The organism is Vibrio sp. 10N.286.51.C3 (genome assembly GCF_003050065.1).
Classification (GTDB): domain Bacteria; phylum Pseudomonadota; class Gammaproteobacteria; order Enterobacterales; family Vibrionaceae; genus Vibrio; species Vibrio crassostreae.
Genome location: NZ_PIGC01000001.1, coordinates 57,672 through 288,357, shown reverse-complemented (window position 1 = coordinate 288,357; position 230,686 = coordinate 57,672). Strand labels below are relative to the sequence as shown.

Annotated in this window: 187 protein-coding genes (1 of these 187 running past the window's edge); 94 read left to right on the top strand and 93 right to left on the bottom strand. The window is 44.6% G+C overall.

The annotated features are described in order from the left end of the window. Positions 1–746, top strand: the 3' portion of a protein-coding gene (locus tag CWO27_RS01185) for a phosphate ABC transporter substrate-binding protein (RefSeq protein WP_102479266.1). 70 nt of this gene lie to the left of the window's left edge; 746 of the gene's 816 nt are visible here — the last part of the coding sequence; its start codon lies off the left edge, out of view; it ends in the stop codon at positions 744–746. A gap of 91 nt (positions 747–837) precedes the next feature. Here CWO27_RS01185 and CWO27_RS01180 read toward each other — a convergent pair whose 3' ends face one another. The 3 genes from CWO27_RS01180 to CWO27_RS01170 form a co-directional block, all read right to left on the bottom strand. Continuing rightward, positions 838–1,524, bottom strand: a complete 687-nt coding sequence (locus CWO27_RS01180; protein ID WP_102433109.1) for a MaoC family dehydratase — start codon at positions 1,522–1,524, stop codon at positions 838–840. Positions 1,525–1,857: 333 nt separating this feature from the next. Next, complete coding sequence (locus CWO27_RS01175) at positions 1,858–5,010, bottom strand: efflux RND transporter permease subunit (protein ID WP_048661149.1); 3,153 nt, start codon at positions 5,008–5,010, stop codon at positions 1,858–1,860. Positions 5,011–5,021: 11 nt separating this feature from the next. Further along, on the bottom strand, positions 5,022–6,158 hold the full coding sequence (locus CWO27_RS01170) for an efflux RND transporter periplasmic adaptor subunit (RefSeq protein WP_107898400.1): 1,137 nt from the start codon (positions 6,156–6,158) through the stop codon (positions 5,022–5,024). Positions 6,159–6,417: 259 nt separating this feature from the next. Here CWO27_RS01170 and CWO27_RS01165 point away from each other — a divergent pair, with 259 nt between their 5' ends. Beyond that, the gene (locus tag CWO27_RS01165; protein WP_004737813.1) at positions 6,418–6,861 is read left to right on the top strand and encodes a dCMP deaminase family protein; all 444 of its coding nucleotides are present in this window, start codon (positions 6,418–6,420) and stop codon (positions 6,859–6,861) included. 90 nt (positions 6,862–6,951) lie between these two features. Here the strand turns inward: CWO27_RS01165 and CWO27_RS01160 are convergent, their stop codons facing one another. The 3 genes from CWO27_RS01160 to pepT form a co-directional block, all read right to left on the bottom strand. Then, positions 6,952–7,794: a mechanosensitive ion channel family protein gene (locus CWO27_RS01160; protein ID WP_048662339.1), complete on the bottom strand. Its 843-nt coding sequence runs from the start codon at positions 7,792–7,794 to the stop codon at positions 6,952–6,954. 136 nt (positions 7,795–7,930) lie between these two features. Further along, entirely contained in the window at positions 7,931–8,398 is a 468-nt protein-coding gene (locus tag CWO27_RS01155; protein ID WP_107898399.1) for a DM13 domain-containing protein, read from the bottom strand. Positions 8,399–8,474: 76 nt separating this feature from the next. After that, complete coding sequence (pepT, locus tag CWO27_RS01150; protein ID WP_107898398.1) at positions 8,475–9,707, bottom strand: peptidase T; 1,233 nt, start codon at positions 9,705–9,707, stop codon at positions 8,475–8,477. A 354-nt stretch (positions 9,708–10,061) separates the two neighbouring features. On the opposite strand from pepT, the gene CWO27_RS23510 reads away from it, so the two are divergent. From CWO27_RS23510 to CWO27_RS01140, 3 genes are all read left to right on the top strand, one after another. After that, a complete protein-coding gene (locus tag CWO27_RS23510; protein WP_162884312.1) occupies positions 10,062–10,205 on the top strand; it encodes a hypothetical protein in 144 nt (47 codons plus the stop codon). A gap of 343 nt (positions 10,206–10,548) precedes the next feature. Beyond that, the gene (locus CWO27_RS01145) at positions 10,549–11,601 is read left to right on the top strand and encodes an aldo/keto reductase (protein ID WP_107898397.1); all 1,053 of its coding nucleotides are present in this window, start codon (positions 10,549–10,551) and stop codon (positions 11,599–11,601) included. A 184-nt stretch (positions 11,602–11,785) separates the two neighbouring features. Further along, complete coding sequence (locus CWO27_RS01140; RefSeq protein ID WP_017631333.1) at positions 11,786–12,520, top strand: RNA methyltransferase; 735 nt, start codon at positions 11,786–11,788, stop codon at positions 12,518–12,520. Positions 12,521–12,617: 97 nt separating this feature from the next. Here the strand turns inward: CWO27_RS01140 and fdxA are convergent, their stop codons facing one another. Next, the gene (gene fdxA / locus CWO27_RS01135; RefSeq protein WP_010431058.1) at positions 12,618–12,941 is read right to left on the bottom strand and encodes a ferredoxin FdxA; all 324 of its coding nucleotides are present in this window, start codon (positions 12,939–12,941) and stop codon (positions 12,618–12,620) included. A 254-nt stretch (positions 12,942–13,195) separates the two neighbouring features. Between fdxA and CWO27_RS01130 the strand changes: the two genes are divergently transcribed. From CWO27_RS01130 to CWO27_RS01115, 4 genes are all read left to right on the top strand, one after another. Next, positions 13,196–14,827 carry an NAD(P)/FAD-dependent oxidoreductase gene (locus tag CWO27_RS01130; RefSeq protein WP_102433104.1) on the top strand — a complete coding sequence of 544 codons (1,632 nt, stop codon included), beginning with the start codon at positions 13,196–13,198 and terminating at the stop codon, positions 14,825–14,827. 193 nt (positions 14,828–15,020) lie between these two features. Next, positions 15,021–16,226, top strand: coding sequence for a DEAD/DEAH box helicase (locus CWO27_RS01125; protein WP_048661141.1), 1,206 nt, complete (start codon positions 15,021–15,023; stop codon positions 16,224–16,226). A 111-nt stretch (positions 16,227–16,337) separates the two neighbouring features. Then, on the top strand, positions 16,338–16,742 hold the full coding sequence (locus tag CWO27_RS01120; RefSeq protein ID WP_055319356.1) for a PPC domain-containing DNA-binding protein: 405 nt from the start codon (positions 16,338–16,340) through the stop codon (positions 16,740–16,742). Between the two features lie 66 nt (positions 16,743–16,808). Further along, the gene (locus tag CWO27_RS01115) at positions 16,809–17,432 is read left to right on the top strand and encodes a 3'-5' exonuclease (RefSeq protein ID WP_102433103.1); all 624 of its coding nucleotides are present in this window, start codon (positions 16,809–16,811) and stop codon (positions 17,430–17,432) included. Positions 17,433–17,517: 85 nt separating this feature from the next. Here CWO27_RS01115 and CWO27_RS01110 read toward each other — a convergent pair whose 3' ends face one another. Continuing rightward, entirely contained in the window at positions 17,518–18,354 is an 837-nt protein-coding gene (locus CWO27_RS01110; RefSeq protein ID WP_102433102.1) for a DUF6279 family lipoprotein, read from the bottom strand. A 283-nt stretch (positions 18,355–18,637) separates the two neighbouring features. Here CWO27_RS01110 and CWO27_RS01105 point away from each other — a divergent pair, with 283 nt between their 5' ends. Continuing rightward, a complete protein-coding gene (locus tag CWO27_RS01105; RefSeq protein WP_055319358.1) occupies positions 18,638–18,811 on the top strand; it encodes a hypothetical protein in 174 nt (57 codons plus the stop codon). A 140-nt stretch (positions 18,812–18,951) separates the two neighbouring features. On the opposite strand, the gene dbpA is transcribed toward CWO27_RS01105, so the two are convergent. From dbpA to CWO27_RS01060, 9 genes are all read right to left on the bottom strand, one after another. Next, positions 18,952–20,331: an ATP-dependent RNA helicase DbpA gene (gene dbpA / locus CWO27_RS01100; protein WP_017064348.1), complete on the bottom strand. Its 1,380-nt coding sequence runs from the start codon at positions 20,329–20,331 to the stop codon at positions 18,952–18,954. Between the two features lie 148 nt (positions 20,332–20,479). Continuing rightward, positions 20,480–21,388: an aldo/keto reductase gene (locus CWO27_RS01095; protein ID WP_107898396.1), complete on the bottom strand. Its 909-nt coding sequence runs from the start codon at positions 21,386–21,388 to the stop codon at positions 20,480–20,482. A gap of 217 nt (positions 21,389–21,605) precedes the next feature. Further along, a complete protein-coding gene (locus CWO27_RS01090; RefSeq protein WP_107898395.1) occupies positions 21,606–22,193 on the bottom strand; it encodes a hypothetical protein in 588 nt (195 codons plus the stop codon). A gap of 211 nt (positions 22,194–22,404) precedes the next feature. Then, positions 22,405–23,349, bottom strand: coding sequence for a PstS family phosphate ABC transporter substrate-binding protein (locus CWO27_RS01085; RefSeq protein WP_107898394.1), 945 nt, complete (start codon positions 23,347–23,349; stop codon positions 22,405–22,407). Next, a complete protein-coding gene (locus tag CWO27_RS01080) occupies positions 23,349–23,987 on the bottom strand; it encodes an OmpA family protein (protein WP_107898393.1) in 639 nt (212 codons plus the stop codon). The genes CWO27_RS01085 and CWO27_RS01080 overlap by 1 nt, the downstream gene beginning before the upstream one ends. After that, positions 23,987–25,300: a TolC family outer membrane protein gene (locus CWO27_RS01075; protein WP_107898392.1), complete on the bottom strand. Its 1,314-nt coding sequence runs from the start codon at positions 25,298–25,300 to the stop codon at positions 23,987–23,989. The genes CWO27_RS01080 and CWO27_RS01075 overlap by 1 nt, the downstream gene beginning before the upstream one ends. Positions 25,301–25,334: 34 nt before the next feature. Beyond that, positions 25,335–26,660 carry an HlyD family type I secretion periplasmic adaptor subunit gene (locus CWO27_RS01070; RefSeq protein ID WP_107898391.1) on the bottom strand — a complete coding sequence of 442 codons (1,326 nt, stop codon included), beginning with the start codon at positions 26,658–26,660 and terminating at the stop codon, positions 25,335–25,337. Continuing rightward, entirely contained in the window at positions 26,653–28,812 is a 2,160-nt protein-coding gene (locus tag CWO27_RS01065; protein ID WP_107898390.1) for a type I secretion system permease/ATPase, read from the bottom strand. Before CWO27_RS01065 ends, CWO27_RS01070 begins: the two co-directional genes overlap by 8 nt. 33 nt (positions 28,813–28,845) lie before the next feature. Continuing rightward, positions 28,846–38,022, bottom strand: a complete 9,177-nt coding sequence (locus CWO27_RS01060) for a T1SS-143 repeat domain-containing protein (protein ID WP_107898389.1) — start codon at positions 38,020–38,022, stop codon at positions 28,846–28,848. 254 nt (positions 38,023–38,276) lie between these two features. On the opposite strand from CWO27_RS01060, the gene CWO27_RS01055 reads away from it, so the two are divergent. Next, positions 38,277–40,124: a M3 family metallopeptidase gene (locus tag CWO27_RS01055; RefSeq protein WP_107898388.1), complete on the top strand. Its 1,848-nt coding sequence runs from the start codon at positions 38,277–38,279 to the stop codon at positions 40,122–40,124. 93 nt (positions 40,125–40,217) lie between these two features. Here the strand turns inward: CWO27_RS01055 and CWO27_RS01050 are convergent, their stop codons facing one another. The 5 genes from CWO27_RS01050 to CWO27_RS01025 all read right to left on the bottom strand — a co-directional run bounded on the left by CWO27_RS01050 (position 40,218) and on the right by CWO27_RS01025 (position 45,405). Beyond that, a complete protein-coding gene (locus tag CWO27_RS01050) occupies positions 40,218–40,529 on the bottom strand; it encodes a hypothetical protein (protein WP_107898387.1) in 312 nt (103 codons plus the stop codon). Between the two features lie 192 nt (positions 40,530–40,721). Further along, on the bottom strand, positions 40,722–41,753 hold the full coding sequence (locus CWO27_RS01045) for a porin (RefSeq protein WP_107898386.1): 1,032 nt from the start codon (positions 41,751–41,753) through the stop codon (positions 40,722–40,724). A 123-nt stretch (positions 41,754–41,876) separates the two neighbouring features. Then, the gene (locus CWO27_RS01040; protein WP_107898385.1) at positions 41,877–42,698 is read right to left on the bottom strand and encodes a DUF3187 family protein; all 822 of its coding nucleotides are present in this window, start codon (positions 42,696–42,698) and stop codon (positions 41,877–41,879) included. A 104-nt stretch (positions 42,699–42,802) separates the two neighbouring features. After that, complete coding sequence (locus tag CWO27_RS01030) at positions 42,803–43,636, bottom strand: RecX family transcriptional regulator (protein WP_107898384.1); 834 nt, start codon at positions 43,634–43,636, stop codon at positions 42,803–42,805. Between the two features lie 164 nt (positions 43,637–43,800). Then, positions 43,801–45,405: a mechanosensitive ion channel family protein gene (locus tag CWO27_RS01025; protein WP_048661124.1), complete on the bottom strand. Its 1,605-nt coding sequence runs from the start codon at positions 45,403–45,405 to the stop codon at positions 43,801–43,803. A 252-nt stretch (positions 45,406–45,657) separates the two neighbouring features. Between CWO27_RS01025 and CWO27_RS01020 the strand changes: the two genes are divergently transcribed. Next, positions 45,658–45,906: a hypothetical protein gene (locus CWO27_RS01020; protein ID WP_017062732.1), complete on the top strand. Its 249-nt coding sequence runs from the start codon at positions 45,658–45,660 to the stop codon at positions 45,904–45,906. A gap of 528 nt (positions 45,907–46,434) precedes the next feature. Here CWO27_RS01020 and CWO27_RS01015 read toward each other — a convergent pair. After that, positions 46,435–46,659, bottom strand: coding sequence for a hypothetical protein (locus CWO27_RS01015; RefSeq protein WP_230682298.1), 225 nt, complete (start codon positions 46,657–46,659; stop codon positions 46,435–46,437). A 159-nt stretch (positions 46,660–46,818) separates the two neighbouring features. Between CWO27_RS01015 and CWO27_RS01010 the strand changes: the two genes are divergently transcribed. The 3 genes from CWO27_RS01010 to CWO27_RS01000 all read left to right on the top strand — a co-directional run bounded on the left by CWO27_RS01010 (position 46,819) and on the right by CWO27_RS01000 (position 50,286). After that, the gene (locus tag CWO27_RS01010) at positions 46,819–48,882 is read left to right on the top strand and encodes a protein-disulfide reductase DsbD family protein (RefSeq protein ID WP_107898476.1); all 2,064 of its coding nucleotides are present in this window, start codon (positions 46,819–46,821) and stop codon (positions 48,880–48,882) included. Positions 48,883–48,885: 3 nt separating this feature from the next. Continuing rightward, positions 48,886–49,455: a protein disulfide oxidoreductase gene (locus CWO27_RS01005; protein WP_107898383.1), complete on the top strand. Its 570-nt coding sequence runs from the start codon at positions 48,886–48,888 to the stop codon at positions 49,453–49,455. Positions 49,456–49,566: 111 nt separating this feature from the next. Continuing rightward, positions 49,567–50,286, top strand: coding sequence for a DsbA family protein (locus CWO27_RS01000; protein ID WP_102480729.1), 720 nt, complete (start codon positions 49,567–49,569; stop codon positions 50,284–50,286). 316 nt (positions 50,287–50,602) lie between these two features. Here the strand turns inward: CWO27_RS01000 and CWO27_RS00995 are convergent, their stop codons facing one another. Next, positions 50,603–51,622, bottom strand: a complete 1,020-nt coding sequence (locus CWO27_RS00995; RefSeq protein ID WP_102433086.1) for a succinylglutamate desuccinylase/aspartoacylase family protein — start codon at positions 51,620–51,622, stop codon at positions 50,603–50,605. A gap of 377 nt (positions 51,623–51,999) precedes the next feature. Between CWO27_RS00995 and CWO27_RS00990 the strand changes: the two genes are divergently transcribed. The 3 genes from CWO27_RS00990 to CWO27_RS00980 all read left to right on the top strand — a co-directional run bounded on the left by CWO27_RS00990 (position 52,000) and on the right by CWO27_RS00980 (position 54,743). Then, positions 52,000–52,992: a porin gene (locus CWO27_RS00990; protein WP_102480730.1), complete on the top strand. Its 993-nt coding sequence runs from the start codon at positions 52,000–52,002 to the stop codon at positions 52,990–52,992. 155 nt (positions 52,993–53,147) lie between these two features. Continuing rightward, on the top strand, positions 53,148–54,029 hold the full coding sequence (locus tag CWO27_RS00985) for a DMT family transporter (protein ID WP_102480731.1): 882 nt from the start codon (positions 53,148–53,150) through the stop codon (positions 54,027–54,029). Between the two features lie 96 nt (positions 54,030–54,125). Next, positions 54,126–54,743 (top strand): glutaredoxin domain-containing protein, encoded by a 618-nt coding sequence (locus tag CWO27_RS00980; RefSeq protein ID WP_017062739.1) that lies wholly within the window; start codon positions 54,126–54,128, stop codon positions 54,741–54,743. 153 nt (positions 54,744–54,896) lie between these two features. Here the strand turns inward: CWO27_RS00980 and CWO27_RS23690 are convergent, their stop codons facing one another. From CWO27_RS23690 to CWO27_RS00970, 3 genes are all read right to left on the bottom strand, one after another. Further along, entirely contained in the window at positions 54,897–55,031 is a 135-nt protein-coding gene (locus CWO27_RS23690; RefSeq protein WP_004737777.1) for a hypothetical protein, read from the bottom strand. 285 nt (positions 55,032–55,316) lie between these two features. Further along, positions 55,317–55,667 (bottom strand): hypothetical protein, encoded by a 351-nt coding sequence (locus CWO27_RS00975; protein ID WP_017057980.1) that lies wholly within the window; start codon positions 55,665–55,667, stop codon positions 55,317–55,319. Positions 55,668–55,767: 100 nt separating this feature from the next. Next, positions 55,768–56,973 (bottom strand): multidrug effflux MFS transporter, encoded by a 1,206-nt coding sequence (locus tag CWO27_RS00970; protein ID WP_102480732.1) that lies wholly within the window; start codon positions 56,971–56,973, stop codon positions 55,768–55,770. 108 nt (positions 56,974–57,081) lie between these two features. Here CWO27_RS00970 and CWO27_RS00965 point away from each other — a divergent pair, with 108 nt between their 5' ends. Together CWO27_RS00965 and CWO27_RS00960 are read left to right on the top strand one after the other, a co-directional pair. After that, entirely contained in the window at positions 57,082–57,978 is an 897-nt protein-coding gene (locus tag CWO27_RS00965) for a LysR family transcriptional regulator (protein ID WP_048662361.1), read from the top strand. Between the two features lie 161 nt (positions 57,979–58,139). Beyond that, positions 58,140–59,984, top strand: a complete 1,845-nt coding sequence (locus CWO27_RS00960; protein ID WP_102480733.1) for a putative bifunctional diguanylate cyclase/phosphodiesterase — start codon at positions 58,140–58,142, stop codon at positions 59,982–59,984. 132 nt (positions 59,985–60,116) lie between these two features. Here CWO27_RS00960 and CWO27_RS00955 read toward each other — a convergent pair whose 3' ends face one another. From CWO27_RS00955 to CWO27_RS00945, 3 genes are all read right to left on the bottom strand, one after another. Continuing rightward, on the bottom strand, positions 60,117–61,409 hold the full coding sequence (locus CWO27_RS00955; protein WP_048661114.1) for a peptidoglycan DD-metalloendopeptidase family protein: 1,293 nt from the start codon (positions 61,407–61,409) through the stop codon (positions 60,117–60,119). A 277-nt stretch (positions 61,410–61,686) separates the two neighbouring features. Next, positions 61,687–61,986 (bottom strand): isoamylase early set domain-containing protein, encoded by a 300-nt coding sequence (locus tag CWO27_RS00950; RefSeq protein WP_017630092.1) that lies wholly within the window; start codon positions 61,984–61,986, stop codon positions 61,687–61,689. 126 nt (positions 61,987–62,112) lie between these two features. Further along, the gene (locus CWO27_RS00945) at positions 62,113–62,766 is read right to left on the bottom strand and encodes a hypothetical protein (RefSeq protein WP_102480734.1); all 654 of its coding nucleotides are present in this window, start codon (positions 62,764–62,766) and stop codon (positions 62,113–62,115) included. A gap of 32 nt (positions 62,767–62,798) precedes the next feature. Between CWO27_RS00945 and CWO27_RS00940 the strand changes: the two genes are divergently transcribed. The 4 genes from CWO27_RS00940 (at position 62,799) to CWO27_RS00925 (ending at position 68,010) form a co-directional block, all read left to right on the top strand. Further along, positions 62,799–63,281 carry a GFA family protein gene (locus CWO27_RS00940; RefSeq protein ID WP_107898382.1) on the top strand — a complete coding sequence of 161 codons (483 nt, stop codon included), beginning with the start codon at positions 62,799–62,801 and terminating at the stop codon, positions 63,279–63,281. A gap of 150 nt (positions 63,282–63,431) precedes the next feature. Next, the gene (locus CWO27_RS00935; RefSeq protein WP_107898381.1) at positions 63,432–64,106 is read left to right on the top strand and encodes a YoaK family protein; all 675 of its coding nucleotides are present in this window, start codon (positions 63,432–63,434) and stop codon (positions 64,104–64,106) included. 229 nt (positions 64,107–64,335) lie between these two features. Next, complete coding sequence (locus tag CWO27_RS00930) at positions 64,336–65,706, top strand: YjiH family protein (RefSeq protein WP_107898380.1); 1,371 nt, start codon at positions 64,336–64,338, stop codon at positions 65,704–65,706. Positions 65,707–66,138: 432 nt separating this feature from the next. Continuing rightward, the gene (locus tag CWO27_RS00925; RefSeq protein ID WP_048661110.1) at positions 66,139–68,010 is read left to right on the top strand and encodes a methyl-accepting chemotaxis protein; all 1,872 of its coding nucleotides are present in this window, start codon (positions 66,139–66,141) and stop codon (positions 68,008–68,010) included. 112 nt (positions 68,011–68,122) lie between these two features. On the opposite strand, the gene CWO27_RS00920 is transcribed toward CWO27_RS00925, so the two are convergent. Both CWO27_RS00920 and ppiC read right to left on the bottom strand, forming a co-directional pair. Further along, positions 68,123–69,529: an alpha-amylase family glycosyl hydrolase gene (locus tag CWO27_RS00920; protein WP_055319368.1), complete on the bottom strand. Its 1,407-nt coding sequence runs from the start codon at positions 69,527–69,529 to the stop codon at positions 68,123–68,125. Between the two features lie 283 nt (positions 69,530–69,812). Next, the gene (gene ppiC, locus CWO27_RS00915) at positions 69,813–70,094 is read right to left on the bottom strand and encodes a peptidylprolyl isomerase PpiC (RefSeq protein ID WP_258185064.1); all 282 of its coding nucleotides are present in this window, start codon (positions 70,092–70,094) and stop codon (positions 69,813–69,815) included. 281 nt (positions 70,095–70,375) lie between these two features. Here ppiC and CWO27_RS00905 point away from each other — a divergent pair, with 281 nt between their 5' ends. Next, on the top strand, positions 70,376–71,290 hold the full coding sequence (locus CWO27_RS00905) for a chemotaxis protein (RefSeq protein ID WP_048662365.1): 915 nt from the start codon (positions 70,376–70,378) through the stop codon (positions 71,288–71,290). 92 nt (positions 71,291–71,382) lie between these two features. Here CWO27_RS00905 and CWO27_RS00900 read toward each other — a convergent pair whose 3' ends face one another. The 4 genes from CWO27_RS00900 to hutW all read right to left on the bottom strand — a co-directional run bounded on the left by CWO27_RS00900 (position 71,383) and on the right by hutW (position 74,767). Beyond that, positions 71,383–71,943, bottom strand: coding sequence for an ATP:cob(I)alamin adenosyltransferase (locus CWO27_RS00900; protein WP_102433075.1), 561 nt, complete (start codon positions 71,941–71,943; stop codon positions 71,383–71,385). Between the two features lie 162 nt (positions 71,944–72,105). Then, positions 72,106–72,636 carry a heme utilization protein HutZ gene (hutZ, locus tag CWO27_RS00895; protein ID WP_107898379.1) on the bottom strand — a complete coding sequence of 177 codons (531 nt, stop codon included), beginning with the start codon at positions 72,634–72,636 and terminating at the stop codon, positions 72,106–72,108. A 141-nt stretch (positions 72,637–72,777) separates the two neighbouring features. Continuing rightward, a complete protein-coding gene (gene hutX, locus CWO27_RS00890) occupies positions 72,778–73,299 on the bottom strand; it encodes a heme utilization cystosolic carrier protein HutX (protein WP_102433074.1) in 522 nt (173 codons plus the stop codon). 58 nt (positions 73,300–73,357) lie between these two features. Then, a complete protein-coding gene (gene hutW, locus CWO27_RS00885) occupies positions 73,358–74,767 on the bottom strand; it encodes a heme anaerobic degradation radical SAM methyltransferase ChuW/HutW (RefSeq protein ID WP_107898378.1) in 1,410 nt (469 codons plus the stop codon). 161 nt (positions 74,768–74,928) lie between these two features. Here hutW and CWO27_RS00880 point away from each other — a divergent pair, with 161 nt between their 5' ends. From CWO27_RS00880 to CWO27_RS00855, 6 genes are all read left to right on the top strand, one after another. Then, positions 74,929–75,741, top strand: coding sequence for an energy transducer TonB (locus CWO27_RS00880; protein WP_102433072.1), 813 nt, complete (start codon positions 74,929–74,931; stop codon positions 75,739–75,741). 2 nt (positions 75,742–75,743) lie between these two features. Continuing rightward, the gene (locus CWO27_RS00875; RefSeq protein ID WP_102433071.1) at positions 75,744–76,445 is read left to right on the top strand and encodes a MotA/TolQ/ExbB proton channel family protein; all 702 of its coding nucleotides are present in this window, start codon (positions 75,744–75,746) and stop codon (positions 76,443–76,445) included. Beyond that, positions 76,442–76,855 carry an ExbD/TolR family protein gene (locus CWO27_RS00870; RefSeq protein WP_102433070.1) on the top strand — a complete coding sequence of 138 codons (414 nt, stop codon included), beginning with the start codon at positions 76,442–76,444 and terminating at the stop codon, positions 76,853–76,855. Before CWO27_RS00875 ends, CWO27_RS00870 begins: the two co-directional genes overlap by 4 nt. 157 nt (positions 76,856–77,012) lie before the next feature. Next, on the top strand, positions 77,013–77,903 hold the full coding sequence (locus tag CWO27_RS00865) for a heme/hemin ABC transporter substrate-binding protein (protein ID WP_107898377.1): 891 nt from the start codon (positions 77,013–77,015) through the stop codon (positions 77,901–77,903). 104 nt (positions 77,904–78,007) lie between these two features. Further along, entirely contained in the window at positions 78,008–79,045 is a 1,038-nt protein-coding gene (locus CWO27_RS00860) for a FecCD family ABC transporter permease (RefSeq protein ID WP_107898376.1), read from the top strand. Continuing rightward, positions 79,045–79,827, top strand: a complete 783-nt coding sequence (locus CWO27_RS00855) for a heme ABC transporter ATP-binding protein (protein WP_107898375.1) — start codon at positions 79,045–79,047, stop codon at positions 79,825–79,827. Before CWO27_RS00860 ends, CWO27_RS00855 begins: the two co-directional genes overlap by 1 nt. Positions 79,828–80,222: 395 nt before the next feature. Here the strand turns inward: CWO27_RS00855 and CWO27_RS00850 are convergent, their stop codons facing one another. Next, entirely contained in the window at positions 80,223–80,684 is a 462-nt protein-coding gene (locus CWO27_RS00850; RefSeq protein ID WP_102433067.1) for a TetR/AcrR family transcriptional regulator, read from the bottom strand. Between the two features lie 530 nt (positions 80,685–81,214). Here CWO27_RS00850 and CWO27_RS00845 point away from each other — a divergent pair. After that, positions 81,215–81,514, top strand: a complete 300-nt coding sequence (locus CWO27_RS00845; protein ID WP_017062761.1) for a YfcZ/YiiS family protein — start codon at positions 81,215–81,217, stop codon at positions 81,512–81,514. A 36-nt stretch (positions 81,515–81,550) separates the two neighbouring features. Here CWO27_RS00845 and CWO27_RS00840 read toward each other — a convergent pair whose 3' ends face one another. After that, a complete protein-coding gene (locus tag CWO27_RS00840) occupies positions 81,551–81,853 on the bottom strand; it encodes a YnjH family protein (protein ID WP_102478883.1) in 303 nt (100 codons plus the stop codon). 101 nt (positions 81,854–81,954) lie between these two features. Between CWO27_RS00840 and CWO27_RS00835 the strand changes: the two genes are divergently transcribed. Then, a complete protein-coding gene (locus tag CWO27_RS00835; protein WP_048662376.1) occupies positions 81,955–82,554 on the top strand; it encodes a hypothetical protein in 600 nt (199 codons plus the stop codon). 102 nt (positions 82,555–82,656) lie between these two features. Here the strand turns inward: CWO27_RS00835 and CWO27_RS00830 are convergent, their stop codons facing one another. Then, positions 82,657–83,763: a 1-acyl-sn-glycerol-3-phosphate acyltransferase gene (locus CWO27_RS00830; RefSeq protein ID WP_107898475.1), complete on the bottom strand. Its 1,107-nt coding sequence runs from the start codon at positions 83,761–83,763 to the stop codon at positions 82,657–82,659. 175 nt (positions 83,764–83,938) lie between these two features. Here CWO27_RS00830 and CWO27_RS00825 point away from each other — a divergent pair, with 175 nt between their 5' ends. Continuing rightward, positions 83,939–84,565 carry a hypothetical protein gene (locus CWO27_RS00825; RefSeq protein ID WP_048661092.1) on the top strand — a complete coding sequence of 209 codons (627 nt, stop codon included), beginning with the start codon at positions 83,939–83,941 and terminating at the stop codon, positions 84,563–84,565. A 133-nt stretch (positions 84,566–84,698) separates the two neighbouring features. On the opposite strand, the gene CWO27_RS00820 is transcribed toward CWO27_RS00825, so the two are convergent. After that, positions 84,699–85,187 (bottom strand): hypothetical protein, encoded by a 489-nt coding sequence (locus tag CWO27_RS00820; RefSeq protein ID WP_048661091.1) that lies wholly within the window; start codon positions 85,185–85,187, stop codon positions 84,699–84,701. Positions 85,188–85,209: 22 nt separating this feature from the next. Beyond that, the gene (locus CWO27_RS00815; RefSeq protein ID WP_107898374.1) at positions 85,210–85,731 is read right to left on the bottom strand and encodes a nicotinate-nicotinamide nucleotide adenylyltransferase; all 522 of its coding nucleotides are present in this window, start codon (positions 85,729–85,731) and stop codon (positions 85,210–85,212) included. A 109-nt stretch (positions 85,732–85,840) separates the two neighbouring features. On the opposite strand from CWO27_RS00815, the gene nadE reads away from it, so the two are divergent. After that, positions 85,841–86,671, top strand: coding sequence for an ammonia-dependent NAD(+) synthetase (nadE, locus tag CWO27_RS00810; RefSeq protein ID WP_055319374.1), 831 nt, complete (start codon positions 85,841–85,843; stop codon positions 86,669–86,671). 86 nt (positions 86,672–86,757) lie between these two features. On the opposite strand, the gene CWO27_RS00805 is transcribed toward nadE, so the two are convergent. Beyond that, positions 86,758–88,614: a hybrid-cluster NAD(P)-dependent oxidoreductase gene (locus tag CWO27_RS00805; RefSeq protein WP_107898373.1), complete on the bottom strand. Its 1,857-nt coding sequence runs from the start codon at positions 88,612–88,614 to the stop codon at positions 86,758–86,760. A gap of 217 nt (positions 88,615–88,831) precedes the next feature. Between CWO27_RS00805 and CWO27_RS00800 the strand changes: the two genes are divergently transcribed. Together CWO27_RS00800 and pyrC are read left to right on the top strand one after the other, a co-directional pair. Beyond that, positions 88,832–88,990, top strand: a complete 159-nt coding sequence (locus CWO27_RS00800) for a YqaE/Pmp3 family membrane protein (protein ID WP_004731890.1) — start codon at positions 88,832–88,834, stop codon at positions 88,988–88,990. Positions 88,991–89,182: 192 nt separating this feature from the next. After that, a complete protein-coding gene (gene pyrC, locus CWO27_RS00795) occupies positions 89,183–90,211 on the top strand; it encodes a dihydroorotase (protein WP_050632884.1) in 1,029 nt (342 codons plus the stop codon). A gap of 152 nt (positions 90,212–90,363) precedes the next feature. Here pyrC and CWO27_RS00790 read toward each other — a convergent pair whose 3' ends face one another. Then, entirely contained in the window at positions 90,364–91,269 is a 906-nt protein-coding gene (locus CWO27_RS00790; RefSeq protein WP_102529959.1) for a DUF808 domain-containing protein, read from the bottom strand. Positions 91,270–91,443: 174 nt separating this feature from the next. Between CWO27_RS00790 and CWO27_RS00785 the strand changes: the two genes are divergently transcribed. Continuing rightward, positions 91,444–92,370, top strand: coding sequence for a M14 family metallopeptidase (locus CWO27_RS00785; RefSeq protein ID WP_102433063.1), 927 nt, complete (start codon positions 91,444–91,446; stop codon positions 92,368–92,370). A gap of 208 nt (positions 92,371–92,578) precedes the next feature. Here the strand turns inward: CWO27_RS00785 and CWO27_RS00780 are convergent, their stop codons facing one another. From CWO27_RS00780 to xsc, 10 genes are all read right to left on the bottom strand, one after another. Then, positions 92,579–94,186 carry a BCCT family transporter gene (locus CWO27_RS00780; RefSeq protein WP_107898372.1) on the bottom strand — a complete coding sequence of 536 codons (1,608 nt, stop codon included), beginning with the start codon at positions 94,184–94,186 and terminating at the stop codon, positions 92,579–92,581. Between the two features lie 485 nt (positions 94,187–94,671). Further along, entirely contained in the window at positions 94,672–95,244 is a 573-nt protein-coding gene (locus CWO27_RS00775) for a malate synthase (RefSeq protein ID WP_017064292.1), read from the bottom strand. Between the two features lie 236 nt (positions 95,245–95,480). After that, the gene (locus CWO27_RS00770; RefSeq protein ID WP_102398398.1) at positions 95,481–96,401 is read right to left on the bottom strand and encodes a cache domain-containing protein; all 921 of its coding nucleotides are present in this window, start codon (positions 96,399–96,401) and stop codon (positions 95,481–95,483) included. A gap of 11 nt (positions 96,402–96,412) precedes the next feature. After that, the gene (locus tag CWO27_RS00765; protein WP_017057942.1) at positions 96,413–97,753 is read right to left on the bottom strand and encodes a TRAP transporter large permease; all 1,341 of its coding nucleotides are present in this window, start codon (positions 97,751–97,753) and stop codon (positions 96,413–96,415) included. Positions 97,754–97,790: 37 nt separating this feature from the next. Continuing rightward, entirely contained in the window at positions 97,791–98,333 is a 543-nt protein-coding gene (locus tag CWO27_RS00760; protein WP_017097758.1) for a TRAP transporter small permease, read from the bottom strand. Positions 98,334–98,496: 163 nt separating this feature from the next. After that, a complete protein-coding gene (locus CWO27_RS00755; RefSeq protein WP_048609745.1) occupies positions 98,497–99,498 on the bottom strand; it encodes a TRAP transporter substrate-binding protein in 1,002 nt (333 codons plus the stop codon). Positions 99,499–99,615: 117 nt separating this feature from the next. Then, on the bottom strand, positions 99,616–101,064 hold the full coding sequence (locus CWO27_RS00750) for an NAD(P)/FAD-dependent oxidoreductase (RefSeq protein ID WP_107898371.1): 1,449 nt from the start codon (positions 101,062–101,064) through the stop codon (positions 99,616–99,618). Between the two features lie 48 nt (positions 101,065–101,112). Further along, positions 101,113–101,550 carry a nuclear transport factor 2 family protein gene (locus CWO27_RS00745; protein ID WP_102393921.1) on the bottom strand — a complete coding sequence of 146 codons (438 nt, stop codon included), beginning with the start codon at positions 101,548–101,550 and terminating at the stop codon, positions 101,113–101,115. A 262-nt stretch (positions 101,551–101,812) separates the two neighbouring features. After that, positions 101,813–102,619, bottom strand: coding sequence for an FRG domain-containing protein (locus CWO27_RS00740; RefSeq protein ID WP_107898370.1), 807 nt, complete (start codon positions 102,617–102,619; stop codon positions 101,813–101,815). Between the two features lie 429 nt (positions 102,620–103,048). Further along, complete coding sequence (xsc, locus tag CWO27_RS00735; RefSeq protein WP_107898369.1) at positions 103,049–104,860, bottom strand: sulfoacetaldehyde acetyltransferase; 1,812 nt, start codon at positions 104,858–104,860, stop codon at positions 103,049–103,051. Between the two features lie 264 nt (positions 104,861–105,124). Between xsc and CWO27_RS00730 the strand changes: the two genes are divergently transcribed. Next, complete coding sequence (locus CWO27_RS00730; RefSeq protein WP_107898368.1) at positions 105,125–106,105, top strand: AAA family ATPase; 981 nt, start codon at positions 105,125–105,127, stop codon at positions 106,103–106,105. A gap of 3 nt (positions 106,106–106,108) precedes the next feature. Next, positions 106,109–107,827: a cobaltochelatase CobT-related protein gene (locus CWO27_RS00725; RefSeq protein ID WP_107898367.1), complete on the top strand. Its 1,719-nt coding sequence runs from the start codon at positions 106,109–106,111 to the stop codon at positions 107,825–107,827. A 67-nt stretch (positions 107,828–107,894) separates the two neighbouring features. Here the strand turns inward: CWO27_RS00725 and CWO27_RS00720 are convergent, their stop codons facing one another. Together CWO27_RS00720 and pta are read right to left on the bottom strand one after the other, a co-directional pair. After that, positions 107,895–108,662: a sulfite exporter TauE/SafE family protein gene (locus tag CWO27_RS00720; protein WP_107898366.1), complete on the bottom strand. Its 768-nt coding sequence runs from the start codon at positions 108,660–108,662 to the stop codon at positions 107,895–107,897. A gap of 57 nt (positions 108,663–108,719) precedes the next feature. After that, positions 108,720–109,820, bottom strand: coding sequence for a phosphate acetyltransferase (gene pta / locus CWO27_RS00715; RefSeq protein ID WP_102431560.1), 1,101 nt, complete (start codon positions 109,818–109,820; stop codon positions 108,720–108,722). Between the two features lie 154 nt (positions 109,821–109,974). Here pta and CWO27_RS00710 point away from each other — a divergent pair, with 154 nt between their 5' ends. Beyond that, the gene (locus CWO27_RS00710; RefSeq protein ID WP_065676756.1) at positions 109,975–110,763 is read left to right on the top strand and encodes an IclR family transcriptional regulator; all 789 of its coding nucleotides are present in this window, start codon (positions 109,975–109,977) and stop codon (positions 110,761–110,763) included. A gap of 245 nt (positions 110,764–111,008) precedes the next feature. Further along, positions 111,009–112,436, top strand: a complete 1,428-nt coding sequence (locus CWO27_RS00705) for an NAD-dependent succinate-semialdehyde dehydrogenase (RefSeq protein WP_102432346.1) — start codon at positions 111,009–111,011, stop codon at positions 112,434–112,436. Positions 112,437–112,647: 211 nt separating this feature from the next. Here CWO27_RS00705 and CWO27_RS00700 read toward each other — a convergent pair whose 3' ends face one another. Next, on the bottom strand, positions 112,648–114,831 hold the full coding sequence (locus CWO27_RS00700; protein WP_107898365.1) for a malate synthase G: 2,184 nt from the start codon (positions 114,829–114,831) through the stop codon (positions 112,648–112,650). 117 nt (positions 114,832–114,948) lie between these two features. Then, on the bottom strand, positions 114,949–115,902 hold the full coding sequence (locus tag CWO27_RS00695) for a LysR family transcriptional regulator (protein ID WP_019825141.1): 954 nt from the start codon (positions 115,900–115,902) through the stop codon (positions 114,949–114,951). A gap of 130 nt (positions 115,903–116,032) precedes the next feature. Between CWO27_RS00695 and CWO27_RS00690 the strand changes: the two genes are divergently transcribed. Then, positions 116,033–117,631 (top strand): isocitrate lyase, encoded by a 1,599-nt coding sequence (locus CWO27_RS00690; protein ID WP_102432344.1) that lies wholly within the window; start codon positions 116,033–116,035, stop codon positions 117,629–117,631. A 212-nt stretch (positions 117,632–117,843) separates the two neighbouring features. After that, positions 117,844–118,422 carry a hypothetical protein gene (locus tag CWO27_RS00685; RefSeq protein WP_107898364.1) on the top strand — a complete coding sequence of 193 codons (579 nt, stop codon included), beginning with the start codon at positions 117,844–117,846 and terminating at the stop codon, positions 118,420–118,422. Positions 118,423–118,526: 104 nt separating this feature from the next. On the opposite strand, the gene CWO27_RS00680 is transcribed toward CWO27_RS00685, so the two are convergent. After that, positions 118,527–118,919, bottom strand: coding sequence for a cystatin domain-containing protein (locus CWO27_RS00680; protein ID WP_102479327.1), 393 nt, complete (start codon positions 118,917–118,919; stop codon positions 118,527–118,529). A gap of 250 nt (positions 118,920–119,169) precedes the next feature. Beyond that, entirely contained in the window at positions 119,170–121,629 is a 2,460-nt protein-coding gene (locus tag CWO27_RS00675) for a M9 family metallopeptidase (RefSeq protein WP_107898363.1), read from the bottom strand. A 439-nt stretch (positions 121,630–122,068) separates the two neighbouring features. On the opposite strand from CWO27_RS00675, the gene CWO27_RS00670 reads away from it, so the two are divergent. Both CWO27_RS00670 and luxN read left to right on the top strand, forming a co-directional pair. Continuing rightward, positions 122,069–123,280, top strand: a complete 1,212-nt coding sequence (locus tag CWO27_RS00670; protein WP_102432340.1) for an acyl-homoserine-lactone synthase — start codon at positions 122,069–122,071, stop codon at positions 123,278–123,280. Beyond that, positions 123,273–125,879: a quorum-sensing autoinducer 1 sensor kinase/phosphatase LuxN gene (gene luxN, locus CWO27_RS00665; RefSeq protein ID WP_107898362.1), complete on the top strand. Its 2,607-nt coding sequence runs from the start codon at positions 123,273–123,275 to the stop codon at positions 125,877–125,879. Before CWO27_RS00670 ends, luxN begins: the two co-directional genes overlap by 8 nt. A 142-nt stretch (positions 125,880–126,021) precedes the next feature. Here luxN and CWO27_RS00660 read toward each other — a convergent pair whose 3' ends face one another. Both CWO27_RS00660 and CWO27_RS00655 read right to left on the bottom strand, forming a co-directional pair. Then, positions 126,022–127,215 (bottom strand): MFS transporter, encoded by a 1,194-nt coding sequence (locus tag CWO27_RS00660; RefSeq protein WP_170960801.1) that lies wholly within the window; start codon positions 127,213–127,215, stop codon positions 126,022–126,024. Positions 127,216–127,315: 100 nt separating this feature from the next. Continuing rightward, positions 127,316–128,080 carry a helix-turn-helix domain-containing protein gene (locus CWO27_RS00655; protein WP_240699550.1) on the bottom strand — a complete coding sequence of 255 codons (765 nt, stop codon included), beginning with the start codon at positions 128,078–128,080 and terminating at the stop codon, positions 127,316–127,318. A 300-nt stretch (positions 128,081–128,380) separates the two neighbouring features. Between CWO27_RS00655 and CWO27_RS00650 the strand changes: the two genes are divergently transcribed. The 3 genes from CWO27_RS00650 (at position 128,381) to CWO27_RS00640 (ending at position 131,138) form a co-directional block, all read left to right on the top strand. Then, the gene (locus tag CWO27_RS00650) at positions 128,381–129,712 is read left to right on the top strand and encodes an MFS transporter (protein ID WP_107898361.1); all 1,332 of its coding nucleotides are present in this window, start codon (positions 128,381–128,383) and stop codon (positions 129,710–129,712) included. Positions 129,713–129,835: 123 nt separating this feature from the next. Then, positions 129,836–130,717: a DMT family transporter gene (locus CWO27_RS00645; RefSeq protein ID WP_107898360.1), complete on the top strand. Its 882-nt coding sequence runs from the start codon at positions 129,836–129,838 to the stop codon at positions 130,715–130,717. Between the two features lie 175 nt (positions 130,718–130,892). After that, on the top strand, positions 130,893–131,138 hold the full coding sequence (locus CWO27_RS00640; protein WP_102479505.1) for a hypothetical protein: 246 nt from the start codon (positions 130,893–130,895) through the stop codon (positions 131,136–131,138). A 53-nt stretch (positions 131,139–131,191) separates the two neighbouring features. Here CWO27_RS00640 and CWO27_RS00635 read toward each other — a convergent pair whose 3' ends face one another. Further along, complete coding sequence (locus CWO27_RS00635) at positions 131,192–132,379, bottom strand: GGDEF domain-containing protein (protein ID WP_102479504.1); 1,188 nt, start codon at positions 132,377–132,379, stop codon at positions 131,192–131,194. A 285-nt stretch (positions 132,380–132,664) separates the two neighbouring features. Between CWO27_RS00635 and CWO27_RS00630 the strand changes: the two genes are divergently transcribed. Beyond that, positions 132,665–133,453, top strand: coding sequence for a phytanoyl-CoA dioxygenase family protein (locus tag CWO27_RS00630; protein WP_107898359.1), 789 nt, complete (start codon positions 132,665–132,667; stop codon positions 133,451–133,453). A gap of 19 nt (positions 133,454–133,472) precedes the next feature. After that, positions 133,473–134,462 carry a zinc-dependent alcohol dehydrogenase family protein gene (locus tag CWO27_RS00625; protein ID WP_107898358.1) on the top strand — a complete coding sequence of 330 codons (990 nt, stop codon included), beginning with the start codon at positions 133,473–133,475 and terminating at the stop codon, positions 134,460–134,462. Between the two features lie 20 nt (positions 134,463–134,482). On the opposite strand, the gene CWO27_RS00620 is transcribed toward CWO27_RS00625, so the two are convergent. The 3 genes from CWO27_RS00620 to CWO27_RS00610 all read right to left on the bottom strand — a co-directional run bounded on the left by CWO27_RS00620 (position 134,483) and on the right by CWO27_RS00610 (position 137,324). Beyond that, positions 134,483–135,430, bottom strand: coding sequence for a FecCD family ABC transporter permease (locus CWO27_RS00620; RefSeq protein WP_065614844.1), 948 nt, complete (start codon positions 135,428–135,430; stop codon positions 134,483–134,485). Positions 135,431–135,531: 101 nt separating this feature from the next. Then, a complete protein-coding gene (locus CWO27_RS00615) occupies positions 135,532–136,494 on the bottom strand; it encodes an ABC transporter substrate-binding protein (protein WP_102479253.1) in 963 nt (320 codons plus the stop codon). After that, complete coding sequence (locus tag CWO27_RS00610; protein WP_107898357.1) at positions 136,491–137,324, bottom strand: ABC transporter ATP-binding protein; 834 nt, start codon at positions 137,322–137,324, stop codon at positions 136,491–136,493. The genes CWO27_RS00615 and CWO27_RS00610 overlap by 4 nt, the downstream gene beginning before the upstream one ends. Before the next feature lie 371 nt (positions 137,325–137,695). On the opposite strand from CWO27_RS00610, the gene CWO27_RS00605 reads away from it, so the two are divergent. Continuing rightward, on the top strand, positions 137,696–139,600 hold the full coding sequence (locus CWO27_RS00605; protein ID WP_107898356.1) for a bifunctional metallophosphatase/5'-nucleotidase: 1,905 nt from the start codon (positions 137,696–137,698) through the stop codon (positions 139,598–139,600). 188 nt (positions 139,601–139,788) lie between these two features. On the opposite strand, the gene CWO27_RS00600 is transcribed toward CWO27_RS00605, so the two are convergent. Further along, positions 139,789–140,418: a hypothetical protein gene (locus CWO27_RS00600; RefSeq protein WP_107898355.1), complete on the bottom strand. Its 630-nt coding sequence runs from the start codon at positions 140,416–140,418 to the stop codon at positions 139,789–139,791. A gap of 542 nt (positions 140,419–140,960) precedes the next feature. Between CWO27_RS00600 and CWO27_RS00595 the strand changes: the two genes are divergently transcribed. The 3 genes from CWO27_RS00595 to CWO27_RS00585 are packed head-to-tail and all read left to right on the top strand — an operon-like array spanning position 140,961 to position 145,335. Next, positions 140,961–141,659 (top strand): ABC transporter ATP-binding protein, encoded by a 699-nt coding sequence (locus CWO27_RS00595; RefSeq protein WP_107898354.1) that lies wholly within the window; start codon positions 140,961–140,963, stop codon positions 141,657–141,659. An 8-nt stretch (positions 141,660–141,667) separates the two neighbouring features. Beyond that, positions 141,668–144,202, top strand: coding sequence for an ABC transporter permease (locus CWO27_RS00590; protein WP_107898473.1), 2,535 nt, complete (start codon positions 141,668–141,670; stop codon positions 144,200–144,202). Further along, positions 144,202–145,335 (top strand): lipocalin-like domain-containing protein, encoded by a 1,134-nt coding sequence (locus CWO27_RS00585; protein WP_102478662.1) that lies wholly within the window; start codon positions 144,202–144,204, stop codon positions 145,333–145,335. The genes CWO27_RS00590 and CWO27_RS00585 overlap by 1 nt, the downstream gene beginning before the upstream one ends. A gap of 150 nt (positions 145,336–145,485) precedes the next feature. On the opposite strand, the gene CWO27_RS00580 is transcribed toward CWO27_RS00585, so the two are convergent. Beyond that, positions 145,486–146,733 (bottom strand): hypothetical protein, encoded by a 1,248-nt coding sequence (locus CWO27_RS00580; protein WP_107898353.1) that lies wholly within the window; start codon positions 146,731–146,733, stop codon positions 145,486–145,488. Positions 146,734–146,942: 209 nt separating this feature from the next. Next, the gene (locus tag CWO27_RS00575; protein WP_048661047.1) at positions 146,943–147,731 is read right to left on the bottom strand and encodes an AraC family transcriptional regulator; all 789 of its coding nucleotides are present in this window, start codon (positions 147,729–147,731) and stop codon (positions 146,943–146,945) included. Positions 147,732–147,829: 98 nt separating this feature from the next. On the opposite strand from CWO27_RS00575, the gene CWO27_RS00570 reads away from it, so the two are divergent. The 4 genes from CWO27_RS00570 to CWO27_RS00555 all read left to right on the top strand — a co-directional run bounded on the left by CWO27_RS00570 (position 147,830) and on the right by CWO27_RS00555 (position 151,983). After that, on the top strand, positions 147,830–148,723 hold the full coding sequence (locus CWO27_RS00570) for a DMT family transporter (RefSeq protein ID WP_048661046.1): 894 nt from the start codon (positions 147,830–147,832) through the stop codon (positions 148,721–148,723). A gap of 193 nt (positions 148,724–148,916) precedes the next feature. Further along, positions 148,917–150,566, top strand: a complete 1,650-nt coding sequence (locus CWO27_RS00565) for a peptide ABC transporter substrate-binding protein (protein WP_107898352.1) — start codon at positions 148,917–148,919, stop codon at positions 150,564–150,566. Between the two features lie 407 nt (positions 150,567–150,973). Continuing rightward, positions 150,974–151,477 carry an acyl-CoA thioesterase gene (locus CWO27_RS00560; protein WP_019822926.1) on the top strand — a complete coding sequence of 168 codons (504 nt, stop codon included), beginning with the start codon at positions 150,974–150,976 and terminating at the stop codon, positions 151,475–151,477. Positions 151,478–151,710: 233 nt separating this feature from the next. After that, the gene (locus tag CWO27_RS00555; RefSeq protein WP_048661044.1) at positions 151,711–151,983 is read left to right on the top strand and encodes a hypothetical protein; all 273 of its coding nucleotides are present in this window, start codon (positions 151,711–151,713) and stop codon (positions 151,981–151,983) included. Positions 151,984–152,618: 635 nt separating this feature from the next. Here CWO27_RS00555 and malG read toward each other — a convergent pair. The 3 genes from malG to malE all read right to left on the bottom strand — a co-directional run bounded on the left by malG (position 152,619) and on the right by malE (position 156,358). Beyond that, positions 152,619–153,509 (bottom strand): maltose ABC transporter permease MalG, encoded by an 891-nt coding sequence (gene malG / locus CWO27_RS00550; RefSeq protein WP_019822930.1) that lies wholly within the window; start codon positions 153,507–153,509, stop codon positions 152,619–152,621. A gap of 11 nt (positions 153,510–153,520) precedes the next feature. After that, positions 153,521–155,092, bottom strand: a complete 1,572-nt coding sequence (malF, locus tag CWO27_RS00545) for a maltose ABC transporter permease MalF (RefSeq protein ID WP_017060049.1) — start codon at positions 155,090–155,092, stop codon at positions 153,521–153,523. Between the two features lie 81 nt (positions 155,093–155,173). After that, a complete protein-coding gene (gene malE / locus CWO27_RS00540; protein ID WP_048661042.1) occupies positions 155,174–156,358 on the bottom strand; it encodes a maltose/maltodextrin ABC transporter substrate-binding protein MalE in 1,185 nt (394 codons plus the stop codon). 665 nt (positions 156,359–157,023) lie between these two features. On the opposite strand from malE, the gene malK reads away from it, so the two are divergent. Next, on the top strand, positions 157,024–158,136 hold the full coding sequence (malK, locus tag CWO27_RS00535) for a maltose/maltodextrin ABC transporter ATP-binding protein MalK (protein ID WP_017060047.1): 1,113 nt from the start codon (positions 157,024–157,026) through the stop codon (positions 158,134–158,136). Positions 158,137–158,359: 223 nt separating this feature from the next. Here the strand turns inward: malK and CWO27_RS00530 are convergent, their stop codons facing one another. The 3 genes from CWO27_RS00530 to CWO27_RS00520 all read right to left on the bottom strand — a co-directional run bounded on the left by CWO27_RS00530 (position 158,360) and on the right by CWO27_RS00520 (position 161,671). Then, positions 158,360–158,560: a hypothetical protein gene (locus CWO27_RS00530; RefSeq protein ID WP_017065689.1), complete on the bottom strand. Its 201-nt coding sequence runs from the start codon at positions 158,558–158,560 to the stop codon at positions 158,360–158,362. Between the two features lie 209 nt (positions 158,561–158,769). After that, positions 158,770–160,686, bottom strand: coding sequence for a methyl-accepting chemotaxis protein (locus tag CWO27_RS00525; protein WP_107898351.1), 1,917 nt, complete (start codon positions 160,684–160,686; stop codon positions 158,770–158,772). A 241-nt stretch (positions 160,687–160,927) separates the two neighbouring features. Continuing rightward, positions 160,928–161,671: a Crp/Fnr family transcriptional regulator gene (locus CWO27_RS00520; protein WP_102432317.1), complete on the bottom strand. Its 744-nt coding sequence runs from the start codon at positions 161,669–161,671 to the stop codon at positions 160,928–160,930. A gap of 112 nt (positions 161,672–161,783) precedes the next feature. Between CWO27_RS00520 and CWO27_RS00515 the strand changes: the two genes are divergently transcribed. From CWO27_RS00515 to CWO27_RS00480, 8 genes are all read left to right on the top strand, one after another. Continuing rightward, entirely contained in the window at positions 161,784–163,157 is a 1,374-nt protein-coding gene (locus CWO27_RS00515; protein ID WP_102432316.1) for a hypothetical protein, read from the top strand. Between the two features lie 96 nt (positions 163,158–163,253). Continuing rightward, positions 163,254–163,964: a hypothetical protein gene (locus CWO27_RS00510; protein WP_240699549.1), complete on the top strand. Its 711-nt coding sequence runs from the start codon at positions 163,254–163,256 to the stop codon at positions 163,962–163,964. 165 nt (positions 163,965–164,129) lie between these two features. After that, positions 164,130–165,086 (top strand): AAA family ATPase, encoded by a 957-nt coding sequence (locus tag CWO27_RS00505; RefSeq protein ID WP_102432315.1) that lies wholly within the window; start codon positions 164,130–164,132, stop codon positions 165,084–165,086. A gap of 10 nt (positions 165,087–165,096) precedes the next feature. After that, positions 165,097–166,023 carry a DUF58 domain-containing protein gene (locus CWO27_RS00500; RefSeq protein WP_102432314.1) on the top strand — a complete coding sequence of 309 codons (927 nt, stop codon included), beginning with the start codon at positions 165,097–165,099 and terminating at the stop codon, positions 166,021–166,023. Then, on the top strand, positions 166,020–166,505 hold the full coding sequence (locus tag CWO27_RS00495) for a DUF4381 domain-containing protein (RefSeq protein WP_102432313.1): 486 nt from the start codon (positions 166,020–166,022) through the stop codon (positions 166,503–166,505). The genes CWO27_RS00500 and CWO27_RS00495 overlap by 4 nt, the downstream gene beginning before the upstream one ends. Then, a complete protein-coding gene (locus CWO27_RS00490) occupies positions 166,498–167,490 on the top strand; it encodes a vWA domain-containing protein (RefSeq protein WP_099165817.1) in 993 nt (330 codons plus the stop codon). Before CWO27_RS00495 ends, CWO27_RS00490 begins: the two co-directional genes overlap by 8 nt. Beyond that, positions 167,483–169,276 carry a vWA domain-containing protein gene (locus tag CWO27_RS00485; protein WP_107898350.1) on the top strand — a complete coding sequence of 598 codons (1,794 nt, stop codon included), beginning with the start codon at positions 167,483–167,485 and terminating at the stop codon, positions 169,274–169,276. The genes CWO27_RS00490 and CWO27_RS00485 overlap by 8 nt, the downstream gene beginning before the upstream one ends. A 2-nt stretch (positions 169,277–169,278) precedes the next feature. Beyond that, entirely contained in the window at positions 169,279–170,961 is a 1,683-nt protein-coding gene (locus CWO27_RS00480) for a BatD family protein (protein ID WP_102432081.1), read from the top strand. Positions 170,962–171,098: 137 nt separating this feature from the next. Here the strand turns inward: CWO27_RS00480 and CWO27_RS00475 are convergent, their stop codons facing one another. The 5 genes from CWO27_RS00475 to CWO27_RS00455 all read right to left on the bottom strand — a co-directional run bounded on the left by CWO27_RS00475 (position 171,099) and on the right by CWO27_RS00455 (position 177,161). Continuing rightward, positions 171,099–173,243, bottom strand: a complete 2,145-nt coding sequence (locus CWO27_RS00475) for a sensor domain-containing diguanylate cyclase (protein WP_102432080.1) — start codon at positions 173,241–173,243, stop codon at positions 171,099–171,101. Positions 173,244–173,579: 336 nt separating this feature from the next. Continuing rightward, positions 173,580–174,329, bottom strand: a complete 750-nt coding sequence (pstB, locus tag CWO27_RS00470; protein ID WP_004732036.1) for a phosphate ABC transporter ATP-binding protein PstB — start codon at positions 174,327–174,329, stop codon at positions 173,580–173,582. Positions 174,330–174,419: 90 nt separating this feature from the next. After that, on the bottom strand, positions 174,420–175,283 hold the full coding sequence (gene pstA, locus CWO27_RS00465) for a phosphate ABC transporter permease PstA (protein WP_048661034.1): 864 nt from the start codon (positions 175,281–175,283) through the stop codon (positions 174,420–174,422). A gap of 15 nt (positions 175,284–175,298) precedes the next feature. After that, positions 175,299–176,228, bottom strand: coding sequence for a phosphate ABC transporter permease subunit PstC (pstC, locus tag CWO27_RS00460; RefSeq protein WP_019822958.1), 930 nt, complete (start codon positions 176,226–176,228; stop codon positions 175,299–175,301). A gap of 111 nt (positions 176,229–176,339) precedes the next feature. Next, on the bottom strand, positions 176,340–177,161 hold the full coding sequence (locus tag CWO27_RS00455) for a phosphate ABC transporter substrate-binding protein (RefSeq protein ID WP_048661033.1): 822 nt from the start codon (positions 177,159–177,161) through the stop codon (positions 176,340–176,342). A 467-nt stretch (positions 177,162–177,628) separates the two neighbouring features. Between CWO27_RS00455 and CWO27_RS00450 the strand changes: the two genes are divergently transcribed. Continuing rightward, the gene (locus CWO27_RS00450) at positions 177,629–179,272 is read left to right on the top strand and encodes a methyl-accepting chemotaxis protein (RefSeq protein ID WP_102432079.1); all 1,644 of its coding nucleotides are present in this window, start codon (positions 177,629–177,631) and stop codon (positions 179,270–179,272) included. A gap of 110 nt (positions 179,273–179,382) precedes the next feature. Here the strand turns inward: CWO27_RS00450 and CWO27_RS00445 are convergent, their stop codons facing one another. Both CWO27_RS00445 and CWO27_RS00440 read right to left on the bottom strand, forming a co-directional pair. Next, on the bottom strand, positions 179,383–180,276 hold the full coding sequence (locus CWO27_RS00445; protein ID WP_102319987.1) for a lipase secretion chaperone: 894 nt from the start codon (positions 180,274–180,276) through the stop codon (positions 179,383–179,385). Between the two features lie 38 nt (positions 180,277–180,314). Then, positions 180,315–181,256: a lipase family alpha/beta hydrolase gene (locus CWO27_RS00440; protein ID WP_102432078.1), complete on the bottom strand. Its 942-nt coding sequence runs from the start codon at positions 181,254–181,256 to the stop codon at positions 180,315–180,317. Positions 181,257–181,681: 425 nt separating this feature from the next. Between CWO27_RS00440 and CWO27_RS00435 the strand changes: the two genes are divergently transcribed. Beyond that, a complete protein-coding gene (locus tag CWO27_RS00435; RefSeq protein WP_102432077.1) occupies positions 181,682–182,932 on the top strand; it encodes an SGNH/GDSL hydrolase family protein in 1,251 nt (416 codons plus the stop codon). A gap of 153 nt (positions 182,933–183,085) precedes the next feature. On the opposite strand, the gene CWO27_RS00430 is transcribed toward CWO27_RS00435, so the two are convergent. Then, the gene (locus CWO27_RS00430; protein WP_048661023.1) at positions 183,086–184,417 is read right to left on the bottom strand and encodes a DEAD/DEAH box helicase; all 1,332 of its coding nucleotides are present in this window, start codon (positions 184,415–184,417) and stop codon (positions 183,086–183,088) included. 361 nt (positions 184,418–184,778) lie between these two features. Here CWO27_RS00430 and CWO27_RS00425 point away from each other — a divergent pair, with 361 nt between their 5' ends. Next, positions 184,779–185,045: an Lpp/OprI family alanine-zipper lipoprotein gene (locus CWO27_RS00425; protein ID WP_017061882.1), complete on the top strand. Its 267-nt coding sequence runs from the start codon at positions 184,779–184,781 to the stop codon at positions 185,043–185,045. A 176-nt stretch (positions 185,046–185,221) separates the two neighbouring features. Here CWO27_RS00425 and CWO27_RS00420 read toward each other — a convergent pair whose 3' ends face one another. Next, a complete protein-coding gene (locus CWO27_RS00420) occupies positions 185,222–186,196 on the bottom strand; it encodes a L,D-transpeptidase family protein (protein ID WP_055319663.1) in 975 nt (324 codons plus the stop codon). 346 nt (positions 186,197–186,542) lie between these two features. Between CWO27_RS00420 and deoD the strand changes: the two genes are divergently transcribed. The 4 genes from deoD to CWO27_RS00400 all read left to right on the top strand — a co-directional run bounded on the left by deoD (position 186,543) and on the right by CWO27_RS00400 (position 192,041). Beyond that, on the top strand, positions 186,543–187,253 hold the full coding sequence (deoD, locus tag CWO27_RS00415; RefSeq protein WP_048661021.1) for a purine-nucleoside phosphorylase: 711 nt from the start codon (positions 186,543–186,545) through the stop codon (positions 187,251–187,253). 82 nt (positions 187,254–187,335) lie between these two features. After that, positions 187,336–188,805 carry a lactate dehydrogenase gene (locus CWO27_RS00410; protein WP_048661020.1) on the top strand — a complete coding sequence of 490 codons (1,470 nt, stop codon included), beginning with the start codon at positions 187,336–187,338 and terminating at the stop codon, positions 188,803–188,805. A 186-nt stretch (positions 188,806–188,991) separates the two neighbouring features. Continuing rightward, the gene (locus CWO27_RS00405; protein ID WP_048662428.1) at positions 188,992–190,461 is read left to right on the top strand and encodes a hypothetical protein; all 1,470 of its coding nucleotides are present in this window, start codon (positions 188,992–188,994) and stop codon (positions 190,459–190,461) included. Then, on the top strand, positions 190,461–192,041 hold the full coding sequence (locus CWO27_RS00400; RefSeq protein WP_102432075.1) for a GGDEF domain-containing protein: 1,581 nt from the start codon (positions 190,461–190,463) through the stop codon (positions 192,039–192,041). Before CWO27_RS00405 ends, CWO27_RS00400 begins: the two co-directional genes overlap by 1 nt. A 65-nt stretch (positions 192,042–192,106) precedes the next feature. On the opposite strand, the gene CWO27_RS00395 is transcribed toward CWO27_RS00400, so the two are convergent. Next, complete coding sequence (locus CWO27_RS00395) at positions 192,107–193,009, bottom strand: DMT family transporter (RefSeq protein ID WP_107898349.1); 903 nt, start codon at positions 193,007–193,009, stop codon at positions 192,107–192,109. 286 nt (positions 193,010–193,295) lie between these two features. Between CWO27_RS00395 and CWO27_RS00390 the strand changes: the two genes are divergently transcribed. From CWO27_RS00390 to CWO27_RS00365, 6 genes are all read left to right on the top strand, one after another. Beyond that, positions 193,296–193,691, top strand: a complete 396-nt coding sequence (locus tag CWO27_RS00390; protein WP_048662431.1) for a DUF3302 domain-containing protein — start codon at positions 193,296–193,298, stop codon at positions 193,689–193,691. Further along, complete coding sequence (locus CWO27_RS00385; protein WP_057623594.1) at positions 193,691–194,821, top strand: HlyD family secretion protein; 1,131 nt, start codon at positions 193,691–193,693, stop codon at positions 194,819–194,821. Before CWO27_RS00390 ends, CWO27_RS00385 begins: the two co-directional genes overlap by 1 nt. 303 nt (positions 194,822–195,124) lie before the next feature. Next, positions 195,125–195,673, top strand: a complete 549-nt coding sequence (locus CWO27_RS00380; protein ID WP_004732085.1) for an ECF-type riboflavin transporter substrate-binding protein — start codon at positions 195,125–195,127, stop codon at positions 195,671–195,673. A 6-nt stretch (positions 195,674–195,679) separates the two neighbouring features. After that, the gene (locus CWO27_RS00375; RefSeq protein ID WP_107898348.1) at positions 195,680–197,374 is read left to right on the top strand and encodes an ABC transporter ATP-binding protein; all 1,695 of its coding nucleotides are present in this window, start codon (positions 195,680–195,682) and stop codon (positions 197,372–197,374) included. Then, a complete protein-coding gene (locus CWO27_RS00370) occupies positions 197,371–198,210 on the top strand; it encodes an energy-coupling factor transporter transmembrane component T family protein (RefSeq protein WP_107898347.1) in 840 nt (279 codons plus the stop codon). Before CWO27_RS00375 ends, CWO27_RS00370 begins: the two co-directional genes overlap by 4 nt. A gap of 222 nt (positions 198,211–198,432) precedes the next feature. Then, positions 198,433–198,909 carry a hypothetical protein gene (locus tag CWO27_RS00365; RefSeq protein WP_048662435.1) on the top strand — a complete coding sequence of 159 codons (477 nt, stop codon included), beginning with the start codon at positions 198,433–198,435 and terminating at the stop codon, positions 198,907–198,909. 62 nt (positions 198,910–198,971) lie between these two features. On the opposite strand, the gene glgB is transcribed toward CWO27_RS00365, so the two are convergent. The 3 genes from glgB to CWO27_RS00350 form a co-directional block, all read right to left on the bottom strand. Further along, entirely contained in the window at positions 198,972–201,152 is a 2,181-nt protein-coding gene (gene glgB / locus CWO27_RS00360; RefSeq protein ID WP_048661013.1) for a 1,4-alpha-glucan branching protein GlgB, read from the bottom strand. A 175-nt stretch (positions 201,153–201,327) separates the two neighbouring features. Continuing rightward, positions 201,328–203,508 carry a 4-alpha-glucanotransferase gene (gene malQ, locus CWO27_RS00355; RefSeq protein ID WP_048661012.1) on the bottom strand — a complete coding sequence of 727 codons (2,181 nt, stop codon included), beginning with the start codon at positions 203,506–203,508 and terminating at the stop codon, positions 201,328–201,330. Between the two features lie 175 nt (positions 203,509–203,683). Beyond that, positions 203,684–206,137 (bottom strand): glycogen/starch/alpha-glucan phosphorylase, encoded by a 2,454-nt coding sequence (locus tag CWO27_RS00350; protein ID WP_102432069.1) that lies wholly within the window; start codon positions 206,135–206,137, stop codon positions 203,684–203,686. A 567-nt stretch (positions 206,138–206,704) separates the two neighbouring features. On the opposite strand from CWO27_RS00350, the gene malT reads away from it, so the two are divergent. The 7 genes from malT to sstT all read left to right on the top strand — a co-directional run bounded on the left by malT (position 206,705) and on the right by sstT (position 215,857). Next, on the top strand, positions 206,705–209,413 hold the full coding sequence (gene malT, locus CWO27_RS00345) for an HTH-type transcriptional regulator MalT (RefSeq protein ID WP_048662438.1): 2,709 nt from the start codon (positions 206,705–206,707) through the stop codon (positions 209,411–209,413). Between the two features lie 555 nt (positions 209,414–209,968). Next, positions 209,969–210,889 (top strand): DUF368 domain-containing protein, encoded by a 921-nt coding sequence (locus CWO27_RS00340; RefSeq protein WP_048662439.1) that lies wholly within the window; start codon positions 209,969–209,971, stop codon positions 210,887–210,889. Positions 210,890–211,085: 196 nt separating this feature from the next. Then, positions 211,086–211,526, top strand: coding sequence for a hypothetical protein (locus CWO27_RS00335; protein ID WP_048661009.1), 441 nt, complete (start codon positions 211,086–211,088; stop codon positions 211,524–211,526). Beyond that, positions 211,523–212,119, top strand: a complete 597-nt coding sequence (locus CWO27_RS00330) for an SCO family protein (protein WP_048661008.1) — start codon at positions 211,523–211,525, stop codon at positions 212,117–212,119. Before CWO27_RS00335 ends, CWO27_RS00330 begins: the two co-directional genes overlap by 4 nt. Before the next feature lie 85 nt (positions 212,120–212,204). After that, positions 212,205–212,663: a copper chaperone PCu(A)C gene (locus tag CWO27_RS00325; protein ID WP_048661007.1), complete on the top strand. Its 459-nt coding sequence runs from the start codon at positions 212,205–212,207 to the stop codon at positions 212,661–212,663. Positions 212,664–213,188: 525 nt separating this feature from the next. Next, positions 213,189–214,253 (top strand): ribosome small subunit-dependent GTPase A, encoded by a 1,065-nt coding sequence (gene rsgA, locus CWO27_RS00320; protein ID WP_107898346.1) that lies wholly within the window; start codon positions 213,189–213,191, stop codon positions 214,251–214,253. 389 nt (positions 214,254–214,642) lie between these two features. Beyond that, complete coding sequence (gene sstT, locus CWO27_RS00315) at positions 214,643–215,857, top strand: serine/threonine transporter SstT (RefSeq protein ID WP_048661005.1); 1,215 nt, start codon at positions 214,643–214,645, stop codon at positions 215,855–215,857. A 174-nt stretch (positions 215,858–216,031) separates the two neighbouring features. Here the strand turns inward: sstT and CWO27_RS00310 are convergent, their stop codons facing one another. From CWO27_RS00310 to CWO27_RS00300, 3 genes are all read right to left on the bottom strand, one after another. Then, a complete protein-coding gene (locus CWO27_RS00310) occupies positions 216,032–217,243 on the bottom strand; it encodes a tetratricopeptide repeat protein (RefSeq protein WP_107898345.1) in 1,212 nt (403 codons plus the stop codon). Between the two features lie 306 nt (positions 217,244–217,549). Beyond that, positions 217,550–218,152, bottom strand: a complete 603-nt coding sequence (locus tag CWO27_RS00305; RefSeq protein WP_048662442.1) for a response regulator transcription factor — start codon at positions 218,150–218,152, stop codon at positions 217,550–217,552. An 11-nt stretch (positions 218,153–218,163) separates the two neighbouring features. Beyond that, the gene (locus CWO27_RS00300) at positions 218,164–220,026 is read right to left on the bottom strand and encodes a sensor histidine kinase (RefSeq protein ID WP_107898344.1); all 1,863 of its coding nucleotides are present in this window, start codon (positions 220,024–220,026) and stop codon (positions 218,164–218,166) included. A gap of 209 nt (positions 220,027–220,235) precedes the next feature. On the opposite strand from CWO27_RS00300, the gene dsrO reads away from it, so the two are divergent. The 5 genes from dsrO (at position 220,236) to CWO27_RS00275 (ending at position 227,490) form a co-directional block, all read left to right on the top strand. After that, entirely contained in the window at positions 220,236–221,072 is an 837-nt protein-coding gene (dsrO, locus tag CWO27_RS00295; protein ID WP_102279811.1) for a sulfate reduction electron transfer complex DsrMKJOP subunit DsrO, read from the top strand. Next, on the top strand, positions 221,069–222,259 hold the full coding sequence (gene nrfD / locus CWO27_RS00290) for an NrfD/PsrC family molybdoenzyme membrane anchor subunit (protein ID WP_107898343.1): 1,191 nt from the start codon (positions 221,069–221,071) through the stop codon (positions 222,257–222,259). Before dsrO ends, nrfD begins: the two co-directional genes overlap by 4 nt. Beyond that, the gene (locus tag CWO27_RS00285) at positions 222,232–225,324 is read left to right on the top strand and encodes a tetrathionate reductase subunit A (protein ID WP_107898342.1); all 3,093 of its coding nucleotides are present in this window, start codon (positions 222,232–222,234) and stop codon (positions 225,322–225,324) included. Before nrfD ends, CWO27_RS00285 begins: the two co-directional genes overlap by 28 nt. 453 nt (positions 225,325–225,777) lie before the next feature. Further along, the gene (locus CWO27_RS00280) at positions 225,778–226,419 is read left to right on the top strand and encodes a c-type cytochrome (RefSeq protein WP_048660998.1); all 642 of its coding nucleotides are present in this window, start codon (positions 225,778–225,780) and stop codon (positions 226,417–226,419) included. 9 nt (positions 226,420–226,428) lie between these two features. Next, positions 226,429–227,490, top strand: coding sequence for a c-type cytochrome (locus CWO27_RS00275; RefSeq protein WP_107898341.1), 1,062 nt, complete (start codon positions 226,429–226,431; stop codon positions 227,488–227,490). 155 nt (positions 227,491–227,645) lie between these two features. On the opposite strand, the gene CWO27_RS00270 is transcribed toward CWO27_RS00275, so the two are convergent. Beyond that, positions 227,646–228,575 carry a LysR family transcriptional regulator gene (locus CWO27_RS00270; protein ID WP_004732134.1) on the bottom strand — a complete coding sequence of 310 codons (930 nt, stop codon included), beginning with the start codon at positions 228,573–228,575 and terminating at the stop codon, positions 227,646–227,648. Between the two features lie 26 nt (positions 228,576–228,601). Then, positions 228,602–229,042 carry an Lrp/AsnC family transcriptional regulator gene (locus tag CWO27_RS00265; RefSeq protein WP_102432059.1) on the bottom strand — a complete coding sequence of 147 codons (441 nt, stop codon included), beginning with the start codon at positions 229,040–229,042 and terminating at the stop codon, positions 228,602–228,604. 141 nt (positions 229,043–229,183) lie between these two features. On the opposite strand from CWO27_RS00265, the gene CWO27_RS00260 reads away from it, so the two are divergent. After that, positions 229,184–229,768, top strand: a complete 585-nt coding sequence (locus tag CWO27_RS00260) for a LysE family translocator (RefSeq protein WP_065675799.1) — start codon at positions 229,184–229,186, stop codon at positions 229,766–229,768. A gap of 52 nt (positions 229,769–229,820) precedes the next feature. On the opposite strand, the gene CWO27_RS00255 is transcribed toward CWO27_RS00260, so the two are convergent. Continuing rightward, the gene (locus tag CWO27_RS00255) at positions 229,821–230,210 is read right to left on the bottom strand and encodes a DUF1294 domain-containing protein (protein WP_102478461.1); all 390 of its coding nucleotides are present in this window, start codon (positions 230,208–230,210) and stop codon (positions 229,821–229,823) included. Positions 230,211–230,686 lie beyond the last annotated feature (476 nt).

The following is a 230,686-nucleotide window of genomic DNA, read 5'->3' as shown; positions in this document are numbered from 1 at the left end:
CCACTATTTCGGGCTCCACTTCAGTATCACGAGTGATGGATGTATTAGCTGAGGAGTACAACAAGACTCACCCTGATAACTACATTGCCGTTCAGGGCATTGGTTCTACCGCGGGTATTACCATGGTTAATAAAGGTGTCTCTGATATCGGTATGAGCTCACGTTATTTGACCGACCGCGAACAGAACGACAAGCTGAAAGTGTTCCCGATTGCTTTTGATGGCCTAGCTGTTGTAACTAACCGCTCAAACGCTGTAAGCAACGTTACACGCGAACAGCTATTCGACATCTACAAAGGTAAAATCACTAACTGGAAAACTGTGGGCGGCGCAGATCAGCCTATTGCAGTGGTGACTCGCGAAGCGTCTTCAGGTTCACGCTACAGCTTCGAAAGCTTGCTTGGTTTAACAAAGATCATTAACGACCGTTTAGTGTCTGACATCAACCCAAATAACTTGGTTGTAAACAGCAATAGTATGGTTAAAACGATAGTTAACCATAACCCGCACGCGATTGGTTTTATCTCTGTTGGTTCGATCGACCGTTCTATCAAGGCCATCACTTTTGAAGGTGTAGAGCCGACATCTAAGAACATCGCAAACCACAGCTATGAACTGGCTCGCCCATTCTTATTGCTGCATAAGACAGACTCTGTTTCTGACGAGAGCAAAGACTTCATCAAGTTCGTGAAATCCAAACAAGGCCAAGACCTTATTGAGGAATACGGCTACACTCGCATTAAGTAAGTGAGATAGTTTTATCTAATGTAAACAAAAAGAGAGAGCACTATGCTCTCTCTTTTTTTGAATCTTTATAAATCGCTTCTTTACAAACCACTTAGAAGTGAAGTTGAATCACCGAAACGATAACAGCACCAGGACGGCGAATACCTTCGATTTCTACGCGGATTTCGCGCTCTATCTCTAGGCCTTTCTTGATTGGCGTTACTTTTGTTAGCGTACTTTTAGCACGAACGTTACTGCCCGATTTTACAGGATATGGAAAGCGTACTTGGTTAAGACCAATGTTTACAACCATCTTCGCTGTTGGGAATTGAGACTTGTCAGGATCAACGCTGTCAGTCAATCGAGGAAGCAGAGATAAAGTCAAAAAACCATGTGCGATGGTTGTTTTGAACGGAGAGTCTATTTCCGCTTTTTCAGGCTCGGTGTGGATCCACTGCATATCTTCAGTCACAAGGCCGAACTGGTTGATACGGTCTTGACTTACATTGATCCAGTCGCCAGTATGGATGACTTCACCGATCTGCTGATTAAGCTCATCAAACACAAGTTGTGCTTCTGGCTTAAGTACGATCGGTTGCTCCACCGGCATCTCTGGTGCATCTTCATTGACAGCAGGTTTGTGGTGATCACGAACCCACGCAAAGAAATGGCTATTTTGCGTGCGATTAAGAAAGTCGCCCCAGTAATCTCTAAGAGCTGGAGACATCCATTGCATAAACTCTGAGTGTTGCGAAGACACGCTATCGCCTCGGTGTTTAAATAAATCAATGACTTTCATAAGAACCTCAATGCACAAAAAATTTCAATATAACTTCGTAATTTTGAAACACTTCACACTATTGTGCAAATGTTTTCGAGCATACACCCGTTAGCTGAACCTTTCTATTTTTAGAATAAACAGACACTTACCAATAAAACATCATTTTATTACAAAACCCAAATTAGAGTGTTAGCTCCATCACATAATAAATATTTGCTTATATAAAAAGCGTTTTTATTCATAAGTGGAATAAAAAAGGCTTAGCGCAATGCTAAGCCTCAGTTTTTATAAGGAATTAATTTTCCGAAGGTTGGTCTTGTAAGGGATTAACCCTACAGGACGATCAGTTCCCTACTCATCATCAAGCGGGACCAACTTGGTATTACCGCCGTGTGCTTTCTCACGTTTACGCTGAACGAATGCGTAGAAGCCAGGGATTAAGAACGTACCCGCCAGTAACACACATAACAGGCCGCCAATCAGTGAAATACCCAGAGAGTTCTGACTCACATGACCTGCGCCCGCAGCGAAGATAAGCGGGAAAATACCCAAGATGAACGACCAAGACGTCATGTTCACAGCACGGAAACGTAGCGTACCGCCCTTCACTGCCGCATCTTCTATTGGTGCGTCTTTCTCTTCACGCTCAACTTTCGCGAATTCTACAATCAAGATTGCGTTCTTCGCGGCCAAGGCTATCAAGAGAACTAAACCAATCTGTGCATATAGGTTCAGCGGTGTGCCTGTTAGGTTCAACGCCAAGAAGGAACCTAAGGTTGCGACCGGTACTACTAAGATAATCGCAATCGGTATGGTCCAACTCTCGTATTGAGCCACCATGAACAAGTAGATGAAGATCAGTGCCAATGCGAACGCGAAGATCGCTTGGTTACCTGCGAGTACTTCTTGGTAAGCCATGCCGGTCCATTCGTACTGGTAGCCCTGAGGCAGCACGTCAGCCGCGACACGTTCCATTGCCGCAATCGCATCACCACTTGAGTAACCCGGCGCAGGTTGGCCTTGGATCACTGCACTGCGGTACATGTTGTAACGCCATGCTACATCTGGTTCGAAGATCTGATCGTAAGTCACTAATGTACTTAACGGGATCATCTCACCATTAGACGAACGCACGTGGAATCGTTGGAGATCATCCATGCTGCTACGGTGTTCACTGTCTGCTTGCATGGTTACGCGGAAGTTCTTACCAAACATGGTGAAATCATTCACGTACAACGAACCAAGGTTGCCTTGTAGTGTTTGGAAGATTTCCGACAACGGAATTCCAAGTTGTTGCGCTTTCTCACGATCAATGTCGACATAGTAGTGCGGCACATTTGCACGGAAGGTACTGAATGTGTGTGAAATCTCAGGCTGCTTGGTCGCCTCTGCAATCACGTCATTCATAACCATCGCTAGGTCAGTACGGCTACGGCCTAATGTATCTTCGAGAACAAACTCAAAACCAGACGCTGCACCCATACCCGGAACTGCTGGAGGTCCCATTGCAAATACAATCGCTTGAGGCAGTTCTGTTGCTGCTCGACCATTAATACGCTGAGAAATAGCTTGCGCCGAATGCTGACCGTCCAGTGCGTTACGCATATCCCAATCGTGGAGTTTGATGAACATCGACGCACCATTCGATGCAGAAGCGCCAGTCATGAATGCGTAGCCGTTGACCAGCGTCACGCCATCAACACCCGGCTCTTGCTCAACCATCTCTAATAATTGCTTAGTCACATCCTCGGTACGAGACAGTGATGCCGCATCAGGAAGCTGCACATTGACCAGCAAGATGCCCTTATCTTCTTGAGGTACAAACGCCGTAGAGGTGGTTTTCGCGAAGTAAGTTACCGCTGCTAGTGCCACAACAAAGAAGGTAAATAGTAGAACGCCCTTTTTCACAAGGAAGCCTGCAATTTGACCGTATTTGTTGGTTACTGATTCAAGACCACGGTTAAACGCTTGGTACCAACGTGCTGTGTTACCACCGCCCTGTTTAAGAACCAGTGAACACAATGCTGGTGACAACGTTAGTGCGTTAATCGAAGAGATAACAACTGCGATACAAATAGTCAGGGCGAACTGACGATACATGATGCCGGTAATACCTGGCAGCATCGCTACTGGGATGAATACCGCAAGTAGAACCAAGGTAGACGTAACGATCGGACCGGTTACTTCTTTCATCGCGATAAGCGTGGCTTTACGCGGTGAAATCGTTGGATCTTTGGCCATCGTGGTATCAACGTTCTCGATAACCAAGATCGCATCATCTACTACAATACCAATCGCCAATATCAAACCGAACAAGGTTACCGTATTGATGGTAAAACCCGTCATCTGCATGATGGCAAACGTACCGATCAAAGATACTGGAATCGCGACTACAGGAATCAAGGTTGCACGTGCACTACCCAAGAACAAGTAGGTAACTGCGATAACCAGCAAAATAGCTTCGATTAGCGTTTTTACTACGCCTTTGATCGACTCTGCAACGAAGAGTGTGGTGTCATAACTCGCTTCATAAGCAACGCCTTCAGGGAAGTTCTTGCTTAGGTTGTCGAGCATCGCCATGACCGCTTTACCACTTTCCAGCGCGTTAGCGTCTGACTGAAGTGACAGCGTTACGATTGAAGCGTCTTGACCACGGTATTTGCCATTACCATCGTAGAACTTTTTACCAAGCTCAACACGTGCAATGTCTTTTAGGTAAACCGTTGAACCGTCTTGATTTGCACGAAGCACAACATTTTCAAACTCATCAGCCGTTTCTAGTCGACCTTTTGTTACCAAGTTGAACTGTACCTCTTGTGCGTCGTTATAAGGTGCTGCTCCAATACGACCTGCAGCAACTTGAACGTTCTGCTCCGCCAACGCGCGATTCACGTCAGAGGTGGTTATATTCAGGTTAGCCATTTTCTCGGGATCTAACCAAACACGCATCGCGTATTCACCACCACCCAAAACGTTAACTTCACTAATGCCCTTTACACGAGCCAATTGGTCTTTAATGTTTAAGTTCACGTAGTTGATCAGGAATTGATCGTCGTACTCACCGTTTGGCGAATAGAAGTTCAATACCATCAAAAGGTCAGGTGAGCGCTTTTTAACGGTGACGCCCACCATTCTAACTTCCTGAGGAAGCTTTGATTCGATTTGAGCAACTCGGTTCTGAACGTTGACCTGAGCCATATCTGGATCAGTTCCAACATCAAAGGTCACATTAAGGTTGTAGGAACCATCATTAGCACTCTTAGAAGACATGTAAATCATATCTTCAACGCCGTTAACCGACGTTTCTATGGGGTCGGCTATCGCCTGCTCTACTACTTCAGCACTTGCACCAGTATAGAACGCGGTAACACTAACAGAAGGCGGACTAATTTTTGGATATTCCGCCACTGGCAAGATAGCGAGAGAGATAGCCCCCGCCAGCGTTAAAATTATGGATATTACAAGGGCAAACTTAGGCCTTTGAATAAAGAAACGACTCAACATAAATAAGCCCCTTACTCAGCTTGTTCAGCAGTAGGTTGAATGCGAACAGACATACCATTACGCACACGCTGTAAGCCTTGAGTGATAACTGCGTCATCCTTCTCTAGTCCAGAGTGAACAATCACACCACCTTCAACTTGTCTACCCATCTCGATGTTTCTACGCTCAGCGACAGGCGCACTCTCGCCTTCAATCAAAACCATCACAAAGTCACCTTCAAGGTCAGTTTGAACCGCGCGGCGCGGGATAGTCACAACATCAATAGATTGCTTCTCTCTTAGGTCCACACGAACGTGCTGGCCCGGAAGTAGTTGCTGATCTGGATTATCGGCAATCGCACGCATTGCGATTGTGCCTGTATTAAGATTGATTCGGTTACCTAAGAAATCCAGTTGGCCTAGGTGTTCGAATGCTTCACCATTCTCAAGCATGATCTGAACTTCAACACGATCAGAATCACTGCTGCCGTCACCTTCAATGCGGTCCATACCTAACTCAATACGCTCACGCTCACTGATACTAAACGACGCATGGATTGGGTCTAGGCTAACCAAAGTTGTCAACACACCTGAAGACGGTGAAACTAGGTCACCTTTACTTACTTTCGTGTCACTGATTCTTCCAGAGAAAGGCGCGATGATTTTGGTATGAGAAAGCTGAACATTCGCGGCATTTAGCTGTGCTTGGCTTGCTTCAAGCTGTGCTTGCGAACCTAATAAGTTTGCCGTCAATGCATCAAACTCCGACTGCGAAATACTGCCCTTTGGAAGCAGGTTCTTACCGCGGTTAAAATCAAGTTCGGCTTTTTTAAGGTTGGCATTCGCTTGAGCAACAGCCGCTTTCGCGCTTGCTACTTCTGCTTCAAATGAAGATGGTTCAATGGAGTAAAGTAACTGGCCCTTTTCGACCATTTGACCTTCATTGAAATGACGGCTTTGTAAATAGCCTGAAACTTGCGCTGTGATAGCCGTGTCTTCAACGGCTTCAATACGACCGATGTACGACTTACTTTGTTGGTGAGAAACAACGCTAACATCCTGTACAGCTACGAGAGGTAAAGGCGCTTGCTTAGTATTTTGAGCATCTTGCCCACATCCAGCAAGAATAAGAGAGCTTGCAAGAGCCGTAAGGATTAACTTTTTACGCATGGTTATACCGTCACTTATGAGAAATTGAACAGCATAAAAGTTACGTAACACAATTGCTTCAAATGTCCGAGGAATATCAATTATAACTCGCAAAAGTGTATCAATATGTTAATTGAAACCAAGTGCTTATAAAGTCATTACAAACACGCTACAATTCCTAAGTAAATCAATCTCTCAGCTTTTGTTCTCTATGGATATTGTCTAACATAATGTATTGTCAGACAGATAAGCATTCACATTTAATTGTTAAGGAATTCTCATGATTTCAAAATGGGCTAAACGTTTCTATCAAATGGCGGAATTGGTCGGTTCTTGGAGTAAAGATCCTTCAACTCAAGTCGGCGCCGTAATCACTAAGCACAACCGTATTGTTTCCGTTGGTTTTAATGGCTACCCACATGGCGTGTCTGATAGTGCGGATACTGATGACAGAGAAATGAAGTACCTCAAGACGCTTCACGCTGAAGAAAATGCAATTTTATTCGCCAAGCGTGATTTGGACAGTTGTGAAATCTGGGTAACTCACTTCCCTTGTCCAAACTGCGCAGCGAAAATCATCCAAACCGGTATTTCTGCGGTTCACTGCCCAGAGCAAAGTGAAGACTTCCTTTCTCGCTGGGGCGACAAAATTAAAGTTAGCCAAGATATGTTTGAGCAAGCGGGTGTACAAGTGGATTGGTTACCACTCGCTGATCTAGACTAATCTCAGAAATAGATAACAAGAACAAAAAAGCCGAGAGTCGATATTATCGCTCTCGGCTTTCTTTTGTTTAGGACTCAACGGACTGCAGAATTAAGTGCTGGCAGGAAACGCTTCAGCGTATGCTTCCATAAAGTCTTTGCGAATGTCTTGCTCTAAATGAATCGCTTTTTCGGTCGGGCAAAAAATCATAAAATGTACTTCTTGCTCACCCGTCGAACTGCTCGTGATATGGATGTGAGGCTCAGAACCCGGTAAGTCAACGCCAGCGTGCTTTTCGATCACGCCGTTGTAACGGCGGGCAACATCGATAAACTCTTCGCAATGCTCTTCAATTTTTACAATAAGACTCGGAACCATAGGGTATAGGTTTACAAAGTCTTTCACCGTCACAAAAAAGTTATGATAAACATAGCGCTTCATGAAGTTTAGGTTCTTTACCGGATAAGTGAAGAACATGCTGTTGGGCAGCGTGGCAGTCTTGCCAGTGAAGTGATACTGCCCATGATACAAATCGATTTCTTGTATCACAGTCGCCATCAAATTGTGCTCAATCACCTCACCGCTGATTTTACCCACCTCAATCCAGTCACCAATTCTAAATGAGCGAGAACTCGCACGTTGAATAGAACCAGTGAAACACAAAATGATCTCTTTAGACGCAACGACGATAGCAACAGCAATAGCCGTAACTGACAGTGCAAATTCGCTGATTTCGGATTTCCACAACACAAATAACGTCACAACAATAATCGCAAACGTGCCGTTTTTGGTTCGTGACATCCAGTTACGTTGGTCTTCGCTAAGGAAAGCAACATCACCTCTTATTTGAGACAAGGTGATTCGGCGAATGATTAAGATAATAGTGATAATCAACGCACTAAAAATAAACTTATGAGCGAGTAGAAAATCAATTACTTGCCACAACTTTTCCATTACTTATTCCTTAGCATTACAACAGTTAGCTTTACAACGGTTAGCTTTACAAGAAAGCCGCTAATATCAGTGCTATGAAAAAGCGCTCAACTCCTGAGCGCTCGTGTTCATTCTGATATTAACCTAGCTAAGGCTATCATTTTATCTTGGCAGAAGTAATAAATTGACCAAAAGTTTCACACCAAATCACAACGGTATTAAATCGATTAAGATCAGTGCCTTCGGGAAGAGCAACCATAAAACGGTCGAATGTTTTCACATCTCCGACTCTCAGTAACTCGTTCTTGCTGTCATTGAAAGCTTGCTCGGTTTCAATAAACTTAGGCGAGAGGTAAACCTTGTAATCAGGTCCCGGCGCCAACTCACCTTCAAAAGCTATCGCACTTTCAGACACAGAAACGATGCCCTCGCCCCAATGTAAGAAATCACTGTCTTGGCGATCTTTACTGAATTCGCCGGTATAAATAGCCTGTTGTGAGATGGCTTCAACTGAACTCGACGATGGAGCATCAGGCTCAATCAAAATAGGCAGAGCATAAACACCAAGCCCAAAACCAACAGCACCCACGGCTAGGTGGGTGCAAAGTAAAACTAACTTTTTCATCGCGTACTCCCTTATGCTTAAAGAGAGTATTATTGAATACTCTCAAAAATACAAAGAGATATAACGCTCTGATGTTCTATTTTTGGTAATGCGTCGCTGTACGTTGAGACAATTCGACAATCACTTTTACCGCTTGCTCCATGCCTTGAATGGTAATGAACTCATGAATACCGTGGAAGTTGTAGCCACCAGTAAAGATATTCGGACATGGTAGCCCCATGAACGATAGGCGAGCACCATCTGTACCACCTCGGATCGGTTTGATCATCGGCTCCACATCGCACTCGATCATCGCTTGCTTAGCCAACTCAATAATGTGCTGATGAGGTTCAACCATCTCTTTCATGTTGAAATAGCTATCGGTTAGCACCAACTCAACACGGCCTTTCTCAAGACGCTCATTTAGCTCATCCACTTTTTGTTGCATGAATGCCTTACGCGCTTCTACGCCTTCGCGCTCAAAGTCGCGAATGATGTAGCCAAGCTCAGAGCGAGCGACACCCATTTCCGCTGACTTCAAGTGGTAGAAACCTTCATAGCCTTCAGTGCATTCCGGCGTTTCTTGTGATGGCATCATCAATTGGAACTGCGCAGCAACGTTCATCGAGTTCACCATCTTACCTTTTGCGGTACCTGGGTGAACGTTCACGCCGTGACAGATAACATCAGCACTCGTGGCATTGAAGTTCTCAAACTCCAGCTCACCAACAGGTCCACCATCAATGGTGTACGCCCATTCGGCGCCAAACTTTTCTACATTAAATAAATCCGCACCACGGCCGATCTCTTCGTCTGGCGTGAAACCAATGCAAATATCACCGTGTTTAATTTCAGGATTTGCTTTTAGGTAAGCAATAGCACTGATGATTTCAGCAATGCCCGCTTTGTTGTCGGCACCAAGTAGAGTAGTACCATCGGTTGTAATAAGGTCATGACCATGAAGAGCATCAAGATCTGGGTATTGGCTTGGGTTTAAGCTCTCACCACTTGTGCCTAATTCTATCGTTCCGCCTTGGTAATCTCTAATCACCTGTGGTTTCACGTTCGCACCTGATGCGTCAGGAGCGGTATCCATGTGCGCGACAAACCCAATCGCAGGTACTGAATAATCGACGTTCGACGGCAGTTTCGCCATCAAATAGCCATTTTGATCTAAAGAGACATCAACTAGCTCTAATGCGATCAATTCTGATTTTAAGACTTCTGCAAAGGTGATTTGACCCGGTGAACTTGGGCACTGTGGGTTAGAAGGGTCGGATTTAGTATCGAAAGTAACGTAATTCAGAAAACGTTCTACAAGCTTTTCCATAATTCATCTCACCATGGATTAAGTAATTGATTTACTGACTTAATAGTTAGGGCGCATTGATAAGTAATTTGTTATTAGAAAAATACGTACGCAGAGTCAGTAGCGAGGTTTTTCATCTTACGCCCCTGACCATCTATGTATTTGCTCTAAATCATTGTTGTGTGAAATTAGATAGGCTTCCTATACTTGAAAACAGAGGGTTTCGTCAGTTCCAATATTGCATACGGATGATAAGCGGTCGCTTTGTACGCATTCTACGCCCTTCGCTCTCAGCCTAAAAAAAGTACAAAGTGGATGATGATCACAGTTTATCCTTGATGCAGAATCTGTCATACGTTACACGGAGATATAGTTATGACGATTAATAAATATTTCATTTTCTATCCTCAAGCCTCTGAGGAAACACTTCAGCCAGTATTAACTGAGAAAGAAGTTCAAAGGCAGGAAGCTCTAAAGCAGGCGCAGACCCAAGGTGGGTTCGATACAAACGCAGCCTAGTAACTGAATGGATCTCTAGTACCATTAAGACCCCTATAAAAACGCTCTACTCACTATCCGGTAGAGCTTTTTTATTTCTAATGCAGTACTCATTATTCGGCGTTCGAATGCGCTAAAACTGTCGTTACATTACCTTTTCCACTAATCCCTTCTTGCATACCATTTTCACAACTAATGCTTGCTGATCACAGCGCTGAGAAATGACTCATTAAAGTACCTCAAGCCATACCTTGTCTTACCATTTTGTGCTAATAATTCATATTCGTTTTCATTCCTCACTCGCCCTCTTTTCAAAACTATAATGCGAGTACCAGAGAACCCAACAACAGGAATCCTGAATTCAATGGAATATTCAAAGTTAGGAAGTAGTCAAATTCCCGTTTCCCGAATCTGTCTTGGTAGTATGACTTGGGGGCTGCAAAATACTCAACAACAAGCCGACCAACAGATCGAATACGCATTAAGCCAAGGTATTAACTTTATTGATACGGCAGAAATGTACGCAGTGCCGCCTTCTCCTGATACCTATGGCAAAACCGAAGCGATTATCGGTAACTGGTTGTCACGCAATCCACAGCGTCGCCAAGAGTTGATCATTGCCAGTAAGATTGCTGGTCCTGGATTGCCTTGGGTTCGTAACGGTGGCCCTATCACAGGTGAAGCGGTGATCGCCGCTGTTGATGCATCACTAAAGCGCTTGCAAACGGATTACATCGATCTGTACCAACTTCACTGGCCAAATCGCACAACACCTCACTTCGGTAAACATTTCCCTAATCAGATTCGTTTTAGCGACATCGACCGACAACAGCATGAAGCTGAAATGTTGGAGATCTTACAAGCGCTGGCAAGCTGTATTAAAGCCGGCAAAATCCGCCACGTTGGTCTATCCGATGACAGCACTTGGGGCATTAACACTTACCTCAAGTTAGCCGAGAAGCATGACTTGCCGCGTATGGTCTCTATCCAAAATGAATTCAGCCTGCTACACACGAAAGACTGGCCATATTTGATTGAAAACTGCGTGCATGAAGACGTCGCTTACTTACCGTGGTCACCTTTGGCGGCCGGTATGCTTAGTGGCAAATACATTGATGGCGCAAGGCCGGAAGGCAGCCGTTGGACTTACATGCAGCGCAAAGGCATTTTCCGTGATACTGAATTGGCTAATGAAGCAGTTAAAGGCTACGTAGAAGTGGCAAACGCTCATGGATTCACGCCGAGTCAGCTCGCCTTAGCATGGTGTAACCAAGTGGATGGCGTTACCTCAACCATTATTGGTGCAACCACCATGGAACAGCTCAAAGAGAACATAGCAGCGTTCAGCAAGCCGCTTTCTGAAGAGATTCTGACTGATATCAACACCGTCTTTAAGCGCTATCCTGTACCGTATTAAGCAGTAGGCTAAGCTTATCAGGTTCTGTTGAGCTTAAGTTGATCCTATAAGAGCGCACTATTTAGTGCGCTTTTGTTTTTTAAGTGGGTCGCTTTTGCTTTTATATGGATCGCATTAGCTTATCGCACTTTTGGTTATCTAACCTTTGCTCTATAATGCGCGGGCTTATATCTAGGATAAAAACATGATTTCAAAAAACCAATTAAAACTCCTTCGTGCTTTGGGCCAAAAGAAACAACGTAAAGCCCACGGCCTCTTTCTAGTTCAAGGTGAAAAGAACGTTCTTGAGCTATTCAATAGTGACTTAGTCGTGAAGAACGTCTTTGCTACTGCTGATTTCTTATCTGAAAATCACGCATCACTGATTGAGTTTGATTGTGTTGAAGCCTCGCTAGACGATCTAACCAAAGCGAGTACTTTGGTCAGTAACAATGCGGCAATTGCCGTGGTTGAGATTCCAAAGGTTGAATTACCGGAAGCGACAGGTTTGATGATCGCGCTTGATGGCGTATCTGACCCGGGCAACCTAGGTACGATCATTCGCGTAGCAGACTGGTATGGTATCAAGCATATTGTCGCGAGCAGCGATTGCGCAGACCCATACAACCCTAAAACGATCAGCGCGACTATGGGTAGCTTTGGCCGAGTACACGTAAGCCAAACGGACTTACCTGCTTACTTAGAGCAAGCGAACCTGCCGGTTTACGGCGCGTTTTTAGAAGGTGAAAGTGTTCATAAGACTGATTTCACTGCCAACGGCATTTTGCTGATGGGTAGCGAGTCTCACGGTATCCGTGAACATGCGGCTAAATTCGTGACAGACAAGATTACGATTCCAGCATTCGGTGGCGCAGAATCTTTAAACGTGGCGATGGCGACAGGTATCATCCTCGATAACATGCGTCGTCAGCATAGCTAGATCTCATAAGCTAGCAATCCAGTCGACAGCGTTCAAATATTAAAAAAGGCGTATTGATTAAATCAGTACGCCTTTTTATTTGAGTTCTTTTTAGCAATTACTTTTCTAGCATTGCCAACTTGTCAGCAACACCATTCCACTTTTCAGCGTCATCCATTGGTGCTTTTACTTCCGTTTGCACAGGCCAAATCTCAGCGAGCTCTGCGTTCACTTCAATGAAGATCTTTTGGTCTTCTGGTAACTCATCTTCTTGGAAGATCGCTTGAGCATCACATTCAGGTACACACAAGCCACAATCAATACATTCGATTGGGTTGATTACCATGAAATTTGGGCCTTCATGGAACGCATCTGCGGGGCACACGGCCACACAGTCTGTGTATTTACATTGAATACAATTATCGCCTACGACAAATGCCATGATGCTCTGCTCTATAAGTTAGTCAAAATTGAAGAATGGGGATAATACTCATCCCAAAGCAAAATTCAACATCATACGGCTCTAATATCGTGTCTATTTGCTCCATGTTTCCAAATTAGTATGACAGATAAATCAATTTCTCGTAAAATGCGCGCCATTGTGAGCTTATCGTTTCTTTGAGCATCAGCGTTTTCATCAAACTCTGTACTAATAAACGATCTAGCTAAGACACCTATAAAAAACGAGACATCGAAATGATACGTTTAACCGAAATTAAACTCCCACTAGACCATGAAGAGTCTGCTATTCAAGACGCTATTGAAGCGAAACTTAGTATTAACTCTGATCAGGTACTCTCTTTTAATATCTTTAAACGTGGCTACGATGCTCGTAAGAAATCAAAGATCTTACTTATCTACACGCTTGATGTTCTCGTTGAAAACGAAGCTGAGTTGTTAGAACAATTCATCAGCGACCCGCACGTAAAAGTGACTCCTGATATGGAGTACAAGTTTGTTGCTAAAGCGGTTGAGAACCAAACTGAGCGCCCTGTGGTTATCGGTTTTGGCCCTTGTGGTCTGTTCGCTGGCCTAGTACTTGCTCAAATGGGCTTCAACCCAATCATTGTTGAGCGTGGTAAAGAAGTTCGTGAACGTACGAAAGATACCTTTGGTTTCTGGCGTAAGCGCACTCTAAACACTGAATCAAACGTGCAGTTTGGTGAAGGCGGCGCAGGTACCTTCTCTGACGGTAAGCTATACAGCCAAGTGAAAGATCCAAAACACTACGGCCGTAAAGTAATCGAAGAGTTCGTTGCAGCTGGCGCACCAGAAGAAATTCTATACGTAAGCAAGCCGCACATCGGTACCTTCAAACTGGTTACCATGATCGAAAAGATGCGTGCTTCTATCATTGAACTAGGTGGCGAAATCCGCTTCAGCACTCGTGTAGACGACGTTCACATGGAAGACGGTCAAATCACTGGCCTAACGCTTTCTAACGGTGAAGAGATCAAATCTCGTCACGTGGTATTGGCTGTTGGCCACAGTGCTCGTGACACGTTTGAAATGCTGTACGATCGTGGCGTTTACATGGAAGCGAAGCCTTTCTCTGTTGGTTTCCGTATCGAACACAAGCAATCGATGATCGATGAAGCTCGTTTCGGTAAGAACGCAGGCAACCCAATCCTAGGTGCTGCGGACTACAAACTCGTTCACCACTGTAAGAATGGCCGCACTGTGTACAGCTTCTGTATGTGCCCAGGTGGCACTGTAGTAGCTGCAACATCTGAAGAAGGTCGCGTAGTAACTAACGGCATGAGCCAATACTCTCGTGCAGAACGTAACGCAAACAGCGCAATCGTTGTAGGTATCGACCCAGAACGTGATTACCCAGGTGATGCACTGGCTGGTATCCGTTTACAGCGAGAACTAGAAAGCGGTGCTTATGTTCTTGGTGGCGAAAACTACGATGCACCAGCACAGAAAATCGGTGACTTCCTGAAAGGTCGCGATCCAAGTGCAATCGGTGAAGTACAACCGTCTTTCACGCCGGGTATCCACCTAACAGACATTTCAAAAGCGCTGCCTGATTTTGCTATCGAAGCGATTCGTGAAGCAATCCCAGCGTTCGAGAAGAAGATCAAAGGTTTCTCTACGCCAGACGGCCTACTAACCGGTGTTGAGACTCGTACCTCTTCTCCTGTATGCATCAAACGTGGCAAAGACTTCCAAAGCATCAACTTAAAGGGCTTCTTCCCTGCAGGTGAAGGTGCGGGCTACGCAGGCGGTATCCTTTCTGCTGGTATTGATGGGATTAAGGCTGCAGAAGCGCTAGCACTATCAATGGTAGAGCTGAACCAAGCTGAGAAGATTGAGATCGCTTAAGCATTTTCAATAAAGCAAAGCTAGATCGCAATCAACCAAAACTAAAATCCAGTGTCTTGTCGACACTGGATTTTTTATTGCATGTGACTAGCAGTACACAAGCAACATGGTAGAATGCCGCCATTAATCTTATCCTTGTATAAGATTGTTAAACCTTTCCATCGCTATTTAGCCAAATCATACCGAGAAACTTATGCCATTTTCCAAGCTTGGATTAAGCTCACCTATTGTTAAAGCCGTTGCAAAACAAGGCTATGAAAAGCCAACCTCTATTCAAGAAAAAGCAATTCCGATTGTACTTTCTGGTAAGAACCTTATTGCGGCAGCACAAACGGGTACAGGTAAAACTGCGAGCTTTGTTCTCCCTATCTTAGAAATGCTAAGCAAAGGTGAAACGCAGCGTAAAAAACGTATTCGCGCCGTGATTCTTACACCGACTCGTGAGCTGGCTGTTCAGGTTGAACAGAACATCACTAAGTACGCTAAGTTCCTAAACCTAACTTCATTAGCGATGTACGGTGGCGTGTCTTACCAACATCAAAAAGATCGTCTGATTGAAGGTGTTGATATTCTGGTTGCAACTCCAGGTCGTTTGATCGACATGTACGGACAACGTGCCGTTCACTTTGATGAAGTTGAAGTATTGGTTCTTGATGAAGCAGACCGCATGCTAGACATGGGTTTCATTGAAGACATCAACAAGATCATTGCGCGTTTACCACAAGACATCCAAAACCTACTGTTCTCGGCAACGCTTTCAACGCCAGTTCGTGCGCTAGCGAAAAGTGCTATCAGTGAAGCGGAAGAGATTTCAATTGCGAAAACTGACGCGTCTAAAGCGAACATTGAGCAATGGTTGGTAACGGTAGATAAAGACCGTAAGTCAGCACTATTGAGCCACATGATTACCGAAGGTAATTGGGATCAAGCGCTTATCTTTATCGAAACTAAACATGGCGCGGCTAAGTTAGTGGCTCAACTTGAAAAGCGTGGCATTCAGGCAGAAGCTTTCCACAGTGGACGCAGCCAAGCGATCCGTGAAAAGATCTTGGCTGACTTCAAGAAAGGTCGTCTAAAGTACTTGGTAGCGACTGGCGTTGCTGCTCGTGGTATCGATATCGACAACCTAAGCCGCGTGGTAAACTACGACATGCCTTTCCCTGCTGATGACTATGTTCACCGTATTGGTCGTACAGGCCGTGCTGATGCGTCTGGCGAAGCGATCTCTTTCCTATCGAAAGATAACTTCAAGAACCTGTGCATTATTGAAAAGCGTCTCGGTCACTTGATTGAACGTCGCGTTGTTGAAGGTTTCGAACCACGCAAAGAAGTACCAATTTCAGTATTGAACTTCGTTCCTAAGAAGAAAAGAGAACAGCAAGAGAAAGAAGGCAAGTAACTATCAAAGCTTAACTAGCAGCGATAACGTGTTAGCCGGCGTATTACTTAAACGAAGCCCTCTGTGGCTTCGTTTTGTTCTTTGATACACAGATAAAACAGAGGTATTGAGATGATTACTCCTATCGCAACGAGATTAACCCGAGGCCAAGACCTAAAGCTTGAGATCCAGAGGCTAGTGACAGCACACAATATCTCCGCGGGCTCTATTGCGTCTTGTGTAGGATGTGTTTCTCAACTCAATATTCGCTTAGCTAATGCCAACAACACCAAGCTAGTTCAAGCTCCGTTCGAAATCGTATCTGTGATGGCAACGTTAACGCCTAACCATCAGCACGTTCATATATCCGTTGCTGATGAGAATGGCGATGTGATTGGCGGGCATCTGCTGGAGGGAACGATTATCGCCACCACCGCTGAATTGATTGTTCACCGTTACGATACTTTGACCTTCCACAGAGAGCATGATGATTCGACGGGTTACACTGAGCTCACTATCAGCAGCAATAATCAATAACTTATTAATAGCAGCACCAAACGCCTCATATAAAACGATACCACCCAATAGCAATTAGGAAACACGATGGCTACACACTCCGCAGACTCCGTTATCGTTCTCGATTTCGAAACCACAGGCTTATCACCAAATATGGGTGACCGAGCGATTGAAATCGGTGCGGTGAAACTCGTTAATGGCGAAGTCGTCGACACCTTCCAACAACTCATGAACCCAGGGTTTCGTGTCAGTGGATTCATTGAAGGCTATACCGGAATCAGTAACCGCATGTTAAGCACAGCGGCCAGTTGCAGTGAAGTGATGGATGAATTTGCAGACTTCATTCAAGACAGCCAACTTGTCGCTCACAATGCCTCATTTGATAAACGCTTTCTTGATGCAGAGTTAGATAACATTGGTCGTGATTACAATGGACAATTTGCCTGCTCAATGCTGATTGCTCGCCGCCTAATCCAAGACGCACCGACTCATAAGCTAGGCGACCTTGTGCGTTTCAAGAATATCGACAACGACGGCACCTTCCACAGAGCGTTAGCCGATTCAGAAATGACAGCTAGACTGTGGTTATTGATGATTGATGAGCTGCAAAGCGACCACGGTATTCAGCAACCAAGCTTTCAACTGATGCAAAAAATATCGAAGACAGCGAAAGGCTCTATTCCAAAGTTGCTGATGAGTAATCGAGGTTAAAATCCTTACCATACGATAATATTTGAAAGGCTGATTGGTTTAACACAATCAGCCTTTTTAGTTATTAACGAAGCTTACTCGTGCCCTACTCCTGCAGTGTCACTAGCGTTGACTTGAGACTGTCTAATTCATTCAGGAAATAAGACCATTGCTTATCACTACTGATTGCGGCGATATCCACCAAAAATTTGGCTGATGTCTGCATATTCTTATTAAGCTCAGATTCCAATTCGTCTGGATAATAAGCTTCGTTATTCATAAGCAAGTTCATAATAATTGGCTGAGCGATATGTAGATCACTCTTCTTTTCCATCAGTGTTGTGAGATCTTGGTAGGTATTATTTTGATATTGGCGCCAGTTATCGTTGGTATTTACCCACTCTTGAGACCAAGTATAAATAATCTGCTTTTGTTGTTTCGACACCGATCCTAGCCATCGCTCTAGTCTCTCTTCTATGCGATTTCGATATCGCTCTCTGGAGTCTTCGTCATTCAACGACAATCTTTCTTCGTAATAGTGTTGCTGTTTTTCTCTAAAGTTTTTTAAGAACTCGCTATCTTGCTTAGGGCTAAGTTGCATACTTAACGCGTAAACATCGGGTGCAAACTTATTAACGATCGCACGAATATGATTCTTAATTTGCTCACTTTGGTCGACGATAAACGCAGAATTCATATCGGCACGAGCAATACTTTGAATCGCTTCTAATTGAGAAATATACTGAGGAAGTTGAGTTTCTTTATGCCAAGCTTGCAATGAGTCTAAACGGGCTTCTAACTCGGACTCTTGGTTATTGGATAACGAAACAAAGTCCTCGATATAGCTGACCGCAAACCAACTGATATTGTTATAGGCGAATTTCGTCCCACACCCAGCAAATAGAAAGCACACCAATGTCACTAACCAACGGCATTTTCTCATTTCACCCTCTCACAACCCTTTACTGATCAGCGAACCTGTAAACAGATTTATCAGATTCACCCTTGATCTTATAACATTAGCTATAAAAGCAGCTGATCGTAAAAACTTTCAGATAAATTGAGACTTCACCTTGCTAAACCGTCTATTTAGGCAAATGATTAAACTAAAAATAATTAACGGCAGTGATATAACTTGATTTTTATTACTCATTTGACCTAATACGAACTCTATAAAAGAAACGGGGTAGCGTGTTTTCAAATGATTGATATTTGGGAGGCAAGCTATGGCCGCTATTCCTGAGCACCCAAGCGATTTAGAATATGAGCTTTGTTATTTTGACGATGGTTCAATAACCACAATTACGATATTCGTTCACAATCGACAGGAAGCGATGAATTGGTATATTAACGAAGGAAAACATATCAACGATCTTTATTCGATAAGACCCGATGAATAATGCTTTGATATAGAGGACTAGGTCGATAAACCTAAACAAAGAAACTTGAGTGGCATTTTGTGGAACACCCTTTACTGCAATGTCATTAGTTAGCAATATCATTAATTAGACATATCGCAGCAAAGGGGTTCAATCTCGAATTACTTCAAGATTCGGGCGCGGAATTGACGACCCTTCATTTTACCTGATTCGATCTTGTTCAGTGCTTTCTTAGCTACAGAGCGTTCTACAGCAACGTAAGCGCGCATTGCGAACAAGTTGATCTTACCTACTGATTTACCATCAATACCACCTTGACCAGTCAATGCACCAAGAATATCACCTGCACGAAGCTTAGCTTTCTTACCGCCATCAATCTGAATGGTTACCATGTTTGAGTAGTACGGCTTAGCAATGGGTTTTGCTGGAAGCTCAGATGGCTCAATCGGCATATCCATGTACTCATCAATTTGAGCAACACGGTACATCTCTTTCTCACTAAAGAAGCTGATAGCAACGCCCTTGCTTCCTGCACGGCCAGTACGACCAATGCGGTGTACGTGAACTTCAGGGTCACGAGACAATTCAAAGTTGAATACAGCATCTAGGTTATCAACATCAAGACCACGAGCCGCAACGTCTGTCGCCACTAGAATCGAGATGGTTTTATTTGAGAACTGAACCAAAGCTTGGTCACGTTCACGCTGTTCCATGTCGCCATGAAGTTCGATAACACTGAAACCACGGTGGCTTAGCTCATCGTTTACGTTCTGCACTTCTTTCTTAGTGTTACAGAACACAACCGCAGATTCCGGTTGGTGATGAAGTAGCAGCAACTCTAGAGCATCATCACGAGCTTCAGAACCTTCTAGCTTGTAGAAGTGTTGCTGGATGCTTGAGTGGTCATGCGTTGACTCAACCTTCACCATTTCTGGGTTGCGCATAATGCGGTCTGCAACAGATTTGATCTGTTTAGGGAAAGTTGCACTGAATAGCAGAGTTTGGCGTTCTTTTGGCGCCGCTTCAATCACTGCGTCCAAAGCGTCTTGAAAACCCATCTCTAGCATGCGATCCGCTTCATCTAACACAAGTGTGTTCAGCTCAGACAGGTCAATACGGCCTTTCTCTAGGTGGTCAAGAATACGACCAGGAGTGCCCACAAGAATGTGTGCGCCATGCTCTAATGAACCAATCTGTGGGCCCATTGGCATACCGCCACATAGTGTCAGCACTTTAATATTGTGAATACCACGAGCAAGAGTACGGATCTCTTTTGCTACTTGGTCTGCAAGCTCACGAGTCGGACATAACACTAAAGACTGAACACGGAAACGCTTAACGCGTAGGTTCTGCAGCACGCCTAAACCAAAAGCAGCTGTTTTACCTGAACCCGTTTTACCCTGACCGATAACGTCCTTGCCATTTAGGATAGTAGGAAGACTTAACGCTTGGATCGGCGTCATTTCAGTATAACCAAGAGAATCTAACGTATTTAGAAGCTCTGGTTTAAGGGCGATTGAAGAGAATTTTGAAGTGCTCAATGGAAATATCCAACTGGTGAAAAACAGAGTGCATTATGAGTGTTTTTGAAAATTATTCCACCTTAATCACAGTTTTGCAGAAATAGGTTAGGCGAACACAAAAAAGCCAGCTTTCTTAGCTGGCTTTCGCTTCTATATGAATTGCTTTCTATGGCACACCGTGACCTTTAGATGCAACCCATACGCGGTACCACTGCTCGCGAGTCAGTTCAATTTTCAGTGCATCAACAGCTGTCTCAACGCGCTCAATCTTACCAGAGCCAATAATGGCAATTGGGTTAGACGGTAAACGGCGTACCCATGCGTAGATCACTTGATCAATGCTGTCGGCACCCACTTCTTTGCGAATCGCTTCTAGCTCATCACGAACACGAATCGCTTGCGCTGAATCGCCACTGAAGATGCTACCGCCACCAAGACAAGACCACGCCATTGGGCGAATGCGGTTCATCTGCAGTTGATCTAGCGTGCCGTCATGGGCAACTTCGAAGTTCAGTGGATTGATTTCAACTTGGTTGGTGACGAGTGGCTTGCCTAATCGAGATTGCAGCAAGTCGAATTGACGTGGTGAGAAGTTAGAGACGCCGAAGTGCTTAACTTTACCGACTTTGTGTAATTCTGCGAACGCTTCTGCCACTTCATCCGCATCCATCAGTACATCTGGACGGTGAATAAGCAATACATCCAGTTCGGCTACACCTAAACGCTCTAGTGAGTTATTTACTGATTGGTAAATGTGGTGTGCACTGGTGTCATAGTGATTGATCTTACGATCAGGAGTGTGGTCACCACACAAGTTGATATCGCACTTGGTGACGATTTGAATATCATCACGAAGGCTTGGCTCGAGTGCTAATGCTTCACCAAACAACTTTTCACATTGGTAGTTACCGTAAATATCCGCGTGATCAACAGTTGTGATGCCAAGATCAATGTGCTGCTTAAGGAAAGTCAGGCGTTGTTGCGGGGTCATGCCCCATTCAGCTGTACGCCAGTATCCTTGCACCAACTCAGAAAGTTCTGGGCCTTGTGGCGCTGTCGTTACTCTTGCAACCATGGGTTGTCTCCTTTATCAATACTGAACGTATCCTAAGCTCGTTTTACCTAAGGCTCAACGTATAACAAATGGCAAAAGTAAACGCTTGCCAAAAATGTGAGAGCCACAGAAAAACGAACACTTAAATGAATAATAACTTGCTGTCTGCCCGTGAACCGTTATTCCAAAAGGCTTGTTTACTCTAATGAATTACGAAAGCATCTATAAATTTGAGCAATTAAAAGCGATTTAGTTCAACCGTTAAGTTATCACCATCACTCTGTAACTGAACCCAAGGAGAAGACGAACTAGCAGATGATGAGTTAGGAACGTTCCATAAACTCACTTGATCAGATGAATGGTGTGGTGCATTAATAAATTCTACGAGCTGCTTATCTACCTCATCAAAACCAACGCCCTCACGTTTTGCGTGTTCGAGTTGAGCGACGACATCGAACTCATCTTCCCCAATACGCATTGAACTCAGAGCAAAGCCATCTTGACGAAGGTAAGCCTGAAGCTTGGTATAACTTAAGTTCGAATATGGCAAGGTTAAGCGAACCACTTCAATGCTTGATTCACCTAGCTCCAATTCAACATAAACATCCAGATCGTAATATTTGGTTTGGTCACTGCACAGCAGAGTACCTTCTACATCACCACAATCCATAAGATCGACATCGTTGATATAGTTTTGAGAACTTGGTTGATCTGAACTTGTGTTGAATACCGTTCGCAGCCACCAGCTTTCGGTTGCTTGCGTAGAAAATGCAATGGCATTCAAAACCAATAAAAAAGGTAGGATTAAGACAGGAAGAGTTCTCATTAATTGTGCTTATCTCGTGCGGCATGAAGCGTTCATTATACGTGACCAATCAACAAACAAACGCCTGACCGACAAATTTTAGGCGAAAAAAAACGGGCATACATGCCCGCTAGATAAATTCTATCGCCGAATAACGTAATCCGTCACGTTGAGAACCATTACGGGACTAACAGTACTATCCCGACGATTTACATACAACACATTATACTAATTATTTATAGCCACCTTCTATTACAGGCTCTTCAAGCGATAGTCTTACTTTATTACGTTGAATGGCTTCTGGCGGCAAACTGATGAAGCCGTATTGGTTCAACACGCTTTGATGCTCTTCCGACAAAGTTAGTCCAACAAAGAACTTCTCTTGCTCAGTAAACCCTTTACGATGCGCTGGAATATTCAGGTACATGTAATAAACCGTCGCTAATGGGTAACGACCAGAGAGGATCGTCTCTTTGTTTAAGTCGTAGTTCACCCCAAGATTATCAACCACACTCAGCCATTTCACATCCGAGATTTGATCTGAGTAGACGGTGTAACCAATCGCGGCATCTTCGTCTTCAATCTTGTTAATCAGATCAGGTAAATCCGCTAAGAACTGAGTATGGGCATATTCTCCCTCCGTTCCACACTCGACCCAACTTGAAAAGGTGGTATGCCCCTTCAGGTTATGGTCGATAGCGAAAGGCAACATGTGGGTATCTAGGCTTTCACCATTACGGATATCACTGCTTGGTGACCATTTGGGATGTTTAGGGTCGTTAGAGCAACCAAACACATCGATAAGTTCAGCGACACTGATGGATGTTGCTGGGTTATTCTCATTCGCTAGAATCGCAATCACGTCGGCGGTAAACATCAGTTCTGTCGGTCTATAGCCGTAGCGCATGTCGAACCTAGCCATCTCTTTGTCAGTCCACTTTTTGGACGTAATACCAACACGTGAGCGTTGCATGATCATCTGCTCTGGTACGCTGTCACTCAACAAGATCTCTAGGTCAATCTCTTGGCTCTTGAGTAAGTCTTCAACAAGACCCTGCATATTCGGCTCAATCGTGACCAAACCAATTTCACTGGCATCATTCGCAAACGTCGATGCCGAGAACAACATAGGTACAGCAGCAAGCAGTAAGCCCGGTTTATTAGATAGACGTTTCATTACTGGCCTCCTACTGGATCAATCGATGTCTTGGATTCAACATCGCTGTTACTGTCGAGCTGCATCTCTGAGGTGAAGATATTCCAAGATGGATTCACTTCCATGCTTTCTGTTTTTAACACTGCAATGGTCCTGCGCTTACGCTTATGAAGATGCTGAGTTAAGCTGGTTATCTGAGTAAATTCTTGTTCGAAAATTCGCTCACCATCGATGCCTCTGTCGATCAGTGCATCTCGAATCACGCCAGTCCTTTTCTTCGCCAGTACCTTGTTATAAGTGTTTGTACCTTCTGAACTGGTATCGCCAACTAAAGTCACCGATGCATCTGGCTGTTCACCCAGTAAACGAACAAGTTCATTGAGTACCGCAGTATGTTCAGGTTTAAGTTCATACTTATCGAAATCAAATGCCACGCTTAACACTTCAACATCTTCGACGATTTTCCAATTGGCACAGCCTTTAATGTCTACCGTCACGCCTTCTGGAGTATCAGCACAAAGATCGCGTTGGTTAATCACCCCATCACGGTCATCATCCGCTAGATCATCAATTTGATGGCGAGTCATTGTCGTATCGGGCGTTTCAGCACAACCCATTAGCAAGATAGAACTAAGTAGCGCTAGTTTAAAATATCTCATTACTTGTTCTCCCCTTGCCACTCTTCTGGGTGTTCAACCCTTAATGCGTAGGTCAACATGCCCATCGCGTTCAGTACGCGGTATGCTGCTAACGTTTGATCATATTCTGTGCTGATGAAGTTTCGTCGAGCCAAGAACACTTCCACTTTTGCGTCCAGCACATCCAATAGGCTTCGTCTGCCTACATTAAATTGTTGGATGTAACCCAGTTCTGCAATTTTGGCCGCGTCCACATTCTGTTGAAGTAGAGACTTTTGTTGTTCAAGCATCTTGTAGGCATTCCAAGCAAGCTGGGTGCCCTCTTTTACTTCACGCTCGGTTCTAACACGAATTGCTCTTGCCTCTTCGACACGCCACGCTGACGATTCAACACGAGAGTCGGTAGAGAAACCGTTAAACAGATCGTAATCCATCGTCAGCATGATTCTGGCGTCTTCATCAACACCACCCGGTGGGTTAGACACGTTGTCATTTTTGTTGGCATGAAGTTCCAGTTTTACCTCTGGATAGTAATCGCCTTTTTCTCTACGCATCTCTTTACGAGCGGCGTCGATATCAAGCAAGGAGGCTTTGATTTCTGGATGATTCTCGACAGCTTGTTCAAGTGCGACCTGTGCTGAGCTTGGTAATAGTGCGTAATCAAAACGGGGATAAACCAAGTTCACCGCAGGCTTGCCCACTAAACGTAGGTACTGAGTTTGCAAATCAAACAGGTTGTTCTGAGCTGCTATCAATGAAGATTGCGCCGTCGCAACACGAGCAGATATTTGAGCCAGATCCGAGTTACTACTCAGGCCTTTGCTCTTTTTGTCTTGGATGTCTTGATAGATTTCTTGGTGCTCTTTTACATTACGCTTGGACAGCTCAAGCAGCGTCTCTGCTTTTAGAATATCGAGGTAGTTTCTCACCACATCTAAAGAAACATTTTCAGCACGTGAAATCAGGGTTAAACGTTCAGCCTCGGCTTCGAACGTGAGTCGGTCAACATTCGCCGTTGTTTTAAAACCATCGAATAGTAACTGGGAAACTTTAACGCCGATTTCCGTTCGCGTTAGACCACGGTCATCGGTGTCGAGTTTGCTACCACTGTTATAACGCGTCTCTTCATAACCTGCCGCTGCGTACAAATTGACTTGCGGCATATACAAACCGCCTGCAGCATCACCGTCTCTTATCACCGATTGGTATCGGGAGTACTGCGCCAAGATCTCTGGGCTATAGTCTATGGCAAAGGCCACGGACTCTTCCAATGAGGCTGCTTGAGACAGCCCGCTCATCAGTAAGCAAGAAGAGAGTAAGAATTTTGAATGCATTACACTTCCTTTTATATTTATGCTTTAACCCACTTCATCGCTCGCGAAGTGAGTTTTCCTTAGCTCGTAAAATAGGTTTTAACCAATAACTCAATACTGTTTTTTCGCCGGTCAAGATATCAACCGCGACTTGCATCCCTGGGATAATGCTAAAGGCAGAGTTTTGTTGCTGGTCTTCGTTTAACTGAATATGGGCTCGGTAATAGGCGTTGCCATCTTCTGTTTGCAAGGCATCGGCACTGACATAAGTGACCTCGCCTTTAAGCCCGCCATAAATGACAAAATCATAAGCAGTGAATTTAATCGTGGCGCCCAAACCTTTATGCACAAAGGCAATATCCTGTGGCGAGATTCTGGCTTCAACAATCAACTGGCTGTTCGACGGAATCAGCTCAATAATCGGCTCACCTGGTCTCACCACACCGCCAATGGTGCGAACAAATATCTCTTTCACCGTGCCATCAACAGGCGCTAAGATTTCCGTGCGTTTCAGCTGGTCGGCAATCGCTTGTTGGCTTTCATTCAATTGCGCGATTTTACTGGCCACCTCATTTAATTGACCTTGTACCTTGGCACGAAAATCGAGTGCGATGCTGCGATGGTCAGCTATCGATTCTGAGTAAGCGGCTATCTGTTTTTGAGCCGCTACTTTTGAGCTGGCTATATCACCCTTTAGCTTCACCACATCGCGGTTCAATTTCAGCAGTTCAACCTCAGCAACCGCACCGCTCGCGACCACGTCTTTGAGCATGTTGCGCTCACGAATAACGATATCGAGACTACTTTCTAAGGTCTGGATATTATTTAGCGTATCGACACGCGCTTGGTCTTGTTGCTCGATGCGAAGTGCTGCCTCTTCGAGTTCCGATTTCAACTGTCCTAAACGCTCTCGATAGTTCGCTTTTGCATTCATTAACGCCGGATGACTTGATACATCAACAGCAATATCTTGTGGCACCAAGACCACTCGCTCATACCACTCTTTCGCGTCGTTATTTAAAACAACAGTCGACAGTTCAGCCTTCAATCTTAATTGTTGAGCCAGTAAGGTATCCGCTTGTTGAGCCGACTCTAAAAAAGCCGCTTTAAAACGCGTGTCTTCCAGCTTTGCCAGAGGCTGACCTTTCACGACAGATTGACCTTGTCGCACCATGATCTCTTGAACTAAACCGCCCTCTAGGCTCTGAATGGTTTGAACAGAAAGACTAGGTACAACTTTGCCTTCACCGATCACGACCTCTTCTAATGTTGCCCATGTCGCCCAACCGATAATCGAGACAATGAGTAGAGCACTTAGCCAAATCAGCTTACGAGAACGGAATGCCAAGTGATTGTTGGTCCACTGAATATCATTACTCATGACGACCTCCCTTCACCACTGAAACCGTCTTAAAACGACTGGTCCCTTTGGGTGCACTTTTCTTCTGTAGAGAGAGGATATCTTTTGGCTCACCCTCAGCCACGATCTGACCTTTGTCCAAAACAATCACTCGATCACACATCATCAAGAACGAAGATTTGTGCGAACTGATTAACATCGAAGTTTCTCTCGGCATGCTTTGCAATGCATTGAAGAACTGTATTTCAGCTTGGTTATCTAACGCGCTGGTTGGTTCGTCCATGATCAAAAGTTTTGGACAACGATAAAGCGCCCTTGCGATAGCCACAGCTTGGCGTTGGCCTCCTGAAAGCAATCGGCCACCTTCACCAACTGGCGTTTCTAAGCCATTGCTTAAGCGCCCCATATAGCCATTCAAACCCGACTGTTGTAGCGCTTGTCTTAGCTTCTCTTCATCAACGTTAGTCGCACCAAGCGTGACGTTGTCGTAAACACTGCCAAAGATAAGATTAGTGGTTTGCCCTACCCAGCCCATGCCACTGCGCAAGACACTGGTTGGCCATAATTGCCCATCGATTTCTTGATAGAAAGCTTGACCTGTTGTGGGTAAATACTGACGAGCAACAATCGATAGTAGGGTTGTTTTGCCCGCACCTGCTGCACCAACAAGGCCAACTCGTTCACCTAGTTTTATCTCAAGAGAGATTTCCTTTAACGCTGGGCTTTGAGTTTCTGGATAGGTAAATGTGACTTCATCCAACCTAACCCCGCCATCAAAGTCGCCCTTATCGATCACTTGGTGCTTAGACTCTTCCTGAGGTAGCTCCATGATCTGATTTAGGCCTTCAACAGCCGATCGTGTTTGTTGGAATCTCAGCATTAAAAGAGAAAGTTGATTCACCGAGCTTGCAGCGCGTCCACTCAACATCACGACAGCAATTAACCCACCCATACTTAGCAAGCCCTCTGAGATTTGATACACACCGAAGATGATCAGAGTAATGGTGACAATCTGCTGACTGGATTGAATAGAGTGCGTCACGATATTTGAGTAATGACGAGATTGAGTCTGCCATTGAGAAAGCGATGAAATAGTCTGCTCCCAACGCTTTTGAGTAATACCTTCCGCGTTGTTTTGTTTGATGTCCGGAAGGGTCGTTAAACAATCAAACAGCTGCGCTTGTCTTTGTGTTGATAAACGCGCGGTTTCATCGAATGTTTTCTCGACTTTGCCTTTCATCGCTATGCTCAACACAATCAGCACCAACATGATGGCAACTGGGATGAACATCATCGCCCCACCGAGCCAACCGATAAGGAACAGGAACAACAAGGTGAACGGTAAGTCGACTAACGTGACCAAAGAGATGGAAGTGAAGAAGTCTTTCACGCTGTCGAAGTCTTGAAGCTGTCTGGCAAATGCACCTACCGATTGAGGTCGATTTTCCAACTTCATACCGAGTACTTTAGAGAACAGTTGAGAAGACAACTTGTTGTCTATATAGCGCCCCGCCATATCAGTCACAGAGCTTCGTGAGCTTCTCAATACCCAATCAAAAACAACAACAATACCCACACCGGCGGCCAGTACCCAAAGAGTGTTGAACGCTTGGTTTGGTACCACACGGTCGTATACGTTCATGGTAAAGAGCGGAACGACTAGCGCCAATACGTTAATCAAGAACGAAGCGATAAACAGGTCTCGGTACCAAGGTTTCACTTCTTTGACGACACGCCATAACCAACGAGTGTTGGATTTACTGTCACTGCGTTCATGGGATTGTACACGAGCATCATCAAGCGCTTGAGCACCCACTTGCCACACATACGGTTCCACTTGAGTAACCAAATCTTTTAAGAGGGTTTGTTGGCTTGAATTGGTTCCGCAATCCAATACATGAAAGTCAACACCGGAACTTTGGGTGACGACAAGAGGCATCCCTGTCGCAGAATTAACGGCAACAACCGGAAACTGACATTGAGTCAGCAACTCTTTTTTTACATGACTCAGAGTCAAGCCTGATTTCTCAATCGCTCTTGGGAAAAGGGACTCATTGAGCCTTCCTTCGACTAAAGGTAGGCCAGACACTATTTTGGAAGGATGGCTTCGAACATTAAAATGCTCACATAACCACTCTACACAACCTAGCCAGCTGTCTTTTTGTTCTACCAATCTAAACTTCCTTTTATAGACCGTACATCTAACTTACAGCGTTAAGTTGTTGTCATCTATCATTTTTTGTAAAATTTGTGCTTCTAAAACACTGCTGCTATCACCTTGATACAAATCGTCGTACGTGACATCAGCCAACAAGATGTTTTGTTGAACATCTTCGTCACCATTAGGCTTGATAGAAATGGTTACGCCTTCGCCCGACTCCTCAAGGTCTAAGTAATTGCGAGCTTGTACTCCAGTACTAAGATCCAAGCTACCTAGAATACTCGTCAGGTCAATCGCATCAGTGTCTGGCGACGCATCAAAATCTTGAATCACATCGTAACTTGGTGCCCCAGCACTGCCCAAACCTGATGATTCAAACACAAAATTGTCAGAGCCGGTACCGCCAATCAACAAGTCGTTATCGTCTGTCGCGGTAATCGTAGAGTCACCTTCCGCCACAAATTCAACCGATACGGTTTGCGGGAGCCCTACTGCTTGGTTATTGCCGATTTCGGCTGATGGCTCAATCGTTAGATCAAACTGATCACCACTGTTGTAGCCCCCGGTAATCGCTAAATTAGGCACATCCGCTAATTCCACGACATACTGACCATCGACCATAGAACCATGCGAGAAAGTTAAACCTGCTGGGATGTCATAGATGGTAATAAAACCCTCTTCGGAATCAGCAGGATTAACGAGAGAAAGGTCTAAACCAAGAGGAATCGAGCCGCTCGCTTCAGCGACAATTGATGGGTATTCAAGGCTTAGCAAAGGAGCATCGGGCTCAGGTGTAATTACCAAAGTCATATCTTGTGAACTTGGTTCGCCAGTATCTGTGACCAAATTACCAAGCACCGTATTTTGGTCAACCGTTTGACCAGTGATCGTAATATCGAGGTTACCCCAAGCGTCTCCGGCAAAGAACTCAAGCTCATCAACAGAACTTGCTTTAACGAGGATCGTAGCCTGTATGATGCCGCCAACATTAGTGAAAGAGCTTGTTTCAGAGCCAATACGAATTCTATCAAGCCCAATTAAACCCGAAGGATCAGAAGTCCCATTCACTGTGACTGTAATTAATAAGAACTCATCACTGTTGGTCTCGAAGCTATTAGCATCAAGTGGAATAACAATGCCTTCATCTTCACTGCCAGTCATCTGTTCAGGTAAGTCGAAGAATTCCACCTTATCACCAATTGGGTTCACACCAACGGTAAAGTCAGATTCGGTATAGCGGATTTCAGTGGTGCCGATTTCTTGAGTGATTGCCTCAAGCACCAGGTTCATGTCTCCACTGAAATCTCTCGGTGGCATAATGACCAAGTTCGCAAGTTGGCTTGGATCTAATTGCCACTCATAAGTAGGGTTTCCATTGAACGTGCCGCCATCTGCGCCGTTGTTTGGAACCAACTCATAAGAGTCTCCCACTTTTATCGCAACCACGGCGCCTTCAGGTACACCTTTTAATGCCAAAGACATATTTTCAGAGCCATCTTGGTCAATCAGCTCTGCGCTAAGTGATGATAATGAAATATAGTTGTCTTCATCGCCGACAATATCTTGCGTTACTAAGTTTGCCGCATCAGCAACAGGTTCAACCGTGATCGTCACTACGGTCGTTTTATCTTGTATATCCGTTTCAGCCACGCAATCCGCTTCATCGGTAATATTGGCTGTTACCGTTAAGGTAATTTCGCCGCTGTAATGTTCAGGTGGTGTCACCAACACATCACTCAAACGGCTAGGATCGGTTAGCGTCCAAGTACCATTGCCGTTATCAACCAACAAGCCAGTATCGGCAGGACTCTCCGACAATGTCACACCATTTGATACTGTGATAGTCAGAGAGTTAACGGTTTCTTTACCAGTAGCGCTGTTGCCTTCACCCGTGATTAACTGGCCGTCTTCAACGCTATCTCCAAGAACAAGCTCAAGATTAAGATCCGTAGTGATGTCTTCTTGGATTGTTGTCGAATCCGTTGCAACCGTAATGTCATCGACAACAGGTAGCACTTGAATGCTGATCGTTTGATTTGTCGTGACTGTTTCACCATTACACGGCGAGGTTTCGACCGTTTCTATAGTAAAGTCAATGCACCCTGCAAAGTCTTCATCTAACCCAGTTAGCGATAACTTCGATAGGCCATCAGCAGTAATCGAATAACCGACGACTTCGCCAGCCGCGTCATATTCAGCAATAACACCATCACCTGAAATCTCAACGCCTTCAGGAAGAGAATCGGCCGGAATATAGAAAGAGATAGTGTTGTCTGGGTCACTGGCAACATCAGTATTTAATAGACCCGTGAGATCGATATCTTCACCTTCTGGCGTTTTAATATCACCATCTGGTTGGATTGGACTTGGAGGCCCAACAGGGTCACAAGAACCGCCCCCGCCGTCATGGCCTGTAATCTGAATTTGGAATGAGGTATCAATATATTTCGAATCTTCGCCATCAATAACACGAGCACGCACCACAATATCTAACACAGGGGTGTCGCTTGGGCTGGAGATCGTCATGCCACTTAAGATTTCTTGAGCCAGTTCTTGGATAGAATCACTCGTCAGGCCGTTTGCAGAGATAATCCAGTTTCCTGAAATATCTTGAGCGGCTCCGTTCGGGTGGTCGATAATCAGCGAATAGCCATCAGGCACATCGATCAAGATATAATCCAAGTACTCTGAGCCATCCATATCTGCGTCAACAAAAGTAACCGCATCCGACACGTTGACTGGAGAACCGTCATCACTAATGTATAGCTGACCAGAACTCTCCAAACGAGTATCTGACTCGACCCTTGCATCTACGGTGACACTGATTGATCCTGAAATATCCTTTACATCAGTCGCGCCTGTCGGCGAAGTATCGGTAACTTCATAGGTAATTGGGATCGAAAATGTACCGCTCAAATCTTCAGTAGCGGTGACTGACAGTCTTCCGCTACTTAAAAGCTCGGACAGTGTTGGCGTCGTAGAGTCTAATAAGCTTTCTAAATCTAACCCTGAAACCGGCACATCAATTACACTGCCATCAAAATAAAGAGTCAGATCAGCAGGAAGGCTGTCAATCACATAACCCGTTAAAGACTCACTTCCATCAACATCTTGATTCACTGATGGCTCTAGATTCAATCCAATTTGGCTGTCTTCAATACCTTGAGTACTAACTGTTTGACCATCTTCTTGATCAACAACAGGCGCTAACTCTACTTTTAACGTCATCGGGAACTCACCCGAATCACCATCAGGCTCAGTTGAAATAGCGATAACGGTAAGTTCCAGTTCCCCACTGAAATCAGCAACTGGCTTAAGATACAAATCATTCAATTGTGCGTTAGAGACTTGGAATACCGGCCCAGTGACATCATCCACATACGCAATCGTTAGCGATACGGGCTGACCCAACGCATCCACCAGCAAAGTTCCCTCAGGGATGTTGGTTAGCAGTACGTTAATCTCTTCTGAAACATCGTCGTCCGAAGTTTGGACCACAAAATCCAGTCGAATCAAACCATCTTCGTTAAGCACCGATTGATTACTGATAACTTTAGTATCGCTATTGTACTCCCAGTGCGCGTTGCCTCCGTCCACAACGATAGGCTCATCCACTGCACCTTTTAAGAAAATATCAATGGTTTTAGTATCGCTTGATGCCTGCCCGTTAATTGGGATAAGTGAATCGATAGTCGATTCTGTTGCAACCGCTGTTACATTTATAGATAAGTCTTCAGTAAAGGAACTGATGTCCTCTTTGGGCTGAATATAAGCAACACCATTTTCGATTGCGCTCGCAGGAACGAAGTAAGTATTTGCTCCAATTACAGCAGTACCTTCTCCTAGAATTGACCAACCTTCCGGCACTTCAATAATGTAGCTCAGAGTTTCAGAACCATCAGTGTCTGTCAGGGTCCCCTCAATAACATCTTTTAAATAAATAGGTTCATCTTCCAGACCTTTGTAATCCTTAACAGATAAAATTGGTTTATCCGCATCAGGAGAGATCTCTACGATGACAGTATGAACATTATCAGCCGTTTTATCGGCAGGATCATCGAAGGAGTTTCCGGATTCAGTGGCAATCGCAGTAATTTCAAATTCAAATCGACCCGCCAAGTTTTCATCAGCTCTGATTTCCATTTTGTCGATTTGATTCTGAGTGTACTCCTTACCCTCTTGAACGGCATTTCCGTTCAAGGTGATATTCAGACCATCGGGAATACCACTTATCGTATAAGTTAGTGTTTCCGACGAATCTTGGTCAACGAGTTGAGCGGTAATATCAAGCTTGATAGGGTCAGCGTCATCTTCCACAGATTGATAAGTGAATACTGAATCAGACCAATCGGGAGCGTCTGCAACAGGTAAAACAGAAACCGCAATATCGGCTGTGAGTTCTTTTGGAACCGTATCCGTGCTAATGATGGCGTTAATCGCCAAAATAACCGTCGACGTCGTATTGGATTCATGGAGGGCCGGACGATAGGTTAACTGTCCATTCGGACCAGTAAACTGACTATCAATCGCTGTCAGCTGACTTCCTGATAAGGTGACCTTGCCGTCAACAACTTGAAGTAGCACCCCATCAAGGTACAAGCTACCACCGTTTAGCGATGCTTCAGAGAATTCGATAGCCGTAACCGTTTCGCTTTGGTCAATATCACCGGTTGAGACACTGACGACAATAATCGCATCGTTATCTTCTGTGGTTTCAGAATCTTCATAACGAATAAAACCTTCGTTATCATCCAATATAAGCTCTGCGTTACTAACGACTTCATCGCCATCCGCATCTCGCACCAAGTAATCAATGTCATCGACAATCTTAGGATCGGCAGGATTAGTCGTTACATTCTGGTTCGTAGTTAACTGGTAGCTACCATCTGGTGAGAGCGTAAACTGGCCGTAAGTGGAACCGCCATCATAATCATTAATTAGATTGATCGTGATCGGTGTACCGACGTTATCAAAGGTATACGTGGCATTTCGATAAGTGAAGCTAATAATTTCTGCGCCGTCTGCGCCTGCAAATTCTTCGGTTAGGAACTGTCCATTGAGGTTATCACCCTCAACCATTTCAATAGAACCATCTCGAGCAGTCGGAACATCATCTGTTACGTTGACAGAATAAATAGCAGGATCAGAACTGTCTCCATCCGCATCATTAACTGTCAGTTCAAAATTAAGAGCTAGATTGTTTTCACCATCGCCCGTGGCATGGTCTAGTGGTGCGTAGAGATCAAATTCAGTGGTTCCGTCAGTATTAAAGCGAATCCTAAATACGTTGTTGCCGTCAGTATCTTGCCCATAATACCAACCATCAGAATCAGCAGCTTTAAGGGAGATCGCTTTCCCAGCACTGGTGTAGCCAAGTGAATCAAAAGCAGCGGTGTTGACCGTGACAGAAACAACATCATCAGAGCCTTCAATAATACCTAAAGAAGGACTGCTATCTTCGACTCCAACTTGCTGACCATCTCCTAGCAAACCATCTTCATCAACTGAGATGCCTCCAGTCACCGAAATTTCAGGATCTTTACCGTCATAGATTTTTATATCAGACGCTTGCGAGTCTCTAGAACCATCGGAATCAATGGTGACGATAGAAGCTGGAATCGTCAGCTCGGTGTCTTTAGAACCTGAGCCATGATCAATGGACTGATACAGCTCAATAACGACATCAACGCTTGTTGAGCCATTGGCTTCAAGGCTGAAGCTATCTGGTAATTTGACTCTGAAAACAGCATCACCATTACCAAGAACCGCATCAAAGGTACCATTACCGTTATCACGCCAAGTCAGCGCTTCACCATTGCTGGTTACCGCTATACCATCGCTATCAAGAACAGCTTGGCCCGTAGTCACATCCAAACCTAAGAAAACCAGTGGATCATTCCCTGCGGTAACGGCTAAGCTCACGTTTGCTGTTGACCCAACTCCCGATGGAGTACTATCAGCCACGGGAATTTCACTCAGTTCAACCGTTCCTGAACCAATCGTTGGTTCACCGCCATCAGTCACTGATACATTCAAGGTTAATTTGGTTACATCATTGTCATCATCTTTGGCGGTAACAACGAATGGAAGTTGGTCTGTAATGTTATCTTGGTCAAGCCCCTTAAAGAGTTCAAAAGTATAAGTAACATCAGTATCCGCCTCACCTGAAGGAGAGATAAAGCTCAAGGTGAATGCTTTATTGTCAGCACTTTCAGAACCAACATAGCCAGTAAGTTCACTTCCATCCGCAGAGACCACATAAATGATCTGTACACCGCCACTAAATAACTGCGGCTGATCTGCAGCACCGAAAAATACGGACTCGACAAAGTCACTCCCGACGTTGAGATTAAACATACCAGTATCAGAAACACTGCCATTAATAAGATCAGATTCGTCCACAGCAGCATTGCTAGTTGAAGTTAGTACCGGATCGACCCCATCCTGGATAATCCAATCAAACTGCCCTTGTTCTAAAGCAGTACCATCTAAGTCTTCTCCATCAATGATAAGTGGCAGGGTAATAGAATCGTTGCTGATCAGGTGGTTTATAGGCTGCTCTAGAACTAATGTGACATCTGCGAGGACATCAATACCACTAGCAACCACACTCAACGTTAGTGTGAATATCGTTTCACCATTTGCTTGTGCGGTAATCGTTTTACCATCATTGGCTAACGTGTAAGTTAGTGGGAACTCCTCATCTCCAGTCGTTAAGCCCAAGGCGTCTAGCTGCACTAAGGTATTGGTATTAAAGACAATCGAGGCGGGATCTGGATTATCTGAGCCTGCGGAAACAGTAAACTGACCGACGACAGTTTGGACTCCATCAGATACGTCACCTTCAGAGCTGGTCGTTGTCCCATCGACAACTAACCCCGCATCACCATCAAAAATATCGATGACTGCCGTACCAGTTCCGAAATCATTACTGCTATCGCCTGCGACATAGTTGAAAGTGATGTTTTGAGCTACGGTGTGATCTAAGTTTCTGTTGGCGACAAACGTCCAGTGACCATTTGCAAAGACGGTTAAAACACCTTCATCAAGAGTAAATGATACAGGGGCACTGCCTGATATTGTTTGTGTCAACCCATCAACTTCAACGCTTTTTATGGTTAGCTGTGTATCAAGATCGATGTCGTTATTGAGTACATTGCCAGATACCACTTCACCTTCAATAACTTCATAAGATTCATCAAAAATGAGTGGGTCAGAATCTTTAATAACAATAGGTAAATGGCCAATAACGAGCTCTGTGGTACCATCCGCATCCGTTTGTAAACCCTCAATGACCAGAGCGGTCTGAATTGAGTCTAAACCAGCCTCTTGATCGATCGCCTGATAGAAGTTGATGTTTACGTTACTGCCGGAAATCGCAGCATCAAATACAACTTGGCCATCGCTTCGTGTTCCAACCAAGCTTTGCTTGTCAGCCGATACCACGACAGTGATCGTTAAGCCTTGAGAAGTTAATGACTCAGCTAAACTTTGATCATCACCAAATGACAAATCTGCAAAATCGATACGGATATCGGATGTTTGTGTTTCATCGCCAAAAATACCGATGACGTTTTCCGAAAACACAACAGACTCAGGAAGAATAATCGTTGGCATGTCATCGATGGCTTCGTTGCCGACGGTATTGAAAACTTTTGCGTCAATCATCCATTCCGAAGATGAATCTAGGGCAGAAATATCAATATTCTCCACCAGCCAGTTACCCGCAGAATCAACAATACCTTCAAAGACTAGGGTCTGAGTCCCATCGCTTACTTCAATGTAAACTGGGAGCCCTTCTGCAACATTGGTTGTACCCTGCATGGTGGTAAGTTGGCCACTACGGAATGCCAAAATACTAAAGCCATCTAACGTATCAATATCAATAACTGGCGAAACAGTATCAATAACAATGCCCCCTGCACTATTTACTGCATTCGCTGGGTTACCTGCGATATCAATAGTGTCAGCCTCAATGGAAATACTACCATCTGCAAAGCTCGTTAAATCGACGCCTTCGACAGACCAAGCGCCATTGACTATGGTTGCCGTTAGAACGATAACGTTGGTGGTGCTATCTGAAATTCGGATGTTGACCGTTTGGCCATCCTCAACATTTTGTACAGTACCAAAGAATTTGGCAGATTGGATTTCGAAACTGTTGAGAACACCATCCCCGCCATCATCAACACTTGCTGTAATACTCGCCAGCGTGTCCTTAACGATGGTATCGGTCGCTGTTGTAGGGTTTCCTGCAATATCAACAGTACTAGCAACGACAGTGAGATCACCTTCTGCAAAGCTAGAATAATCTTGAGAAACTAGTGTCCATGTGCCGCCTGAAACGGTGGTTGTGTATTCTTGTGTGAGACCTTGGCTGTCGGTAATAGAAATGCTTATCGTCTGGCCATCTTCGACATTGGCAACAGTTCCGACTAGCACTCCGTTGGCAATTTCAAATTGGTTGTAAAACTCGTCACCAAAACCATCAAAGTCGACATCGATTGTGGCTAGGGTGTCTTTGATTGTAGAGTCGTTGGCCGCAATGCTGTTACCAAACTCATCAGCAATGACCGCATCGACCTTAAGATCCCCCTCAGCCAGTGAAGAGAGATCGACTCCGTTTACCACATAAGTTTCATCGCTTGTGATTGCCGTTGTGGTTACCGTATTACCATTAATGTCAGTGATCGTTAGAAGAACGGTACGTCCGTCTCGAACATCAACAGCGGTCCCCGTTATCGTGACTGAAGGTACTTCGAACTGGTTTTCGTACCCATCACCACCATCTAAAATATCAACGGTTAATGCAGCACTCGGTAAAAGTATGTCGAGGTTGCCTTCATTCGATGTTGCGTCGTCTTCAAAGTATTCTGTTGGTCGAGTATCAAAACCGGCTTCAGCCAGGGTTTCGTCTAGTGTAGAGCGGACATAGGCAATAAAAGAGGCACTAGCGCTAGGTTGGTCGTTTGAAGCGCTCGGCTGTTCAGGTGAGCTTTCAATGTTGTTTACAAGCTGAGTCACAACCTTTTCCAACTGTTGTTCTACAGCTTCTATTTGTGGTTCTGTCAGAGGTTGAGTCTGGTCCAAGTTTTGAGGTTCAATACTCACCACTTGAACACCATCGACCTTCGCTTGCGCAGCAGGTAATGGTTGCCAAGTACCGTCAGGAAATACCTGCCAAATTACCCCGCCAACTTCGATATATAAAATAGGATCCATCCTAAACCTCTTCCTTACAAAAACGCTGACCTTGAGAACATCAATTTACTCAGTAAAAGGCTGGAGAAATCAGCTAACTCTCTCTCATAAATACTAGCAAACAACAAATCATTAACAGTTAATTAATTACCATTGATACGCTGTAAAGTAAACCGATATGCTGTGAGTTGCATCCAGTTATATCTAACGTCACAAAATACATTCATTGAATGTGTCATAATGTTGAAATTACTGGTTAATTTTCAAGGAATGTCATGACGGCAACGAACTACCTCAACCAACTGAATCACAAGTATCTTGTAACTCACAAAACCAAAGAAGACTTCTTTTGGGATACCTACATGGGCATCAGTGACGACCACGATGGTTCAACCCTAGCGCAAACTCAGTGGACCGAGTTTTTAAGTTCAGCTGAACAGATTGCGGCAATCGGAGCTCAATTAGATACCATCGACCAGATTCAAGATCCTCAAGAAAAAGAGAGCACGTTAACAGGGCTAAATGGCTGGTTAGCGACCTTTAAATCTCACGCTATCGAATCCCAACAATCTCAGGCGCTAAAAGCAGACCTCATCAAGTTCGAAGCAGAGCTGTTTGAGAAGAAACAAAATCACGTAATGACTTACGTAAATGAAACGGGTGAGGAAACAGAAGGATCACTGCCAGTTTTAGGTTCAGCAGTAAGAAGCAATAGCAACGAACAAGTCAGGCTTTCTGCACACCAAGCACTATTAGATTTAGAGCAATGGCTACTGGCTAACGGATTTATTGAGCTCATCAAAAAACGTAATCAATTTGCTCAATCACTGGGTTTTAAAACCTTCTTTGATTACTCGGTGGTTAAAACCGAACAGATGACGACAGAGCAACTGTTCACGATTCTGGACGACTTCGAAGCACGTACACGTGATAGCCATCAGCAAAGCCTAACCCATTTGGCAGAGCAGAAAGGCGAGAATGCGCTCCAAGCCCATAACTTTACCTACTCTTTTGCAGGTGACGTGATGAATGACTTGGACCCTTATGTTCCATTCTCAAAGTCACTTCGACGCTGGATTGAATCCTTTGGTCGCCTCAACATCGAATACTCTCAAGCGACATTGAAATTGGATCTGCTTGACCGCAAAGGTAAGTACCCTAATGGCTTCTGCCATGGTCCTATCCCATCTTTCTACGATCAAGACACATGGGTAGCTGCTCAAGTTAACTTCACGAGCAACGCAAAGCCCGATCAGGTAGGCAGTGGTTATGATGGGATCAACACGCTGTTTCACGAAGGTGGTCATGCGGCCCACTTCGCCAACGTGAAAATGAACGCCCCTTGCTTTTCTCAAGAGTTTGCACCAACCTCGATGGCTTATGCCGAAACGCAATCCATGTTCTGTGACAGCTTGTTGAATGACGCAGACTGGCTCAAACAATACGCGCTTAATGCTGATGGCCAAGCAGTACCTGACGAGTTAATCAAAGCAATCATCGATAACAAGCAACCCTTCAGAGCTTATCAAGAACGCAGCATTTTAGTGGTTCCCTATTTCGAGCGAGCACTTTACGAATTGGCAGATGAAGATCTGACGCCTGAAAAGATCACCGCTCTCGCTCGTAATAGTGAGAAAACGATTCTTGGATTGGCTTGTAGCCCTCGCCCATTAATGGCAATCCCGCACCTATTGTCGGATGAAGCGTCTTGCGCGTATCAAGGTTACCTGTTGGCTCATATGGCGGTGTATCAAACTCGTGCGTTTTTTACCGATAAGTTTGGCTACTTAACGGATAACCCAGAGATCGGCCCTTTGTTAGCTAAGCACTATTGGTACCAAGGCAATAGCGTGAATCATAATGGGACAATCGAAAGCCTTACTGGAGAAGGTTTTAATGCCAAATACCTCGCTGACGAGTGCAACTTATCGCCAGAGGAAGCATGGGCTATTGAAGAGCAAAAAATCAAACAACTGTCGACAAGAGAGCGTGCACCAGTTGCTGATTTGAATGCGAAGATATCGATCGTTGATGGGTCAACCGAGTTGGCGAATAATGATAAATCAAACCATCAGATGTGTGATGAGTTTGAGCACTTTATCGTTGGGCAATACGGTCGATAGATTGTGTTTGAGCCTCTGTAACAAAAATTGAGTTCAAAACTAAAATGAAAAAAGGACGATAAGTTATCGTCCTTTTTAGATTCAGCTTAGGATCTATATAGTGAAACATGCTGAGCGAATTTTTCTATTAAACTCAACATCAACAGAATCAACACTTCTTAGTGATTTTCGATGAATGCCGAATACCTGCCCCGTCAAAACAATATAAAACTTTTCAGTTTTCAGTAAATTCCATGCTTCATCTAAAGATTCTGCGTAGACTTTGTTTTGTGAGTCTTGTGGACGAGTACCAGCAGCTCTTCCATGTTTACGTGCCAATTCGAACAATCCATTTCGATTAGGTTTGCACGTAAACAGAGTCTCATTGCCATAAATGACCCCCTTGCCAGATATGCTCTCAACCATTTTGTTTCTCCAGATAATAATCCACTCGTACCGCTTGAGTGGCATACCACATGTCGAACAGTGGATGCTTAAGCTGCGCAAAGAAGAGAATATGGTGTAAAGACCGGGCAGCAATTACACCATTATGTTCAGTTTCGATATTTGAGTTTCAAAGGCTCAGGCTCTATGCGCACCTAAGCCTCGACACTACTCTTAGAAGTAGTAGTAAGCTGCTGCGAATACGTGTGTTTCTTCGTCGTATTGCGTGTTACCGATTGAGCGTGCACCTTCGATATCTTGCTTAATATCAATACCCATGTCTGCGTTATCAGCAATACGGTACATAGCTGCAACGTTGATGTATGAAGAATCTACATCTGATAGGTTATCTTCTTCGTTAGTATTGAAAGCGTAACCTGCAGCAATGGTTAGATCATCAGACAATGTGTAACCACCAGAGAAGTAGAAACCTGTATTCTTCATCTCATCGTTTTGATCGATCCAAGAGTTAAGACCTAGCTTCATTGAACCTAACTGCATGCTGCCAGTTACTGTGTATACTTCGTAATCTTTCTCATCGTCACGAGCTTCGTAACCAGCGTATACGCTAAATACTTCTTGCTCGATACCGATGTAACCGTTAACGCCTTTCTCTGCATCGTTATGGTCGTCATTAGTCTCAAAGTAAGAGATAGCGTAAGCGATACCGTTAGTTGCGCCTTGGAACTTAACCACGTTGAATGCATCAGAAGCGTCGCCAGCAGAAGCACCAAACTCGTAAGTGTTGTCGCCTGCGCCATCAACTTTATCTAGTGCCGTATCGTTTTCCCAACCGAATGAAGCGATACCGTAACCAGTGTCGAAACCTAACCACGCTTTATCAACGTCTGTCGCAGGACCTGTATCAATGCCATTCACCCAACCAGATGTTGCTGCGTCGTTCGCTGCAACGTTATTGTCTGTTGTGTAGTTCAGCATCATGTCTGTTTCAAAGTAACCAACAAAACGGTTGTTACGGTAACTTACCGCAAGTGTTAAACCTGTCGCCCAGTCATCATAAAATGCTTTAGAACCTGTGTCGTAGTAACCACCAACACCGAAAGAACCTGCTACAGAGAATTGATCTTTGTGCATAGAATCAAAAGCAAACATCTCTTCATTCTGGCTGTTTTGGCTGCTTGTGTTTACAGCGAATGCTGAAGTTGAAATGCTTGCAATCGCAAGTGCTACTAATGTTTTTTTCATGGTTACCACTACCTATAGATTGATTCGGCCTTGTTAGTCCGGCCTTTTGGAGTGGCGCTATTGTTCAAAAAATCACGTTATTGATATACCGTAAATTTACTGAAACTTTATAGCTTTGATGAATTAAATTACATAATGATATGTTGATATGGCTTTTATATTGAGAAGCGTAAACCCGATGTCGGTACTGTTGTCCATGTTACGGATGTTTTCGATCATTAGGGCCTCAATCGCAAGTTGATGTAGGCGATAACGGTAACCCACGACCACTTCGTGGGAAGGTTCAGAAAAATCTGGATCGTTGCTCGCCCAACCTTGATAGTTGAGAGATTCAATAAGCAAACTATGACGCTGATTCAGTCGATACTCATACCCTATCGCCCAACTCGCGCTTACGTTTTCAAAACTTAAGTCTTCTAGGCCAACAAAGGAGTTATCGCCATTTCGATGCACTAAACCGACGGTTGAAAAAATACTGTGTTTGGGTGTGATAAAGCTGTAGTTAAGTTGAACGACTTGCTCAAAACTTGTTCTCGCAAATTGTCCACTTCTTACGTTGTTGTAATACAAAGAACCACCAGCAGAGAGCGATATAGGCCCCCTGGAATACAACAACAATTCATTGTAAAAAGTCAGCGCATTGGTTAAGTCATCACCTTCAAAATCAGAGGCATGAACGCCAGCATTATGAAAGTCCATGATGAATTGATCTTCTGCTACCTCATCACGACCGTTTTGCCCAATGCTAAAAAGATCATGAAAGCCCATTACAAAGCTGTCTAAACCATTATCTTTTGCCGTGACTACACGATAATCCAGCTCTGTTTTCCAGATGGGAGACGCTTGCCACTCAACCGCAATATTGAATTGGTTTTGGTAGTAGTCTAGAGAGTAGGCTTCCGTATGAGCCCATATACTGGCCTGCGTGTAAGAGGATTTAAACAATCACAATGAGCTTGTTCAGTTCGCTTTACGTAATGGGTTAGGTATTGCTGAAGATGAAAACACCATTCGATAGCCCTGTTCATCCTTATGATTCAGCACGTAACCTACTCGTTACCTTCACTTAAAGCGAACTTTATCTCATCTGAAGAAAAGCCTTTGCGACTCAACATGGCGTAAGCCTTAGAGCGTTCCTTGTGATCGTTCAGGTCATAAGATTTTTTCTGAAGCTGTTCTAAACAAGAAGCGTAAAAGTCCAATTGCTCTTCATTGATCAATCGGTCAATCAACGATGAAAGCTCAGTGGTATCGATTTGTCGCTGTTTTAGTTCTTGTTGGATAGCGGTTAAGCCTTTCCCTTTACGAGCGTACTTGAGCACTTCCTTCTCCAAATCAGCTTTCTCGGCCTTGATCTGAATATTACTCTTAAGCTCATGAGCTTGCGGATGCTGATCGATCGCGATTTTGACTTGTTGATAGCTGAAGCCACGTTTTTGCAGTGTCGCGACAAGCTTTTCACGGCTCATAGTAAAGCCTGAATAGTAATGATTGATTCGATCGATCAGTATCATTTGTTCGTCGATGTTTTTATCAGCAGATACCTTATGAATCGCATCGGAAATGACCGAGTCGGTTAGCCCTTTCTTCTTCAACTTTTCAATGATGTATCGCGAGCCAAATTCGCCAAAGAAGGCTTGTGCTGCGAATTGCTCAGCAAAATCTTGGTCGGATTTGAGATAGCCGTAACCTTTCAAGTTGCTCAAGGTTTCATTGATCCAATCTTGATTGTCCGTTTTCACTTTCAACTTTGCAATCAACTCGCTTTCCGTCATGTCCCTCTGGGTTAAATGCCACATCGCAGAGTTCATGACACTTTCGATTCGCGTCGCTTTTCTTACCGTTGTATTTCTCGTTTTTGGGTTTTGCTGTGAATCATCCATTCGATTTCAACTATCCAGACTGAGCCTGCCCCATGATAACGTAATTCCGACTAGCGTGAAGTGACATAAAAGAACGAGATTCAGATAAACTGACCTCCAACAAAAATGGACACCGATTCGGCGTCCATTTGATTGTCACATGAAGAAATCGACTCTTAGACGAATTAACTCTCTTCGTGATTGTAAATATGCACATCTCGTTGCGGGAATGGAATCGTGATGCCTTCTTCATCGAAGCGTTTCTTCACGGTTTCCGTCACATCCCAATACACATCCCAGTAATCGTCTGTCTTAACCCAAGGTCTTACGACAAAATCTACAGAAGACGTATTCAAGGTATGAAGCTTGATCATGTGCTCTGGTTTTTTCAGTACTAGAGGGTGCGCGACAATGATGTCATTCAATACCGCTTTCGCTTTATCGATATCATCTGAGTAACCAATACCGAAAACCATATCAACACGTCTTACACGTTCTGCCGTGATATTGTTGATCACGTCACCCCAGATCTTGTTGTTTGGGATCACTAAACGTTGGTTATCGATAGTTTGTACCGTGGTCGACACTAAGCTCATGTCTTTTACCGTGCCTTGCACGCCCGCCACTTTAACCATATCACCAACATCATAAGGACGGTAAATCAAGATCATCAAGCCCGAGGCGAAGTTAGACAGCGTATCCTGCAATGCAAAACCAATGATGACACCCGCGACACCGAAACCAGTTAATAGCGGTGCTAGTTCTATCCCGATTTGCGACAGCGCAATAAGCAAACCAATAAACACGACCGCTTTCGATGCGATTGATACAAAGAAATCCTGCATCAAGACACTGAAGTCCATTTTAGAGTGCGAAACACTCTTGCGAACGGTCTTACGAGCCACGTTAGCTATAAGGCGAGTGACATACAAAATACCGAGAAACAGAGCGAGTTTAACGATAAAAGAAGGGGTATTTTCAAAAGCCCATGAACTGAACGAACGGAGCCAACCATCCAGCAGTTCCAGTGCCACATCAACATCTAACACATCAGCGTTAATGTCTCCCGTCGTCGCCAGCAACACTCGCTTGTAAGAAGTCACGTCGACGCCAAACGGTTCCATTAGTGTGATGGTTTCTTCTAAGCTCGCCACCATTACACTAGTACGCTCGCTGAAACGCTCAAGCTCCTTTTTAATGGTCGCTTTCTCTTCTTCATTCACGAAAGACAAACGCGCTTCTAGATCTTGTCGCTGTGTGTCTGTGTAAAGAATGGCATTAGTCAAGTATTTAGAGCGAGACACCAAGTCTACTTTTAGAGCTGTTTCAGGTACAGCGACATCGACCCCACGATCTTTCGACCAAGTGAGTGTCTTTGCTAGTTGTTGATAATAAACATCCATCATTCCGATTCGTTTTTGAATGCGTAATTCAAGACGTTTCTTAGCGTCACCCTCAGCTGAACGGTTTTCTTTACTCATTGAAACGATTTTGCCTTCATTCAATGTCAGCAATTTTTGTAAAAGTTCAACCTGCTGAGCCAGAATGGCATCTAGCCCTTCCTTCTTGTCTGAAGAGAGTTGTGTAAAAATCTCCTCACGTAGCCCTTGATTCTTACGCCTTAATATATCTTCAAGAAAGGGTTTCTCAGCATCATGCGCCGTTTCTAATGTTGTTAGATCGATCATTAACTGATCTTGTACTTCTGCGATTTTCTCAACGCTCTGCGCATAACTTCCAAATGCGACAAACGCCAACATTAACAATAGACAACGCCAAACCTTCATCATATTAATTCCTATTACTGTCTAAATTGACCCTATAAATAGTAGTAAAAAGAACATGGATAACAAGCATTTAAACGTATGTTATGTTAAAAATTCGCAAATTATCAGCCTGCTTCTAATATTTGAGAGTTCCAATCCCCTCTTATGACCTGTAGAGTACGCATCCAACAAAGAATAACGGCCAATATCTTAATTTTAGGGTAAGCACTAAAGCGCCTTAAGTACGATGTTGGTTCACTGCAAGAGAGCATAAAAATGAACAACGAACTTGACATCATTGAGTCTCTAGAAGAACTAGAGCAATTCCTAATTTCAGTGGAAGCTGGCGGTTTAGGCCTTGAAGGCGTTGAAGGTGTAGGCATGGCAACCAATAATTCAGATGGTCGTCACTTCGTTGCTGTATTCAACAGCAGCCACAAAGTTCTACTTGCTCGCTGGATCACCAAAGAAGTGTTTGATAACGGTAAAGACTTGGTACGTAACGGCCCTCGCCGCACTCACTAAGCCTTTTCAATAGCGCCAATGGTTAAAGCCCAATACGTTCATCGACGAGCTATTGGGCTTTTTTGTATAGCCTGATAATGAATAAACTACTCGATACAGAATAAATTAGTGGCAACTTCCAGTTATTGTGAACTTTAGTGACAGAGCAATGTCGTATTCGCGAGAATTAGTGTTTATGCGTCGTTTATCGTATACCTACGGTTTCCCTCGTTTATACCTAGTTTCACTTTAACAATTTTATGACTTGTGGCGCGAAGAGAACTTATCTAAGCTAGCCACAATTCAACGAGCTCGTTTTAACGACTAACTGATTTAATTACGGACTAATTTTCTGAACACACCGCTACTTTTCTTATCTACACAGAATCGTCGACAAAAGCATTCGCTTTGGGCGCTCTTCCTGACCGGACTGGTTATCGTAACTTGTCTGGCGAGTACTCTGGCCGTAAAGAAAGTATCGTTATCTGCATCCGCTAATGGTCAATCAGTCCTAGTTGGCGCGCAAACTCATACAGAAAACAGTAATCCTCAAACTGACATCGCTTCTTCAGAAAAAATGGCCACTCTATACGCCAGTGTTTTCGGCTTAGAAGCCTCAAAAATGTTAACGTCACCCAATTCAAGTTCATGCAGTCTGAGTTCAAAAATGCTGACCTTTGCCGCCCCAAAAACCGGCTGGATGATCCCATTCGTACTTATTATTGCGGTTGCATTTAACTTACCTCCCCACATATCGAGATTATCTAGAGACAACCATCGCTCTACTCGACCAACAAAACACCGCTTACACCTAAAGCACTGTATATTTAGAGAGTAAATAACCGGGCTATTCCACCCTTTTATTTATTTTTTGGAGATACATTTGTGTACAACACACTACTAACTAAGTTTGTCGATTCTTTGGCATTCTGCATGCGTACATGCGCGAAAACTCTAGTCACAGCCCTTTTGGTCATGACATCATTTACTGCCTTAGCACAGACTACAGGTTGGCTCAGCGTGCCTGAACACCCGCCAGTCAAAATGCGAATGATGTCGACAGGTGAACAGTCAGATGACGGTTCTAAGATTCAAACCGTGCTCGATGTCGTGCTCGACGGCGACTGGAAAACCTATTGGCGCAGCCCTGGTGAAGGTGGCATACCACCAAGCTGGGACTGGTCTGGTTCAACAAACATTGAGTCAGTAGATTGGCATTGGCCGATACCTAAGTACTACGAGCAGCTTGACGTCATGACGTTAGGTTACAAAAAGCACGTCAGCTTTCCTGTCACGTTAACCCTGAAAGACAACACAAAGCCTGCAATATTCAGGGCCTCGTTTACCTTTCCGTCGTGTACCAATATCTGTGTGTTAACCGATTACGATATCGAACTGCCGATTGACCCAAAAACTTTAGCGCTTGATGAAGAAGCGATGTTCTTGTTCAACCAAGGCATGAGCCAGTCGCCACGAGAAGCTAACCGCACTTCGGTGAACGGTTTGTTTTGGGATAAGAGCAAGCAGCAATTGGTTACTCAGCTGACAAGCAAAGATGGTTGGGATAAGCCAATGGTGTTGATTGACGGGCAAGAAGTGATTGATGACTTCTTCTCTCAACCAAGCGTCCACATAACAGACAATACAATGACTGCTGTATTCGATGTCAGTAACTGGCTTGGCGAGGTCGATCTAACCGATCGCACGGTGAGTGTTACAGTATCGGACACGAACTTTGCCGAAGAGATGACAGCTCAAGTGGGCTCAGACCCGATCGCTTATCAAGAGAGTAGTAACGGCTTTATTGCGATGTTCGGTTTTGCCTTAATTGGTGGCTTGATCCTCAATATCATGCCATGTGTGTTGCCAGTATTAGGAATGAAGTTAAACAGCATCATTCAAAACCAAGGAGCATCTAATCGTCATATCCGACTCTCATTCTTAGCGTCTGCTTCTGGTGTCATTACGTCATTTGCTCTGTTAGCCCTTGGTATGACCATTCTAAAAATGGGTGGTAATGCGATTGGTTGGGGAATCCAGTTCCAAAATGTTTGGTTCATCGGATTAATGCTGATCATCACTTTGCTGTTCTCGATTAACCTGCTTGGGCTATTCGAATTCAGACTGCCTTCAGGTTTAAACACTTGGATGGCAACTAAAGGGGATGATTCACATTCAGGCCACTTTGTTCAAGGTATGTTTGCGACGCTATTGGCAACGCCGTGTAGCGCACCATTCCTAGGAACCGCCGTCGCTTATGCACTTGGTGCTAGCTATCAAGAGTTATGGGCTATCTTCATCGCACTCGGCATAGGTATGAGTGCACCTTGGCTGGTTTTTGCTGCCTTCCCACGCCTAACCAAGCTAATGCCTAAGCCAGGCCCTTGGATGTTCACTGTTAAGTTGATTTTCGGCTTGATGATGTTCGCTACCAGCTTATGGTTAACGAGTCTGCTGAGCCCATTCATTGGAAAGTTCCCAACGATCGTGCTTTCTGTTTTGATCCTAGCAACAGTATTGATTTGGATTGGCAAGAAGCTCGGCACTAAGGTACTAGCGCCTATCCTGGCTACCACCACAATAGTATTTGGTGCAGCGCTTATCGTAGGGAGCGTCACTGCGGACAATTGGGCAACTCCGATTGTGGATGATTTACCTTGGCAACCGCTTGACGCGAAACAGATACCTCAACTGGTTGCTCAAGGGAAAACGGTGTTTGTTGATGTGACCGCAGAATGGTGTATTACATGTAAGGCGAACAAAATCGGCGTCATTCTTCAAGACCCTGTTTATAGCCATCTGCAACAAGAGAATATCGTTCTAATGAAAGGCGATTGGACCACTCCAAGCGAAAGTGTCACTCAATACTTACAAAGTAATGGGCGATTTGGTGTGCCATTTAATATCGTCTACGGTCAGAGCTATAAAAGTGGTATTCCACTGCCTGTCATTCTCAACAGTGACACTGTCGTTCAAGCCATCGATGCTGCGAGATAACTAATGAAGACTCCCAACAATGAAGAGAAGCCCAACACGACCAAAGACCACTCTATAAAGGGTGAGGCTAAAAAGCCAAGTCGCCTTAAAAAGTGGGGAAAGGAACTGGTCTCAATGATACTGATCGTTGGCGTGGTTTCCTTTGCTATGGATTTTTATCACAGCAGAAGTATGCCTCAAGGAGGTGCAATTCCAATCGTAGGTCAATCACTCCAAGGTGAGAATATTGATGTTATCGAGCTCAGTAAAAACGGTAAGCCTGTCATTGTCTATTTTTGGGCAACTTGGTGTGGTGCGTGCAAATTCGTGAGCTCAACCGTCAATAGCTTCAATGACTCTCACCAAGTCGTTACGGTCGCCCTTTCATCAGGACCAAATGAGCGAGTGCAACGCTACTTGGACGCCAAAGAGTATGACTTCCCGGTGATCAATGATCTTTCAGGGCATATCAGTAGAGACTGGGGAATCAATGTCACACCCAGCATTGTCATCATTAAAGATGGAGAGATAAGCAGTATCGCGACAGGCGTTACTTCTCCCATAGGGCTGTGGTTGAGAACTTACTTTGCCTAGCCTATTGGCAAACAGGGCAAGTAAGTCGTTTCAAATCAACTAAACAAAGAACACTAGTGCGAGCGCCACCAAATTATCGCTCACCATTACTAAGAATTCGAGATAAATAACATGAAAAAGCTTCTGATAAGCACACTAATTTTAGGCTCACTAATGAGCACCAACGCCTTCGCAGAACTAAGCAAAGAACAAACCCAACAACTTGAGGAAATTAACCAGTTTCTGAAAGAGAATCCTTCAACTATTTCAGGCCTACACACCAGCTTAGAGCAATATGTAGCGGGCCAAGCTCAAGCAAAGAAAGCCCAAGCAGAAAGCCATGATTGGTTATACAACAATGACGCTCATCCAATAACAGGAAACCCGGATGGCAAGTCGGTAATCATCAATTTCACCGACTATAACTGTCCTTACTGTAAGCGCTTAGAGAAAGGTTTGGCTCAATTAGTCTCTGAAAATAGCGACATTAAAGTGATCAATGTGTACTTATCATTTAAACAGCAGCAAGTCGACGACCTCAACACCAATGCCGCTTTATATGCGATGAAAGTATGGCAAGACAAGCCAGAAGCGTTCCCTGAGGTTAATAGATTATTGATGGCAAAAAGCGGTAGCCACACAAAATCTTCACTACAAGCTGTGGCGAAGAAAACGGGAACAGAAGCCCAGTTGGACACTACAGATGAACAAAAGAACACGCTAATGACCAACCATCAAACCTTTAGCGCTCTGGGTTTAACAGGAACGCCAACGATGATGATGAACGATCAGGTTCTACCGGGCTATGTGCCTTACGAACGACTAAAAGATATTGTGGATGATGCTTTTTAATCAAGTTTAGATAGAGATAAAGATTCGAACGAAAAGAGAATAAAAAGCCGACTAGCGTAACTCGCAGTCGGCTTTTTCATGAGCTTAAGATAATGTTTTCAATATTATTTTTGAAACAGAAAAGCAGTCGAAGTGTCACTATCTTGCAATAGATTCTTAATCTAGCCTCGCTACTCTAAAAGCAGTTTTCTCGATGAGTCCAAGACGTGCTTACTCTAGACAACTGTCCTTTGACCGAGCCCTGCTCGGTCTTTTTTTGCGTGTTTTAGATGGTGACACGCTGTATTAATACGGAAACGTCCAACCGACTGCCCCCCTAACTTAGCAAGCGACAAACAAGTGCACCCGGTTCCCTTAACGCATCCACGTTATAGCTAAGGACACGTCCAGCAGACGGTGCGTGATAACGGCGGCATTCATTACCAAAAGCATCATATTGGATGGCTAACAAATCACCTTGCTCCACGCTTTGCAAAAGCTCGACCTGAGGCAGAACAAAACCACCAATATCAGCACGAATAGACACGACGTTGTTGCCTTCAATCCAATCCATGCTTGGCAGTTGCTTTACTTCTAACGGATCTTGTCCATCGACCTCAAGCATTTCATAATAGGAAAGCATGTTCAAAACACCGTCTACCGCTCTTTGAATCATGTCAGGTTGAGTAAACTTACCCATCCCTACTTCGACAGTGATGCTCGGTATACCACTGCGATTCCAAACCGTTTCAAGAATCCCAGGATCGCCAGGATCATTAAGCACACAATCGGGTTGCATCAGCCTCGCCATATCCAAACATTGCTCTATGCGATAATCAGCAAATACATAAAGTGGGTAGACTGCGCCACGAGTTTGAGTGTGGAGGTCAACGGCGAAGGTGGCATTATGCTTAAGCAAACGCTCCCACAAAGACGAAACAAAGCGTTCCGCCGCTAAACCATTCTCATCACCCGGAAAGAGTCGATTGAGATTGGCAGGACAAGAACCCGGATCCGAAGAAATAAAGTCACGGCTATGGTTTAGCAAACCAGACAGATTCACTGTGGGCACAATGGTTACTGTGCCTTTGAGAGTTTTACCGACTAAGTCTCTGATAATTTGCTGAGCAGCCAATACACCGTTCAGTTCATCGCCATGAATACCGGCCGTGATCATCAACTTAGGACCATCTTGGCTGCCTTTGAAAACAGAAACTGGCATGTTTTTAGGTTGTCCGAGTCCATCACTGGTCACTTGAAACCAAAACTGATGCTCTCCTACCTGTAAGTCTTCAACATTCAAGGAGCCAATAACCTGCCTACCTTGTAAAACATCGCCTAAGTACTCTGTTTTCATCCAACCACTCCATCTTGTTGAGCACAATCTATTCTCTTGTAAGTTTTTGCATCATAGAGGATATCTTAACCAGTACAAGCAGTTAATCGATTTAACAGCTGCAGTTCGGCCCATAGAACTCACTCATAACTTCCTCATCTCTTTCAAAGTAAAACTCGTACAGATAGCGGTTCTAAAACTTCCAATTTAGATAATCATTCAAAAACCTCTCAGCCAAATGAAATAGAAGTGCAATAAAATCAACGCCTAAATAAGTTCCCTATTCACGGAAATGTAATTTTATGGAAATGAAAGCTTAATTTATCTGCTCTAAATTAGCTTCATATCGAAACGGAGAGCGCATTGCTCACGGATTTTAAAATACAAGGTAAGTGATTATGAAAAAGGCAGTTCTAGCTTCTGCAGTGGTAGCAGCACTAGTTTCAGGTTCTTCTCTAGCAGCAACAGTTTACAGCTCTGATGGTACAGAACTTAAAATTGGTGGGCGTGCGGAATTCCGAGGTGATTTCATTGGTTCAGGCGGTGCTGAAGTTGAAGGTACAATGGAAGATAAAACTCGTTTCCGTTTAAACCTTGGTGGTAAAACAGAACTTACAGATACTGTAACAGCATTTGGTTTCTACGAAGCAGAGCAAAGCACTGGTGACAGTGAGTTCAAAAACCGTTACATGTACGCTGGTGTTGATTTCGATGGCCAAGCACTTTCTGTCGGCCGCCAAGACATGGCTTCAGTAATCGTATCTGACTTTACGGATATCACTGAGTTCTCTGGTGTTCAGCAAGTAATCGATGCAGCTTCCGACAAAGAAGATAGCGTAATTGCATACCGCGGTGGCTTTGACGCACTTCAATTAGAAGCGACTTACCAAGCAAATAGCGAAAAAGACTCTGACGGCTACGGCATTTCTGGTGTTTACTCCCTACCATTTGGTCTAGATCTTGGTTTAGCGTACTCTGGTGAAGACCTAGGTGCAGGTAACGGTAGTGCAGACCAAATCCTAGCAGGTCTAGCATATTCTCTAGATAACCTTTACCTTGCAGCAACATACTCAGCAGGCGATCTGAACGATAAAGCTGTTCTAATTCAGGATGAGTCGTTTACCGCAATGGAATTCGCTGCGCAGTACAAATTTACTAGTCAGATCTCTGCTGCCGTGGTTTACACATATCAGGAAAATGAAGCGGCAAACGGTTCTACAGCAGATTCTGTTGACGGTATTGAACTAGCAGGTTACTACAAGCTGAACAGCAACTTCCGTACATACCTTGCATACTACATCAACGGATTAGATGAAGTGAAAGACGTAACTACAGGCCTAACGACTCAAGGTGAAGACACACTTCGCCTAGGTGTACGCTACGACTTCTAATCTAAATTTACTTTAGATGAAGACTAAAAAGGTTGGGCAATCGCTCAACCTTTTTTCATATTCAAATATTCTGACTAACTTCATCAATGCTTTTTCTGGTTAAGTGGTGTTAAATCCGTATCATAGGTGAACCACATCAAATAATTAGAAGCATCATGTCACAACACCATCCGATCCAAGGCGCTAGCTGGATGCTAACCGCTGGTTTAGCCTTTGCTTTGATCAACAGCCTAACTCAAATCGCTAGCATTCATTTCGGACTGACTTCTACTACCGTTGCCGTCATTCAGTATTCAATTGCATTGTTCGCTATTCTTCCTTATCTAAAAACATTGGGAATTCGACGAGCACTAAAAACTGATAATCTCAAGCTACACGTATTCCGTGTCTTCCTATCGGTTATTGGTATCCAACTTTGGATTTGGGCGCTGGCTTACCCTGTGCCTATTTGGCAAGGCATAGCCCTTCTTATGACTTCGCCACTGTTTGCAACCATAGGTTCTGGTCTTTTCCTAAAAGAGAAAGTGGGCGCAGCTCGTTGGGGTGCAACCTTAGCAGGCTTCGCAGGTGCTATGGTGATTCTAGAGCCATGGGCTGAAGACTTTAGCTGGGCGACGTTGTTACCCGTTGGTGCGGCTTTCTTTTGGGCATGCTACTCACTGATGGTGAAAAAGCTTTCTTCACAAGACAGCCCTTCCACCATGGTGGTTTACCTTCTGCTATTGATTACGCCATTTAACATCTTGCTGGCCGTTCCTGATTGGCAAATGCCAAGTGGCGGAACTATTTGGGCTATCTTAATCGTTATCGGTATTATGACAGCACTGGCTCAGTGGGCTATTGTAAAAGCATACTCGGTGGCAGATGCCTCTTTCGTTCAACCGTTTGATCACGCGAAATTACCTCTAAATGTCTTGGCTGGTTGGCTGGTATTCAGTTGGGTTCCACCAGGTCGTTTATGGCTAGGGGCTGCGATTATCATTGCGTCAGTTGCGTTCATTACCCATTGGGAAACAAAAAAACCGGCGAAAGTTTAGAAAGTTTAGAAAGTTTAGAAAGTTTAGAGTCGATGAAATAAATAGTTCTACTGTCCGTTCTATATTGATAAGAGAATTTTAAGCGAGGTCGTAACCATGAAGAAACCAGTCAAGATTACACTATACCGTTGGGCAGGCAGCTGGGGTCCATTTAAAGTAAATATCCCATGTGGAGAATGTACCCTTACCAAAGACATTCTTAAGGACACTTTTGAGAATGAATTGGCTGACGTTGATGTCGAACTAGAAGTGAAAGATTGGTTATCTCACTGGTGGGAACCGCTAAAACTTGGTTCTTGGCATGCGCCTATTCTTGTTGTTGAAGGCAAAGTTGTTAGCCAAGGTGAAGCTCTAAATCGCGGTGTTCTGATTCAATCGGTCATTAAAGAGTGGACCAAAAGAGACAGCCTAAAAGGCAATATTGTTTATGGTAAAGCAACCTGCCCATTCTGCGTTAAGGCGAAGAAAATGCTTGATGAAGCGGGTGTCGAATACCAATACCACGATGTCGTAAAAGACAGCGCAGCTTTGTATCGCATGATTCCAGAGGTAAAAGCGCACATCGGTGAGAAAACACCGGTCACCGTTCCTCAAATCTGGCTTGATGGTAAGTACATCGGCGGGGCTGATAACTTGGAAGCATGGATGAAAGAGAATGGCTTAGATAGCATTCCTAATAATGTGGTCGACCTGTCCAATCAATCTGCAGGCTGAATTAATTAATAGCCATTAGTCAGAAGCGTAATTTGTGTTTTTTGTGTCCATCCACAACAAAACAAAGCGATACCTTTCACCAGTCGCTAAAACGAAAAAGGCCTTAAACTTCATCGAGTTTAAGGCCTTTTAAAATTCCGTTTCTGAAAATGCTTATTTAGCCATTTTCTTCATCATTCGCTTGATAAATGATGCTTTTTTAGGCTTTGACTTGCCGTACATTGCTTCGTGCATCATGTTTTTTGCTGCCATTTGACCCAAGTATGCGTGGCCTAGTTCGTAATTCATGCTTATCTCCGCACTTAATCAACTTTCTTTAGCGCGGATTTTACACTTAAAACGCTCAAAAACAAGATCCAAATCACACTTTATTGCAAAATAATCAATGCAGTTGCAGTAAGCCTGTTTTTGTCTTTGCGCAGACCGGGATTATATCAGTATATCAATGAGTTAACGTGAAGCCCGGTTTGGCCTTAATGCTCTATCCCTATGAACAATCCAAAACATTGGTCTAGACAGTCATAAAAAAAGCAGCTCAAGAGAGCTGCTTTCTAAAATACTTTACTGAGAAACCTAGCTGCGCTTTGGCTGTCTGTAAGTTTTACCGGCAATTTGGTATGTGTCTTTTTGCTTCAATTCAAACATCGTTTCAAAGAACCAAGCTGCAAATTTGATTAAGTCATCGCCTTCATTCATGACATGTTCGATGTACTCTTGCTCTTCGCCTTGTTCATTTTCTTGAAGCGTCACGTGGTAAATACGCTTTTCGCCTTCCACTTCAGCTAGTGCAAATTGACCAGTCAGTGATGCAGCAGCCTCTGCGACTTCTGTATCCTCATTGGATTTCAATAGCTCAAGCGCTTGAGGCAGGCCATCTAGCGCGCAGATAGCTTTTACCAGTACTTCAAATTCATTTTGCTGCATTTTGTTTTTACCTATTCAATGGACCGAAGCATTGTAGAAAACCATCAGCACAAATACAACGTATTAACGATGGTGCGTTAGACGATAGTGAATTTGGCATTTAGCTATATTCCATTTCAACAGTATCGCCTTTTTTGTTCATTTTGGTTGAAGACCAAAGCACTCCCCCCATAGCTGCACCAATAATGAGGTAGAACGCGCCTAACTGTAGATGAGTCGTCACCCAACTCTCTACTAAATACCCACCGAGTAAACCCGCCAAACACATCTGAATTGAGCCTGACAACGCAGAGACGGCGCCCGCTTGCTTCTTATGAGGCTCTAATAACATGCTGATCGATAGAGGGAACGAAATCCCTTGTGCTATCGCCAACCAAGTAAACGCCCAAACTAAGTTAAAAATGGATAATTCATGAGTAAGAAGCCAAGTTCCCGACGCCAAGATAATCAAAATAGCTAGGCTCATCAGTTGGGACGTACTAAACCTACGATTGAGCATGTTTAAAGCGACGCTACCTATCAGTAAGCCCGCCGAAGGAACAATCATCAATGAGCCATATTCAGCGGCGGTCAGCCCCAATTGCTCTTGCATTAAGAATGGAAACAACGACAACGAAACCAAACTCGCCATATAGCTCATCCAGTTGTAACTGGCGCTGGTTAACACTTGGCGATTGGTCAACAAACGTCCGTAGTTCTTCACCACTTGGCAGGCATCAAAGCGACTCTTTCCGTATGGCAAAGTTTCATGAAGAACAAAGTAACCTAGCGTAAATATCGCCAATAAGTACATCAGAACAAACAGGAATACCGCTTGCCAACCGAGGTGAAATGAAATCCAACCACCAAATACAGGCGCAATGATTGGCATGATCGAAGCGGTGATCGAGATATAAGACAACGCTTTGGTTAGTTGAGGGCCATCATAACTGTCGCGGAGCACACTTCGTCCGAGAACCGAAGCACTACCCGCTCCTAAACCTTGCAACAAACGGCCAACCTCTAGTGCCAGCATGCTGTCAGAAAACACGACACAAACAACAGTACCAATCAAATAAACACCCTGACCTAACAAGAAAATAGGTCTTCTTCCCACTGCATCGGACATCGGTCCGTAAAATAGCTGAGATAAACCAAAGCCTACTAAAAATAGCGTTACAAGAAGCTGCACATCAACTTGAGTGACACTTAAGTCAGCAGCAATGAGCGGCAGTGATGGCAAGTAGATGCTTACACCCACTTGTCCCGTCGCAATGATCATCATCGCTAACAGTAATGGCGTTTTTTTAAAGGTCGATTGGTTCAAAAAATTCCCTATTCGTTTGATATTTGTTCATGATATAAGTCTATATTCAAAACCAGTAATTGATAATTAACCAAATTGGAATTTAATTAAGTCCTAACAGGAAATAATATGGATTGGATTCTCAACGTAAAAAGCTACGTTAGAGTTGTAGAAGAAGGCAGTTTCAATGGCGCTGCACGTAAACTCAATACCACCAGCTCAGCGATCAGCAAAAGAGTAAACTGGTTGGAAGAGCGCATTGGCACTCAACTTTTAAAGCGCACCACACGCTCAATTAGCCAAACCGAAGCCGGTGCGCTCTTTTACCTGAGAGCCAAAGATCAGCTCGACAATTGGCAGTCCATTATTGATGAGACTCGCTCGGTTAACCAAACCCCTGCAGGCTTATTAAAGATAGGTGCGACAATTGCGGTTGGCTCTAAGTTTCTCGTGCAATACATGGACGACTTCTTAGAAAAGTATCCAGACATTAAGGTGCAGCTGATCACGACCACTCCAGGACAATTACCAGAACTGGGCTTAGATCTGGTGATCAGTCGTGAACTGGAACAACTCAACTCGTTAAGCTTCAAGAAGACACCGCTGTTTGAACACAAGGCCAGTTTCTATGCTGCGCCGAGTTATCTGGCCAAACATGGTTACCCCACAAGCGAACAGGACTTAGAACAACACAACTCCTTGATCTGGGGAGAGCGTCCAACCCGTGAAGTCACACTAACTAAAGGACAACGCATCACTTTGAACGGTAACTTTGCGACCACCAACCCTGAGGCTTTGTTTCATGCCGCGAAGCGAGGAATGGGCGTACTGTTAACCATCAAAGCAATGATCAAAGAGGATCTTAAACAAGGGACACTGGTTCCAGTATTACCAAATATAACAGCCGACGAAGTGATGGTTTACGCGTACTACCCTAAGCTTGACTACTCACATACACGAACCAAGCTGTTTTTGGACCATTTGAAAGATAGATTGGACAAAGAGCGCAGCACTCAGGCTCTGTGAAATAAGTCACATTTTAATTTGAAAAGTTATACAACACGACCAATAATAAACTAGACGCATATTGATAGTAAAACTTAATACTGCGCAGTTACAAGATCGTACAAACAAGAGCATACACATACGGCTTATACACTGAATCTGGTTAACTAGGGATGGTGACTATGACTCAACATACGCACAACAGCATGATAGACACTGAGCGCATCGGACGTTTACTGAAGTTGGAAGGTATCGACCTTTTAGAGTCGGCTGTACTTACTTTGCACCAAGCCTTTGGTACTCAATACACCAGTATCATTGAGAAAAAATACTTTCCAGACCAAGTTGTTCCTCTGGTAATTGCTCATTCGGACCATGTACTGCACGACAAAATCAATGCTCGTCATGGGCATATCTACCAGCAAGCGGTTAATCAAAGACACCCAGATTGCTCTTTCGCTCAGTACGTCGTCCAGTCATTACCGACATCAGCATTTAGGCAGGAAGTAACCTCGCAGAACTCGATCGCTATTCCTACTCGTACCCAAAGTGGTGAAGTGATGGGCGTGTTGTTCTCTACGTTTAGCTCGCCTCTTAGTCCAGACCAACAACAAGCCGTGATAAAACACCACCAATTATTCGCCGATATCATCATCCACACCTTGCGTGAAATGTGGTTCAACGACCGTTCTGAGCAACTGGTGAATCAACTCAGTTACGAAGTGTCACACGACAGTTTAACGGGGTTACTAAACCGAAGCTGTTTATCGGATACCCTAGAGTCGATCACTCAACAGAGCGTCACTCCATTCTCACTCGCTCTGCTCGACATCAATAGCTTCAAGGCCATCAATGACATGCACGGCAACTATATTGGCGATAAGGTTCTCCAATATGTAGCAGAGACTTTGCGTCGAACCTTGCCTGAAAGCAACCTGACTTTCCGGACTGCTGGCAATGAGTTCGCTTTCATTACCTATCATTCAGACCCGATAGCCGTTTGCGAGCAAATACTGGACAAGATAAAGCAAGGTTATAGTAACGTTGATATCAAAATCGATTTCGACGTTAGTATCGGCATTGCCCGCTCAGATGGGGATAACAAGGACGTTGAGCAAATCATTTTCAACACCAGTTTGGCGCTTAAAGAGTGCAAACACAGCCAAGATACCCATATCCAATGTTATGACACTCACTTAAGAGTTCGCTACCAAAGAAAAACCGAGCTAGTCGCTGCGCTGCGAAGTGAACTGGAAAATCCGATTTCACAAAGCTATATCCCCGATAGCAATGGAATGTACGTAGTTGTGCAACCCATTGTGGGCCAAGGCGAGACGCAATGGGAATATTTCGAGGTACTGACTCGCTGGAAGACCGCCAGACACGGTGACATATCGCCAGTAGAGTTCATTCAAGTGGCTGAAGAGTCTGGGCTAATTGTCGAGCTTGGTGAGCGTATTATTGAATTAGTGTGCCGCGCGAAAACCGCATTAGAACAAGGCTTAGGTTACAAGGTTAAGCTTGGGATAAACTGTTCTGCTCATGAGCTTACCGACTCTAAGCGCTATATTTCCTATCTGACTCGAACCATTGAACAACATCACTTTAAAGCTGATGAGTTTGTTATTGAGTTAACCGAAACGGTCCTGTTATCTCCAACCCAAGAGACAAAATCGGCACTTAACTTCCTTAGAGGACAAGGCTTCACCATTGCGCTCGATGATTTCGGTACGGGTTACTCCAGTTTGAATTACATTCACAGCTACCCTATAGATTGCATTAAAATTGATGCCACCTTTATCCGTAATTTGTTAACCAACTCAACCTCAGAGAGCGTTGTTTGGCTGATTATCCAGCTTGCTCATAGGCTCGATGTGTCATTGGTTGCGGAAGGCGTAGAGAAGCGTGAGCAATTAGAAAAGCTGCACGCAATGGGATGTGACAAGATCCAAGGATACCTCTACTCGCCACCAATGCGACCTGAAGCTATCGTCAGTTATGTTACTCATTCGGAGGCTTTGACTTAAAGCGCTCCCCTTTAATTGAACTAGGATCAAAAAACCGCGAGAACATGACTCTACTCCGAGTGATGCTCTCGCGGTTTTAATTAGCTGCTTGATAAATAACAGCCTTATTCAGGGTTATCTCAAAGAGCTTAACTAGCTGTTATTAGGTTGGGCTTCTAAAGCGACCTTTAACAGCTTGTCAGCTTCATCTCTTGCAGCTACAAACGTCGCTTTTTCCTTTTTAGGCACAGAATCTGCCATCGGGATATTTGCTGTCATTGCATTGACAGGACGACCACGTTCAATCAGCTCATAGTGCAAATGCGCGCCTGTCACTCGGCCAGTTTTACCAGACAAACCAATACGCTGCCCACGAGATACCGTTTGCCCTTTACGTACGAGGATTTTACTCAAATGTAAGTAACGTGTTTTGTATGTGCTGCCATGCTGAATTACCACGTAGTTACCAGCATATGGGTGCTTACGCGTCATAATTACTTTACCGTCACCCGTTGCTTGAACCGGCGTACCAACTGGCGTCGCGAAATCTGTACCGTTGTGCGGTGAAATTCGGCCTGTCACAGGGTGTAATCGCTTAGGATTAAACTGAGAACTTTGACGCCAACCACTACTCACAGGGTAACGTTGGAAAGCACGTTGTAAGCTATCGCCATTGGCATCGTAATATTGCCCATCAGTATGTAAGTACGCAGAAACAACGCGGTTACGATTCATGATTTTAATCGCTTCAATTTCACGTTTGCCGGTTGCAACACCATCAACATATTGAGCTTTTTGAAGCACTTCAAACTGATCGCCAGCGCGCAGATCTCGGCTAAAGTTCAACTTGTCTTTAAGAAGCGTCACAATATGGTCAATCTCAAGACTGTTGAGACCAACCTTGTTCGCTGACATCGAAAAACTGCCTTGAATATCACCGACTAAAGGCTTTTGCTTCCATTCACCCGGAATAGAGATGTCTTCGAATTCGTAGCTGCCGTCATCAAGCAGTCGATAAACCACTTTGTCCGCGACGCTAAATTGAAGTTCCATTTTAGAAAGGTCGCTGGTCGCTTCATCACGCCAAAAGCGTAATGTATTACCCGGACGAAGCGTATCTAAAGCAAGGAAGTTCAAATCGGTTTCCATCACGCTCATCATCGATTTATAAGAAAATCCAAGTTGCGTGAAGATGCTACTCAAGTTATCACCAGATTGAATTTGATACTCAAATGTCGGCGGCTCAATAACGGTAACAGAAGAAGGTGACAGAATTGACTCAATAACGGTTGAGTCTGGTAGATCAAGCTCGATCGTTTTCGTCAAATTTGATTGTGAAGATTGCAGAGCAACTCCAATCGCTGCAATAAGCGGCAGTCCTAAAATTGCTACTTTTTTTACAGGTGAAAGCTCGGCAAACGGAGAGGAAAATATTTTTGAATACACGGTAAACAGGTCTTTCTACGATATAAAGGCATAGGATATGCTTTTCAAACGCATAAATCATCAATGCATTGTCATAATATGATGTGAATCTGCCCAATACAGCTTAAGTCATTGAGTTGCCGTAGATGTAGTACCATTTAACGAGAAATAAAATTAACCGCTAAATTTGAAAATAAAAAAGCAGAAACGGCTAATTTCTGCTTTCGATAGGTTGGCGTTATTCCGTTTCGACTAATTAATACACGAAGCGAATTAGTTGCTAATTATTATAAAGTGGTTAAGCGTTAACCGTCGACACTAGGCAGTTGTCTTCACCAAATTCATTTGGTATATAACGGTCGGCATTCGAATCGTTTACCCATTGTTGATCGTCAACTAGGTAGCGGAATTGAAACTCGCCATCTTTAGGTAGACGAGTTTTAAACTTGTAAACCTTCCCTTTCGCCAGTTTTTTCATTGGGGTAGCTTTCCAGTCAAGGAAGTCAGCAACAATCGATACAGAGTTCGCTTCTTGAGCTTCTAGCTCGAAGGTCACTTCCACTTCATCTTTCGTCTTAAAAAAACGTTTATTAATCATTCGCAAGCTCCATTTGTAAAAGTAAGCAGACACAAGCATAAAAAAGTGTCTAAATTTCATTCATCTTATTAAGATAATATGTAATTTGGCTCACATAAACAACAAATCCTTGCACAAACGAAAACGCTATTGCTTACCAATTGATTGCGTATCAAAAGAAAAGCTCATCAACACCTTTTCAGAAGGGGCTTCTGCAAAGGATTGTTCCTCAGAATGCTGAGTAAAGCCGATAAAACCTTCCCCTGTGAGTTTTTTCTGTGATTGCGAATGTGGCTGCTGAGTGACATCCAAAGTCTGAATTTGCACGCGATCGCCTAAGAAAAGCTGGTCAACTAACACGACACGGCTTCGTTGCTGATCATGTTTAAACAAACCAAGGTAATAGAATACACCACTGCCTTGGTTAGATATCCACATCGGCGCGACAAAGAAACTCGCTTTGCCCAGCGTGACAGCTGAAAGGTTATTGGTGTCTACCGTTATCACACCGCGCTCAACCCCTGAGTCATAGCGTCCAAACGCGATTGCTCTAGGTTCATCGACTTCATTGATAAAAGCGTAGGCGTTAGTTTCTGGAACTTTAATTGTCCATGGGTTGGTCGTCTTCAAATCAAAAACGTTTTCTACAACTGGGTCATAACTCACTTGAGAAGAAGGAAACTTCGCCAAGATCTCTTCATCACTTAAGCTAAAGCGATAAATACCCGCTACTATCACCACAAACAACATGACAATTGGAATCAGTAGAATCAGAGGAATAGGTAAGATTTTCTTTTTCATGAGCAATTATATTCTTTTGTTTTCATCCAGTTGTGCAGACCATAAAGGGCTTTAGTATAATTATCAATACAGGGTTAACCAGAAGTGGAGCATGGATGGATATCAATCATATTAAAGATAGAAATATCAGAAGTTGCGAATGCCGCTGTAGAGCAGTCAACCTAGTATGCCGAGGCGAACCTCAACGCACCTCTATGTGTCATTGCTATGAGTGTCAGAAACGCACCGGAAGTGTATTCGGTGTTCAGGCTCGGTTTCCAATGGAGCAAATCACACTCAGCGGTGAAGTGACCTCTTTCTCACGCATTAGCGATACAGGTAATGAAGTCACCTATCAGTTTTGCCCCAAGTGTGGCACCACCATGCTTTTGCAGTCGGTTGCCGCCGCCGATTTTTATATCGTCCCGCTCGGATTATTTAAAGAGCAAGACTTCCCAGTGCCAAGCTTTTCGGTTTATGAAGAACGCAAACATGGATGGGTTAAGTTCGACCACCAAATGAGCCATTACAACTAGTTCGCTATTGACCGTTATCTTTATATAGCAACAGTATTAGAGCAAACTGCAATACTGTTGCCTAAGATCAAATATCAACGCCCCACAACGCTAGCGTATCTTTTCGCTAGCGTTATAATCTGCTCCTCTTTCTAACCCAGGGTGAACCACATGATTTCTAAGCTACCTCGCTGGGTTGAATACGGCGCCTTACTGTTAGCAGGCCTTGCTGGTAGCGTAAATGCTATTGGGTTACTTGGTTTCCAGCATCAAGCCATTTCCCACATCTCGGGCACCATGTCTTTACTAGGCAGTAGCTTGCTCACACCGACTTCGGCTTCTATTCATCTCCTATTGGTGATCATGAGCTTTATGTTAGGTGCAGCTTTCAGTGGGTTCTTTATTGAAAACCAAGCCCTGAAGCTAGGCCGCCGTTACGGTGTTGCTTTATGTATAGAGGGTGGATTACTGTTCTTGGCGCTGTGGGCACTGTTGCAAGGCTACACTTCAGGCCAGTATTTCGCTTCAGCCGCGTGTGGTCTGCAGAACGCGATGATCACCACTTACAGCGGGGCGATCATTCGAACAACACACATGAGTGGGATCATTACCGATCTTGGGATCATGATTGGCGCTCGCTTAAAAGGAATGCCTTTTGACCGCCGTAAGGCCAAACTGCTGATGTTCATTGTCGTTGGCTTCCTATTTGGCGGCTTAAGTGGCGCTTGTCTGTTCCAACGCTTCGAAATTTTGGCACTGGCCTTCCCTGCCTCTTTCGCCTTCATTATCGCACTTAGCTACTGGTTCTACCTGACTTATCGAACTGAAACTCCAATCAATTTATAAATATCTGGCAATATATCCTCAAACTACGTAACATTCGCAACACTTTATTCTAAACTCTTAATGAGTTGCAGAATAACCAGTGTGAATAGTTAACGATATTTGATGAATAGTATTGCAAGCGCTATCAATACTGGGTAATCTTGCAGCCAGTGAGAAAATACGGATGTTTAGAGAATAAAAACGCCAAGGATGTGGCTTTTTTACATGTAGAAATACGAGAACAATTAACATGTCTAACAACACGAATACTGCTCAACCAGAGAAATCTAAAGGCAGTTTCTGGGTTTTCTTAATCCCATCTCTGATTGGTTTATTCCTTTTCATGGCACCAATCAGCTACCAAGGTGATCTAACGATCCCTGTCGCTATTCTAGCCAAATCAATTCAAGCGGTTTTCGGTGAGTCTCTAGTTGCTATTATCACTGCAATCGTTGCCTTCATGTCTTTAGCTTCCGTTTTAAGCACCATTTTCAAGCCTGCATTCATTACATCGAATTCATTCTTAAACGGTCTTTTCAACCCGTCTCCACTATGGTTGTTAGTTCGTTTAATTGGCGGTGCAGCCGCGTTCATGGCGTTCTTCCAAGTCGGCCCTGAATTTATTTGGGAAGAGAACACTGGTGGCTTAGTTTTAGAAGGGCTACTACCGACTCTATTTTCAGTATTTATTTTTGCTGGCTTACTACTGCCACTGCTGCTTAACTTCGGTTTGTTAGAGCTGTTTGGCACCCTATTAAGTAAAATCATGCGCCCTATCTTCAACCTACCAGGTCGTAGTGCTATCGACTGTATGGCTTCTTGGTTAGGTGATGGCAGCGTTGGGATCCTTCTTACCAGCAAACAGTACGAGAAGAAGTTCTACACTCAGCGTGAAGCTGCAGTTGTTGGTACGACTTTCTCGGCAGTATCGATTACATTTAGCCTTGTGGTAATTGCACAAGTAGAGTTAGAGCACTTGTTCCTACCTTTCTACGCAGCAATCTGTCTAGCGGGTATTGTGGCAGCGGTAATCATCCCTCGTCTTCCACCACTAAGCATGAAGAAAGACACCTTCATTGACGGTAGCAAGCCGCACAAAGACGCTGATGCAATCCCAGCGGGTCACTCAACATTCTCTTGGGGTCTTGAGCTAGCGGTAAACAAAGCATCACAAGTTAAGTCGGCTAAATCTGTATTTGGCGAAGGCGTTCGCAATGCTGTAGATATGGTCTTTGGTGTACTGCCTGTGGTTATGGGTCTAGGTACCATGGCGTTGGTGATTGCGGAATACACTTCTGTATTCTCGTTCCTAGGCCAGCCTTTCATTCCATTCCTAGAGTTACTTGGTGTACCTGAAGCCGTTGCTGCATCGGAGACTATTGTTGTTGGTTTTGCGGATATGTTTATCCCAGCTATCCTTGCAGCTTCTATTGACAACGAGATGACTCGCTTTGTTATTGCAGCAATGTCGGTAACTCAACTAATCTACATGTCCGAAGTAGGCGCTCTACTTCTAGGCAGTAAGATCCCAGTGAACATCTTGGAACTGTTTATTATCTTTATTCTGCGTACGTTAATTACGCTTCCAGTTATCGCTGGTGTAGCTCACCTAATATTCTAAATTAGATGCTACTTATATAAGTAAATAAGCAGAAAGAATTATAAGCCTCACTTTTGTGGGGCTTTTTTTTGTACGGAATACATTCACACGTCAACTCAAAACCTCAGAAATATATAAAGCTGGCATATCACTCGATTTCATATCAATTTTACCCCGGCCTCTTTTAAATCGAGAACTACATACATAAACACAAAATTAATACATTATTAATTTCTTCCACCTCCAGACAGATCAATTCTTCAACCCATTGAACCAAATACTAAAAGTAACCAATATGTGATTTAGTGAATTTTGTATTGTTTAGGTTGTTGTATTTTTGTAGTCTATTTTGTGAAATTACATTCAAGTAAAATTCAATCTAGTCGATATATATAATTACAAAAACACAATTAACTTTAGTCTTCGCAAAGCCTGTAAGAAGGGGAAAACTCAATGAAATTTAGCCATAAGGTGGTTGCTGCATCATCAGCCTTGCTGCTAGTGACAGTATCATTGCTTTCAATACAACAACTTTACACCGTAAGAAGCGCTGTAGAAAACCACGTCAATGCGAGCCTAAAAGAGATGGTCTCCGGCGTTAAAAACACCGTCGAATCAGAGATGAACGCCAAGAAAGCCTTGGCTCAATCGACGACTGAAGTCATCGAGATCAACCCTGAAGATCGCGCTTACGTTAAAGAAATCTTAGAAAAGCCAAAGCTTAAAAACAGCTTCCTAGCGGTTGGTTTTGGTTATGAAGCAAACGGTTTCGTTATTGAGAATGACGATGGTTGGGATGCAGGTCCAGATTACGACCCGCGAATCCGTCCTTGGTACATTGATGCTAAATCCAAAAACAGTTTAGTCGTGACCGCTCCTTACGTGGATGCATCAAGCAAAAAAGTCATCATCTCAGTAGGTACGCCAGTTAAAGACAACGGCCGCTTTACTGCAGGTATGTTCTACGACCTAGAACTGACCAACCTTGCGACCTTAGTCAACCAAGTAAACTTGTTTGACGCGGGTTACCTATTCCTAGTCACTGCTGACGGCACCACGATTGCTCACCCGAATGCGAAAAACAACGGTGAATCGCTTTCAAGCTACATGCCTCAAGCGACTATTCGTGAAGGCTCTCAGGAAATTGAAGTCGATGGTAAAATGTTCTTGGTTAATTTCACGCACATTCCGAGTGAAGATTGGTACATAGGTGCCATCCTTGACGAAGAGATCGCTTACCAAACCGTTGAAGACTTGAAAAACAGCTCAATGATCTATTCATTGATTGCCGTTATTCTTAGCATCATCGCCCTGACTGTTCTGATTCGTGTATTAATGCGTCCACTTGATGCGCTTAACCAAGCAATTCAAGATGTCGCGAGCGGACAAGGCGACCTAACTAAGCGCCTAGATACCAATACCGACCAAGAGTTCTCTGATCTGGCGAAAGGCTTCAACACCTTTACTGAAAACCTGCAAAATCAAATCATTCAATCGAAAGCGATTGGTGTTGAGATTAAGCGTGGCACTGAAATCACCGTTAAAGGTGCAGGCGAATCAGCAAACGCGATGAATACGCAACTACAAGAGCTTGAACAACTAGCAACCGCAATGAACGAGATGGCAGTTACGGCAACAGAAGTCGCCAACAATGCTCAAGGTGCGGCGGCGGCTGCTCGTGAAGCTGACGAAGCAACGCTAGACGGCACTTCTGTAGTTAGTGACACCACTCAAGCGATTGATAACCTATCTGAGCGCATCGACCAAGCAGTTGCTGAAGTACAAGTACTTGAATCAGCAACAGCAAACATCGAAACGATTCTCAAGGTAATCAATGATATTGCAGACCAAACCAACCTACTGGCATTGAACGCAGCGATAGAAGCGGCTCGTGCTGGTGAATCAGGCCGTGGTTTCGCAGTCGTAGCCGATGAAGTTCGTACACTGGCGCAGCGTACTCAAGAATCGACCACTGAAATCCGCAACATGATTGAGCAGCTCCAAGCGGGTGCAAGTTCGGTATCGAACGCGATGAACCAAAGTAAAGATACCGCAACTGACGCCGTTGAACGCGCTCAGCAAGCCAACTCTTCACTTGACCGCATCCGTGACGCGATTCAACGCATCTCAGATATGAACATTCAGATTGCTTCAGCAGCAGAAGAGCAGAGCTTGGTAGCGGAAGAGATCAATAACAACACAGTTAAGATCAAAGACCTTTCAACACAAGTGTCAAACGCGGCTCAAGAAGCGAACACAGCAATGCAGGTTCAAACGGACAATGTTCGCCAACAAGACGAGCTATTGAACAAGTTTACGGTTTAACCGTCTTACCGTTAAACTAGCACTCTGTTTAGTAACTAATAAACAGCTTCAAATAAAAAGCCCCGCTTACTGATTACCAGTAAGCGGGGCTTCTCTTTCTAGCCTATCCGAGTTAACTCATGACAGGCTTCAATTCGTTCGTCGTCAACATCATGCACTGGTTGGGTTCAACCTTAATAGTTAAGTCCTTACCAACACAGTCGAACACTTTTCCAGACAATAAATCGGTCACTGCACCAGTCCAATTTAATGAGGCTGTTTTGCTTCGTTTCGACTTGTTGATCACCACAATGCCTTTATCACCACGAACAAACACCAGCAAATCATCATTCGCTTCAACCACACGCATCGCTTCGCCATGAACATGGTTATGAAATTGAATCATGTTTTTCATGTAAGGTGCTTGCCAATCGTTAAGCCAACGAGGCTGACCATTCTCATCTAAAATACCGCTGGTGCTTAATTCACTGTAAACCAGTGGCACACCGCCATCTCGACCAAGAATGAAAGCATGAGCCAATCGCTCGTCCACTTCCTCCATCACATGCTCCAAAAACACCTCGTTGTTTGGAATATCATGAGTTACTGCAAACGTGATAGCTCGCATGTTCGACAGAGCTTGACCAAAACAGTAAGGGTTAATCAAAGACTTAAAGCTGCCCTGCTCTTCAAATGCTTTGAAGATGGTGTTGAACAACGGGAAATCGTACGCCCCTAAACGAGTGTGTTTAAGGTATGGCTCAAGGAAAAGCTCATACTCTTCTTCTGTCGCACCGCCATCGGTAATGATCTCACCGAAGATGTGCATTTCTTCGCAGATGTCATCAGTCCACACCTTACGTAGGTGTGCTAGTGTCATGTGCTTTGCCGCATCAATGCGAAATCCTTTCACACCAATCGCTTTCAAGGCTTTTAGATACGCTCGCTGTTGCGCAACCACATTATCGTTATCCAACAGCGTTGGCAGGCCAGGATCGCTAGCGCCACCGGTAATACGTCCGTTTTGCACTTCCCAAGTGTCTTTCCAGTTCTTGATACCAAACGCTTCCACGAAGTCGTTTTCATCAAATAAAGGCTTAGAAAGATCACCAAACAAGCGGATCGATTCGTAATAGTCAGCATCTTTTTGATAAGACGTCATGTCTTGCTGGTTGGGGTACGTTAAATCGCCGCGGATGCCCGATTCGTTGGCCATGTGGTTAAACACGACGTCTACATAGGTACGAAGCCCATGTTGCTTTAACGTGTCGACCATCGCTTTAAAATCTTGTGTGTCACCCAACTGATTATCAATCACACGATAGTCTTGCGGCTGATAGCGTTGCCACCATTGAGTACCAGAATCTCGATCGCAGCCTTTAGGACCACGTAATGACTTCATTGCTGGTGAAACTAAAACAGATTTATAACCCAACTCTTGGATCAGTGGGGCGTTCTTCATTACGTCAGCGTAGCACCAGTCAAAGGCATGCAATATGACATCTGTCGCTGGGTTGCTTAACATAGCTGAACTCTCCATGGTGTTCTCCTACCAAACTCGTTTACAGCTTTCTAGATAAATACAAAGGCTAAAAGGCAAAGCTGCATAAATTTCCTTAAGAATGGCATTTATTATATGAGTTACTCATTAAAAACCCTCCTCCTCCCAACGATTAGTCACGGCGGATAGTTAAGGGCGTAGCGCTAATTATCGCATAACGTCTGGGATGAACACTCAACCGTATTGCTTTAAAACGCGCAAAAAAGTCACAAAAAAGGAGCGTATATACGCTCCTTTTATTCAATCTATCACATATTTATTGCTAAGTTCTGTAAAGAACCTTAACCACATGCCAACCAAATTTTGTTTTCACAAGGTGTGGTACTAGCGTCTCGCCAGAGAAACAAACCTTATCAAACTGAGGCACCATTTGACCTTTTTTGAACTCGCCTAGGTCGCCGCCCTTTTTACCTGATGGACAGGTTGAATGTTTCTTCGCTAGCGTTTGAAATTTAGCGCCCTTTTTAAGCTGCGTCATGATGTCTTCTGCTAGTTCTTTATGCTTCACCAAAATATGAAGCGCTGCTGCTGTTCTTGCCATGATAATTCTCAGTTTGTTGCTGCCAGTTTACTTTCGACGGTTGCTTTGAACATCGCTAATGAACTGACTGTTGTAAATCTGTTTGCCGCTAACGGCTTATCGACATAAATCCATCGACAGCCAGCGTTTAGCGTGATTTTAACCCAAGAACCGCTATTCTTCACTCTATAAGCGAAAACAACTGCCTTAAAGGCCACTAAAAACCGCATCGCGACTTGCTGCGGCTTCCATTTCCCTTTAAATTAATCCTTATAAATTAAGCGCGTATTAAGTAGGAGCCACTTATGGCCAAACCGATCAGTAAAGCGAGTCAGTCACAGGGAATGTTGATGTTCAAGTTATCCCTCACTCAAAGTTTTGCGATTGGCACGCTTAAGGTCAGAGAGATCGTCCCTTTTCAGCCGATGACTCAGATCCCCTACTCTCATCATCACGTGATTGGTACAGTGACTATCCGCGACCTTACGGTTCCTGTGATTGATATGTCCGCTGCGATTGGCTTCCGTCCGATAACACCCGCTGAATACCAAGATTGCGTACTCATCGTCACCGACTGTTTAAGAACCGTTGTGGCGTTCTTGGTTCGTTCGATTGATAAGATCATTGAATGCGACTGGAAGAGTATTGAATCTCCACCCACCAGTGTGGGTCGCAATGTTTTTGTAACGGGTATTACGCGTTTTGAAGACCGTATTGTACAAATGCTCGACGTGGAACTGCTGCTTTCTAAGATCTACCCAGATTATGAAAATGCGCATATCCCGATGCTGACCGATGTAGAGAGAGAACGCCTCAAAGCATTGAACATCTTATTGGTGGATGACTCTTTGATTGCGCGTAAACAGTTATCTGATGCCTTAGACAGCATCAACATCCCTTACAGCATTTGTAACAACGGCTTAGACGCCATCGACCTAATGCGACGCCAAGCCAGCGCTGGCAATGCCATTGACCTTCTGGTGAGTGATATCGAGATGCCAGGTTTAGATGGTTATGAGCTTGCGTTTGAAGTGCAGAACGACAGCGCATTGAGTCATGCTTACTGTATTTTGCACACATCATTGTCCAGTGAAATCTGTGTTGACCGTGCCAATCAGGTGGGGGCACATGAAGCGCTTGAGAAGTTTAACGCGGGCGAATTAATCGAAGCCATGTTACGCGGCGCAAAAGTATTAAACGACGCCTCTACGGCTGCTTAGGCTCTGTTTTAGAAGCTAAACCAAGTATCAACTCGTTGTTTAGCTTCTTTGTCTGTTATTTATTCCAACCTGAATGAGAATAGAGCCAACCGTTAGTCTTTGTTTTCTGGCATAGACTTCTTTGGCATAGAATAGCTCTTACTCACAAATTCCACTTCCTCGACTTCATTGACATGATTGGTAAAAGAGGCCAACGCATAGAGAGTGTTCGCGACTAGGTTTGCGTATTTAAAAAGAATCGGGTCTGGTGACTTTTTGCTTTCATGATGCTCAATACTGACTAGCGCTCGCACGACCTTTTTAGCCTGACAACGACACAAGTGAAGCTCGCTAGACACTCGGTGCCCACCGGGTAAAACAAAGCCTTTAAAACCACCTTCTAGCTGCTCACGGATACGGTGATAGTCTTGCTTGAGCTCGACCAATTCAAATTCGGTGATGGCAAGCTTACCGCGCACAGAGCCATTCAAGTGATAGATGTTTGGCTGCAAGCGTTGCAGGATCTCGCGAACCTGAGGCTCTAGCTCTAAAGACAACACCAGCCCAACTCGGCAACAAAGTTCATCCGACAAAATCTCAAAATCACAGATAGGACTGTCTTCATAGATAAATGGGTAACAGAACTCGTCCCAATCTCGACTTACTGGTTTCACGTACCGATCCTTACACATAAATAATCATCAAACGCCAATATACCAAACTCTTTGATTGAGTCTGAGTTTATTAGCTAAAAGACCCGCAGTTTCCCTGCTTGATAATGAGATAGCAAAAAGCCCTCACATTGGAGGGCTCCTGAAGAAGTAGGTTAAACGAGATTACTCGTTAGACACTTTTTTGTGGCCTTCTTGCAGGTGAACGAAATCCACCAAATCGTCGCCTGATACTTGATATGCTTGACCAAAACCTTTCACGAACAGTCCGTTATCTGCTTTAAGGTTGAACAGAGAGAAATCTTGAAGCTGGCTCAAACCATCGATGATCTCGCCGAAACGCTCTTGCATCTGGCCGATAACTTGAGTCCAAAGCTCCGTTTCACGTTCTACAACGCTCGCTTGCGCATCAAACGTTAGACGCTTACGTGCGTAAAGCTGCTTCGAGCTCTCTTCGTCTTCAATCATCATCAAAGACACTTGAGGGTTTGCTTTCAAGTTACGAGCATGACGAGCGATATCAGAAATTAGAACAAAGTAACCTTCTTGGTTCTGAACGAAAGGTGCGTAACTTACGTTTGGGCGGCCTTCTTCATCAACCGTTGCAAGTTGAAGGGTACGGCGATCTTGGCGAAACTCTTTAATTTCTGGACCTAGGCGACCTTGTAGACGTTCTTGTTTTACTTGCTGTTCCATGGGTAATTCCTTTATTCACTTTCTCTGATTTATTATTTTTGCCCGAGGTTGAGCGATCATTAGCGAACTAAACGATCCTCGAGCATTGATGTCTTGTTTAAGCCAGTTGGCAACCTTAGTTAAGCTTGCCGTTAACTGTGCTTAAGCTTGTTCTTTTAGCGCTTTGAAGCGTTCTACTTGGTCGGCAATCAGCTCACGCTTTTCGTTGCGGCCTAGGTAAATCTTAAAAATATTCTCGCCCGTTTCACTGAAGAAACCGAAGTAATGACTTTCACGACCCATGAACGCTTTGCTCACTAAACCGATCTGTTTGACATTGTCGAGTTTCAGGTGACCATGAAGCTCGCCTTCTTTGCCCATCAGATTGTAGTAACCACGCGCTACTTTACCTTTAGGGAACGGCGCTTTTACTTCAAAGATTGAGCCGAATGAATGCACGATTGTGGTCACAGGGCCCCAACCCACTAATCCTTCTAGAATTTCTTGAGCACGGCTGCCATCTAGCATCACTGCCATGTCGTTTGGAAAAGCAGCTACCACTTCAACTTCTGAAACACCTAGCTTCTCAGCAATCGCAGTAGGAAGCAGTTTTGGTTCTTCTTCTAGAATGCGAGCGACACGTTGTTCTAGAGTTTCTGTCATTTCTAATGTTGTATCTGTCATTGAATATATTTCCGTATAAACGAGTAATTTACGTAAGTTTTAAATTTAAAATTCGATATTAAGCGTGCTTCAAGCTTGCATGCGGGTGAACGCCCGAACCTGACGCTTTCGGCGCTGGGTGCATCGCTTGATATTCAGCGTTAAGCACTTGAATCACACTCTGAGCGAGGCTTACTGCCCAGAAGCTGCCAGCAACAGTCAGGCTCAGATAATCTTCCGAAAGCTCAACCAAGCCATTCTTTTCCCAATGTGAGAACAGAGGCTTCAAGTAATCGAACGTGTCTTGTCCCATAAAGGTCGGCAACGTACTTCTTCTAACAACACCAGAATCGAAACCTGCCTTTAATGTTGAGAAGATAGGCTCTAATGAGCTTTGTTTCGTCATCATGGCAATAGGTAATTGACCTTGCTTTATAGACTCCATGTAGCTGTCTAAAGTTCGATGCTGCATCACACCATGACCGCCGATGTTGCCACCAGCGCCACAACCAATGGGTAGAACCTCGGCATAAGTTTTCGCTAAGCTGTTGTAAATGCTGCGTTCGCGGTTATCACGAGTCCAGTGGTTTACGCTCAGTTGCTTGACCTTATTTTTTGCCATGAACTCCACACCCGCCAAGTACATACTCGCCTTATCTGGCGTATTCGCAGGCGGTGGGATTTTTCCTTTCTCAACAAGATTAAGCATAGGTGCATTGCCCGCAACAATCAGTTGGTAGAGGTCAATGCCGTGTGCGCCAGTAGACATGTAGTCTTCTAAATCTTGTTGGAACACTTCCATAGATTGGTGTGGTAATCCGTATAGCAAATCAAGAACGATTGGTGCTTGCTCAGTACGGCTTAGTGAACTGATACGTTCTAGCACAACCTCTCGGTCATCTAGGCGTTTAGCACTGCGTCGAACTTGAGTATTGAAACTTTGAATACCGAATGAGAAACGATTGAAGCCACCTTCAAGCGCACGATCAAACATCTCGTCGCCAAATCGATTGATGCGCCCTTCTAAGGTCATTTCCACATCATTGGCGAGTGGGAAGTGTTGGCGGATAGCCTTGCCTAATAACTCGACTTGTTTAGGCGATAAATCGGTTGGGGTTCCCCCGCCGATATAAACAGCATGAAATAATCCAGACTGAGCCCAAGGCGTTTTGGCTTTCTGCTTTAACTCAACCATCAGAGCATCGAAGTACTCATCCACTAATTTTCGGCTTGCAGCATTTTGGAAGAAGTTACAGAACGTACAGCGCACACGGCAGAAAGGAATGTGGATATACAGGCAACGTTTATCCTGTTTTTCCCCTTCGCTTAGCATCAGTTCATCAAAGAGTTCTAACTTCTTACTGGGGTCGACCGGAATTGAACTTCCTCCGGCGTGTGCAGAATGCTTTTTGGCAAACGCAAAACGAAGCGGATCAGGGCTAGAAACACCCAAGATTGATTCGTCAAATTTATAAATATCAAGACTCATATAATCTCTCTAAACACTTACATAGCAAAGCCTGGAAGACTATTCGCTAAAAACTGAGAGAAGCATAGATACACGCAAATGATAATGCAATTGATAATTGATCTTATTTAGATTCTAAGCAATAATCCGATACAGAATTTTGATTTGGTAAAGGATTGACTGTGAACGTTCCTAGATATGTTATTGCAGGCGGAGCATCGTTAGTGATTCATGCAGCGTTGTTGTTTGTCGCTCAAGAATCCAAAGTATTTGCGATGCCTGCAGGTAGCCAATCGAGCACCGTATCGATCAACTTCACTCCTAAGAGCATTCCTTCACAAGCTCAGCAAAAAACAATCACAGAACCTGTTGAACCAGAGCCAGTAAAAGAAACAGTCTCGCAAGCCGAACCTAAACCAGTCGAACCAAAAACGGTTGAGCCAAAGCAAGCTAAGCCAACCCCAAAGAAAAAAGCACTCACCAATAAGCCTCAGTCAAAGAAAGTTGAGAAAAAAGTAATTGAGAAGAAGGTCGTCGAGAAAAAGCTAGTTCAAAAGAAACCAGTGACTGAGAAAAAGGTAGTTAAAAGAGAACACCCAGAGCTGAAACCAGCCACTCAAGCAGAGAAGTTGGCCGACAAGAAAGTCGATAAGAATATGGACGAGTCTGCCAACCAACCTCAGGAAGTAAACCAAGGCGTATCAAACCAAGAGCCAGTGCTAATCACTAAGCCTTCTTTTTCTGCACGCCCTACACCGCCGAATTATCCTCGCCAAGCCAGACGTCGTGGCGTTGAAGGTGTTGCAACTTATGAGATCTGGTTAGACGCAGAAGGCAAACAAATTAAACAAGCATTAGTAAATTCATCAGGCGCACTAATGCTCGATAACGCCGCTTTAGACGCCATTAAACAATGGAAATTCTCACCTCATACTGTCAATGGTCGAGCGATTGCTCACCGAGTACAAATACCTGTTCGTTTTAGGTTGGATTAATCATGCAACAAATCAGTTACTTACAAGATCAGCTGGGCTTAATGGCTTGGCCTCTTCTTATCTGTTCAGCACTAACAGCAATGATCATCGCAGAGCGTGTATTCCAAGTCATGCTCAGCATTGGTGTGGGCAAACGAGCCATTCGTCGTGAGCTAAACCAAATCTCACCAACCAACAGTAAAGAGATTGAAGCGCTTGCTCAGTCGATTTCAGATAAACGCCCGCTACTGTACAAGGGCGTGTCAATGTTGCTTGCTCACCACTCTTTCTCAAAAGGGTTGCGTGAAGATGCTGCTGGCATTTGGCTACAAGAAAAACGCCACCAGCTTCATGCAGGTTTAAGACTGCTTGGTTTGATCGGCGTGATCAGCCCACTCATCGGCTTGCTTGGCACGGTACTTGGCCTTATTGAAATGTTCAAAGGTGTTGCCGCGACAACAGGCAGCATCACGCCCAATGATTTGGCAGACGGTCTTGGATTAGCAATGAGAACGACTGCCGCAGGCTTGATGATTGCACTTCCTGCTATTTCAGGTGCACAACTATTAGGCCTTTGGGCTGACCGAGTGCTTGCTCAGTTAGAACATACTCTGAACTATGTGAATGTGTGGCTAGAAGGCATGTCGATTCAAACGAATCAATCCGATGATACTCAAGGTAAGCCTGACAACAAAACCTCTATCGGTGATGTGAGCCAAGCATGATTAAAACGCCCCACTCATCGAACACACAGAGCCTGGCTCCTGACTTAACGCCGTTACTCGACATCATTTTTATCGTGATGGTTTTCCTATTGCTTACTGCATCGGTAAAGCTGGAATCGCTAGAAGTTGAGCTGCCAAGCTCGGATGTCAAAAACGTTTCTGAAGTCCACAAAGATTCGATTAGTGTCAATATTTTAGACCACGAACCCTACTGGGCGATTAACGGCCAAGAGTACATCGACTGGGAAAATTTCAAGATAGCCTTGTTAGAAGAGACAGGTTCTGCGGATAAAAAGCCGATCATCATTGGCGCAGATAAAGCTGCCAACGTGGAGAACCTAGTGAAGTTGCTTTCATTCCTTCAAGAGAACGGAATACCAGCGACTCAATTGCTCACTGACGATGGCTAGAACAACTCTCTATTTTCATGAGGTTAGGCTCTAGTTACTAAGACCAAATAGCCAGAGCTAAACCTCTCTATAGATTCGAACTCACAATGCGAACGGACTTCTCACTGAGTATCTTCGCAATTACTCTCCATCACAAGAAAGTATAAAGATAAATATTATGAACAACTTAAACGTGCTCAATAAATTAAAGATCAAGACACACCTTCTTTCAGTGGCCGCAATGAGCTTAGCACTTAGCGCACCAACCGCAATGGCCAACGACACTGAACAACCTCGAATCATCAGTGCAGGCAGTGCCGTTACTGAGTTGGTTTTGGCATTGGGTGCTGAAGAGCAGTTAGTCGCGATAGATGTAACCAGCCACTTTCCTCAGTCTGAAAACCTACCAAAGATTGGCTACCACAGAAACCTGTCTGCGGAAGGTTTACTTGCCCTAGAGCCAACCACACTGATTGGTTCTGATGAAATGGGACCAGACAACGCGATCTCTCAATTAAAATCGGCAGGCGTTGATGTCGAGATTGTGAATACTGAAGCAAACGTTGAAGGGCTGTTAAAGCGTATCGACCAAATCGCCAAGATTACCCATACCGAAGAACAGTCACAGCAAGTTAAAGCTGAAGTAAATCAGAAGATTGCTGCACTGAAAGCGAACCAAGTATCAAGCAACGAAACGAAGAAGGTGCTTTTCCTGTTGTTGCATGAAGGTCGCCCTGCGAACGTTGCCGGTGGTGAGACTTCGCCAAACGCAATCATCGAGTTAGCTGGTGGTATCAACCCTGCCGCTCAGAGCCTAACGTCTTACAAGCCACTTTCAATGGAATCACTGGTAGAAATGCAGCCAGATGTGATCTTAGTCAGTGGTCGTAGCTACCAAAAAATGGGCGGCGCGGATGCCATCCTTAAATCATTACCTATGTTAGCGGCGACTCCAGCAGGCATGAACAAGCAAATCATTACCGTAAATGGCAGTGCTTTGGTTGGCGGACTTGGTCTGGAAAGCCTCTCAGAAGCTAAGCGATTAAACGCACTTATCTATCCGCTATAACTCGACTACCCTATTTCTGCTATCGCTATTCCACTTCCCTTTATCCACAGACTCACGTTGTTGGTAGAAGGAATTAAAGTTAGCGATAGATATTGAGGCCCTTTATGTTGTTACGATCCGTCCCACTGAAAACATCGATGTTAGGCCTAGGTGCAACCCTAGCCTTTGTCGCGCTGTACTCAATCACTGTTGGGCCAATGAACATCAGCTTGGCGGACAGCGCTACAAGCTTAATTAACCGAAACAATGACTTAGCACCTCACATCAACTTAGTCATTCAAGAAATTCGATTGCCTAGAACCATATTGTGCATGTTGATTGGTGCGATTCTCGCGTTATGTGGCGCTGTCATGCAGGGCTTATTTCGAAACCCGCTTGCTGAACCTGGAATCATTGGTGTGTCTGCTGGTGCGGCGCTAGGTGCAGCACTGGCCATCGTGCTTTTCTCTGAGCTATCGCTTCAATACCCTGCTTTCATGAACTTTGCTGCGGTTCCTGTGTTCGCTTTTCTTGGCGGTGCTTTAACCACACTGCTCGTTTACAAGCTTGGTACTGGCAAATTCGGCACCTCTGTCACCATCATGTTGTTGGCGGGTGTAGCGATCAGTGCGCTCTCTGGCGCTGGTATTGGCTTCTTGAATTTCATTGCTGATGACCAAATGCTGCGTGATCTTTCATTGTGGTCGATGGGTTCACTGGCGGGCGCTAAGTGGTCAGGTATTTTACTGGCTGCTATCACACTCGTTGGGTTGTTTGTTGTTTTCTACCGCCAAGCAATGTCACTGAATGCTCTATTACTGGGTGAGTCAGAAGCGCAACACCTTGGCATCCCAGTACAGAAACTCAAGCGAAAGCTGATTCTACTGACTGCCGCAGGCGTTGGTATCACAGTTAGCCTATCTGGCATGATTGGTTTTATTGGCCTAGTGATACCTCATTTAAGTCGCATGTTGGCAGGCCCTGACCACCGAGTTCTATTGCCATTGTCAGCGGTGCTAGGCGCACTACTGCTAACCGCCGCAGACATGTTCTCACGCGTGGTATTGGCACCAGCAGAGCTGCCAGTGGGTATTGTCACTGCGATTATCGGTGCTCCATTCTTCTTGTACCTTCTATTTCAACAGAAAGGGAGAATCCTTTAATGTTTCCTTCAGCGTTAAAAGCGACCGATATCGAAGTGAAGTTCGGCAGTAAAGTGATATTAGATGGCGTTTCTATTGAGATTGAAGCAGGAAAGGTAACAACACTGCTTGGACCAAACGGCGCAGGAAAAAGCACACTGCTAAAAGCCTTATGTCAGGAGATATCGAGCAAGGGTGATATCCAGTATTTTGGGCACACCAAAGACAAGTGGCCTTCTCAGAAACTGGCGAAACACTTGGCGATGCTTCCTCAACACAGTACCTTGACCTTCCCATTTCTGGCGCACGAAGTTGTCGAACTTGGTGGTATTCCTCTGCAAGAATCCAACAAAAAGCTCACTAGTATCGCTAGACAAAAAATGGATGTTGCTGATGTCACTCACCTGAGTGAAAGGCTCTACCCCTCGCTATCTGGCGGTGAAAAACAGCGCGTTCACTTAGCTCGAGTGTTAACTCAGCTTCACCACTCTGGTGACCAATGCATCTTAATGCTCGATGAACCGACATCAGCACTGGATCTCGCCCACCAGCACAACACTTTAAAAATCGCGAGAGAGCTAGCCGACAACCACAATGCCTCCGTTATCGTGGTTTTGCACGACCTAAACCTAGCCGCTCAATATTCTGATCGACTCGTAGTATTAAAAGACGGTAGCTTGGTTTGCGATGGCAGCCCTTGGGAGGCTCTTCAACCTTCGATGATTGAGGATGTATACGGCTACAAGAGTATCGTAGAAAAGCACCCTACCATGAGCTTTCCTCAGGTTCACCCCGCCCAATAGACTCGATTTAGAACCTACTCATTTTGAGTATTCGTTCCTAATAACAATTAAGCCATTCTAAGCCTCGATTTTATCGAGGCTTTTTATTGGCTCATAGCCTCTCTCTCGCCTTAAACTTAATTTTATTAGCAACCATAGCAATGAACCCCACAACGTCTCACTCCGAGCGTTTGAGGCTCTAGAAATAAACAGTATCAGTTAGTGTTGCTTAGTTTTTTGCAACTAAGATTGAATATAAGAGGCAAACGTAAGCATTTAAAAAGAAAAGAAATAACTTCATTTGGAACTAAATACAGTTAGCGGCAACGGTGTGAGAGCAAGAGAAAAAGAGCGAGATAAATGAAATTGCAGGCACAAAAAAAGCCCCCTCAGGAGCTTCTTTCATTGTGTGTTGATTATTGGCTCATTCGAATCAATGATTTACCAATCAACCACTCAAGTTCTTTACCGCTAGAATCGCCAAACTGAGTTTCAGTCAGCTTGTATAGACGATCAATACCGTTTGCAGCGAACTCATGAGCGCTCTCAGCAGTAACGATATGATGGAAAAGTAAACGTAAGATTGCTAGGAACTCAGCGTCTTCAAGTGCTGCAACCCAGCTAGCTGAAAATGCGTCAAGGCCATTTTCGAAGTCAATGTGTTCCATGAACATCTTGAAAATACGACCGTCTAGAGCAGCAGTAAAATCCGTTTTCTTTGGAAAGTGATGACTAATACCTGTACGAGAAACGCCTGTTTGTTGACTCAACGTCGTGTATGACATCTTGTCGTAACCCAACCTTAGTAACTGGTCTACAACGGCATCCATGATCTTCTGGATTGTGATTTCTGTATCTTCTTTACTACGCTTTGGCATATTCAGGCTCTTCTCTTTGTAAATCCATCTAACTCAATCAAATGAAGTCAGAATGAAAATTGTTATCAGCATTATGTGAGCAAGGCATTTTTTCGCAAGTATTTCCATTAAAATACCCACCAGTACTTCGCATAAACAACTTTACAGTGCTGCCTCTTTGGGCACTTTGTCTAATTATTCTTCGAAAGTAACCTTACCGCTCTAAGTGGTTAATCTAAAATAACTACTTAGAATATCAAATACCCAACAATAAATTCATTGTATAAATACCTATCAAGCAATAGATAGTCTTATAAAATTAGTCACGACGCAACTAACTGAATGATATTCTAACAAATTAATGACACTGCTTTTCAACAAAACATGAGATAGATCACATACATATTTGTCGGCGCGAATGTACATATTCATTTAACCCCGTAACAAACAACATAGCATACCAATGCAAATTAGTTCAAAGATTTTAATTTTTGTAGATACAGTTCAAATTGCTCGTTAGAATAACCTCAGATTTTGTAAGAGGATTATTTATGAGCCAAGATATTGGTAACAACGACGTATGTGAAGCTTGCGGCTGCGCGGGCGAAATCGGGTTCATCATCAAAGAAGGCGACGATGTTGCTGAGGTAACAGTTTACGGTAACTCTAAAGCCCTTATTGAAGCTGAATTCGCTAAGTACGTTGAGTTAGCAAAGCAAGTGTCTAGCAATGTTGAATTTGAAGCGTCAGAGATGACTGAAGAAAGCACAGAATTGCATGCACGCTTTAAATTTGAAGTAAGCGCTGAAAAGATTATTTTCGAACTTAAGACTCGCTCTCTAGCTCGCTAATATAAGCACTTACACGCACACTATTAAAAGACGAGTTTATTGCTCGTCTTTTTTTATTATTTCAACCCAACCTAGAGCACCATTAGTCTCAAAGTCATTTTCAGCCGCACATTTAATCACAACACCCGACACCTCAACGATAGCACCGACACTATATGCCCTATCATTGTAATAACAAACTCGTTGCTGTGAACCACTCTGAGTGACGACGACTGCCGCCTTTGCTGGCGTTGATATTATTTTATTAGCACTTGCTGATATTGAGCAAAGCACCGCGGATAAAATCACAAAAATTGTCAGAATTTGACGCTTTATTCGAATCATAGATTTACCTTTCATTGTCTCTGATTCCTATTTACCTACCAACAAATGAGTAAAACACTATGCGAGAATAATTTTTTCATTATAGTGTTAACGTCTATCGTAATAAGAAGCTCGTTATGCTCCGAATAATTGCACTTATTATTGGTTCTTTAACCATAACAAATGTGACTGCAGAACCACTCGATCAGTATCAAATATTGAACCATCTCGACAATTACGGAAACTTATATCTACGAAATAAGCCTTATACATCACTACCCACTGGGTTAATTGTTGATGGCAATCTAAATATAGAGAACACAGCGATCACTCGCCTGCCTAAAGGCTTAGAAGTTAACGGTAGCCTCAAAGGCTCTAACAGCCAGCTCTCTCGAGTTCCGACTGGAATTAAGATAAAAGGCTACGCCGACTTAATTGGCAGCAAAATCACCAGCTGGCCAAGAGGCGTAAGAGTGGGTGGTTTTATCAACCTCACTGATACTCCACTTCAGAGGCTACCTAATGGCTTTAGAGTGAAAGGCGATCTGAGCGTGATTCGTACGCCTTTAACAGAACTACCAAACGGGATAATCATTGATGGTGACTTATATATAGGTGGTTCTGGGATCACAACGTTTCCCGATACCATGACAGTCAAAGGCAACATCTATCTAGGCGGCAACACTGTAACCACATGGCCAACCAACCTAGAACTCGGTGGCGCCGTCGCTCGATAGTTCAACCCAAACTTTAGGTCTTAAAAGCAGATGGTCAGCAACAAAAAAGGAGCCTAAGGCTCCTTTTTCAGTTCCATCAATGAACTCGTTTGCTAACACTCGTTAGCCGATATTCTTCACTGGGTTCGCATAGCTATCGATCAAGTATTGACGAGCGCCTTGTGGCAAAGTCGATAACTTCTCTTCAAACTCTTGCTTAACCGCAGCTGTAATCGACTCGTCTTCTCTTTCCGCTGCTAGCAAGTTAACTGGGAACAGCTTGTAGTTATCGTGGATCTGACGATCGATCTCTTCAGCAAGAGCTTCAGGCGTATCAAAATCTTGGTCGATAACCTGACCGAAGCCGACGTGAACGCGTCCTTTATTACCGATGATGCCTTGAATGATACTTTCGATATCTTCAAACTCACCCTTTTCGTAACTACCGTTTACGTCTTTTTCGAAAAGCTCTATCGCTTTAGCTGTGTCACATGGGTCGTTCTCGTAAGAAATAGCCACAGGAACGATCTTCAATGACTTCACATATTCAGGGAAAGCAATTTTTTGCTTACGTCCTTCAACGTGAAACATTTTCAAGATTGCTGGCTCAGTAAAATCGTTACCGTCTTTAGCGCGACCTTCCTTTTGAGCGATCCAGATTGAGTTGCCCGTTTCTAAAGAATGCTTAATGTAAGAAGACAGCTGCCCTAATGCTTTCATCATCTCACGCGGTCCTTTCAAAGAACGCTTTACGATGAAGCTCTTGTTCAAACGCATCAACTCCGTCGCACATGGTTTCTTCAGCAGGTTATCACCAATAGCGATACGACAAGTCTGATGGTTGTTTTGATGCAGGGCGTAGTTTACTAATGCAGGATCCATAGCAATGTCACGATGGTTCGATACAAACAGGTAAGCTTGATTCGCATCCAGTGACTCTACGCCAGTGTATGTCACACCTTGGGTCGTCTTAGCCAATGTATCGCGTAAGTACTTTTTCACTTCAATTTGAATGGATTCAACGCTGGTCAGCTTGCTCCACTTCATTTTTAAGTACACACGTAAAATAGGGCTCATTAATGCTTTGAACCAAGACGCATGGTTTGAAAAACGATAGTGCAAGATTGCACTGATAAATTCTTCATCATTAATAAGACGGTTTAGTGCCGCTGGAATTTCATCATCGCCGTAAGGACGAATATCAACATATGGATCGGTTGGAGAGGTCATTTTTTCATTCATATAATAAAAAGCTGGCTCATTCTACGCGTTGTTTTGACTTCTCGCAGCTACAGAGCCCATACTTTTGACAAGGTCAGACCAGAAACAGTGAAAATCCCCTGTTATTGTTGGCATTCTTTAAGATTAACGGTAATCTTGACGCCCCAAAATTAAGGTACTATCTATGAACTTCGCTATTGAATATACATCGGCTTACTTTTCACACTTGGTGATCACACCACGCAAGAAAGTACTAAAACATAGCCTTGTATCGGTTCAAAGTGGCTTGGTTTTGATCAAACTGGGTAAGCAAGAGTACGCTGTTGAACCTGGCCAAAGCGTTTGGATTCCCTTTGACTGCTTAACTTCGTTGACTTACTTCCCAAACACTCAAATTAGCCGTGTCGACTTTTCTGTACGTTTGACGGATTCATTCCCAAGACAAGCGGGGTACATTACGCAAACTAACCTCTCTTCGGCACTATTAGAAAAGCTAGAGCAGACCAAAGCTCGCGCTTCCAATGCCAATAATACGGAACAAGCGTTTAAAGATATGCTTTCTGTATTGAAGCAAGAAGTGCTGTCGTTTAAACCACTGCTTTGCGAAAGTGCGCTTTCTCAGCGATTCAATCAATGGAACATTGATGATTCAAACCTACCACAAGAGCACACTCTGGTGATGGTGATGCGAGAAGCAAAGAAACGTATGCAGTCAGGCCAAAAACGTTCACTTGTGATTGATGATCTGTTCTCAGGTAAAGAGGAAGAGTTCGAGCAACTGTGTATGCTTGTTTTTGGTGAAGATTTATAGCTTGGCGGTAAGTGAGAGTTGGTATTTAAACTAATAAGCCAGATACTAAAAAGCCGCAAAAACTGAGTTTTTGCGGCTTTTTTAATTCTTAGTGTTTTTACATAGATAGCAATCTATCTATGTCACTACCTGTCTAAAATGGCAATTCAACCTGCATCATTAGGTCGGCGTCACGTGAGTCATGCCAACGATAATCAAAGCGCATACGCGGCTGCCCTTCTACTTTCTCACCAAAACCGATGCTGAGTTGAAGACCATGATTCATCAACCACTCTTCCGTCGACATATCATACTGCTCGTCTTCCAGATCTTCGGGAAACCACATCCCCAAACCTACATAGTTTGATTCAATGCTTTGTGTCAGTAGTGGTGCGTCTTTACTTTGAAGAACCCAATCAGACCAATAATCAGGTGTACTTTCTGGTTCATCATCGCTCAGCCCACTGATTTCCATCATACGTTGGCCAAAAGACTCGATACTCGAAGAAAAGTCCAAGCAATTATCGTCACTAGAAGTCAGCATGATCGAATCTAAGCTAAAAAAGTCACATTCAGCGTATGCAGGCATACTGCATGCTGTTATCAACAACGTCGCTGGTATCGCGCGCTTTAGCATAGTCATCAGACCTCTTGAATTAATGAATCTACATTATTGTATACAGACCACTATCTTGCAACATATTTGTAACTGACTTAGTGCTCATTTTTGATACATCGCTTCCACTTATCAACGCATTACGAATGTCTGTACTACGAATTTTGACTTTTTCAGGGCAAGCCATTACAGACCACTGCTCGGTAATCTCATCTGATTTATAGAAAGATGAGAACTTAAAGAAGTTATCTGGGCCAATCACAAACGTCAGTTCAGCGTCACGATGTAACTTTTGAAGTTCACTGAGCACTGCAAAAGTCGTGACGCTTTCACCTGGGGTAAATAGGCTCTTTTCGATCAAAGAAAGCTCCACTTGATCCAGTGAAAGATCACTAATAAATGCGTTAACTAACTGACATCTCGTATCAAAGTCTAGCATCTCTTTTCCCCAAGCATGGGCAATACTTGGAACCAGAAGAATCTTGTCGAAATGAGCCAGTGAATCAATCACACTTTTATGCCCTAAGCTCGGCGGATTAAACGCACTACCGAAAATGGCTATTTTTTCCATTATTAATTACTGCCTTCTCTTTCTAAGCTTGTGCAAAGAGGTTTTTAAATCGAATGATTTAGGTATGATAACACTAGATTTTTAATTTGCTTGCAGGAAAGGAATACGAATGGAACAGTTAATTCGTGACGAAATGCGCGTACTACCTTCAATTGACCCTCACTTCGAAGTGACTCGTCGTGTGGACTTTATCAAAACGAAACTTCAACAGTCTGGCTGCAAGTCCCTGATCCTTGGTATCAGTGGCGGTGTAGACTCAACGACCTGTGGCCGCTTGGCACAAATGGCCGTTGATAGCCTTAATGAAACTGCTGGTAGCAACGACTACCAATTCATCGCAGTTCGCCTACCTTACGGTGAACAAAAAGATGAAGACGAAGCGCAACTTGCGCTGTCTTTCATTCAGCCTTCTCAATCTGTTTCTGTAAACATCAAAGCGGGTGTTGATGGGCTTCACGCTGCATCTCACGTTGCGCTTGAAGGTACAGGCTTACTACCAACAGACTCAGCAAAAATCGACTTTGTGAAAGGTAATGTGAAAGCTCGCGCTCGCATGATCGCACAATACGAAATTGCAGGTTACGTTGGCGGCCTTGTGATTGGTACTGACCATTCAGCAGAAAACATCACTGGCTTCTACACCAAACACGGTGACGGTGCATGTGATTTAGCGCCTTTATTTGGCCTGAACAAGCGTCAAGTTCGTGAACTAGCAGCAACACTGGGCGCTCCAGAGCTACTGGTTAAAAAAGTGCCAACCGCTGATCTAGAAGAGCTTGATCCACAAAAAGCCGATGAAGCAGCCTTGAACCTTTCTTACGATCAGATTGATGATTTCCTTGAAGGCAAAGAAGTGCCTCAAGACGTGTCTGACCGCTTAGTGGGCATCTACAAAGCAACACAACACAAGCGTCAACCAATCCCGACGATCTACGATTAATGCTTTAAGTTAATCTCAAATTAAAAAGGCCGGAAGTTCAACTTCCGGCCTTTTCTATTTTATGAAGGGAATGACTTAATTAGCCATTAATCAACAACTTCGATATCGGTTTGAGGCACACTGCAACATGCCAGTATCTGACCCATATTACGTTCATGCTCTTGCAATGCTGGTACATCCGGTTGGTGAACTTGCCCAGACTCAAGGGTCACTTTACAAGCGCCGCAGAAACCCGCACGACAACTTGAAGCAATAGACACACCCGCCGACTCTGCTTGCTCTAGCAAGGTTGACTGGTTATTACCTTCGAACAAGTAGCCATTGACACTTAACTGCAGTTGCTTCACCGCCTCTTCGGTAGACTGAGCCACACCAAACGCTTCCTGATGATAATGCTGAGGGTTGAGTCCCATTTGAATCAGCAGTTTCTTTGCATTATCCATAAAGCCGTCAGGGCCACACACAAACGCTTGGCGCTTGTGTAGATCTTCAATTTTAGCGACATGAGACACGCTCAAACGTCCAGACAAACCATCCCACTCTTTCGTTGGTTGGCTCAATGAATAAATCACAGTTAAGCCTTCGTGCTCTTTGGCGATCTGGTCAATCTCAGCTTGATAAGGGATGTCTTCTTCGCTGCTGCATTGATGATAGAAAACCACGTCATCAATTTGACCATGGTCGGCTAGGTAGCGAAGCATCGACAGCATTGGCGTAATACCGCTGCCTGCAGACAAAAGCAATAACGGGTGAGTTGGATTCGCTTCTAAGTAGAACGCACCATCTGGATTTTGAGCAACCAAAGTATCACCCACTTGGAAGTGATCATTTAACCAGTTAGAGATTTGACCATCGTCCACTCGCTTCACAGAAATCGCCAAACGGCCTGCGCGTGATGGGCTAGAAGATAACGTGTAACGACGAGAAACCTTCTCGCCATCAATCACCATCTCAATCGGTAGATGCTGCCCAGGCTGGTAACTTGGTAGTGAGTGGTTCTCTTTCGCTGGTTCTAGCCAAAACGTTGTAAAGTCGCGAGCGATCTCTTCACGTTCAACACAGGTTAAGTGCAAAGACTCGACCCAAGTGTCTTCGTAGTGCTCTTTCTCTTTGGTTTCAAGTACCTCAACCACATCACCCGCTTTCACCAGACCTTCATTTTTCGCCACAAGGTTCTGACCAAAGAAAACACCACCGCGTTCGTTAGCTCTGAATGTAGAAAAGGTATTCAGCGGCTCTTTTGTTGCTCTAAACTCGCCACGTTCAACATCCACCGTCGTTAGAATACAACGCTCACAAGGTTTCACCGCTTCGAATTCAACCTCACCAATTCGGATACGCTTCCAACCGTCTTCGGCAAAGGCTTCTGTATTTGAAACAACAAAGTTAGTGCGGAACTGATCCATTGAATGAACTTCAGGGCTGCGGCGATTCAACTCATCAAGCGAAGCTTGGCTGATGATTAACATTGGGTAGCCGTCAGCGAAACTGACATTCTGACCAAACTTTTCTCGGACACGATTTGATTGCTCGCCAGAGAACAGTAACTCAACACGAACACCCAACACGTCACTGAACCAATCATCGGCTTCATCACATGTCGTGTATGCCGTAAAGCTGTCTTTCCACACCGTTGCTGGCGCTTCTTGCATCTTGAAGTTTGCATATTTCAGACGCAGTGGCTCTTTACCTTCATAAGTAAAAATCAAACCGTCTGGCTGCAAACTTGAAGAGACCTTAACCATCTTCGGGTACTTGCGCGCTGTAACCATTGAACCGTCTGCCAACGCCAGCATGAAACGCCTGTCAAAAGTTAGACCTTGTTTTTCGACCCAAGCAGAAGAGAGCGCGATCCCGCCCACAGATTTAACGGGAAATACATTGATTTGAGATAGAGAAGGCACTTGCTCTAAAGCCTTTTGATCTGACGGTAGCTGCGACATAACGATTCCAATGTTTTGTTGTTTGTCCCAATGCTAACAAATGGTTATAAATAGATAAACTGGCAGCTACTAAACACTTGATACTAAGCTATTATCTTGAGATGTTTAGCTTTCTACCTTGATACATTAAGGCAGCAATGCAGTAACACTCTCCATACGTTCTATACTTTGAACACAATTACTGCATTGAACTTTCATTGAATAAAAAGGATTTATCATGAACAAACTCGTCATTATCATTTTATGTGTACTGCTTCCGCCTGTTGGTGTGTTCTTCGCTCGTGGTGCAGGTAAAGATCTGCTGATTAACATCATCCTGACCTTCTTCTTCTGGGTGCCAGGAATGATCCACGGGCTTTGGGTGGCGACTCGATAGCTCGTCCTCAAAATTAAATACCGAATAAAATACGAAGAAAAACAAGCTCCTAACCCTGAAGAGTTAAAAATAGGATGAAATGAAAGTGCTTTTCCACTATCATCCTGTCGCCTAAACGTAAGCGATTGCTTTCACAGATTTCGCTGAGTTTAGGCTCCAACTACATAACACTTCAAATGGTGGGAGCCTTCAATGACACAACTTACGATTACTCGTCCTGACGACTGGCACGTTCATCTACGCGATGGCGAAGTATTAAAAGATACAGTGCGCGATATCAGCCGCTACAATGGTCGAGCGTTAATCATGCCAAATACCATCCCACCGGTAACCGATACCGAAATGGCTCTTGCTTACCGTGAACGCATCATGGCAGAGCAGCCAAGCGAGCAGTTCCAGCCTCTAATGGCACTTTACCTGACAGACAACACAACACCTGACGAAATTCGCAAAGCGAAAGAGTCTGGTGCAGTAGTCGCTGCAAAGCTTTACCCAGCAGGCGCGACGACTAACTCGGATTCAGGTGTAACTTCGGCTCAAAAGATTTACCACGTGTTAGAAGCCATGCAAGAAGTGGATATGTTGCTACTGGTTCATGGTGAAGTAACCACTCACGATGTTGATATCTTTGACCGTGAGAAGCAATTCCTAGACACCGTGCTAGCGCCGATTGTGAACGACTTCCCTAACCTGAAGATTGTTCTAGAGCACATCACAACTGCTGATGCTGCAAACTTCGTTAAAAACGCGAACGACAACGTAGCGGCAACCATTACTGCTCACCACTTGCTTTACAACCGCAACCACATGTTGGTTGGCGGCATTAAGCCACACTTCTACTGCCTTCCTATCCTGAAGCGCAACACTCACCAGTTAGCACTTATCGAAGCGGCAACAAGCGGCAGCAAGAAGTTCTTCTTGGGTACAGACTCTGCACCACACGCAAAAGGCGCAAAAGAGTCAGCATGTGGTTGTGCGGGTTCTTACACAGCGCACGCTGCCGTTGAACTGTACGCAGAAGTGTTCGACTTAGAAGGTAAGATTGAGAACCTAGAAGCGTTTGCAAGCCACAACGGCCCTGACTTCTACGGTATTCCACGTAACACGGACACCATCACTCTTGTTAAAGAAGAGTGGAACGTTGCTGAAACGATGCCTTTTGGTTCAGACATCGTTGTGCCAATCCGTGGCGGCGAGACGATTGCTTGGTCTGTAAAATAAACGCTTAGTCGGTAAATAAGCGCTTATATTGCAAAATAAGAGCGTGGTGTTAATTAAACACGACCCATTAGATTAAAAGGGGCACCATAATTATTATGGTGCCCCTTTTCGTCTCGTGGAGAGAGGGTTTTATTAAGATCAATAATGAGCGATTACTTACCGCGAATTTTTCCAATCACAGTCCAAACAGCAACGACGATCAATCCAGCTAAGACGCCGATAACACCGTTCAACAGAGTTGGAACCACCGCTGTCGCTATCGTATGTCCACGAAAATCCATAATAATCGGCTCAATTAAGTGATGAATCGCAGGAACGTTGTGCACCACAATGCCACCGCCAACCAAGAACATCGCTGCAGTACCGACCACAGCAAGCGTCTTCATTAACTTGGGCGCAAACGCGACTAGCCCGTTACCCAATTGAGTTTTCATGGTACTTCCACTCGATGTTCGCTGCAGATAGAAGCCTAAATCGTCCAACTTAACGATCCCTGCCACTAAGCCATAAACACCAATCGTCATCACTACCGCAATCAAACTCACGACAAGAATCTGAGTAAGGATACTTGTACCCGTCACAGTACCCAGTGCTATCACGATGATTTCCGCCGATAAGATGAAGTCGGTACGAATCGCGCCAGCGACCTTTCTCTTCTCGTATTCCTCTATGGATTCACCAGTACTCGTATCTTCCCCCTTTTCATCATCATGATGAGCATGAGGAAAGAGCTTCTCTAAGATTTTCTCTGCGCCCTCAAAACAAAGAAACAGACCACCAATCAAAAGCAAAGGCATGATCAGCCAAGGAATAAAGGCACTGATCAATAATGCCGCGGGCACCAAAATCAGCTTGTTTTTAAATGAGCCTTTGGCAACCGCCCATACCACTGGGATTTCTCGCTCAGCAGAAACACCGGATACCTGCTGGGCATTCAGCGCTAAATCATCCCCCAACACACCAGCGGTTTTTTTCGCTGCGACCTTAGACATCAGTGCGACATCATCCAATACGGTTGCAATGTCATCCAGTAGCGTTAATAAACTTGCTCCAGCCATTTTATGGTCTCTTTTAAGGGATTAAACAATTGATAAAATGTAACACCATCAATTCACTCGTCAAAGTTATGAGTCTGTAAAAAATAGAGTCACAAGTTGTGTTTTCTATTGCCGGATCAGCTAGACAGGACTAGTCTGTCCTCATCTTTCGCGAACATAAAAGAAGAAGTATAGATGAAAAGTGAATACTCCTACCCAATTGGTAAGCCAGGACAAAGATGGCAAGAAGCAGAACGTCAAGCATGGTTCGCTCAAAGAACCGTTAAGCGTGAATACCAGCAAGAAGTCGTGCCAAAAATCCAAGCATTAGCAGACCGCTTTGATATCGAGCAATACGGTGCATTGAGCTACGATGAAGCTCGCTTCCCGCTTTTTGCAATCAAAAGCAAAAACTGGGACGAGTCAAAGCCGACGATTCTGGTAACCGGTGGTGTTCACGGTTACGAAACCAGTGGTGTGCATGGCGCTATCAAATTTGCAGCGACCCAAGCAGAGAAATACGTAGCGCACTTCAACATTGTAGTAGCACCTTGTGTAAGCCCTTGGGGTTACGAAGTGATTAACCGTTGGAACCCAAATGCTGTTGATCCAAACCGCTCTTTCTATGACGGTACGCCAGCAGAAGAATCAGCAAACCTACGTGCGTTAGTCGCTTCTTTACCAGAAGTATTGGTTCACGTTGATCTACACGAAACGACAGATTCTGACGAAACAGAATTTCGACCAGCACTCGCAGCACGTGATGGTATTGAGTACATTGAAGGTATGATTCCAGACGGCTTCTACACAGTTGGCGATACTGAAAATCCACAGCCAGAATTCCAAGCGGCGGTGATTGCTTCAGTAGAAAAAGTAACGCACATTGCGCCAGCAGATGCAGACGGCAAGATCATTGGTTCTGAAGTTACCCAACATGGTGTGATTAACTACCCAATGAAGAAGCTTGGCTTATGTGGCGGTGTGACTGACTGTAAGTACGGTACAACCACAGAGGTTTACCCGGACAGCGATAAAGTGACAGACGAAGAGTGTAATGACGCTCAGGTTGCAGCGGTAGTCGGTGCTTTGGATTACGTTATTCAGCACGAACTGAACGCGTAAGCCAATAGCTAGTAGCTAGTCCCTTAGAACTAATCCCTAAAACTAAAAAAGAGCCACAAGTGACGAGTCGCTTTTAGCTCTTTTTTTGTCTCTTTCTCTTACCTGCCATTTCTTCTCAGGCATAAAAAAGCTCCCTTGCACACTGTGCAAGAGAGCTTTGAAATCACGTTTAGTCAGGAGTCATTCATGAACTCCCTGCTTGAGTTCTTTAGTTAGTCGTTTCGCTAACGCTTGCTTGTCCTTTATCTACTTCAGTTAGTAGACCTTTCAACAAGCTGAAACAACCAATCAGAAGAATGATCGTAAACGGCAGTGCAGCAATGATCGTTATCGATTGCAGTGCTTGGATAGATTGAGTACCACCAATCCACAGCATTACCATTGCAATAGCGCCTGAGATAACCGCCCAAACCACTTTCTGTTTCACTGGTACTTCAAGCTTACCACCCGCCGTCATGCCATCGATAACGATAGAACCTGAGTCTAGCGTAGTCACGAAGAATACGATGATCAGTGCTACAGCGATAACAGATAGAATGCTACCAAACGGGTATGCGTCTAGCATGTAGAACAAGCTTAGAGATACATCTGTGATGCCTTGGTCGAGGCCAAGTTGCCCCACATGACTGATCACTTGCTCGATAGCCACGCCACCAAAGATAGACATCCAAGCCGATGTTACCAATGTTGGGATAATCAGTACGCAAAGTAGGAATTCACGCACCGTACGGCCTTTAGAAATACGCGCTACGAACATACCGAAGAATGGTGCATACGCAACCCACCATGCCCAGTAGAACACAGTCCAACCATGTAGCCATGTTGTGTCTTCTCGACCAGAACTTTGGCTCAATGCAACGATGTTTTTCACATAACCCGTTACCGCAGTCGCCACAGAATCAAGCACAGTTGTGAAGTTCAGAACAGCGATAAGACCAAGGAATACGAACGCAATAACCATGTTCAAGTTACTAAGGAACTTAACACCACCGTCCATACCACGCATAACAGAGATGATCGCCAAGCCCATAATCAAAACGATAATAGATTGCTGAAGGAAGATGTTGTTTTCCAAGCCAAACACGTGGCTGATACCACTTGCTGCTTGTGTACCACCTAAGCCTAATGAGGTCGCAAGACCAAACAACGTAACCAGTACAGTAAGTACGTCGATCACATCACCGGTTTTGCCCCATACTCGTTCACCCAGAATTGGGTAGAACACGGAACGCATTGATAGCGGTAAGCCTTTGTTGTAAACAAAATACGCAAGACAAAGTGCCGTCATGCCATAGATAGCCCAAGCATGGAAACCCCAGTGGAATACGGTCGCACCCAGTGCCAATTCACGGCCAGCTTCTGTGAAAGGTTCTGCATCGAGTGGCGTTCCGAACCAGTTGGTGAAGAACGCCGTTGGCTCTGCAACACCCCAGAAAATAAGTCCAATACCCATGCCTGCTGCGAATAGCATCGCAATCCAAGATGACATTGAATAATCCGCAGTCGCGTCTTCGCCACCTAAGCGAACTTTACCCAAAGGTGAGAATGCAAGAATAACGGCAAAAACTAACATGATGTTGGCTCCCCACATAAAGAGGAAGTCAAACTTAGATAAAACAGCACCCTTGATAGAATCAATCGCAGCTTTGGCATCTGCAGGAGGAAGAGCAAGAAGAGTGATGATAAAGAGAAGAGATAAGCCTACTGAGGCTACGAAGACTGTGTTATGGACATCCATGCCCCATTTACTGATGTTATCTTGACCAACTTGATAGTCAGTAGAATCAATACTGTATTTTTTTGATTTAAAACTCATAAATTATGATGTTCGCATATCCGAATCAACGAATATAAGGACGCTCTCCATATCCAACTACTACTTGATTGGCTCGCCATTTCACAAAAATAAAACGTGATAAAAACCACCGAGCAAGGTGATAAATGGACTTACTGGCTCAATCCCAGGACGCGCATAATAGCACAGCACGAAGTATTTTGACTGAGTTTTTGCTCAATAGTCACCCAAAGCACCGTCAACCATGATAGTTGAGACAATAAAAACAGAATAAAATAAACAAATAAAAACCTTTAAATACAGCGCATTAAATTAAAATAACGCACCGTAAAATATCATTCAAAGTTTCTACAGATAATTTTACTAACCACCCAATTTATTTATAGCTCTAACAAAAAAGCCCCGCTATAGGGGCGGGGAAATTACCAAAGGTAAAAGAGAAATCAGTGTTAGGATGTCAGTGCTGCGATTAGCAGAGCAGCACTTCACATTTCAAAGACAGCACATTAGATCGCGAAGCAAAAACCTAGGTTGTAGTCTTCGCCATTCTTCGCCGTGAACTCTTTGTCTTCACTTGATGCATTCGGGCGGCCGCTTTCATCGCCTTTTACTAAGCTCACCCAGTGACGAATACCTGAAGAACGGCTAGCCTCAGTTTGGCCAAACGTGGTGCACGTCTCTAATTGGATATCTTGAATATCAACTAACTCCAGACGGCCTGTGCCTTTACGAGCGCCGATTGTCACTTCAACGTGTGTACCGCTTTCATCGCGGAATAGAATTGCTGAAGGCTTAGACTTGTCACCGGTGTAAGCTACAAAATGCTTAGCGCGTTTCAGGCCGGTGTGTTCACCATTTTTGAAATAAACCTGAACATGTCGGTAATCAATCTCGTAGCTCACTACATCTTCATGTGAACCAGTCTCTAGAGGAAATAGAGTATCAAGCAGCTGTTTCGCCATTTTTTGTTTTTCGAGTTGCTTGTCTGCTTTCACCATCTCGACGGCAAAGACAGCTTCAGCAATAAATGTTGAATGGTTTCTGTGAAGTTCTGTTTTGTCTAGTGTCAGCATATTCATAGTCTATCCCTCGTACGGCTTTAAATTTCATTTAGGTCAAACATCCCAATAGACCCTTTTCAAAATTGTTCTTTACTGTGTGGTTTCCATGTTTTTCATACTACTTGTATTTTTGAAACAATTTCACAACAAAAATTACACACTGTGAATTTTACTAAATCGCTTTTTTACACAAACCGGTATTTCGAGCCCCCAGCCCTTTATTTCACTGGGTTGAGGGTTCAGTAGAAACACGTTTACGTGTTGTTTGAATTTGTGTAATAACCCACTCCAACCAACTTATTGTCGATCACTCGATAGTAAGTATGCTTGGTTTCTACTTTGCTCGACAGCGGGTTTAACCATCGGTAGGTGTAAACACCTCGGCCGTTTTCTTTCGCAAGGTTCAACATCTCCGTGAGAATTGGCTTATCGTCAGGGCTTAGAATTTCGTTGTGTGAACGCCCGACAAGCTCAGGAGAAACCCCGTGCGCCAGCAGTTTCCCAGAGCTCATATCCATCACAAACACATACAAATCCCCTTCTACAAAGCTGCCTTCCGCGTCATTGAACTCAGTTAGGCTCTCTTGTTCTGACTCCACTATCGCGGTCATCGCTCTCGCCAGTAAATTCTTAGCCTCAGCCGCACTCGAACGTTCAGGGTAATAACCCACAGCCACAATCACATCGCCTACTCGCTCAAAGAAAGTCGTTTTCGGTTCACCCATACGATCAGTCGGATTCGTCCAGTGATACTTCACTTCACCAAAACCGTTGTGTACCGCTTTGGTGATCATTTCACGGAAAAAAGGATTGCCGTAAACGTCTTGCGTGTCCAACACACTGTCGCCCACCAGCACCATCGAAGATCCGCCACTGGCAAGGAATTGGCCATCGATGCCCAAAGCAAACACATATAGCTCCCCATCGATATATTCAGGGTCACTCATAAAGTCTTTAACGCTTTCATCGCCATCCTTTTGAACATGGACCACCGCTTTAGCAAGGAGAGTTTTGGCTCTTCTTTCTGCATCACTGACAACGTGTGGTTCAGAAATATCGAGCACGTTTACAGGCTTGGCTTCTTTCTCCGTTTCAGAATGTTCGGCACGTAAACCAATGCCACTCACTACAGCAAACACGGCACAACCAATGAGGATGATTCTGGATAAATTCATGGTTCTCTCTCCTAATAGCCGACTAAGGACGGTAGCCAAAGCGTAATTTGTGGGAAGAAAGCGATAACGAAAACACCCACAACAGAAGCAAGTACAAAGGGGTGGATCTTCGCGGTGATTTGCTCAACCGTTGAGCCCCCTATGCCCGAGGCGACAAAGATATTCTCTCCAAGTGGCGGCGTTGCAAAACCTATCGATAAGGTACACACCACCACAATTCCCACGTGAGTAGGATCAGCACCTAGCATGTACATGATTGGTAGTAACACTGGCACGATGATCATGATGGCCGCTAAGGTTTCCATGAACATGCCGATGAACAACAACAAGGTAATGGTTAGCGCCCACACCATGTACATGTTATCGGTGAAACTAAGTAGCGATTCCGCCACCACTACTGGGATCTTTTGCTCGATCAACAAACGTCCAAACACGGTAGCGGCAAAGAGGATCAACAACACACGCCCAGTGATCCATGTCGTGGTCGACAGAGATTTCATCACACTTTTAAACGACAGTTCTCGGTGAATGAAAAGCCCCACAAACAACGAATAGAATATCGCAACAACCGCTGATTCTGTTGGTGTGAACATGCCACTGTAGATACCGCCAAGAATTAAGAACGGCGCTAATATCGACCATAATCCGCGGCGCAAGTAGTGCCTTACATCGCCAAACGACCACGTTTCGGTCAGCCCTTTATAGCCTTCACGCTTAGCAATAAAATAGTTAGTGACTACTAGTGTCGACGCCATAATGAAACCCGGCACAACCCCAGCGACAAACAGTTTTGGAATCGATAAGGAAGCAAACTGGCCGTGTTGAGCAATGGCTTCTGGTGGCGCCATTAAGCCCATTGCCGAGATACCAAAGATAACCAAAGGAATGGATGGCGGGATGATAATGCCCAAGCCTCCGGATGCAGCCGTTACGGCCGAAGCGTAGCTCTTATCGTAATCACGTTTAACCATCGCTGGCACCATTAACATGCCTACTGCTGCGGTGGTTGCCGGACCTGAACCCGAGATAGCACCAAAGAAAAGACACGCCATTACTGTTGCCGCACCAAGGCCGCCTGTTACGGGACCAGCTAAGCTTTCTGCGATATCCACCAGACGTTTGGAGATACCCGCCGCCTCCATTAATGCACCCGCAAGAACAAAGGCTGGCAGTGCCATTAGTGGGAAGTTGCCCACCGAGGTAAACGCGATTTGTACTAAAGCGATGGGATTTTTGTCGAGCAACATATAGGCCGCCATCGAAGCGCCGGCCAGTGATACTGTGATTGGTGCGCCTAGGATTAACAGCGTTAAAAAGCCACCAAATAAAATTAGAGTTAAATAGGATTCCATTATTACATCTCTCTATTACGACTATTCTTTGTGATGACTATTGCGCGGACTTTTGTGCCGTCATTTTGCGCAGCTCTTTGACTTCTGGATCTTCGTTGGTTGCGCCTTTAAATAAACGCTCATAGTTGTTCCAGATAATTCGAATCATCATCAGTGAAAACGCGATAGGTAAAATCATGTAGAAGTACTTCATCGGGATACCTGTGGTTTGAGACTTCCAAAACAGATTCATTTTGTTGAACACGAAGTCGTAGCTGAGGTAAACGAAGTAGCCGTTGAAACAGAGCCATAGGAAGTCAGCGATGGTTTCACTCACGGTCTGTACGATTGGCGGAAAGAATTTAAAGTGAAAGCTCACTCGGTTGTGCGCCGACATCTTGGCCGCAACAACAGCCCCTAGATAGGCAAACCAAACGAACATGTAGGTCGCCACTTCATCACCCCAAGGGATAGAGTAATCAAAAAACTGACGAGTAATAATTTGTGTAAACAGCAATAGGACAAAGCTTGCAAGCAACAAACAACAGGTATATTCCTCAATGTTGTTCAGGTGTTTTTTTATTGTTTTAGCGACTGACATATAACCTCCAATGTTGATTTTCACATGACAACCAGTCGCTCACGGTCCTAAAAGATCAGGTACAGAACAGATCAACGAGTACAGCCATGTAAATGCCCTATCTCACTGTTCTACCGCTAGGTGATTAAGTAACGGAGAACAGCAGATAGGGCGAATCTAATCGTTACTTTCTACCTAGTAACTCAAGAACGTCGTCTAGCTTGTCTTTGCCCCCAATGCTTGAGTAGAACTTAGGCCAAACTGACTTAGTCACTTTGTTGATCCACTCTTGCTCGTTGTCTGCTGGGTCTGTGAATACCATGCCTTTCGCTTGTAGCTCTTCGCGAATCTTGTTTTCCGTATTTTCTAGATAAGCAAAGCTGTGCTCTGTTGCTTCCTGACCCGCTTCCAGAATGATTTTTTGCATTTCAGGTGTCTGTTGTTGGAAGACCGTTTCACTCACGATTAGAGGTTCTAGAGAGAAAATGTAGCGAATGTTGGTCACGTACTTTTGTACTTCGTTGAACTTCATCGCGTGAACTGTGATGTAAGGGTTATCTTGTCCATCTACCACGCCTTGTTGCAGGCCGGTGAAAGTCTCAGACCACGCCATTGGTGTTGGGTTTACACCCCATGCTTGATAAGAAGCAATCATGATTTCGTTACGAGGAACACGAATCACTAGCCCTTTCAAATCCTCTGGTGAAGCAACGGGCTTTTTCGAGTTAGTCAAAACCCTAAAGCCAGAATAAGCCCAACCTACGATGCGAACACCAGCGTCACGAATCGTGTTATCAACTAAGTCTTGGCCTACTTGACCTTGAGTCAGTAGTACCGCTTCTTCTGCGCTTTGAATCACGTAAGGCATGGTCAATAGACCAACGGTTGGAGAGAAAGGCGTCACGTTGTTAATCGCCAGCACAGAGAAGTCGAGAAGACCTATTGCAGCATCGTTTACGGTGTCTTGCTCATTGCCTAATTGGCCGTTCGGAAACAGATCGATTTTCACTTTACCGTCTGTTTTTTGCTCCATCAGTTCAGAGAATGAGGTCGCTAATTCCCACTGCGTACCACCAGCAGCATCGCCGATAGCCATTTTAAAATTCGCTGCTGCCGCGGTATGAGATAACACCGCTGTTGCTACAATAGTGACACCAGCAATAATTTTATTTTTAATCAATTTCATAGTCTTAACCTTTCCTATCATACAGACTTCCTGCCTGTACTTTGCTCACAAGGTGACCTGGTACAACTTTCCTGGTCGTAGTTCTATTTCCCTATTTTGGAAACAATGTTCGGGTAGTTACAGCCTTTCATCCTTTAACGAATACCACTGATAAAGGAACCGCTGCCCCATTCTTCGAAACGGTGCAAACATCTCTGATTCCACCACTTCCCTCACGTTGGGGAACGGAAGTTTTGATTCAAATATTGGTAGGTCGAGCTTGTGACCTTCACCTGCGATCCACTGAGCAAGGCGTTTACCTGCTTGAGCGGAATACATCACGCCATTGCCGCCATAACCCAGCGCGTAGAAAATCGATTGCTTTGGATTCGGCTGATAGATTCTCGGCATCATGTCGTGGCTAACATCCACCCAACCCCACCATGAATAATCGATTTTTATCTGATCGAGAGACGGGAATTTTCGAGTAAGATCCGCTCTCAGCATGTCTTCATATTTCTTTTCAGGCGCGTTCTTGCCACTGATGGCACTGCGTGTACCAATCTGTACTCGGTTATCCGGTAACAAACGGTAGTAGTGGCGCAGAATTCGAGTATCAGTAATCACTTGATTGGTTTTGAAGTTACACGCAGCGATCTCGTCTTGAGTTAAAGGACGTGTCACCATCGAGTTAGAAAGCACTGGCAGAAGGCGATTCTTAAGCTCGGAATGCAAACCTTGGCTGGTATACCCACCCGTACAAACACCGACAGAACGCGCCTTCACCAAACCACCTGGCGTTTTCAGGTAATGCACACCGCCACGAGTTTCCCAACCCATAACTGGGCTCGACGGGTGAACTTTCACGCCGAGAGCTCGCGCCTTTCTTAGGTAACCAAACGCCAGTTTCCCTGCATGAATACCAATCCCTTCGGGTTCATGCATCGCGCCAGCCGCTTCTTGGTCGCCAACGTAATCACGCTTTACGGTTTCCGCATCTAAGATCTGCGCATCGTAATCGAACGTGTCACGCAGCAACTTGGCTTCTTTCTCGAGTGTTGACATCACTTTTGGACGATGAGCCACATATAAGTGGCCGCCCGGTTGTGGGTCACAATCGATGTCTTTGATCAGTGACTTGAACGTTTCCATGCCATCCACACACTCGCGGTGCATTTTTAGCGCGGTTTCTAGGCCCCAACGTTCAATCCACTGAGAACGCTTCAAACGCCCAGAAGCACACTGTGCTTGGCCACCATTTCGGGTACTGCAGCCCCAACTCATACGGTTAGCTTCAATCACAGTCGCTTTAATGCCGTACATTTCAGCAAGGTGTATCGCGGTACTTAGGCCTGTGTAGCCTGAACCGATAATAGCCACATCGACATCCATGTCTGACGTGATTGGGCCATCATCTTCAGGTGGTGCGCCTGCGGTATCTACCCAATAAGTCGGGGCATATTCCTTACCGTGACCTGGGCTCTTGTCTTTAAGTGGATCGTATTTTGGATCGTATTTGTCTTTTGCTTGGGTGCTTTTCACCTTTGGCGGCACATCGGCTGCCGGTTGTTCCATTACTAAACTCATAATTCGACTCTCCTAGTCATAACACGTGAACGGGTTGCGATTTCGTGTCTAGCTCTTGGGAGTATTGCTGGGAGTCAAAAGAGGTCGTGTTTTACGGAAGGCATTTTTTACGCTGATTTTTCCGTCTTTAAGGGTAAACACATCAACCATACGAGCTTCGATGACGCTGCCATCCGGGTTCGTCGCAGAAAACGTTGATTCACTCACAGCACGGTCACCGCATACAAAGTGGACAGGGTCGCTCCAAGCCGCATCTGGAAAGTTCTGCCAAACCAATTCAAAGCTATTTCGAACCGCTTCGTACCCTTCGATAGTGTTTCCAAGCAAGCCTTCTCCTGCCACCGTGTGGAATACACAGTCTTCTGTCATGAAAGACATGAGTGCTTCAATATCATGGTTATTCCACGCATCACTGAAAGACTGTAAAAAGGCGGTATCGACTTGGTTTTCCAGCACGAATGTCGCCGCATTGGTTTGCATATTCATATTCCAGAATCCTTTATGTTTTCGTTATTGGTTTAAATTTCAGTAGCTTTTCGCCACTTTTTTATTAGAGTGTTTAAACTAGATTTGTGAAAATTTAACAACTTGATAACAAGGTTCATCACTCTAACTTCGAGTTAGGTTATAAACAATCTCTAAGCTCACAGATTTCATCTTTTTATAAATTAATTAGTGTTCTAATTTTATTTAATCAACTTTTCACTGACGAAATAAGAGGTATAATTAAATTAGAACGTGTTAGCCTTTAGTCGAAATCAAAGTCTTGATGATACTTTCGACCATACTGTTCAAGTTGACGATCATGAGTATTAACTTGCAATTCAATATTGCCGTCACCTTTATTTATGACTTGGTTGTTATCTGCATGTGCTTCGTTTTTTAAATCCGTTAGTTTCTCTTCGACATACTCTGTCGGTTCATTTAAAACATTCATGGATATTAACTCCTTTATCAGGTTTACTTTCACTGATGGAAGAATATGAACGGACACTAGACCGTTTGAATATTCTTTCTCATCGTACAAAGGCTGAATGGCATCATTGCCACCTTCCTTAAATGGGTGAATGGAATACCACTTGTCCTTGCGTGGCTCTTGCTGATCGGAATCCGCCACATTAAATATCTGAGTTTTGTTGAGATCACACGGCGAGCTAAAAACAATAACCCGATGATAATCAATAGCTTTAATTATATTTATGCAGTCTTTACTTTGGCTGTGACACACCGACCAAAGCGCATTTAACAGGTTATCGGTCCATTCCAGTAAACGGGTGGGAAAGCCCTGCTTCTTGGCTAAACACATCAATAACCAGTCATTTATGTCGTGTGAGTTCAGCGAGTGACCACCGTAAACTCTCACAGTTGAAAGCAACTCTTGTTCGACACGGCGTATGTTCTTACGATTGGAACGGCCTAAACTTGGCATTAGATTATTATTTTCATAATCACAAACGTTATACATCAAACCAAGTTGGTCACTGCATTCAGTCATTAATGAATCAATTATTTCATACAGTTCTTCGAGTGTGCTGATATAACGTTTATTGTTCATATTTGATTCCAACCACTCGATAATATAAATAACTAAATTGAAATTTATTCGTTAAAAACTGACATATAATAAAACACACATACTAAAGTCTAAGAACTCTATCGACTTATCGATAATTACTATTTAAAAGTTACTCATAATAATTATTAATAAGTCTCTATTACTGAAACCGCGCACCTATTCTTCTTGGTTGTTTCATTAGGGCTCTAATATTTATAGCGAAATAATAGAAATATATGACCCAATACTTAGATATCAGTACTATTAAGAATCTTTGAAAACAACTCGCTCGTTGAGCCATTCTGTTTCATCATCCAATTTGCAATTAATCGCTAGTTTTGAATCCTAATTTGTTTGCCCGACCACATTCTCGATAACTCTTTATCTAGCATTCACGAGACTGTTTTGGTCGGGCAAACTTCCTATGACTTATACGTAGTCTTTGTACTTATCTAGGAAACGAACCGGCGTTGATAGTGCATCTCGGCGGAACGGGTCGCCCAGTTCCTGAGTACACATGATTTCAATGATGGTTGTTTTGCCTTCGTTCATTTGCATGTCGATGGCTTTCTGTAGAGTTGGGCCTACATCTTCTAGCTTATCAACCGTGATACCTTCAGCGCCCATTGCTCGTGCGATTTCCGCAAAGCTTTGGTTGTCCAGTTCACCAGCAACAAAGCGTCGGTTGTAGAAGTCGACTTGGTTCTTCTTCTCTGCACCCCATTGACGGTTGTGGAACACCACGGCTGTCACTGGAATGTTATGACGAACACATGTCATGGTCTCCATCAAGCTCATGCCCCACGCACCATCGCCTGCATAAGAGATAGCCGGACGATGAGGTGCTGCCGCTTTCGCACCAATGATGGTTGGGAACGCGTAGCCACAGTTACCAAAACTCATTGCCGCAAAGAAGCTACGTGGTTTTTCAAAACGTAAGTAGCTGTTTGCCACTGAGTTGATGTTACCGATATCCGTTGAGACCATTACATCTTCTGGCATCGCTTTTTCTAGTTCACGCAGTACTTGGCGTGGGTGAAGATATTCACCACCAGATAACGGAGTCTCGTGTGAGTTTTCTTCAATCATATCCAAGCTGAACGAATCACGTTCGTGCGTCCACTCATCAAGCTCTTTTTCCCACAACGCTTTTTCTGTTGCTACTGTGTCTTGGCGAGCGCCTTTGTTGTCATCACACAACAGTGCACGACCTTCTAGTCTTTCAGCTAATGCCACAGCCGCTGCTTTTGCGTCGCCACAGATACCAACAGAGATCTTCTTAACGAGGCCCAGCATCTTGTTGTCTGCATCGATCTGAATGATTTTCGCGTCTTTCGGCCAGTAATCCATGCCATGTTGAGGCAAGGTACCGAATGGACCAAGACGTGTACCCAAAGCGATAACCACATCCGCTTGGGCCATCAACTTCATTGCGGCTTTCGAACCTTGGTAGCCTAAAGGACCACACCATAATGGGTGACTAGCAGGGAAAGAGTCATTGTGTAGGTAGCTGTTTACTACGGGGGCGCCTAGTCGTTCTGCCAGTGCCGCACACTCTTGAACTGCATCAGCCATTACTACGCCGCCACCAGAAATGATGACTGGGAATTTCGCTTCAGCAATCAAGTCTGCCGCTTCATTCAGAGACTTCTCACCACCCGGGCCACGGTCTAAACGCGCCGGTTTAGGGATCTCGGTTTGAGTTTCGCCGTAGAAATAGTCACGTGGAATATTCAGTTGAGTCGGACCCATTTCGCTCATTGCTCGATCAAAGCATCGGCCCGTGTATTCCGCCATACGGTCTGGGTGCGTTACGTGTCCTTGATACTTAGTAAACTCTTGGAACATTGGAAGTTGGTTACACTCTTGGAAACCACCTAAGCCCATTGTTTTTGTGCCAGTCTCTGGCGTCACAATCACGACCGGGCTGTGTGCCCAGAATGCCGCTGCAATCGCAGTTACACAGTTACTAATACCTGGGCCATTCTGCCCGATAACCACACCATGGCGACCAGATACACGAGAGTAACCATCTGCCATGTGAGCAGCACCTTGCTCGTGAACCACTGGGACCAATCGAATGCCAGCAGGAGCAAAGATATCCATTGCGTCCATAAATGCTGACCCCATGATGCCGAACATGTCGGTAACATCATTAGCAACCATAGTTTCAACGAACGCTTCTGATGGTGTCATTGTTACTGTGCCGGAAACAACCGTACGTTTTTCTTGCTCACTCATTCTTCCATTCTCCTTGAGTTAACCAAAATTTCATTTTTCGGAATGAATTGTCTCTTTTTCGAATTCATTTTCACCTTAGTAGTAGATTTTTTGCGCGTCAACTTTTTATATTAAATTGGAACAATTCATTCTAATTAATAAAACTGGATCACATTATTGATAGTTTTTCGTACAAAAAGTGCCGTTAACTTAGAGTGAGCTGTTAATAATCGATGACATATCGCCCATCGCGGCAGTCATGGAAGCTATTAAGAGGGAAGAAAAATGAATGATGCGGAATTGATACCAACACAACCAATAAGTGTGAGAGAGTGTTTTGGCATCGACAGCAACCTAACCGTATTGGCGTTTGAACATGCGGGAGAGTATGTACCCAAGATCGATCCTAACTACTGTTTTGATCCTGAAGTCACGCTAGCGATATTGGCGGGTTTCACCTCTAATCGCCGCACGTTGATACAAGGCACACACGGAACTGGCAAGTCTTCTCATATAGAGCAAGTGGCAGCACGATTAAATTGGCCATGCTTGAGGATCAACCTAGATGGACACTTAAGCCGATTGGATTTCATTGGCAAAGATAGCATCGTCATTAAAGATGGAATGCAGGTAACGGAGTTTAAGGAAGGCATTCTTCCACAAAGCATTCAGCAACCCATCGCATTAGTATTGGACGAATACGATGCGGGCCGACCTGATGTGATGTTTGTGATTCAGCAACTGCTAGAGCAAGACGGCAAATACACCTCTTTAGAGCAAAACCGAGTGATCACGCCTCACCCTTCTTTCCGCCTATTTGCTACCTGTAACACACTTGGTTTGGGTAATTTCTCGGGTTTGTATTCCGGTACTCAAGTGCTTAACCATAGCCAGCTTGACCGATGGAACATCATCGCCACGCTTAACTATTTAGACCCACAACATGAAACTAAGATCGTGTTATCCAAGCGCCCTGAGCTAAACAATGAAAGTGGTCATCAGTTAGTCGAAAAAATGATCGCCACCGCCGGTTTAACGCGAAATGGTTTTAGAGCGGGCGATCTGTCAACGGTAATGTCTCCGAGAACCGTGATTACATGGGCTGAAAACATTCGAATATTCGATAACGTAGCGACTGCATTTAGGCTTTCATTCCTCAACCGTTGTGAAGATGAAGAGAAAGAGCTGGTGAGCGAATATTACTTCCGCTGCTTTGGTGAGGCCCTGGAAATGCCTACTCAGAGTTATGCGCAGTCGGAGCCGTAAACCATGGCCAATGTTTCTTCTCAGCAGAAAAAGATCCTCGACCTTGGTGTGTCTGTCGCTAGAGCGATCAGTGGTGAGCTGGACCTGAATTATCGGGGAGAGCGTCTCTATAACGGCAATAGCCCCTGTTATTATCAGTCTGCACATACTAACGATCTCACCTTTGTGTCTCGCCATGAGTTGAAAAACAGCAAGCTTTCGATGCAAGGCAAGATCGATTCATCGGCACTACGACTATTGCTTTCAGACACTGACCTCCATTATTCATTGCGACCGAAAAACGAAGTCGAACGTCTGCTTTACGACTTCTGCGAACAGGTACGGATTGAATCTCAAGTCCCGCCTTATCTAAAAGGCGTGACCACTAGCATCCAATTCAACTTTGCGTATTGGAGCGACCAATATCATCAAAATGGCTTTACCGAATCACGAATTGGCATGTTGCTTTTCACGCTGATGCAAATCATCCACACCCGCTTAACCAGTGTCCCAGTTTCGGAACTAATTGCCGAAACCATTGAATCGACACGTGCGGGCATCGTGCCTATTTTCGGAAGCAGCCTAAAGCGCTTAAAGGAACATCGAGCCGACCAGCTACAGTTTGCTCACTGCGCCAATGAACTGGCCTCTTTAGCGCAAGAACTCATCAACCAAGAACAAGAGAGTAATAACTCGCCGACACCTACGGTTGAAGAAGACATCAAGATCCTCGCGCAGCTGGCTCTTATCGTTGATGGCGACATTCAAGATGAAGAGGTCGATACCGACATCACAGGTAACAGCAAGGTGTTCGAATTGTCGGGCGCCAATTATCAGGTCTTTAATTCAGAATTTGACCAAGTGGTCGCCGCAGATAAGCTCGTCAGGCGCGCCCTGTTACTCGAACTGAGGCAAAAACTCACCGATGACATTATGGCGAGACAAGTGAACACTCGCCACTTGGCCGCTATGCTCACCAACTTTGTTGCGACGCCACAAAAGAATCGACGTCAGGATCATTTAGAAGAAGGCATTGTTAACGCCACCACTCTCACTAAGCTCATCACTTCTCGGTTGGATCGTGCTGTCTTTTATCAGCCAGAGATTGGCGTATCCCATCAATGTGCCATCACGTTTTTGATGGACTGCTCGGGCTCAATGCAAAAACACAGTCACAAACTGAGTCTACTGATGGATACGATTCTCAAATCGGTTGGGCTAGCCAATATCCCTTTTGAAATTATCGGCTTCACCACTAATAACTGGAATGGTGGCAAGGTTTATCGACAGTGGCTCAAGCAAGGTCAACCGAAACACCCAGGTCGTTTAAACGAAGTTCGACATATCGTGTTTAAGGATTTTGATGCGCATTGGAGACGCTCTCGCCTTGGCATTGCGAGTCTTCGAAAAGCAGACATCTTTAAAGAAGGGATTGATGGCGAAGCGGTTCAGTTCGCTAGCCAACGCTTGCAACAGCATAGCGCACAGCGAAAGGTGTTGATTGTGTTCTCAGACGGCTGTCCGATGGATACCGCCACCAGCACAGCCAATGATCAGTTCTATTTGGATAACCATCTCAAACAAGTGATTGAGCGCGAGTCGACCAAAAACGGTATCGAAATTCATGGCGTGGGGATGGGCGTCGATTTAAGCCCGTACTACCGCAGTAACATTACTTTAGATGTCCAGGAGAGCTGCTTGTTTGGGTTATCTAGGAGTATCTTTGAGATATTGAAGCGTTAAGAGATGTAAACCGTGAGCAGTGACGTACCGGCTAGCAAACCGCTAGCCTCCTTTGTCGAAAGTGGTTTTACGAAGAGCCAAACAACGACCATGCAGAGACAGCCATCAAATACCCACCAATCAACATCAACACCATAAATACCAGCTTTCTGAGTTGGTCATTCGAAAGCGGTGGGGGAAAGCGCCGAGCAAACATAGTAACAAGCGCTACCAAGGGAACAGCAATAGCGGATAACCACAATATGCTCGCTTCCATGTCACCTGCTGCGTAGACATTGACGGTACGGGACATCGACGTACAAGCGAACACCATCAGCAATGTACTTCGTACCAGATCGAGTGTAAAAGGCTGCCGATAAAGGTGATAAACAATCGGTGGCCCCGCCATCCCAAACAACCCGCCCGCTAAACCAGAACTAAAGCCAGACACCAAGAAGGATACCGTGGCCGAGCGGTCTTTTCTGGTTTTAGGTTTGAACATAAAGCTCAGACCTGCGAATAACACCATTGCCCCCAATAGCCCTCGCAGGATATGCGTCGCCGACTCACTCAACTCGTCCAGTAAAAACACTCCCAACGACACGCCGGGGGTAATACCGATCACTAACACCACCAGAATTTTGAGTTCCCCAAGCAGAGGCTTGCCCATCAACGCGACCACACAATTAAACAAGGTCACAATACTGACTACGGCAGCAATCACGGGCAACGATACCAAATTAAGGCTGACCGTTAGACCAATCACGATAATGCCAAGTCCAAACCCTGTGACGGTTTGGAAATAGGTACCGACCGCAATGGTGGCAAGAATGGCGAGTAAAACAGGTAACTCCATTAGCAATCCTAATTAGGTGTTTTTACTTAGTGTGAGTGCGGGCTTTAAGTTTGAGCCTTAATACCTAAACTCAAATTCCGATTCAGCTCTTTCTTTAGCGTTTTGATCTTCTGAAGCTTCTTGAGCATCAGCGTCAACATCCGTCGTTGCATTTGCCGTTTTGCCTTGTTGTGCTTGCACAGCAGTCACCGCGATTACATTAAAGATATCTTCGGCACTACAACCTCTGGATAGATCATTGGCTGGTTGATTCAACCCTTGCAACAAAGGACCAATCGCGACCGCGCCTCCTAGCCTTTCAGCAAGCTTGTAACCGATATTGCCAGCTTCTAAGTTTGGGAATATCAGCACGTTAGATTCTCCTTTAACCTCGGAATCGGGCAACTTTTTCGCAGCAATTTCAGTGACAATCGCTGCGTCGAGTTGAACATCCTGATCAACCGCAATTCCGGGGCAACGTTGCTTCACTAACTGGGCGGCATTACGCACCTTATCGACCGATTCATGCTTCGCACTGCCATTGGTAGAAAACGACAGCATTGCCACTTTAGGTTCTTCCATTAACAGCGTTTGAGCACTGTTTGATGCGGCCACTGCTATCGATGCAAGCTCGGTTTCATTGGGGTTAATCACCAAACCACAATCACTGAAAATCATGCCACCTTTGAGATTGTGGAAAGGCTCGCACAACATCATTAAAAAGAAGCTCGATACCAATTCACTGTCTGGTGCTGGGCCGATGATCTGCAGCGCAGCCCGCACCACATCTGACGTGGTATAAACCGCGCCATTGACCGTGCCGTCGACCAGCCCTTCCCTTACCATCAAATTGGCAAAAATCAGTGGGTCTGTAACCTTCTCCAATGCATCTTGATAAGTCATGCCTTTGGCTTTTCTGAGCTCATACAGACGTTCAGCCAACACGGCTTTAAGTGCCGATGTTTGTGGTGAAACAATATGAATGCCCGCGAGGTTAATATGATGCAACTGAGCGGCTTCGATAATCGCCTTTTCATCCCCTATTAGCGTGATATAAGCGAGTTGTTTATCTATCGCTAATCGTGCCGCTTTGAGTACACGAGGATCTTCAGCTTCGCTCAAAACCACACGCTTACGATCTAGGTGCGCCTTATCAATAATCCGTTCAATTGCTTTCATTTTAAAATTCCATTTATTGAGATTAATTGTTCCATAATTTATATTTATATTATTTAAATAATAAAAAAGGTCAAATTTTATTCAGATAATTGAAGAATATTAATTTGGTATGTACACTCTTACAAATAGACATATCGCAAGGATGAATCACTGTATGCAAACAGAAACACCACAAGTTCAAGGAGATACGCCCACTCTCCGACTTTTTGCACTATTAGAGGTGATAGCGCAAAAAGACGAGTTTATTTCCCTTCAAGGGCTCGTCGAAGAAACCGGACTGCCGAAACCCACTTTGCACCGTATGCTGCAACAATTAGAATCCGCAGGCATCATTCAAAGAGACGGTGATGAAAAGCATTACAGCTCTGGCATTCGACTCAGAAAGCTGGCTGAAAACCTACTGTTCAACAGCACCATGCACAGCGCAAGACGCACAATTCTTGAAAACCTTCGAGCAGAAGTCGGCGAGAGCTGCAACCTAACCGCACTATCGAGCGGTGAGATCATCTACCTTGACCGCGCAGAGACCGAAGCACCACTTCGCTTCCACCTGCAGCCTGGCTCTCGCGTTCCTGTTCACTGCTCTGCGACAGGTAAACTGTTTTTGGCTCATATGTCGAAATCACAGCGCAGAAGACTGATTGAAAACGTGCCACTGACTCAGTACACAGTCAAAACCATCACCGACTACTCAGTGTTAGAGCAAGACATCGAAGAAGCGAAGATCCAAGGCTTTGCGATTGATGATGAAGAGTTTCTACCTGGTTTGGTGTGTATTGCGGTACTCATTCCATCGCCAACCGGCCAATCTAATCTCGGCTTAGCAATCCAAGCACCTGTGATTCGAGTAAAGCCGGACGAAGCGATCAAGTTCCTACCTGCTCTACAAAAAGCTGCAAAAGCGCTAGCGAAAATCGAAGCTGATAATTGGAGTCAGCAATAGACTTTTCTTAAAAGATTTCGAAGTCCATGATTTAGCTGATCATGGATTTCGAAAACTCGAATTTAATAAACAATGATTTTGTGTACCTTGCTTTGGTAAACAATGCTTTCACAAACAAGGACTTCAAAACTATCGAATTAACGACCACAATCTGCGACTAATGAACATTTGGTCGAAATGATCTGAACACTCACCAACCCGCATATCAGCAACACGTCTAAAGTAATCACAACAAAGGAATCACGATGCTAAACATTAAGAACCAGCACTTACTCTCTTTTATGGTGACAGAAGCGAACAACGCAGTTGCAGTCACAAATCCAGCAACGGGTGAACTCATCGGACACGCACCGGTATCATCAGAAACAGAGTTAGCAAGCGCGATTGAACGAGCTAATGTAGCGCAGAAAGAGTGGGCAAAGGTTCCAGCTAAATCTCGAGCTGCATCACTGCACCGTTGGCACCAGCTAATCATTGAGAATAAAGAAGACCTTGCTCGAATCATGACGATTGAACAGGGTAAACCGTTAGCAGAAGCGGCAGGTGAAGTGGTATATGGTGCGAGCTTCATTGAGTGGTTCGCAGAAGAAGCCAAGCGCACTTATGGTGACTCCATTCCTAGCACAGTCGCAGGCAAACGCTTGGTGACTATCAAGCAACCTATCGGAGTCGCGTGTGCCATTACGCCATGGAACTTCCCTGTTGCAATGATCACTCGTAAAGCAGCGCCTGCATTAGCTGCCGGTTGTAGCTTTGTCGTGAAACCTTCAGATGAGACACCGCTTTCCGCATTTGCTGTGGTCGAACTGGCTTACCAAGCGGGTATTCCTAAGGATTTACTCCAAGTCGTATTAGGTGATAGCCCAGAACAGATTGGTGAGTTATTCACATCGCACCCATTAATCAAAAAGATCTCTTTTACAGGCTCTACCCGTGTCGGCAGTATTTTGATGGCTCAAGCCGCAAAAGGCATCAAGCGTACCTCTATGGAACTCGGCGGCAATGCACCTTTTATTGTGTTTGACGATGCAGACATCGACGCTGCGGTTCAAGGCGCAATGGTCTCGAAATTCCGCAACGCTGGCCAAACTTGTGTTTGTGCAAACCGATTCTATGTTCACAGTAAAGTGTACGATGAGTTCGTGGCTAAATTTGATCAAGCCGTTCAACAACTTAAGGTTGGTAACGGCTTAGATGAAGGTGTAACCATTGGCCCTGTTGTCAGCCAGAATGCCAAGAACAACATCCAAGCATTAATAGACCGAGCGATTGAACAAGGAGCTGAGCCTGTTACTCCAATTAAGGATCTTGATGGGCTTTTCCTTCAGCCTGTCATTCTTAAAGATGTGAAACACAGTATGGACATTGTTCAACAAGAGATCTTTGGCCCAGTCGCACCTGTGATGAAATTCGACACAGACGAGGAACTCATCGAGATGGCGAACGATACTATTTATGGTTTGGCGTCTTACTTCTACAGCCAGAATATCCACCGCGTATGGCAGGTAGCAGAAGCACTTGAATACGGTATGGTCGGTATTAATGATGGCCTAATCTCAACCGAGGTCGCGCCTTTTGGTGGCGTTAAACAATCAGGTATTGGCCGTGAAGGTGCTAAAGAAGGCATCGATGAGTACATGGACATTAAATACTTATGTTTTGGTAGTAACTAGGTTTTAGTAGCAAGTAGGTTTCGGCGTTAACCAAGATTTAGAAGCACTTAAATCTTAGTGAGCACTAACCTGGCCCACTCTCCCCCCTTCCCACCACAAAAATGAATCAAAAAAAAGCCGCGCTATAAAAGCGCGGCACCTTGGGCTCGGTTAAAGGGGGTTTCTTTTTTTAGTATTTTACATTCTCTGTTTTTGTTATTCGGTTGCTTCGCTATTCCTGCGCTTTCAGCTTTAGACGCATCGCGTGCAGTACTGGCTCGGTATAACCACTCGGCTGAGCACAGCCTTCAAATACCAACTGGCACGCTGCTGAAAACGCAATGCTGTTTTCAAAATCAGGCGCCATATTTTGGTAGCTTGGATCCCCTGCATTTTGTTCATCAACCACTGCTGCCATGCGCTTCATGGTTTTCATTACTTGGGCTTCCTCGCAAATGCCGTGACGTAACCAGTTAGCGATGTGTTGACTTGAAATTCGCAGCGTTGCACGGTCTTCCATTAATCCCACATCGTTAATATCAGGCACTTTCGAACAACCTACGCCTTGGTCAATCCAACGAACTACGTAACCAAGAATACCTTGCGTATTGTTGTCCAGTTCGTTTTGGATATCTTGAGCAGTCAGCTTTTGATTGCCTAACAATGGGATAGTAAGAATATCGTCAACATTTGCTCTCACACGCTCACGAAGCTCTTTCTGACGGCTAGGAACACTCACTTTGTGATAGTGCAAGGCATGCAGCGTCGCTGCGGTTGGAGAAGGAACCCAAGCGGTATTGGCACCGGCTTGTGGGTGTCCAATTTTCGCGTCCATCATCTTCGCCATGTTATCTGGTTCTGGCCACATACCTTTACCAATCTGGGCTTTACCTTGCAGGCCACAAGCTAAGCCAAGATCAACGTTTTGATCTTCGTATGCGCCAATCCAAGTCATGGTTTTAAGCTGTGTTTTAGGAGCAAACGGACCCGCTTCCATGCTGGTGTGAATCTCATCACCGGTACGGTCTAGGAAACCTGTGTTGATGAACACAACACGATCTTTAGCTGCACGAATGCATTCTTTAAGGTTAACCGAAGTACGACGCTCTTCGTCCATAATGCCGACTTTGATGGTGAAGCGTTCTAAACCTAGTGCATCCTCAATGCGACCAAACAACTCGTTGGTGAAAGCCACTTCTTCAGGGCCATGCATTTTAGGTTTTACAATATTGATGCTGTTCGCGGTCGAGTTTTGGTAAGGGCTATTACCCTTTAAATCGTGCATCGCGATGAGCGAGGTAACCATGCCATCCATGATACCTTCAGGCACTTCATTACCTTCAGCATCAATAATCGCAGGGTTAGTCATTAGGTGGCCCACGTTGCGTATGAACAACATGCTGCGACCTTTAAGTGAGATTTCACCACCCGTCACACTGGTGTATTGACGATCGGGGTTAAGATTACGAACAATGGTTTTACCGTTTTTCTCTAGCGACTCTTGAAGGTTCCCCTTCATTAGGCCTAACCAGTTTCGGTAAGCCAATGCTTTGTCTTCACCGTCAACCGCAGCAACCGAATCTTCGCAATCCATAATCGTGGTCAGTGCCGATTCCACCAGTACATCTTTAATACCCGCCACATCGACGCTGCCAATCGGCGCACTCGGGTCGATTTGAATTTCGATATGAAGGTTATTGTGTTTAAGAAGAATACACGAAGGTGAACTTGCGTCACCTTGATAGCCAATGAACTGGTTGCTATCTATGAGAGTGACTTCTTCACCGTTATCGAGTGTCGCTATCAGCTTATTGCCGACGCTAGCGTTACTGATGCTGTATTTGGTCACGTCTTTATGAGAGACACCGTTTAGTGGTGCAGCGTCATCAAGGAAACCTCGAGCGTAGCTCACCACTTTAGCACCGCGTACAGGGTTAAAGCTTCCGCCCTTTTCCGCGCCGTCACTTTCACTGATGACATCGGTTCCATAGAGCGCATCGTATAAACTACCCCAACGCGCGTTGGCCGCGTTAAGCGCAAAACGTGCATTCATAATAGGTACAACAAGCTGCGGACCCGCTTGTGTTGCAATTTCAGGCTCAACGCTTGCAGTAGTTACTTGGAAGTCTTCGCCTTCAGGTACGAGGTAGCCAATCTGTTGTAGGAACTGTTTGTACTCTGCTGCGTCGAGTGTTTGACCCGCACGCTCTTGGTGCCACACATCAATTTGATGTTGAAGATCTTCACGCTTGATAAGTAAGGCACGGTTCTTTGGTGCCAGATCTTTAAGGATGGCTGCGAAAGATTGCCAAAAGTCCTCTGCGACTATGCCTGTTCCAGGAATGACCTGCTCATTAATTAATTGGTAGAGGGTGCTATCAATGCTCAAGCTTCCCTGTTGAATACGACTGCTCATAAAATCTCTCTCAAATTAACCGCTGACTACTAAATAAATTTACGTAACTGACGAAAATTTAGCTAATTTATGCCGCTTATATTGGATATTCACAAAAGAAATACCATAAAAACTGTGTTATCCCGTCACACCACTTTCGATTTCATTGGCTACACTTTTGATCAAGCGACGCATCCACTGGTGGTCTGGATTGGTTTGTAACAAGGGGCTCCACGCCATCTTTACTTCAAAAGGTTCAATAGCAAATGGGGCTGGTTTGATTAACAAATTAGGGTTGTTGCGCTGCAATTGCGCCGCTTTAGTAGGAATAGTAAGGATCAAGTTCTTCTGTTGTGCGAAAAGAATCGCCGACAGGTAGTGTCGAGTAAATACCGTGATATTGCGGGTTTTACCAATGCGCATTAACGCTTCATCTATCCAACCGAGCTTTTGTGCTTCACTTGGGTTGATTCCCACTCCGGTTCCCATCCCCGTCTTACTTACCCAGATATGTTGCGCTTTTAAATAAGACAAAATATCAAAGTTATCGGCAATTGGATTATCACAGCTAAATAGGCAAGAGAACCCGTCGTGCCAAAGGCTCATCTGGTGAAACGACTGTGGGATGTCGTCAAAACGGTTGATGATTATATCAACAGTACCTTGCTCTACATCCTGATAACTCACGTCACTTGGCGTCATGATATCCAGTCGTATTTTCGGTGCGATCTCACTTAACCTTTTCAGAAGAGGTTGAATAATGGTCGATTCTGCATAGTCACTCGCCATGATGCGAAACACGCGTTCACTGTCTTCTGCATTAAACTCTGTGGTCGGCTGGAGTGTCTTTTCTACATTCGCCAAGATATTTCTAATCAGCGGTTGCAACTTTTGCGCTCGCTCGGTCGGCACCATCCCTTCACTGGTTCTCACCAATAGTGGATCTTCAAACAGATCACGCAATCGGCGCAGTCCATTACTCATGGCTGGTTGAGTTATGCCTAATTGATTTGCCGCTCGTGTAACGTTTCTTTCACGTAGCAACATGTCTAAATACACAAGCAAATTAAGGTCTATACGAGCAATATTCATAAGAAAAATACCGAATATAATAACTATAAATTAACAAAATTATCACATGTGTGGTTATTCTTTGTCCATAGCAAAGTTTTAATCCAAGCCAATTTGGCAACCATACCCCACGTGAAACTAAGGAATAGTTATGTCGCAAATTACACAAGATATCGAAATGATAGAAGTTGCAAAAAGCGCTGCAGGTGCTCCATGGGATGCAATCAATGCTGAATCTGCTGCTCGTATGCGAGCTCAAAACAAATTCAAAACAGGTCTAGATATCGCGCAATACACGGCAGATATCATGCGTGCGGATATGGAGGCTTACGATAAAGACAGCTCTCAATACACTCAGTCTTTAGGTTGCTGGCATGGTTTTATCGGTCAACAAAAGCTGATTTCTATTAAGAAGCACTTTGATGGCAAGACAGATCGCCGCTACCTATACCTTTCTGGTTGGATGGTTGCTGCACTTCGCTCAGACTTTGGTCCACTTCCAGACCAATCAATGCATGAAAAAACATCGGTTGCAGGCCTAGTAGAAGAACTATACACATTCCTGCGCCAAGCTGATGCACGTGAACTGGGTGGTTTATTCCGTGAGCTAGACGCTGCACGTGAAGCGGGCGATGTTAACCAACAAGACCTTATCCAAGACAAAATTGACAATCACGTAACACACGTGGTGCCAATCATTGCAGATATCGATGCAGGTTTCGGTAACGCAGAAGCGACCTACCTAATGGCTAAGCAGATGATTGAAGCGGGCGCATGTTGTCTACAAATTGAAAACCAAGTTGCCGATGAGAAGCAATGCGGTCACCAAGACGGCAAAGTAACGGTTCCACATGCTGACTTCCACGCAAAACTTCGCGCACTTCGTTACGCCTTCCTTGAACTAGGCATCGACAACGGCATCATTGTTGCTCGTACCGATTCACAAGGCGCTGGTTTAACAAAAGAAATCGCAGTAGTGAAAGAGCCTGGCGACCAAGGTGACATCTACAACTCATACCTAGATGTTGAAGAAATTGATGTTGCTGATATGGCTGAAGGCGATGTTTGCTTCAACCGTGACGGCAAACTAGTTCGACCTAAGCGTCTACCTTCAGGCCTATACCAATTCCGCGAAGGTACAGGTGAAGACCGCTGTGTATTCGACTGTATTGAAGCAATCAACGCAGGTGCTGACCTTCTTTGGATTGAGACTGAGAAACCACACATCGGTCAAATCAAAGAGATGATGGATGGCGTACGTGAAGTACACCCTAATGCGAAACTTGTTTACAACAACTCTCCATCATTCAACTGGACGCTAAACTTCCGTCAGCAAGCTTACGATGCGATGGTAGCAGAAGGTAAGGATGTATCAGCTTACGACCGTGCAAACCTAATGAGCGCGGAATACGACGAATCAGAACTGTCTGCAAGCGCTGACGAGAAGATTCGCACATTCCAAGCAGACGCGTCTCGTGAAGCGGGTATTTTCCACCACTTGATTACACTGCCTACTTACCACACTGCAGCGCTGTCTACTGACAACCTTGCGAAAGAGTACTTCGGCGACCAAGGCATGTTGGGCTACGTTGCGAACGTTCAACGTAAAGAAATCCGCCAAGGCATCGCATGTGTTAAACACCAAAACATGTCTGGTTCAGATATGGGTGATGACCACAAAGAGTACTTTGCTGGTGAGAACGCACTAAAAGCAGCAGGTGAAGCGAATACATCGAACCAATTTGATTAATCGCTAACACGAAAGCCTCCCTCGTCCTTCTCTCTTACTTAGGTAAGATCCGGGGGAAGGCTTTGAGATAAAGCTACTACTGCCAGCTTTATCTCAAAGCCTCAGATTTGTGTTCCACACCACGGTTAACCAAACAACTTCTGTTTAAGCTAACTGTATTCAAGTTTTTTGAGATTCCTGTTTGTTGATATTTCTTTTGATTGAGAGTGCCTATGACTTCAATACCTAAACACCTACAAGATGCAAAAACGCTGCTATCAGAAAATGGTTTCGCGACGGGTGATACTTGGTATCACGGTACATCTTCAGCTTTACTCGCTTCTATTCAAGGCCAAGGACTAAAGCGCTCTGGAGACAAAGCCCTCAACGAAGCGGCTTCAAAAACCATGGCGACCATCGGCAATAACTACACCGAATCGGTTGAACCAGTGTTTCTCACCCAGAGCAAAGAACTGGCGTATTACTGGGCGCAACAAACCGTTCGTGAGCGTAGTGTTCGTTTCGAAGGAGAAGAACAACCTATCGTGTTAGCGGTAAACCTGTCTGAAAAACAGCGTGCCAAAGTAAGACCGGACGTGGGTGCGATGAGCCTGTTAATGATGAGTGTGGGCAAGCATTTCATGACTCACATGGCTAAGGTTTATCAAGAAAACAACATCTCAGGCCCTGACATTGAACTTCGCACCGCTGATCGTATGGATTACTTAAACAAGCTGGGAATGGCTTATATTGATGAAGACATCAGCCGTGCTTGTGTTCAAGAGTTAGCTGAGCCCGAACTGGCCGATTAAAAGCGTTCAATAAATCAGTCTTCTTAAAAACCAAAACGGCTCCCGATACGGAGCCATTTTTATTTGCTATCAAGCCTATCTCACAAGGTACAGAAGCCTCTAGATTATGAACACAAACGACCTTTCTGTGCAGGTCGTGTCATTTCGATGTCACCTTGTAGAGAACGGTAAACGATGGTGTTCCACACTTCACCATTATCCATCTCAAACTCAATAGCATAGTTCAAACCCGCCACGACTTGAGTTCGAACACTCAAGATCTGCTTAAGCTCAGCTGAAGTGTTCATTTGGCCAAGAACTGCGTCTAAAGCTTGCTTAGCTTCTGGTGTGACATCGCTTTGCGACCAACCACCAGTTAGGTTTTTAGTGCTACAGATAGGGTTCGCATTCTCTTGTGGCTGAATTGGTACCTCAGATTTCTGACTACACCCAGCTAACGCAGCGACACTAAACAAGGTTGCAATTCCAAGTAATGATGTTAATCGTACTTTCTTCATAAATTCTCTCTACCTCAATCATTCACGAGGGAATACTCGCAATAATGTTTCATATGTAGGCAAGCTTAGACCTTAAATGTCATTACTTCATCAGAGATTATGGTGTAACTACTCTATAAATACAGAGCACTGTCAGAAAAACAAAGCCGGACACTACTGCCCGGCTTTTTACCCGTCTATTCAATTGATATTTAGATCATTTAGATTAGGTGGCGTTTTCGTTAGTGCTTTTTAATTGCTGCCTGTTTTGCTAGTGAAAGAACACCAACATCTCGACATCATCCCCATGCTGTTCAGCACTCAGTAAGAAATGCACATAGCCTTCTTCTGTTACAGGGATTTGCAGGTACTCATTGCTACCACGGTAATTAGAGGCATAATCGTGTTGCCCTGAAGTAGGCCAGTATGAACGACTTGCAAATAGATCAACGTTGCCAGCATTCGACTGTCCACTCTCAGCAACGTCACTCTTATCATTCAACCATACTCTTACCTCTTGCACGCCCTGTGGAACATAAACCGCCGCATAACGTCGTTGGTGCACGGTGAGTATTTGAGGCTGACCTGATTCCAGTATTATTGGCGTTAAATCATCTTGTTCTTGTGATGGCGGCGTTGGCGCTTCTGTCTCTAGTGATGCCAACAGTGTTACGTCATTGAAATCGGTGCGTCCTGCAATACTCATGTAGTAACGACCCGGTTTGATGAAACCCGATGACTTTGGTTCAAACGTCACCATCTCATTACTTCCATTTCCGTATTGGCTGAATTCAAAATCATAGTAATGCGCTTCTTTGTTGTAGCTCATGTAAAGATCAGCATCACCTTGGCTTTGGCCTGAAGCATGACCTTCAATCGAAACCTCAAAATGCGTGGTGTTCTCAGGTACATCGACGTAGAACAGCTGCTCACTGTACGCCTCGCCGTTCAACACTACACCTTGGTTTGCTGCAAGCACTCTGGCTTGGTCTGTCGGATTTGTGGGGTCAGTCGGTTCTGTGGGATCAGTAGGCTCTGTTGGTTCACTTGAAACAGTGTCTAGCCAACGATCAAACTCACCATTGTATTGCTGGCCAAGCACTTTCACTTGTTGCGCCCATTCTGAAAATTTGCCAGCACGAGACAGTGCCAACAAGCTCTGCACTTCTTGAGGATGTTCTTCCATCATAAAGCGCACCGCCAAGTAACCCCATCGATAGATACGGTTGGAATCATGAGAGTAGGTGGTCGCAAGCACGTCCGATAAACTCATCTTCCCGCTGCTAATCAAACCAACAGCGGCATCGTAACCTTGCTTGTAATGCATGAACTCAGCAAAACCTTCTAGCCACCACACAACGTGACCATGTGCCAAGTTGTCGCTAAAGGAGCCGTATTGGTTAAAGCGCGCATCGAGATAGTGAGTGTACTCATGCTCTAAATTGAGAATTGAAAGGTCATCGCCGTTAGCGTAACGGTAAGCGACGAAACGCGCCACGTTACCCACTTCGGCAGGGTTACCTTCTAAATACTGACCTCCGTTGTCGGTGGTATTTCCAAACAAGAATGCAGAGTAATCGGTGTAGCTACCTTTACTGTCAAACACCGCGACTTCAACTCGCTCGTTATTATCGTCGGCGACAGGTTGTTGGCCTGTGTTCGCAACTTGATGAAAGTCCGCCTCTTTTGCCGCGAGTACATCACATGCTTCAATTGATTGTGCTTGCGTTAAATCTTGAGAGCGAATAATCGCAGGCCCTTGGCACTCATGACGATTGGGAAGTACACGCATTGCTAAATCACGTTTTGCTTGCTCTAGATCCAATCCATTCAAGCCGTCTGGCGCGTAATACCCCATCATCTCAACCGCCGCTAACCAAAGCTTGTCATGCTCACTGCCAAGTGGGTTTTGTACCATCACTTGCCGCATAAAACGCAGCGCTTTGTCTTTCGTTAATTTATCTGGGCTTGCCAGCAAACGACCAGTTTCACGCACGGCGTTATAAACAAGGAAGCTCGCATCAGTATCTAAAGCCCACGTGTTATCACGGGCGAATGCTGCAAGCGTGTCGATATGCTGGGTATGGCTCGCCATGTAATCGTAGAAGTCATCTCTAGCTGCGTGCCCTGCCATTGCTCGAAACAGATTGTTTAACCCATCGACCCATTGTGAGTCTTGCGCCGTTTCTTGGTTGAAGTGACGTAATGCCGCAAGTTGCGCATCCATTGTCAGTGGCAATTGTTTAACGTTATCGACCATTAGCGTCAGGCTTTTCAATGCACCCACCTGCTCACGACCTTGATCCAACGCATCAGGGTTAGCTAAGAAAGCAATCGTCGACTGAGCAAAACGCTGACTCAACGCTTCGCTGAAGTCTTGCGCTTGCGCGTTATAGCGAACGTAATAAGCGGCACGAACAAACTCACCAAGGTTTTCAAGTTTACGGGCTTGTTCAGCTTCACCTCGGTAACGAGTTATTTCTGAGTTCAGTGCAACTTGAATGCGGCTTAGGTTTGCTTCGCTATAGATATTATCTAGTGAATTATTCGATGCAGAGAACCAAGAACTGTAGCAACTGTTGTTTGCCGAAGAGACAGCGAGTGCAAGATTGGACGCCTGTTGAAGATCAAGCACCTCACACTGATTTTGAGCAAAAGAGAAACTGGACGCACTGGCAAGCATACAAGCGATCGCCAAGCGATGACGTGGAAATAGACGGAGATGAGACATACCACACTCATTAGTTAATTATATAATTGAGCACGCTGTTATATTCCTTACAATCTATAAGGTGAATTGAGTTGCGTATGATTTATGAGCTTGGTTCAAAAAATAAACACTCAGGACCAATTTATAAATTCAAAAAGATATTCTCAGATTGAATAAATTAACTTCCACACATGATCAAACCATATAAGTGATTGAGAGCACTCTAATTTAGGGAATCATTAATTAATTCGTACATGACTAACCCATATTGTTAAGGGTCAGCACAAGTAGTAAACTTGCGCTCGATTATGCAACTTGTTTTTAAAAACAATAGACACAATTAGAGTTACGTTTGTTCATCAAAGTAACTTTATTTCAAATACTTACTATAAATCCGTGTCGAGTTGACTGGTGCAAATCAAATAAAAATAATTATATAAACCTAGGCTAGGTTCACACCATGAAATTAACGTCGTCTTTAGACTCACTATTGGCTAGCAGTCTGTCTATCGAAAAGAAACAACAAGCGCTGATCGAGCTCACGATCAACGCTTATCAGCCACAAGAACGTATCGCTCTTTTCCAAACCGTCACAGACTATCGTCGACGACTATTGGAATCGTTCTTCCCCGAACATCAACACAAAAGCCTCTCAGTTTTATTTGAACTGATGGACTATCGCGAGCTTATTCAACGCTATCCAAGTTCCTTATCGAAAGAGATGGCACTGTTAGAAGCGGCCGCAAGTCAGTGTTACATGCATTGGTTAGATTTTTGGTGTGAATGTGAAATTGCAGCCATCAAAGCAAAATCACCGTTGGACGCAAGTGCGCCCTCTCACACTGAACTCCCTATCAAAGACAGCGCTTACTATGGTGCAATCATTGAACGAATAGAAGATGATCCGCTTGTGGTACAAACACCGAGCCACCCACAAGGAATGTCCATCAGCGATGCCATTGCTTTGAGCAATCTTGAGGTGTTCATCAAGGGTGAAAAATGGTTTGAGATGCTGCCTTTATTACACCTTTCTCAGGCAGGTAAGCATTTTATTCTGCTCAAACATCCGGTCGATGAAGCCTTTCCAACACTGGTTTCCTCTGCGCTGATTCAAGACTGGTCTAAGAATGACACTTGGCTAAGTTACGCACCGCCGTTCAGCAATGAGCAATGGCAATACTGTTTACCCAATTACGGCTACGCTGAACTCGCAGGGTTACAACTTTTGACACCGCCTACACTGTCAAAATGTTACTCTCTTCCAGAATTTGACCAACAATTCCAGTTACAATTGTCCGATAAGAATGCCCTGTGTGAAGTGCTGCGTCTGACAGTCAGTGGTAATACCCAACAAAAACTCTATTTCCTCTACCTTGCTCAAAAAGAGCTGATGAGTGTATTACATCAAATAGGCTACAAAATCGGTTTTACTATTATCGAGCAACCTTTCATGCTTCAGTTTTATCAAACCATTGATTCTAAAGCATACTTCCATTCTGGGTATTGCGAATTAAATAATGATGGCACAACAATTTATCGTGGGTTCTGGAATTTCGAGATAATGGTAAAAGCGTTCAATAATGTCGATTTTCGCAGCTACAAACGCGCAGTGCGAGAAAGCCGAAAGTCATTAGAAAAATCGAGCTCGGTAAGAAAGGATGAACATGTTTGATTTCGGCCTAGAGGCGATCATCTATGCAAAAGCAATCACACTGCTTGCAACCGTGGCTGTGGTTGTCATGTGGTTGTTCTATTACTGCTATCGCCTGAAACAAAAGAACGAAGTGATTGCGGGGACACACCATGCCCCTTACATCGCGTATTCGATCTGCATTGTTGCGTGGATCAGCAGTAACGCTTATTTCCATACCGACTTATTACCGGAACTTGGGGCCCCGGCCGCCGTGTTCGCCGCAAAGTTTGCCAACCTCGCCTCTTTCTTTGCGTTTGCCTTTGCCTATTACTTCTCGTGTAAGCTCGCCGCCGAACAACGCAATGGTAAGGTTCACGCATGGCAACAAGCCATTTTCGTCACCTTAACCGTCTACTCCTTCTTTATCAATTTAAGTCCGGGGTTAACCGTTGAACACGTCACCATTGCAGGCCCAAGCCAGTTCGTGATTGAGTTCGGCCCTCAAACACCTTACTTCTTCATTGGGATGATAAGTTTTGTTGTCCTAACACTACTCAACCTCGTGGCCATGCGCACCAACAGTAGTAAGCTGACCTTAGCCAAAACCAACTACATGATCGCAGGTATCTTGGTATTCATGCTGTCCACTGCGACAATCCACCTAGGCATGACCTACTTCTTGCGTGATTTCTCGCTCACTTGGCTGCCACCAGCTTTGTCGATCAGTGAAATGTTGTTCGTTGGCTATGCCCTGCTGACCTCGCGCTTCTACAGCGTGAAATACCTTGCGTACATGAGCCTAAATGCGCTGTTGGTCTGTGCTATTTTGGTGATCCCTTTTGGCGCGATATTTATCCCGCTAACAGACAACAGTCAATGGCTCGTTGCTATCCCAATCTGTGCGATTATCGGCATCACTTGGCATGTTCTCTACAAACGAGTGAGCCACTACGCTTCCTTCTTTGTCTACGGAAACAAGAAAACGCCAGTACAGCAGATCCTCTCACTAGAAGACGATTTCAAGCTGTCGATTGATGATGCAATGCGTCGATTAGGTAGCCTACTGCAGATTCCAGAAGACAAGCTGCGTCTGGTGAACAGCAACTACAACGAAACTTTCTACGAAGATTATCTGTCTACCAACAAGTCTGTTTTAGTGTTTGACGAACTTTCTCAGGAGCTTGATTACACCGCACCAGCCAAGCGCTCAATAAAAGCCCTGTATGACAAGATGAGTTCAAACGACACCGCCTTGGTGATGCCTTTATTTGGTCAGGGGAAATCGGTCACGCACTTATTGGTGTCGTCACACAAGAGCAACGATCAGATGTTCTCTAACGAAGAGATCTCTGCCCTGCAAACCTTGTTAACTCGTGTACAAAGCACCATTGAAGCCGATAGACGCATTCGCCAAAGTCGCGCCCTTGCTAATTCTATCGCACACGAAATGCGTAACCCTCTTGCTCAAGTGCAGCTGCATTTTGAGGTGTTAAAGCAGCACATAGATAACCAAGCCCCAGCTAAACAAATCCTAAAGGATATTGAGAATGGCCAAGCGGCGATTCAACGCGGGCGGCAACTGATTGATATCATCCTGCGCGAAGTCAGTGACAGTACGCCGGAAAACGGTCCTGTGACGATGACCTCTATCCACAAAGCCGTGGATCAAGCCGTAAGCCACTATGGTTTTGAGAATGAAAAGATCATTGAACGCATTCGTTTACCACAACACGCTGATTTTGTAGCAAAGCTGAACGAAACCTTATTCAACTTCGTCATTTTCAACCTGATACGCAATGCAATCTACTACTTTGATTCTTACCCAGAAAGCCAAATTGAGATCAGCACCAACACAGGATCTTACGAGAACGTTCTAATATTCAGAGATACCGGTCCCGGCATTGATGAAGCCATTACGCATAAGATTTTTGATGACTTCTTCTCTTACCAAAAAAGCGGTGGTAGTGGCCTAGGGCTTGGCTATTGCCAACGAGTGATGCGTTCATTTGGCGGCCGGGTTGAATGCCACTCTAAGCTTGGGGAGTTTACTGAGTTCCACCTGTACTTCCCTGTGGTACCCAATGCACCCAAAGCAGACGCACTTCGTACGCCTTACTTCAATGATTGGAAAAGTAATCAAACCACAACTGAAAACAAAACCAACGTAGAAGCTAAGCCAGATAACCAAGCGGCAACGCAAAATTCAGAACCCACAAGTACATTAAAGCCAGGAAATCATTTGGCTCCAACCGTACTTATCGTCGATGATAAAGAAGTACAACGCACACTTGTTCAAATGTACCTGAATCGACTTGGCGTAAATAGCTTACAAGCCAAAAACGGTGAGAATGCCGTCGAGCAGTTCAAAACACATAAGGTCGATTTGATCTTAATGGACGTACAAATGCCAATAATGAATGGTTTTGACGCAAGCCAAATCATCAAGGCACGTTCTCCTCAAACACCAATCATTGCTTTATCTGGCGAATCAGGACAGCACGAGTTAGATATGATCAGCAAGTTGATGGATGGTCGCCTAGAGAAACCAACCTCTTTGAATGCACTGCAACACGTGCTTGATAATTGGTTGAAAAAAGGCACAACGTCTAATGCTTCTAAGGAAACAGAAAATGAATAGCTAATGGCAAGCAGGTAATGGCTAACAACTGCATTATTGGTTAATAAAAAATCCCTTCAGAGCGTACCTTGAGGGGATTTTTTTGTTAGCAAAATTAACAGCCTAAATTATCAATTCTATGACTTTTCTGAATCAAACTTGATTAAGCGACAGGCATTTCCAACGTTTTTCGCTGGCACATGTACATGACAATAATTGCGGCACTGCTCATCAGTGACAATACCCAGCTGCTCAGAACCATTACCTCGTGATTGGCCGGAACGAACGATAAACAAAACGTAAAACCAAATGCTCCAACCATCTGCAAAGCACCGTAGATAGCACCAACCTGCCCCTTGTGATTAGGAAACAAATACAATGCAGAAACGCCAGCTATCGCAAGTAAAAATGCAGAGCCAAACGCCATCAATGAAAACCCGAGTAACACTAGTGAGTAGCTATGTACGAAAAGGCTCAGAGTAATAACAGCACAGCCTACAATTTGAATCAGGCTCCCATAAACTAGAGTCATATTTTCGCTGATACGATTCTTCAGAAACTGGTTCCAAATTAATCTTGATGCAACGCTACTCGCTATCAAAACCATTGACCCAATTCCGTAATCTGCGGCCGTTAAATCAAATTGATTCTGAGCAACAAAAGAACCCGTTACTTGGAAAAGCAGTAGGCAACTCGTCCCGCTGAACATCATTGCCAAATAACACAGAAACGTTACGTTCGATGTGATGAAAGCATAGTCTTTTAGTATCTGTTTAAGCTTAATTGCATCAGGGTTCTTCTGGCTGATCGTTTCACGTTTCATAAATGTGATAATCAATAGTGTTGCGATCGATAAAGATGCCATGAAGACAAAATTACCTTGCCAACCAAAGTGTTGAGTCAGGTATCCCCCTAAAATCAGCGTTAAACCGGGTAGGCTCATAAAAAGAATCCCATACCAAGCAAGTATCCCCATGAGTTCCGTTTTTTCGAAGGCATCTTGGAGTATTGTTCGGCAGAGCAGGTAAAGGCCACCAACCCCTAAACCTTGGATGATCCTACCCAGTAACAGAATATCTATGTTATCAGCCATGAGACAAGTCATTGAACCAACGACAAAAATCGCAGATGAAAGAATAGCAACGGGCTTTCGCCCATACCGCTCGGATAACGGCCCACAGATAAGCTGGCTGCATGCTAAAGCGATAAAAAACAGACTCAACGTCTGTTGTACTAACGCCTCAGAGGTGTGGAGTTCACTTTGTATATCTGGAAAGCTTGGCGTATACATGCTCGACGCAAAAAAATAGCTCGATGCCATTAAAATGCTGATAAATATATTGGTTATTTTGGACACTCGTTTTCCCATAAACGTTAAGAACAGAGCATCATGTTAAATAGATCCTCACGTTAAGGTTTTGGGTAAAACGACACTGTGTTTACAAATTGCGCCAAGTTTAATTCTGGGGTGCTTTTTTCTGATGTTCTTTAAATGCAGTGGAGAATGAAGACAGGCTTGAGTACTCAAGTTCGAATGCAATGTCAGTTGCGCTAATGCCTTTTGCCATCATTTTTTCAGCACGTTCCATCACCACCTTTTGTCGGATATCTCGAAAAGATGCTTTGAAACTCGACAAAAAAAGTCGGTTTAAGGTACGAACGGAAGCCCCTGTTTGCTTAGATAAATCTGAGATAGACATTTTGATGTTAGGTTTGTTTGATAATGCTTCAATTACCAATAGCAGTCGTCTGTCCATCCCTCCCTTTGCAATTAGGGGGTTATTGGTTGGCTTACAAAGGATGCATTGGTCGACTAGAACGTGCACATAGTGAGTCACGAGCTTTTGTTCTGGTCCTCCATTTTCCCAAACACTGAATAGCTGAGCAACGATGGGAGATACGTCCAATATGCATATTTTAGTGATATTAGGAGTTGCAGCTTGGGGTAGGCGAAGTAAGGAAACATGTGATTGCTTTAGAAAGTCAGCACGATGTGATACGCCAGCGGGAATATAAATTAAAGAGCCGGGCATAGAGAGTAAACTGTGCTGGTCAGTTGATAGAATTTGGCAGCCTTGGTGTATAAAAGCTAAATGAGCATAATCATGAGTATGTACCTCGCCTGAGTAGTGCGATTCATGATGCTTAACAATGACTTGATAGTCGTCCAAATTAATTATTTCATCCTTTATCTTATTGATAAGCTTTAAGTATAGGCTCAATCTTAAGTAGATATTCCATCTATCTCTTTAAGTTTTCTAATTCCCGTTAACTCAATCTATCTCTTAATAAACAGAACTATTTAGGGTTTCACGCCAATAACTGTCGATTACGCGACAATGATTGAGCACCAAGCACTCTCCGGTATGATTTTTCCTTATAAAAGCATAACGCCGCAAGCCTTACCCATTCAACAGATTCTCGATAAATCAAAAAGATATTGAAGAATGCAACAATTCCATGATTTAAAAGAGTAAAAGGGTTATACATAAGAATGTATTATCTAAATTACTGAAATTATCATGACGCTCAAAGAGATTCTTAAAATTCCCAATGTCCGCTACTTCTTAATGTTTAGAAGCAGCTACTTTGCGCGTTTTTATTACCCTATATTCACCCTACTCTATTTAGATTACGGACTAACTCTCTCTCAGTTTGCCATGCTAAACGTAGTTTGGGCGGCGACCATCGTACTTGCAGAAGTTCCATCTGGGGCATTCGCCGATACCTTAGGTCGCAAACAGCTTGTAGTGTTGTCTTCGATTGTGATGTTCATAGAGATAGCCATGATCGCACTCGTACCGACCGGAGACGCTAACTTGGTGTTCATGGTATTTTTGGTCAACCGAATACTCAGTGGGTTAGCAATGGCATTGGCAAGTGGTGCAGATGAGGCATTGGCTTACGACACCTTAAAAGAACAAGGCAATGAAGAGTTGTGGCCGCGAGTGTTACAAATCCAGCTCCGTATCGCTTCTAGTGTCGGTATCTTTGTCACCTTGATCGGCGCTGCGATGTACGACGTGAACTTCATGGCGAACATCTTTCATTTCCTTGGGCTAGCCGAGCCAGAAAGCACCAAAGACCTGATGCGAATCCCTGTGTTCGCGACTCTCTTGGTCGCGTTACTCGCACTTTATGCCGCGATAAACATGCGTGAAGAAAAGAAGGTGATGCCAAGCGATCAGAGCAAATTAGCAACGACCATCGCCAGCCTCAAGTTAACGGCTGATACAGGTAAGTGGGTACTTGCTACGCCTTACGTGCTGTTCATCTTGCTCTATTACAGCTTGTTCGAACACACTTCACGCATGTTCTTAACCATGAACAGCCAATACTATCTCGCTATCGATATTCCTATTATTTATTTTGGTTTTATTGGCGCGGGAATCAGTCTGCTAAAAATCATTTTAGCGGGGCAAAGCCGGAGGTTGGCAGAAAGTATCGAGCCAAAAACCTTTATTATTGTCATGGGCTTAGCAAGTATCGCGACCTACTATTGGATCAGTTTAGGTTGGTCCATCTATGGGGTAGTTCCTGCGCTGGTGCTTATCTTTATCATCATGACGATGAACATTTTCATCAGCTACCACCTAAACAAAAAGACCGAGTCACATAACCGAGCCACCGTTCTTAGTTTCAAAGGTTTGATGTTTAACCTCGGATACGGGCTGATCGGGATCTTGTACGCTTACTACTACAAATTGGTCTCTAATAATTACACCGAGCAAGAAATAGAACAGAACCTCGCCTTCTTAGCATCGCTCTCTTCATTCTGCTATTACTTCGCCTTACTGTTCGTGTTAATCAGCGCGTTGTTTTATTTCAAAAACAAGAAACAGCCGATCTTCTGAAGAGCGCTCCAATACTGAATAGAGAATAAAGGTGAGCCTGTGGCTATAAACAGATCATGACACTTCTTATCATGTGATTTTTTGTTAGTATCACCATCAAATTACATCACACATGGAAGCGTCATGTCTTTTAGTTGGATCGCCTTTACCCTGCTTGCTGCCTTCAGCCAATCTTGGCGCAATGCCTTTCAAAGCAAACTAGCGGGCACAATGAGTGTGGCTGGCGTTACGCTGGCTCGTTTTATTTGGGCTGGCCCAATCGCACTTATTTATCTCTATTCGCTGTACCAATGGCAGCCAGTCTCCGCGCCTAATTTTTCCGGTGAGTTTGTTTTCTACATAGTTGCTGCGGCAATCATGCAGATCCTTGCAACAGGCTTGATGGTGATGCTATTTAAGCTCGAAAACTATGCGATTGGTGCTGGACTTGCCAAGTGTGAAGCTCCGGTTTCTGCTGTGCTTTCCGTGTTATTTTTTGGCACAGCGTTGACCGTTACAGGCTGGGTAGGCGTATTAATTGGCACCTTGGGCGTGCTCATCATGAGTAGCGCTTCAGGTTGGCGAAGCCTTTCCCCCAAAGTGTTTTTGTTAGGTATGGCTTGCTGTACCGCGTTTGCTTTAACGTCTCTTTGGGTTCGAGAAGCCAGCTTGAACATCGGCCTTCCCTTCCCTCATAGTGCAGCGTGGGTGCTGTTCCTAGTTATTTCTCTTCAAACAGTGATTATCTGTACGTACCTCTTTTTCAGAGAACGCGACACGTTACACCAGATATTCAAGAAGTCGAGATTGGTGGTGATGACAAGCCTAGCCAGTGTGATCGGTTCTCTTGGCTGGTTTAGTGCAATGTCACTTCAAGCCGTGCCTTATGTGAAAACGTTGGGACAAGTTGAGGTGGTCTTTATGGTGTTAATCTCTTACTTCTGGTTGGGGCAAAGTATTGCTCGCAAAGACATTGTTGCACTCATCTTACTCTCTATCGCAGCGGTATTGGTGATGTGGCAGTGATTTGAACGTCGCCATACTTGGACGTTGGGTCAAAGAGGACTGGAAATCATACCCCAGTGAAATATTCACCCACCGCATAAATATTACAGTGGCGTAAAATGATAAGAACGGCCTCCACATAATTTTTATAGTGCACGTATCAGCTATTAATCATTACCCAATAGGATACAGCCCAATGAAAACCCTTACTCAAATCGCACTAACAACGATCTTTTTTACAACCTCAATGATGGCATTCGCAGAGCCCGCGACAACAAACCAAGCCCAATTAGAAGCGTCAAGCACAACAGTGAAGCATGAAGGAATGACCGTGACGCTAACTGATAAACATTTTACGTCTACGGAAGAAACTAAAGCCACTGCCTCACAGACGTTAACGCAAAGCCAAAAAGCAGACTCAGCGCCACAGCCAACAATATAATGGCTTTATCAAAATAGTGGCGGGTCAAACTAACGCATAAAGACCTGTCATCATCAGGCAGTGACGAGTTCGTTAATATGACTAGGACAAATTGAAGTCATATTACGACCGTTTGTTTTCGCTTGATACAACGCTTTATCGGCTCGGCTAACAAACCCATTCCAACTCTCATTCGGGTGAAGCTGAGCAACACCGAAACTCGACGTCAGAAACATCTCATTTCCTTGCACTGCTGAGATCTCTGAAATAGACAACCGCAACTTGCAAGCAATAGCCTGTGCTTGTAGGAAATTAACATTGGGCAATAAAATCATTATCTCGTCTCCGCCAAAACGGAACGCACTGGCTGTAGGCGATGTTTTGATTGCACTTTGAACCATTTCAGCAAAAGACTTGATAACGAGATCACCCACTATGTGTCCGTGTTGGTCATTGATCGACTTAAAATTATCAATATCCATCATAATGGCACTGACAGGAGTAGTCCCCGCCTGCTTCATGATAACTGGAACCATTTCATCTAATGCTCTGCGGTTTCCAAGTGCCGTTAAAGGATCGCTGTAAGACAGATCATGAATAGACCTAAGCAATCTTGCATTAATCAACCAGAGCATTGTGAAGCTCATCGACACGATAAGAACAATACTCACTAAAAAGGCAAGTTGATGAATCAGCGCGGCCGTCATGAAATCCTGCAGCTCAGCAGAAAATAGCGTCACCAATACCCGGAAAGCCATAAAGCCGCCATATATCAAAAATGATAAGGCCATCATCCGAGTAGCTAAGTTCAAGTCATCACGTTGACCCTTTAACACCACAAAGGCAGTGCAAAGAGTGACAAAGGCTAAATAGAAACTAATGAGAATAATTCGAGCCTTGATGGAAGGTTCATAGTACGTGAAGTGAATAAAACCTAGCAGAAGAGCCAATATCATCAAACTGCTGAAGTAGGTACATTTTAAGGAGTATTCTCGGAACAGGCATAAACTATACAAAGCGAGATGAAAACCAAGCGCAATGACCATATTAGCACCAATAACAGTGATCCAATCCGGTAGTTCCCCTCTTAGGCTCAACATCAACGGTCCAGTTCCAATAACAAATATTGAAAAGGAAAAGCTAGAAAGCCCTTTAATTGGCTGTTGAGTGAATTGAAATAACAATAAGCCAATACAGTAAATGAAAGAGAACAAAATAATAATAAAATTAAGTGTTCTCATATCCAGCGAAAAACCATCCATGATTTTCTATCTTCCATACGCAAACCAAATCGCAACATTCTTAATAATCATGTAAACCACAAAAAGATTCACCATATGAATATTTACATTTTGTAAAGTAAGGGATGGATCACATATGCAGAGACTTTTGTCGCATGAGCCTATGACATAGATAGGCATGTAAAACTCCCCCCCATTTGGCTTCATAGCATCACTGAATCTACAGGCTTCTGCACTCGTTACTTGGTTGAATGACAACTGTCTGGCATTATGCGCCCAAGAAATCTGTGGGAACGAAGGTAGTCAGTGGTAGAAAACAGCCAACAATTAAGTGACCGTTACGACGAACATGGTTACTTTGTTATCAGAAATTATTTCAATGAAGCTCAAATTACATCGCTTAGAAAAGTCGTACTGAAATTCCATGAATCATGGAAAGCAGACAACGAAGAATTCTATCAAGAAGAAGCATTTAACTCGTCTTTAATTACGGGAAGCGAATATTTGCCTGCCGACGATAGAAGCGTGCTTTTCGACTTCATCAGCTCAAAACAAGTGATGGACGTGGTTGATGCGGTGATTCCGAACAAACCGGCATTCATGAATACACAGCTGTTCTTCAACCCAGTAAACCCGCAACAAAAAGACTTCTGGCATCGCGACTGTCAATACGACTACGACATTGATGACCAGATGAAAGTCATCATGGAAACCCAGGTACTGCATCTTCGTGTGCCCCTTTTTGATGAGCTCGGTATGGAGCTTATCCCCGGAACACACAAGCGCTGGGACAATGAAGAAGAATACAATGTTCGACAAGAAGAAAACGGCAAAGTGAGCAGTGATGATATCTCTGGCGGCAAGCAGATACCGTTAGCCGCAGGCGACTTATTGGTGTTTTCAGCGGACATGATCCATCGAGGTCTATACGGGCTAGATCGTTTAGCCTTGGATATTTTGATCTTTGACTCGGCAGCAGACTATGTCGACTACGTTGATGACGACTGCTTGCCAACGCCAGCAATGCTAAGCAATATTGCTGATCCAAGATTGTTTATGAACACGCTACACTTAAAGTCGATGCAGTACTCATAACCACAAAGGTGCCCGAACTATGACTGACACTAAGCAAAATACCCGAATTAGCCAGTTCCGTTTCGGGCAGCCGAAAGAGTCTCTAAAGCTAGAGCATGTCGCTTTAGGGGCACTAGACAAAGATAAAGTTCGAATACAAATTGAAGCGACTAACATCAACCCTAGTGATCTGTTGTCGATTTATGGTGTTGGACAGTACAAACACAGCCACCAGCCGCCGAGAGTACCGGGGTTTGAAGCGGTGGGAAAGGTTGTAGAGTCCAGCAATACCGAATTAGCAGTGAATCAGCGCGTGCTTGTGGCAACCAGTGGAACATGGCAGAACTATGTCGATGTATCACCAGACAACCTCTTCCACATTCCTCAGCACCTAGATAATGGCTACGCCTGCCAGTTGTATATAAATGCGCTCACCGCGTGGGTACTGACGACAGAAGTAGCCAAGCTAACCCAAGAAGATGTGTTGATCATCAACGCAGGCAACTCTGCCATCGGTAAGATCTTCTCCCAGTTATCAGCATCGCTCGGCTTCAACATCATTGTTGTTACATCACAGCCGAAACGATACCCAACAGCCACAAGCTGGGTATTGGATGCAAACGATGATTTAGTTAATAAAATTAAGGCCTTAGGCTTGCCAACTCCAACCGTCGCCTTTGATGCAATTGGCGGTTCACCCGGAACCGATCTTATTCACACCCTTGGCAATAATGGGCGTTTTATCAACTATGGGACGCTGTCTCTGGATTTTTACGAACCACGCTTCTTTGAGTACGCGAAAAACCAAGGTATCGATTTCAGCACCTTCTTTTTACGTTATTGGGAAGAAGCAGAAGGTAAAGATGTTCGCCGTGATAAATTCACGACCATGCTAGATCACTTCATCACAAACAACATTCAGCTCGACGTCGACCGCTACCTGCCATTCGATGAAGTGCAAACCGCGATTGATCTCATTGAATCGAAAACCACACGCTTAGATGGCAAGATCGTCTTACTGCCTGTGTAGTTTGGTGGAATTTAGCCGCACTATTTACGCCAAACAAGATACAAAACGAACAACCCGCCAAGCGCTGCTGTAACAATACCTACAGGCAGTTCTTGTGGCGCTAATATGGTTCGGCTAATCACATCCCCAAATAGTAAAAGTACCGCGCCCCACAAGGCAACCAGAGGCAGAGCTCGCTTGTGAGTGACGCCTGAAAATGGTCGTACTAAGTGGGGGACCATCAAGCCAATAAAACCGACCACTCCGGTCATCGATACAATCGACGCAGTACAAAACGCACAACAAAGAAAAATCTCGCTTTGTAGGCGGTGTACGTTGATCCCCAGTGAGCTTGTCGTCTGTTCACTCACTAACAAAGTATCGAGCTCGCGATAACGCTTGAAAATTAACGCAATCAGACATAACACGCCCGCCAAGGCAAAAATCAAATTATCCCAACGCGCGAGCCCCAAGCCTCCCATAGTCCAGAACAAAATCGAACTCGCCGCTCTTTGGTCGCCTGAATAAATCAAAAAGCTGGTGATGGCTCCGAATAGAAATGAGATCGCCAAACCACACAAGATCAAGTTGTCATTGCCCTTTTTCTTCTGCATCGAAAACAGAATCAGAACAGCGGTCGCCGACACAATACCACCCGAGAATGCAGCCAGTGGCAGCGACCAAACACCCAGAGCGTCTCCCACTTTGGTGATCACCAACACCGCACCAGCAGACGCGCCAGATGACAAGCCAAACAGAAACGGATCCGCCAGATCATTGCGTGTCGAGGTTTGAAGCAACGCGCCAACCATCGCCAGCCCTGCGCCCGCAATAACGGCTAACAATGCTCTAGGTAACCTTAGATCGATCAGTATTCGACTGGTCATATCCGGCATTGGATCAGTGAAAGAACTCAACCCTATGAGCACTTCTTTGAAAGACAAAGGAACCGAGCCAAACTGCAAACTCATCATGAAGGCGAGCAGCATAGCAGTGATACCTGTTAGCCATGCTGCCCGATATTTATCAAATAAAATCAACGGACTACTACTCTTATCAATAATAAGGTTTCATATAATAACCTTCCCGATCACTCAGAAACGAACGCTTCTGCAAGTTTCTCAATGGCATCGATATTGGCAGGCCCAGGGGTGAGTTGCTCATAACGCAGTTTGACATAGCGACCAGAAGTGACCGCATTGGTGTATTTCATTAACGGATGGGCTTCGAGGAAACGTTGCAACGAATCGGCACCACTCGCCGATTGGTAATCCAGAAGGATAATCACATCTGGGTTTTCACGAGCGACATTCTCCCAAGAGGTTCGAGCCCAACTAGCTTCCATATTGCCTGTGATATTTTGACCACCAGCAGCTTCAATCATTGCGTTTGGCATTCCGTACTTACCCGCGGTGAAAGGCTTGTCTTCACCCGAATCAAACAAGAACACTTTTGGGCTCGGCTTACCTGATGCTTTTTGCTTTTCTGCTATTTTTTCAACTCTCTCTTTCCAGTTTTTCACCAAAGCCTCGGCCTCTGCTTGCTTGTCGAAAATAACGCCTAACTTTTTCATATCGCCATAAAGCAGATCCATTGTCGCGCCTTCTTTTTGGTCTTGGGTATGAATGCAACTTTCAGAGAGCACTAAGGTATCAATCCCGTATGGCTTCAGTGTTTGAGGCGTCACTTCACCACCTACTTTCATTCCATAATTCCAGCCAGCGAAAAAGAAGTCAGCATCAGCAGCAATCAATGTTTCTAATGAAGGATACTTAGGTGCGAGCTCAGGAATATCACCTAAACGTTCTTCAAACGAACTCGACATCTTGTACCACCCGGTAATACCCGTAACGCCCACCATCTCCTTTTGAAGACCAAGAGCAAACGCCATCTCGGTCATATTGATGTCGTGTACAACCACACGCGAGGGCCGCTTTTCAATGGTCAGTGGGCTCCCACAGTTATCAACCGTCACTGGGTATTGAGTGCTTGTCGCATGCGCAAAAGAGAAAGGTAAAAGAAACAAAAGACTGGAAATTACAGGCCACTTCATTGGGCTGCTCCTATTAAAGAGTGATTAGAAAGAGTTAAGTGAGTTGATGCAGCTTCAAAATGATGGATGGTGCTGCATATAACAGGATGATTGAACGTAAGAACCCGCAATCCAAAAACAGGGATCATGTATCGGTCTCGCATCACGGTATCTGGGGCTGAGAACGCCACCATTTTTTGGTCTGACATCAACAAGACTTTGTCGGCGAATGGCGCTACCAAAGGTAAATCATGCAACACCACAACAGACGCAATGCCGCGTTGTTTAATTAGGCTCAGAAGTTCAAGACGAGCGAGAGGATCAAGGTGGTTTGTGGGTTCATCTAAGAGTAAAAGCCTCGGCTCTTGTGCAAAGGCGCGAGCAATACTTGCACGTTGCTGTTCACCACCGGATAGCTCACCAAAGCACCGCTGGCTTTTGTGAATCAGCCCAACATCTTGCATCGCCTGCTGAACCGCTCGTTTGTGCTCTTTTGCACTACAACAAAATGTATGAGGAGTTCGGCCTAAGCCAACATATTCAGCAACACTCAAACGAGGATCAACATGCTCATGTTGAGTAACCACCGCGACTTGTTTGGCTATCTGCTGCCGCTCAAGGCTTCCAAGCGGAATACCAGACAACATCAACTCACCCGCGACGGTTTTGTATTCGCCTGTAATGCCTTTCAGCAAACTGGACTTTCCACTTCCATTAGGCCCAATGATGGCAACGCATTCACCGTCGTTCACATCAAATGTCACGTCGGAGACGGCTCTCCAGTTAGCCAAGCCATCAGCGCAGAGCCCGCGCACAGACAATACAGGTTTATTCAAATTCCCACCGAACATCCAAAAACAACACTTATTGTTATGTTATAACATAACAATAAATTAAAGGTATAGTTATTAATAGAAATATTAAGACCGCTCTAAGAAGTAATGGGAATGGCGGGATAACCCAATCACCTTAAACAAAGACAGAAGTGCTTACGGAAATTGATTCACTGAGAAAGTTTGATTCAAGGAATTGAGTATTGAGAACGCAGTAAAGAGTTGTAATGCGTTTCTCCATAATTTAAGTGGTTACGAGATGGTCATGAATCACATTTATTTGAAACATCAGTAAGTTATATCACTATAAATATGACACTGATCACCCATAAGGTAATCTCGATTCTATATGGTAGCGTCATACTTAAAACCACGATGCGAACATACTTATGAAAAGACACATACTATCAAGCGCCATCCTACTCTCTCTAGCCTTTCCCACCTTTGCAGCTGATGGCGACATACACGATGTCACGATACTGGGTACTTCAGATATTCATGGTCATTTTATGGCGTGGGATTACGCGGCGGATAAACTCAACACTCGTGGTAGCTTGAGCCAAATCGCGACCAAGGTTGGTGAGATCCGAAAAGAGCAATCTAACATTATCCTTGTCGATGCTGGCGACACCATCCAAGGCAACTTCGTAGAAACCTTCAAAGACGAGCCCGTTGATCCAATGATGCTTGGCTTTAATCACATGAAATACGATGTGTGGGTTTTAGGTAACCACGAATTCGACTTTGGCCTTAAAACCCTCAACAGAGCCGTTACCCAATTTAAAGGGCAATCTCTCGGTGGCAACATCAAGAACAAAAACGGAAACCCATTCTTACCGGGTTACACCATTCTAGAACGAGGTGGTATTAAGATCGGCGTGATCGGAATGGATACCCCAATGACGGAGGTCTTTGCGCAAGGTACAAACCGTTTAGAAGGCGTCACTTTCACTAATCCAACCTTGGAAGTGAAGAAAATCGTCAAAGAGATTGATGATAAAGTGGATGCCATCGTATTGGTTGCCCATATGGGGATTGAAAACGAGAATGACATTGCCGACACCGGTGTCACCGACATTGCCAATGCAAACCCAGAGCTCGATGCCATCGTCGCTGGCCACATGCACACTCGCATCGATAAAGCCGTTGTGAATGGCGTTATTATTACTGAACCCGACAAATATGGCCGCGCCCTATCTCGTATCGATCTTCAATTTGAAGAGCGCGATGGCACATTCACTCTCGTCAACAAAGACAGCTTCACCTGTAAAATTAAAGGTATAGATTCTGACGAGAATATGGACGAGTTATACCAGCCTTATCACAAACAACTCCGAGAAATGGCGAATCGACCTGTCGCTCAGCTTACCGGCGTTGATTTAGTCCCAGAAAACGAAATCCGCGGTATCCCTCAAGTCCATGTTCAAGACACAGGCATCAGTGCGCTATACCAAGAAGCGAGCTTCTTCTATGCACCCAAAGCCAATGTCATTGCACTTCAAATAGACAACGACAATGCAGAGCTCGATGTTGGCCCAATCAAAGCCAAAGACATCGCGTACAACTACCAATACGCAGGTGGCGAAATCACTGTCTACCAGATGACAGGCAAAGAGTTAAGAACCTACATGGAATGGTCTGCGGGCTACTTCAACTCAGTGCAACCCGGTGATGTGACCTACAGCTTTAACCCTGAACGCAGAGCTTCAAAATACTCAACTAATGACTTCTTCGCGGGCGTGACTTATACCATCGACCTCACTCAGCCTGCAGGTACACGCATCACCAACCTCGCGTTTGCAGATGGCACACCGGTTACTGATCAAACAGAAATCCGTATTGGTATGAATAGCTATCGAATGGGTCATCTAACCAAGAAAGGCGGCGTGCTAGAAGGTAAATCATTCCCTGTACTCTTTGATACGGAAGCAGAGTATGGAGAAGAAGCAGGCACAATCCGTAATATGACCATCAAGTATCTTAAAGAAGAAAAGAACGGTCAGTATGAAGGTAAAACTCAGCAGCGATGGGCACTTTCTGGTTTAGAGAGCCGTTACAATGAACAGCGAGAGATCGTAAAGTCATTGATTAATGATGAAACCATATCAATCCCGACCAGTGACGATGGCCGCTACACAAACATCGCTTCTATCAACGTAAAAGAACTGATGTTCAAATCTGACGAAACCAAACAAGCAGCCATAACCACACGCGAAAAGAAACTGGCGCAGGCGACTGAGCAAGAGGGTAAGCAAATCAAACGCGAAATCACTCTGATCAAAGCGCTCTATTAACCCTGACCTCAAACCAATAACGACTTAACGACGCTTAGAGCGTGGTTAAGTCGTTGTCATTCCCACCCTACAACATCACATCTGTACTGAGTAAACGGTGATATTCGATGAATGAGCTGAAAAGGCTAACTCGTAGTTGGTAAAGTACTATGAGTTAAAAATCAGCCTGTCACTGTTTTTAGAAATGTTTAATTTGAGTAACAAGATTTTATGGATGCTAAAAGCAGAAATAATTTCAAGCAATCAGTTTTATTGTACGAGCTCTCTCTGCGACCATGGGCTGAAACATGTCTATTTAAAGTAATGTCGCATTCACTAGCATCGAACCGCATCGGTGAAAACAGTTCCTCAGTTGTGTTTGCGATCTGAAAAAGCTTACTCTTTAGACCTAAGTGTAAAGCTTCAGAACTTTCTCTTTTTCTAATTCCAGAAACGTAGCGAATATTATTGTATTCACCTTTGTTTGCAAGATGCATTAACGCTGATTCGATGATACTAAATAAACTCGGTATACAAATATTATAAAAACCTAAATTAAACGATTTGATAGATTCGATTAACATGTCACTGTAAGGTGGGATCAATAGTCGAGTTTCTCTTTCTAACTCAACTTGTAATAATGATTCAAAGCGCTCAGTCAATAGCTCTTCTATTGCTTGAACTTCACTTAGCTCATGTTCCCGTATGTAATCAAACAGTTCATTTTCTAAAGTTTCGGAAGTAATACACCAACCTTGCTTTCTTAATTCATCACTTCCGCACCATATTGCTTGATCTAAAACTCGTTGAAATAGCTCGATAACATAATGTTCATTCATCTAAATTTACCTAACAGATAATTTCCATACCGAATGTAAAATCTTCATCCCACTTCGTAGTAGATTGATTCTACTAAAATTTCTTACTTCATTAAAATCTCTTATGCTATTTTCGAGTTTTCAGCACCTCCAGTATAAACTTTTCTACATAGTGATATGTTCAAGAGCTACCGTGCAAGATTGCAACTAGATCAGAGTTATTTGAGTGCTGCTAGATAGGTATAATTTCCCCCGAGATACAACGCGAGGATTCACAATGAACAGCATTAGAAGAATGGAACAGGAACAAACTAGAGAAACAGCACGAACCGTCTGACGATAAATTCAAAGCCTCCTCGGTGACTCATAGCTCCCACTAACATCTGTATTCCTCCTCACACTGATCTATTTCCCTCTTTTCGCAGTACAAGTTATTAATAATTCGATATAAATCGCTCTATTGTTTGAGATTTTTGTCTACAGTTTTATAGAGCTTGTCGCTTCGGTAATTGCCACAAGTAACGACACCTTTTGATGGTTAGTTTTGGTTATAAGGAAAGGAAATGGAAAGCCCAATTGTCACACTCACACATGCCAACAAAAGCTTTGTTGATGGCAAAGATACCCATCACGTACTGGAAAATGTCGACTTCGCTTTAGCGACAGGGGCAAGCGTGGCTTTGACAGGGGCGAGTGGCAGTGGAAAGAGTACTCTGCTTAACATCATTGCGGGGTTTGAGCCTCTATCCGGTGGCGAGTTGTGGCTCGATGGCGAGAACTCATTAGATTGGAAAGATCCACAGTGGAGCCGATTCCGCCATCAAAAACTAGGCGTTATCTTTCAGCAGTTCAACTTGTTAACCCCACTCAACGTAAAACAAAACATCGCCTTCCCGCTCCATTTGAATCAACAGAAATGGAGCGACTGGTGCGATTATTTAGTTGACGCATTGGGCATCAGCGAGCTACTCGAAAGACATGTATCCGCACTCTCTGGCGGTCAGCAACAACGAGTCGCAATAGCGCGTGCGCTAGCCCATAAACCCAAACTATTGCTTGCCGACGAACCCACAGGTAACCTCGACCACAAAGCAGGCATTGAGGTAATGAAGCTGCTGAGTGAAATCATCACACAAGGCAACACTGCGGTGCTTTTGGTTACGCACAGCCCAGAATGCGCCAGCTTTATGCAGACAAAATTGGTGTTAGATGATGGTTGTTTAAGGAACGCGGATCTAACCCCAAGAGCAGCAGCGTTGTGAGTAATCCAATGAAGCAAACTGGCTTCGCTCAGAACCAGCTCACCCATACCAAACTGACTCTGAATCTATTCGCGGCACACTATCGTCAGTCACCATTGCAAGCCGCAGCGATTCTGATCGGCATTGTGCTTGCGGTCACCTTGTTTGTCGCGGTGCAAGCCATCAACCTCAATGCCAAGCGCAGTTATGCAGAATCGACCGAGCAACTTAGCGCTCAAGCGCAGAACCTTATCATTCCACCACCAGGGCAAAACTATTTGCCGGAATCGCTCTACTTCAGCTTAAGACAAAGTGGATTAAGCGCTGCGCTACCTGTAATTGAAGGACGAGTAAGAGACGAACAAGGCCGACGCTGGTCAGTTCAAGGCAGTGAGCTAATCGCCGCCCTCACTTCAAGAGCTCGCCACGCTCGCATCGACGAAAAAAGCAATACTCAAGCCAAAGAGCCAAACATTTCCCTGTTCGACAATGCCTTACCTTTGCCGCAACTCTTAGCGGGAGAACCCATTGTGATGATTAGCCAATCTCAGCACCAGAGTTTGGACGAAGTAGACGCACTCACTTTGGATGAAGTGCTCACTCAAGTGGTAGTGCTACCAGATGAATGGCAGCTCGGTAGCAGAATGTTGATGGATATTGGGTTCGCTCAGCAACTGCTTAACAAGCAAGGGCAACTGAGCTACATCGCTATTTTTGACACTAAGAGCGACACGAACAGCAATACACAGGATAAATGGCAAAGCCTTATTGGCGAGCAAGGGCAATGGATTTCCAACAACCAAAGCACAGATCTCGGTTCAATTACCGATAGCTTTCACCTCAATCTCACCGCCATGAGTTTGTTGGCGTTTTTGGTTGGCCTATTCATCGCTTACAACGGTGTGAAATATAGTCTGCTGAAACGTAATCGGCTGTTGGTGCAAATTCAACAAGCCGGCATTGCGCCAAGCATCGTATTTTCAGCTCTGTTAGTCGAGCTGACTCTTTTAGTCACACTAGGCGCGTCGCTTGGTTTCATTTTCGGCATTCAACTCAGCCATTGGCTACACCCAACCGTCGCGATAACGCTTGAGCAACTTTATGGTGCAACACTGCTTCCCGGCACATGGCAGTGGCAATGGTTAGTGCAGGCACTGCTACTCACGCTGGCCGCAACGCTTGTCGCGTGTTGGCAGCACTTTAAACAGCGCGTGCGACAACCCCTCTCTTCCCATGGCGGTTTCTATCAAGCGCCGGAAACGTCTAACGAAAATCAGCTGTTTGTTATCGGGTCAGTATTAACTATTCTAGCGTTAGCAGGGTTATGGATGAGCGAACATCACCGCCTCACCATGGCATGGCTCGGTGTGTTAGTGGTGTCGATTCCTTTGTATTTGCCCAAAACGCTCAGCGTGCTAGCGAACTGGAGCGAAAAACGCACCCAATCGGGGTTAATACAATATCTGTTCGCTGAGCTGCGTGAACTTATCTCCCCTCTCTCCCTTGCCATGATGGCGTTGCTTCTCGCTGTCACCGCCAATATCGGAATGAATACCTTAGTCGGCAGCTTTGAATCCACGTTAAAGCAATGGCTTGAACAGCGCTTACATGCCGATATTTACGTTAGCCCTGCCCAAGGTGAAATCGCGAATGTCGAACGTGCGTTAGAGCAGTTTGAAAATGTTGAAACCGTTTATAAGCAATATTATGTCGACGATAACTTGCAGGGTTTACCGACTTTGCTCGGCACTAAAGACAAAGACACACTTGAGCAAACCATGGTGTTCCAATCCCACCTTGATGATTTCTGGACGCGCTTTTACCAAGGTGAATTCGTGGCAATCAGCGAACCTACGGCAGTGAAGCTCGGCTTGTCCCTTGGAAGCCGACTCAAGCTCGACGCGATCCAAGACAAAACACTCATCGTCGGGGCGATTTTCCACGATTACGGCTCACCGAATGGCGAAGTGTTACTTTCACCTAATTTATGGCTCGAAAACGGATTTACTGATTTACCCACCAGCTTGGGAATCAAAGTTTCTGGCGACCCACAAGTGGTGTACGAACAGCTACGCCAACAACTCAATCTGCACCCAAGTCAGCTTTACGATCAAGCACAGATCAAATCGATCGCTTTAGATATCTTCTCACAAACCTTTGCTATCACTCGGGCGCTTAATGGCGTCACTTTAATGGTGGCGGTGATAGGGTTGTTCTGCGCCTGTTTCATGTTGCTCGATGCACGCAAAGCCGCTATTGCAAGGTTGTACGCGCTCGGTGTTAGTCAGAAAAAATTGATGGCGATGGTGGTCGGGCAAATCGTTGTTCTGGTCGCCTTCACTCTGGTTATCGCCTTACCACTCGGCGCTATGGTCGGTTATGTGTTGACGGACATCGTTACCCTGCGCGCCTTTGGTTGGAGTTTAAATTATGTATGGAATTGGAGTGACGCATTCAGCATCGCAGCCATCACCATTTTAGTGGCTGTGTTTGCGACCTTGATTCCACTGTGGCGTTTGGTCAGCAAACCTGTTGTATCCAGTTTACAGAGCGAGGTGTTGTGATGAATCGAGCAATAAGAGTTTTCGTTCTCACACTAGGCATCTTGTTCCTTTTAGGGTGTGAGGAGTCCACTCAACCATCAGCTCAAAATATGGGTTCGATACTTGGCGCAGAAACACAAACCGACGATGAAACACAAAAAGAGGCTGAGCAATTCACGCCGGTAGTAAAAGGTATCGACATCACCTTCCCTGCCGACCATCAAGCACACCCAGATTTTCGTCATGAATGGTGGTACTTAACCGCAAACTTAATTGATGAAGACGGCAACACTTTAGGCGTGCAGTGGACACAGTTCCGCTTCGCGGCTGCACCACAAGAAAGTGGCAATGGCGCTAAGAAAACCACGTGGCAAAGCCAGCAAATCTACATGGCGCACAGTGCTGTCACCACTAAAGACAAGCACTACGCCGATGAAAAGTGGTCTCGCGATCAAGCTGAACTAGCAGGTGTAGGCAGTTCGCCGTTTCGTGTTTATCTCGATGATTGGCAATGGACGTCGACGACCGATGACCTGTTCCCAGCGACATTAGTCGCTAACTCGGATCAATTTGGATACTCGCTTAAGTTAACCAACAACGCGCCTTATCAAAAGCAAGGCGAACAAGGCTACAGCACTAAAAGTAGCGATGGCAAAGTGGCTTCCTACTACTACAGCCAACCATTCATCGATGTATCAGGCGAGGTAACCATTGATGGAGTCACCCATCAGGTTTCCGGTACAGGTTGGATAGACAGAGAATGGAGCTCGCAATTTTTACTCGACTCGCAACAAGGTTGGGATTGGTTTGCGCTAAGGCTGAGTGATGAAACCAGCTTGGTGGTGTTTCAACTTCGCAACTCAACAACAGGCAAAGCCAGTTACTCCCATGCGAGGTTGATGAATCAAGATGGCTCCGGCATCGCGATTTCACAGCAAGACATCAACTTAACCGCCATCAAGCAAACGGAAATCGATGGACGTGACTACCCAACAGAGTGGCAAATTTCGATTCCGACGCAACAAATTAAACTGACTGTTTCGGCGCTTAATCCAAATGCGAAAATGCCACTATCGGTTCCCTATTGGGAGGGGCCAATCGTGATTAAAGGTTCTCATTCTGGATCTGGCTATATGGAGTTAACTGGGTATTAAGCCAAAGGCATGATACAAACCAACCTCATATGCGAGCGGTTCATTTATAAAAAGAAATGGATGGTACGAAAAGTAGCCGAGCACAGTTAGGCTTCTGCGTTCGGCTATGGTTTCTTTAATCAGATAAGAGCTTAAGCTCCGGTAGCAAATCTATTTTGTTAAATCGGCTTTGATTTGATCGACTTGATTCGCCAAAGAGGACTCTTGGAAATATTCACTGTGTGTTTTTCCTAAGTACAACTTCTTATTGGCTACTCGTTGATCCAACTTGTCTTTAACAATAGTGCCTTGTGCCAACTTGTTATTTAATTCAAGTGCAATTGCAGAACTGTCTGAGACTTTACTTCCTTTCGTATCGTAATAACGAACTTGGCTGATGTTCGTATCAAATGGGTCGCAATAAGCTGCACCTAAATCACCCTTTTCAATAATACTGTTGTATTGCGCTTCGCTGATTGGCGTCTCTTTATTTGATACGAACTGGCTCCCTCGAACACACCAGTTGATTCTGGTGCCAATACCTGGGAAATACGCCGAAATTAAGTTAACGGCATAGTAGGTTTCTGGATCTGACAGGTTTGGTTTTGCATATCTATCAATCACCTTACCGCCAACCACTTGATATTCGACTTCGCCATTATTATAAGACTCTAAAAAATAGCTATTTCTAAACATCTTGCTGAAACTGACGTTATCAACAGAACGCCCACTGTCGGATGTGAAGCTTTTCAGTTGCTGCTTATGTTGAATGCTACCTGTTGTAATGTTGGTCACTAAACCAACCACTGTGTTTTTCGCAGCGTCACTTTGCCAAGCCGTATAGTTACTTATATTTTGTTGAGGTGTATTTGTAGTCGCATCGGCATCAACACTGTACTTGTAACTAAGCTCGGTAATGTCTTGTCCTACTTTATTTACTTTGGCATAGGACTTGTAACGACGCGCTTCGCAATCTTGAAAGTTTGCATCGTAGTAGAAGTAGCTGATCCAATCTTTTGCTTCGATAGCTTCGGTGGTACCAGCTGAGTAATCTACAATCCCGTTTGCACCATAAACACCATAGAAACCTTTGAGATCTTTTTCTTGCTTAGCAGATAACCCTTTATTGAACTCATCATCCCAACCAATACTGTAAATATTAAATAGGTTCAGAGCCTTAATACATTCTTTGATATCGGTACTGCCTATAGCATTAGCTGAATACATTACAGGGCTACTATAAAGGTTTTTTGCAACATCATCTTTTGGATCAGCTACACTGCCTAATGCCGGGGTTATGGACATTTGAGGCACTACGGTTTTAGTCTTTTGAGGTGGTGGCGCAGCGCTATCGCTACCACCACCGCATGCTGAAAGTGTTACAACTAATACTGATATGGTTGGGATAATAAACTTCAAATTTTTCCTCGGAATTTTGAGCAAGTGATTATATAAATAATCACTCAAATACGAAAAAAAAACTAAATGCCTATATAACCAAATTCAAACCATTGAAGAAATAGACGTGTATATCCGCTACCGAGACCTAATTTAATCTATTAATAACAAAAACTTAAATATAAAAAGAGAAGTAGCCGATTATTGACACGTTTGGCAAAAGAAACCAATCACAACAAACGGTTCTTGTACTGTTCTGGCGTTTGGTTCGCGTAACGTTTGAACATGGTGATAAATGGGCTTGCTTGGTTATAACCCAATGTAAGAGCGACCTCTTTGACCGATTGGCCGTTTCTTAACAAGTCCATCGAGTACAGATAGCGGACACGCAATCGCCACTCTGTAAAGCTCATTCCAAGCTCCGTCTGGCAGTGGCGAGAAAGAGTTCTTTCCGTGGTGTGAACACGTTCAGCCCAATCTTTCAGCGTCACTTCGTCTGTTGGGTTTTCTTCAACAGATGCCAATATAGGCGCTAGGTACTTATTGTCGGTCGAAGGTAAAAAGTGGTGTTCAACCTCACGTTGCGCAAGTTGGTCAAGCAGTACCTGGACAAGCCTTTGATCTTGTTCTGTTTCCGCAACATTTATTCCACGCTCGCGAAAGTCATCGATGATCGAAGACACAATCGGCGTGATCTTTATAAGACTGGTTTTTTCTGGCAGATGTTGCGTTAGCTCTGGGGCGATATTTAGCGAACAGTAGTCCAAAGGCTTACGGTTATAACTGCAATGCATCACCCCGGCCGGTACCCAAATCGCCAAATGTGGTGGCGCTAGAAATCGGGTGCTTTCCGCTTCCATCTCTAATATACCGCCACTGATCAACTGGACCTGTCCCCATGAGTGGCTATGAACTCGAGTTTCAGTGTTCGAAAGAAACGCTTCAAAATTCATAAATACGTTGGATGGTGCCTTATCAATTGATAAGGATGGATGAAGGTTTCTGGACTGTTTTTTCAAACTTGTCTTCCTATCGCGCCTGATGTCTTTATAAAGATACTTGTAAGTATAACGACCTGTCAAACTAGCCGCATCAACTCATTTGCGACGGAATTCACATGCATTATCTCTTACCATTTTTTACAGTCTGTATCTGGGGCGCCAATGCAATCGTCAACAAGCTTGCTGCAAGCACCATAGAACCTAGCGCGATGAGTTTTTACCGCTGGTTTTTTGCGATGTTAATTCTCACGCCTTTCTGTATTCGCCCGGTGATGAAGCAGTGGGCTGTCATTAAGCCAAACCTATCGAAATTAGCGTTCCTCGGCTTTTTGGGCATGGTGTTGAACCAATCTCTAGGTTACTACGCAGGCTTAACCACAACCGCTTCAAACATGGCATTGATCACGTCTTTAGTCCCGTTGATCAGTGTATTTCTGAGCGTTCCTTTGTTGCATAAGTCCATTTCTAGTTTGAGTATTGTGGGTGGTGTATTGTCACTGTCAGGCTTAGCTCTGATGTTAGGTAAAGGCGATCCTTTGTTCTTCATCCATCAAGAATTGACCCAAGGCGATGGCTATATGCTGATTGCGGCCTTTGTTTATGCTTCTTACTGTGTGCTCTTGAAACGCTGGAAAATGCCAATCAGTAGCTGGGTGGTGATTTACATTCAGGGTCTGTTTGCTGTCGCGATGCTTACGCCACTTTGGCTTACCAGCGAACAACTTTTACCACCGCAACAAGCGATCCCATTGATTGCTTACGCCGCAGTTGCCGCTTCGATTTTAGCACCTTGGATGTGGGTGAAAGCGATTGACACCATTGGTGCTGACTCAAGCGCGATGTTCATGAACTTGCTTCCGGTTGTTGCGATCGTATTAGCTGCGACATGGCTTGGCGAAGAAATTAACCAGTTCCACATCATTGGCGGTGTGATGGTGATTTCAGGTGTCATTCTTGCTCAAATTAAAAGAAAACCAAGGCTTGAGGCTCCTCTCCCTCAACAAAGCTAAACGCATCATCCAACGCTCACTTTAGGGCAAATATTCAAACTCACTTTTCTTACTGTGCCTACTCCGAAGTAGGCACTGTTGTTTTATTCACAAGTCTTTCAAATGCTTTTAATACGCGTTCATTGTGGTTGCAACATGTTACCGACTCAGGTTTAATGCATTGAGTACTGTTTAAGTTGTAAAAGGAATTACAATGACTCAACCAACGATCCCTGTGATCATCTCGTCTCTACTTGCTTTGTCATCTGCTTCAAGCTTTGCTGCCACTGTTCCTGCTCCTGCTAATACTAATGCACCATTAGCTGAAGAACTATTAGCTGAGGAACAACATTTTGTACGCGGCAACGGTGCAGAGCCCAACACACTAGATCCTAGCTTCGTAAATTCAGGCATGCCCGGTGACATCATCGTCAATGATATGTTTGAAGGCTTTGTGATTGAAAACAGTGACGGGCAAATCATCCCAGGGCAAGCCAAAGAATGGTCTATCAGCAAAGACGGCAAAACCGTGACGTTTGTATTGAAAGAGAACCTCAAATGGTCAAATGGCGATCCAGTCACAGCGTCTGATTTTGTGTTTGGTTGGCAGCGCGCAGTGTCTCCGAAAACAGGTAATAACACGGGTTTTGTTTTTTCTACGGCTAACATAGTGAACGCTAGCGAGATTCTATCAGGAGATATAGAGCCCTCTAAGCTTGGCATCAAAGCATTAGATGAGCGCACGGTTGAGATTTCACTTTCAAAACCTACGCCCTACTTTATGAGTTTAATGAGCATCAAGACCTTTTTCCCTTTGCCTGCTGAGTTGGTTCAAGAGAAAGGCGACCAATGGACTCGCGCAGAAAATATCGCGACCAACGGTGCTTACACTTTGAGTAAATGGGTGCCAAATGAATACGTTGAAGTCGAGAGGAATCCAAATTATTGGGATAACACATCGACAATCATCAACAAGGTGACCTATTTGGGCTTATCATCTCAAAATGCTGAGCTTATCCGTTATCAAGCGGGTGAAATTGATATGACCAATCGCGTTCAGCTTGAGTACTACCAGAAATTAATCCAAGAAAGCCCTGAGCAGATCAAAGCGCAAGCTCTACTAGGCTCTTACGTCTATTCATTCAATACACGTCAAGCGCCGTTTGATGACGTCAGAGTACGCCAAGCACTGAGCATGGCCGTCAATCGTGAGATTCTGGTCGAGAAAGTTACAGGTCAAGGTGAGCCAGAAGCATACAGCGTGACGCCGAATAATATTCCTGACTACACAGCGCCTTTATCCGAATTCAATTCTCTAGACAGCGAGCAGCGTTTAACCAAAGCCAAAGCTCTACTTGAAGAAGCGGGATACAACGAAAACAAGCCTCTCAAGTTTACCCTTACGTACAACACCAGTGAGAATCATAAAAAGATAGCGATCGCGATTGCATCGATGTGGAAGCCACTTGGCGTAAAAATTGAGTTGGAGAACATGGAATGGAAAGCCTATGTTGCAGCGAAAGGGAGTGGCGACTATCAGCTGGCTCGCTCATGGGCATTTGGTGACTATCCAGAGCCTTCTGCACTGTTAGAAGCCTTCACTTGTGACCACACAGCAAATGAGAGTGGCTACTGTAATCCAGATTATGATGAGCTCTTACAGCAAGCGAGTAAAACGGAAGATCAGTCTAAACGCTTTGCTTTATATCAGCATGCTGAGTCGTTACTCAACGATTCTGCAGCAGTTATGCCTTTATATCATTACAACCACACACGATTAGTGCGAAATACACTAAAGGGCTTCCCAAACAATAATCCGAAAGGAAATATCTACGCGAAGGATCTATACTTTGTAAAACAGTAAAAGTGAGCTGATAAGAAAACAATAATAGCTACCACTTTAGTAGTAACTAAGATACAGTCACTTTAACTAAACCAAATCAACAGCGGTTAGTTGGCTAACACAAAAAAGGTACCGACATGAGTACCACACGGCTTAGAAACACCTAGCATTGCGCTAGGTGTTTTTTTTGTAATCGACCTATCTAGTGACTTAATCAGTATTTCTAATCTTTTGCTTGCTATGACTTCATCCATGTTTGCCATTCGCCTCATACACCTTTAAACACCGATATTCATCAACTGATCATCTGTTTGAAAAAAATTGTCTTAACCGTGAGATTATCCGCTTTAACTTATGTCATCTTAAGTATATTGTTATTAGTAAGTAACAAGCATGTTATGCAGCAAAATAATAATGAAGGAATATAGATGAGCAGTAGCAATAGCCGACAAGATGGCAAACGAGACGTTACTCTGCGTTTTTTAGCTGAACCCGGGGATGTGAACTTTGGTGGTAAAGTTCATGGTGGGGCAGCAATGAAGTGGATCGATTTAGCAGCCTACGCTTGTTCCGCAGGGTGGAGCGGTAAATACTGTATAACAGCTTATGCAGGCGGAATTCGATTCGTTGCTCCAATTCACGTAGGCAACCTTGTGGAAGTAAGTGCAAAGGTCATCTATACAGGTTCATCTTCAATGCATATCGCTATCGACGTGCAAGCCAGCGACCCTAAAGAGCTCAATAACCGCCTAACAACTCACTGTATCGTTATTATGGTCGCTGTCGATGAGAATGGTAACCCGACTAAAGTGCCAGAGTGGATACCAGAGACGCCAGAAGACATCGAATTACGAGATTCGGCTATTCGCCTAATGAACATGCGAAAACAGATTGGTGAAGAGATGGAAGCTCACGTGAAGTACCTTAAGTAAGGTCCACCAGCTCCTCCCCTGCAAACCCTATTACAATGCCAAGCACCTGCTTGGCATTGATCTATTTGATACCTTCGTGCTCTACACAGCCAAATCCGCTGCACACCCAATACAGACAATAAGAGCGTGATACCCAGCCAAAGGTGGCAATGAATCGGTACTTGTTCACTGATTTATTTTGACTGTAATAAAGTCGTCATTTTGCTCTGATTAAATACCGCCAATCATAATGGATGTACTTAAATTTCCCGGAGCCACACTTGAGCGTCACACGCCCCACTCTTAGCGAATCTACACTGAACAATTTGAAGGCTGTTGAGTATCAATGGGTTAGAACTTTGTACGTCGAAGGCTACGACAGCAATGAAATCAACCACTATATCCAGACGTGCTTCGGCGGCGACCCAACGTTTGCGGATCTGTTTCGTCGTGTCGCACTCGATCAAGAGAGCATCTATGTATTACTGCAGCATTTAGGTTGCGCACCTTCAAGCAAAGAGTTCTAGCAGCTAGAACTCATTATCCACATTCTGTAGCTACCCATTCTATGTTCATCCATCCCGGCGTTTTGATCATTAGCTCTCAACTATAACTCCAGTGTAGTTTCATATCCCTGAGTTATAACCATTTAAAACTCACAGCCACATCCCGTTTCTATATGCACTTTCTGTGCAATTTCATGATTTGTTGCATACAAATCATTGAAGTATCACGCATTGGATTATTAGCAATATATCAATAGATCAACAGCCCCTTATACTGAGTGTCTGATTTGTGAGACTCGTTCACGCCTTCAAGTAAGAGGAATGAGTCAAGAAAGGTGTAGGAGAGAAGTGACTCGAAGCTTTTAATATTAAAGCGCTTATCAGCACAATAACGGTGATGGGTACAAGAGTTGACGAGTAAAGCAGACACAAAGACAAAAAAAAGTAGCGGGCATAAAAAAACCCAAGTAAATACCTGGGTTAGAGTTACAAAAACCACTAATCATTAATAGCGTAAGGAACCTGATTAGTAGCCAGCTATGCGTAACCTGAGGGTTATTTTTATTACTGATCGGCGGCCAAACCAAATGATGTAATAAAAATGCCAATATAGAGCGACCTAACGGTCGCTCTTTTTCTTTCTTATAGAGTACAGCTTATCCTTTTACACCACCTGCCGTCAAACCGCCAACTAACCAACGTTGAGCAAGTAAGAACACGATAGTAATCGGAAGTGCTGATAGTACAGCCGCTGCCGCAAAGTCACCCCATAGGTAGTTCTGAGGGTATAAGTACTGCTGCATACCTACTGCTAGCGTATAAGAGTTCACATCTGTAAGTAGTATAGATGCTACTGGTACTTCACCAACTGTTGCGATAAATGACAGGATGAACACAACCGCTAGGATTGGCACAGACAACGGTAGTAGAACCAGTCTGAATGCTTGCCAAGGCGTTGCACCATCAAGGGCTGCTGCCTCTTCCAGAGAGTTATCAATCGTTTCAAAGTAACCCTTAATCGTCCATACGTGCAGTGCAATACCACCTAGGTAAGAGAAGATTAGACCACCGTGTGTGTTCAAGCCTAAGAACGGAATGTATTGACCAAGTTTGTCAAACAGCGCGTAGATTGCTACTAGAGCCAGTACTGCTGGGAACATTTGGAAAATCATCATCGCTTTCAGGATAGTTTCTTTACCTTTGAAGCGCATACGAGCAAATGCGTAAGCCGATGTCGTTGACAGTGCCACGATTAAAATCGATGTAACACCCGCCACTTTGATCGAGTTCCACAACCAAGTCAGTACTGGGAACGGAGGTGACGTTACCGAGCCATCTGCGTTCGTCACTGACATACCTAATGCTAGCTTCCAGTGTTCCAATGACGGGTTATCTGGAATCAAACTACCGGTTGCGAAGTTACCTTCACGGAACGAGATCGCGATGATCATCAGTAGTGGGAAGATAATCATTGCCAAGAAGCACCACAACACTGCATGTGTTGCCCACACTCGGTATTTAAGGCCTTTACCTTGTACCATAGCCATTGTCGTGCTCCTTAATCTTGAGACAGTTTAGTGAAACGAAGGTTTAGTAACGCTAGTGCACCAACCAATAGGAAGATAAGCGTTGCGATAGCACTTGCTAGACCGAAGTCTTGACCGCCGCCGCCTTCGAATGCAATTCGGTATGTGTAGCTTACAAGCAAGTCTGTGTAACCCGCTGGCTCAGAAGTACCAATCATGTTCGGGCCACCGTTCGTCAATAGTTGAATCATTACGAAGTTGTTGAAGTTAAAGGCAAACGCTGCAATCAATAGCGGTGTAAGCGGTTTAATCATCAATGGGAACGTAATGCGCTTAAAGTTATCCAAGAAGTTCGCACCATCGATTGCTGACGCTTCGTATAAATCATCAGGAATCGCTTTAAGCAGACCCATACATAGAATCATCATGTAAGGGAAACCGAGCCATGTGTTAACCATCAACACCATGGTTTTCGCAAGAATCGGGTCTGAGAACCAGTTAGGGCTTAAGCCGAAGATATTCTCTAGCACCATGTTGATCTCACCAAAGCTTTGGTTGAATAAACCCTTAAAGATAAGAATCGAGATAAACGCAGGGACGGCGTAAGGCAGAATCAGTAGAACACGATAAATAGAACGACCTTTCAACTCTTCCCATTGCACGATGTTAGCCAGTACAAGACCGATAACTAGCGTGAACGCTACGGTACATACCGAGAAGATAACCGTCCAAATAAAGATGCTGATAAATGGTTCTTTAATGCCATCATCTTTCCATACACGCTCAAAGTTATGTGTACCAATGCTAACCACGAAACCGGGAGAGATGGTATTACCCGTAAACTCACCGTTTGCATCAACAGGCTGGTAGAAACCCACATCCATATTTGGCTTGAGAACTTCACCCGTTTCATTGTTGATTAACGTTTCTTCATCGTCTTGAAGGGTGTAAAGCGGAGCAACAGAAGCAAACTTACGTAAGCCACTCATGCGGATGTCACCACCGTCCGGTAGATTGAAATCAACACCACTGATCGCTGCTCGGTTTTGGATGATCGCTTTGATCTTCTCTTTTTCACCTTGCGCAGACTCGATGACAGATAAGTCCATCTCTGTTTCTGTCATATTGTCTAGAGAAAATACGTCAGTCGCTAACAGTTGGTCGCCATCTTTTACGACGATCTGGTGACCATCATCTGTCTTGTACAAAGTAAATGGGTAGCTCTCACCGCTTTGGAAAGAACGGTCTAAAAGAACGGTTTGAGTACGCTCAAGAGAAAGCTGGTTTTTCGCGCTGTAGTTAGTAAACGCAAGCCCTACGGTGTATGCCAATGGGAAAAGAATGAACAAGATCATTCCGGCAATACCTGGGTAAATATAACGGTGGGCGTAAGTTTTCTTACTACCAAAAATGTAAAGTGCCAAAGCCGTTAAGATCACTGTAAGCAGCGCAAAAGCGAGCTCACCGCGAGAATACATTAGAATTGTAGCGTAGCCGTTTATTAAGCCAACGCTACCAAGCAACCCCCATTTGATGAAGACGCTTTTACTGCCTGGAAGGCTTGATGGTGCTGGGATAGCATCTGTACCTTGAACTGACTGCATAGAGGAACCTGCTAGCGATATAGATAAAAAATAGAAAAGTAAGGAGAGGTTACCCCCTCCTTAAAAGGTAGTGCTTGGTTGTTACTTAGTCATGCGACCTTCAGCAGCTTTTAGTGCTTGGTCTACTGATTGACGGCCGTCAACTACGTTGCCGATCGCTTCTTCCATGCTGTACCAGAATGTTGTGAACTGAGGGATGTTAGGCATGATTTCACCGTTCATCGCGTTGTCCATCGTTGCTGCAATACGAGTATCGCTGTCTAGTTGACGTTGGAAAGAGTTAAGAGCAACTGCACCTAGTGGCTTGTCGTCGTTTAGGCTCTTCATACCTTCATCAGTTAGTAGGTAGTTTTCCATGAACTCAACAGCTAGGTCGCGGTTTGGAGAAGCAGTGCTGATACCACCCGCCCATACACCAACGAAAGGTTTAGACGCTTTACCGTTGAATTTAGGTAAAGTTGTTACGCCGTAATCTACGCCAGCTTTCTTGATGTTTTCCCAACCCCAAGGGCCGTTAATTGTCATTGCAACATTACCCGCAACAAATTCAGACTCAGCAACTGAGTAATCCATGTCTGCAGAGATAACTTTGTCTTGTACCATCTTCTCGATGAAACCTAGAGACTTCTGAACACCGTCAGTCGCTACGCCCGCATCTTTAATGTCGTAACCTTCTGCAGTCTGTTTGAATGCGTAACCGCCGTCAGCTGCAAGTAGAGGCCATGTGAAGTAAGCGCCGCCACGTAGAGGCCACATGATCGCTTTTTTGCCATCTTTTTTAAGTTCAGCATCAAGTGCTGGGATTTCTTCCCATGACTTAGGAGGGTTAGGAACAAGTGCTTTGTTGTAGATTAGTGAAACTGACTCAACCGCTACAGGGTATGCGATTGTTTTACCTTCGTATGAAACAGCGTCCCATGCGAAGTCTACGATACCTTCTTTAGTTTCTTTAGAAGGTTTGATATCCACAAGAAGCCCTGCTTCTGCATAGCCGCCAAAACGGTCATGAGCGTAGAAGATCATGTCTGGGCCATCGCCAGCTGCTGCTACTTGAGGGAATTTCTCTTCTAGCTTATCAGGGAAAGCAACGGTTACTTTAACACCAGTATCTTCTTCGAAGCGTTTACCTACTTCAGCCATGCCTTCATAAGCTTTGTCACCACCTACCCAGATTGTTAGTTGTCCTTCTTCGATAGCAGCATTTGCACCAAAAGAACCCAGAGCAACTATTGTACCTAGAGCTACAGCGCTTAGAGCGTTTTTCATGTGAATATCCTTTTTATATTTATACGTAGGGCACATCTACCAAGACGAGCCAGTTTTCGGAGGTTATGATCTGAGAAAACAGACCATAGCTCATCATCCTAGCCACTACGCCCTAGCTATTATGGCTTAAATTCGTGATCGCCATCCGGTCAGATTAGAGACTGAAATCACAAAACGTATAGTCATCGTGATCAACATCACCGTTATGTGGTGGATTTATTTGAACTGGATCGCCAATTGAGGATAACCCCATTTATCTACTCCTCCCCTCCTACTCCCCCTAGTTAATTTTCCATTAGGAGGATGTACCCTTACGCTAATTCACCGAAACTGCAGTCATCCAAGAGTGGATAGTAAGAACCCTTTACCGGCAAGTGTTATGCGTTGACGCATTATTCATTTAGTTGGCTTCACTGCTCGCTGGTGTCTTATTATTAGCATCGAGCTAAATCTGTGATTGAATCACGGGGGAGGTTTAGCTGGATGTGGGGGAAATGGACATCAGTTTGGCTATGACGGGTGGGCTTGGTTAAAGAAGCCAAGTCTCACCCACTTTTTTCTTACTCACTCAATACTTACCCATTCCTACAGTTACTGCTGACCCAAAAATTTCTTATAATGATAAGCAGTAAAACTTAAAATTTGATCGATCGAGGACAAGCTAGATGGCGAGTGTCACGTTAAAAAACGTTTATAAATCATATGGTGATGTACAGATTTCTAAGGACGTAACCTTAGACATCAACGAAGGTGAGTTCGTAGTATTCGTTGGACCATCAGGTTGTGGTAAATCGACGCTATTACGCTGTATCGCAGGTCTAGAGGACATTACGTCTGGTGATTTGTACATTGGCGACCAACGCATGAACGACGTTGAGCCATCAAAGCGTGGCGTAGGTATGGTATTCCAATCTTACGCGCTTTACCCTCACCTTAACCTATACGACAACATGTCTTTCGGCCTTAAGTTAGCAAACGCAAACAAAGCTGAAATCGACAAGCGTGTTGAGCATGCTGCAGAAATCCTTCAGCTTGGTCACCTTCTTGAGCGTCAACCTAAAGCACTTTCTGGTGGTCAACGTCAACGTGTTGCGATTGGTCGTACTCTAGTTTCTCAACCTAACGTATTCCTACTGGATGAGCCGCTATCTAACCTAGATGCTGCGCTGCGTGTTCAAATGCGTTCACAAATCACTAAGCTACAACGTCAACTTGGTTGCACGATGATCTACGTTACCCACGACCAAGTGGAAGCGATGACAATGGCAGATAAGATCGTTGTTCTTGATGGTGGTTATGTATCTCAAGTCGGTAAGCCGCTTGACCTTTACCACTACCCTCAAAACCGTTTCGTTGCAGGCTTTATTGGCTCGCCGAAGATGAACTTCATGTCAGTTCACATCGAGCAAGCTGAAGCAGAACGCGTGTTGGTACAACTTTCTAATGGCATGACTTTCTGGATTCCTGTTGACGGGACGACAGTTAATGCTGGCGATCGTATGTCTCTGGGTATTCGCCCTGAACACTTGATGTCTGCTGAATCAGGTGACGCGACGATTGAAGCTGACGTGATGATGGTAGAGAAACTAGGTAACGAAACTCAGGTTTACCTAAACCTTGAAAGTGCTGATGCTGATGTTATCTATCGCCAGCCAGACACGTTGAAAATCGAATCAGGTGACAAGTTGGCGATTGGTATTCCAGCACACCGTTGTCACCTGTTCCACAGCGATGGCCGCGCATGTCGTCGTTTGTACAAAGAATACGGCACAGACTAATCAGTTCGTCTTTTTAGGATATAACTTGCCCATATCGAATCCCTCTTACCTTGTAAGGGGGATTTTTCATTTAAGACGACTAGTTTTACTTTCATTAAACAGATCGCGCGTTGTCTGTTCAGCATAAAAACAAAAAAGGCCTAGCGAATACTAGACCTTTGTCTGTTTGAGCTAAAAGCCATCCTATCTAACCGATAAAGATATAGGCTTGCTCAATTGAAACTTAGTGAATTGGCGTATCACTTGTTTTATTGAACTGGCCAAAATGCTTTTCTAACACTTCAGGTGTCAGTTTGCCTTCCGCTTCTAATCGCTTGAACTCAGCAACAATTGCTTTTTGCTCTTCAAGTGATGGTAGTTTTACCTCAGGCTCATCGCCCATCTCTTGAGTCATCTGCTCTAGTTCTTTTTCAAAATCGCTCATGATACTTACCTAAATATTAAACCTAATCAGATTTTACTCATTTCCGCTCTGTGATGCTAGGTTGATTGAAAGCAAAGCCCGAAACCAGATCAAGCTAAGGTCAGTTAGAAAGAAACAAAACCACAAAATAAAAAGAGCTGGATTCATGATTAAATGAATCCAGCTCTTAGTCTATGCCGCTATCTAAGCCATGTTACAGCTTGAAAGGGTTAAAGCTTAAACGAACCAACCATCTTATCTAGACGAGAAGACAAGTCACGAAGCTCTTGGCTCGCCTCTGCAAGTTGCTCAGCAGTACCGGTTGTCACTTCATTGATTGCGTTGATCTCTTCAATGTTCTGGTTGATGGTGTGAACCACGGTCGATTGCTCTTCCGTTGCCGTAGCAACTTGCGTGTTACGGTCAGTAATATCAACGATACGGTCTGAGATACCACCCAATACGTCTACCGCTTCATCCGATGCAGATACACCCTCAAGGGTAATAACCTTACCTGCACTCATTGCCGTTACCGCATCTTTCGCATCGCTTTGCAGTTGGTTGATCATCTTCTGAATTTCTTCCGTTGAATCCGCAGTACGACTTGCTAGGTTACGAACTTCATCCGCAACGACTGCAAACCCACGACCTTGCTCACCGGCACGCGCAGCTTCAATCGCAGCGTTCAATGCAAGTAAGTTGGTTTGCTCAGAAATATCACGGATAACACCCAGAATAGAGCCGATATCTTGAGTAGTAGAAGCCAGTTGCTCTACTACCTGCCCGGTGCTTTCGATGTCTTGCGCCAAACGGCTAATCGCATCTTTTGCTTTGTTAACCACAGAGCGGCCAACTTCAGTATTACCCGAAGCTTGTGTTGCCGTTTCAGCTGCGGTTGCCGCGTTCGATGCAATCTCGCTGATGGTCATACCCATTTGGTTAATGGCAGCAACCACTTGAAGGGTTTGATCACGTTGCTCTTGGCTGTTGTCATGGGTGATATGTGCTTTATTAGAAACACTCTCTGCTGCCACTTGAAGCGCTTGGCTTGTCGAACACACCTCTTTCATCGACTCGTGAATCTTTTCAATGAACCCATTGAAGCCTTTTGAAAGCTGAGCGATTTCATCATTGCCTTTCACTTCGATACGCTGCGCAAGGTCACCGTCGCCTTCACCTAGGTCGCCGAAACGCTTAGCCAAAAGTTTAATCGGCTGAGTAATGCTGTTCGCCAGTACTACACCCATTAGGATAAACGCTAATGCCACAACCGCCGTCATGATCAGCATCTTTTGTGCCGTCTCATCTAGCTCAGCAAATACTTCGCCTGTTGGTACCACACCAATGACAAACCAGTCCATCGACGACACGTATAAACTCGCAACGAACAGCTCTTGGCCTTGGCTTTCAGTGGTAATCAAGTTGAAGCCTGACTTATTCAGTAGCTGACTGGCTTGAGGGCCGTAAAGTTGTTGAAGTGACGAGTCGCTGCGTGAGCGCTCACGGTGAATTTGTACATCACCTTGGCTATCGGTCAAAAATACAAAGCCTGTATTTTCAATCTTGAAACCGTTCAGCAGGTTAACCATGTCATCCATCGATTTTGATAGACCTGACATCGCCAAACCAGAAGGCTGTTGGTAGTTGGCAAACATCTTCACTTCACCATTGGCTTCTTGGAACATGCTCACCATAGTTGGCTGGCCTGACTGAGTAAAACCGAAGAACCAACCATCTTGTTGTTGGTTTAGCTGGCGTAAGAAACCATCTTGATTCCAGTAGTAAGCTGTTTCACGGTTGGCAACCGATGCATCGTTTAACTGGTATTGGTTACGCACGTTATTCAGTTGTTTAACTAGCTTATTCTCAATATCCGCATCACGTTCAGTCGAATCGATAGCGTCAGAAATGAATTCATTCGAAGCAATTTGCTCCGCTGCCAACAACAGCTGAGAGACTTCACGATCAATTTCACCGTTGATTCGCTCAAGCATTCCAGGAAGCTCAATATCAACCAATCGATGGCTCAATACATCTCTTGCTTGTTGTTGCGCCATCGCACCTACGATGACCGTAGAAGCCAGAACCGCAAAGGTAATTCCAAGTACAACTTTTTGCTTGATACTCAGAGAGTTAGTTTTAAACATATTTGGACCTTTAAAAAGAATCGCTCGTTATTGGTATACCCTGAACAGGACTTTTTTAGTGCACTCCAACAAGCAATGCACAATCTGAGTGATGTATCGGCCACAACTAATAAAACTAGAGACTTTTCTCTCAAAAAATTGCAAATGTGATGTAACGGCTCAATCATTTTCTCTTGGGATAAAGATTATCGAGGTCAATATTATTATCTTATTAGTATTCGCTTGGGTTATTTAATGATGCTTAACACGCTAACCCTTCAGATATGAAGGCATTAAGTTTGTCCTCATTAATGATATCAATGCGGCGATAACCTATTTCAATCATGCCTTCTTTCGCCAATTGTTGGAGAGAGCGGCTGAGTGTTTGACGGGTACACCTAGACAGATGCGCCAACTTATCTTGGGTATACAAGATCGGATTGAGTTCGTTCGGCATCCCATTTAAACGACTGACTAATAACAGTAACTTAGCGACCCGAAATTCATTTTTAAGCAGTACAGATTCTGTCGTCCACTCCATCAAAAGCCGGAATCGAAAGCTGATTTCACGAATTGCAATTTTATAGAGTTCTGGATAACGGTCAGCGATATCTCTCATTTTTTTGACAGGAATAGCCACGACAATCGCATCAGAAGATGAGTAGAAGTTATGGTTGGTCGGTTGTTCATCAAAACAGCCTATCCACGTCAACCAGCTGTTTGGACCTAGCATGGCAATGCACGCCTCATCACCACTTTCACTGTAACTCATCAGTTCGATATGTCCCTTAACCACAAGGCGCATGGTATCGACAGCGGTATAGGCGGAATTGAGCAAAGTCGGAACCTTATAGGCTTCAATTCTTGCAGCACCGACTATCTCTTCAACGGCTTTCGGATGTAGCTGATTTAGCGTGGGATCATGTCTTAACATCAGCTCAAGCATCGAATGTTGTTCTTCACTACTCATCGTAGGAACGAAATTAGAATGTAAGATTTTACACATTGTTCTCATCCAACCCCTGATAGCTTGTTAATTAATTGTTAAATACAGACTAACAATTAATCGAATAAAAAAGCTAGGAAAAACCACAAGGTCGTGAAATGAGGATTCAAGAATGCAAATGCCATGCGTAAACACATTGAGCCGTTGGCTCTTTAAAGGCTCGATAGCAACAGTATTAATTACCTGCGCTAGCTGGAGTACAGTCTCAGTAGCCAACGATAAATTTGAGGGGATCCCCGGTGAAAGAACCTGTTTCTTCCGTTATGGTCCCGTCTCTGCAGACCCATACATCAACGTTGCCTACCCCGATGCTGCGGTAAAATATTGGGGAGCAGCTTTTACGGTACCTGATGGTGCCAAGCTAAAATTAGAAGGACAATTCCCACATTCTCGCTACATGTCGTTCATTAGCTATGATGACCGTGGAAGACCAGTACAATCTTTACCCGACTACATGATCAAACCCAGCCAAAGCAGCGTAAACCCTTTCAGAGAAGGCAATCAGCGCGATAGCGTTCTTAGAAGCTACCAAGTCAATATTCTCAACGCTCAACCAAAAACTGATTACACCGCAGGCCAAATACGTGATGGCGCAGAAATGGATGAACTGCATGCGCCAAAATCTTCAGCTAATCAGCAGGTGATCATCTACCGCATCTACGCAAAAGACGAAAACAGTGATGGCACTGGAAATACAGCATTACCTCAGCCAGTCGTCACGCTTGCTTCAGGAAAGGAACTTCGTGGACAAGAAGCGTGTGACTCGCTGCAAAGTGCGCAACCGTTAAAAGCTCAATTAAATGCCCTGGGAATCCCAGTCGAGAAGTATCGTGAATTGGTTACACAACCCAACAAGCCCGCAGGCTTCCCCGCAACCAATCCATCGACTTGGCACATTCAGCTCGACCGAGAAAGCTTGTTAGGTATTTACACAGGAAAAATAAATCCTGAAGCGAGACGAAGCACGGGTGGCTTCTACCCAAATCTTGATAACAACTACATTAGAACCGTCGTTAATCGCAAACATGGCCCTGTATTTGTCCTCAGAGCCAAGGCTCCCGTTACACCAAAAACTTTCCATGGCGTTAAAAAAATGACTAAAGGTGACCTCCGTTACTGGTCGGTCTGCTCGAACAAAGGCTTCGCTGTAACCAAAGTCAACGACTGCCTTTACGATGAAGCGATTCCGGTGGACAAGGACGGCTATTACACTGTCGCCGTGAGCCGCGCTGCCGACAGACCACGTAACGCTTTTGCCCAATGTGGTGTAGGTTGGTTACCAATGGCAGACGATGGTGATGGCATTATTGATGAAGATGCATCGATTGTTCAAATCCGTCACATGCTCGCAGCGCCGGAGTTTAGCCACGCCATACAAAACATCCAGCAAGATAAAGATATCGCCCCGGTGATGGGGGAATACTACCCAAGAACCTTCTACACCACGACCAACAACTTCGAGCTCATGATCCCTTGTTCGGGGTAATACTCTCCATCTGAATAACCTATTAATAAACCTACGAAATGGCAGGTTCCCCGCCTGCCATCTATGACCGAATACCATCAATTTTCTGAGGTTGCCATGCTACTTAAACTACTACCCCTGTTGTCGATCATCTCTTTTCTTTTTACATCCCAAGCAGCACATACAGAAGAACTCGAACCAGAACGAAAACCAGAGCAAGAGCAAGGACAAGGACAAATAGAAGACCTAGACGATCCTACCGCGCTGAGCTCATTTCTGGGAATACGAACAGGGACTAACGGATATGGTGCCATCGCGCAATTTGGATTCAATAGCCCCGACAGTGCATTCGGTCACAACAGCTTCATTCAATTTAAAGACGATTTTGAAACTCTACATCTACGCCACTTTTCGATCTATAAACAGAGTGGGACGGGGTTGTTTGTTGATATGCAGCGCAACAATGCCAATGCAATTCCCGTTAACCGAGCTTCTGTTGGCGCCATCCAAATAATCCCTATCTCAGACAAACTTAGGATCAACCCTGCCCTTCTATATGGCGAAACGTGGACAGACGACAAGCAAGCTCGAAAAACGCTGTTTCCAGATACATCAATTGTGACCTTGTATACCTTTATTCGCTGGCAAGTCGCCGACGACTGGTTCGTCAATTTGGTACCTCAATATACCTACAGCGTAAATGGACGAAAGATTCGCTTGTTTGAACTCGTCACCCAAGTTGGCCACAACATTACTAAGGAAACGAGCATGGCGATAAATACCGATGAAGACGACAACTTTTGGTTAACACTAAAGCACGCCTTTTAAGTCTGACTATGGTAAAAACGTTGGGCTTAACTGTACTTTGGCTAAACACTTGTAAATCATTCCATTTTTGGAAAAATAAATTACGTAGATGTACTGGAACTTTTTCCTATTAATAAGTGACCAATACTCAAAATAAGAATCAAATGGCCCCCAGAGAGTCCAAAAATGCATAAAAATAACTTCGAAATCCTTCAAAACTACCTAGAGTCTCAAATCATTGGTCAGCAAGAGCTCGTAAAACAACTGATGATCGCCTTACTGGCAGATGGTCATATCCTTGTTGAAGGGCCTCCGGGGTTGGCAAAAACCCGCGCCGTAAAGTCGCTAGCTGACTGTGTCGAGGGAGATTTTCATCGTATTCAATTTACCCCCGATCTATTGCCTGCCGACCTAACTGGTACCGATATTTTCCGTCCAGAAACGGGAGAGTTCACATTCCAATCTGGCCCGATTTTTAACTCACTAATTCTAGCGGATGAGATCAACCGTGCTCCGGCGAAAGTGCAAGCCGCAATGCTTGAAGCGATGGCTGAAAAACAGGTGACCGCAGGTCGAAAAACCTATGCTCTGCCTGATCTGTTTTTGGTAATGGCAACGCAAAACCCAATTGAGCAAGAAGGCACTTACCCGCTGCCGGAAGCTCAATTAGACCGTTTCTTGCTGCATTTAGAAGTGGCTTATCCAGACATGGAAAGTGAGCTGGAGATCTTGCGCCTGAACCGAGGCGAAGCTCAAGGCAACGAATCTGTTCAGCCACAAGAGATATCTCAGCAAACGATCTTTGAAGCCCGCCAAGAAGTACTCAGCATTCACATGGCAGACACCATTGAGCAGTACATCATCAGACTGGTAATGGCGACTCGCCAACCTAAGCAATACAGCGACCAGCTTGATCAATGGTTAGACATGGGTGTTAGCCCGCGTGCAACCATTGCGTTAGACCGTTGTGCCCGTGCTCACGCTTGGCTTGCTGGCCGCGACTATGTTACTCCACAAGATGTTCAAGTGATGGCATTCCCTGTATTGCGCCACCGCCTGCTTCGTAGCTACCACGCACAAGCTGAAGGGGTCACTGCAAACCAAGTGATCGCACACCTTATCTCGTTGGTTGGTAGCGCATAGGGATAAGCGCATGAATAATCAATTACCCAACCATAGTGACGGTGTCACGTTAAATCTGGACGAACTGCTGCAATACAAAGCGCAGTCTGTTCGCTGGTTGCCTCCAGCCAAGAGCCTGTGGTCGCAACTAAACGGTCAACACGAGAGCAATCGTAAAGGTCGCGGGATGAATTTCTCTGAGGTTCGTCAATATCAGGCGGGCGACGACATCCGCAGCATTGATTGGCGCGTCACGGCGAGAACAGGCAAGGCGCATACCAAACTGTTTTCTGAAGAAAGAGAACAGCCTGTGATTTTGTTCTTAGATCTGTCGAGCAGTATGATTTTCGGCTCAACCTTGTTGCTTAAATCGGTTCAACTCGCGCACTTTGCCAGCCAACTTTGCTGGTTAACCGTCGCTCAAAAAGACCGTATTGGCGCAGTGATCGATACTGGCCAAGAGATCATTGAGATTAAACCCAGTGCTAGCAACCACGCTCCGCTACGTATTTTACAAAAAGTCATAGAAATCAATAACGCAGCGCTGACCAACCCAGGCAATTACAGCGACACAACCTTAGAGCATGGGCTGAAATCTCTTCACCAGCTTTGCCCGAAAGGAAGCGATATCATTATACTCAGTGATTTCGTCCGTTATAACGAAAGTAATTACTCACTTATCAATCAAATACGTCGACATAATCGAGTTCGCTTGGTGCATTTTTACGATCCATTAGAGCAAGGTGTCACTGCTTTCAAAGGTTCAAAACAGATCACCGACGGCAATAAAACGCAATGGTTTAACTTTTCATCAAGCAAGGAAAAAGAAAAGCTCAGTCACGTATTTGATCAGAAGCAACAACAACTGATGCAAATGAGCCTTTCTCTGGCGATCCCATACAGTTCATTGTCTTGTGCGCAATCGTTAATGAGCCAAGTATCAGGAGTTCAGTCATGAATCAACCTCTCGACCTGAGCCCGATTATTACGCCAAGCGCACCATCATGGTGGCCTTTGGCATGGGGTTGGTGGGCTGTGATTATTACGGCTATTGCTCTGATCGCCTTAGTGTTTTTCATTGTAAAACGCAGACAAAAGAACCAATACGCGAAGAACGAAGCACTTGCTTGCTTTCGTAATAGTCAGTCTTCAAATGCTTTGTCTCCGAGCACAGCTCAAAACATCGTTCGTCAAGCAGCACTGAGCTATTTCCCACGTGAAAAAGTGGCAGGCTTGTCTGGTGATGATTGGTTGACGTTCTTAGATGCGCAATTGGCAAAGCCGTTATTCTCCGCAAAGCAATCGCAATGGCAACAAGCGCTCTACCAAGATACAGCCTTAATGAGCGACGAACAGAAAAAGGCACAACAACAATTGGTTAATGATTGCGAAACCTGGCTTCGTAAAGCCCTTCCTCCAAAGCGAGGTCGTTATGACTGATCTTTTAAACACGAGCTTACTAAATATCGAGTTTGTTTGGTGGTGGATGTTTTTCCTAGCGCCATTGCCAATCCTTGTTTACTTGTTCTCACCAAAATCAGAATCAAGCAGTGCCCTTAGGCTTCCGTTTTTGCCCGAGGACAGCAATACCAAAACACCAAGCAGCCGCTTACCCAAAGCTTTGTCGGTCATCATCTGGCTTTTATTGGTAACGGCCATGGCACGCCCAGTTTGGTACGGTGAACCGGTTGAATTTCAGCCGAAGCACCGTGATTTGATGTTGGTTGTAGACCTCTCCTACTCGATGAGCCAAGAAGACATGCAATTCAATGGCGAATACATCGATCGCTTATCTGCGGTGAAACATGTATTGAGTGACTTTATTGAGCGCCGTAAAGGCGATCGAGTCGGACTTGTACTATTTGCTGATCACGCCTACTTGCAGACGCCACTGACGTTAGATAGAGACACGCTTTCACAACAGCTGAATCAGGCAGTGCTAAAGCTGATTGGTACTCAAACTGCGATCGGTGATGGTATCGGCCTTGCCACCAAAACCTTTGTCGACAGCGACGCTCCTCAGCGTGTAATGATTCTACTCAGTGACGGCAGTAATACCGCGGGCGTATTAGATCCACTTGAAGCGGCGGATATTGCAAAGAAATACAACGCCACAATTTACACCGTGGGTGTCGGTGCGGGTGAAATGATGGTCAAAGAGTTCTTCATGACTCGTAAGGTCAATACTGCTCAAGACTTGGATGAACGTACTCTAATGGAAATAGCCAAACGCACTGGCGGTCAGTACTTCCGAGCGCGAGACAGCAAAGAGCTGGCAACGATTTACGACACCATCAACCAGTTAGAGCCCGTGACTAACGCCACTAAGATCTGGCGACCACAACAAGAGTGGTTTGTCTGGCCACTGTCGGCGGCAATGTTCTTCGCATTTATGCTGTTAGCCATTAGGAGAAACAATGTCTAACTTTACTTTTATCTACCCATATTGGTTCTTGGCTCTTGCCGTGCTGCCCGCTATTTGGTGGCTTAGCAAGAGACAATCCAAGCAAGGGTTATTAGCGTCACACATCGCCCGTTATTTGGCTCCTGAATCGAGCAAGCCATCGAAAAACCGCAGCACTTATTTCGGTGTTTGGTGGTTAGTCGGTGTCATCGCATTGGCCGGTCCAAGCTTTGAAAAAAATGAACAGCCAAGCTTTGAAAAAACACAGGCGCGAGTTGTGATCATGGATATGTCGATGTCTATGTATGCCACTGATATTAAGCCGAACCGTTTAACACAGGCGCGATACAAAGCTCTGGATCTGCTTTCGTTATGGAAAGAAGGCCTAACGGGAATGGTGGCATACGCCGGAGATGCTTACACCATCAGTCCGCTAACGTCTGACATCAACACCATCAAGAACCTCGTACCCAACCTATCGCCAGATATCATGCCCTTCCAAGGCGGCGATGCAGCATCGGCAGTTAAGCTTGCGATTGAGATGATGACTCGCGCTCATATCTACCAAGGCGATCTGGTACTGATTGCTGATGATATTGATGGTCAAGAGAAGAAAGAGATCGACTCACTACTCTCTGGTAGTAATTGGACATTATCAGTCTTGGCTGTAGGTACGGAAAGCGGCGCGCCGATCTCGTTACCTACAGGCTCGATGTTACAAACCGACTCAGGACAGACCGTGGTTGCGAAAACTAACGTAGGCAATATGCGCGACCTGACTCGTCGCTCTGGTGGCACGTTCACTGAAGTTCAATTTGATAACTCAGACGTTGAACACATCGCAAGTTACCTCGACCGAGTTGCAACGACATCAGAAGTGACTAAAACCAATAACTCGCTCAACACCAGAGTGAACAACGGTTTCTGGTTATTACCGTTTCTGTTACTTCCTGCACTTGGGCTATTTCGAAAAGGGGTCATTTGGTGTGGTCTAGTTGTACTTGTCTCGTTTAGCCAACCGAATACTGCGTTTGCAAATCCTTGGAAGACCGATGACCAAGTAGGTTATCAGTTGTATCAAGATGAGGACTTTCAACAAGCCGCAGAACAGTTCGAACAGCAAGAATGGAAAGGCATTGCGCAATACAAAGCCGGTGATTTCGAAGCGGCCGAACAGACACTGCAAGACCTTTCTGGCGAAGATGCTCGCTACAACCTCGCCAATGCACAAGCAAAGCAAGGTAAATACGACCAAGCGATAAAAGAGTATCAACGCATTCTCGAAAGCAACCCTGAACATGCTTATGCGAAGAAGAATCTAGAGATTGTCGAACAGGCTCAGAAGCAACAGCAACAGCAACAGCAACAGCAAGACGATTCTGAGTCCAAAGACCAAAACGAGCAAGACCAGCAAGGTCAGCAAGGTCAGCAAGGTCAGCAAGGTCAGCAAGGTCAGCAAGGTCAGCAAAATGATTCTTCGCAAAGCTCGCAGGATCAACAACAAAGCTCAGCTGACAATGGGAAGTCGCAAAGTCAAAGCGGCAGCCAAGAAGATAAACAGCCACAGGACAAGGGTGACTCAGTATCTCAGGCAGCACAAACACAAGAGGCTGCTAAGGAAGACACTGATAACAACGATCAACAAGCTGCGGCACAAGTATCAGGTCAACCTATGTCGAGCGATCCTGATATGCGAAAACTTGAGCAAGTAGAAAGCGCGCGTGATCCGAGCCAATTGCTTAAAGCGCAAATGATTCTACAAGCACGACAAAAAAGTGCTCCTAACAACCAAAACAAAAAGTGGTAACCATGCGATTTTTAAACAAGCCATTTTTATCAATGCTACTGACACTGCTAATCGGTGTTTTTTCGTCACACTCTGTATTCGCAGCGACCGCTGTGGCGAGTGTTTCGCAAAACAGTGTGACCAAAGATGAAGTATTCCTACTTAGAGTGGCGACCGATGAAAAAGTATCGTCCGGTGCTTTAGACCTGACCTCCCTTCAGAAAAATTTCTACGTCGGCACCCCAAGCTTTGGGTCATCGATGCGAATCGTCAATGGTAGCCGCACTGTGTCTAGCGAATGGAATATTACCCTTGCCCCGCTTCGATTAGGCCGATTAGAGATTCCTAGCTTTGATATTGAAGGCGCGAAAACTAAGCCGATCACCATCAACGTTGCGGTTAACAAAGCCGCTCCAAAGCAGAGTGATATGGCCGAGTTTCAACTTAATCTGAGTAAAGACTCGCTGTACCCTCAAGAGGTCGCGGAGCTTGATGTAAAACTCATCATTAAGGCTGATCCTAGAAGACTGCAAGATCCTAAAATTGCACCACCAAGTTCAGCGCAATTAGACGTGGAACCGATTGGAGAGTCAAAGCAATTTCAAGATGTTATCAACGGACAAGAAGTCACGGTTGTTCAGCAATCTTTCCATATATCGTCACAACAAGCTGGGCAATTTCAGCTTCAAGGACCAAAGTTAACCGGTGCTGTTGTTTACTCAACCAACAACTCAAGCACAACGCGCCTTTTCCAGCTCGACACGCCTGTTGAAACCTTAGATATAACAGTGAATCCTGTACCAAAAGGCTATCAAGGTGAGTGGTTACCAACATCGAACTTCAAGCTGATTCAAAAATGGTCAGATAGCCAAGGCAATGAACTCACGGATGACAATGCTTTAGGTGACGACAAACAGAAGATTGAAATGGAAGCCGGTGATTCGTTAACTCGAACCATTACTATGACGGCTAGCAACTTAACGCAGCACCAACTGCCAAAACTGAATATCACCTACCCTAAAACGGTGCGTGTTTATGAAGAAAAACCGCAATTTGGCACCACTAAATCCGGTGATGCTGTCGTTGTTTACAAGCAAGTCTTGATTCCGAAAGAGGCTGGAAATATCTCGCTTCCTGATGTTTCTCAAGCTTGGTTTAACACTGACTCGCAATCACAAGAAATCAGTAAAGCTCTTGGTCTTGAGTTGTCGGTTCAGGCAAGTGAACGCGCTAGCTCAAGCTCGCCAGCGCCGGTTATGGAGACACCAACTCAGCAAGCCAGCCCGACGATTGTTACCGTGGAAAGCCCTGGAATCTGGCCTTATCTAACCGCGCTATTTGCTGCTTTATGGGTAATTAGCTCTGCGGTTGCTTTTTATTTCTGGTCACGCCGCGGTACAGCAGTAAAACCAAAGCAAAAAGATGAACGTCAATCCGATACGGCAGAAGCGCTTATTGCCGCTCTGAAAATGAAAGACGGTGTGAAGACGAGAACCTTGTTTGAGCAATGGAAAGCAGAAAATCCAGACTTGAGTGACGAGACAATAGAAGTGATCGAAGCTGAGCTCACCAAGCTAAATCAGAGCCTCTATGCTGAAGCTGGCTCACCAAGTCAGTCATGGGATCCTTCTGAGGCAATCAAAGCGGTTAAGAAACCAAAACGCATCACGAACAAAGCACACAAGAGCACATTAGAAAGACTTTAATTAACCAGCGTTCTAAGTAAGCAGAAAGCTAATTAAGCAGAAAATCTAAGTAAACAAAAAAGAACGAAGCCGTGATGACCACATTGTGATCATCACGGCTTCAGTCGTTTTTGAGATAGGGAAAAATAAACGCCAAACTAAATCAGTGGCGTCGCGACCTTTCTTCGCTTTAGAGCAGAGACAATTCGATTTCGCCCTGAGTCTTTGGCTTGATACAAAGCTTTGTCTGCCTTGCCATACAGTAGATCGAAATCGAATTGGCGTTGATCAGAGGTGATTGAAGCATAACCGACAGATGCGGTTAAATACTGGCTGGTACTGCTTTCACAATGAAGGATCTTCGCCTCTTCAATGCATTTTCTGATCGACTCTGCACGCTGTTTAGTTTCAGAGTGATGAGTACCGATCATCAACAACATAAACTCCTCACCACCAATACGGCAAAAGGTTTCCTTATCGCTATGAACATGGGCATTGAGTATCTTGCCAATGGTGCGCAGAGCAGCGTCACCTTCTGTATGCCCATAAACCGTGTTATACAAACCAAAATGATCAAGGTCGACGAGGATCAATCCGAATGTAACTTCATGTTGTATGGCAAACGCCCCTTGATCGTCGCAATTTAGATCATCTAACACCTGCGACAACATACGCCGATTTCCAAGACGTGTCAGCGGGTCTAATTTAGAGATAATATCCAACTGCTCATTGGCTCGTTCAAGCTCTTGAGTGCGCTTGCTGACCTCTTGCTCTAGCGTCTCATTAAGCTTTTTGAGCTCCTCTTGCGCCATGGTTCTCTGTAGCACCTCAGCTAAACTAGAAGCGAAGATACGTATCACTTCACGCAGTTGTGACGTTAAAGGGCTGCGAGTTAACAAATTGTCCGCGGCTATAAACGCAATCGGCTCACCCGTATTGGTGGTGAGCATCGTCATTGCCGTCCAACCGACTCCCACAATATTGAAATCGTGATAGATAGGCACCGATTCTTCAAAGGCGACTTGATTAGGACAAGCGCGAGCTGCTGCAACAATGTCACGTTCCACCAGCTCTGAGCGGTAATAGGACTCATCAACAATGTCGCCTTTTATATCCGTGCCCCACGTGCCTTGCATGTAATTGCAGCCTTTATCTGTTAAAAAAACCGCTAAACGATCTATCCCTAAGTGCTGAATAGCAAAGCTAACCGCAGATTTACAGACTTCGCTTACGCTATCGCAGCGAGACAGTTCCACCATACTTGAGTGCAACATGCGGATGTTCTGTTCTTGCCGTTTGCGGATGTAGATCTGAGAAAGCAGAGAACCAAAGGATTCAAGCATCTGCTTTTGGTAATTGGTAATAGGTGAACGGTGAATGTAGTTATCCATTGCAATCCAACCCACGGGTTTATCACCTTCACGTAAGATCAACATTCCATTCCAGCCCTGCCCTACTACTTTTCCTTCGGTGTAGAGAGGTGCCTGTTCGATAATAACCAAGTTGGTGTGATTGTCTGATAACGCTTCGATGTATTCCGCTTCGAGTTGATGCAAGTCGTACTGGGTATGATGTTCGCTGTTGGTTCTACCGGCCTCATCAGTACCATAAGTGCCGCTAAAACAGCGCTTTTTCATATCGAGTAACATGAAGATCGCACGGTCAAAGCCTAGACGGTCGCGCACGGCTTCTACTGACGCTTTATACAAGGCATCCAAAGAGTCAGGATTAGAAAGCTCTAATGCCACCTGATGAACCAGTTTCATATTCTCCACAAACAGTTCACGAAGCTTTATTTCATCAAGGTACTGCGCTTCACGCGTGTCGCGGTGTTTGATCTCCAGCGCAGCGTTCTTTTCTGCACGAATGCATTGCCAGCGGGCTGCTGCAAGTTGAAGAACATCAAGATCTTGGTCGAAGGTTTGGTTGATATGCTGAGCATTGCAATTTTGAACAATTAAATAAGTTCTACAGGCAGGCGCGTTGTCGAGCATCATGATGAATGACTCTCCACCTAACACTTTCATGTGTTCCCACTTACAAGTGTTGATAGACATTGGGAGCACGCCATCTGCGGTATCGAATTGAGAAACCCAAGGCCAAAACGTAGCAGGATAATTTGCCAGAGACGTTAGCTCTCCATAAGAAAACAAGGGGAACGAATCGACTTCTGGTATCGGTTCTGCAAATATCCCAATCCCTTTTGGAGCAAGCATCTTAGTCAAGTAGTCAAAAAGAGACTCTGCCAATAAACGGTGATCACGCGTAGCAGATATTTGTTTTGCAAAGGCTTTTACAGGCACAGCTTCCGTCCATTGGCTATTGAGAATACAGCAAAAATACAGAAGCCTTGATATGCAATCAATGTAACTAAAAATGAGATGTTAAGCGGGTCGCAATTTCACTTTTTACATTATCACAAGCATGAGAAGGACTACAAAAATGGGATTTCCTGCCCAAAATTTCATCGACATTGGGACTTTTTTAAAGGTATAAAAAAACCCCACCTAAAGTGGGGCAAAACTTCCATCGCTTATAGTTATAGTGATAATTCTGTCGATCTATTCGATTATCTAACCTGCGTATCAGTTAGCGTGCTGATTTCGCTAAAAGGCCAAACACAGCACTTGAATAATCAATTAACCAAAGTCACCGTTTACGTAACCTTTAGTACGATCATCTTTTGGCTCGCTAAAGATAACACTCGTTTCGTTGTGCTCTACAAGCTCTCCCATTAGGAAGAAAGCAGTACGGTCTGAAATACGACGCGCTTGCTGCATTGAGTGCGTTACGATAACGATAGTGAAGTCTTTCTTCAGATCTTCCATCAATTCTTCAATCTTATGCGTCGCGATTGGGTCTAGAGCCGATGTTGGTTCATCCATTAGGATTACATCCGGTTCCATTGCAATGGTACGAGCGATACATAGACGCTGTTGCTGACCACCAGACAAGCCAAATGCGTGTGCTTTAAGACGGTCTTTTACTTCGTCCCAAAGTGCCGCACTGCGCAGTGAGCTTTCTACTACTTCGTCAATGTGCTTTTTGTCTTTGATACCTTGAGCACGTAGCCCGTAAGCCACGTTCTCGTAGATGCTCATTGGGAATGGGTTTGGCTTTTGGAATACCATGCCGACGCGGATACGTAGGTCAGCCACATCAATATTGCCGTAGATGTTTGTGCCATCCATATCCAGCTTACCTTTGATAGTAACGCCTTCAATTAGGTCATTCATGCGGTTCAAGCAACGTAGTAGCGTTGACTTACCACAACCAGATGGGCCAATCAGTGCCGTAACCTGACGAGTTGGAATTGGCAGGTTGATAGATTTAAGCGCTTGGTTGTCGCCGTAAAACAGATCTAGGTTCTCAATATCAAATTTGTTCATTGTCGTAATCTCTAAATTCTTAAATTCGTGTCTAGCTTGATGCTTTCTTTATCACGGAGGCTCTCTTTATTGTTGAGCCTGCTAATCAGCTTAGTAAGTTGCCGTGTTGAAGCGTCTTGCAATCAGTTTTGTAACCATGTTGATCAAGAGAACCAATACGATTAGGACTGTCGCCGTACCGTAGGCTTGGTTCCACTCATCGATAGTAAATAGCTCTGTTGTCAGCTTATATAGGTGAACCGTTAGTGTACGGCCAGAATCGAATACCGACTCAGGAACACGTGCCACCATACCTGCTGTTAAAAATACAGGTGCTGATTCGCCAATTACACGACCAATACTAAGAATGACCGAAGTTAAGATACCTGGCATTGCGCTTGGTAAGATCAAACGCCAGATAGTGTAGATTTTTGAAGCGCCAAGGCCGTATGAGCCTTCACGGTAAGTTTGTGGTACTGCCATCAATGCTTCTTCTGTAGTACGAATGATTACAGGAAGAATCAAGATACTTAGCGTTAATGCACCCGATAGAATCGAGAAGCCAAGGCCAAGGATCGAAACAAAGAAGGTCATACCGAACAGACCGAAGATAATCGATGGAATACCAGCGAGCGACTCAGTACAGAATCGAATCACTTTCACCAAACGACTACCTACTTTCGCATATTCTGTTAGGTAGATTGCCGTCATGATGCCCAGTGGCGCTGCGACTGCAATCGATGCAATTACCATGTAGATCGTGGCGATGATCATTGGGAAAATACCACGCTCTTCACCAGTACGAGTGTAATCGTCAGTGATGAAGTTCCAATCTACGTATTGCAGACCGTTCGATAGGATGTACCAAATAATCCAGAATAAGAAACCAACGGTTACAGCCGCAGCTGCCCAGATAAAACCTTTTAAGATGTTATCTTTGATTTGACGTGCTTGCTTTAATTTTACGCGATCCATATTACTTATCCTCGCCTACTTCGCTTTTTCACGGTTAAGATAAAGTAGAGCACCATTTAACATCATGATGAACACTAGAAGTACAACACCTGTTGCGTACAGTGCGTTAGCGTGAACGCCACTTGCGTAAGACATTTCAATTGCAATGTTTGCTGTTAGCGTACGAGCCGAATCCAAAATACCTTCTGGCATTGCTGGCGCGTTACCCATAACCATGATGATTGCCATCGTTTCGCCAAGTGCGCGACCGATACCCAAAATCACACCAGTCATAATGCCTGAACGTGCAGCAGGAACGAGTAGCTTAAAAATTGTGTAGATTTTCGAAGCGCCCAGTGCAAGTGAACCTTCTTTGTATGTACGAGGTACAGCACGAATCGAAGTTTCAGAAACCGTGATAACGGTAGGAAGAATCATGATACCCAGAACAATGATACCTGCCAGGATAGTATTACCGGCTGGTACTTGGAAAATGTTCTGAATCATTGGAACGATAATTACCAGACCGAAGAAGCCGTAAACTACCGACGGGATACCAGCTAGAAGCTCAACTGCTGGTCGAATAATATCTGCCAGACGCTTTGGAGCAATCTCAGCAATAAAAATAGCGGTTAATACACCAACTGGCACACCAACAACTACAGCTCCAAGTGTCGAAACGATCGAGGCAACGATCATGGTTGCAACACCGAATAGAGCTGGAGGTAACCAGTCAACACCCAGAACGATGCCAGAAACACCCGCCTCTTGGAATGCAGGGATACTCTCTGCAACGATAAAGTAAGCGATAACGGCTAGTGATACGATGCCGATTACAGCACTCGATAAGAACAAGCCGTGGAAGATTCTTTCTCTCCAGTCGATGCGCTTCTTAGCACGTAGACTTGGCTTGTTGATTTGAGTCGCTTCAGTATTCATAAGCTTTTCACTATTTGCGATGGTCATATATAAAATCTCAAACTTTGTGGCTCAACAAGAGCTCGAAATAGACAAAGTTGAAAGAAAAGGCTCAGCCTAAGTTAGGCTGAGCAATAATTAAGTGTTGGTCAGTTAAGATTAGTTAACTGTGATGTAGCCTTTTTTGTCAGCGATAGCTTGAGCTTCGTCTGCAACCATCCAGTCTAGGAATTGTTGAGTTTCAGCTGTTGGAGCGCCTGCTTTGTAAAGAACTAGGAAAGGACGAGCAACTTTGTAAGAGCCGTTCTTAACGTTATCAACTGATGCTTCTGCGCCGTCGATAGTTAGAGCTTGAACTGTGTTGTCTACAGTACCAAGAGAGATAAAGCCGATAGCGTATGGGTTGCTAGCTACAGAAACTTTAAGTGCGCCGTTACCGTTTGCAACTTGTGCACGTTGAGAGATAGCCGATACTTTCTTGTCGCCAATCTTCTTCTTAAGTTTCATGATGTCTTCGAATGCACCACGTGTACCAGATGCAGTATCACGAGTGATTGCTACGATTGGCTTGTCTGCACCACCAACATCTTTCCAGTTAGTGATGTCGCCTTTGTAGATTGAAGTGATTTGCTCAGCTGTAAGAGCAGATACTTCGTTATTTGGGTTAACAACAACTGCGATACCGTCACGAGCGATAACGAGCTCTTTCAGGTCAGCTGTTTTCTCTTCTTCTTTTAGGTCACGAGAAGAGATACCAAGGTCAGCACTTCCATTTTTTGCTGCTTTGATGCCTGCAGAAGAACCCGGTGCTTGAATTTCGATGAACACTGGTTCGCCTTTATTCATGTAGGTTTCTGCAAAAACTTCAACCAGTGGAGAAGCACTGTTAGAGCCAACTACAGAGATAGTTTCTTTAGCTGAAGCTGTATTCACTGTTAGAGCGCCTAGTAGTGCGATTGCACCGATAACTGTCTTTTTCATCACAAATTTCCTTTAGTGGCGTTATTGCCGTAATGTTGTTTTGCTTGAACGGTGCCCACTTTAGAATCTGAATGTGACAGTTGTGTTTCACTTAATTGAAGGCTATATGACAACTACAATTTATTTTCTTGTTTTCCCCCTACCAAATAAACCTTGAAGTAATAAATTAGCCTCACTTATAGGCACTGAATATTCATTCCAACCTATTTAAGCCAAACCGCTCAATATCTCGCCATCCCTTTCATTACCTAATACCACACAGGGTTCTGTGTTAAATAACCCTATCTTAAAAATGGCTAAAGCCTTGTTTGTACGATAAATAATCAGAATTTATGAAATACCTATCGCATATATCAAAATCGAATCTATTACTGATTGAATTGTCATTCTCAGAAGTTAGAATCACTGACTAATAACAATAATAACAATTGCTTCTGCTCATTTATTTATTCAAAGAGGGACATTACATGCGCCAACTTCTCAGTGGCTTATCGATAAAAATACAAATTCTCATTCCAGTACTCTTTTCTGTCGTATTACTTTTGACGGGTGTCATCATCGGTGGTGACAAACTGGAAAACGCTTTTAAAGATGTATCAACAGCAACCGATCAACTCATCCTACATAAAGAAGAACTCAGTGAAATCGTCGACAACAGCTATGGCATGCGCATCAAAGCGATCTACAGCCTATTCAATGCTGATGACGTAAAAACACTGGTTGAAACACTAAACCAAAAACGCGACCAAAATACTCGCCTACTGAACTCATTAGACACAGTGCCAGGCATGCAAGATGAAGTAGCCGCAATGAGCAAAGCGATGAATCACTATGTCGATTTTTCTCGCACCACTATGCTTCCTCTATTAAGAGCAAAACATGGCAGCGCAGCGCTACCTTCTGACTTTGATAACCGCTATCAGATCGCAATCGACCAATATCGTCACGCGGGTAACGAAATGGTGCAAGCTATCAACCTCCTCTCAAAGCAACTGAACCGTATTGCCACTCAAGAAGTGGACATCAATGGCCAGCAACACACCAGCACACTCAACACCGCAACCATCGCACTGTTAGTGATTCTTTCAATCGCATTAGTCATCAGCTGGACGCTAGCTGGCATCATTGTTAAGCCGCTTAGCAATATCCAAGAAACCATGCGCGAAGTAGCAAAAGGTAACCTGCTAGTAAAAGCGGAAGAGCATGGCGACAACGAAATATCTCGCCTTGCCCAAGACGTAAACAAATCCGTTGAGCAATTGCGCGACACCGTAAGTTCACTATCTCGAATCAGTATTGAAGTGGCGTCTGCATCAACAGAGTTGGCGGCAGTAATGACGCAATCAAGTGCGAACTCTGATCAAGAGAAGCAAGAAGTGGAACAAGTGGCTTCTGCCGTGAACCAACTTGAGAGCACAGCATCGCACGTAAACGAGAATGCAGTACAAGCCGATTCAGCTTCCAAGCAAGCCGACGAAATGGCGACGCACAGTATGAGCTTGTTTAATGAAAGCAACCAAGCCAATGAGCAAATGGCGATTCAGCTCAGCGAAGCTGCGAACGTTGTAGGCACGCTAAAAGAGCACTCTGAACAAATTGGTAAAGTGATTGAGGTGATTCAAAGCATCTCTGAACAAACTAACCTGCTTGCGCTTAACGCAGCAATCGAAGCCGCACGAGCTGGTGAGAGTGGCCGTGGTTTCGCAGTTGTAGCCGATGAAGTTCGAATGCTGGCTGCTCGTACGCAAGATTCAACCAAAGAGATCCAAGCAATTATCGAAGGCTTGCAGGTTCAATCGGGTAACGCCAATGAGAGCATGAGCAGTTCACTGTCTATGTTAGAGCACAACCAAACACTCTCAGGCGAGGTGAGCGCAGCACTTTCTGGTATTGCTAACTCAGTAACCGACATGACAGAAATTAACACTCAAGTTGCCTCTGCCGCAGAAGAACAAAGCCAAGTGACAGCAGACATCAACCGTAATATCTCAAACATCTACAGCCTAGTAAGCCAAAACGTAACCGGTATTACTCAAGCCGCAGCAGCGAGCCATGAGCTATCTAACCTAGCCGAGCAGCAAAAGCAGCAGTTGGATTATTTTAAGGTTTAAGGGATAAAGACATTTAGCTTTATTTACCTTGCAACTCACCCATAATAAAAAACCAGTCACTCTTGACTGGTTTTTTATTTTCGATAGATTTTTGACTAAATCACCAAACCTTACTGGCCGTTCTCAGCGGCTCTGATTCTCTCAATCGCTTCTACCCTTCTAAGCTGTTGTGGCTGAAAATGAGCTTCTCTAAGCTGAGCGATCGTCTCTTGTTGCTCAATTGTCGAGAGGGCTGAGTCATTCAAAATGTCATTTCGTTCAACAAAATAAATCTCTAAAGCTCCTTCAAAGTCCGCTCTTTGTTTATCGAGTGCTTCGAGCCTCTGTGTCGCTTCTTCGCCAACCAGTTCATTTCTCTTCAAGTATTTACCTTGTTCGTCTAGACCTTGTGAGTTGGATAGTTGCTGTAATAAAACCTGATTTTGATGACTGGACTGAACATAATCGGGTTGTTCAGATAGGTAAGATTCAAGCCTTTGCTGATATTCTTGTTCCTCTAGCCCTTCTTGTTTCAGAAGTAACTTTTCTAAAGCGATTTCCCTCATTTTATTGTCATGGGTAAACAGGATACTTATCTCGCTCTCACTGAAAAATTGAGTTTGAAGGTCAAGCAGAGCTTGATTCAGCGCGCGTAAGTCCTCTGCGGATATTGAGGTGGTGTCGAATTGAACATCCAATGTTGTCAGTGCCGACTTGTACTCAAGATACTTTGCGAACAATGCTTCATCGACCACCGCTGCTTGTGATTGCTCGTGGTGATTTGCCACATTGTCACGAATCTCTTCGAGGGTTAATTCTGTATTGCCTGACACGAAATATTCCATCATGTCTTTGGCTGACGCACTATCGATTTCGGTATCTTGTTGAGAGCTAACCTTCAATGAAGAAGCGCTTTGTTCGTTGTTATTATATGAACTTACCTCTTCCTTCTTTAGATATAAAAAGACCGCCGCTGTGCTCATCAGGGCTATCGTGGTTATCGACAAAATGGCGGTCTTTTTCATTATATTTTCCTTATGATCTTAACTTTGGGCAGCGCGACTTACAGGCCAGCCAACTTCAATCGATTCGCGTGTTGGCGATATAACGTCACTGGATCAGTCTCAAAGAGATGATGAATACCCAACAACCCATTAATCTCATCTAGGTGGTTCATTTTGTAATCATCACCAATCACTTTGCCCAAATGCGCGCTACATGCTCCCACTAACCCGTCATTAGGTTCATTAAAAGCTAAACCAAGGATTGTCATCGCTCCGTCGGTAGGATCCAGAAGGTTGGTAAAAGTGGAAGATCCTGTCCATGAATAGTAATAAACACCGTTGTTTGCTTGCCATTCACCATCACCACACGCAGACGTCGGAACGCCTTCAGGGTAAAACTGGTTGAATGCAAGCGAACCTTCAGTGGTCAACGCTTCAAGAGATGCAAGGCCATCTTGGTCTAGATCCGTTCCACCAGATAAAAGGTTAATCAGTGTCGTCAATCCACCAGCCAACTTAACCGCGATACCTTCCGCAGCTGAGCCTTCTGATACGCTTCCACGCACGAGATCGGCAACTTTAGATCCTTTATGGACGCCACCAATGCTTGTCACTGAGGCTACCAGATCAGGACGAACTGAAGCCACATAGCGCGCTGTTGGTCCGCCGTGGCTGTGACCAACTAGGTTCACCTTACTTGCCCCGGTCGCGGCTAACAGTGTTTCAACTTGAGCCAGCAACTGCTCTCCACGCACTTCAGAGCTGTTGGTCGCAGAAACCTGAGCGACGTATACACTCGCGCCATCTTTTGTCAGAGATTCCGGTACGCCATAAAAATAGTCGACGCCCGCCAATGTATCGAAGCCAAACAAGCCATGTACCAACACAATGGGATATTTCGTTTCAGTGTATCCGCTGACTTCTAATGCCGATGCGCTCGTTCCTGCATAGGCACCAAAACTGGATAGACAAGCTATCGTCCAAATTAATATCTTTTTCAATGCTCTTTCCTTAAACAGATTAGACCTCTGATGAGTAAAAGAACCGTAGTTGATGATTTTATAAAACAGAAAGTAGGGACTCGATATTTGTGAGATTGAACTGGAATTAAACAGTAGTGATGAACATTGCTCAACCAAAGTCACAATAAACGATAAAACAAGTAAGCAATTGATTAATAATAATTAAGTGAGATAACTATTAATAGTAAATGTTAATAAAGTAGGTATGGACTCTCGCCCAGATAAAAATTAATGAACGCAAAACCGTTGAAAGTTGGATCTATGTAACACTTATTATACGTGCTTCATATGAGTTGTTGACGCAACAATGAGTAATATTCAATACATTGCCTAAATGATATTTATTCTTATTATTAATAATAAAGTAATTAACCTTACTTACTTTGCTAAATGAGTACTCTAAAATGAAGAAAATGATCTTGGTATTTACGTTGACAATGCCTCTAATTGCATCAGCTATCGCCGATACATCAATGCCTCTAGATGCAACAATTCCTGACGAAGTAGCACAAGGGCAGATGCTTGATACACGATCATATATCAGATGCTGGTACCGAACCGACATATCGAATGACTCAGTTGCAACTGATTGGAAATGGGCAAGAAACGAAGATGGCAATTACTACACTATCGATGGATATTGGTGGTCGCCCTCATCGTATAAAAACATGTTCTTTAGTGGAACACCACAATCAGAAATAGAACAACGTTGCGAAGAGACACTAGACATCCAGCATGATGCCGCCGACATCACTTATTTTGCAGCAGACAGTCGGTTCTCCTACAACCACTCAATATGGACCAATGACGAAGAACTCCAAGATAATAAAATTAATCGAATCATCACATTTGGGGATAGCCTTTCTGATACTGGAAACTTATTCAACGGTTCGCAATGGGTTCTTCCCAATGCCAACTCATGGTTCTTAGGTCACTTCTCAAATGGCTTAGTCTGGACTGAGTACCTAGCTAGAGAGAAAAACATACCTCTGTATAACTGGGCAGTTGGTGGGGCGGCAGGCACAAATCAGTATGGAGTCCTCAAAGGAGTTTATGACCAAGTCACGTCGTACCTGAAATACATGGAAGCCGCGAAGAATTACCGTCCAGAAAACTCGTTATTTACTTTGGAGTTCGGCCTTAACGACTTTATGAATTACGAACGATCGGTGGCTGATGTAAAAGCTGATTTCAGCAGCGCTCTAATTCGTTTAACGGGAAGTGGTGCTCAAAACATTTTGCTCTTCACTCTCCCTGACGCCACAAAAGCTCCACAATTTAAATACTCGACAGAAGATGAAATTTCTATTGTGCATAGCAAAATAATTGAGTTTAACCTCTTCATCAAAGAGCAAGCTGAGTATTACCAAGCTAGGGGGGTCAATGTCGTACTTTTCAATGCTCATGATCTGTTTAACCACATTACTGAAAACCCGCAGCAACATGGATTTCAGAACGCCACAGATGCATGTTTAGATATTCAGCGCCATTCAGCTTCCGATTACTTATATCGCCATAGCTTAACTAACGAATGCGCAACCTATGGTTCAGACCGCTATGTGTTTTGGGGCGTGACGCACCCAACTACCGCAATCCATAAATATCTAGCGGATAATATTCTCATGTCTTCATTTTCGACCTTCGACTTTGAATAGATGCAAGGATAGGTGTCCTTTCAAGCTTTTCAGAAGTTAAATGAGCATAGGGCAAGATAAAGGGAGACGAGAAATAGACAAGGTACAGACACAAAAAAACCGCCTAATATTGGCGGTTTTTATTTACGTTAGCTTTTGGCTCACGCGAGTTGGTTACTCATCGTCAGTTTTTGGCGCAACTTTCTTCTTAGGGATAAACACGGTATCACCCACTGCCACATTTTGGTGGAAGCTCTTATCACGTTTAACTGGCTTCTTCGCTGTCTTCTTCGCTTGAGGTTTGCCCGCTTTCTTAGCTGGACCGCCCTTCTTGAAGGCTGGTTTACGAGGCTTGATGCCTTTGAACTTACCTTTTAGGCCTTCAAGCACTGAGAAAGTTAGATCTTGTTGAAGGTAAAGCTCAACACGCTTGAAGCTGTCCCAGTCTTTTGGACCAACCAAAGAGATTGCATCGCCTTTGTTACCTGCACGGCCAGTACGACCAACACGGTGAACATACTCTTCGGTGTGCTTCGGCATATCAAAGTTAATAACGTGGCTCACGTTTGGAATATCGATACCACGAGAAGCAACATCGGTTGTTACCAAGATTTTGTAAACCGCACGCTCAAACTGGCTCATAATAGCATTACGTTGCGTTTGGTTTAGGTTACCACTCAGTGCAACCGCTTTAAGCTTCTTCTCGTTCAACTTATCTGTTAGACGATCGGTATCAGCACGAGTTGCAGTGAAGATCATTACCTGACGGTATTCAGCTTCTTCTAGTACACGGTCTAGAATCGCTTCTTTGTGATCGAGGTGATCACATAGGTAGAATTTCTGAGTGATATCTAAATGCTGCTCGTTAGAAACACCAACAGAGATACGCTTAGGCGCATCTAGCATTTCATTGGCAATGCCGTTTACTTCAGCGTGATCTAACGTTGCAGAGAACATTAGTGTCTGACGACGACGGTGTTTAGCAGCATTAGCAATGCGACGAAGTTCTGGAGCGAAACCCAGGTCAAGCATACGGTCTGCTTCATCAAGGATTAGCGTTTCAACACCATCTAGGAACAATGAACGATGTTCTAAGTGGTCAGCAAGACGACCTGGAGTTGCAACGATAAAACGAGGGTACTTACGCAGTGCTTTAACTTGGTCGTTAAAGTTTTCGCCACCCAAGATAAGCGCCGCTTCGTAAGATAAACCACCAAGCATGCTACGCAGTTCACCATAAACTTGCTTAGCCAGCTCACGAGTAGGAGCCAAAATTACACCACGAGGATCTTTAGCAGAAAACGCTTTTGTTTTTAAAGCCTTATGTATCATTGGCAACACAAACGCCAATGTTTTTCCTGATCCCGTTTTTGATGAAGCCAATAGATCCTTACCAGCAATAGCAACAGGGATCGCTTTTGATTGGATCTCTGTCGCCTTCTTGAAGTCGTAATGTTTTAAGTTCTTCAGTAAGCGGTTATCTAAGCCTAAATCTTTAAAGTGCAAAGGACTCTCCAGTCATGATGGTATTGAATAAAATTAATTTAACGTGACATGATACCGCGAAAGTACTTTATAAGGATAGAGATCACAGTAAATTTATCCTTTAATCTATCTCTAGCTAGAACATTGTATGCATTGCCAACAAAGGGATGGCTCTCCAAGAACACATTACAGTCGCCTCTAAACCCTTCATCTCATAAGTGAGACAGAACGTGATGCTCAGCTAATCACCTCAAAAATTTAGCAATTTCTTTATTTATTGTTTTTGCAGTTAAAAAATTAGTCGCTACAATCATTAATGAAGCGACTATATGATAGAGAATGTATAGCGCATCTTTTGATGATAAATAAGCAAGGAGTTCTTATGAATAAGACGTTAATCGCAGCTGCAGCCTCAGTTTTCATTTTAGCCGGTTGTTCTTCAGAGCCAGAAGAAGCTGCAGTGTCAGAAATGGATCAACTAACTAACCAAGTTGCTCAACTTACTAGCGAAGTTGAAGCACTTAAGAGTGACAAAGCAGCCGCAGAAATGAAGGCACAAGAAGCAGAAGCAGCCGCTATGGCAGCAAAAGAAGAAGCGGATCGTGCTAACGAACGTATCGACAACATCGCTGAGTCGTACACTAAGTAGTTTGAGATCTAAGTGCGATTAAGCTGTAGTTTAAATAAGTCGCAAAAGCAGTATATGGACAGCACCACCTCTTAACGGATGTGGTGCTTTTTTTTGGGCGATACTAACTTGAGTAGAAGGGACTAATTCGAGTAGAGAAAGGGAAACCGCCCCTTGTTACAGAAGAGGCAATCGAATTAAAACTCAATCACAGGTGGTGCTATCTCTACAGGCACGCCGTTTTGAGCAAAGATAACCGCCTTCGCTTTTGAATTAGGCAGTTCTGCGTCTTCAAGCCACCATTTTAATTCCACAGGGATCTGTAATGATTTCTTTGAACCATCACTTCGAGTTAATGGTTCGTGCGCTTCGACAAACACACTTCTATCTGGCTCTAGTGACACTTTGATTGGCTCATTGATAATGGTGACCTGTTCGCCACGGTTCACTTGCTCAAACAGCCATTCAATATCCTTAGGTTCCATTCGGATACAACCAGAGCTAACTCGTAAACCTATTCCGAAGTCTTTATTAGTACCATGGATCAAGTAGTCACCAGCGCCATAAGCAAGCCTCAAAGCGTACTCACCCAATGGGTTTTCCGGTCCGGCAGGAACCACTCTCGGTAATTCAATGCCCTTTTCAAGATACTCTTTGCGGATTGAATTTGGTGGCGTCCATGTTGGATTCGGTCTTTTTTGACTTATCTTGGTGATCATCTCGGGGGTATCGCGTCCCACTCGACCGATGCCGACAGGAAAAACATGTACTTGATTTTTATCGGGCTCAAAGTAGTACAACCTCAACTCAGCAAGGTTGATAACAATCCCCTTTCTTGGGGTATCAGGCAGAATCAGACGACTTGGAATGCTCAACACATAACCTTCCGCGGGAAGAAAAGGATCCACTCCTTTGTTGGCTGCCATTAAAGAGAGGAAACCAATATCGTATTGCTTGGCAATGATGGCCAAGGTTTCGCCCGCCACCACTTCATGCTGCTGTATTCTGCCAACAATACGGCTTTCTGTTGGTGGCAATTCAAAGGTTGCAGCAGACACCCACGATGAAGCTATTCCACTGGCAAGCAAAGTAGTTCTTACAACAAGCGATGCTGCCCTGTGTAGTCGGGTTTTCATTGACTGCAAAGGCGTCGAGTTAGCGCAATACGACATACAAATCCTTGGTTTGTCTTTTATCAAAGTTTAGATTATCGCTGATCAAACGTCTCTACAACGTATTGTTGTCTCGAAACTGATAGGCAACAAGTTTATATGTGGGCCTTTTCCTCTCATTGGCTTGCAATTTACCCATACAAAATCGATTGCCTTTACGCTTTCAACATATTTGGTTATCAATATTAATAAAACTATAATGACAGACCTATTTTGTGACTAAAGTCTCATGGAGCCACGTTCTAACTCGCTAATATTGCCTCAACAAAACGAATTCAATTCAACAGAATCGGTAATTGATTAAATCCTGTTCCTATAATTACCGTTTAAACTTTGGAGAACGACCATGGCTACACCTCATATTAATGCTCAAGCTGGTGATTTCGCAGAAACAGTACTTATGCCGGGCGACCCGCTTCGCGCAAAATACATTGCAGAAACATTCCTTGATGACGTGAAGCAAGTTTGTGACGTTCGCAACATGTTTGGCTACACAGGCACTTACAAAGGTAAGAAAGTTTCTGTAATGGGCCACGGTATGGGTATCCCATCATGCTGCATCTACGTACACGAGCTTATCGCTGAGTACGGTGTGAAAAATGTTATTCGTGTAGGTAGCTGTGGCGCAGTACGTGACGACGTTAAACTAATGGACGTTGTTATCGGTATGGGTGCTTCTACTGACTCAAAAGTAAACCGTATTCGTTTCAACAACCACGACTTCGCGGCTATCGCTGATTTCGGCCTTCTAGAAGAAGCAGTAAACCAAGCACGTGCACAAGAAGTTCCAGTTAAAGTTGGTAACGTATTCTCTGCTGACCTTTTCTACACTCCAGAAGCTGACCTTTTCGAAAAAATGGAAAAACTAGGCATCCTAGGTGTTGATATGGAAGCAGCTGGTATCTACGGTGTTGCTGCAGACCTTGGTGCTAAAGCATTGACTATCCTAACAGTATCTGACCACATCATCCGTGGCGAGAAACTAAGCTCTGAAGAGCGTCAAAAGTCTTTCAACGACATGATGAAAGTTGCTCTAGAGACAGCAATCAACATCTAACGACTTGATAAAAGATACATTGAAAAGCGTTACCCCGCAGCCAAGCTCGCTTGGCTGCTCAAATAATCCCGAGGGGGAGATCGTGTCTAACGACAAGCTGCCAAAAGATGCGGATGGTTTGCAACTCAACTTTTGTAAAACATTGGCGTGTGACAACTTTGGCTTGAGCGATGCAAAACGGTATGTTTTGCAACACGCTAACCCTAAGCGTCCAGCGATGGTTTGTCGTGAATGTGGAGCTTTCCCCCCCTTACTTAACAATCGTGAAGTGTTAAGCGAACTTCATCGCCTAAGACAACTTCACAGCGATGGGCTCCCTGCTTGTCGTAATGATGATTGCGATAACTTCGGCTTATCGGTTCATACCCACAAACATCTTTATCATGCCTTCGGCTATAGTGGCGACAGGCAGCGTTATCGATGCAAAGACTGCCAATCAACCTTCGTTGATAAATGGTCTGGATCCAATAAAAAACTTCAATTTCAAGAAAACCTCATGGGCTTACTGTTCATGGGCTATTCCGTACGTGAAATCTGTAGAAAATTAGAGATCAATCCAAAGACTTTCTATGATCATGTTGACCATATCGCGAGCCGTTGTCGTCGTAAATTAGCGATGATCGATGCACGATGGGTTAACCATGCGAAAGATTACGAGTTCGCATCTCACTACCAGCGTCTACAGCCACAAAGTAACAACGGTGTGGTTTGGATAGCGACTGGCGAGGCGCATTCTGGCTACATCCTTTGCCAACACGTTAACTACTCTCAAAATGAAGAGCCATCAGGGAATGTCGACCACAACCCTTATGATGATGTTGCACGCTTTGTATCCAAAGAGCACTCTTCAGAAGCGAATCTCGAACTACCTCAGCCCTCTGACAAACTAAAAGAGCGCATTGAACAGCAGTACCAAGTGATTCTTGCGAGAGGTAACGTTGAGGACCCTATGGGTAACCTCACCACATTTAGCTACCCTTCAAAAGGCGCACTAATTCGACCGCCTTATACCTCTTATGCTCACTTCCTACATGTGTTGGATATGTGTAATGAAGACAAACATGTCGCCATCTATATGCCACAAGATCCATTACTAAGATCTGCCGCTTTAAGCGTATGTTTGCCGCGCATTCAGAGTCAAAATATTGACCTTATGTATGTAGAGGAAGATTCAGGCTGGCAAGACGATCAAAGTTTTGAAAAGATCGACATCGTTCATATGAGTTGGTGGCGAGATCGTTGGGCTATTGCGAATCAAGGTGATAATCAGAAAGGCATCTGCTACCTAACAGGTAACAATCCAGAACCAAAACAGTGGTTTAACACAGCCTCAATTCAACAAACTAAGTTCTATCAACAGCGCTTTCAGCTGTTATTTGATAGCTTCATCAATGAGCCCAGACGTAAACTTCGTCCTGGGGGCATTCTTCCATTACTCGACATATTTAGAGCTTGGCACAATCTGTGCTACCAAGATAAGCAAGGGCTCACGGCAGCGCAACGCTTGGGCGTAGCAGAGCAGCCATTAACTCTAAAGCAACTACTTTCATAGCAACAAAGCCTCTAGATAATTATTCGGGAACTCATTGATTTTAAAGCAACAACATGAGGTAACACCCATAATTAGAAAAGATCGATGTTCCTTTGACGCTCTAAGAAAGATAATTGGTGCTTATCTCAAATTACACTCTTATAATGATTGTGTTATCAATATGTTCGATAATCATGGATCTAAGTCTTGGACAAAAATCAGTACCTTCTTGAAACAGAATTAGAAAAACTCAAAACTCGTGTTGACTCTGAGCCATCGGTGATCCTAGAGATCGCTCAACAGTGCCTAGTCAGATCAGAGCAAGTTCTGTTTGAAGAGGGTGCCATCCAGTCATTGATGTTAATGGCAAGGTGTAGCTGGAACCTGATGGATTACCAGAAAGGTTTAAAGCACATCAAGGAAGCCTATAAGCGCCAAAGCCGATTAGATACCGACCTTTTTCTCCCTGAAATCCTCCATTTACACGCTCTCCAGTTCTGGGGGCAAGCCAAATATTATTCCGCCCAACAGTTTTGGATCAATGCTTTAGAGCAATCTGCGTTGGTTGATGAAGTCGAAATTCAAATTGAATGCCTCATTGGTCTCGGCAATATTTGGCGAATGACCCACGAATATAAACTTGCACGTTCTACTCACCAACTTGCCGTTAAAGTGGCTAACAACAGCCGCATTGGTTGGTTAGAGGGCAAAGCCAGAATACTGCTCGCGTGGGATTACTATCTGCTCAACAACTATGTTGAAATGCTATCGGTACTAGACGGTGCAGAAGAAGCATTAAAAGACCATAAAGATAACACTTGGCATGCAGAAGTATGGGACTTCCGAGGCCTTGCTCTACTTGGTCTTGAACGCTTAGATGACGCAGAGCGCGCCACTGCCAAAGCGCACAGTCTGGCAGTCGAACACAACCTAGTTTGGATGAAGGCGCATTCATACATCAGTCGAGCTCGATTGGATCTCCTGAGAAAAAGGCCAGAACAAGCGGCAGAATTACTGAGACTCGCTGAACAATCCGCCAATGAATTTGATAATGGTGAATTGCTTAGCCAAATTTGTTACCAACAGTCCTTGGTTGCAGAAGAAAACCAGGATTTCAAAGCAGCATTAGTCGCCTTTAAAAAGTACCGTCAATATTCTATCGGCATGCTTAAAGAGCAAACTAATCGTGTCGGTTTGGACAAAGCACGCAGTTCAAAACGCCAGCTTGAACAGAGGGCACGAAAGCTGATTAATCGTATTCGTGGCCAACACGAATACGATCCTGAAAAGCACCTATCTTACGTTGTCTCTGAAACCTTTTGGTGGGAAAAACTGGTCCTCTTTAAGACAGAGCTTAAGCGTTCAAACCACAGCATCATTATGTTCCATCATGTCGATACTGATTACTTAGATGTCTGTACCGAGATTGCTCATGCTTTATGTAACCAGAATGACTTCATTGCAAGGCTAAGTTCTGAACGTGTGGCTCTTATGCTTTCCGAAAAAGGCGAAGCCGCAGAGCAAACCTTCCAAACTCTCAGCACCATGCTTGATATTTATCCTTGGCATAGAAAAGGATTAAAAGGTTCAAGACCGACCGTCAGCCTCAATGATATTTTGACGTTCCCGTTTACGCTTGAACAATTAGAAGAAGACGATGCTGAGGTAATAGAATAATGGAAACGCTATTAAGCAAGATCACAGACGCCGGTTTAGACCCTTCATCGGTATCAGGTGAAGAAGCGATCATCTTCTGGAACCACATTCGCCAGCACGTTTCGACAACGCAAACAGAGCAAGCGCACTGCTATATCATCAGCTCTGAATACCGTGCCGAGTTACAACAAAATCAAACCAGTATCGAAGAGTTGAGACGAGCACTCGATCTGCTCCACCTTCCTGCCGATATTGAAGACATTCTGACAGTCAAGACCAGCCTAAGTGACCGCTTAGTTGAAATTGGTGATTACACGTCAGCACTCAATGAATTCATCAGTTCATCGACAATCGCGGTTGAACACGGCCATATCGATGAGTATGTACTAGCAATTTTAGGCATGGGGAACCTGTGTGATTCCTATGGCGATCACAACAGAGCCCTTCGTTATTACCAAAAAATCAGCAGCATAGACCATGCGATAAGCAGTCGCTCACTTCGCCTCAAATTCAAGCTGCATATGGTGGCGAGCTTGCTTCTGCTCAACCGTATTACTGCAGCCAGCGATTTACTGAATGAGTGCGAAGAACTGAGTATTTTGGTGAGTGACAAGTTACTCACAGCTCAAATATTGCTTTACCAAGCAAAGGTGCTGCGCGCTAAGAAAAAATATCATGAAGCGCTACGCTGTCTGTCCAAGGTTCAATACCCAGCCAACAGCACTCAAGCAAGCTGGCTTTCGACTATGACTCGTCTAGAGCTAGCACATTGTCTAAGTGCAACTGGCAAGCAAGACTACGCGAGCATGATTTTGTCGAGCACAGACAAACGTGTGAAAGCCTACTCGTCGCCAGTGCTTGCGAAGCGATTCTACGATTCGCTGAGTGACGTGTGTATGAATCAAGGACGTTTTCAAGAAGCGCTAAGCTATGAGAAAAAAGGCTACCGAATTGAAACCGATCTAATGAAGCAGATCCCGATCAGTGAACTCGGTGCAAGCCAGTTACGCCGCTTGTCTCGTTTTGAGTTACAACTCAAACTCATTCTCTCTGAACAAGAAAACAAAGAACTAAAAGAGACGACTGAGCAACACAAGAATGCGGTTGCTCAACTTCAACAAGACGTATTCACCGATCCATTGACAGGATTACACAACCGTCGTTGGTTAGATGTGAAACTGAAAGATATGCTGCTGCACGACACCTCTTTCGCATTGATGGTTATCGATATTGACCACTTTAAGTCTATCAATGATGAACTAAGCCACTTAGTGGGTGATAAAGCGATCGTCAGCGTCTCTCAAGAGCTTAGATCGTACTTCAAGTTCAGAGGTGCATCCTGTGTACGATTTGGCGGAGAAGAGTTTTTGGTCATCCTAGAGAACAGCGATCTCGCTAAGGCAGAAATGCACTCTGAAAATTATCGAGAACGCATCTTCCAGTTCGGATGGCATGAAATACTTGGGGAGCGCGGTTTGACCGTGAGTATCGGTATCACTTTGCATCGTGACGGAGAGAATACTCAACGCACCTTCTACCGTGCCGATAAAGCGCTATACCGAGCTAAAGCCAACGGCCGCAATCAAGTCTGTACAGAGTAGAGCCATGGCACTCTTTACCTCTTTAGCTCTTTAGCTCTTTAGCTCTGTAACTAAAAGCCTGCCCCTTATTGATAAAAGAACAAAGAAATTCCCGCAAGGGCGACAAGTGTGCCGATGACACTTTGCTTTGACACCTTTTCCCCTTTCAGCGCATAAATCACCAAAATAAAGACAGGGCTGGTCGCTATCAATGTTTGTGCAACCGCAGGGTTAGCATTTTTCAGCGCCACTTGCTGGAGCCAAAGGGCGAGAAACGTCCCAACAAAGATCGCCCCTAATAACCAAAGTTTGTCGAGCTTGGTCATTTCCCATAAATCTCTTTTTATCGATGAATAAGGCTTCTTTTCAACGAAAGGGATAATTAGCATTACGACAGACACGCCAATCGTCAGGCGAATCAAAGCACCTAACAATGGTGGAATGTCACCCGCCACTAACGCGTAATGAGAAATAACCACACCAGATGCCTGACAAACACTCGCCACAAGCCCATAACCAATGCCACCCCACTCCGCTTTGTCATTCGAATCACCGCTCGCCGATTTTGATGGCTGGAAGACGACGAAGGTCACCGCTAGTGTTGTAATCACGACACCGAGCCAGCTTTGCAATGTCAATACAGCGCCAAGGAACATCAACGCTAATACACCAGAAAGAGGCGGTGCCAAAGATTCCAATAGTAGAGTCTTATTGGCGCCGATTCTTTTCAATGCCGCAAAATAGGCGCTATCTCCGATCGCTATTCCAATTACACCTGAAATTGCCAATATCAGAAAATGGTTGGTACTAAGCTCAAAATCCGGCATTGGGATAAGAGGCATTACCAGCAACATCATCCCAGATGCCACTACACCCTTAACAATATTCAGTTGCATTGCAGAGAAGCGATGTCCAAATTGTCCATAAATCCATGTCGCACACGCCCACACAATCGCAGCACCAATGGCCGCCAATTCACCTACATACATCCGTGTTTGTCCTTTATTTTTTGTTGTTATGACTATGGCTATGGCTATGGCTATGGCTATGCGCATCGTTTGAATCGGAACTGTCATCATGTCAGCTTGAATACCAACAAAGAAGCCGAAATAACCTCTTCAAATACGATTGAATTTTATAAGATCCATCCATGCTTTGAGTCACATAAGAAGCGACAACATATTATTTCAAATTGGTAAATCATTTTTATAACAATTACTTGGATGATAGCGTAGTATATTTATAACTTAACATCTAACATTACAAGGATCTGTTATGTTTTTAGACTACTTTGCACTCGGTCTACTGATTTTCGTAGCATTAGTCATCTTTTACGGCATCATCGTTATTCACGATATTCCCTATGAAATTGCGAAAGAACGCAACCACCCTCATCAAGATGCCATTCACGTCTCAGGCTGGGTTAGCCTATTCACTTTACACACTATTTGGCCGTTCCTTTGGATTTGGGCTACGTTGTGGCGCAAAGATCGTGGCTGGGGCTTCGCTAAGCTTGAAGAAGAACAACACGACATTCATCACCGTGTCGACTCTCTAATCGACCAAGTGAGCACACTTCAGGACGAAATTGCCCAACTCAAACAAGCGGCTACTGTGCAAAACAGCACAGAGAAAGAGACCACCAACGTTCAAGATCAGGAGGCTAAGTAATGGATTTACTGCTGATAATGACCTACGCGGCACTTTGTATTACGATTTTCAAAGTATTCAATATCCCTCTAAACAAGTGGACGGTTCCAACTGCGGTACTTGGTGGGGTCGTACTCATAGGTACTTTGATTCTATTGATGAACTACAACCATCCGTTCACGCAAATCGGTAACCAAGTTTACTCAACAACACCGATTGTTTCTGGTGTGCGCGGCAAAGTAATTGAAGTTCCTGTTGAAGCGAATAAGCCTCTTCAGAAAGGCGATATCCTTTTCAAGATCGACCCTATCCCTTTTGAAGCGGCCGTTGCAAAACTGGAAGCGCAAGTCAAAGAAGCGAGCCAAGGCGCTCTAGGCTTAGAGTCTCAAGTGGGAGAGGCTGAAGCCGCCAAAATAAAAGCAATTGCAGAAAGAGACAAAGCACAGCGTGAATTCTCTCGATACAAACGTGGGTTCGAAAGTGGCGCATTTACCGAGCAACAACTCGATACTCGTCGACAAGCGTACAAAGGTGCAGAAGCTGCAGTGAAAGTTGCAGAGGCGAATCAACAACAAGCTCAAATCGCACTCAACTCAGAAATTGGTGGCGAGAACACAGCCGTTGCAGGTTTACTTGCCGATTTACGTAAAGCCCAATTTGACTTAGACCAAACTATCGTTCGTGCGCCAACAGATGGTTATGTGACGCAACTTGCCCTTCGCCCAGGTGTCATGGCCGTGCCACTTCCACTGGCTCCAGTGATGACATTTGTTCACACCGAAGCTCAGTTCTACACCGCTGCTTTTAGACAAAACTCATTGCAGCGTCTGCAACCAGGGTTCGAAGCTGAGTTCTTATTCAGAGCTCTACCAGGCAAAGTGTTTAAAGGCCGTATTGATGAAGTATTGCCTGCGATTGGTGAGAGCCAATTCCAAGCTCGAGGTGCTTTACTAGGTACTGATGCTCTGCGTACCAGTGGTCGCGTGTTTGTTAAGTTAACCATCACAGATGACCTATCTGAATACCATCTACCTATGGGTACTGCGGTTGAGGTTTCGGTTTATTCTGACAGCTTCACTCACGTATCTATCATGCGTAAGGTGCTTATTCGTATGAAGAGTTGGCAAAACTATCTATACCTAGACCACTAAACGGTCGTAGATATGCGACGAAGCCGCTTAACACATTGTTAAGACGAATGAAAAAGCCAGACCCTGCTCTGGCTTTTTTGTTGCTTGATTAACCGTAAAATTGCGCTTTTTACACGATATTTAAGTGTTCAGATGGAATTTTAGACATCTAGACACTTACCTTCCCTTATGGAAGGGTTCTACTGTATAATGCGCGCCTTATTTTTTATATTTGCCCAAAAAACGTTCTCATTGAGACGCATATTAATAATGGCGAATATTCGTTCTTTATTCAGCTTTATCTTTCAGTATTCGAGGTTATCTATGAACTTTTCAGCTAAAACAGTGGTCGTTATTGCCATTGGCGCGGCACTGTACGGCATTGGTGGTTTACCTATGTTTGGTGTTCCAGTGTTTGCGAACACGACATTGAAACCAGCGATGGCAGTCCTAGCACTATTTTCTGTTTTGTTCGGCCCAATTGTTGGCTTCTTAGTTGGCTTTATCGGTCACTGGGTTACGGATCTGTTCGCAGGTTGGGGCGTGTGGTTAACTTGGGTTTTAGGCTCAGGTATAGTAGGCATGGTTATCGGCTTGTTCCCTATGATGACTAAGAACCGTCTTCAACAAGGCGAACTGCCAATGAAAGATTTTGTATTGTTCGTGATACTGGCCCTTGCAGGTAACGTTGTAGGCTATGGCTGCTCTGCGTTCCTAGACACCATCCTATACGCAGAACCGTTTACTAAAGTCTTCACTCAACTGTCTATCATCGCAGCGGGTAACACCGTTCTGATCGCTGTTGTGGGCTTCCTGATCCTAAAATCAGTCGCTAAACGCAACAAACAAAGCCGCAACCTGACTGAGGCATAAGCGATAATGACTATAGCATTTTCGAACTTCTCTTTTAGATATGAGTCGCTGGATAAACCGACGCTAAAAAATATCAATCTAAGGATAGAGAAAGGAGAGAAAATCGTCATTATTGGACCAAGTGGTAGTGGTAAATCTACCCTAGGTCAGTGTCTCAATGGTTTGATACCTCATGCAATCAAAGGTGAGGTAACGGGCTCTTTAGAGATAAACGGCAAGAATACCTCTGAGTTTTCGATGCACGATTATACCGAGCAAGTCGGCACGGTATTACAAGATACTGACAGCCAGTTTGTGGGTTTAAGTATCGGTGAAGATATCGCTTTCGCACTCGAAAACCAGTTGATGTCGAACATTGATATGTACCCGTTAGTTAAGTCGACTGCAAAAATGGTCGACCTAGCGGGCATGCTTGAGCGTTCACCTCATGACCTTTCTGGTGGTCAAAAGCAGCGAGTATCATTAGCGGGCATCTTAGTTGACGACGTTGATATCTTGTTGTTTGATGAGCCTCTAGCAAGCCTTGACCCTAAAACGGGTAAGGCAACGATTGAGATCATCGACCAGCTGCATAAAGAAACCAACAAGACCATCGTGATTATCGAGCACCGCCTCGAGGATGTCCTACATCGCGATATCGACCGCGTGATCTTAATGGAACGCGGTGAAATCGTCGCTGACACGACACCCGATGAAATCTTGGCTTCTGAATTACTTGATACACACGGTATTCGTGAACCGCTTTACTTGTCGGCGCTTAAGGCGGCGAAAGCCCCACTAACCAGCGAAGACAAGCTGTCAAACCTCAAAGCTTTAGACTACAAAAGGTTCCGCCCTGCTGTTCAAGCTTGGTTTGCTGAGCGCCCAGCCCCGGTAGCAGAGAAGCAGTACCCACCTTTACTCGAAGTTCATGGTCTGACTTATTCTTATGACGGCGAGAAGAACGCACTCGAAAATGTCAGCTTCAAGATTGGCAAAGGTGAGTTTGTTTCGATTCTGGGCAAAAACGGTTCGGGTAAATCAACCATCACTAAACTCATCATGGGTGTGATCGATGCCGATTCAGGCTCTTCCTATCTAAATGGTGAAGACCTATCTGAACTTTCTATCTTTGAAAGAAGCCAGAAAGTCGGTGTCGTGATGCAGAACCCAAATCATATGATCTCGCATCATATGATTTTTGACGAGGTTGCTTTTGGTCTTCGTAACCGCAACATTGCAGAAGAGCTGATCACAGAAAAAGTAGAGCATGTTCTTGAGTTGTGTGGGCTGAGTAAGTTCCGCCGCTGGCCGATTGAAGCACTGAGCTACGGTCAGAAAAAACGTGTAACCATCGCGTCTATCTTAGTACTGGAGCCTGAGCTTCTTATCTTGGATGAACCGACTGCAGGTCAAGACTACCGTAACTACACATCGATGCTGGCATTCATCCAAAAGCTTAATCGTGATTTGGGTATTACTGTTGTAATCATCTCACACGACATGCACCTCGTTCTAGAGTACACCACACGTTCAATCGTGATTGCAGACAGCAAGCTGATTGCCAATACCGCGATGACAGAAGTATTCAGTCAGCCTTCGCTGTTAGAACGCGCAAATCTTTGTACCACCAGCATTTATGAACTCGCGACCATGATGAAAATCGACGACACCAATGCATTTATGCAGTACTTCATCGACTACGAGAGAAGTGCTCAATGAATGCATCAAAAGTAAAATTCGGCATCAATTACATTGATACCAAATCACCGCTACACGCTCTCAATGGCATCACCAAGTTTGCACTGTTTTTAGCTTGGGTAACCGTTGTTCTTACAACGTTCGATCTTAGACTCATCGTTGTTTTGATCCTGACTGGCTTATATCTATTAAAGCTGACTCAAGTTCCTGTTCGTGTTTACAAGCCGCTATTGATTGGTACTGCAAGTGTTCTGAGCCTAAATGCTTTGTTCATGTATCTATTGGCTCCACAGCAAGGTACAGAGCTCATCGGCAGTGAAACATTATTATTGACGCTTCCTGGCAATTACTCATTGAGCCAAGAGACTCTGTTTTACTTAGTCACTGTCACGCTCAAGTACATGAGCATGTTCCCGATAGCGTTGATTTTTGTCTTCACAACGCATCCAACTGAGTTTGCAGCGAGTCTCAACCGTATCGGAGTTCCTTACAAAATTGCTTATGCGGTGAGTTTAACCCTGCGTTACTTGCCTGAGGTTAAGAAGGACTTCATCAATATCATGCACGCTCAACAGGCTCGTGGAGTAGAACTATCTAAGAAGGCACCACTCATTACCCGTATCAAAAATGTTGTTAAAGTGTTAGGGCCATTGATTTTTTCAAGCTTAGATAGAGCAGATGAGATCTCAAATGCGATGACACTGCGCGGTTTCGGACGACATAAATCTCGCACTTGGTATAGCTATGCACCTTTGAAACGTATCGACTTTGTTTGTTTGAGTGTCATCGCTTTTATCGTGGTGTTAGCCATTGCGAAACGCATTCTAGAGCCGCAGTTATTTTGGTATCCGTTCTAGCTTTCTGAATTAGCAATATAAACAAAGACTTTAGATAACACACCGCTCAATAGAGCGGTGTTTTTATATGGACTTAGAGCTGGTTGAAATTCAAGCGAACGATCTATATCTATCGAATTTTGACGATAAACTGACGTTTTTATTATCTCTAGGCTTTGAGATCTCTATCAGAAACTATTAATATATGTGTTTACAGAATGTTACACTCAATAGAGATTTGTAATGGCTCGAATTACCCAAGCTCAGAAAATAGAAAATCAAAAAAACTACGATGAAATCGTATTAAATCTTTTTCTAGCAGAAGGACATGAAGCGCTAACTTATGCAAGGATTGCTCAAGAAATCGGCATTAGTTTAACTACGTTGCAAGGGTACTATCCTTCAACACGTGCAGTAAGAACTGTCTTACATGAACACGTATTAGCTATTATGATGAAGTCATTAGACTTTTCAGATCAGGAGACGTTTTATCGCTCTTGGCAAAGCGCACTTACTGAAAAACCTTTTAGACACTCTATCAAACTAATGTTTTTCCATGCATCGCAAAACTGTGTTCCAGAAGAGTTCAACTTACAAGTTGATGGTGAATTTCGCCAAAAGATGACTGAAAGGTTCGGGGCTGATGCAAGGGCGATCATTGAAGTGGTCATTGGACGCTCACTACTACAACTCACCAATTTTAGTAGAACTCCAGCGTAAAACAGCAACTGACAACAAAAAAATGGGAGCCTTTCGGCTCCCGTCTTATTTTAAGCTAGCGCTTATTTCAACTTATAGAATATTGTTGAAAGTGGCGGTAAACGCAGCTCAATCGAAGTGTCTAGACCTTCGCTTTCTACCGATTCAATCTCAGCTGTCTGCTTCACTTCAAAACCACTGCCCGCATAATCAGTTGAGTCTGTATTCAACAGTAGTGAGTACTCACCTTTTGCAGGAACACCTAAGCGGAAATGCTCGTGAGGAACGGGTGTAAAGTTTGAGACAACTAATACACGCTCACCAGATTCACTGATGCGCTCATGTGCAAGAATGCTCGCTTCAGCAGAGTCCTGTAGACGCCACTCAAAGCCTTTCGGGTCAAAATCAAGATCGTGCATTGCAGCTTCAGAGCGGTACAGATTATTCAGGTCTTTCGTTAAACGCTGAACACCTTGATGACGATCATAATCTAACAAGAACCATTGCAATTGGTCATCATGGTTCCATTCGGCCGTCTGACCAAATTCTGCACCCATGAAATTCAGCTTCTTACCCGGCTGAGCATACATGTAACCCATATAAGCACGAAGGTTTGCCGTTTGCTGCCATTCATCACCAGGCATCTTGTTGTGGATAGAGCCCTTACCGTAAACCACCTCATCGTGAGACAGAGACAATACGTAGTTCTCACTGTGAGCGTAAACTAACGGGAAGGTAATCGTATCGTGGTGATATTTACGGTTGATTGGATCTTCTTGGATGTAAGACAAGCTATCGTGCATCCAACCCATGTTCCACTTAAAGCCGAAACCTAAGCCGCCCATAAAGGTCGGTGCTGAAACACCCGGGAAAGCGGTAGACTCTTCAGCAATTGTCATCGCATTCGGGAAGTGCTTGTATACTTCTTCGTTCATCCACTTAAGCGTAGCGATAGCATCGTAGTTTTCGTTGCCGCCGTCTGCGTTCGGAATCCATTGATCATGGCTGCGCGAGTAATCGAGGTAAAGCATCGAAGCGACTGCATCAACACGAATGCCATCAATGTGGAATTGCTCGAACCAGTACAATGCGTTAGAAACTAAGAAGCGACGTACATGCTCTTTGCCTAAATCGTAAATGTACGAGTTCCAATCTTGGTGCCAACCACGACGTGGATCTGGATCATGGAACAATGGCGTACCGTCGAAGTTTGCTAGGCCGTGATCATCACTTGGGAAGTGAGCAGGAACCCAATCCAGAACAACACCAAGACCTGCTTGGTGACACTGATCGACGAAGTATTTGAAATCATCTGGAGAACCAAAACGGCTAGTCGGTGCAAATAGACCTACTGGCTGATAGCCCCAAGAACCGTAGAATGGGTGCTCTGAAACTGGCATTAGCTCAACGTGCGTGTAGCCAAGATCTGTTAGGTATGGGATCAGCTCTGCCGCAAGCTCGCGATAATTTAAGAACTCACCTTCAGCGTTACGCTTCCAAGAACCCGCGTGCAGTTCATAGAACGAAAGCGCTTCTTTACGCTTTTGCGTCACTGGACGATTCTGCCACTTAGTATCTTGCCACTCGTAACGAGCGTGATCGTAAGTCACAGAAGAAAATGATGGGTATTGCTCTGAGTAAAAACCCCATGGGTCGGCTTTATGCGGTAAGCCTTCGCCATTTGGTCCTTTTAATTCAAACTTGTATTGAGCGCCCTCTTCCAGTTCAGGAATGAATAGGCCCCACATACCGTAATCTAAGCGTTGCATTGGGTGGCGGCGACCATCCCAAGCGTTGAAGTTACCTATCAAGCTTGCCGCTGTTGCGTGCGGTGCATACACCAAGAAACGAGTACCTGCAATCGTCTGTCCATCACGCTCTAGCGTAATAAACTGAGCCCCCATGTGATGGTACATATCTTTCGGTGTGTGAAGATCTTCGTAGCTCGCGTACAGATCGTGGTACTGGTACGGATCATCGATGATCTGTTCTACACCAGCCCAATCAACCGCAAGCTTATAGTGAGTGAAACGCAAATCTCTCTCTTGCTTAAGAATGAAACCACTTTCACCCTCTCGCGATAACTCAATACGAGGTTCCTTTCCAACAATCAACTCGACTTTATCTGCTCCAGGAATCCATACACGTAATGCACCTTGATCAGAAGGTAAGTATGGACCTAAAAACGCAAATGGGTCTGTGAAGCAAGCCTGTGATAGTTGGGTATATATTTGTTTTTGCTTTGAAATCGAACTTAGTTCCAAAACGTTTCTCCCTAACCAAACATCCAAAAAATATAATACAAAAATGCCCGCTATTAGTGCGGGCAATATAACGACGGTTTATTCTACCAGATGAGCATTCATTATTGAGTGACCGAGGTTGTAGTTTCGTACGGCGTAAGCAAAAAACCACCTAATTTCAAGTCACTCAACGTCATTACTTACCTGCTTTTTCTCGAACGTCAGTTAGCTTAGAAGCGATACGATTAACGCCTTCATGAGCAAAGATTTCGTCCAAGTTCATTGATAGTTTACGACGCCAGTTAGGATACTCATCGACCGTGCCAGGAATGTTTACCGGCTTATCCATCTCTAACCAATCTTCCAGCTGAACACTCAATAGTGTTGAACCACCAGCTGCTACGTGCAGTTGAAGAGCTTCAGCAAGGTAAGAATCCATCGGTACTTTGCTTGCATCGCGACCCACACCTTCAGGTAGGAAACCATGCCATGCCACTGAGTCTAAGATACCTTGTTTGCACTCAAGACGGTCATCGAACAGAGTTTCTAGCTGTGCTGCATCTGGGTATAAACCAATCTCTTGGCCCATCTTCAAGTCATCACAGTGCCAGAAGCCACGTAATGTTGGCATATCGTGCGTACACAGTGCCGCCATTGATTGTGATGCATAGTGTTTCGGTGAGATGAAACCACCGTCTTCTTCTGATGTTTCAAAGAAGAACACTTTGTAAGAGTGCACGCCAGCATCTGCTAGAATGTCTACAATCTCATCAGGCACCGTGCCTAAATCTTCACCGATAACGCTACATTGGTAACGGTGAGATTCGAGCGCAAGAATCGACAGCATGTCTTGTACTGGGTAGTAGATGTAAGCGCCTTTGGTTGCGTTTTCACCCTTTGGAATCCACCACAAACGCAGTAGACCTAAAACGTGGTCAATACGCAGTGCACCACAATGTTTCATGTTCGCACGAAGTAGCTTGATGTAAGCATCGTAGCTTGTTTCTTGAAGCACTTCTGGGTTCAGTGGTGGTAAGCCCCAGTTTTGGCCTAGAGGACCAAGAATATCAGGTGGAGCACCAATGCTCGCATCCATCACTAGGTTGCCTTCGTCAGCCCAAGTTTCGCTGCCCGAATCTGCAACACCTACCGCTAAGTCACGGTACAGGCCAACAGCCATGCCTTTCTCTTCAGCAAGAGACTGTGCATCGTTGATCTGGCAATCTGCTAGCCATTGTAGGTACATGTACAGATGAACGTTTTCTAGGTTCTCTTTGATATACTTCTGTGTCGCTGGGCTGTCGAATGTACGGTACTTCTCAGGGAATACCGGCCATCCCCACATGCCAGAATCTTCAGCATGTAGTTCACCATGTAGAGCATCAAACGCGGCTTGATGCATTAGGCTGTCGCCCCCCTCTTCTACGAAGGCTAAGAACGCTTGTGCACGGTCGCTGTTCTTGTCTAAATGACGAGTCTTAAACTCTGCAAATAGCAAAGGCAAGATGCTCATCTTCAGCTCAGACACTTCAGTGTAGTTTACCCAGTGTGCTTCACGCGCTTTTTGTAGACGCTGCTGGAACTCTGCGCTGCCTACCGTTTGTTGTGCTTCTGCACTTAGTGCGAATTCAGGTACTGAACTCACATCAATGTATAGGATGTTCAACCAGCGACGAGAAGACGGGCTGTATGGGCTCGCGCCTTCAGGGTTCGCAGGGAACAATGAGTGGATTGGGTTTAGACCAACGAAATCACCGCCGCGAGAAGCGATATCAGCAACAAGCTGTTTTAGGTCACCGAAATCACCAATACCCCAGTTGTGCTGAGTTCTTAGTGTGTAAAGTTGAACACTTGGTCCCCACAGCTTTTTGCCTTGCTCGATTGGTGACTGCTTGAAACACGCTTTTGGCGTAATAATCAGTGTCATCTCGTAAGGCTTCTTACGGCGCTTACGGCTCACAATTAGCTTGTGATAACCCCATGCCAAATCACTTGGCAATGCAAACACTAAAGGGCCACCCTCAGCACGCTCATCACGAACGACTTGAGATTGAAGATAGCCTTCAAGTACCTCTCCTTGCTCGGTTTCTAAGCGCCAGCTGAACTCACTTTCACGAGCACTTACACCTAGATTAAGCGCCACTTCTACTGGCTCACCGTCACGCAAGACAAGAACTGGGTCTAGTACATCTTTTTTGTGTTTTCTTTCTGCTGACTTAAGCAGTGCATCATCGCTGCTTGTATCGTAGCCCAACGAAGCCAATAGAGACGTAATCGTCTCGTCTGATACTTGTGCTTCATCGCCCCACGCACTAACGTAACTGTCGGCAATGTTTGCCATTTCTGCGACTTGTTTTAATACGGTCTGTTCTTTCATCGCTCTCTCCGAAAACGTTCTGACGCTTTCTATTTTGTAGGGTTGTTAATTTAATTTCTTACTAATCAATTAGCTTGTGACAATCAGTTTGTAAGCATTGCTATCGGATAAGCCATCTGTTTGCTCACAAGCTAATTGAGCCAAGGCAGAAACTGCCTTGGCTACTTTGGAAGTATTAACGGTTAACCGCTTCAAGTTTCCAGATGTTGTTCACGTAGTCGCGGATAGAGCGGTCTGATGTGAACTTACCAACCAATGCGGTGTTAAGAATCGCTTTCTTAGCCCAACCTGCTTGGTCTTTGTATTGCGTACCCATGTCTTCGTGCGCTTTCACGTAAGATGCGAAGTCAGCAAGACATAGGTAAGGGTCACCACCGTCTAGCAGGCTATCAAACGTTGCACGTAGAAGGCCTGGTTGACCCGGTGTAAACTCATCGCCAGTCAGAAGGTCTAGAGATGCTTTCAGTAGTGGGTCTGCATTGTAGTAGTCGTATGGGTTGTAGCCCTGAGCTTTCAGTGCTTGAACACCGTCAACGTCTAGGCCGAAGATGTAGATGTTTTCATCGCCCACTTCTTCACGAATCTCAACGTTTGCACCATCCATCGTACCAATAGTTAGCGCGCCGTTTAGAGCCATCTTCATGTTGCCCGTACCTGATGCTTCTTTACCAGCTAGTGAGATTTGCTGAGAAACGTCTGCTGCAGGGATGATGATTTCAGCCATGCTTACACGGTAGTCAGGAATGAATACCACTTTCAATTTGTTGCCAATGCGAGGGTCGTTATTGATCTTCTCTGCAATCTTGTTAACCGCGAAGATGATCTCTTTCGCTAGGTGGTAACCCGGAGCTGCTTTCGCTGCGAAGAAACATACGCGTGGCTCACACTCGAAACCAGGTTCGTTAAGAATACGGTGGTACAGAGATAGAATGTGTAGCAAATCTAGGTGCTGACGCTTGTATTCGTGAAGACGCTTGATTTGAACATCAAAGATAGCGTTAGTATCTAGCTCGATACCCATGTTCTCTTGAACCCAATCAGCAAGACGCTGTTTGTTTTCTTTCTTAACAGCCATGAATTCTTTTTGGAATTTCGCGTCTGTTGCGAACTGAGCGATGCCTTCAAGCTGCTCAAGTTTTGCTGGCCACTCAGAGCCAATCTTACCTGTGATTAGATTAGATAGGCCTGGGTTACAGAACTTCAACCAACGACGTGGCGTGATGCCGTTCGTTACGTTAGTCAGTTTACCTGGGAAGATTTCGTTAAACTCAGGGAACAAGTCTTTCTTAACCAGTTGTGAGTGAAGCGCAGCTACACCGTTTACTTTGTAAGAGCCAATCACACATAGGTTTGCCATGCGAACCATGCGGTGGAAACCTTCTTGGATGATAGAAAGCTTCGCTTGCTTCTCACCGTCACCAGGCCACATCTTGCGAACTTCTTGCATGAAACGGTGGTTGATTTCAAAAATGATTTCCATGTGACGTGGAAGAAGACGGTTGATCAATGATTCAGACCAAGTCTCTAGAGCTTCAGGAAGTAGTGTGTGGTTCGTGTAAGCGAACGTATGAGCGCTGATTTCCCATGCTTGATCCCAAGATAGGCCTTTCTCGTCAATCAAGATGCGCATTAGCTCAGGAATCGCAATTGTTGGGTGCGTATCATTAAGCTGAATCGTTTCTTGCTTAGGCAGCTCTTCTAGAGAGAAACCTGCTGCTTCGTGACGACGTAGAATATCGCGAACAGACGCTGCTGAGTGGAAGTACTGCTGCATTAGACGCAGAGTCTTACCTTTCTCGTGGTTGTCGTTCGGGTAAAGAACTTTCGTGATGTTACCTGCATCGATTAGCGAGTGTTGCGCTTCGAAGTAATCACCGTTGTTAAAGCTTGCTAGTGAGAATGGTGCAATTGCCTGACATTCCCAAAGACGCAGCGGGTAAACCGTGTTTGACTCGTAACCTACGATAGGTAGATCCCAAGGCATTGCTTTTACTTCCATACCTGGAACCCAAGTACGTACTTCTTTACCGTCGATGAATTCAACGTCTACATGACCGTAAAAACCAATGTGTTGTGCTAGTTCTGGACGAGCCACTTCCCATGGGTAACCTTCAACACCGCGCCACGCGTCAGGTGCTTCTTGTTGGCGGCCGTCTTGGAAAGATTGTTTGAATAGACCGTACTCGTAGTGAAGACCGTAGCCTACTGTTGGGTATTCTTGAGCAGCACAAGAATCCATGAAACAAGCAGCTAGACGACCAAGACCACCATTACCTAGTGATGGGTCGCGTTCTTCTTCTAGAAGGTCAGTTAGGTTTTGACCTAGCTCTTCCATTGCATGAGTGATCTGTTCGTATAGACCCATGCTGATCAGGTTATTACCTGTCAGACGGCCAATCAAAAACTCTAATGAAAGGTAGTTAACGCTTTTCGCGTTCTTAATTTTTTCATCGTTTTCAGTTTCTAGCAGGTCGAATGTTGTGAGTTCTGCTAATGCGCGACCCATTGCTAGGTACCATGCGCGGCTATCCGCGTTTTCAATCGTTGTTGCGTAGGTTGCAGATAAATGCTTCTTAACGCTTTCTTGGAACGACACTTTATCGAAAGTTTTTTGCTGAGTTGGTTTCATTTCAGAAATCTCGCTTTTAATAGTTCTAATTCATCTGTGACATATCGTGCATGGTCACCATAAACTAAACATCCTCCCGCTAACGCGACTGACTAGGAGTAGATGGGAGGGCGTAGGGGGCGTACCGACTTAGGGTTAGTGATCTGACTCTCATGTTCTGACTTCGAACAAAAAGTTGGAGTGACTAAGATCACAAGCTCCCGTTCGATAACTTAACTTCAATTGATGTGACTTTTATTTAACCGGATTACAGTCATTATCAAATCTGAGTTTCAGATCACGAAAATAATTTCTAGCTCTCATCCTTTGCATAGATTCCCGTGTAGGGAAGAACAAAGTCACATTCACGAACCAACCAACAACGTGAGCAAAGTCTCAAATAAAGGGCGTAGACACCCAAAAACATGCAGAAGCGCAAGGTTTCTGAGGAGGATCATAGTCGGTGCCGTTTTGCTTCACGTAATATGAGCGAAGACTTAAGTAATTAGGCTAATGTCATTGGATTGCACTCAACGATAGATTGGGATAATTCTGAACATAGCCACGGAATAGGTGAAAAACTTCGACATGTGGATCCCATCGAAACTAACTCGTCCCGGCCGCTTACATAATGCAATCCTACGACCTAGGGTTCTCGATCTGCTTCAGAACGCAGATTGCTATAAGCTTGTGTTGTTCCGCTCTCCAGCGGGCTACGGCAAAACCACCATGGCTGCACAATGGTTGGTAGATAAACCCAATGTGGGTTGGTACAGCATTGATGATAGTGACAACGATGCCTTCCGCTTTATCAACTACCTACTTCAATCGCTTAATAAAGCGACTCAAAATGCCTGCCCGAATGCCCAAAAACTAGCAGAAAAACGACAATTTTCATCGCTGCATTCTTTATTGAGTGAAGTGTTCGCCGAAATGTCGGAATTCCATCACGAATGTTTTCTAGTGTTGGATGACTATCATTTGGTCAACAATGACGACATCCACGAAGCAATGCGCTTCTTCCTTAAACACATGCCCGACAACCTAACGCTAGTTGTAACCAGTCGTGGTACACCACCACTTGGTACAGCAAACCTGCGCGTTCGTGATTTAATGATCGAATTGGGTAATGACTCGTTGGCGTTTGATACCGAAGAAACCACACGTTTTTTCAACCAACGTGTTGCTGATGGCATTGATGACATCACCGCAGACAGTATCTGTAACTATGTAGAGGGTTGGCCTTCTGCTCTGCAACTTATCGCGCTGCAAGCACAGCACCAAAAACGCACCCTTGCACAATCCGCAGAGTCGTTTTCTCACTTTAACCACGCCCACCTTTGGGACTACTTGGTTGAAGAAGTATTCGACCTGCTAGATAAAGAAACCCGACAATTCTTGATGCAATGTTCTGTGCTTGATCACTTCAACGATGAGCTTGTTTGTGCACTTACACAGCGCGAAGATGCGTTAGGTATGATCGAATCACTCAACCGTTTTGGTTTGTTCATCTACCCACTTGAAGGCGAAAAGAACTGGTATCGCTTCCATAACTTATTTGGTGAATTCCTCGCACATGAGCGTCAAGCTCGAATCCCTCAACAGGAAGCAGAACTGCATCGAAGTGCGGCAAAAGCGTGGATCAAGCAAAACACACCACACCAAGCACTACGCCACGCACAGCGCGCTGAAGATCCAGAACTGATCATTCAAATCCTGACTGAACACGGTTGGCCGATGTTCAACCAAGGTGAGCTTTCATCTTTAGAGATGGCGATCAAGCAACTAACCACGGATCAACTTTACAGTGAGCCTAAACTGTCCATGTTGCGCGCGTGGCTTGCACAAAGTCAGCACCGTTATGACCAAGTGGGTACTTTGTTGGAAGAGGCAGAGACTCAATATCAAGCTCGAAACATTGAACTCGATACTCAGCAGCAAGGTCAATACAACGCCTTGCGCGCCCAAGTTGCCATCAACAGCAATGAACCTGAAAAAGCGTTAGAACTGGCTGAGCTTTCGTTGAGCCAACTGAACACCACTGTTTATCGTAGCCGTATTGTTGCAACCTCGGTTGTTGGCGAAGTGAATCACGTAATGGGTAACCTCAGTCGTGCGCTACCGATGATGCAACAAACAGAAAAACTGGCACGTCAGTATCAGGTTTACCATCAGGCTCTGTGGGCGATTCTGCAACAAAGCGAAATCTTGATTGCTCAAGGTTATGTTCAAGCTGCATTTGAGCTACAAGACAGTGCATTCAAATTGATTGAAGAGCACCAGCTTCAATACGTGCCTTTGCATGAGTTCTTGCTGCGTGTTCGCGCCCAGATCTTCTGGTGTTGGAACCGACTAGATGAAGCGGAAGAGTGTTGCTACAAAGGGTTAGATATCCTTGGTCACCACTCTCCAAGTAAACACCTGCACAGCTACTCTATGTTGGCTCGTATTTCATTGAGCCGCGGCGAGATAGATAAAGCGTCGAAATTTATCGACCAAATTCAGCACTTGTTACGTCAATCAACTTACCACGTAGATTGGACTGCGAATGCCTCGCTATCTCTGATCTTATTCTGGCAAGTGAAAGGCGACAAAGACGCAATCCGTGACTGGTTGAGCGTTGCTGTTCGCCCTGAATCAGCAAGCAACCACTTCTGTCAGCTTCAATGGCGTAACATCGTGCGTGCTCACATCATCCTTGAGCAATACGAAGAAGCAGAAGAAGCTTTGGCGTTCTTAAAGAGTGAAGCTCAGCGTTCGCATCTGATTACTGATACCAACAGAAACTTGATCGTTGAAGCGGTATTACGCACCCAGATCAACGATGAAGACAGTGCGCGTGTATTATTAGAAGAAGCCCTACACATGACCAACCAAACCGGTATGGTCGGTAACTTCCTGGTCGACGGTGGTACTATCGGGCATATCTTGGATAAGTTGAGCAACAAGCCAGGCTTGGGTGATTTAGAACGTCACCGAGCACAACAAATCATGAAAGATATCTCGACAACTCAACGCAGTCGCTCGGTTCACTTCGATGAAGACTTTGTAGAGAATCTGGTTAATCACCCGAACATTCCTGAGCTGGTGCGTACCAGCCCACTCACCCAGCGTGAATGGCAAGTACTTGGCTTGATCTATTCCGGGTTCAGTAACGAGCAAATCGCTCAAGAGCTTGATGTAGCAGGCACCACTATCAAGACTCACATCCGTAATCTGTACCAAAAGCTCAACATTGCTAACCGTAAAGAAGCGATAAGCACAGCAGAGAACTTGCTGCAGTTGATGGGGTACTAAAACGGGTTCGAGATTGATTCGAGAAAAACATAAGCTAGTCACCGATGGTGGCTGGCTTTTTTTTCGCTTGGAGAATGGGAAGTCACCGATAAAAACTAGAGATCGCCAAACAACAGGCAAAAAAATAGCCAACCGCAATAATCGCGATTGGCTCTATATATTTGTGAACAAATCATAAGTTCACTAACAACGTCAGTTGGCTAGGTGACCCTCGGCTTAAGAAGGGTCAACTAATACAATGCAGTTAGCGTGCCAACTTTAATTTAGCGTTTTATAAGCCCTGCATCGCATAAAAACCGCGATTTTCACATGCGAATTGCAAAGTGCATTTGCATAATGCAACCAAGATGCAATATCGATAAGAGACCAGTTTCATCGATACTCTTAATGACAAATCACTAAGTGGTTGTATTTTAAATATTAGACCAAAGTTCACTTCAACTTATTACCTTACAATTAAAGAGGTAATAAAAGCATCGACCCAGTAGCATATTCATACTTTTTTTACACTAAAGTTTGTATACTGCACAAAATCATCCTCAACTCTATGAAGCAATGAACTACTTAAGTACTTTTTTCAAAGGCATGGCAATGGGCGCTGCCGATGTTGTCCCTGGCGTGTCGGGCGGAACCATCGCATTCATCACCGGTATCTACGATACGCTGCTAGAAAGCATTCGCAGAATTAACCCTAGTGTACTTGGCTTATGGAAACGCGAAGGCTTCAAAGCTGCGTTTAACCACATCAACGGTTTCTTCCTGATTTCACTGTTCGCGGGCGTGTTCACCAGCATTGCAACATTCGCCAAACTGATTTCTTGGTTATTAGTCATGCACCCTGTTCCACTATGGTCTTTCTTCTTTGGTCTGATCTTGGTGTCGGTTTTCCATATTCTTAAGCAAGTAGAAAAGCGCGATATGATTCGATTCGTCTTTTTACTGCTTGGTGTTGCCTTCGCTTATAGCATTACCGTGCTTAAGCCATTGCAGATGGAACCAACCAGCATCAACATCTTGATTGCGGGTGCGATTGCGATCTGCGCGATGATTTTACCGGGTATTTCAGGCAGCTTTATTCTGTTACTGATTGGCATGTATGGCCCGGTACTTGGCGCTGTTAAATCGTTTCAAATCGATGTACTTGCCCTATTCCTAGGTGGTTGTGTGATTGGTCTACTGACTTTCTCACACGTACTCTCTTGGCTACTGCGCTCATTCCGCGATTTCACATTAGTATTCTTAACAGGCTTGATGATCGGTACGCTGCCTAAAATCTGGCCGTGGAAAGAGACCATCAGCTGGCGCATCAACTCGAAAGGTGAGCAAGTACCGCTGATTCAAGAGAACCTATCTCCGTTCAATTTCGAAGCGGTAACTTCTCAACCTTCTCAACTCACTTTATCGGTGATCATGATGTTGGTGGCCATCGCGCTAGTGCTGGGGTTAGAAAAGTTTGCTGAGCGCAATGCTGACTAATCTCTAACAATCGTGCACAAGTTAGCATGTAGGGTGCCGAGCTTAGATAGCGATGCACCTTGTAAATTGAATCAAAGCGAAGCTACTGGCTTCGCTTTTTTATATCTACCTACGCACAAAATTGCTTTTTGATACAAGCACGTATTGAGTGGTGTGATACCATCGCCGTTCTTATAAAATCAAATTGGAACACGACATGCATCCAGCATTAAAGGTTGCTGCGCTTGGTATTGCTCTGGTCGCTGGCTTTTATGGACCACAGGCAGTTGAGCAATTTAAAACGGTAGTAGAGAGCCACTCTCCTGACGTCAACTTAGATGACTACTGCATGCTTTCAACAACATCGTGTGAGCAAGACACCGTTGCTATGACGCTTGAACATGAGACGGCACAGCCTCTGGTTCCGACTAAAATCAAAGTCGTTTGGGAAGGCGCAGCATCTGAAACATTAATGCTGTCACTCACTGGCTTAGAAATGGAAATGGGCTCAGCACGTTTTCAATTAAAGAATATTGGTAACAATACCTATGAAGGTGATGTAATTTTACCTGTGTGTACCATGGATAAAATGACTTGGCTTGGCGAACTCACCGATGGTGTTGAAACCGTAAACCCTGCAATAAGGATGGCAAGATGAGTAAGAATTGGTCGTTAGCATTAGTGGTAGCGTTTGTACTTGGCTTTGGTGTCAAAAGCTACCTTGATGGGCAAAACGAAGCTCAAGAACAGCACGCTGCAAAGCAAGAATTCTCGGCAACAACGCTTTTTGGAAAAGACAACCAACCAATAAAACTCTTTGACGAAACCGACGACAGAATTCGTATCGTTTACTTTGGCTTCACACGCTGTCCTGACGTTTGCCCAACGTCATTAGCGATGCTAGCTGGAGCACTTAACCAAGTGTCAGATGAAGCAAAAGCGAAGATTCGCCCAATGTTTGTCTCTCTTGACCCTGAGCGCGATGCCGCGGAAGCTTCATACGAATACGCGCAGTACTTCAACCCAATGATTGAAGGTATGAGTGGTCCACTGGATGTAACCACTAATTTGGCACATAAATACGGTGTTATTTTCAGAAAGACACAGCTTGAAGGTTCAGAGCTGGAGTACACACTTGACCACAGCTCATATTTCTACTTTTTAAAGCCCAACGGTACCTTAATTACTAAAGTACCGCACACGTTGACGCCTGCGCCAATTGTTGAAGCTATCAACAAGCTGACGCAGTAAAACGTAAAAACAAAGAACTTAACGAATAAAGTTCAAACATAAAGTCAGGTCCCAGACCAAAACATAAAACAATAAGGACAACAACATGAAGTTAAAAGCACTTGCTCTAGCAGGCTTATTGCTCACTCCTCTTGCTCATGCAAAAAGCGACATCATGGTTCATGACGCGTACGCTCGTGCGACACCACCTTCAGCAGTGAACAGCGCAGTATTCACGACCCTGATGAACCACAGCGATAAAGATCGCGCTATTGTTTCTGCAACTACACCCGCAGCAGGCAAGGTAGAGCTTCATGATGTTATCGTTGATGGCGACGTAATGAAGATGCGCCAAGTTCAACAGATCACAATCCCTGCGAATGGTGAAGCGGTACTTAAGCCTGGCAGCCTGCACATTATGTTATTCGACCTAAAAGATGGTCTAAAAGAAGGTGAGCAAATCGAGATGACTCTGACTTTCGCTAACGGTGAAACGCAAACCTTTGAAGCGCCAGTTAAGAAAGTAATGAGCGGCATGAAAAAGATGAATCACGATCATCACTAATCGGATTCACAATCAATGAACTAAATTAAGCCACGATGACTTCTCGCCATCGTGGCTTTTTGCTAAACTGAACTCGCTTTTTATTCAAAGCCTGAACACATTAGTAACCAAGGAGAATAGAAGATGATTGTAATGAAAACACTAAAACTGGCAGTAAAAGTAACGCGTTAATTTGTTTGGTTAAGCAAACTTTTATCTAGAACGACCAACATCAAGCCATCTACTGGCTACCGCACACTTTTACCCGGTTTACTATTGATCTATAAGTGATCGATACCTGCATGCTCAATAACGCATGACTAAATCCGGGGTCCTATCTATTTGAATTCGACCCAAGCTCAAAACATTTTTGACGTCTCGACGCTTTTGAACTCATCAACGCTTTTTGGTTTCATCAACACTTGTTGATCTCGTCAATAACCTGAGATCTCACAAGATGTTAATGCTCTCATAAGACTTTAATGCACTGATAAGACTTTAATACTCTCACAAGAAAAGAAAGCTCGCACGTCTGGGTAAATAAACATGAATTCACAACACGCATTTTCTCATCCAATGTCACTTCAACAACTTGGATGGCAACCTGTATTTCAACAACAACTGACACTCGAAGACTATGACCAATCCGTCATTGCTCGTATTACCGCGCACCATCGCAGCGGCTATACACTGGCGTCGGAACAAGGCGAAATCGTTCTACCTATTAATCAAAACCAACCCGCAATGACGGTTGGCGACTGGGTAATCTTGAACTCTGAACTGCAATTCGACCGCTTGCTAGAACGTCAATCACTCTTCAGCCGCAAAGCAGCGGGCAGTCGCGTCGCAGAACAATATATCTCGGCCAACATCGACACGGTTTTTATCGTGGTTTCGTTAAATAACGACTTTAACCTAAGCCGTATCGAACGCTACCTAGCGCTCGCTAATGAAGCACAGGTTGAATCGGTTATCGTACTCACCAAGAAAGACTTGTGTGACGACTACCAAGACAAAGTACAACAAGTGCAAAGCTTAGATTCTATGCTGATGATCGAAGCGGTGAACAGCTTAGACCAAGAATCAACTCAAGTATTGTCACCTTGGTGTAAAACAGGCAAAACCGTCGCTTTGATGGGTTCATCCGGTGTGGGCAAATCTACGCTAGTAAACTCATTGCTCGGTGAAACTCAACAAGCTACGGGTGGCATTCGTGAAGACGACAGTAAAGGCCGTCACACAACCACATCACGGTCGCTCCACTTGCTAACATCGGGTGGTTTACTACTCGATACTCCAGGAATGCGAGAGCTACAACTTGCAGACTGCGCTGAAGGCGTGAGTGAAACCTTTTCTGATATCGAAGAGTTAGCCATGCATTGTCGCTTCTCTGATTGTCATCATGAATCCGAGCCGGGATGCAAGATACGCAAAGCCATTGAGGATGGTGATTTGTCTGAAAGACGATTTACTAACTATCAAAAGTTATTGAGAGAGCAAGCCAGAAATGGCGCCTCATTGGCAGAGCAACGCGCGAACAGAAAACAGCTTTCCAAGATGTACAAAACCGTACAGTCAGAAAGCCGAAACATTAAAAAAGCGACTGACTAAACCAATCAGGTTAATAAAAATACGCTTTATTTAAACGATTAAGCCCCACGGTGTTAAACACGTGGGGCTTTTGTTTCAATTTAGTAGCAAAGCGACTATTTATGCACACAATGTTCTTATCTATAAGTATTTACATTTCCAAATTTACAGTATATTAGGTCTAATAAATGCAGTTCTGCAGATTTATAGCTCAATCGAAATACAATTATTTAACATTTAGCTCTAAAAACACCACGTAGTGCAAACAATCACCCTAAAAGTAAACTATTCCTAGACACCCGCTAAGATCCCGCTAATATGACCGCCCATTCCACTAGTGTATAGTCGGATTTGGTACAACTTTATAAAAAGATACATCACTATAATAAATTAACAATTGCAGGTATTTTATGCAAAATCACAACATGCTCGCCCGCATCGCTCGTGGAAATCTCGTTCTACAGATCCTTGCTGGTATTGTTTTCGGTGTCGTTCTCGCCATGGTTTCTCCTTCAGCAGCTCAAGATGCAGGCCTACTAGGTAGTCTGTTTGTTGGTGCTCTGAAAGCTGTTGCCCCAATTTTAGTATTCATTCTTGTTGCAGCTTCTATCGCAAACCAAAAGAAAGGTCAGCATACCCATATGCGTCCAATCATTGTGCTTTACCTGATTGGTACGTTCTCAGCGGCACTTACTGCTGTAGTACTGAGCTTCATGTTCCCAACCACTTTGACACTGGTTGCTGGCGCTGAAGGTGCTAACCCTCCTCAAGGTATTGCTGAGGTTCTTCATACTCTTCTATTCAAGCTTGTAGATAACCCAGTTAGCGCGCTAATGAACGCGAACTACATCGGTATTCTTGCTTGGGCAATCGGCCTAGGTCTTGCACTGCACCACGCATCTGCAACAACCAAAGCGGTTTTCGAAGACCTTAGCCACAGTGTTTCACACATTGTTCGCTTCATTATTCGTCTTGCGCCATTCGGTATCTTCGGTCTTGTTTCGACAACATTTGCAACAACGGGCTTCGATGCACTAGCAAGTTACGGTCAATTACTAGCGGTTCTACTAAGCTCAATGCTGATCATTGCTCTTGTGGTTAACCCATTGCTTGTATTTGCAAAGACAAAACAGAACCCATACCCACTAGTACTGCAATGTATTCGTGAATCTGGTGTAACGGCATTCTTCACTCGTTCAAGTGCTGCAAACATCCCAGTGAACATGAACCTTTGTAAGAAACTAAACCTAGACGAAGATACTTACTCTGTATCTATCCCACTAGGCGCAACGATCAACATGGCGGGTGCTGCAATCACCATCACTGTGTTAACGCTTGCAGCTGTACACACAATGGGTATTGAGATTGATATCTTCACTGCTATCCTACTAAGCCTTGTTGCTGCAGTATCTGCATGTGGCGCTTCAGGCGTTGCCGGTGGTTCACTACTACTGATTCCTCTAGCTTGTGGCCTATTCGGCATCTCAAACGATGTAGCAATGCAGGTTGTAGCGGTTGGTTTCATCATTGGTGTGATTCAAGATTCAGCTGAAACAGCGCTTAACAGCTCAACTGACGTAGTCTTCACTGCGGCTGTATGTAAAGCTGAACAAAACAAAGCTTAATCGGCTCCTAGCTATTCGGCTTCAGCTCTAAGCTCTAAAAGCAAATAGCACATAAAAAAAGGGAAGCATCAGCTTCCCTTTTTATTGTCTTGAGTTTCTCGATTAGAGCTAAAACTATTGTCGACTAATCGCAAGTTGCTCCATCGATAATCGAACACAGCTAATGAGCGCTACTTACTGATTTCGATTCCAGTTAGACTCAACAGCAGACTGACTGAAGTCTAAAGAGCCACTATTCTGACTCGCTGATTTATCTGTTACAGCCTGCTCGGTGTTTACCTGTTGGCTGTAATCAACATTAGCCTCTTGAGCACCCGGCACTTGAGTCTCTATGTGACTCGCCTCTACATTCAACTCATTCCCTTCTTCATCGAGCACTTCTTTCACTTTCTTCGGAACAGGTACATTGCGTTTGTAGAGCTTGTTAAGCGCCTTAATAATCGAATGCTTAGTTATTGCTTCTTGGGTCAGCTTGGTCATTATCGGCTTAGTCAGAGCCTGTAAGCCCACGACTGCATCCACACCAAGCTCCCCGCCTACTTTATCCCGCAAATGCTTCGCTTCTGAGTAACCAAAGTGGGCCGATAGAAATAGCCAGATATACGCGATAGCGTTGCCATGTTCACCATGGTCGATCCAAGCCTCACCAGCTCTAAACATCGCTTCTGCACTGTTCTTTTCTGCGGCCGTTTCAAACCAGTAAACAGCCTCACCATGGTTAGGCTCAACACCCACACCGTTCAAATAACTCATACCAAGTTTAATCTTACCGTCTAGGTTATTTTTTTCAGCGGCCTTTTGGTACCACTCGACCGAACTTTCGGCAGAGTAGTCTGGGTTTTCTTTATCGAGACACCAGTCACCGATAAACAGCATAGCTTCGGTATTACCACCAGCCGCAGACTCTTCGATATAGGTGTAGCCTTTAGGGATGTTCTTATCGGTTCCACGACCAAAGACGAGCGCTTTACCCATCTCGAATTTCGCCGATACGTCATTGTCTAAAGCAGAGATTGCTAGCTGCCAAAAGTTGGCTTTCTCTCTTAAAATCAGGTCTTCTTTGCGCTTCATGCTTAGGCGTACAATGCCGTACATGCCATTGATATTATCGAGTTGCGCCGCTTTGTCGTACCAATACAGAGCTTCCTTAATATTGTTACGTTCAGCTTCTTTCGCCAAGTACAGAATCGACGGTACATGCCCGGTTTCGGCTTTGAAGTGACGCTCTTTTTGCTCTTGTATGCGCGCTTTTTCAATCGCTTTGCGGTAAGCGACAGCACGAGCCTTACGTTCTTGTTCCAAGCGCTGCTTTCTTAGCGATAAAGAGATCAGCCACACGGCGACAAGTATTAACGAAAGAGCCGTCGCACCAATTGCGATTCCCATTGTACTCATAAAATATTTTAACCTAACTCGGCTGATATCAGCCTCGGTGTCGAGGAGTTATCAACCTATAGTGAATGTTTCGAATTACAGGGAAACGCGCCGTTATTAAAACGTTCCGCCCTAAAATGAACTTAGTTCAGTATCTCAGGAATACATAGCGATAAAAAGTCTCCTAAGACCCATCCTTATGTACTCCATAAATGGTGTGATCTTGCTTCAATATCGATTACTTATGAAGACCACCTGTCATCAGAAAATCAGTGGTAAAAGTAATGATTCCCCATCCCTAATACCTTACATCTATGGTTAGGTGAGCTGCCCATAAATGTATGCTAACTCAGCAACTGTTTTCGCAGAAAACTTCTTCATCAAACTCGCTCGGTGTACTTCCACAGTTCTCATTGCAATGCACAATTCATCGGCAATTTTCTGGTTACGCTTACCGTCGATAATTTGTTTGAGGATGTCTATCTCACGCTCGGTTAACGACGCGTACGCTTGGCGATACACGTTCAGGTGTAAGTGTTTTTCAGAAGCGTCCAAACCTTGTTTGATTGCCTCAGCCAACTCACTGCCTTTAACTGGCTTTTGGAAAAAATTCACCGCACCGGCTTGCAGAGCTTCCACGGCCATTGGCACATCGCCATGCCCTGTGAGATAGATAACCGATAACGGGCTCTGCGCTTTCACCATCAGATCATGAACTTGCTGCCCTCTCATCTCTGGCATTCGGCTGTCTAATACCACGCAACCCGGCGCACTCAAATCCACTGAATTCAAAAAGCTTGGTCCATCTTCATAAGCTGATACGGTAAAATCATGCTCTTCCAGTAAGAACACCAATGAATCACGCATTGACTCATCGTCATCAACCACATAGACCGGCAACGTTTGATGAAGTTCAGACATAACAAGATTCCTCATGAATCATTTGAAAGAGAGAAAGGTAAAGTCACCGCGACATGACAACCATGTGGAGTGAGAGACGTAATGCTCATTTGACCACGGTGGTCTTCAATCACGTCTTGGCATATCGCAAGCCCTAGACCCAAGCCGTTTTCTTTGCTGCTCACAAAAGCTTGAGTCACTTGATGCTCGGTAAAATCTAATCCCGTGCCATTATCGATAACTGACAACATCATTTTATCGGGTTGATACTCGGTAATCACTTTAATTGTCGCTGGCTCGTAGTTTTTGTTAGCAATATCAGACATCGCGCGCTGCTGTTGGGCGTTACACGCATCGGTCGCATTGTTGATCAGGTTTACAATCACTTGTTGTAGCCCCACCGAATCAACATGCATCTCCATGGGCTTACCTACGACGTAACGCTCAACGGTAATCTGGTGCTGTTGTAAACGGAACAGTAGCAATTCAATAGTGTCTGATAGTAACTGCTCGATGTCAGTCTGCGACTTCTCTGATGAGCGTTTCTTTATCATGTTTCTTAGGCGCCGAATGATCGCGTCTGCTCGATCCACTTGCGATTGGATCTTCTCAAAGACAGGTTCAATATCGGTGAGTGGCTTGTTCTTCGAAATCCGTAATAAACCGCCTTCGCTGTAGTTACGAATCGCCGCCAAAGGTTGATTGAACTCATGCGCTAGACTGCTCCCCAACTCACCCACGACGGCGATGCGTTGAGAATGCTCTAGCTGTTCACTCTTACTCTTTAGCTTGTTAAGTGTCGCTTCTAACTGCTTTTTGCTGCGACTGAACTTGTACTCAAGCCAAAAGTGGTAAGCATTCAAGAACACGACTAACAAGAAAAACGCCCATGCCCATTGCTGATTGTACTTCAGCCAGATTAACGCTTCTTTCCACCAAGGTTGTTGTAGTGGGTGCATATCGAGTTGCTGATAAAGCTTGTCGATCGGCAATAAGCTTGTGGGTGATGTCCAGCCGGAAGCATTCGCCGCAATCGCTGGCCCACTGTTTTTTGGCATCGCAAATAGTACCTGACTCATTTGCTTAGCCAGTGCTGAAGAGGCTCGCTCTGTTTTGGCAAATGACCAGTTGGAATACAGAGGTGTAGACACTTGGCATCGGAACCCTTCCGGTGCTTGGTTGCCAATAACACGATATTGTTCAGCCACCAGCAAGCCTTCACTGATCATGTTTTCAACCAAACAGGCTGGGACGACTGCCGCTTCAATGTGACCATCTCGCAGCTGATACAGACTCGCATCAATCGGGAAGCCCAAGAAATGAGTATTAGAGAAAAATTGGTTGGGGTTCAGCCCTTCCTGCATCACTTGATAGCGCATGGTGAGGTACCCGCCAAACGCATTTTCAGAAACCGCAGCAATTGGTTTTCCGACGAGCTGTTCAAACGAGATATAGGGGGACATTCTTCTGACCACCAATGCCGATCCGATACTGCGCGTGCTGCTCACACCTTGATCGTTGTAGTTGTGGCTAGTCATGGTCACCATCCAAGAGAGGTCATACTGACGCCCTAAGCGAACCGCCTGACCTGGATTAGTGACAACAAAATCGACCTCGACCTTCTTTACCGCTTCCGCCATCTCTTCCAAGTTGAAAGGCTTGAGAACAAAATGTTTACCCGGGATACGCTCAGACAACCAGTCCATTGTTGGTTGCCAACGTTGTTGCGCTGCAAGTTTACCCCTGATGGCTAAAACACCCACTTCAATCGTCTGGTCTGGTTCAATCGTATTTGTCGCTACTGAAACAGGTTCCGTTTGACCAGCGACACAAACACCTACGCTTAAGCTCAGCCAGCAGATACTGATGAATGTGATGAGGTTGCGAGCAGTCACGGACATCTCTTTATTCAATCGGATTACCTATTCAATGATTTCTCAATGCGTTAAAACGCTTTTAAACAAAGCATAACAGCTAGATAGCGAAAACCACATTTGTTCTAGATCAACTTTGATCTGGGTATGTGGAAATCCACAATACCCCGTTAACAGTCAAAAACTGACAATGAGCCTAACAGATCGAATACCCATTTATAGGTACCTCTATGGACTCATTGAAAAGACGGTTTCTCAGCCAATTCGGTAAAGTTTCCGCCGGCGCTGCGCTCATTCCCATTACCGGAATCAACACCGCAGTCGCGAGCACAGCCATTCGCAATAACAACCAGCCTGACCGCAAAGGCGAAGTAGGCAAGCGCTACGCGATGGCGATTGATTTACGTAAATGCGTTGGTTGTCAGGCATGCACTGTTGGCTGCAGCGTTGAAAACCAAGCGCCAATCGGCCAGTTCAGAACCACCGTAAAACAATATGAAGTCTCCCTTGATGATGGTTCGACTGCTCAACAAGACGTGAAATCATTCATGTTACCTCGCCTATGTAATCACTGTGACAACGCACCCTGCATCAAGGTTTGTCCTGTTCAAGCGACCTTCCAGCGTGAAGATGGGATAGTGATGGTCGACAACGAACGCTGCGTAGCCTGTGCTTACTGTGTTCAAGCTTGTCCTTACGATGCTCGTTTTATTAACAACGACACGCTTACCGCCGACAAATGTACCTTCTGTGCACACCGCCTTGAAGATGGGTTGCTGCCCGCTTGTGTAGAAACTTGTGTCGGTGGCGCGCGTGTCATCGGTGACCTTAAAGATCCAAACAGCGAGATCAACCGTCTGCTCAATGAAAACCAAGACGACATCAAGGTGCTTAAGCCTGAGCAGAATACCAACCCCCATGTTTTTTATATCGGCATGAACGAGCGATTCGTTAGCCACATTGAAGGCCAACCTGCGATTTATGATCCAGCCGCCATCGATAACTCATCCTCTAGCAAACAAGAATTGGCAATCGCGACACAAGGCAAACAAGGAGAGACAGCATGAATATCACTGAGGTGTTAGTCCCCGCTCAAGAGATCGCTTGGCTACCGTGGGCGGTTCAATATTTCTTCTACATTGGTTCAGCTTACGCAGCGGCTATTCTGTTCTTGATTTCACTTGTATTCAAAAACTCAACCAGCCATCAATTCCGTTCTGCCCTTGTGCTTGTGATGGCCATCGGCGCGATTGTTGGGCCATCAGCATTAACCGGTGATTTACACCAACCGGGACGTGCTTGGCACTTCTACGCTCACATCACGCCTTGGTCATGGATGTCATTAGGCTCTCTATTCCTACCTTTGTTCTCTGGTCTGGCTGTTGCGACAGCTTGGGTTTACCTGCGTGATGACATCGCACAGCTTAAGGAAAGTGAAAACCCACTTCTAAAACGTTTGGCTTGGCTGACGCTAGGTCAATGGCAAATATCGTCAAAGCTGATGATTACGCTCGCTGCTGTGACGGCTATTTCGGGCCTAAGCATCGCGCTTTATACAGGCGCAGAGATAGCAATTTTGGCGAGCCGACCGCTTTGGCATCAACCGGCTTCTCCACTACTTTGGTTCACGACCGCATTCTTTGCTGCAACGGGTTTAACGCTGTTGATTTGGGCTCTGCTGCCTTCAAGTAAACCAAGCTTAAAACCAACAGACCTAGCTCTGATACAAAGAACCATTACCTTGACAGGTGGCCTTGCCATCATTCTTACGTCGATTTGGGCATCTAACCATGGTCACTTCAATCTCTATGAGAACAACGCTTGGGGAATCAATCTAGGCATCATGACCACCAGCATTTTGCTGTGTATGATCTTAGTTCTCCCCCTACAACGCTTATCGCAAAGCAAGCTAGGAATTATCTGTGTAGCACTTGCGACCATGATTTCAGCATGGGCGGTACGCTGGGTCACCATGATGGAAGTTCAAACCATTCCACGTTTTGATGTAGGCCCATTCCCTTATGAACTGCCGATGGGGAGCGCTGGGCTACTTGGCATTATTGGTATGTGCGGCCTTTGGTTAGCGCTTGCGCTGTTCGCTTCTGAAATCGTGTCTACTGGATCTAAAAGAACAACTGGCTCTGCACAAAAGACAGAATCTAAGCCAAACCCAAACACACCGTCACCACTTAACCGCTCACATAGCTTGTCGTCTGAGGAATCATCATGGATAACAAACGTCGTCAATTTTTGAAAACAGGCCTTGCTGCCGGTGGTGTTGGAGCTTTTGCTGCAGGTTATGCGACAACCACAAAGCACATGGTTCACGGTGCTATCGATGGCACCGCGGGCAAGAAAACCAATCACATCCATCACGGTAACTCGCTCGAGACGGAATACAGTGTCGATGAGCAAGGTAAGATTTCGCCGAATCCAAACCAACGCGTTGCACCATCAATGTGTTTTGGCTGCTGGACATTGTGTGGCTTACGTGTGCGTATCGATAATCGCAATGACGAGATTTTGCGCATCTCAGGCAACCCTTACCACCCGCTATCAAGCGACCAACAGATCCCGTTCAAAACGCCTGTAAAAGACGCCTACATTGGTTTGTCTGGTGAATCAGGTATCAATAACCGCTCGACAGCCTGCGCCCGCGGTAACGGCATGTTAGAGATTCAAAACAGCCCATACCGAATCACTCAACCGCTCAAACGCGTTGGTAAGCGTGGTGAAGGCAAGTGGGAGCCAATCAGCTACGAACAACTAATCTCTGAGATCACCGAGGGTGGTGACTTATTTGGTGAAGGTGAAGTTGAAGGCTTACGATCGATTCGCGACATCGAAACGCCACTTGATCCGAACAACCCTGAATACGGACCAAAAGCCAACCAACTGCTTGTGACCAATGCCGGTAATGAAGGCCGTGACGACATCTTGAAGCGTTTTGCATTTAACAGCTACGGTACTCGCAACTTTGGCCATCACGGCTCTTACTGTGGCTACGCGTTCCGTGCAGGTTCAGGTGCGATCATGAATGATCTAGACAAATTCTCGCACTTAAAGCCTGACTTCAATAACGCAGAGTTCATTCTTTTCATCGGTATGTCTCCGGCTCAAGCGGGTAACCCGTTTAAGCGCCAAGCAAGACAACTGGCTGAGGCTCGTACCAACGGAAAACTGAGCTACACCATAGTGACACCAAGCCTTCCTGCAGGATCTTCAAGCCTTGCTGCGGGCGATCGCAACAACTGGCTACCGATCAAACCGGGCACCGATTCAGCATTAGTACTGGGCATGATCCAATGGATCATCGAGAACCAACGCTACAATCACGACTTCTTGTCTCGCCCAAGTGCGCAAGCGATGCAAAAAGCAGGCACCACGCATTGGTGTAATGCTTCACACCTTGTAATCAGTGACGAAGCACACCCACAAAACGGGCGTATGCTTCGCGCATCGGATGTGGGTTTGCTAGAAACAGGCGAACCGATGTCTGACGATGATGGATTTATCGCACTAGATGTGACAACGTCACTATTATCATCGCATATTCAGGTGAATGAAGCGGCTCTGTTCGTCGATCAAGACGTAGAAATTGATGGTCAAACCGTTCGTGTGAAGTCTTCTCTACAAAGATTGAAGGAAGAAGCCTTCAGATACGACCTTGCTTATTACAGTGAGCAGTGTGAAATCCCGCAAGACCAAATTATTGCACTAGCGAAACGCTTCACCAGCTACGGAACGAAAGCAGTTGTTGATACTCACGGTGGCAACATGCACACCAACGGCTTCTACAACTCGTTCTCTATTCTGATGCTGAACGCGCTGATCGGTAACATCAATGCAAAAGGCGGTGCGATGGCGAAAGCTGGTGGCTACCCAACTTCTGTTGCAGGCCCGCGTTATGACTTTACCAAGTTCAAGGGTAAGACTAAGCCTCAAGGTGTGTTCTTGTCTCGCAGCAAATTCCCATATCACAAGACCAGCGAATACAAGCGTCGCGTTGCTGCAGGTGAATCACCTTACCCGACACGCGCGCCGTGGTACCCAATCTCAGCGCCGCTTTTAACCGAGCATTTATCAGCAGCCATTGATGGCTACCCTTACCGCGCAAAAGCGTGGATCAACCACATGGCGAACCCACTCTATGGCGTACCGGGTTTAGACAACCTGTTAGGCGACAAGCTTAAGGACCCAAAACAGCTTGGTTTGATCGTCTCTATCGATGCCTTCATCAATGAAACTACAGCACTATCAGATTACCTAGTGCCAGACACGGTAACCTACGAAAGCTGGGGCATGGCAACACCTTGGCATGGCGTTGCAACTAAGGCGATCACCGCTCGTTGGCCGATTGTTGAACCTAAAACTTCTCGCACTCAGGACGGACGTGCCATCAACCTAGAGAACTTCTTTATTGATCTGGCGAAAACACTTGGCTTGGGTGGCTTTGGCGATAACGTAATTAAAGACAGTCAAGGTAACTGGCACGGCATCAATAGTGCGGAAGATTTCTACCTGCGCTCTGCGGCTAATCTAGCGTTCGTTAAAGGCGGAGTGCCTAATGTAGATGCAGAAGATATCGTTTGGTCTGGTCTAGAGCGCCTAGTACCTGTGATGAACAAAACGCTTAAGCCAGAAGAGATGCTCAAAGTGGCGTATATCTTTGCGCGTGGCGGTCGTTTCGAAGACGCAACCAATGCCTACACCAATGAAACCATGAAATACAAATGGACCAAACCTTTGGCTATCTGGAATGAAAAGCTGGGGACCTCTCGCAACACCATCAGTGGCGAACAGTACATGGGTTGCCCGACATGGTATCCACAGAAGCTGGCAGACGGCACACCTTTGGCAGAGCAATTCCCGACCAAAGAGTGGCCATTTACTCTGACCAACTTTAAATCCAACATTCACAGTGCAGTATCTAACTTGTCACCACGTTTGGAGTCGATCAAAGGCGTGAACCCAGTTTACATTCACCCGCAAGACGCCTCTTCTGCTGGCATCAAAACAGGCGACATATTTGCCATTGAAACACCGAGTTCAACTACACACGCGTTGGCGATGGTGATTGATGGTATCAAACAAGGCACATTAGGCTTTGAACACGGCTTTGGACACAAAGAGCTCGGTGAACGTGCACACTGGATTGGTGACACACAACAACCATTGAAGATGAAGTCGAACGATGGCGTTAACATCAATGATATAGGCTTGATTGACCCGACAAGAGAAGGCAAAGGCGTGATGTTAGATTGGGTTGTGGGAGCAGCAGCAAGACAAGCGCTTCCGGCTAAGATCTACAAAGTCTAATCAGTGATCCAACATATATCCCTAGTCATTCCGGAATAGGGACACAACAGAGCAACTTCGCCATTCGAGGTTGCTCTGCTTTTTTAGCAGTCAATACATCGACAGCATTCAATTCACAACAACCAAACACTCTTCACTTCTCTTTTCTTCTCTTTTCTTCTCTTCATCACAACTTTTTAAGCCCGGATCTATAAAGCAGCTATGCTTATACGATCGGTGCCATAAAAGAGCCTTAACAAGCAGTTACACCGAGGCGAACATGGAAGTTCCCTTGCATTTCGTTAACGGCAGCCTGATTCGCCTATCGAAATTCACATCAATGCCATTCTGGTGGTTGAGGTTATTAATGTGAGGCTTATCTCAAGTTCCAAGTGAATTAATGTGGAAATCCACAATAGCGCGAACAATCAATTATGTCGAAAATGCGTGCACTACAACCAATAGCGACGCCTCATGACTAAGCTGAAAATTAAAACTCAAACACTAACGCTTTGTATCGCAGCTCTGGGAAGCCTTTCTTTATCTGGTTTTGCACAAGCAGCGCCTAATCCAATGCCAGAAGCCGCAGAAACCTGTAGCGGATGCCACCAAGTTGACGGTAAAGGCATGCCCAACATTGCCCCTATGCTAGCAGGGCTCAATGCTGACTACCTTGAACACCAACTGGTTCTATTCTCTAGTGGTGAGCGTCAAAGCGCGATCATGAAGGGCATGGCGGATGGTGTGTCTGATCCTACCGTTCGTCGTGAAGTAGCAGAGTACTTTGCATCATTACCGTCATACGAATTCAGCGATTTAGAACAGCGCGGCTCACAGGCTGATATTGATAATCCTTATCGTAAGCTTGTATTCCAAGGCGATTGGGATAGAAACATTCCAGCTTGTGCAACCTGTCATGGGCCAAGTGGTATGGGTGTAGACAAATTTCCACGCCTAGCGAGCCAGCACGCCGACTACATTCAAAATCAGCTCAACGCTTGGAAAAACGGCACTCGTAAGGGTGATGATTTGAACATGATGGGCAACATCGCAGGCAAGTTAACCGACGATGAAATCAAAAAACTGTCTTACTACTTCGCATCTTTCCGATACTAAAGGGCTCGCATGAAAACATTACTTTTAATTACCGCAACCCTTGCCTCTGGAATCGCTTACGCCGAAGGTGAGTTGCCCGATCGCCAAACCGAACTGCCAGCCGTCGAAAAAGTGAAAGACAACAAGTACCTAGTGCCACGCGACTTAGTGGATATCCCAGCAGGAGAATTTGGCGACAAAGTCAAACTGGGCTACTCACTGTTTGTTGACTCACAACAGATGCGTGGCGAATACGTCGGCAACGAGCAAAACTGTGTTAACTGCCACATGCAAGCAGGCATGAAGCCCAATGCAGCGCCACTTTGGGGCGCTTACATGGCTTATCCGGCTTATCGTAAGAAGAACGACAAGGTCAACAGCTACGCTGAGCGTATTCAAGGCTGTTTCACCTATTCAATGAACGGAATCGCACCAGCCTTAGACTCAAAAGAACTGGTCGCACTCAGCGCTTACTCCTACTGGTTGGCGATGGGCGGCATCTTAGATAAGAACGGTATGCAAGATACGCCAGTTCCTGAGATCAGTGATGCAGATTTACAAATCGGTGGTAAAGCGGAAAGCTTCCCTCTTCCGGAAGAGCTGTTAAGCAAATACCCGATCGATGATCGCAGCAAGTTGGCAGGCCGTGGCTACCCTAAGATTGCTAACCCTGAACAAGAACCGTCAATAGCGCGTGGTGAGAAGGTTTACCAAACCAGCTGCCAAACCTGTCATGGTCAAAATGGTGAAGGTATTAAAGGAGCAGACGGCCGATCATACTTCCCACCACTGTGGGGCGAAAACGCGTATAACTGGGGCGCGGGTATGCACCGCGTGAACACAGCTGCCTACTTTATCTATGAAAACATGCCGCTTGGAAAGAGCCAGCAACTTTCGATTCAAGATGCATGGGATGTGGCTGCGTTTGTGAATAGCCATGAGCGCCCACAATACCCGAGATACAAGGGCGATGTGGCTGATAATGCAGAACGCTATCACAAACATCAGGGCTACTACGGTAAAGAAGTGGATGGCCACGTATTGGGTACAAAAGCTTATCCAAGTGGCAAAGAAGTGATTCATAATCACTAGCTTCACTTAAAGAGGGACTCTTTTCGAGAAAAGAGCCGTTCACACCAGCTATAGCTACACTTTACATTGTAAATCAGTTATAGCCTGAGAGTAAAAAGGAGCCAGTTCGTATGAAGTTCTGGCTCCTTTTTTTATTTGATATGGCATAGAAGCAGCTAACCTTGCTGCATCTTCTCCCAAATGGTTGGAGAGCCAATATAGTCTTGAACCGTAGTGATGAACTCTTTCACCAGCTTGGTCTGTTTGCGGTGTGGATAGACAGCATAAATCGCGGTATCGATTGTAGAAATCGGATAATCCGGTAGCAAGGTGACCAAGCCAAGTTCTTTCATTGAGGCATACAGGTTTGATTGATCAAGGAAGCCATAACCTAGACCATCTTTCACACAAGACACCATGGTACGAACATCACTCACCTTATAGTTGCCACGAATCGTCAGGCTTTGGAAAGTATTGCCATGCGGCTCTTCACTGATACGCAGATGATCAACCGTCATATCGCCATTGGTATAAATCACCGCAGGCAAAGCTAGCAAATCTTGTGGTGTCTTAGGTTCACCGTGCTGCTTAACAAAATCATTCGACGCGACCAACATGAAGTTACTGTCAGCAATCTTCTTCGCAATCAAATTCGATTCAACAAGCTTGCTGAAGCGAAAGGCGATATCGAATTGGCCTGCGATGATATTGGCGATCTTATCGTCCAGTGAAAGGACAATCTGAACATCCGGGTACTTTCTCATAAACTGAGTGATGATAGGTTGCAGGTATTGCTGACCAAAATAGATCGGAGATGTAATTCGTAACACACCTTTGGGTTCAGACTGGTATGAATCAGCAATGCCTTGGATCTGATTAATGGTATCTTTCAGCACATAGGTTTGCGCTAAAATATCTTCCCCTGCCGACGTCAATGAGAACGAGCGCGTAGAGCGGTTGAGCAACTGAACACCTAAGTCTTGCTCAAGCTTTTTTATCTGTTTAGAGAGTGATGAATTGTCCATATCATGCAAGGTTGCCGCTTTGGTGAACGACCCTTGTTGAACCACATCTAAGAACAATAACAACTGATTAGTATTGGGCACTTCGCCTCTCCTGCAATAAAACTCGATTAGCGTTCATCTTTAGGGGTATCCATCACAACCATAGTCGTTATGGATTGAACCTGAGCACATTCCCCAAGTACATCGGCATGAAACTTCTTATATCCCGGCAGATCTTTGGTTTCGACTCTCAACAAATACTCGTTAGCGCCAGTGATGTTGTGACATTCCACCACCTCTTTTTCCATGCTGACATGTTGTTCAAATTCCAACTGAGCCGCTTTGCTATGGCTAGATAAGCCAATCGAAACGTAGGCAATAAAACCAATGCCCATTAAGCCATTATCAAGAACCGCGCGGTAACCTTGAATGATCCCTTTACGCTCAAGATCTTGTACTCGCCTTAAGGTCGCTGAAGCCGACAGACCAATTCGTTCTGAAAGCTCAATGTTGGAGATTCTGCCGTCCAATTTAAGCTCTTGCAATATCCTTTCGTCAAATCTATCCATAGGTACTTATTATTGTGCATTTAGTGATAATAGATGAAATAAAAGCACATAATTGCCTTACTTTCCACCTACTATGTTTCTCAACACGTGAAAGTCATGACCGGTCAGTCACTTCGTTCATTTTATTGCTGGAGAACCATAATGCCTTTAGAACAACTTAGCGCGCTTGCCTTGTTTGCGTTTGTCTCGACCTTCACGCCGGGTCCAAATAACATCATGCTCATGACATCAGGTGCCAATGTTGGCTTTGCTCGTACCATTCCACACATGCTTGGCATAGCTCTAGGGTTTGCCGCTATGTTGCTGTTGGTTGGCTTCGGCTTAATGGGGATTTTCAATGCATACCCGGTGACGCACCAAATCTTGAAATACCTGAGCCTTGCTTACTTGGTTTACCTAGCGATTAAAATAGCAAAGAGTGGAAAAGCTAAAAGCACTGAAGCTTATAAACCGATGACCTTCATTGGCGCGGCAAGTTTTCAGTGGGTTAATCCGAAAGGTTGGTCAATGGCACTGACAGCCATTTCTGTTTATAGCAGCGGTAGTTCATGGTGGGAACTTGCAATCATCGCAGCGATATTCACACTAGCTAACTTGCCATCCGTAACTTTCTGGACGGCAGCAGGCAAGCAACTGCAACACTGGCTAACAACGCCAGTCCGCATCAAAAGCTTCAACTATGGCATGGCGGGGTTGCTGTTAGCCTCAACGATTCCGATGTTGTAGCCAGATAGCTTCCATATGATGGTTAGCAAGTGATTACTAACCATCAATTTCATTACAAGTATCCAATAACCTCACTAACCCAACGACCGAATATCGCCTGCCCACTCGGTGTTAACGTCCATATAAACACTGCTATATTCATCGCCACCGTCAGCCAATAAATCGCTCTGAACGGCTGCTTTTGCGTTTTATGACGCAGCTTGTCTTGTGCGAGCAAAGCCCCCAACCAACCACCAGCTACAGAAAAAACATGCAAGGTTTTCTCTGGAACACGCCAATTACCATTGATCGCTGCTCGCTTGTCTTTCGCGTACACAAAAAACGTCACCAATCCGATAACCAAATACCACACCAACAGCGCTTTAGAACTTTCTGCAAACAACACAGATATCGCAACCAACATCAGATAGGTGATAGCAATTTTAATAGATGAAGACAACATCAACTCCTTTTGGGTAACAGCTCACATATTGTGGCAATTACGCCCTGTAGATTTTGATAGAAAGAGCTCAGTAGCACGGAGCTAGTCTACTAAGAAACCTCTTCCTAAACACACGTTGGATCTATCGTAATCGAAAGGATCTGAAAATAGAAATGACAGTATTTTCACACTTATGTGAATCCATTTTTAGTGTCAAAATATTTGTGGTTACTCCACACTAATTAATAGGGTTATTATTAGCTATAGTAGCAATAAAAACGGTAATAAATAAAACTTTATTGCCATTGAAAAATAAGAGCCAAAAAAAGTGGTATTCGTCTCACATTAATAAGGATGAGTTCTCATCCTTATTATCTACTCCTATCCTCTACGCCTTAGGTTATTGATTCCGAACATATGAGTCATTGATCCAATTAATCCAGCACTAACCAAATACAAAGCGTGATATTGACACTAGGTTTCTTATAATTACGAAT

What these genes read in the sequence shown, in the direction of transcription:
- CWO27_RS01180 (WP_102433109.1), bottom strand. Translation starts at nt 1,524, where the DNA reads ATGAAAGTCATTGATTTATTTAAACACCGAGGCGATAGCGTGTCTTCG.
- CWO27_RS01175 (WP_048661149.1), bottom strand. Translation starts at nt 5,010, where the DNA reads ATGTTGAGTCGTTTCTTTATTCAAAGGCCTAAGTTTGCCCTTGTAATA.
- CWO27_RS01170 (WP_107898400.1), bottom strand. Translation starts at nt 6,158, where the DNA reads ATGCGTAAAAAGTTAATCCTTACGGCTCTTGCAAGCTCTCTTATTCTT.
- CWO27_RS01165 (WP_004737813.1), top strand. Translation starts at nt 6,418, where the DNA reads ATGATTTCAAAATGGGCTAAACGTTTCTATCAAATGGCGGAATTGGTC.
- CWO27_RS01160 (WP_048662339.1), bottom strand. Translation starts at nt 7,794, where the DNA reads ATGGAAAAGTTGTGGCAAGTAATTGATTTTCTACTCGCTCATAAGTTT.
- CWO27_RS01155 (WP_107898399.1), bottom strand. Translation starts at nt 8,398, where the DNA reads ATGAAAAAGTTAGTTTTACTTTGCACCCACCTAGCCGTGGGTGCTGTT.
- pepT (WP_107898398.1), bottom strand. Translation starts at nt 9,707, where the DNA reads ATGGAAAAGCTTGTAGAACGTTTTCTGAATTACGTTACTTTCGATACT.
- CWO27_RS23510 (WP_162884312.1), top strand. Translation starts at nt 10,062, where the DNA reads ATGACGATTAATAAATATTTCATTTTCTATCCTCAAGCCTCTGAGGAA.
- CWO27_RS01145 (WP_107898397.1), top strand. Translation starts at nt 10,549, where the DNA reads ATGGAATATTCAAAGTTAGGAAGTAGTCAAATTCCCGTTTCCCGAATC.
- CWO27_RS01140 (WP_017631333.1), top strand. Translation starts at nt 11,786, where the DNA reads ATGATTTCAAAAAACCAATTAAAACTCCTTCGTGCTTTGGGCCAAAAG.
- fdxA (WP_010431058.1), bottom strand. Translation starts at nt 12,941, where the DNA reads ATGGCATTTGTCGTAGGCGATAATTGTATTCAATGTAAATACACAGAC.
- CWO27_RS01130 (WP_102433104.1), top strand. Translation starts at nt 13,196, where the DNA reads ATGATACGTTTAACCGAAATTAAACTCCCACTAGACCATGAAGAGTCT.
- CWO27_RS01125 (WP_048661141.1), top strand. Translation starts at nt 15,021, where the DNA reads ATGCCATTTTCCAAGCTTGGATTAAGCTCACCTATTGTTAAAGCCGTT.
- CWO27_RS01120 (WP_055319356.1), top strand. Translation starts at nt 16,338, where the DNA reads ATGATTACTCCTATCGCAACGAGATTAACCCGAGGCCAAGACCTAAAG.
- CWO27_RS01115 (WP_102433103.1), top strand. Translation starts at nt 16,809, where the DNA reads ATGGCTACACACTCCGCAGACTCCGTTATCGTTCTCGATTTCGAAACC.
- CWO27_RS01110 (WP_102433102.1), bottom strand. Translation starts at nt 18,354, where the DNA reads ATGAGAAAATGCCGTTGGTTAGTGACATTGGTGTGCTTTCTATTTGCT.
- CWO27_RS01105 (WP_055319358.1), top strand. Translation starts at nt 18,638, where the DNA reads ATGGCCGCTATTCCTGAGCACCCAAGCGATTTAGAATATGAGCTTTGT.
- CWO27_RS01095 (WP_107898396.1), bottom strand. Translation starts at nt 21,388, where the DNA reads ATGGTTGCAAGAGTAACGACAGCGCCACAAGGCCCAGAACTTTCTGAG.
- CWO27_RS01090 (WP_107898395.1), bottom strand. Translation starts at nt 22,193, where the DNA reads ATGAGAACTCTTCCTGTCTTAATCCTACCTTTTTTATTGGTTTTGAAT.
- CWO27_RS01085 (WP_107898394.1), bottom strand. Translation starts at nt 23,349, where the DNA reads ATGAAACGTCTATCTAATAAACCGGGCTTACTGCTTGCTGCTGTACCT.
- CWO27_RS01080 (WP_107898393.1), bottom strand. Translation starts at nt 23,987, where the DNA reads ATGAGATATTTTAAACTAGCGCTACTTAGTTCTATCTTGCTAATGGGT.
- CWO27_RS01075 (WP_107898392.1), bottom strand. Translation starts at nt 25,300, where the DNA reads ATGCATTCAAAATTCTTACTCTCTTCTTGCTTACTGATGAGCGGGCTG.
- CWO27_RS01070 (WP_107898391.1), bottom strand. Translation starts at nt 26,660, where the DNA reads ATGAGTAATGATATTCAGTGGACCAACAATCACTTGGCATTCCGTTCT.
- CWO27_RS01060 (WP_107898389.1), bottom strand. Translation starts at nt 38,022, where the DNA reads ATGGATCCTATTTTATATATCGAAGTTGGCGGGGTAATTTGGCAGGTA.
- CWO27_RS01055 (WP_107898388.1), top strand. Translation starts at nt 38,277, where the DNA reads ATGACGGCAACGAACTACCTCAACCAACTGAATCACAAGTATCTTGTA.
- CWO27_RS01050 (WP_107898387.1), bottom strand. Translation starts at nt 40,529, where the DNA reads ATGGTTGAGAGCATATCTGGCAAGGGGGTCATTTATGGCAATGAGACT.
- CWO27_RS01045 (WP_107898386.1), bottom strand. Translation starts at nt 41,753, where the DNA reads ATGAAAAAAACATTAGTAGCACTTGCGATTGCAAGCATTTCAACTTCA.
- CWO27_RS01030 (WP_107898384.1), bottom strand. Translation starts at nt 43,636, where the DNA reads ATGGATGATTCACAGCAAAACCCAAAAACGAGAAATACAACGGTAAGA.
- CWO27_RS01025 (WP_048661124.1), bottom strand. Translation starts at nt 45,405, where the DNA reads ATGATGAAGGTTTGGCGTTGTCTATTGTTAATGTTGGCGTTTGTCGCA.
- CWO27_RS01020 (WP_017062732.1), top strand. Translation starts at nt 45,658, where the DNA reads ATGAACAACGAACTTGACATCATTGAGTCTCTAGAAGAACTAGAGCAA.
- CWO27_RS01010 (WP_107898476.1), top strand. Translation starts at nt 46,819, where the DNA reads ATGCGTACATGCGCGAAAACTCTAGTCACAGCCCTTTTGGTCATGACA.
- CWO27_RS01005 (WP_107898383.1), top strand. Translation starts at nt 48,886, where the DNA reads ATGAAGACTCCCAACAATGAAGAGAAGCCCAACACGACCAAAGACCAC.
- CWO27_RS01000 (WP_102480729.1), top strand. Translation starts at nt 49,567, where the DNA reads ATGAAAAAGCTTCTGATAAGCACACTAATTTTAGGCTCACTAATGAGC.
- CWO27_RS00995 (WP_102433086.1), bottom strand. Translation starts at nt 51,622, where the DNA reads ATGAAAACAGAGTACTTAGGCGATGTTTTACAAGGTAGGCAGGTTATT.
- CWO27_RS00990 (WP_102480730.1), top strand. Translation starts at nt 52,000, where the DNA reads ATGAAAAAGGCAGTTCTAGCTTCTGCAGTGGTAGCAGCACTAGTTTCA.
- CWO27_RS00985 (WP_102480731.1), top strand. Translation starts at nt 53,148, where the DNA reads ATGTCACAACACCATCCGATCCAAGGCGCTAGCTGGATGCTAACCGCT.
- CWO27_RS00980 (WP_017062739.1), top strand. Translation starts at nt 54,126, where the DNA reads ATGAAGAAACCAGTCAAGATTACACTATACCGTTGGGCAGGCAGCTGG.
- CWO27_RS23690 (WP_004737777.1), bottom strand. Translation starts at nt 55,031, where the DNA reads ATGAATTACGAACTAGGCCACGCATACTTGGGTCAAATGGCAGCAAAA.
- CWO27_RS00975 (WP_017057980.1), bottom strand. Translation starts at nt 55,667, where the DNA reads ATGCAGCAAAATGAATTTGAAGTACTGGTAAAAGCTATCTGCGCGCTA.
- CWO27_RS00965 (WP_048662361.1), top strand. Translation starts at nt 57,082, where the DNA reads ATGGATTGGATTCTCAACGTAAAAAGCTACGTTAGAGTTGTAGAAGAA.
- CWO27_RS00960 (WP_102480733.1), top strand. Translation starts at nt 58,140, where the DNA reads ATGACTCAACATACGCACAACAGCATGATAGACACTGAGCGCATCGGA.
- CWO27_RS00950 (WP_017630092.1), bottom strand. Translation starts at nt 61,986, where the DNA reads ATGATTAATAAACGTTTTTTTAAGACGAAAGATGAAGTGGAAGTGACC.
- CWO27_RS00945 (WP_102480734.1), bottom strand. Translation starts at nt 62,766, where the DNA reads ATGAAAAAGAAAATCTTACCTATTCCTCTGATTCTACTGATTCCAATT.
- CWO27_RS00935 (WP_107898381.1), top strand. Translation starts at nt 63,432, where the DNA reads ATGATTTCTAAGCTACCTCGCTGGGTTGAATACGGCGCCTTACTGTTA.
- CWO27_RS00930 (WP_107898380.1), top strand. Translation starts at nt 64,336, where the DNA reads ATGTCTAACAACACGAATACTGCTCAACCAGAGAAATCTAAAGGCAGT.
- CWO27_RS00925 (WP_048661110.1), top strand. Translation starts at nt 66,139, where the DNA reads ATGAAATTTAGCCATAAGGTGGTTGCTGCATCATCAGCCTTGCTGCTA.
- CWO27_RS00920 (WP_055319368.1), bottom strand. Translation starts at nt 69,529, where the DNA reads ATGGAGAGTTCAGCTATGTTAAGCAACCCAGCGACAGATGTCATATTG.
- CWO27_RS00905 (WP_048662365.1), top strand. Translation starts at nt 70,376, where the DNA reads ATGGCCAAACCGATCAGTAAAGCGAGTCAGTCACAGGGAATGTTGATG.
- hutZ (WP_107898379.1), bottom strand. Translation starts at nt 72,636, where the DNA reads ATGGAACAGCAAGTAAAACAAGAACGTCTACAAGGTCGCCTAGGTCCA.
- hutX (WP_102433074.1), bottom strand. Translation starts at nt 73,299, where the DNA reads ATGACAGATACAACATTAGAAATGACAGAAACTCTAGAACAACGTGTC.
- hutW (WP_107898378.1), bottom strand. Translation starts at nt 74,767, where the DNA reads ATGAGTCTTGATATTTATAAATTTGACGAATCAATCTTGGGTGTTTCT.
- CWO27_RS00875 (WP_102433071.1), top strand. Translation starts at nt 75,744, where the DNA reads ATGCAACAAATCAGTTACTTACAAGATCAGCTGGGCTTAATGGCTTGG.
- CWO27_RS00870 (WP_102433070.1), top strand. Translation starts at nt 76,442, where the DNA reads ATGATTAAAACGCCCCACTCATCGAACACACAGAGCCTGGCTCCTGAC.
- CWO27_RS00865 (WP_107898377.1), top strand. Translation starts at nt 77,013, where the DNA reads ATGAACAACTTAAACGTGCTCAATAAATTAAAGATCAAGACACACCTT.
- CWO27_RS00860 (WP_107898376.1), top strand. Translation starts at nt 78,008, where the DNA reads ATGTTGTTACGATCCGTCCCACTGAAAACATCGATGTTAGGCCTAGGT.
- CWO27_RS00855 (WP_107898375.1), top strand. Translation starts at nt 79,045, where the DNA reads ATGTTTCCTTCAGCGTTAAAAGCGACCGATATCGAAGTGAAGTTCGGC.
- CWO27_RS00850 (WP_102433067.1), bottom strand. Translation starts at nt 80,684, where the DNA reads ATGCCAAAGCGTAGTAAAGAAGATACAGAAATCACAATCCAGAAGATC.
- CWO27_RS00845 (WP_017062761.1), top strand. Translation starts at nt 81,215, where the DNA reads ATGAGCCAAGATATTGGTAACAACGACGTATGTGAAGCTTGCGGCTGC.
- CWO27_RS00840 (WP_102478883.1), bottom strand. Translation starts at nt 81,853, where the DNA reads ATGAAAGGTAAATCTATGATTCGAATAAAGCGTCAAATTCTGACAATT.
- CWO27_RS00835 (WP_048662376.1), top strand. Translation starts at nt 81,955, where the DNA reads ATGCTCCGAATAATTGCACTTATTATTGGTTCTTTAACCATAACAAAT.
- CWO27_RS00830 (WP_107898475.1), bottom strand. Translation starts at nt 83,763, where the DNA reads ATGACCTCTCCAACCGATCCATATGTTGATATTCGTCCTTACGGCGAT.
- CWO27_RS00825 (WP_048661092.1), top strand. Translation starts at nt 83,939, where the DNA reads ATGAACTTCGCTATTGAATATACATCGGCTTACTTTTCACACTTGGTG.
- CWO27_RS00820 (WP_048661091.1), bottom strand. Translation starts at nt 85,187, where the DNA reads ATGACTATGCTAAAGCGCGCGATACCAGCGACGTTGTTGATAACAGCA.
- CWO27_RS00815 (WP_107898374.1), bottom strand. Translation starts at nt 85,731, where the DNA reads ATGGAAAAAATAGCCATTTTCGGTAGTGCGTTTAATCCGCCGAGCTTA.
- nadE (WP_055319374.1), top strand. Translation starts at nt 85,841, where the DNA reads ATGGAACAGTTAATTCGTGACGAAATGCGCGTACTACCTTCAATTGAC.
- CWO27_RS00805 (WP_107898373.1), bottom strand. Translation starts at nt 88,614, where the DNA reads ATGTCGCAGCTACCGTCAGATCAAAAGGCTTTAGAGCAAGTGCCTTCT.
- CWO27_RS00800 (WP_004731890.1), top strand. Translation starts at nt 88,832, where the DNA reads ATGAACAAACTCGTCATTATCATTTTATGTGTACTGCTTCCGCCTGTT.
- pyrC (WP_050632884.1), top strand. Translation starts at nt 89,183, where the DNA reads ATGACACAACTTACGATTACTCGTCCTGACGACTGGCACGTTCATCTA.
- CWO27_RS00790 (WP_102529959.1), bottom strand. Translation starts at nt 91,269, where the DNA reads ATGGCTGGAGCAAGTTTATTAACGCTACTGGATGACATTGCAACCGTA.
- CWO27_RS00785 (WP_102433063.1), top strand. Translation starts at nt 91,444, where the DNA reads ATGAAAAGTGAATACTCCTACCCAATTGGTAAGCCAGGACAAAGATGG.
- CWO27_RS00780 (WP_107898372.1), bottom strand. Translation starts at nt 94,186, where the DNA reads ATGAGTTTTAAATCAAAAAAATACAGTATTGATTCTACTGACTATCAA.
- CWO27_RS00775 (WP_017064292.1), bottom strand. Translation starts at nt 95,244, where the DNA reads ATGAATATGCTGACACTAGACAAAACAGAACTTCACAGAAACCATTCA.
- CWO27_RS00770 (WP_102398398.1), bottom strand. Translation starts at nt 96,401, where the DNA reads ATGAATTTATCCAGAATCATCCTCATTGGTTGTGCCGTGTTTGCTGTA.
- CWO27_RS00765 (WP_017057942.1), bottom strand. Translation starts at nt 97,753, where the DNA reads ATGGAATCCTATTTAACTCTAATTTTATTTGGTGGCTTTTTAACGCTG.
- CWO27_RS00760 (WP_017097758.1), bottom strand. Translation starts at nt 98,333, where the DNA reads ATGTCAGTCGCTAAAACAATAAAAAAACACCTGAACAACATTGAGGAA.
- CWO27_RS00755 (WP_048609745.1), bottom strand. Translation starts at nt 99,498, where the DNA reads ATGAAATTGATTAAAAATAAAATTATTGCTGGTGTCACTATTGTAGCA.
- CWO27_RS00750 (WP_107898371.1), bottom strand. Translation starts at nt 101,064, where the DNA reads ATGAGTTTAGTAATGGAACAACCGGCAGCCGATGTGCCGCCAAAGGTG.
- CWO27_RS00745 (WP_102393921.1), bottom strand. Translation starts at nt 101,550, where the DNA reads ATGAATATGCAAACCAATGCGGCGACATTCGTGCTGGAAAACCAAGTC.
- CWO27_RS00740 (WP_107898370.1), bottom strand. Translation starts at nt 102,619, where the DNA reads ATGAACAATAAACGTTATATCAGCACACTCGAAGAACTGTATGAAATA.
- xsc (WP_107898369.1), bottom strand. Translation starts at nt 104,860, where the DNA reads ATGAGTGAGCAAGAAAAACGTACGGTTGTTTCCGGCACAGTAACAATG.
- CWO27_RS00730 (WP_107898368.1), top strand. Translation starts at nt 105,125, where the DNA reads ATGAATGATGCGGAATTGATACCAACACAACCAATAAGTGTGAGAGAG.
- CWO27_RS00725 (WP_107898367.1), top strand. Translation starts at nt 106,109, where the DNA reads ATGGCCAATGTTTCTTCTCAGCAGAAAAAGATCCTCGACCTTGGTGTG.
- CWO27_RS00720 (WP_107898366.1), bottom strand. Translation starts at nt 108,662, where the DNA reads ATGGAGTTACCTGTTTTACTCGCCATTCTTGCCACCATTGCGGTCGGT.
- pta (WP_102431560.1), bottom strand. Translation starts at nt 109,820, where the DNA reads ATGAAAGCAATTGAACGGATTATTGATAAGGCGCACCTAGATCGTAAG.
- CWO27_RS00710 (WP_065676756.1), top strand. Translation starts at nt 109,975, where the DNA reads ATGCAAACAGAAACACCACAAGTTCAAGGAGATACGCCCACTCTCCGA.
- CWO27_RS00705 (WP_102432346.1), top strand. Translation starts at nt 111,009, where the DNA reads ATGCTAAACATTAAGAACCAGCACTTACTCTCTTTTATGGTGACAGAA.
- CWO27_RS00700 (WP_107898365.1), bottom strand. Translation starts at nt 114,831, where the DNA reads ATGAGCAGTCGTATTCAACAGGGAAGCTTGAGCATTGATAGCACCCTC.
- CWO27_RS00695 (WP_019825141.1), bottom strand. Translation starts at nt 115,902, where the DNA reads ATGAATATTGCTCGTATAGACCTTAATTTGCTTGTGTATTTAGACATG.
- CWO27_RS00690 (WP_102432344.1), top strand. Translation starts at nt 116,033, where the DNA reads ATGTCGCAAATTACACAAGATATCGAAATGATAGAAGTTGCAAAAAGC.
- CWO27_RS00685 (WP_107898364.1), top strand. Translation starts at nt 117,844, where the DNA reads ATGACTTCAATACCTAAACACCTACAAGATGCAAAAACGCTGCTATCA.
- CWO27_RS00680 (WP_102479327.1), bottom strand. Translation starts at nt 118,919, where the DNA reads ATGAAGAAAGTACGATTAACATCATTACTTGGAATTGCAACCTTGTTT.
- CWO27_RS00675 (WP_107898363.1), bottom strand. Translation starts at nt 121,629, where the DNA reads ATGTCTCATCTCCGTCTATTTCCACGTCATCGCTTGGCGATCGCTTGT.
- CWO27_RS00670 (WP_102432340.1), top strand. Translation starts at nt 122,069, where the DNA reads ATGAAATTAACGTCGTCTTTAGACTCACTATTGGCTAGCAGTCTGTCT.
- luxN (WP_107898362.1), top strand. Translation starts at nt 123,273, where the DNA reads ATGTTTGATTTCGGCCTAGAGGCGATCATCTATGCAAAAGCAATCACA.
- CWO27_RS00650 (WP_107898361.1), top strand. Translation starts at nt 128,381, where the DNA reads ATGACGCTCAAAGAGATTCTTAAAATTCCCAATGTCCGCTACTTCTTA.
- CWO27_RS00645 (WP_107898360.1), top strand. Translation starts at nt 129,836, where the DNA reads ATGTCTTTTAGTTGGATCGCCTTTACCCTGCTTGCTGCCTTCAGCCAA.
- CWO27_RS00640 (WP_102479505.1), top strand. Translation starts at nt 130,893, where the DNA reads ATGAAAACCCTTACTCAAATCGCACTAACAACGATCTTTTTTACAACC.
- CWO27_RS00635 (WP_102479504.1), bottom strand. Translation starts at nt 132,379, where the DNA reads ATGGATGGTTTTTCGCTGGATATGAGAACACTTAATTTTATTATTATT.
- CWO27_RS00625 (WP_107898358.1), top strand. Translation starts at nt 133,473, where the DNA reads ATGACTGACACTAAGCAAAATACCCGAATTAGCCAGTTCCGTTTCGGG.
- CWO27_RS00620 (WP_065614844.1), bottom strand. Translation starts at nt 135,430, where the DNA reads ATGCTGCTCGCCTTCATGATGAGTTTGCAGTTTGGCTCGGTTCCTTTG.
- CWO27_RS00615 (WP_102479253.1), bottom strand. Translation starts at nt 136,494, where the DNA reads ATGAAGTGGCCTGTAATTTCCAGTCTTTTGTTTCTTTTACCTTTCTCT.
- CWO27_RS00610 (WP_107898357.1), bottom strand. Translation starts at nt 137,324, where the DNA reads ATGTTCGGTGGGAATTTGAATAAACCTGTATTGTCTGTGCGCGGGCTC.
- CWO27_RS00605 (WP_107898356.1), top strand. Translation starts at nt 137,696, where the DNA reads ATGAAAAGACACATACTATCAAGCGCCATCCTACTCTCTCTAGCCTTT.
- CWO27_RS00600 (WP_107898355.1), bottom strand. Translation starts at nt 140,418, where the DNA reads ATGAATGAACATTATGTTATCGAGCTATTTCAACGAGTTTTAGATCAA.
- CWO27_RS00595 (WP_107898354.1), top strand. Translation starts at nt 140,961, where the DNA reads ATGGAAAGCCCAATTGTCACACTCACACATGCCAACAAAAGCTTTGTT.
- CWO27_RS00590 (WP_107898473.1), top strand. Translation starts at nt 141,668, where the DNA reads ATGAAGCAAACTGGCTTCGCTCAGAACCAGCTCACCCATACCAAACTG.
- CWO27_RS00585 (WP_102478662.1), top strand. Translation starts at nt 144,202, where the DNA reads ATGAATCGAGCAATAAGAGTTTTCGTTCTCACACTAGGCATCTTGTTC.
- CWO27_RS00570 (WP_048661046.1), top strand. Translation starts at nt 147,830, where the DNA reads ATGCATTATCTCTTACCATTTTTTACAGTCTGTATCTGGGGCGCCAAT.
- CWO27_RS00565 (WP_107898352.1), top strand. Translation starts at nt 148,917, where the DNA reads ATGACTCAACCAACGATCCCTGTGATCATCTCGTCTCTACTTGCTTTG.
- CWO27_RS00560 (WP_019822926.1), top strand. Translation starts at nt 150,974, where the DNA reads ATGAGCAGTAGCAATAGCCGACAAGATGGCAAACGAGACGTTACTCTG.
- CWO27_RS00555 (WP_048661044.1), top strand. Translation starts at nt 151,711, where the DNA reads ATGTACTTAAATTTCCCGGAGCCACACTTGAGCGTCACACGCCCCACT.
- malG (WP_019822930.1), bottom strand. Translation starts at nt 153,509, where the DNA reads ATGGCTATGGTACAAGGTAAAGGCCTTAAATACCGAGTGTGGGCAACA.
- malF (WP_017060049.1), bottom strand. Translation starts at nt 155,092, where the DNA reads ATGCAGTCAGTTCAAGGTACAGATGCTATCCCAGCACCATCAAGCCTT.
- malE (WP_048661042.1), bottom strand. Translation starts at nt 156,358, where the DNA reads ATGAAAAACGCTCTAAGCGCTGTAGCTCTAGGTACAATAGTTGCTCTG.
- malK (WP_017060047.1), top strand. Translation starts at nt 157,024, where the DNA reads ATGGCGAGTGTCACGTTAAAAAACGTTTATAAATCATATGGTGATGTA.
- CWO27_RS00530 (WP_017065689.1), bottom strand. Translation starts at nt 158,560, where the DNA reads ATGAGCGATTTTGAAAAAGAACTAGAGCAGATGACTCAAGAGATGGGC.
- CWO27_RS00525 (WP_107898351.1), bottom strand. Translation starts at nt 160,686, where the DNA reads ATGTTTAAAACTAACTCTCTGAGTATCAAGCAAAAAGTTGTACTTGGA.
- CWO27_RS00520 (WP_102432317.1), bottom strand. Translation starts at nt 161,671, where the DNA reads ATGTGTAAAATCTTACATTCTAATTTCGTTCCTACGATGAGTAGTGAA.
- CWO27_RS00515 (WP_102432316.1), top strand. Translation starts at nt 161,784, where the DNA reads ATGCAAATGCCATGCGTAAACACATTGAGCCGTTGGCTCTTTAAAGGC.
- CWO27_RS00510 (WP_240699549.1), top strand. Translation starts at nt 163,254, where the DNA reads ATGCTACTTAAACTACTACCCCTGTTGTCGATCATCTCTTTTCTTTTT.
- CWO27_RS00505 (WP_102432315.1), top strand. Translation starts at nt 164,130, where the DNA reads ATGCATAAAAATAACTTCGAAATCCTTCAAAACTACCTAGAGTCTCAA.
- CWO27_RS00500 (WP_102432314.1), top strand. Translation starts at nt 165,097, where the DNA reads ATGAATAATCAATTACCCAACCATAGTGACGGTGTCACGTTAAATCTG.
- CWO27_RS00495 (WP_102432313.1), top strand. Translation starts at nt 166,020, where the DNA reads ATGAATCAACCTCTCGACCTGAGCCCGATTATTACGCCAAGCGCACCA.
- CWO27_RS00490 (WP_099165817.1), top strand. Translation starts at nt 166,498, where the DNA reads ATGACTGATCTTTTAAACACGAGCTTACTAAATATCGAGTTTGTTTGG.
- CWO27_RS00485 (WP_107898350.1), top strand. Translation starts at nt 167,483, where the DNA reads ATGTCTAACTTTACTTTTATCTACCCATATTGGTTCTTGGCTCTTGCC.
- CWO27_RS00480 (WP_102432081.1), top strand. Translation starts at nt 169,279, where the DNA reads ATGCGATTTTTAAACAAGCCATTTTTATCAATGCTACTGACACTGCTA.
- pstB (WP_004732036.1), bottom strand. Translation starts at nt 174,329, where the DNA reads ATGAACAAATTTGATATTGAGAACCTAGATCTGTTTTACGGCGACAAC.
- pstA (WP_048661034.1), bottom strand. Translation starts at nt 175,283, where the DNA reads ATGGATCGCGTAAAATTAAAGCAAGCACGTCAAATCAAAGATAACATC.
- pstC (WP_019822958.1), bottom strand. Translation starts at nt 176,228, where the DNA reads ATGACCATCGCAAATAGTGAAAAGCTTATGAATACTGAAGCGACTCAA.
- CWO27_RS00455 (WP_048661033.1), bottom strand. Translation starts at nt 177,161, where the DNA reads ATGAAAAAGACAGTTATCGGTGCAATCGCACTACTAGGCGCTCTAACA.
- CWO27_RS00450 (WP_102432079.1), top strand. Translation starts at nt 177,629, where the DNA reads ATGCGCCAACTTCTCAGTGGCTTATCGATAAAAATACAAATTCTCATT.
- CWO27_RS00445 (WP_102319987.1), bottom strand. Translation starts at nt 180,276, where the DNA reads ATGAAAAAGACCGCCATTTTGTCGATAACCACGATAGCCCTGATGAGC.
- CWO27_RS00435 (WP_102432077.1), top strand. Translation starts at nt 181,682, where the DNA reads ATGAAGAAAATGATCTTGGTATTTACGTTGACAATGCCTCTAATTGCA.
- CWO27_RS00425 (WP_017061882.1), top strand. Translation starts at nt 184,779, where the DNA reads ATGAATAAGACGTTAATCGCAGCTGCAGCCTCAGTTTTCATTTTAGCC.
- CWO27_RS00420 (WP_055319663.1), bottom strand. Translation starts at nt 186,196, where the DNA reads ATGTCGTATTGCGCTAACTCGACGCCTTTGCAGTCAATGAAAACCCGA.
- deoD (WP_048661021.1), top strand. Translation starts at nt 186,543, where the DNA reads ATGGCTACACCTCATATTAATGCTCAAGCTGGTGATTTCGCAGAAACA.
- CWO27_RS00400 (WP_102432075.1), top strand. Translation starts at nt 190,461, where the DNA reads ATGGAAACGCTATTAAGCAAGATCACAGACGCCGGTTTAGACCCTTCA.
- CWO27_RS00395 (WP_107898349.1), bottom strand. Translation starts at nt 193,009, where the DNA reads ATGTATGTAGGTGAATTGGCGGCCATTGGTGCTGCGATTGTGTGGGCG.
- CWO27_RS00390 (WP_048662431.1), top strand. Translation starts at nt 193,296, where the DNA reads ATGTTTTTAGACTACTTTGCACTCGGTCTACTGATTTTCGTAGCATTA.
- CWO27_RS00385 (WP_057623594.1), top strand. Translation starts at nt 193,691, where the DNA reads ATGGATTTACTGCTGATAATGACCTACGCGGCACTTTGTATTACGATT.
- CWO27_RS00380 (WP_004732085.1), top strand. Translation starts at nt 195,125, where the DNA reads ATGAACTTTTCAGCTAAAACAGTGGTCGTTATTGCCATTGGCGCGGCA.
- CWO27_RS00375 (WP_107898348.1), top strand. Translation starts at nt 195,680, where the DNA reads ATGACTATAGCATTTTCGAACTTCTCTTTTAGATATGAGTCGCTGGAT.
- CWO27_RS00370 (WP_107898347.1), top strand. Translation starts at nt 197,371, where the DNA reads ATGAATGCATCAAAAGTAAAATTCGGCATCAATTACATTGATACCAAA.
- CWO27_RS00365 (WP_048662435.1), top strand. Translation starts at nt 198,433, where the DNA reads ATGGCTCGAATTACCCAAGCTCAGAAAATAGAAAATCAAAAAAACTAC.
- malQ (WP_048661012.1), bottom strand. Translation starts at nt 203,508, where the DNA reads ATGAAAGAACAGACCGTATTAAAACAAGTCGCAGAAATGGCAAACATT.
- CWO27_RS00350 (WP_102432069.1), bottom strand. Translation starts at nt 206,137, where the DNA reads ATGAAACCAACTCAGCAAAAAACTTTCGATAAAGTGTCGTTCCAAGAA.
- malT (WP_048662438.1), top strand. Translation starts at nt 206,705, where the DNA reads ATGTGGATCCCATCGAAACTAACTCGTCCCGGCCGCTTACATAATGCA.
- CWO27_RS00340 (WP_048662439.1), top strand. Translation starts at nt 209,969, where the DNA reads ATGAACTACTTAAGTACTTTTTTCAAAGGCATGGCAATGGGCGCTGCC.
- CWO27_RS00335 (WP_048661009.1), top strand. Translation starts at nt 211,086, where the DNA reads ATGCATCCAGCATTAAAGGTTGCTGCGCTTGGTATTGCTCTGGTCGCT.
- CWO27_RS00330 (WP_048661008.1), top strand. Translation starts at nt 211,523, where the DNA reads ATGAGTAAGAATTGGTCGTTAGCATTAGTGGTAGCGTTTGTACTTGGC.
- CWO27_RS00325 (WP_048661007.1), top strand. Translation starts at nt 212,205, where the DNA reads ATGAAGTTAAAAGCACTTGCTCTAGCAGGCTTATTGCTCACTCCTCTT.
- rsgA (WP_107898346.1), top strand. Translation starts at nt 213,189, where the DNA reads ATGAATTCACAACACGCATTTTCTCATCCAATGTCACTTCAACAACTT.
- sstT (WP_048661005.1), top strand. Translation starts at nt 214,643, where the DNA reads ATGCAAAATCACAACATGCTCGCCCGCATCGCTCGTGGAAATCTCGTT.
- CWO27_RS00310 (WP_107898345.1), bottom strand. Translation starts at nt 217,243, where the DNA reads ATGGGAATCGCAATTGGTGCGACGGCTCTTTCGTTAATACTTGTCGCC.
- CWO27_RS00305 (WP_048662442.1), bottom strand. Translation starts at nt 218,152, where the DNA reads ATGTCTGAACTTCATCAAACGTTGCCGGTCTATGTGGTTGATGACGAT.
- dsrO (WP_102279811.1), top strand. Translation starts at nt 220,236, where the DNA reads ATGGACTCATTGAAAAGACGGTTTCTCAGCCAATTCGGTAAAGTTTCC.
- nrfD (WP_107898343.1), top strand. Translation starts at nt 221,069, where the DNA reads ATGAATATCACTGAGGTGTTAGTCCCCGCTCAAGAGATCGCTTGGCTA.
- CWO27_RS00285 (WP_107898342.1), top strand. Translation starts at nt 222,232, where the DNA reads ATGGATAACAAACGTCGTCAATTTTTGAAAACAGGCCTTGCTGCCGGT.
- CWO27_RS00280 (WP_048660998.1), top strand. Translation starts at nt 225,778, where the DNA reads ATGACTAAGCTGAAAATTAAAACTCAAACACTAACGCTTTGTATCGCA.
- CWO27_RS00275 (WP_107898341.1), top strand. Translation starts at nt 226,429, where the DNA reads ATGAAAACATTACTTTTAATTACCGCAACCCTTGCCTCTGGAATCGCT.
- CWO27_RS00265 (WP_102432059.1), bottom strand. Translation starts at nt 229,042, where the DNA reads ATGGATAGATTTGACGAAAGGATATTGCAAGAGCTTAAATTGGACGGC.
- CWO27_RS00260 (WP_065675799.1), top strand. Translation starts at nt 229,184, where the DNA reads ATGCCTTTAGAACAACTTAGCGCGCTTGCCTTGTTTGCGTTTGTCTCG.
- CWO27_RS00255 (WP_102478461.1), bottom strand. Translation starts at nt 230,210, where the DNA reads ATGTTGTCTTCATCTATTAAAATTGCTATCACCTATCTGATGTTGGTT.